Genomic DNA, 230,686 nt, shown 5'->3' on the forward strand with positions numbered 1-230,686 from the left:
TGGCGGCATTGGCTTATTTGACAACGGCTGATCGCACTCCTGTATTTACGCTGTGGGAAGCTCAAGATAGAGTAGGGCAGGTTGCGGACGACCTATTAACAGGCAAGATTGATACACCACCAGAGTGGGCAACTAAAGATAGTGCTGCATTAATTTCTGCCATGCAAACTAATGTGCATACTCATGCTTATGATGCTAACCGCTGGATGCGACTGTCTGAGCTGTTTACTGCTTTGGATGCTAAGCCACAGGCATTAGAGGCTTTAGCTCGTGCTAATCGATTGGAGCCTGATAATGTTGAGATTGCCATGACCTATGCACAGGCAAGTTTCTTTATGAATAATGGCTCATTAGACCCAACCGTAAAAGAAATCGTACTTGGTATATTGCGTAGCACACCTGAGCATGAAGGTGCACAGATGATGATGGCGATGGGAGAGATTCGTGCGGGTAATTTTGTGAATGCAAAGGCGTGGGTGCATAAGCTTCGTTCAAATATCGCCGCCAAATCTGGAGATAGAAGCGAAGCGTTGGCTAGTATTGATACTTTGCTTGAAAACATCAACACTCAAGAAGCTAAGGCGGCTCAAGGTGTCAAAGTCGGTGTTGGTATTGACACAAAACTTATGCCCCAGATTCAAGAAGGCGATGTATTGTTCATCTCTATTGTCTCTAGCAAGGGTGGTGCACCATATGCTGTTAAGCGACTGCCTGTCAATCAAATCCAAAATGGGCAGTTTGAAGTATCGCTTAGCGACTTAGATGCCATGATGCCTGAACGCACGCTCACGGTCGGTAGAGAAAATGATGAGCTTGTTGTGAATGCTCGCATCAGCCATTCAGGTGGTGCGATCTCTGAATCAGGAGATTTGTCTGCAAATCCTGTACCGCTTACTAGGGCAACCAATGCTGTTTTCTTGACAATCTCACAGGTTATCCCCTAACGGCAAAAATGATTCCAATCGGCTAAGATAACGAAAATAGCACCATGATTTTGGGTGCTATTTTTTTATGAATAGTAAGTTGTGTTTTTCTATGAGTTTGGGGGATAAAATCGTTAGTGTGTAAAAATCACTTGAACAATCTGTCTTGGTGATTTATAGTGTAAGGTCTATTAAAGGTTGTTTTATTGTTTGGAGAATATCATGCTTCGTATTATTTTATTAGGTCCACCAGGTGCAGGTAAAGGCACACAAGCACAGCTAATCTCAAAGGAATTTAATATCCCTCAGATATCAACAGGCGATATGTTGCGTGCTGCCATTAAAGAAGGTACGGAGCTGGGCAAGATTGCCAAAAGTGTGATGGATGCAGGTCAGCTGGTTTCTGATGAGCTGATTATCAATTTGGTTAAAGAACGCATTGCACAATCTGACTGCACGCATGGCTGTATTTTTGATGGCTTTCCACGAACCATTGCTCAAGCACAGGCTTTGGCGGATGCTGGCGTGAATATTGACCATGTGATTGAGATTGGTGTGCCTGATGATGAGATTGTCAGTCGTATGTCAGGTCGCCGTGCTCACTTGCCATCTGGACGCACCTACCACATCATTCACAATCCCCCTAAAATTGAAGGCAAAGACGATGTTACAGGCGAGGACTTGGTACAGCGTGATGATGATAAAGAAGAGGTGGTTAGAGACCGCCTATCGGTGTATCATGCACAGACATCGACGCTAATCGGTCATTATCAAGCGGTAGCTCAGTCAGGTGAAAATGCTCCTGCTTATCACAAGTTTGATGGCACAAAAGACATTGACACGGTTCGTGATGAAATTTTTGCGGTATTAAAAGGCTAGTTGGTCAATTCTGCAATATAAAAAGACCTTGACTATTAAATCAAGGTCTTTTTTTGGCTAAAATTAGTCAGCCTTATATGTGGCGTTTAGTACTCTTGTTGCATTTGATGATGAGCCATTACTTTTTGACAGATGGATTCTTGTAGATACGCCAACGCCTGTGGTATGCGGTCTTTTAGGGTATTTAGTGTATGGGTGGTGGCCAAAGCGTGGGCATTGGGCAGGCCAGTATAGCCATCGTGAGTGGGTATGGTGTATTCTTCATCGCCAAAATCAAGGCTAATGAGCGATTTGGCAGTATTTTTGTGTAGAATATTGACATTGCCTGTTAGGACAAAGTTGGTGGATTCATCTTTGATGCTTTGGGTTGGGTTTGTGGTGTAGATTGCTTGCGTATCTTTGGCAGTATTGGTAAATTGTAGGTGCAAAGCAAGGGGAAAATCATCGCAAACAATGACGGTTGTACCACTGATTTTGATGTGTGTGGCAGCTTTAATGGTGTCATCAGGTAAGCTTAGCCAACGACAGGCGGTCTGTGCTGTAACTTTTTCGTTCATCATCTTAAGCATGGACAAATCAAGAGGTCTGTCAGCTTTGATGTCATCGCTTAGGCTGTCATAATGTGCCAAAAACATCATGGGTAGATCTTTTTCAATGATGAATTTATCAATCTTGACATTATGTGTGCGAAAAATAAATTCAGGTTCGGTGAGTATTTCTTGCAGGATAAAGCAGCTGTCGGTCATAAAGGCTAGTTGTATTAAAAATTAAATTTACTATACCATAAAATTTTGTTTTTCGCTAAAAACAGATCGGTTTTTGTAAAATAATTTTCATTGTGCGTATTGAGATTTATGCTACAATGATAATAAAGATACATTGGTTATTTATCTTTAAAAACGGAGCTGATGATGACTTATGACAACACCAATATTTTTGCCAAAATCTTGCGTGGTGAGATTCCCTGCCATAAGGTCTATGAAGATGACAAAACGCTGGCTTTTATGGATGTGATGCCACAGGCGGTGGGTCATGTGCTTGTGATTCCTAAGTGTGAAGCGGTGGAATTGACCGATTTGCCGTGTGAGTATGCCTGTGCAGTATTTAAAACAGCTCAAAAGGTAGTTCATGCTCAGCGTCAGGCCTTGGGTGTAGATGGCATCGTTCAGATGCAGCTGAATCACGCCAAAGCAGGACAAAGCGTATTTCATTACCATATGCACCTAATTCCTACTCACATTCATGAGCTGGGTAATCACGCAAGTGCTATGGCAAATCAAGATGAATTGGCACAGCTTGCAGCCAAGATTTGTGCTCACATTACATAATTTTATCTTTGCTATCTTTGATACTCTTTGTGGTATAAGGGTGTAAAAATTGTTTGTTCATTTCGCTATCATAACAGCAGATGAACGGACTTAAAAATCAAAAACGCACAGTGATAATACGGTGCGTTTTGTTATTAGTGGGGCTGATTAACCCACAAATGCACGCTCAACCACATAGTCGGCAGGCACGCCCATGCGTGGTGAGATGGTCAAGCCAAATTCATCTAAAATGGTACAAGTATCACTATTCATCGCCATGCTACCACAAATCATCACACGGTCATCGTCTTTATTCATGGGGGGTAGTCCGATGTCTGCAAAGAGCTTTCCTGACTTGATGAGATCGGTAACACGCCCTGTGTTTTTAAATTCATCACGAGTTACGGTTGGGTAGTAGATGAGTTTTTCACGCACCCATTCGCCAAAGATTTCATCGTTTGGTAGTTCATTTTCAAAAAAATCACGGTATGCCAAATCCTGTTCATGACGCACGCCATGCACTAGAATTACTTTTTCAAAGCGTTCGTACACTTCAGGTTCACGAGTGAGCGATAAAAATGGAGCCAGTCCTGTACCTGTGGCAAGTAGGTATAGGTGCTTGCCAGGCAAAAGGTCATCTAATACGAGTGTGCCTGTGGGTTTTTTACTGATGAGTAACTCATCGCCTACTTGGATGTGTTGTAAGCGTGAGGTTAGAGGTCCATCTTGAACTTTAATTGAGTAAAATTCAAGCTCCTCAGCCCAAGCAGGGCTTGCGATAGAGTAGGCACGCACAAGCGGTTTGCCATCTACCATTAGACCAATCATGGCAAATTCGCCACTTCTAAAACGCAAGCTATCACTACGAGTGGTTTTGATGGTAAATAGGCTGTCTGTCCAGTGATGAACATAAGTAACTGTTTCGCTGATGAATTTTGACATGGTGAAAGTCCCAAAATGATAACAAGTGTTGTTTTTTGCTAAATTTTACCACAAAATCAGCAGAATAAGAAATCTGTGCTATGATAGCGACATTTGAAATGAACTGTTATTAACTTTTTGGCATAAGCACTGTTAATTTTAGCATAAACCATCCAAATACGCCATGAATCGCATTACTTCACATACGCTACCCATCATCGGTTATCATCACTCCCCCTTGTCCCAAAAGTTTGGTGTTCCTCGGCAACCAAACCTTGTCGCTGTTAAAAGCCATATTGATTTTGTTGCTCCGTATGCGATATCTGACGCTTTTGTTGGTATCGAGCGATATAGTCATTTGTGGATTTTGTGGCTCTTTCACCATAATAAAGGGCAGGCAAATTTTCGTCCGCAAGTGCGTCCACCACGGCTAGGCGGTAATGAGAAAATTGGAGTATTTGCCACACGCAGTATGTACCGACCATCAGCAATTGGGCTGTCGGTTGTGCAGTTTGATAGATTGGAAGTGATTGATAATCAAGTGATTTTACATATCATTGGGGCGGATATGGTAGATGGTACACCGATATTGGACATCAAGCCTTATTTAGCATTTGCTGACAGTGTGAGTGGAGCAAAGGGTTTTTCCAAACCGACTGTTCGGTCTGTATTGTGGAGCAATCAAGCTGAAACGGATTTTATGTATTTTTTACAAAGTAACGCACTGCGTTTAGATGACCAAGTCATTATTACCAAGCTGATTGCCCAAGACCCACGAGTCGCCTATCGTCAGCACGAAACAAATCTTGTATCGGTCATGCAATATCGGTGCGTTGATATTAACTTTTATATGAATGATGATGGTGCTATGGTGATTGAGTGTATTAAAAACAGCCAAGTTTGCCATGACACATGAAAATCCATGCTTAAAAAATAGTCAAATGGTAGAAAATTTGCTATAATTTTAGGTTATTTTATTAAAGCCATCATTAAATTTGTAAGGTAATTATCATGGAAATCGCCCCATATCAAGACCAAATCAAAGACTTAGAAGCTCGTGGTAAAGAGCTTTGGGGGTATCTTTGACGTTGAGGGTAAAAAAGAACGCCTAGAAGAGGTTAATTTAGAGCTAGAAAACCCTGATATCTGGAATAATCCTGAACTGGCTACAAAGATTAGCAAAGAAAAATCAGTACTAGACGGCATCGTTGGCACGGTTGATGGTTTGTCGGTGCGACTTGATGACGCACGAGCGATGTTGGAGCTGGCTGTTGAAGAAGATGACGAAAGTCTACTCGCCGATGTGCAAGCTGAGTTGGATGAAGCATTAAAGAGTGTAGAGGATTTAGAATTTAAACGAATGTTTAGTGGTGAGATGGACGCTAATAACTGCTATCTAGACATTCAGGCAGGTTCTGGCGGTACAGAAGCTCAAGACTGGTCGGAGATGCTGTTGCGTATGTATTTGCGTTGGTGTGAATCGCATGGGTTTAAAGCAGAGGTGTTGGAAGTGTCCGAAGGTGGTGTGGCAGGAATCAAGTCAGCGACCATCGCAGTCAAAGGTGATTATGCTTTTGGTTGGCTTCGTACAGAGATTGGCGTACATCGCTTGGTGCGTAAATCACCTTTTGATAGCAATAATGGTCGCCATACTTCGTTTTCAGCGGTGTTTGTTTCGCCTGAGATTGATGACAATGTTGAGATTGACATCAATCCTGCAGATTTACGCATTGATACTTATCGTTCTAGTGGGGCGGGTGGTCAGCATGTTAATACCACAGATTCTGCTGTGCGTATCACGCACCAACCAACAGGCGTGGTCGTGGCGTGCCAAAATGAGCGTTCTCAACACGCCAACAAAGACACGGCGATGAAAATGCTGCGTGCAAAATTGTATGAATTAGAAATGCAAAAACGCATGGAAAAACAGCAGGCTTTAGAGGATAGTAAATCTGACATCGGCTGGGGAAGTCAAATCCGCTCTTATGTGCTTGATGATTCACGCATTAAAGATTTGCGTACTGGTGTTGAGACTTCCAATACTCAGGCGGTACTAAACGGCGATTTGGATAAATTCATCGTAGCGAGTTTAAAATCTGGGTTGTGATTAAACTGTTTTATTGCTAGGAAAAAGCAGTTGATTAAACTTAATAAGCCTGTCATAAATTTTGATATTTTTGGGTTTATTTTGGGTGGTTTTGTGATACAATCATATCCACCAAGTTTTAGGTTAATTGAAAAAACATAAGGAGACAGATATGTCTATTGAACGTATCCGCAATACATCGTTGCGTGAAAAAGTAATGAGTGCTGAGCAAGCCGCCGAGTTTGTCAAGGACGGCATGAACCTTGCGATTACTGGTTTTACAGGTGCAGGTTATCCAAAGGCACTACCAACAGCGATTGCCAATAAAGCTAAAGATGCTCATGCCAAAGGAGAAAAATTTAGCATTGGTATGGTAACAGGTGCATCTACTGCTCCAGAATGTGATGGCGTGTTGGCAGAGGCGAACGCTGTGCATTTTCGTTCACCTTTCCAGTCTGACCCAACTTTGCGTAACAATATCAATGCGGGTAAAACTGCTTATCAAGACATGCATCTGTCGCATGTAGAACAACAGATGCGTCAAGGTTTTTATGGTAAATTTGATATCGCCATCATTGAAGCAGCTGCCATTACTGAAGATGGCAAGATTATTCCTGCCATGGGTATTGGACATGGTGTTGAAGCTGTTAAGAACGCTGAGAAAGTCATCATTGAGATTAATGCGGCGTTGAGTGAAGGCTTGGAGGGTATGCACGATATTTATGCTGAAGTCGGACTACCACCGCACCGCAAACCAATCCCTATCGTGGGTGCATTTGATCGTATCGGTACACCTGCTCTAGATTGCGATAGCGATAAGATTTTGGGTATCGTGCTGACGAATGCTGGCGATCGTAACTCTAAATTTGCTGAGCCTGATGATGTTTCAAAAGCCATCGCCGCCCAAGTTATTGATTTTCTTGATCATGAAGTTAAGGCTGGTCGTTTGCCTAAGAGCTTACTGCCTTTGCAATCAGGCGTGGGGAATGTCGCTAATGCGGTGATGGCAGGTCTGCTAAATGCACCATTTGACGATTTGGTAGGCTACACTGAAGTTCTACAAGATGGTATGCTTGATCTAATTCTTGCTAAAAAGATGAAATCAGCATCTGCTACCGCCTTATCATTTAGCCCTGATGCGTTGGCTCGTTTTAATGAGAACATTGAGTTCTTAAAAGACAAGATTATTTTACGCCCGATGGAAATCAGCAACAATCCAGAGATTATCCGTCGCTTGGGTGTGATTGGCATGAACTCAATGATCGAGGCGGATATTTATGGTAATGTGAACTCAACACATATCATGGGTACTAAGATGATGAACGGTATCGGTGGCTCTGGCGACTTCACTCGCAATGGTTTCTTCTCGTTCTATGTCAGTCCATCAACTGCTAAGGGCGGGGCGATTTCTGCCATTGTACCAATGGTTAGCCACCACGACCACACCGAGCATGATGTGATGTTTATTGTAACAGAGCAAGGCATGGCGGATCTGCGTGGTAAGTCTCCTCGTCAGCGTGCTAAACTCATCATTGATAACTGTTCACATCCTGATTATCGTGATATGTTGCGTGATTATTATGACCGTGCTGAAAAAGCAGGTGCCTTGCATACACCGCACCTACTACTAGAAGCATTATCATGGCACCAACGCTTCATTGAAACTGGTGATATGCGTATCAAGTAATCAGACAGCTTGGATGATATCCATAAAAATACGGCGGTTAATGACTGCCGTATTTTTATGTCGCAGTAAAAGTCTATACGCTATAAATAATAAGATTAGAAGTCATTGTATAAACTTTATGAATCCGGCCGGCATGATTAAACCGTCTAAAGTTGTAATAGTTAAAAAAGCACCTACCGATGTGATGGCAGGTGCTTTTTGCTTGCTTTATTGTGTATTTTTTAGCGTTCTAGAATGCAAGTTACGCCTTGACCGCCAGCAGCACAGATTGAAATCAACGCACGCCCTGAGCCTTTTTGTGCCAAAAGTTTGGCAGCGGTAGCCAAGATACGACCTCCTGTGGCGGCAAACGGGTGTCCGGCAGCAAGACTTGAGCCGTTCACATTAAGCTTGCTACGGTCAATTGAGCCAAGTGGTGCGTCAAGCCCTAAGCGATGTTTGCAGAATTTTTCATCTTCCCATGCTGCCAAAGTGGACAGTACCTGTGAAGCAAATGCCTCATGAATCTCATAAAAATCAAAGTCTTGCAAGGTCAAGCCTGCACGCTGTAACATTTTGGGTACGGCATAGGCAGGTACCATCAACAACCCTTCGGTAATACCGTCTTTGCCGATGAAATCTACCGCCGCTGTCCGCTGATGGGTGATGTAGGCAAGCGGTTCATAACCATGTTCTGCTGCCCAGTCATCGCTAGATAGTAATACGCATGATGCACCGTCAGTCAGTGGTGTGGAGTTGGCAGCGGTCATGGTAGGGTTGATATTTTTCTTACCAAAGACAGGCTTTAGACTGGCGAGCTTATCAAGTGTGGTGTCAGCACGCAGGTTGTTGTCTTGAGTCAGCCCTTTGTAAGGGGTGATTAGGTCGTCAAAAAAACCTTCATTATAGGCACGAGACAGGTTTTGATGGCTATCAAATGCCAATTTGTCTTGTTCGGTGCGACTGATGTTCCACTCTAGAGCGGTGATTGCTTGATGCTCACCCATGGATAGGCGAGTTCGTGGTTCGCCATTTTCAGGGAATGCAAGCAATTTTTTTGGATTGATGGTGCTTAGAGCTGCTAGGCGAGCTTTCGTGTCTTTGGCGGTGTTTAGGCGTAAGAGTGACTTTCTAATACCATCACCTAGAGCAATCGGTGCGTCTGAGGTGGTGTCTGTGCCACCTGCAATGCCACTATCAATGATACCAAGGGCGATTTTATTAGCAACCGCAAAAGCAGCCTGTAGCCCTGTGCCACACGCTTGGGAGATGTCATAGGTGGGTGTGGTGGCAGGCAGACTGGTGTTTAATACAGCTTCACGAGTTAGGTTCAAATCTCGACTGTGCTTTAAGACTGTACCAGCCACAACTTCGCCAATCTCTTTATCTGCCAGATTAAAGCGACTAACCAATCCTTCTAGGGTGGCACTGAGCATATCAATATTACTGGCATCAGCATAGGCACCGTTTGAGCGGGCAAAAGGAATGCGGTTTGCACCTAAGATGGCAACTTTTTTAATGGTCATAAAAACTCCTTAATAATCGGTTTAAAGAAATTAGCTTAGTAAATAAAGCTAGATTAGCATTATTTTATAAAAAATGGAAAGATTGACTTAATTTGTAACAATAATTTTTATAAGATTAAATTTTGCAAAATAATAATTTGATCAGAGAGGCGGGTGCATGTTTAAGATTTCTTGATGAAAAATCTAGGGGTTTTTGGGTGGCATAATGGTTTTTTTATGTTAGAATGGGTAATTTATTATTGATAAATTCATTCATGAAATGGAGGGGTAAAGCTATGAGCGACCGTTATGGTGAGTTGGTTCAGTCATCTTTGGGAAGAAAAGTTGCCAAAAATCTTGGTTTGCCGTTGCCGATTAAGCTGGACCGTTATGAAGCAGGTCAACCTGTTATTCGTGGTGAAGTTGCTTTGGCGGTATCAGTTGGCGATGATACTTTGGTGGCGGATGCTTTGCAGGATATTTTGGTAAAACTTGATGCCAAAATCACCACACAACAAGACTTACATACCAAGCTAAGTGATGAGAATGCTCGCTTTAAGGTGGCGATTTTTGATGCGACAAATATCAAAAACACCGATGAGTTAAAGCAGGTGTATGAGTTTTTTCACGCCATCGCCAGACACATCAAATCTTCTGGGCGCATTGTCATCATCGCTCGTCCGTCATGTTGTACAGGTAGCGATGTGGGTTTTGCTTTGGCTCAAAGAGCCTTGCTTGGTTTTACCAAATCAGTTGCCAAGGAATTTAAAAAAGGCATTACTGCCAATGTCATTTATACACAAGTGGGAGCAGAGGCTCATCTTGAGCACGCATTAAGATTCTTCTTGTCTGCCAAGTCCGCTTATGTATCAGGTCAGCCCATCACCTTGACTGTGGGCGGTCAGGTAGATACGAGTGATTTTGATGATGCAAAACCGTTGGCAGGCAAAAAAATCCTTGTAACAGGTGCGTCTCGTGGTATTGGTGCGGCGGTAGCACAGGTTTTAGCAAGAGATGGTGCTAAGTTATACTGCTTAGATGTGCCACAAAGCCTAGCAGAGCTTCAGGTAGTGGCAGGAAATTTGGGTGGTCAAGCCTTGCCACTTGATATTACCAATGAGAATGCTGCTAAAGAGATTTTGGAACAATGCGGTGTGCTAGATGGCATTGTTCATAATGCTGGAGTTACTCGTGATAAGACTTTGGCAAATATGAGTGAAGATAAATGGGATTTGGTGTTAAGCATTAACCTAAAGGCCATTCATACCATCAATGAGTATTTGATTGCCAATGGTGGGGTGAGTGATGTTGCACGCATCGTCTGCGTGTCATCAATCTCAGGTATTGCAGGTAATTTGGGTCAAACCAACTATGCCATGAGTAAGGCTGGTGTCATCGGTTTGGTAGAGGCAACAGCACGGACATTTGACGGTTCAAATAAGACCATCAATGCGGTTGCACCAGGATTTATTGAAACTAAGATGACCAGTCTTATTCCATTTGCTATCAGGGAGGCAGGACGGCGTATGAATTCTATGAGTCAAGGTGGAGAGCCTGTGGATGTGGCAGAAACCATCGCTTGGCTACTATCGCCTAAAGCATCAGGCTTAAATGGTAATATTGTACGAGTCTGTGGTCAAAGCGTGCTTGGAGCTTAATGTTTTGTTGAGTTTTGAGATATTTATCAGCCAAACGGTCTAAAAATATGACGGTTTGGCGACTTAAAAATCCTAACAATTATATTGCAATATAACGATTGTTGATTGCATTTTATGTACATGAAGGTATCTTATGGCAGAACAACATTTTAAAGAATTGCCAAAAATGCACACCACTTATGCCAATGTTATCAAAAGTTTGATTCCTATTGGCGATAATAAGGCAAAGACTTTGCCTGAATCGATATATCAAGTGGATCATCTGGCCATTGATGAGCAGAATTTAAGAGAGTATCGTAAAATCTGTGGGTTCATCAATGACGGTCGTGTACCACCAACTTATTTTGCGGTGTTGTCGCAGACTTTGCAGATGAATATGATGGCAAAGCCAGATTTTCCCTTTGCCATGCTTGGCTTGGTGCACATAGAAAACAGCGTAACACAGCATCGCATTATTTATGATAGTGAAACGGTGTCATTATCGGTGCGTATTGCTAATTTAAAGGCACATGACAAGGGTCAGCAGTTTGATTTTATCACCACGGTTAGTATCCAAGATGAGCTGGTGTGGGAAGGGGTATCAACCTACCTTTCACGCCAGAAAAAAACTGCCGAAGAGCGAGCTCGTCCAAAGACTGTGGAGACGCCAACCCCTAGACTTGAGCCGGACGATAATCATTGGGCGGAGCTGATTAACATTCCTGAAGACATTGGTCGTAGATACGCTTTTGTGTCTGGGGACTTTAATTTGATTCATTTGCACCCTTTATCTGCTCGTGCCTTTGGCTTTCCCCGTGCCATTGCACATGGTATGTGGTCAAAAGCAGCAAGCATTGCTCAGTTTCACGACTTACCTAAGGCTTATCGTGTTGATGTGTCATTTAAAACCCCAATTTTTTTGCCATCTAAGATAGACTTTGTGGCTCGCACAGAAACAGATGGTCGCAGTTTTGCCTTGTATGCTGCAGGGACTGACAAACCGCATTTATTGGGTCGCATTACTTTTTTATAGTAAGTCTAATGTGTAGACATGAATAAAATGGCATAAAAACAATCAAAAAACTGGATTGATGTTCAGTTTTTTGATAAATGCCCATAGCAAGTTGTCTTGTTAATTTTGGGTGGTTTGACTAATGCAGATTTTGAGATTTGAGATAACAAGAGTGATGTATGGCAGATTGGCAGGTTTTTAATGGGGTGTTGTCAGCCCTGCAATTTGATGAGTCGCCCGCAGGTGGTGTGGTTGTGGTTTATCAAGATGGTCGTGAGATAGTAAATGCTTCTGTGGGTCATGCTTTGCCCCAGATGGCATGGCAAGATACGGTCTTGTCAGTGAACTTCTCCATTGGGAAGGGGGTGTTGGCGACATTAGTGGCGGTATTGGTATCTAAAGGATTGTTGAATTATGATACACTGATTAGCCATTATTGGCAGAACTTTGCCAATAATGGCAAGCAGAGCATTACTTTGCGTCAGATATTAACTCATACATCAGGATTGTTTAATATCACGGCTTTGACGCAGTCGGTTGATGACTTGTTGGATTGGCAGGCGATGGGCAGGTTGATTGAAAATATGCCTATTGATACACCACGAGGACAAGAGTTGCATAACTATGCCAGTGCATACAGTGCCTTGGTGTCTGGGTGGGTGATAGGTCATACCATTGAAAGGGTGCTTGGCATGAAGCTACAAGCAGTGCTTGATGAATATTTGGCTAAGCCACTTGGTGTAGAAGGGCAGTTATACTATGGTGTACCTGATGACAAGGTACACTTAATCGCCAAGCCTGTGCGTTATTTTGATGGTCTACAAGGTGTCAAAAGAAAGCCTGTGCTAAAACCAGATACGCCGATGGTGTTACAAAGTCTAAGCAAGATGCCTGCTGCTGCCATTTGGCGAACGGCATTAAATGGAAATGATATGACGACTGCCAATATCAATAAGCTATATTTTGGCACTTCCAAGATGAATCTGGCAAATTATAAGAATGCCTTGATGCCCAACGGTAGAGATGGTATTGAGTATCATCATACCGATGTATTAAAAGCTGTTATCCCTGCCGCCAATGGCGTCTCTACCGCTCAAGCACTTGCTAGAATATATGCAATGCACGCTAATGACGGTGTGTGGCAGGGGAAGACTTTGATTAACTCTGAAGTTTTGGCGGATATGAGGCGAGTGCAAGTTGATGGATTTGATGCTGTCATGCCTGCTAATATGCGATGGCGAACAGGCTTTCACCGCTTGTTTAGCCTACAAGATGTAAGCGAGGCATATGGGCATATGGGCTATAATGGCTCAGTGGCATTTTGCGATCCTAAGCGTCGCTTGTCAATGGCATTCATTCATAATTTTGATACAACCATGCTCAATGATGTACGACAATTCGCCTTATCTGAGATGGCAATTCATCTAGCATCTCGTTAAGGCTTGATAATCCGTGGATTATATAATAAAATAATCTCTTTAATTTTCAAAAAAAGACTACTTATGAATACAGAACCTGCCATCAATGTGATGATTTCTCAAGAGGAAATTGCCGTTAAAGTCAAAGAACTGGGTGCTGCCATCAATGCTCACTACGCCAATAGCGATAAAGCGTTAATTTTGATTGGACTTCTGCGTGGTTCGGTTATTTTTATGGCGGACTTATGCCGTGCGATTGACAAACCACATGAACTTGATTTTATGACAGTGTCAAGCTATATCAATAAAACCACTGTATCAAGTGGTGATGTCAAAATCCTAAAAGATTTGGATAGCGAGATTGCAGGCAAGGATGTGTTGATTGTGGAAGACATCATTGATTCAGGACGCACTCTATCAAAAGTGGTAGAAATCCTAAAAACTCGCAATCCAAACTCCATTGAGCTGTGCACTTTGGTTAGTAAGCCATCACGCCGTGAAATTGAGATGGATGTTAAGTTTTTGGGTTTTGAAGTTGAGGATCGTTTTATTGTAGGCTATGGCTTAGATTATAATCAAAAATATCGCCACATTCCTTTTATTGGTGAGATTGGTCTTTGAACTAAAGATTGATTGTGTGCCTTATTTGATTAAAAATCATTGGTATCATTCAACCTACTACTAAAGTATACCCTGTCATCATGATGGGGTTTATTTTTTTATGGCTTGTGTTGTGCTGATGAGTTATGGAAAAGATTGAGTGGTAAAAGATATCAATGACCGTATTTTGATGGTTAATTTTTCTTATTTAGACTATCACATCAATGACTTAATCCATGTGCAATGCAAAAAATAAAGGAGAGATTGTCGTCTCTCCTTTACTCTCAAGTTTTGGGTATTTATTCCACTTGACTGACATCTCTTACCGCTCCTGTGTCAGCACTGGTGGTAAGTGCTGCGTAGGCTCGTAAGGCTTGTGATACTTTACGCTGACGATTAACGGGTTTGAAGGCTTGCTTACCTTTTGCTAGCATTTGTTCACGACGGCGGGCAAGTTCATCATTGCAGACATCAAGATGGATAGACCGATTTGGAATATCAATAATGATGGTGTCAAATTCTTTTACAAGGGCAATGTTGCCACCTTCTGCCGCTTCTGGGCTTGCATGTCCGATGGATAACCCCGATGTGCCACCGCTAAATCTGCCGTCTGTCAATAAGGCACACGCCTTGCCTAGTCCTTTTGATTTTAGATAGGAAGTTGGGTATAGCATCTCTTGCATACCAGGTCCACCCTTTGGCCCTTCGTAGCGAATAATGACAATATCGCCTGCGACGATTTGATCTGCCAAAATCGCTTCTACTGCACTGTCTTGGCTTTCAAATACTCTTGCACGCCCTGTAAATTTTAAAATGCTTTCATCTACGCCTGCTGTCTTAACCACGCAGCCACGAGTAGCAATGTTACCAAATAGCACCGCCAAACCACCATCTTGACTGTATGCAAATTCTTTACTGCGGATACAGCCACTTTCACGATTGACATCAAGATTTGACCATTCTTTGTTTTGGCTAAATGCTTGTGTGGTGCGAATGCCGGCGGGGGCGGCGATGTAGAGATTCCGAGCATCTACATTGTCAGGGTTCATGATATCCCATTTGTTCAGTGCGTCTTTTAGCGTGGCACTATGCACCGTTGGCACATTCGTGCGTAACAACCCTGCACGGTCAAGCTCGGCTAAAATCGCCATAACACCCCCTGCACGATGCACATCTTCCATGTGGTATTTTTGTGTGGCTGGAGCAACTTTAGATAGGCAGGGTACTTGACGGCTAAGATGGTCAATATCTGCCATTTTAAAGTTTACGCCTGCTTCGTGTGCTGCTGCCAGTAAGTGCAAAATCGTATTGGTACTACCACCCATAGCAATATCAAGACTCATCGCATTCATAAAGGCATCTTTGGTGGCGATAGAGCGTGGTAAAATGCTGTTATCGCCTTGTTCATAATGGCGTTGAGCGAGCTTGACTATCATTCTGCCAGCTTCCAAGAACAGCTCTTTTCTTTTGGCGTGTGTGGCAAGTAGTGAGCCATTACCTGGCAAGGATAGCCCCAATGCTTCGGTTAAGCAATTCATTGAATTGGCGGTAAACATACCAGAACAAGAGCCACAAGTAGGGCAGGCTGACCGTTCAACGCTCATCACATCTTCATCAGAAATTAAGTCATCGGCAGCGTCAATCATGGCGTCCACAAGGTCAAGTTTACGCACTTTTTTGCCGTCATCGGCGGTGATGGTTTCATGTGTGGTATGCCCATCTGCCAATTCACTTGCCAAGACTTTACCAGCTTCCATCGGGCCGCCAGAAACAAAGATGGTAGGTATGTTCAGACGCAAGGCTGCCATCAGCATACCAGGGGTGATTTTATCGCAGTTGGAGATACACACCAAAGCATCGGCACAATGAGCATTAACCATATATTCTACACTGTCGGCAATCAAATCACGGCTAGGCAGGGAGTAGAGCATACCACCATGCCCCATTGCAATGCCATCATCAACAGCAATGGTGTTAAATTCTTTAGCAACACCGCCTGTCTTTTCTATTTCACGGGCGACCAGTTGCCCTAAGTCTTTTAGGTGAACATGTCCTGGTACAAACTGGGTGAATGAGTTGGCGATGGCAATGATTGGCTTATTAAAATCATCATCGGTCATGCCTGTGGCACGCCATAAGGCTCTCGCCCCTGCCATATTGCGACCAGATGTAGAAGTTTTTGAACGGTAGGTTGGCATCGTTTATTTCCTTGTTGGCTTGGACTTGGTCTATAGAAGCACGCCAAGTTAGCTAAGTTTATTTGCTTTATTGTAACATTTTTTTAAGGGTTTGTGAGAGCAAAAAGAGTGTTTCTTTTATATGAAAAAGTATAAAAATAAATTATGATTATAAACAAAGTTGCACAATTTTGGCTAATATTTTTTGGTTAATTTTTGCAGAAAATTGTTTTTTGTACCCCTAGCTCTCACAAGGCGTATCTTAGGCTTGGTGAGATGACATAAGAGTGGTCGAAGTTTAACTCCTTGATGGATTATAAAGATTATCTTATAAAAAAAGATGATAGATGGACGCGTGGACGGATTTGCTTATTTACCAAGGCGGATAAAAATGCTTTGGCGTTGCCTATTTTTTAAGCCTTGACATAAAGTTGTTAGATAAAATCTGGTGGTATTTTTGGCATTTTTCTTGAGAAAACTGGGTGGCTGTCTTGTCTGCAATTTGCAAATTATTGCTAAATCTGTTAAATTTGTAAGCAAGGCTAATTAATACAAACATGATGATTGAACTTGTTTGTATTAATTAACTGTTTTGATTGAAGTAATTTAGATATATTTTTAATTGATAAGGATAGGTATGACGACACCAGAACAACCTAAGTCCAGTGCTATGCCTCAAGTTGAGATAAAGCGACTGGGTATTTTTCCGCAGGTAAATGTGCCTGTATTTTTAATATCAGCATTACTGATTGTTGGTTTTATTATTTTTGGGGCGATGTTTAGTGAGTTGGCGGGTCAAATTTTTGGCAAGGCACAAACGCTCATCACTCGACATTTTGGCTTTATGTTCATTATCTTAATGAATGCAGCCTTAGTGTTTTGTGTGTATATATCATTAAGTCGCTATGGCGATATTCGCCTTGGGGCTCAAACAGAAACACCTGAATATAGCTTTGGTTCATGGATTGGAATGCTGTTTTCAGCCGGTATTGGTATTGGGCTACTTTATTGGGGTACAGCTGAGCCTCTGTATCACTTTGTGAAGCCACCTATTGCCGACTCTAGTAGTGTAGAGAGTGCTAAGCAGGCGATGCAGTTGTCGTTTTTGCATTGGGGTTTGCACGCTTGGGCGGTGTACTCAGTGGTGGCGTTGAGTCTTGCTTATTTTCACTATCGGCGCGGCTTACCGCTGTCAATTCGTTCGGTGCTATTTCCATTGATTGGTAAGAATATTTATGGCAAATGGGGGCATGCGGTCGATATTTTGGCGGTGTTTGGTACGATGTTTGGTGTGGTAACCTCGCTCGGTCTTGGTGTGATGCAACTTGAAACAGGACTTGGGCAGATGTTTGGTATTGAACCAAGTCTTGTATTTAAAATCGCCCTAGTAGCAGGCATTACCGCTTGTGCGGCATTTTCTGTGATGGCAGGACTTGATAAGGGGGTGAAACGCCTAAGTGATATCACCATTATTGGTACGCTCATCATGCTTGCCTTTATGATCATAGCAGGTCCAACTCAGTTTATTTTAGATAGCTTTGTGGAGAATATAGGTAACTATGCAGGCAATATCATCACGCTAGGGCTTTGGAATGAAGCCTATATGGATAGCGATTGGCAGGGTGCTTGGACAATCTTTTATTGGGCATGGTGGGTAAGTTGGTCGCCATTTGTGGGTATTTTTATCGCTCGTATTTCTCGTGGTCGTACCATTCGTGAGTTTATTTTTGGTGTGCTATTTGTGCCGATGCTCTTGTTGTTTTTGTGGTTTACGGCCTTTGGTGGCGTGGCGATCAATATGGAGTTGTCTGGAGATTTTGGTTTATCAGCGGCAGTGCTTGCTGATTCAGGTAGTGCGATTTTTAAATTTATTGAATATTACCCATTTACGCAAGGCTTGGTGGTAGTAACACTGGTGATGATTGTGCTGTGGTTTGTAACCAGTGCAGACAGTGCCAGTCTTGTGGTGGATATGCTAACTGCAGGTGGTAACACCAATCCACCAAAAATCCAAAGACTGTTTTGGGTAACATCAGAAGGCATCATTGCGGCAATCTTGCTAGCAGCAGGAGGGCTTTCGGCGTTGCAAGCAGCAGCGATTGTGGCAGGACTGCCCTTTGCTCTTGTTATCTTTGTGATGATGTACTGTCTGATTCGTGGACTTGGGCGAGATCGTTTGACCTTATACCGTAATAACCAATGGTATATTACCGAAGAGTCTGCCGAGCATAATAGTGCTAACGAGATGGTGGATGAGCATCTGTTACCAGGACCGCCTCCAACCACAGAAAAAGCAGACTAATAGCAATAAAAAAATCGGACCTATTTGTCCGATTTTTTATTTTATTTTTTAGTTGCGATCCTAAAAAATTAAACAGTTGTTTGGCTATATTTGTATATGTTGATAGAAATTAAGGAAGGTCGTTAGACAATGCAAAACTTAATTAACGCAAGATTATATCTACAATAGTAGAAATTAAGGAAGGTCGTTAGACAAGGCTGGCTAGAGATGCACTTGGTGCATCTACAATAGTAGAAATTAAGGAAGGTCGTTAGACGAATTGCTAAAATGCAAGCAGAGCAACTATCTACAATAGTAGAAATTAAGGAAGGTCGTTAGACAAAACGCCATTCCGAGTGAGGAATCGTGATCTACAATAGTAGAAATTAAGGAAGGTCGTTAGACCATTGACTACCACATCACCCTAGATATATCTACAATAGTAGAAATTAAGGAAGGTCGTTAGACATCAAAAACCGCAAAATGGCAAAACGGATCTACAATAGTAGAAATTAAGGAAGGTCGTTAGACGTCGCATTCGCCGAACATGGAGGCCTTATCTACAATAGTAGAAATTAAGGAAGGTCGTTAGACCTTTTGTCTGCTGGGACTTGACATTGGATCTACAATAGTAGAAATTAAGGAAGGTCGTTAGACCAACTAATGCTGAAGGCACAAACAAATCTACAATAGTAGAAATTAAGGAAGGTCGTTAGACCTGTGGATACTGCTATAAAAACTGCTCAGTATCTACAATAGTAGAAATTAAGGAAGGTCGTTAGACTGAGACCGCTCTCTTGCGTCGCTCAAGATCTACAATAGTAGAAATTAAGGAAGGTCGTTAGACAACCATTAACAAAATAGATGGCATAAGATCTACAATAGTAGAAATTAAGGAAGGTCGTTAGACCTATAATGTCATGATACGCAACAAGTTATCTACAATAGTAGAAATTAAGGAAGGTCGTTAGACAAAAGCCAAAAACGGAATGGAATCATGATCTACAATAGTAGAAATTAAGGAAGGTCGTTAGACACTTCTATATAAGCAAGCGACAGAGATCTACAATAGTAGAAATTAAGGAAGGTCGTTAGACTAGGGTATTTGTCTACACTCATCTCAGATCTACAATAGTAGAAATTAAGGAAGGTCGTTAGACGTCATGCTAATGGGCGCAAGCATATCAAAAGATCTACAATAGTAGAAATTAAGGAAGGTCGTTAGACATTTCTTTATAATGGGGGGGCTAAAATATCTACAATAGTAGAAATTAAGGAAGGTCGTTAGACAAAACAGATTCCAATCGTGGAATCGCGATCTACAATAGTAGAAATTAAGGAAGGTCGTTAGACTTCGCTTGATTGCGAATAAAGCGTCTTGATCTACAATAGTAGAAATTAAGGAAGGTCGTTAGACATAAGGCTTGCGTGGGGTCTATAAAAATCTACAATAGTAGAAATTAAGGAAGGTCGTTAGACCGCAAGCCTTATGTAGCAAGGGTTACAATCTACAATAGTAGAAATTAAGGAAGGTCGTTAGACATAGGTTGTAAAATTCCGTTCCAATTCATCTACAATAGTAGAAATTAAGGAAGGTCGTTAGACTAACGGCTAGATAAACTAGCTACTTGTATCTACAATAGTAGAAATTAAGGAAGGTCGTTAGACGTCCAAAAGGGGGTGGTGTAAATTCCAATCTACAATAGTAGAAATTAAGGAAGGTCGTTAGACCCCAAGGAGGCTAAAAATGTGGAACCTATCTACAATAGTAGAAATTAAGGAAGGTCGTTAGACAAAGGGGATTTTGAGCGTGGAATCGCGATCTACAATAGTAGAAATTAAGGAAGGTCGTTAGACCAAAAGAGGTCAAAAATGAAATCTTACGATCTACAATAGTAGAAATTAAGGAAGGTCGTTAGACAACCCAATGAAAAAATCTACTTTACTTAAATCTACAATAGTAGAAATTAAGGAAGGTCGTTAGACCCGTTTTGGGGTATTTTTACTAATTTTTAGCGGATTTTGATTAAAATTTAAACAAATTTCACTCATTTTTACCCCAAAAACTCAAAATTTACAGCAGGAAGACTAAGGTTTGTAAGTTTTTAAATAACATTACAGTACTAATAAATCCTGTGTGCGATGAACAGCATTGCCATAACGCAACACTTCTCGTTCTGTAAACCTAAATATTATAACACTGTCTGCTCCACAAAACAAGGGTTCAAACTCGTGTTTGATTCTTTGGGTAACAATATTTAAAATACGCTCGCTATTTTGGATTTCGTACACTGAATATTGCAAACGGTCGCCATATTCCATCAAAAACTTAGCAAATTTCGTTCGCACCTTATTGTTACTGATATCATAACTGACAATAATCATCAAATCTCCTTATCTTCAAATAAATCAAAACTTGGAAAATCATAATCTTGCTTTTCGTCATTGATTTTCATAAACAAGCGATAATAATCACGAATATAAATAAAAATTGCCTGTTTATGAGTGATGATTGCATTCATTAATATGGCATGATATTCTCGGCTGTGCTGGGTTTTTAAATGGTATTGCAGTTTATTTTGGCCAAAATGTTCTGCCTTAAATTGACCCAAATTAGAAGATATTAAAACTTGCCTATCAATAATACAGCGAAATGGCTCTACAAAATCACATACCAGTGATTTTCTTTTAAACCATAATTGGTGCAATACCCCTTGATAAACATCAAAACCAAACAATCTTAAATTACATTCAATATAATTAAAAAGTAGCGTATAACCCATATCCAAAACCACATTAACAGGATCTAGTTTTAATCTAGGTTTTCTGCCTTGCCACTTAAAATGTTTTGCTTGCATAAAATGATATTTAAAAAACAACTTTGCTGAATTACCCTCAATACCCATTAAAAAATCCAATCGGTCAGCGGTTAAGCAGCGTTCTTGATACTGTTTGAGTTCGTTGATTGCCGTTTTTAGTTCATCGCTTTTTTGACGCAGATTCTTTAATAAAACAATGTGTCCATGAATCTTGCTAAATACAAGCTGATTGGCAAGCGTTTGTTTTAATTTGGCAGTCATGAAATATTGCTTTTGGCGTAATAAGAAATTCGCTTCTGCTGCATGACTGATAAACATCATCGGTCGCAAGCGTTCGTTTAATAAAATGAGGGCTATGTTGTATTTTTGGCAGTAATCAATCGTAACACTTGTTAAGGTTAGATGACCAATGCTGACGATTGCGAGCACTTTATTTTTAGATAATCGTGTTAACACTTCACCATTGTCATCTTTAATGACGATATTGCCTTGTGAAATAACCAGATGTTTTAGTTCGGTATTGGTTAATAAAATTACTTGTCGATATTTTAGATCAGCTTGATTGAGCATCTGTCATCCCTGAAGTCATTTTAATGATAACGAAGTTTGGTCGCATAAAGCAGCATAAATACAATATTGGCATTTGTTTGGATTGATATTACTCAAAATGATACTGGGTTCATAATGACGAATCTTGTTTAAATATGCTTTGAACCATTGTGTTGTCTCATCATTAGGTAGAGCAAGTGGATAATGCTTATTGTCATCTTTAGAATAAAATCCTAAATAATCCACCTTAAATCCCATTTCTATCAAGCAAAAATATTGTGCATAAAGTTGTAATTTATAACCATCATAAATGGTTTTAATCTTTTTCTTGCGTTCAATGAGTTTTTTACTTTGGGTAAAATATTGGTCAATTTTCCCCATTAAACCATACTCTTCTGAATACACAAATATGCCTGTTAAAATATCTTTTTTGGTGCTATAACTGCCGTTATCCACCGTTTCATGGGCTTGTTTGCCAGCGACTTGCGGTGTATCATGATACTGCTCTTCATCTAATCCTTGATAAACATTGTGCAGATAAATAGAATAAGGACAAAAAACAAAGTCGTTTAACTGACTGATATTTAATACATTATGTTCCATAATATCATTTAATTATCCATAAAAATTAGGCTCAATTTTTAAAATTGAGCCTAAAAACTATCTAATGGGTTTGAACAAATTTAAGCCATTCTTGATTGCTAATAGCCAGTTTCAATGAATCCAAATCATCACTTGCTTTAATTTGATTTAATACCCACAAGCCTTTTTTGGCAATATGATACGCACCATTGGCGTCAGCATCATTTGGTAAGCGGTTGTCAGCCTTGCGACTATCAAAAAACTCACCGTTTTTATTTGCTACAGGCGATAAAATAAAATCATCGCCTGTATTGGCGTTGCTATATCGCATAGATACCAGTACTTTTAGATAATAATAAAGACTGCTATACAGATTTTTACTATTATTATTGCAAATCGCATCAATTAAATCATTGCCAGTTTGATAATTGATTTGATGTTTATTAAATAATGCTTTTAGACAATCATTGATATTGATTTTGTCTATAGTTTTTTTGGTATTATTATAAGCATAACGCACATCGCCATGTGAACAAATCACCCAATGGGTTTTTGAGCCATTTGCTTTATCGGTAAAGTTATTATAATCCAATGTAAACTCAAAATAATCTTTGCTAGCGTTATAATAAATGCCATCAAAATTCTTAAAAAATGCTTTGGCTTTGTCTGTATTTTCATAGTTTAGTGGCAATAAATTAACAAAACCTGTAGTAGGGTCAATCTTACTGGTATTCCAAGCAGGCACATAAAACAAAAATCCTGTCTGCTTACCAATATCTTTAATATCTTCAAATTTATTGGTTAATTGCAGTGCATTTCTAATACCGCCTAATTCATTTGGTGGGTTATCTTTTGATACCAAGTAATTGAGTTTTTTAATAAGTGCATTTTCAAAGTTTTGATACACTTGCTTTTCAACCTTAAACCGTCCACGCTTAAAGCCAAAATTCAAATCTTCCAACACAACAATGGCATTGTATTTAAGCATCAGCTGGCTGATATAATGCACCACTTGACTTAAATAACCTTGCTTAATTTCTTTGATATTTTCAATCTCTCCCCAGTTTACACGAGCCTCCAAACGCTCTTTTTCTTTGTTATCCAAAAGAGCATGATAATTGACTGTTAATTTAATGCCGTTATGACCAGTATTAACAATCTCATTTAAAGACTTTTGTTCAACAATTTCACCTTGGCTATTGATGACACTGACATATAATAAATGGCGTTCACCACGGTCAATGCCAATGATATGGATATCTTCGTTACTATTTTTAAGTGTTTGATTGACATTTTTATTAAATTCTTTAAAGCCAGCGCCATGAACACCAAAATTCATCGTAATGGGAATATGTAATAAGAACTTATCCTCCGTATAGCGTTTATCTTTGATGATTGTGTGGGTGGCAATTTTATCCTGATTGGGGTTGTTGGGGTTTTTCATCGTCAGTTTTTCATAAGCAGGGTGCTTTGCCACATCATCAATATTTAATGATGCCTTGCGATAAAAAATCTCCGCTTCGCCATTTAGTTTATAAATCACATTTTGTAGATTTTCTGGGCTAAATAATTCCTTAAAATACAAAGTATGCAAATTCTTATTGCCGTAAGATTTTGCAGAAAAATCTTTATTGTAAATTTGGAATAGGTAGAGTTTTCCTTGTTCTACCAAGTTATCAATATAACTGCTGTCAATATCGGTAAAGAAAACTTTATACCCTTGTGGTTCAACTTCCTTATAAAAATCACTTAAATCTTGATAATTGCTGGTGTCAGAAAATTGAAAGCCAAACTCTCGCCATTCTGAGTGCTTATTGATGCTAGTTTTAAAGAAGTCGATCAGGCGATGACAATCAGATAGATTGAACAGTTCACCTTTTTTGTGTGTACCTTTTTCGTATTTCTCCAAAATGTCCTTAGAGGGCGAATAATAATCAATATTGCTTTTTGCGAAAAATACTTTTGGCAACATCTTGTTTGGACCGGGTAATAGTTTATAAACCATTTTTTGATAAACATCTTGGCTTGTGGCAACTGGGGCTTGGTCAAAGACTTGTTTATGTGATTTATCCAAAATCGCTAGATAATAGTTATCATTTTTTTGTAAAATAATGCCAAAGTTATCCTTTTCTTTATTTAAGTCCCAACCATTGAGTAAGGTGGCGTTATCAAAATTGAGTTTGTATTTTTCTGCAGTAAAGGCTTTTTGTGAAATATAATCACGCACTTTGTTATAAAGTGAGCTAAAATGCTTCAAATCATCATGCAAGGGCGTAAACTCACCATAAAATGTCTTATCCTCATTTAATCTGGTGTCGCTACCGATGGCTAATGGCTTAATAAAATGCACCAAAGCCATCACGCTATCTAAAAATAACTTTAAATTGACAATGTCATGAGATTTTTTGTGTTTATAAAAGTTACGCTCACCAGTAGGATATTCTTTTTCCAAAAATCCTTTGATGGTGCTAAATTTATTGTCAATGTTTTTGATTAAGGACAATTTTTGAGCATCAGCATTGATGGAGCATTGTGATAGATAATCTACTATGCTTACAAACGCAACATCCTCTTGTTTTTGACAATATTGACCTAATGCCTGCTCCAAAGTGGCAATGCTATGCTCGGATTTGATAAATGTTTCTCGTTCTTTATTGAGTTTATTTTTGACATTATCCGTTTTGGCTTTGGTAAGTTTGTTGTTAAATTCGGTATTGATGGTGTTGGCATAATAATCAGATAATGCCTGATTAATGATATTAAAATTGCCATATAAAATGTGTGAAATATGCGTTAATTGACCATGATGGATGTATATACCATTTGGGTCGTAATCTTTAATATGATTTAATATGGTGTCAATTTTATTAAAATCATCGTGATAAGTACGATAAAAGTCATTAATTGCACTACAAACTTCGTTATCATCTTCAAACCTTGTTGGTAAAAAGGATAGGCTTTGTTTGTCGCTCAATAATTGTTTGTGCAGGGGTTTTAGTTTGGCAACTTTACATTTATTTTGTTGATTATATAGATTGATAAACTCATTAATACCCTGTAATTTTGTGCCATTATCCAAAACTTTACCACCCAATAACGCATTGTAAGCACTAATACCAGATTGGGATAATAGATGATTATAAAACTCAATATTCAATAAATCATCAATACCAAATTCATCAAAATAATCAGTAATTTGATTGTTGATATCAAAAAGCTGTTGATACAGTTTTGGGTGACTATTTTTGATATGATGCAAAATCTGAATATTATCCACAAATCTGGGTAGGTTTTCGTGAATTAAGCGATAAGCAATGGCGGTGTGTTTGGCTTCGTGGCTATATAGGTTTTTTCGGTTTTCATAAAAGCCACTAAAATAAGTACTAAAACCGATAAACTGCTTGATGAGTGCAATTTTTGGCGATTCTTCACCTTCTTTTTGAATGACCCACTTTGTCAAATCGCCTTGCTCTTTTTTACTACCGAACAATTCTTTGGCAAACAAACCTTTGAACCAGGCTTTGGTGGTATTGTCTTTTTCAAACTGCTTGACAATTTGTTTGCGTAATTGCTCTTGTGATTTTTCTAAATCTTTATGTAATTTGTCGTCTTTTTTACTGTTTTTTAGTGCCAGATAAGTATGCTGAAAATCAGACAGCTGTGCTAGATGAGTGTCTGTTAACGCCAACTCAATAAAATCACGATGATAGTCATCTAAAATCGGTTTTATTTTTTGATAACTTTCGGCAAGTGTAGCGTCTTGCCCCAAAAAGTTTTTGGCTTTGATGTGTTCAAGTGTTTTACCAATAGGCTTTAATTCAAAACGCAAGGTTTTGGAAAGAGGGTATTGGCGGGTGAAATTGGTGAATAGCATATGAATTCCTTTTATGTATTGAAGGGGTTGGATCAATCTTGGTGTTTGGCACGGATAATTTTATTATAGTGCGAATTTGATGCCATATCAACTAGTCTGTGTGTAACCACATCTATTTTATGAGTGTGTTTTTAATACTTGAATAAACTGTCTGTACTCAAAAAGATGAGTGGTTAGTAGTATAAAAAAATCGGACCTAGTTGTCCGATTTTTTATTTTAAGAGTTACTCTTGATGGGTGGGTATGGGCTTTGAAAAACCTTTGGTCAACCATAAAAGATAGACAAATCCTAATAAGCCCCAAGATAGCCCAGCGTATAGCGAGGTGTTTTCGACATTAAGCCACATAATAAAGATGGTGATAAAGCCAAGCGTTGGCACGATGAGATTTAAAAAGACTTGTTTGGGACTGTGCAATCTGCGGTTTTTGAGAGCGTATTCAAAAATGACAGACAGATTGACAAAACTAAATGCCGTCAGTGCCCCAAAGCTGATCAAATGTACCACAAAATCCAAATCCACAAAACCACCCATTAATGCCACCAAACCTGCAATTAAGATATTAAAGACAGGTGTGCGTAATTTTGGATGAATATAACCAAAGACACGGCGACTAATCACACCATCACGACCCATCACATACATCAATCGTGAGACGCCTGCATGAGCTGAAATACCTGAGGCGACAACGGTTATGATGCCAAAAGTCAAGACAATGGATTGAAACAGCGAACCACCCACGAGCAATAAAATTTCGGGCTGAGTCTCGTCAATTTGGGTGAAGTATGTACTTGGATTGCCTGAAAAATAAAGCTGAATGAAGTAAGTACTGACGATAAAAATAAGACCCGTGATGAGCGAGGTTAAAAAAATCGCTTTTGGTAGTTTGTTTTTTGCATCTTTGGTTTCTTCAGCCAGTGTGGATAGAGAGTCAAAACCTGTAAAAGAAAAACACAAGATGGTTGCCCCAGCGATGAGTGGCATAATCTCGGTAGTGGCATTAAAAAATGGTGTCAAGCTCCATAACTGGTAAGCATGAGCGGCGTCAATCACGCCATCGGCATTTAGCCCTTGGCTAAGTTTGGTATAGACTAGGTAGGTAAAAAAGGCAATGATGAGCAATTGACCTGCAACAATCCAACTATTAAAGTACGCTACGATTTTTGCTCCAAGTAGATTGACGATTGTCATGATGGAGGTGAATGCCACCACCCAAAACCAAGTGTTTACCTCAGGAAATAACGCACTAAAATAAATGACTGCTAATACGATATTGACCATTGGCATAAGCAGGTAATCTAGCCAGCTAGACCAGCCAACCATGAAGCCTACCGTAGGGTGAATCGCTTTTTGGGCGTAAGTATATGCAGAGCCTGATGATGGGTAGGCACGAATCATCTGTCCATAACTGAGCGAGGTTAGCAAAATGGCAATGAGTGCTAAGACATAGGACATGGGTGTGTGCTGATGACTGGCTTTTGAAACCATACCGAAAGTATCAAAAAGAGTGGTGGGTTGAATGTATGATAGACCGATGATGATGACATGCCAAATGCCTAAATTGCGACTTAAAGTTACAGGCTTGGTAGCAGTAGAGGTGGAGATGGGTGCATTCAAAGGAAATCCTCCAAAAATTGCCGGTCAGTCGCTAACATGGTGCAATCTGACCTAAGAAAAAAAGACACGATTGAGTGTGAACAATTTTTAAAGAGTAAGACTGCCAACAAGTCTGTTTTTTAGGCGAGACGGGTTTTTAGTGGGATACTCCAGTGGTTTTTTGAGAATGATGGTGTGAGTCAGTGATTCTCAAGTGGATTGATGGCTTTGGCCAAGAATTTGGCAGATTATAAGGCAAAACCACCAAATTGTCATTAAAAATTTGGGGTAATATACATGAAAAAAAATAACAAGTTTAGCTATCGTACTTATACGGATATATCAGTCTAACAGGCAATATCAAGCACGGATTTTAATTTATGATTTATCCTAAGTCTGCCCATTTATCCTTATCTTTAAACATACATTCATCAAATACGACACATGAACCACATTTTGGGCTTCTTGCCATGCAAGTGTATCGTCCATGCAATATGAGATAGTGGTGAGCATCCACAAGAAATCGATTCGGAATGCGTTTCATTAGGGCTTTTTCTACAGCAAGTACAGTTTTGCCTGTGGCAAGCCCTGTGCGATTACCCACTCGGAAGATGTGCGTATCAACTGCCATGACAGGCTGACCAAAGGCGGTGTTTAAGACGACATTGGCTGTTTTTCTACCAACCCCTGCCAACGCTTCAAGTTCAGCTCTGGTATGTGGTACTTGTCCATCATGCTTATTGATTAGGTCTTGACAGGTTTTGATGATATTGGCGGCTTTGGAGTTGTATAATCCGATGCTATTGATATACGATTTTAAACCGTCCAGCCCTAATTGCAGTATCGCCTGCGGAGTGTTGGCGACCGGAAATAGTTTGCCTGTGGCGATATTGACGCCTTTATCGGTTGACTGGGCTGAGAGCATGACGGCGATGAGTAGCTCAAATTCGTTGCTATAATTAAGCTCGGTAACTGGCTCTTTGATGTGTTCAGAGAGTTTTTGAAAAAATGCCAAGCGTTTTTCTTCATTCATCGGACGAGATGCAGGCGTATCAGCAGTTTTAGCGATGGATAATTTGTCTTTTTGTGAGCCAGATTTTGCTTGGCTGATGGCTTTGGAAGTGGGTTTCTTTGTGGGTTTGGTTGTCATGGCGATATGCTAGATAAAAAGATTATTATAACATGGCTTATCTTAGTGTGAAAATAGGCACATCTGCCATCATCAACGCAAAGATTGCAAGAAAATCCTTGAAATTTGCTTGGATATCCAGTAATTTGATGGTTGATTAGTCAATGTGTGAATGGGCATAATATCATGATTTATCTACATCATCAGATTTTAGTCAATGGCGTAAACAACCAAGGCATCAGGCAGACGATGCCATCAAAAGCAGACTTGCGTCAATCTCGCCATCAGATATTAAGCCAGTTTTGTGGTCGGCATGGATTGCCTACGCCCAATTATGACAAACAAATAAATGGTAAGCCGATTATTACTAATAGTCATTTGGTATTTAATCAGTCGCACCATGATACTGCCTATGTACTAGCGTGGTCGTTGAGTGTTGCTGAGCTTGGCGTGGATGTTGAGAGTGTGTGCCGTCAGGCTAATTTTGAGCAGTTGGCAAGACGGTATTTTCATGCTGATGAATATCGGTATTGGCAAGAGAATGACTGTGATGTGCGACTATGGTTTCGGCTCTGGACGATTAAAGAAGCAGTGATAAAAGCAAATGGCATAGGTATCCGCCTAGCCTTAAGAGAACTAAATGCTAAATTTATCAATAGGCATCAAGGCGAGATTTTTCATGATAAGATGGGTTGTTATCGTTTTGAATGTATTGACATGGGTGATGATGTCATTACCATAGCTTATACTGGCGATGTTTGGCAGGCGTGGACATTAAAATAAAAAGTCTGCATGGTAATAAGAATAAAAATACCGCTCAATAGAGCGGTATTTTGTGAGTATTGCTAAGCAATATCACCCATCAATCTTCATAATTATCAATAGAAGGGCAAGAGCAAATTAAGTTCTTATCGCCATAGACATCGTCCACACGACCAACGGTTGGCCAGAACTTGTGAGCCTTGACATATGGCAATGGGAATGCTCCCACTTCACGGCTATATGGTCTGTCCCAATCGCCTACGATGACATCTTGGGTGTGTGGTGCATTGACCAGCGGATTGTTATCGGCTGTCCAACCATCAGCACCTGCTTTCACTTTTAAGGCTTCTTGCTTGATTTGCTTTAATGCACTAATAAAGCGATCAAGCTCATCTTTGCTCTCAGATTCGGTTGGCTCAATCATCAGCGTGCCTGCCACAGGAAAGCTCATGGTTGGTGCGTGAAAACCATAATCCATCAAACGCTTGGCTATATCGGTTTCGGTGATGCCAGTCTCTGCTTTTAATGGGCGAATATCAATAATGCACTCGTGTGCCACCCGTCCATTTTTGCCTGTATAAAGTACGGAGTAGTCATCTTTGAGGCTCTGGGCGATATAGTTGGCGTTCAATAGGGCTTGCTTGGTGGCAGCAAGCAGTCCATCACGCCCCATCATTGTGATATACATCCATGAAATAGGAAGGATGCTTGCCGAGCCATAAGGGGCAGCTGACACAGCCGATTGACCATTTTGGGCGTTAAACACAGGGTTTACGCTGTGACTCGGGATAAATGGTGCAAGGTGTGATTTTAGCCCAATCGGTCCCATGCCAGGACCGCCACCGCCGTGCGGAATACAAAAGGTCTTGTGTAGATTCATGTGTAGCACATCAGCACCGACATCAGCAGGACGCATGAGTGCCACTTGGGCGTTCATATTAGCACCGTCCATGTACACTTGACCGCCATGCTGATGAATCAAGTCGCAGATATCACGAATACCTTCTTCAAACACACCGTGCGTGGACGGATAGGTAATCATTAATGCCCCTAGCTTATCGCTATGTTGTTCGCATTTGGCGACCAAGTCATCAAAGTCCACATTGCCATTATCATCGGTTGCAACCACGACCACTTGCATGCCCATCATTTGGGCAGTAGCAGGGTTGGTTCCGTGTGCTGAACGGGGAATTAGGCAGATATTACGGTCGTTTTGACCCAAGCTTTGGTGGTAACGGCGAATCGCCAAAAGTCCTGCATACTCGCCAGACGCCCCAGAATTGGGCTGCATTGAAATTTCATCAAAGCCGGTAATCGCCTTTAACTGTGTTTGCAGGCTATCAATCATCGCTACATAGCCTTTGGTGTCGTCCTGTGGGGCGAATGGGTGAACATTGGCAAATTCATTCCAAGTAATCGGCAACATCTCGCTAGTAGCATTTAATTTCATTGTACAAGAACCAAGAGAAATCATTGAGCGGTTCATTGCCAAGTCTTTATCTTCTAGCGATTTTAAATAACGCAGCATCTGATGTTCAGTGTGATAGCTGTTAAAGGTTGGGTGTGTGAGAATGTCATCTGTGCGGTTTAATGCACCAAGCACATTTTCTACCTTATCAAGATTACCAGTTACCCCAAAAATCTCACATAATTCAGCAAATTCTGCTTCATCGGTCAACTCATGAAAAGATACACCTACTAGATCATCTTTATGAAAAAGATTGTAGCCTTTTGATTTTGCTGTTTTGACAAGCTCGCTTGCTTTGTCAGTTTTGATGATGATGGTATCAAAAAACACATCGCTAACAGGCGTAAATTGGCTTTTAACCGCATTATAAAATGCCACTGCCAACGCATGAATACGACTGGCGATACGCTGCAAACCTGTCGCTCCGTGATACACAGCATACATACCTGCTAGATTGGCAAGTAGCACTTGGCTTGTGCAGATGTTTGAGTTGGCTTTTTCACGGCGGATATGCTGTTCACGAGTTTGTAGTGCCATGCGTAGGGCGGTGTTGCCTTGTGCATCTTTTGATACGCCAATAATACGACCAGGGGCAGAGCGTTTGTCTTTGTCTTTAAAGGCAAAATAGGCAGCGTGTGGACCACCAAAGCCCATCGGAATGCCAAAACGCTGAGTACTACCTAGAGCAATATCAGCTCCCATATCAGCAGGTGATTTGAGTAGTACAAGGCTCATGATATCGGCAGCCACGATGGCGTAAGCACCGTTATCTTTGACGGTTTTGATGATGTCGGTCAAATCGGCTACATCACCGTCTTTGCCAACATATTGGAAGTACGCTCCAAAAAAATCGCCCGTCTTAGCAACTTCAAAATCGCCAACCACCACCTCAAAGCCAAAATATTTGGCACGAGTATTGATGACATCAAGTGTTTGTGGATAAGTGCGTGCATCTACAAAAAATTGCTTTGATTTGGACTTGCTACAACGATTCGCCATAGCCATTGCCTCAGCGGCAGCTGTGGCTTCATCAAGCAAACTTGCCCCTGCCAAATCCATACCTGTTAAGTCAATACATACTTGCTGGAAGTTTAATAAAGCCTCTAGGCGACCTTGAGCGATTTCGGCTTGATAGGGGGTGTAGGCAGTGTACCAACCAGGATTTTCTAGTACATTTCTTTGAATAACCGCAGGCAAGCGAGTAGGTGAGTAGCCCTGACCGATGTAGCTTTTGGCAACCACAATGTCGTCTGCCATTGCACGAAGTTTGGCAAGGGCGTTGTGTTCACTCATTGCCACTGGCAAATCAAGAGCTTTACCTAAACGCACCGATTGTGGCACAACAGAGTCCACAAAACTATCCAAATCACTTGCACCGACTTTGGCTAGCATTGCGTCAGTGGCGGATTTATCATTGCCCAGATGACGATGCACAAAGGCATTTTCGTAAAAAAGTTCGGAAAAGTTGTTAAAAGCCATGATATGTCCTTATTTGGTTAAGGTTGGTTAAAATTTAATTAAAAATGGTATTTAAAAATGCAATTTTTAATTAAATTTATTATCAATGTAATAAGGTGATAAGTATGGTTAATTAAATCTTGTGAATTGTAATTTCAATCATGCTATGCACCAATTTTGGGTGTGAAAACAGTAAATACACATATTTGCAAGCTGTAAAGCCAATAGCGTAAGCTCAAATTGAACTTACGCTATTTTTCTTATAGACTGCTCTCGTACTCGTCTGCACTCATTAGGCTGTCATAATCGGCAGGATTGGCAGGTTTGATTTTAAAGAACCATGCTTTACCATATGGGTCTTCATTAGCAAGCTCTGGGCTGTCCACAAGCTCATCGTTAATCTCAACGATTTCACCGCTAATAGGAGCGTAAACATCACTTGCCGCTTTAACAGATTCAACAACGGCAATCTCTTCGTCAGCCGAGACGGTGCGACCAACTTCTGGTAATTCTACAAATACCACATCGCCAAGCAAATCTTGGGCGTGGTCGGTAATGCCAACAGTGATGATACCGTCATCTTCAAGTTTTAGCCATTCGTGACTGGCAACATATTTTAAATCAATTGGGGTATTGCTCATAAAAGCTCTCCTAGTTAAGGTTAAAAAATTATAATAGGGTGATTGGTTGCTTATTTTTCACATTTTCCTGTAGCATCATTATAGTGTCCACCATAATCTAGGCAAGTATCTTTAGCACCACAACCCGCTAATAGCAAAGCTGTTGCCATAATACATATTTTCACACTCAGACCTTTTTTAAAAAGATTACCCGTTGCTTGCACAGACTTTGCTAGCGTCATCTCTTGGATTGCTTTTGGGCATAACCTTTTGTGGCTGGCTGTATATCTTGATTTGTTTGGAATATGACTCATGAAAACTCCTAATTAGGTGTTGCTATTTAATGAATAAGCGATGTTGATGACATCATAATCATTAAGAATGTTAAGTATTGAACCACATAGATAATCATTTTCTATCATATTCTGTGCTTGACAAACTTATATTAGCGATGCCATCATTTTTTATTGTTTAGAGATGCAGTCAATCAAACTGTTTTTTGCCATTTCTAACAAAGGGTAGTTTTAATACTCGTACGCCAAACTCTTTGCCACGCATGATAATTTTGGCGTGCGTGCCATCAAAATCAGCAGGTATACGAGCGATGGCGATGGATTGATTGAGACTTGGGCTAAATACGCCACTGGTGGTAATGCCTTCACCTTTATCGGTAATGACGGTTATTCCTGAACGCATGACGCCTTTTTCTTCTAGTAATAAGCCCACTTGTTTGGCTTTTACACCATCGGCTTTTAGTTTGACTAGTGCTGTTTTGCCAATAAAATCACGGTTTTCGTCTTTTAAATCCACCGTCCATGCCATGCCTGCTTCCAATGGGCTGACTTCATCGGTCATATCATTACCGTATAGATTCATGCCTGCTTCCATACGCAAAGTGTCTCTTGCCCCAAGTCCACATGGAGCAACGCCAGCTTTTACTAGGTCATTAAAAAACTCTACCGATTGATCGGCAGGCATGATAATCTCAACGCCGTCTTCGCCTGTATAACCTGTACGAGCGACAAACCAATCACCACCCAAATCCACCCCAACGAATGGTTTTAGAGCGGTTACTTTATCCGCCCATTCAGGCTTGGTGGCAACTAATTTTTCTATTGCTTTTGGGCCTTGCACGGCAAGCATTGCCAGTTCGTAGCGGGGGGTGATGGTAACGCCAAATTCAGCACCCACCTTATTAAAGTGTGCCGAATCTTTTTCACGAGTAGCACCATTAGATACAATGCGATAGGTGGTTTCGTCCTCGCTTGTGCGATAGACAATTAAGTCATCAATTACGCCACCTTGTTCGTTTAGCATGCCTGAATACAAGGCCTTGCCAACAAAGGAAAGTTTGGCAACATCATTGGCAATTAATTTTTGAAAAAATGCTTTTGCGTTGTCGCCTGCTACATCGGTAACCAACATATGCGAGACATCAAACATGCCCGCATCTGTTCGTACAGCGTTGTGTTCTTCGATTTGAGAGCCATAATTGACGGGTAATTCCCAACCACCAAAATCCACTAATTTGCCATTGTGGGCGGTGTGGGCATGAAATAGGGGGGTGCGTTGTAGAGACATCTGTATTTCCTTAAAAAGTGCCTGAAAAATAATCATTTAAAAAATCATTGTTTCAAAATCATTGCGTTAAATTTAGATTACACCATAGCAAGAGCATTGATTTACCCATCGTGAAGCTAATATTTTAACTATTTTAAGCACCCCATCTGTCCTGTTACCTGAGATTTTCAATCATCAAACCAATGATATTGATTCATTGAGATTTAAAGATTTTCTTCCCTTCGGTAGGTACTAATTCCTATGTACCATTCTCCAGATTTTTTTGATAAAGCTGTGATTTATCTAAATTTTTCAGTCCATTTACCTGAGCGATTATGGGAGTGGTTTACGCCTTCGGTGTTGGTTTTAAATTGATCAAAAATATGGCTTGATCAAATAACAGTTAAAACCAATCTCTCCTGAAAAATTACGCCCTTATTATGAAAAATAATGCTACAATTTACAAGAGAAATTTTTAAATTTTACAAAATAAATGCCAATTATTGAGAAATTTTAAGTTGATAAGAGGAGATGATATGCATTGTGATGTGTATAAATTTGCAAAAAATGAAGATTGGTATGTTTATATCGCCCGACCAGATTATCCCAATGACACCGATGAGCTAAGAGATTGGCTAGGTATTTTACCATCTGAAATTCGCCAAAAATTAGGACTTGGTTCGTTTGTCATGCATTTAGATTTAAATGCTCGTGATAAGTTGGCAAGGGTGGATATTTGTGAGGTTAAAGCAAAACTTGCCGAGCAGGGCTATTATGTCCAACCGCCACCTGCGGACATTTTGGCGACACAAGCCATGGCTAAAGCTAAGGCATTGCAAGATAAGCAATATGATTAAATCAGACTACCAATAAACCTTATAATGATTGACAAGACTATTGGTCGTTTGGTGTTTTATCATTCTTAGAGAATTAACCCAATAAATTTTAGTAGCATTGCTAGATGTGTGCTAAAATACATCAATCTTAGTAAAATTAGATACATTATGGAATGGATTAAAAATCTACCCTTAGATGCCATCAGTGAGAGGTTGGCAGGCTTGATAGTTTGGTGGTCGAATCTGGTCTCGGATATTCCCGATCAGCAGTTGCCATTGATGGTCTATATCGGTGCTTCTATATTGGTGTTGCTACTTTGGCTTGTGGTTGTGCGTATTTTACCGATTTCAGTGCGTGGGGTTAGTTGGGTATTTGTAGCGGCGGTATTATTTGCACCAAGTGCTGCCACTGGAGATTCTGGGGCGATTGCACCTGCTGTCATCAGATTATTCCACTCTTTGCTCATGAAAGATTTTGCTGGTATTGTTGGTGATTGCCTGCCGATTTTGGCGACATTTGCGGTATTTTTGGTTATTGGATCGATTTGGCAGATGTTGCGTAGTGTGATTGAGGGCAATACCGCCAAAGCAGAGGAATTTGCCCATATCCAAGAGCAAAAACGCCAGTTGCAAGAGCATAATCTTTAACTTTTTTATTTTTGTTATAATAGTGATTGTTGGCTTGAATTCTAAAAAAATCTGTGTATAATATACCGCTTGTGATTTTATCTAAATTCACATCTCCTTGCTATCATCATCAGATGGTGGCTGTTTTAATCCGTAGGGAGTCCTTATGAGACATTATGAAGTGGTGCTACTGGTACACCCAGACCAAAGCAACCAAGTTGCCGATATGGTAACTAAATACCGTTCTATTGTAGAAGAAAATGGCGGTGCTAACCACCGTTTAGAAGACTGGGGTCGCCGTCAATTGGCATATCCAATCAACAAAATTCACAAAGCACACTATGTACTTTTGAACATCGAATGTAACGAAGCAACCCTAGCTCAGCTAGAAGAGCTATTCAGATACAATGATGCAATCATTCGTAGCCTAGTTATCCGTCGTGAAAGTGCGATTACTGAGCAATCTCCTTTGGCAAAAGAAGCTGAAGATAAACGCACCCGCAAAGCCAACCGCCGTAACGATGTTCGCACTCAAGAAGTTGAGAGCGAAGCTGACAGCGAATAATTTTAAGGAGATAACTCATGGCACGTTTCTATCGTCGTCGCAAATTCTGCCGTTTTACCGCTGAAGGCATTAGCCACATTGATTACAAAGATGTAGAACTTCTAAAGCAATACATCAGCGAAAATGGCAAAATCGTCCCTAGCCGTATCACTGGTACTTCTAATAAATATCAACGCCAATTGGCTGTTGCTATTAAACAAGCTCGCTATTTGGCTCTATTGCCATACACCGACAACCACAAGTAATTAACGGAGAGAAATCATGCAAGTTATTCTATTACAGCGTGTCGTTAATCTTGGTAAACTTGGCGAGACTGTTGATGTAAAAGCTGGTTACGGTCGTAACTATCTAATTCCACAAGGCAAGGCTTTGCCTGCAAACGAAGCAAACATTGCTAAGTTTGAAGCTCGTCGTGCTGAGCTAGAGGCACAAGAAGCCAAAGAGCTACAAGAAGCTCAAAAGCGTGCTGATGCACTTGCCGATGTTAATGTCATCATGCGTGCTAAATCTGGTGATGAAGGCAAGCTATTTGGTTCTATTGGTACTCGTGATATCGCAGATGCACTAACCAAATCAGGTCTAGAAGTTGACCGTGTTGAAGTAAAACTACCTGAAGGTCCATTCCGTCAAGTAGGTGAGTACAAAGTTACTATCCAGCTTCACCACGATATTTCTGCTGAAATCTTGGTAACCATTTTATCTGAAGATGCACCAGTTGCTGATGAAGATGATGAATAATTATTTTTCTAAATAATTATCTAAAAAAAGAGCCTTTTATGGGCTCTTTTTTAATGTTTAAACCACACTGAGTAAGCTGATGATATTTTGTTGAAAGTAAGTTTTTGGTAGTGGATTTGTGATGGTCTGTATGGCGAGATATTGTAAATACCTAAAGGTCGGTTAAGTATAAATACTCATTGAGGACTGTTGTGATTGGGCTTGGTATTTAGGGACTTAAAAAAACCGCAATTCATTCTAATCTGCGGTTTTTTATTGATGGTGTGCCTAGGTCAGTGGTGTATTTTTTGTAAGAATTGACGAACTCTTGGGTGTGTTGAATGATAAAAAAGCTGTTCTGGTGTGCCTTCTTCTACCACAATGCCGTCATCCATTAAAACAACTTTATCCGCCACATCACGAGCAAAATTGATTTCATGCGTTACCACAACCATGGTCCAGCCGTCATTGGCAAGCTGTTTCATGGTGGCAAGCACATCTTGCACAAGCTCTGGGTCAAGTGCTGATGTTGGCTCATCAAACAGCAATAATTCAGGCTTAATTGCTAAAGCTCGTGCAATGCCCACTCGCTGTTGTTGCCCACCTGATAATTGATAAGGGTATAAATCCATCTTATCAGCCAAACCCACCTGAGTTAGTAGCTGCTTAGCTTCATCAATGACCTGTGCCTTGGGGCGATTTTGGGCAATCATGGGGGCAAGCGTTAAGTTTTCTAAAGCGGTTTTATGGGGAAATAAATTGTAGGATTGAAAAACCATGCCGGATTTGCGTTGCAGTTTTAGGCGAATGTCTTTTTTGATGGGTTTTGCAAAATTGATAGCAAGTGAGTCATCATCAAAGTGCATTGTGCCGCTATCAGGCATTTCAAGCCCATTTAAACAGCGTAAAAATGTGGTTTTTCCAGAGCCTGATGGTCCTAAGATAACCACTACTTGACCTTTGTCAATGGTTAGGTCAATGCCTTTTAGGATATGATTTTCTCCAAAGGTTTTTTGGATATTTTTTATAGTAATCATAATAAAATCAATTATTTAGCAATATGTTTGTCAAAATGCACTTCAAGGCGTGATTGTAATAAACTTAAAATAAAGCAAATTACCCAATAAATAATTGCCGCTTCAATATATACAAGCATAAACTCATAAGTGCGTGCAGCGACATTTTGGGCTTCTTTGAATAGTTCGGTTACCAATACCAAAGATGCCAATGATGTCTCTTTAACTAAACTAATAAAGGTATTAGAGAGTGGCGGTATGGATACACGAAAGGCTTGGGGTAAAATGATGTAACGAAAAGTCTGTGCATAGGTGAGACCAACTGTCGTGCCTGCTTCCCATTGACCTTTAGGGATTGATAAAATAGCTGCTCGCACTGTCTCGGACGCATACGCACCAACATTGAGCGAAAATGCGATAATCGCTGTTGGGAACGGATCAAGTTTTATGCCGATGGCAGGCAGACCATAAAAAATAATAAACAACTGCACAAGCATGGGCGTGCCACGAATGGCAGAGACATAAGTTCTTGCAATAAAATAAAGTGCGTTATGCCATGCATTAGTGCGTGGCACAATGCGAATCATTGCAACCGCTAGGGCAATAATAAGTCCAAGAGCAAAGGAAATTATGGCAAGTGGGATAGAATAGATAAATGCACCTTTTAGCATGGGTAAAAAGGCGTCAATGACAATCTCGGCACGAGTGTCTGTCATAAAAGGCAGTTGGCTTAATAAAGATTGCATGGCATATATACATAAAGAAATAGAATAAAAGACCAAAACCACCAAAACGGTGGTTTTGAAAAAAGGCACTTGCTTTATTTTTGGCTAATGTCCGCCCCAAAAAACTCATTGGAAAGTTTGGTTAGAGTGCCATCTGCCTGTAAGGCTTTGGTTGCCTCGTTGAATTTTTCAACCGAAGCGGTCTCATCCTTACGGAAAATTACACCTGCACCTCGTTTTTCGCTGTCATCGGCAGACAGTTTGATTTCAAGATCGCTATCAGATTTGGTTTTTAAGTAATCAAGCACCGCCAGATGGTCGTTGATGGTCATATCAGCACGACCTGTTTTAACCAGCTCCACTGCCTGAGCAAGTCCGTCTACGGCGACAATTTGAGCACCGTATTTTTGTGCCATCTCGCTATAATTGCTGGTTAAAGATTGGGCGGATTTTTTGCCTTTAATTTCTTCCCATGAGCCAAAATGAATGTTTTTTGGTGCAACCAATACGGCATTTGACCAACTGTATGGCTCGGATTTGTTATATTTGGCTTGGCGTTCTGGAGTGGTAAGGCTTACTTGATTGGCAACGACATCAAAACGACCTGCGTCCAGTCCTGATAGCATTCCGTCCCATTGGGTTTCTTTAAATTCTACCTTCATGCCAAGTTTGTCAGCGATGGCTCGCACCACTTCCACATCATAGCCTGTCAGCTTTCCTGTTTCGTCATGATAGGTAAAAGGAGGGTAGGTGCCTTCTGTACCTACCACCAAAACGCCACCGTTTACTATACGCTTGTACAGATCGGTTTCATCTGCTCGAGTGGTGGTATCAGTAGTTTGGTTGGTTGCTTCTTTTGTCTGTGGCTGACTTTGATTACCGCAGGCAGCAAGCATGGTTGCAACCATCAAAAAGGGTAGGGTTTTTAATAAAGTCATGTTGACATTCCGTTTTAAATTATCTTATTTATTATATAGTAATTTTTTAGGTTTAGATATGATTTTTTGGAATATACAAAATCCTTAAATGCATGAATGTTCTTTATTAAAGAGGCGAAGGTTGGCTCTGCAATAAAAATCAAGGCGATAAAGAATTTGATATATCCAATATGCTTATGGCAATATGAAAAAATCCAAATAACAAATCCGAACTACAAATACCTGTAAGAGTGGGGATTTAATCCGAGGTAATTATTAGGCCTTTTTCCAGACTATCCCCAACTTAAAATTATAAATAGCAGAAAAAGATTTACTCTTAATATAAATCTTTTTCTGTGATTACAATAATGACATGATAAGATTTTAAAACGCTTGTGTTTTTCAAGGATATACTCAATCAGTTGCTCGCTTGAATGGTAATTGATGGTTTGCTTTTTATTTAATTGCTTTACAAACAGTACTTTTGGTAATACCAAAGTCTTGGGCTATGTGAAATTGACTGTGGTATTCTTTGTAGTATTTTAAGGTTATCATTATCAAGGTAAAAAAACCAGCGGTGCTTGGGTAGATGTCGTGTAATACATGGCGTTATTCAGCTTTTTCAAAGCTTAAGGCTGCTGAATTGATGCAATATCTTAGACCTGTTGTGTCCTGAGGACCGTCTGGGAATACATGCCCTAAATGACCACCACAATGATGACAGGTAATCTCAATGCGTCTCATGCCATGCGACAAATCAAGTGTTTCATCTAAGGCATTACTACTAATGCTTCTGTCAAAACTTGGCCAGCCGCAACCTGAATGAAATTTATGCTCACTGCTAAATAGCTTGGCATGACAGCCTTGACAATGATAAACGCCTTTATCTTCTAAATCAGTATAAATGCCTGTGAATGCACGCTCAGTACCTTTTTGTCTTAAAACATAGTACGCTTGCGGACTTAGGCGTTCTTGCCAGTCTGATTCGCTCATTTGACGAATGTCATCTTGGGTTAGTTGTTCCGTCATAATCACTCCTTATAAATCATACGGGCTTGCTAGATTGTATTTTTCAGATATAGATGGGCATGATGGCACAAAATACAAGTATTGAATGGGTTTGGGAGTTATATTTTTAATAAAAAAGACAATGTGCAAGTAAATCTTGCAATTTTTAAAAATCTTATTGATTTATGTGAAATTTTAAGTCAAAAAGAAAGAAAATACTTGCAAAAATCATCAAAATGACTTTAAATAAGTTGGATATTTGATTATTATTTAGAGTTTTTTAAAAATGCAAGTTGGTATCTCATGACAAACCCAAATCTTATTGAAAATCATCAAAAAATGCAAGGCGAAAGATTAAAGCGACTTCGTAAGCAGATGGGTTTATCTGCCCAACAGCTCGCCCACAGACTAAGCGAGAGCGGTACGCCGGTTAGTCGTGGGGCAATTGCTAATTGGGAGTGTGGCAAAAACGGTATTGCCAGTAGCAAACTTGCTTCTTTAGCCAGTATCTTAAATACCACAGAAAGCTTTTTATTGACAGGTCGCACGCAGATGGATGAAGACGCCCAATCTGACGACGATCAAATCCATCATCAACACTTTTCATCACAGGTGATGACCATGAATACAGCAAACACGCCTTTAAAAAAATCTGCTAAACTTGCCAATGTGTGCTACGACATTCGTGGCGAGCTACTACAAACAGCCAACCGCATGGAGGCGGAAGGGCATCGCATCATTAAACTAAACATTGGCAATCCTGAACCTTTTGGTTTGTTGCCACCTGACGAGATTGTACAAGATGTGGCGATGAATCTTCACAATGCGTCTGGTTATTCAGATTCTAAGGGGATTTTTGCGGCACGCAAGGCGATTTTGCAGTACTATCAAGGTAAGGGGCTGTTATCTGCTACTGATGTCAATGATGTATTCATCGGTAATGGAGTGAGTGAGCTTATTGTGATGGTCATGCAGGCACTCTTAGATGATGGTGATGAAGTGCTGATTCCGATGCCAGATTATCCGTTGTGGACGGCGGCAGCAAATTTGGCAGGTGGCAAGGCGGTGCATTATCGTTGTGTTGAAGAGAATAACTGGCAACCTGATTTGGCAGATATTGAAAATAAAATCACCCCAAAAACCAAAGGCATTGTGGTAATCAATCCTAATAACCCAACAGGGGCGTTGTATTCTGATGAGATTTTGCAAGCAATTGCAGATTTGGCGGTTAAATACGGATTGGTGTTGATGGCAGATGAGATTTATGACCGTATTTTATATGATGATGCGGTGCACACACCGATATGTACCATAACGGATAAGGCGTTGGTGCTGACTTTTAATGGTTTGTCAAAATCACATCGTATCGCAGGTTATCGCTCAGGTTGGGTGATGATTTCAGGTAAAAAAGACCATGCTGACGACTTTATTGAAGGCTTGGCCATGCTTGCTAGTATGCGACTGTGTGCCAATGTGCCTGCACAGTATGCCATACAGACAGCAATGGGTGGCTATCAGTCTATGCAGGCTTTAACTGCACCATCTGGCAGATTATATAAGCAAAGGCAGTTGGCGGTTGATAGACTAAATGCCATCAAAGGCATCAGTTGCACCATGCCACAAGGGGCGTTTTACTGCTTTGCTAAGATTGACCGCAAGGTATATCCGATTGATAATGACATGAAGTTCATGATGGACTTGTTAATTCAAGAAAAAGTACTGATGGTACAAGGCACAGGCTTTAATTGGGATAAGCCAGATCATTTTCGTGTGGTTTTTTTGCCAAATCTGATTGACTTAGAAGATGCGATGGATAGGCTTGATAGATTTTTTGCCAACAAGCGTAAAGAGTTTGGTACAGAATGATGTCTTAACCGCCAACTCTTATGTGTATAAAATCTCATACATGGCTATTGCGATGGTATGGGGTGTAATGAATAACAAAAATCAACAAAGGCCTGTAGTTTTAGGCTTTTGTTGATTTTTTTGATGGATAAATTGGTCAAATCAAGAAGTTGTTAAGTGCACTAATGTAACTTAAGACTGTGATTGGTCAATGCTAATTATGCTAAAAACCCCTATCTATATGCCATTTTTGCATTTTAATTTTTGCCCTAAAATACTTAATATGGCAAGCCTATATAAATTAAGTGTTTAAGCGATAAATTTTTGTGGTTTACGCCAAGCACTCTATCAACAACTTTCAAAGCCTACCGCCAAAGGAAAGAAGTCCATGTATCAATATTCTTATACTGACCAAAAAATCGTTGATGAGCGAGTTGAGCAGTTTCGTGATCAAACCCAGCGTTTTTTGGCAGGTGAGTTGCCAGAGGAACAGTTTTTACCACTTCGTCTGCAAAATGGACTGTATATTCAGCGTCATGCACCAATGTTGCGTATCGCCATTCCTTATGGCTTGATGGCAAGTCATCAGTTGCGTGTTTTGGCTGAGATTGCTCGTGATTATGATAAGGGCTATGCACATTTTACCACTCGCACCAACTTGCAATTAAATTGGGTGAAGCTGGAGGAAGTGCCAGATATTTTGGCAAAACTGGCAAGTCATCAGATGCACGCGATTCAGACATCAGGGAACTGTATTCGTAATACCACCACCGACCCTTATGCAGGTATTCATAGCGAGGAAGTGGTGGACCCCCGTCCTTACTGTGAAATCATTCGTCAGTGGAGTACTTTTCATCCAGAGTTTGCTTATTTGCCACGTAAATTTAAGATTGCAGTGATTGGCACTAAAGCGGACCGTGCCGCCACTCAAGTACACGATATTGGTCTGCATGTGATCAAAAAAGATGGTCAAATAGGTTTTGAGGTCATCGTAGGCGGCGGTCTGGGTCGTACCCCTATTATCGGCAAGATGATTAATGAATTTTTGCCACGAGAGCATCTGTTAAGTTATCTTGATGCGATTTTAAGGGTGTATAATCTAGAGGGTCGTCGTGATAATAAATACAAAGCTCGTATTAAAATCTTGGTAGAGAGTTTGGGTAAAGAGGTGTTTGCCCAAAAAGTTATGGAAGAATGGCAACACCTAAAAGATGGTGATTTGACCCTGACCGATGCACATTTTGCGAAGGCAGAAAGTTATTTTACCACGCCTAATTATGAACGCATTGATTCTCTTTTGGCTCAAGATCAACTGCAAACATACTTAGCTAATGATGAGTTTAGCAGATGGTATGAGCATAATACCGTTGCCCATAAGGTCGCAGGCTATCGTGCGGTGGTTATTTCATTAAAAGCGGGTATTGTCAATGGCAAATATATCCCATCGGGTGATATGACAGATGGTCAAATGTTTGCTTTAGCGGACTTGGCGGATAAATACAGTTTGGGTGAAATTCGTGCAACTCATCATCAAAACTTGGTACTGGGTGATGTTAAGATGACTGATTTATATGCTTTATGGCAAAAACTATCAGCACTTAATTTGGCTCGTGCTAATATCGGTACGCTAACAGACATGACAGTATGTCCTGGTTTTGACTATTGTGCGTTGGCAAATGCTACCACGCATAATATTGCTGCTAGCATTGAAGAAAAATTCCAAGACTTAGATTACTTATACGATTTGGGCGATATTCGTTTGAATATGTCAGGTTGTATGAATGCCTGTGCTCATCATCATGTGGGAGATATTGGTATCTTGGGTGTGGATAAAAAGGGCGAACACTGGTATCAAATCAGTTTGGGTGGTAGTTCTGGCGAAAATGCTCGTTTGGGTCAGATTCTAGGTCGTGCTGTGGCGGCTGACGAGGTGGCAGATACCATTGATACTATTGCTAAAGTTTATCAAAAGGAAAGGGTGGTTACAGGTGAGTATGTTGAGAGCTTTGCTCAGGTGGTTGAGCGTGTCGGTGTTGCACCATTTAAAGCGGCGGTTTACTCATAATTGATGGATAAGGAGAGTGTTATGAGCATGCAAATCATTAGTCTAGACAGTAAAGCAAATATTCATGAAAGTGTGGGCGAATTTTTTTTAATTTCATCTGCTGATGAAGCCCCTGCTTATGCCGGTTTTGATATTGGTATCATCAAGGAGAGAGCTTATGGTGATAGTACGCTACTAAGCACGCCAAACGATTTTCATGAGACTCGTGGACTGCTATTGACAGCGGACAATGCCATTGATGAGGTGAAAGAAGTGCTAGAAGAGGCACTGGTGAATTTATTTGTTGTGTACGTCTCTGATTTTAAAGATGGGCGTGTATTTAGTCTGGTGCGTCAATTAAGACAGTTAAGCGAACAGGCAGAAATCGTCATTGCAGGCGAATTTGGTCTTGATCAGGCGGCGTATTTTTATAAGTCGGGTGCTAATGCCTTTGCGGTGGCATCAGAGCGTATCAGCACCCTAAAAAATACCCTAAATGACCTAAAAACTGCACATGACGGCATATCTGCTGGTGCTTTGCCGATGTTTCGCTAAGTATTGTTGCCAGTATTGGATTGGTAACAGATAAAACTGACTGACAAATCCAAGCCTAATAATCATGGTTATTGTGCTTGATGACCTTATCGGCTTGGTTTATTTTTACTTTATAGATATAGCTGACCGAACACAAGGCCATCTCTTTTGTTGGGATTTTTAACCATCAAGTTTTGCCAAATGCTTGCTTACCAAGTTTTTGTGTGAAATGACAATGTGATGAGTGCATGATGAATACTTTGCCTTTATTTTTTAATTTAACCCATCAAAGTGTGCTGATTATTGGTGGTGGCGATGTTGCCAAGCGTAAGGCGGACTTGTTGCATAAGGCGGGGGCAAGTTTGGTTGTGTTGGCAAAGCACTTTGATGAATCGTTCTTGGCTTTTTTAAAGATGCATCAGCATACCATCATTCACAAAAGCTATGAAAGTGCAGATTTGCACACCTTGCCAAGACCTGCTGTTATCATCTGTGCCACTGACGATGACAGGCTTAACCATACGGTATATCATGATGCCAAAAGTCTGGGTATTGCCATCAATGTGGTGGACTGCCCAGCTTTATGTGATTTTATTTTTCCTGCCATTGTGGATAGAAGCCCAATTGTCGTTGGTGTCTCTAGCAATGGCAAAGCTCCTGTGTTGGCACGGCTGATTCGAGTTAAGATTGAAAGTCAGTTGCCATCAAACATTGGTAAATTGGCTAAGCTAGCAGGCGAGTTTCGCCAAATCGTCAAAGAAAAACTACCTACCATTACTGAGCGTCGGTATTTTTGGGAAGGAGTGTTTGACCGTGCTTTGTCGGATAAGCAGGTGGGGGTGTTGTCTGATGAACTTGATGATTTTATGAATCATCAACAAAAATCAGGTGAGGTATATATCGTGGGTGCAGGGGCTGGAGATCCAGATTTATTGACCTTTAAAGCACTCCGCCTAATGCAACAAGCAGATGTGGTGCTGTACGATGCACTGGTGTCTGATGAAATTTTGGATTTATGCCGAAGAGATAGCGACAAGATTTTTGTTGGTAAAAAACGCCAAAACCATGCTAAAGCACAAGATGAAATTAATGAGCTGCTTGTATATTATGCCAAAAAAGGTAAGCGAGTGTTACGCCTAAAAGGTGGCGATCCCTTTGTTTTTGGTCGTGGGGGCGAGGAGGTTCAGGCTTGCCAGACAGCGGGCATCCCTTATCAAGTGGTGAGTGGGATTACGGCAGCATTGGCTGCTAGTAGTTATGCCGGCATTCCTTTGACGCATCGTGGCGTGGCGACTTCGGTACGCTTTTTGACAGGATGTTATCAAACCAATGAGCATTTTGGTGGCTTAAAGAGCTTGTATCAAGATGATGAAACGCTAGTATTTTATATGGGGCTTCATGCACTTGAGAAGGTGGTAGGTGGGTTAAGAGCATCAGGCGTATCTTCTGATATGTCAATAGCAATCATCTCAAATGCCAGTTTGCCCACTCAGCAGGTGCTTATTGGCACGCTTGATGATATTATTCAAAAAAATGCACAAGCCAAGATGGCTGCACCTGCCATTATCATCGTAGGGCGTGTGGTGGAGCTGTATCAGCCTAAATAAGACGCTCGTTGCTATGAATTGCCATTAAGCGTGGTTGGTATGGGTGCTCATGATACTTTGGTACTTTGCGGTTGTTGTTATTTTTAAATATCCTAAAGTTGTTGAGATGACTTTTTACAAAAATTAGGCTAAAATAAAAAGTTCAATTATTAATTAGTGTTTAAAATATGACAGATTCTATTGATCGCAACGCTTCTTCTGAGTTAGTTTCACAGACTGCCGAAGAAATTAAAAATGTTGCTGAGACAACCAAAGAGGTAACAACAGCCACCGTTAAAGGGTTGGAAAATAGCACCAATCATGCACTAGAATTTCTAGGTATGCCAATTGATGTCAATACTTTAATAAAAAATAGCATTGATTTGGGCATCAATCTTGTTTTGGCATTATTGATATTCTTTATTGGTAAATGGGTTGGTAAGCGTATCTTGGCGGTGATTAACCGTATGTTAAGCAGGACGCATCTTGACCAAACGGTACTGAATTTTTTAAATAATTTGCTATATGGCGTGATGATTGTAGCCATCATGTTGGCTGCACTAAATAAATTGGGTATCAATACCAACTCATTCGTGGCAGTGCTTGGTGCAGCGGCGGTTGCGATTGGTATGTCCTTAAAGGATCAACTGTCCAACCTAGCAGCCGGTGTGATGATTGTGATTTTTCGTCCTTTTGGGCGTGGCGATGTTGTTGAGGTGGGAGGTAAGTTGGGTACGGTGATTGATATTACCCTAGTTAATACCAGAATCCGAACAGCCAGCAACCATGAGATTATTATCCCAAATGGCGACATCATGACGACTTCTAGTACCAATTTTTCATCATTGCCCAATCGCCGTATTGAGGTATTGGTTGGTATTGGTTATCAAAGCAATATTAAAAAAGCCAAAGAGCTTATGCTACTGACGGCATCAAAGCATGATTTGGTGCTAGATAATCCAGAACCGTTGGTGCGTGTTACTGCACTTTCTGAAAGTTCGGTGGATTTGACTTTGTATGCATGGACGGAAAATGGCGATTGGTTTGGTGTGCAGTGCGATCTATTGGAGGAAATTAAATATGCCTTTGATGAAGCGGGTGTAGATATTCCATTCCCGAATCGTACATTGCATATTGAAGGATTGCAGGACTTGTCAGAGCTGATTAAACAGCAAGGAATTACTGATGCCAACAATGACAAAACGCCATAATCAGGGTTGTTTTTATTCGTTAAATGTGGCAAGTGATTAGAATCAAGCAAAGTTTTGATTGTAAACCATAAAAAATACCGCAAAGGCATATTTGCGGTATTTTTTATCATAAATAGCACCAATGAGGTAATGCCTATTGGCAAGTAGTTTTTAAGGGCTTGGTATGAATGACTCATACCAAGCCTATGAATTAAAAAATGCGATTCATGCCATTTAATGCTGCCACACGGTAGGCTTCTGCCATTGTTGGGTAGTTGAAGGTGGTACTAAGGAAGTATTCCAAAGTGTGATGGCACTTCATCACCGCCTGACCGATGTGGATAATCTCAGAGGCGTGGTTGCCATAGCAATGAATGCCGAGAATTTCCAAGGTTTCACGATGGAATAGAATTTTTAACACGCCTGAGCGTTCACCGATGATTTGAGCTCTAGCCAAATGCTTAAAGAATGCTTGTCCGACTTCGTACGGTACTTGATCTCGGGTAAGGTCTTCTTCGGTTGCTCCAATACTTGAAATCTCAGGAATGGTATAAATACCTGTCGGTACGCTATCGATGAACTCGGCATATTTATCGCCCACCATAAAACCTGCAGCATTACGCCCTTGGTCGTAGGCGGCAGAGGCTAAAGATGGCCAACCGATGACATCACCTACCGCATAGATGTGCGGTACACTGGTACGATAAGTTTTATCAACTTCTAGCTGACCTCGGTTATTGGCGGTCAGTCCTACAGCTTCTAGGTTTAGGCTATCGGTGTTGCCTGAGCGACCGTTGCACCATAAAATGGCGTCCGACTTAATTTTTTTGCCACTTTTTAGGTGTAGAACAACGCAATCGTCATGTGTTTCTAGGCGATCAATTTCTTCATTATTACGAATGCGTACACCAAATTGACGAAAGTCATGAGAGAGGGCGTCGGAGATTTCGTTGTCAAGATAGCTTAGTAATTGATCTTTATTGTTGATGAGGTCAACCACATAGCCAAGACCTGTAAAGATGGAAGCATACTCACAACCGATGACACCTGCACCGTAAATGATGATTTTGCGGGCAACATAATCCATTTGCAAAATCTTATCAGAATCAAAGACGCGTGGGTGGTCAAAGTCTAAAAAGTCAGGACGATAAGGACGAGATCCGACCGCAATTACCGCCTGATTGAAGGTTAGCATTTTTTTCGCACCATCTTCAGCGTCTTCAACCTGCAGAGTGTATGGGTCTAGAAAACTGCCCCAACCTTGAATAATTTCAATGCGATTGCGTTCATAAAATAGGCGATGAGTATTCACTTGACTTAAAATCACTCGGCGAGCTTTGCTAAGCACCTTATTCAATGGGACTTGAAAGTTATCCGTAAATGAGCTAAAGATAGGGTCTCGTCTCATGGAGATGATATTAAAGACGGATTGACGCAGTGCCTTACTAGGAATGGTGCCAACATGAGCACAGTTGCCACCCACTTGTTCACGAGGGTCGATGACAGCAACTTTTAGCCCTGATTTGGCAAGTTTCATTGCTGCTGCTTCACCTGCAGGACCAGCACCTAGTACGATGGCATCGTATTCATAATTGTGTTTTTTATGCTCTTTAATACTTTTTTCTTGATGAAGTTCGATGCGTTGTCCGTCTAGGGGGCTGATGAGTGTTTGATGAATGAGATCAACATCAGTTTGTTCATACATCTGAGTGGTGATATCCTCGGGGGTAATTTTAGGTTCTGTACTGACATTGGATTGGTTTTTTTTACTCATGGGATTCCTTATTGGTTGATTGTCATGTTAATCTTGTGCTAATACAATTAGCCAATGCGTCTTGCCAGACCTGATACCTGTAAAATCCTTGTGGCAATCTCTTCAACGCTCATTTCAGAGACATTAAGATTGGGGATTTTTTGGGCGGTGTAGATGGCTTGAATGGCTCGTTGTTCTTCTTGGCATTGAGCAAGTGACGCATAGCGAGAGCCTGCCTTTCTTTCTTGGCGGATACGCACGAGTCTTTCAGTATCGATGGTAAGTCCAAAGAGCTTATGGCGATATGGCTGTAAAACTTTGGGTAGATTGCTACTGTCCAAATCATCTTCGGTTAAAGGGTAATTAGCGGCACGAATGCCAAATTGTAAGGCGAGATATAGGCTAGTTGGTGTCTTACCAGAACGAGACAGCCCCACCAAGATAATGTCTGCTCCATCGTAGTGAGTGGTTCTTGCTCCATCATCATTATCTAGGGCGAAATGTACCGCATCAATACGAGCTTTATAATCCTCACTGTCTACCTGTCCATGTGCAATGCCTGCGTGTGGGTCAGGATTTTCGCCAATCTCATTGGCAATACGAGTAATCAGTCCTTCATAGATATCAAGGTTTGTGGCGTCTGCCCCATTGATGACGCTACGAATATCATCGCTGACGATGGTGTCAAAGACCAGTGGTTTTAGTCCTGATAGGCGGTGCGATTCATTGATGCGTTTGACCGCATCGTGTGCAAGTTCGGTGCTATTAACATAAGGAATGATTTTGATGTCAAATTTGACATTGCCAAACTGGCTTAATAAAGAACGCCCAAGTGTTTCGGCGGTAATGGCGGTGCCATCAGAGATAAAAAATGCACTGCGAAGTGGTGTATAATCCTTGGTTTCTTTGGTCTGATGGTCTAACTGGCTAGGTGTGGGGGTGTGAATGTACATGGCTATCCTTATTGTCGTGCCACAGATAAACGCTTGAAATTATAACATAAAAACAGATGTTTTTGTAGGATAAAATTCTGCTAAGTAAACCGACTTGCCAATCACTGTCTTTGAAATTTTTATTGAGACCTAACACACTCACAAGAATATTTCACAAATAAATATCTATATTTTTTTGTAAAATATATTGTATTTTTTATTGAGTATTGGGTCATTTATCGTTATAATTTGGGAAATTCTTAGTATAGTATTAGGGTGTTTTTATGGCACAAGTTATTCCATTTAGCCAACTTGGCAAGGATGATGTTGAGATTGTTGGTGGTAAGAATGCATCGCTTGGTGAGATGATTAGTAATTTGGCAAATGTTGGTGTATCTGTACCAAATGGCTTTGCTACGACCGCTGACGCATTTAACCGTTTTTTAAACGAAACAGGTCTTTTGGATAAAATTAATGCTGAATTAAAAGGCTTGGATGTTGATGATGTTGAAAAACTGGCTGAAGTCGGTGCTAAGGTGCGTGATTGGGTCATCGCTCAAGACTTGCCAAAAGATCTAGAAGATGAGATTCGCCGTACCTATGATGAGCTGACAGGTGGTCAAGATGTTGCGGTGGCGGTGCGTTCATCAGCTACAGCAGAAGATTTGCCTGACGCATCTTTTGCAGGACAGCAAGAGACTTTCTTGAATATTCGTGGCATTGATAATGTATTGATTGCCATCAAAGAAGTTTTTGCCAGCTTGTATAATGACCGTGCCATCGCCTATCGTGTACATAAAGGCTTTGAGCATGCAGGCGTGGCATTATCAGCAGGGGTTCAGCGAATGGTACGCTCGGAAACTGGCACCTCTGGCGTGATGTTCACTCTAGACACCGAGAGTGGCTTTAATGAAGTGGTGTTTATTACAGCAAGCTATGGTCTTGGTGAGATGGTTGTCCAAGGGGCAGTAAACCCTGATGAATTTTATCTGTCAAAAGCACTACTTGCTCAAAACCGCCCTGCGGTGGTTCGTCGTAATTTAGGCTCAAAACACATCAAGATGGTCTATGGTGATGAGGGTAGTACCAAGCGTTCAACTAAGATTGTTGATGTAGAAAAGGCAGACCGTCAGCAGTTTGCTTTATCAACCGATGAACTGACCGCTCTTGCCAAGCAAGCACTGATTATTGAGAAGCACTACGGCTGTCCTATGGATATTGAATGGGCAAAAGATGGTGATACAGGCGAACTATTTATCGTGCAGGCACGCCCAGAGACAGTGAAATCTCGCCAAGACAAAACAAGCATGGAGCGTTATGTCATCAACTCCAAAGGGGCAAAAGTGCTATGTGAGGGTCGCTCTATCGGTCAGCGTATCGGTTCTGGAAAAGTGCGTATCGTTAGCAATCTCAATGAGATGAGTAAGGTTGAAGAAGGTGATGTGCTGGTGTCTGACATGACCGACCCAGATTGGGAGCCGGTGATGAAGCGAGCGTCTGCCATCATTACCAATCGTGGCGGCCGTACTTGTCATGCCGCCATCATCGCTCGTGAGCTTGGCGTACCTGCCATTGTTGGCTGTGGTAATGCCACCGAGCTTTTAACAGATGGTCAGGCGGTTACTGTATCATGTGCTGAGGGCGATACAGGATTTATTTATGATGGCAGGCTTGATTTTGAAGTGCAAAAAAACTCCATCGCTACCATGCCAGAGCTTGCCTTTAAAGTCATGATGAATGTCGGCAATCCAGACCGTGCGTTTGATTTTGCTCAGATTCCTAATGAGGGCGTGGGCTTGGCACGACTAGAATTCATCATCAACCGCATGATTGGTGTGCACCCAAAAGCCTTATTAAATGTAGATAGCTTGCCCCAAGAAACTCAATTGCAAGTCTTTGAGCGTATGGCAGGCTATAACTCGCCTGTGGAATTTTATATCAATAAGCTGATTGAGGGTATTTCTACTCTTGCGGTAGCGTTTTATGATAAGCCTGTGATTGTGCGTATGAGTGATTTTAAATCCAATGAATACGCCAACTTGATCGGTGGTAAACTCTACGAGCCACACGAAGAAAATCCAATGCTTGGTTTCCGTGGGGCAAGTCGCTATATTTCGGATAATTTCCGTGATTGCTTTGAGCTTGAATGCCGTGCGTTAAAATATGTGCGTGAGGAGATGGGCTTGACGAATGTCAAAATCATGATTCCGTTTGTACGCACCACCACAGAAGCAGCCCAAGTGATTGAGCTACTAGAAAAAAATGGCTTAAAGCGTGGTCAAAACGGTCTTGAGATTATCATGATGTGCGAGTTGCCGACCAATGCTTTGCTTGCTGATGAGTTTTTGGAGTATTTTGATGGTTTTTCCATCGGTTCAAATGACTTAACTCAGCTTACACTTGGTCTTGATCGTGATAGTGGCATTGTTTCGCACTTGTTTGATGAGCGAGACCTTGCGGTCAAAAAACTGCTTAGTATGGCGATTGAAGCGTGTCGCAAACAAGGCAAATATGTCGGCATTTGCGGTCAAGGACCTTCAGATCACCCAGATCTTGCTCGCTGGTTGATGGAGCAGGGCATTGATTCGGTATCCCTAAACCCTGATAGCGTACTTGATACTTGGTTATTTTTAGCAAAGGATAAGTAATTAAAAATTTGTTGTTTTCCTGCAAGTCTTGTTTTTGTTGCAAAAATAGGGCTTGCAGGATTTTTTATACAATACAATAAATTTTTGTTGACTTTATAACTATGTTATGATACAAGTATTGGAACCATTCTTAGCTTAATGGAGTTTTTTACGGTTGAAGTTAAAAAATTGGAATTGGTTGTTCATCACGATACTAGAAATGTCATTGCTTTCTCTTCTGTAAAAGATTTGTTTAGAAAACTGGGTCTGAATGAACAAAACTTTGATCCAAGTCTATCTAAAAATCTATATCTGTTTTATCCCACTGATATGGTTGTAAAATCTAATTTTTATCAGTGCAATCTTAGTTTGACAGAAAAAATTCCTTTGGAGCAAAGAATTCGTTATAGAACCAAAAATGTTTTGGATTCGGTATACGCTAAGATTATTGACTATATCAATAAAAACATTGATGGAGAAAAATTATCTGTCTATGTTGTATGCAACTCTTATTTGGATGAATTTAGCCAGAGGTTTTTTGAGATGGCTCAAAAATTTGGCGGTTGGGAGGTTTCCTGTAAAATTCAGCATAATTACTCTTTAAATTCAGATAAAAATCAAAATGATGAAAATTTATATAATAAATTAAGTACACTAAAATCCAATGGAAAAAGTGATTTTGATAAGGGTTTGTATGATGATTTAATTAATATCTCACTTGAATATTTAAATGCTGGCGATGCTTTGACTGCAAAAAATATCTGTAATTTTGTTAAGAATTTTTATAGCGATTCTGATTTATGGAATACTCTTTCTATATCTGAACAAATGCTAAGAAATCCAATAATGTCTGAATATTATTTAGATTTAATATTAAATAACAATAATATTGAAAATACAAAAATGGTTCTAGATATTCTAAGGCTATGCTATATGCTAGAGTACACAGTAAAGAACTTCAAAGTATAGAAAAGTCAGAGTCTTTATTGAATCAAGCCTATAATGAAATTACAAGCTCTGATGAGTATCTAAATAATGTTCCAAATGCAATTTTTTCAGCTTTATTTAATCGTAATGGGTATGCTTTGATTTTATTTCGAAATAATAAAATGGAAGAGGCAAAAAATTTAATGATAGATTGTATTGCTCAAATTGACAATATATCGATCATTGATGGAGAAGAAAAATTAGAATTGTATCGTTCTGTTTTGGCGTACAATTTGGCTCAATGTTATGAAAGGCTTGGCGATTATAATAATGCCATCATCTCTTTAAATAGACTTTTGGATAAAGATAAGTTAATGGATACTTATTATTTGGATTTGGCAAGAGTTTATGGTTATTTAAATGATATAGATTCTGCGATTTTTAGTTGCAGACAGACAACATTAATCAACCCTTACAGTCATCAAAACTGGGCAACCCTTGCTTATTGGCAATTACAAAAAACATTGTATTTAGATTCAGCATTTAACTATTATTATGCTTATAAATTGTGTCTTGATCCTAAAAAGTCTTTAATGTATCTAAATGATGCTCTCTACTCAAAAATTTTATCCAAAGAACAAGATTGTTGTCCTGATTTAGAAGCGGTGTTAAAGAATTTTGTAACAAATAAAGAATTATTTGGCTTTGATGAAAGTGAGGTTGTAAAGTCTTTTAGTTTATTGGCGGAAACAGAGTTGTGTAAAGGTAATCAGAAGCAAGCCCTTGATTATTTATCATTAGCACTGGTTAAATTTCCCAATAATAACATTTTAAAACAAAACTATGAATTTTTAAGTTCTTTATATTTTGAATAAAACACGGCTAAATGTCGATTTAGCCGTGTTTCTACATCTTTTGCTAAAGCTTACTTCATATGATAAAGTAGATCATGATTGACTTTTTTCATTTCTGGCACTTGAATTGCTAGTTGCATAGCAGTCTCCTTTTCAAGTGAGTTGAAATTTTTCAAAATGTCAGATTTTTTCTGACATTTCTTAATATACAATATATTTTTTAAAAAGTCAAGAGTTTTTTATGATTAAAGAAATTTTTTTTGCTAACCCAAATGTAAAGCGGTATGCTTTTTTTATGCTCTTTTTTCAGATGGGTATGGCAATATCACTGGCTTCTATGCCAATTTATTTTAAAAATGAAAACGCCATCTCCGCCTACGGAATGGCATATTCGGTTATGGCGGTAACAGGGGTGTTTTCTTTTGTTTATGGAATGTTTGTAGATAAAATTGGTTTTGCCAAAGCCTTGTTATTTGCTTTATTATTATACGCCCTTGCTTTATCTATGCGGGTATTTACGCACCCAGTCATTGCGGTTATGACGGCAATAATCGCAGGTGTTGGTGCATCTACTGCCATTCTCGCCAATCGCTCTTGGGTTCTACAAATTTCTGAAGACAGTACTCAGAATACCACCAAATTAACCGCAATGCGTTCTATGATTGTCAATATTGCTATGTTGGTTGGGACGGGTCTTGTATCGTTGGCGGTGTATGTATTTGGTTCTATTTATTTTTGGTTATTGTTAATGGCAGGCGGTTTTGTTTTTATGTCAAGTGTGTTTGCCTATCAGAATATTAAGTTTGATAAATTGAAAAAGGTAGCAATTAAGCCGAAAGAAAAAATATCCATAAAAAATATTTTAACCTTATCTACTATTTTGTTTATTTTATCTAATTTTGTTGTTGGTTTTTATGTTGGTTTATTTAAGCCTTACTTGATTTTGATGTTTGTGGAGTATGGTGTTTCCGAATCTAAGTCGGTATTTATTTATCTGATGACGACCGTTATGTCTATTTTGGTAAATATGCTATTATTGAAATATAATAACAAATTTAAAAATATGCCTTTTATTGGATTTTTTGTTGCAATGATGGGTTATATTTTGTCTTTTTTGCTAATGTCTTTTGGCTTGCATTATGGTTTGGCTCTTTGGGTGCTGGTGTTAGCAACTTTGGCGAGAAGTGCATTTACTGGATTATCTTCATCTTTTGAAGAAGTATTAGAATATGAATTTCTTGATAAAGCAACTTTGGCGATGGCTTTGGGTTTTACCCAAACTGCTTTTTTGGCAGGAGATGCTGTTGGTTCATTGGTTACAAGTTTATGGATTGTACCAAAAAATATAGCAGATTATGCCCAGATTTGTTTATATTGTGCAGTATTGGCAGCTGTTCATATGGCGATTATTTTTTTGTTAAAGTTATTGATAAAAAGATAGTATTGGTGTAAGGTGTGTGATGCACCATCATGACGGAAGGTCATTTCAACTGTTTTTTTGGATTGTCATCACCAAATCAATGTGTGATGAAACAGCATCAATGTTGTTTAAATATGTCATGATGGGTAGGGGTGCAATACATCATTCAAGTCATATCAGCAATCAATTTAACTTGTTATGTTTCATTAATCCTGCACTCATGACATTAAATGAAAAACTAAGAAAACAAATCATCATCAGACGAAATTTGTTCATTGAGAAAATTCACATTCAATTATTGTAACTTGCCACATTTTCGTTTAAAATAAAAAATTTCATCATGACGACAGTAAAATGAAAATTTTTTTAGCTAGAAATAAAGTTCAAGCAGGTCCATACACTCTCGAAGAGGTCAATATCATGCTTTCATCAGGAGCGGTGGTTCTTGATGATTTGATGTGGCATGCGGGAATGAATGGTTGGCAAAAAATTGGCGATGTTACTGGTGGTCAACTAAGTTACCAGCCAAACACCACCAATTTGCAGTCAGCCAATCAGTCAGCCCAGCCATCAAGTCAGCGTGGTTTTGGCGATAATGTTGAGCTCAAAACACACGCAGATAAGCGTGTGAGTGTTGATGAGTTGTATGGTCGTCAGCCAATCAACCCAGCCAAACCAAACCCATCAAATTCATTGAATGGCAAAGTTTATCATCCCTCTGAAACTGTGTACGCATCTATCGGCAGTCGTTTTTTGGCATTGGCAATTAACATGACTTTATTTCTTGTTGCATTCATGCCGTTTATTTCAGGATTGATGAAGTTGAATCCTGATCGTCAGCTGATGACCACCGGCAGCTTTGAATCACGCATGGCATATGCCCAAACCCTCGCTGAGCAGATTCCAACTCAAGTAGCAACCATGACGCTCCTTATGCTTGGCGGATATTTTTTGATTCAGTTGCTACTTATCATCATGCGTGGGCAATCGTTTGGCAAACTGGTTACCGGCATTCGTGCTGTTGATGAAAAGACTGGCAAACTACCGTCATTTGGTGCTTTGGTAGGTGTTCGCACCATTTTATTGTTGGTAATTTATTGGCTTGCGATGGCACTGCCTTTTAATTTAGCGTTAGTACTGGTTGCGGTGAATTACTTTTTGGCAGCTAAGAGTGATAAAAAGCAAGGCTGGCATGATAGATTGGCAAAAACTGTTATTGTCAAGGCACATTCTGATCAGCTTAATAAAACCAAAACGCACAACAAATAATCCAAAATCATGGTTGGACGGCATAAAAAATTAAAAACAGTCGTCCAATTTTCAATATGGTTAGTCATGAATACTCAATACACCTCCGACCAACTCACCGCCTTACAAAAAGTCCAGTTGCCCGATGATTGGAAAATGGCGTTATGCGATGTTCTGCTGTCTGCCACTATGGACAATCTGCGTGCATTTTTGCAACATGAATATGCACAGAACAAGACCATCTATCCTTCTAAATCATTGATTTTTAATGCATTAAATACCACACCTTTATCAAGTGTAAAGGTCGTCATACTGGGGCAAGATCCTTATCATGGGGTGGGGCAGGCGATGGGATTGTCATTTAGTGTTCCCAAAATCATCCCCAAGCCACCAAGCCTGCAAAATATCCTAAAAGAATTGGCGATGGATTTAAATATTCCTGTATCGGCTCATGGCGATCTGACGCACTGGGCAAATCAAGGCGTATTACTGCTTAATGCTACGCTCACCGTTGAAAATGGGCAGGCAGGTTCTCATCAAGGTAGGGGCTGGGAAGAGTTCACCGATGCAGTGATTGATGTCATCAATAAAAAAACCGACCATACGGTATTTATCCTTTGGGGCAGTTATGCCAAGAAAAAGGGGCGGTTTATTGACACATCTCGCCACTTGATTTTAACCGCAAATCACCCATCCCCCTTATCGGCAAATCGTGGTGGATTTTTTGGTTCTCGTCCGTTTTCGCAGACCAATGATTATCTTGTCAGACACGGCAAAGGGGCGATTGATTGGATGCTACCACAGTAATGGCGTATCGTGGCATTGCATATGACCTTGTGTCTAAAATGGCGTGTGTTTTGCCAAATTTTAGCTCCTTGAAATTTTGGTCGCCTACCGATGTTATCATGATGAATCAAGCCTTAACCCTTGCCAGACATGGGGCGGAGCGTGGCGAGATACCTGTGGGGGCTGTGGTGGTGCATGACGGGCAGATTTTGGGTGAAGGCTTTAATTGCCCGATTGGCACGCACGACCCAACGCACCATGCCGAAATTGTTGCCTTGCGTCAGGCGTGCAGGCGGGTGCAAAATTATCGCCTGCCGATTGGCAGTACGCTGTATGTTACATTAGAGCCGTGTACCATGTGTTTTGGTTCGCTCATTCATGCCCGTGTGAGCCGTGTGGTGTTTGGGGCGTATGAACCAAAAGCAGGGGCGATGGCAAGCCAGTTAAATCTTGCCAAAGAGCCTTTTTATAATCACACCATCGCCATTCAAGGTGGACTGTTGGCAAATGAAAGTTCAATGATGTTAAGCCAATTTTTTAAACAAAGACGAGCTGATAAGAAAAAGGCGAGAATTGAAAGCCAAATCAATGAAGGATGTAAAGTCTAATGATGGATTTTCATCTTACCAGTTATTTTGTAAAAATATTAAAGAGAACTTCTATGACAACCCCAAAAATCATCACCATTGACGGCCCTTCGGGGGCAGGTAAAGGCACGGTGACATATCGCCTTGCCGAGCATTTTGGTTTTGAGTTGTTAGATAGTGGGGCGTTGTATCGCATCATTGGTCTGATGGCATTTAAAAACGGTTTGCTTGACGATACAGAGATTGACGAGCAAAAAGTTGCCAAATTAACCCAGTCTTTAAACCTATCTTTTCGCCCCAATACCACCACAAAAACAGTGGAAATCCTAGTGGATAATACGCCCTTAACGGACGACATTCGCAATGAAATCGTGGGCGGATATGCATCTAGGGTAGCTGTATTGCCAAGCGTGCGAACGGCTTTATTTGACTTACAAAAAAACATGGCAAAAGACAAGGCGGGGCTTGTGGCAGATGGGCGAGACATGGGGACGGTGATTTTCCCCGATGCCCCTGTTAAGGTATTTTTGACCGCAAGTGCTAAGGCTCGTGCTGACAGACGGGTGCTACAATTACAAACAGCAGGCAAAGTGTTGGATTATCATGCGATTTTGGCAGACATCATCGCCCGAGATGAGCGAGATGAGAATCGTGCCGTTGCCCCAAGTCGCCCTGCCATAGATGCCCTTGTGATTGATAGCTCAGACAAATCGGCAGATGTGGTGTTTGATGAGATTTTGGCGTTTGCACAGGGTAAATTATGATAATGCTTACTCCACTTAGCACCACACACCAAGATGAACTGTCTTATGAGTTAAACGATGAACAAATGCAGTTCACCACCCTGCCAAAAGACTGGTTTGATGATGAGCTTGTGGATGCTTATAGGGTGGTGATTTTGGACGATGGCTTGCATCGGGCAGTGGGGTTTTTGTGCTAGATTTTGGATAGGACAAATACCGCTACACCGATAATTCTAATGCCGTCCTGCTTCGCTCGATGTCAATAAACCCTGCTTTTCAAGGTATGGGATATGCCAAGAACGCTATGAATTTCAAATGTTTATAAGAATTTTGTAAAACGCATATCCCCCTTTGTAATGAGATTGTACTTGGGGTAAATCACGCCAATGCGTCCGCCCAAAGACTTTATGAAAAGGTGGGTTTTATAAGGCAAGTGCGAACCGTTATGGGGCAAAAGGGCAGCAGTGGGTGTATTATCTTAAAATAAATCGCTATCTATTTTAATAAATATCTGATATAATTATTGGGTTTATCATATTTTTGTGTTGCTATTTGAGTCAAAACCAGCACCTCTCAATAGCACACATCACTTGAACCGTACTGTGCTGGACAGGCTACGGCTAATTTTAAGGTATTACTAATGAGTTTATCATTTGCTGAACTGTTTGAACAAAGCAACGCCAACGAAATCAAAGTTGAGATCGGTGCTGTAATTTCTGGTACAGTCGTTGCCATTGACAACGAGCGTATCACTGTTGACACTGGTCTGAAATCAGAAGGCTTTATTGTGCGTTCAGAATTCTTGAACGAAGCTGGCGAACTAGAAGTTGCCATTGGCGATAAAGTTGATGTTGTTGTTGAAAAAGTTGACAACGGTATGGGCGAAACTGTTCTTTCTCGTGAAAAAGCGAAGCGTGAAGAAAGTTGGCGTGCTCTTGAGCAGCTTCATGAAAATGACGAAATCGTTACTGGTCTTATCTCTTCTAAAGTTAAAGGTGGCTTTACTGTTGAGATTGGTTCTGTGCGTGCGTTCCTACCAGGTTCATTGGTAGATGTTCGTCCTGTTCGTGAAACCACTCATCTAGAAGGCAAAGAGCTAGAGTTTAAAGTCATCAAGATTGACAAGCAACGCAACAACATTGTTGTATCTCGTCGTGCTGTTATGGAAGCTGAAAACTCAGCTGAGCGTGATGAGCTACTAGCTAAGCTAGAAGAAGGTATGGAAGTTCAAGGTATCGTTAAGAACCTAACTGACTACGGTGCATTCGTTGATCTAGGTGGCATTGATGGTCTACTGCACATCACTGATATGGCATGGAAACGCATCAAGCATCCATCAGAAGCGGTAGAAGTTGGTCAAGACCTTAAAGTAAAAGTATTGAAGTTTGACCGTGAGCGTAACCGTGTATCTCTAAGTCTAAAACAACTTGGCTCTGATCCTTGGGGAGAAGTTGAGCAAACTTACCCAGTAGGTACCATCACTAAAGCTTGTGTAACTAACCTAACTGACTACGGTTGCTTTGCAGAAATCGCAGAAGGTATTGAAGGTTTGGTGCATGTGTCTGAAATGGATCATACTAATAAAAACATCCACCCATCAAAAGTTGTTCAAGTGGGCGATGAAGTTGATGTTATGGTTCTTGAAATTGATGGTGAGCGTCGTCGCATCAGCTTGGGCATCAAGCAAACCATGCCAAACCCATGGGAAGAGTTTGACAAAAACCATGCCAAAGGTGACAAAATCTCTGGTACCATCAAGTCAATCACTGACTTTGGCTTGTTCATCGGTCTAGAAGGCGGTATTGATGGTCTGGTTCATCTATCAGACATCTCTTGGACTGAGTCTGGCGAAGAAGCTATCCGCAACTATACCAAAGGCGATACTGTAGAAGCTGTTGTTCTACAAGTGGATGCAGAAGCTAACCGTATCAGTCTAGGCATCAAACAGCTTAACTCTGACCCATTCAATGAGTATCTATTGGCTAACGACCGTGGTGCTATCGTAAAAGGTTCGGTTAAAGAAGTAGATGCTAAAGGTGCTGTTATTACTCTAGCTGATGAAGTAGAAGGCTACCTAGCTGCTGCTGACATCGCTCGTGAGCGTACCGAAGATGCTTCTAAAGTACTAAGCGTTGGTGATGAAGTAGAAGCAAAAATCGTTCGTATTGATCGTAAATCTCGTGGTATCACTCTATCTGTGAAAGCCAAAGATGAAGCTGATGAGCGTCAAGCCATCAGAGAGTTATCAAACACTGCAGCGGAGAATCAGCCTAAAACCCTAGGCGATATCTTTGCTAATCAGCTAAAAGGCTAATTTTAGTCCTAGCAATAAAAAAGGGTGACAGTCGTTGCCCTTTTTTATTGCTAATTTTTTAGTCATGTACTGTAAATGCTAATTACATATGATGACAGTATGGTGGATTGCCAACTGATTACATAGTTGGGATATTAACGGATTTTTAGTTATGATAAAATATCTAACAAAATAATGAAAACTAACAAAAAATTCATTCACATTTGCCAATTTTTCCGTTATTATTAGCATCTGACGAAAATCTTACTAAAGATTGCATGTTTGTTAAGTAAATTGATGGATGATCCATCAACCAAGGTGGGGTATATGCAACAAGCTCAGCAAGTGATCAATAAATCTGACCTAATCTCAAATTTAGCATCCGCATGCGATGGCATAGAAGAATCAATTGTTGATGAAGCGGTGCGTGAAATTATCGGTCTGATGGTTGATAGCTTATCACATGATGGTCGCATAGAAGTTCGTGGCTTTGGTAGTTTTTGTCTGCATCATCGAGATGCTCGTAATGCCCGAAATCCTCGTACCGGTGAGACGGTCGCTGTTAAGGCGAAAGCCGTGCCATATTTTAAGCCGGGCAAGGCATTAAGAGAAGCGGTGGATGCAATTAACGACTGATTTCATGCATATCATTTTATTTTAAATAGAGAAGTTCCATGCATATTATTTTGATTATTCTTTTGGTAGCAGTTTGTGCTTATGCCATTGGCTTGGTGCTGATGAACAATAGTGAAGTTGCGGTGAATTTGATGTTCTCGCATGTACCGACAATGAATCTTGGTTTGTTGTTGGTTGTTACAATTGCACTTGGTATTGTTCTGGGAATGTTGCTTGCTTTGCTTGTTTTCCGTGTACTTCAAAATAAATGGGAAATTAGCCGTCTAAGAAAAGAGCTGAAACTTGCCCAATCACAGCTGACTGAAGCAAATATTAAACTGGCTCAACAAGCTGAAATTCGTCCTGTGGATACTGTGATTGTAGAGAATGCAGCACCAAGTACCACACCAGCGTCCAATCTATAAGTTAAGCTCATGGTTAAATCTCCTATTATTGTCGCTGTTGATAAACACGACTTGTCTGGGGCGTTGATGTTGGCAGATGCCTTAGATCCAACGCTATGTCGCCTAAAGGTGGGCAAAGAACTTTTTACGGCTTGTGGTCCAAAGGTGGTGCAAGAATTCCATCAGCGTGGCTTTGAGATTTTTTTGGATTTAAAATTCCATGATATTCCCAATACCATCGCTCAGGCGGTGCTATCAGCTGCCGACTTGGGTGTGTGGATGGTCAATGTACACGCCATGTCAGGTTCAAGGGCAATGACGCTTGCTAAATCACGCCTACAAGCAGGCGACTATCAGACGCTACTGATTGCTGTTACGGTCTTAACCTCAATGGCGAATGAAGAATTGGCAGAGCTTGGCATCGCAGGGGATATGACCTCACAGGTGTTACGATTAGCAACCTTAACCAAAAATGCCGGTTTAGATGGTGTGGTGTGTTCCGCTCAAGAAGCTCGCCTATTAAAGCAGCATTTGGGTGATGATTTTAAACTCATCACCCCTGGTATTCGCCTAGCTAGCGATGCTAAAGACGACCAGCAGCGTATCTGCACACCAAAAGAAGCCTTGAGCTATGGATCGGATTATTTGGTAATTGGTCGTTCTATCACAGGTGCGGATTGTCCTAATGATAAATTACAATTGATTGTAGATGAGTTGTCGGTTATTTAAGCCGTGCCTTATTCAAATAAAAAAGCAATCTGACAAGATTGCTTTTTTGGTTTCGTGTTTAATTAATGACTAAACAGCAACTTAAGAAGCTAGGCGTAGGGGTTACTAATACCCAATCCTTGCAAAATCTCAATCTCAAAACCCTCCATCTCGTCTGCATCCATATCGCTGATTTCATGATCAAAACCTAATAAATGCAAAATACCATGCACAATGAGATGGGTGAGGTGGGATTTAAAAGTTTTATTTTGTTCATTTGCTTCACGCACCACAACATCATGGCAGATGATGAGTTCGCCTAGTGGTATCTCACCCATCATCTCAAAAACATCAGGCGGTAGTTCGCTTGGATAAGACAAGATATTCGTGGCGTAATCTTTGCCATGAGCCTCCAAGTTTAGCATTTTACCTTCAATAGCGTTAGTAATGTAGATGTCTAGCGTCTTGGATTGATGCCAGTAATCCATCGCATCCTCAAAGTAAGCAAAACAAACGCCTTTATTGAGTTTATCGCTCATGATAGATAGTGTGTGGTCTATGACTTGACTTATATATTTCTCATCATAGCGTTGACTGTCGATTTCATCGTGATAATCAATATAGAACAGGGTTTTAGCCATTATTAGGTTCCGCATCATTTTGGTTTTGTACTTCTTGGGTTTTGGCAAGCTCTTTGGTGAGTTGTGCAGCCTTACGCTCAGCTTTAAGCCTTTCTTGTTCATCATCAAAGGCGTCATAGGCCTGAACGATTTTTTGTACCAAATGATGACGCACCACATCTTTGCTGTCAAAGCGAGTGATGTGAATCTCATCAATCTTGGATAAAATATCCAAAGCTTGGGAGAGACCTGACTTATGCCCACGGGGCAAATCCACTTGTGTCATGTCGCCTGTAATTACCGCACGAGAGCCAAAACCTAGTCGGGTAAGAAACATCTTCATCTGCTCTGGTGTGGTATTTTGTGCTTCATCAAGAATCACAAAGCTATTATTCAGTGTGCGACCACGCATATAAGCAAGGGGGGCTACCTCAATGATTTGTCGCTCAAGTAGCTTGCCTACTTTTTCAAACCCAAGCATTTCATATAAGGCATCATATAGCGGACGCAAATAAGGATCAATCTTTTGGGTTAAATCGCCTGGTAAAAAACCTAATTTTTCGCCCGCTTCAACAGCAGGTCGTACAAGTAAGATTCGCTCAATCTCCCCACGCTCTAGCATATCTACGGCACAAGCCACCGCTAAATAAGTCTTACCTGTGCCAGCAGGACCGACACCAAATGAGACATCGGAGATAAGGATTTTTTTGACATATTCTTGTTGATTGTAGCCTCTAGGGGTAATTTTACCTTTGCGAGTTCTTAGGCTAATGTCGGCATAAAGAGGCTTTTTGTTTTGGGTGTCTGATTTAACAGCATCTCGTGCCAGACTTGATTGGATAATGAGATGCAACTCTTCACCATCGATGTCATTGTTGGCAATCTTAGCAAGTTTGTTAATAATGAACTCACCACGCTCAACCATGTTAATATCACCTATTAAGGTGAAATTGTTTTGTCGTTGTATGATTTGGATTCCTAGGCGTTCTTGTAGGTATTTTAGATGTTTGTTGTATTCGCCAGCTAAATTGCGTAGCTCGTTAGTATCTAGTGCTAGGGTAAGCGTACGGGTAATGCTCAAGAATTTTTCCTTAATTTTGTCATAAAATATAAAAAGCGATGATGGTCATCTGTGGTTATAATAAGGATTTGTATAGAGATTTTCAAGCTAAAAAACAAAAAAGCCTTTCGTATTGAAAGGCTTTTTTGTTGCTGTTTCTAGCAGAAAATGGCTCCCCAACCTGGGCTCGAACCAGGGACACACGGATTAACAGTCCGATGCTCTACCGACTGAGCTATTGGGGAATATCTAGCAAGTCGCTTAAGATGGTGCGTATTATAACAGGTTTTTTATGCTTGTCAATAAAAAAATGAAATTTTTATCAATTTTTTGGTATTTTTATTAAAAATAAGCAATAAAAATACCAAAGTGCCGCTGCAAAGGGGTTACCATGAACCGTGAAGTTCAAGGCGGAAGGCATCACTATTTATTATGGCTTCCTGATACATCGCAAAGATGCAGGCCTGCTCAACAAAATAGTAGTCATGCGTTCCTAAAGTAAGATTATCGGCTCAGGAATACGCTCTGCTGGCGAACACTTCAGTGAGGGTCATTATAACATCTTTTGGTTAATTTTCAAGTTGGCTTTGGCTTATTTGGTGGTTAAGTTGTTGGTTTTTTGGGATAAAAAACCCATAAGAGTGTCTCTTATGGGTAAATGAAGTGATGGTTGGATTAACCAAAAGCAGGACTTCGTCTTGGAATGGCATCCAAAAATTCACCACGAGCTTGGTTGTTGGTGGTGAATTCGCCCAGCATGCTGACCGTGCGAGTGGTGGATTGTTGCTTGCCGACACCACGCATCATCATGCACATATGACTGGCATCCATCACGACCGCCACGCCACGACACCCTGTTAATTCTTCAATGGCAATGGCAACTTGCTTGGTGAGATTTTCTTGAATTTGTAAGCGACGAGCATACATATCAACGATGCGTGCTACTTTGGATAGACCAAGTACCTTGCCATTAGGCAGATAGCCGACATGAGCTACACCATAAAAAGGTAGTAGATGATGCTCGCACAAAGAATAAAATTCAATATTTTGCACCAACACTAACTCAGGATTGTCTGATGCAAAGATGGCATCATTAGCAACAACCTTAAGCGACTGATGGTAACCACGAGTTAGGTGGCCAAAAGCCTTGGCTGCACGCATGGGCGTATCTAAGAGTCCTTCTCTGCTTAGGTCTTCGCCGCTGCCTTTGATGATATTGGCGTAGTGGTGAGCGATCTGCTCATAATCGGGGATAAAGTTGGTGTTATCGGATTTTGACATGGTCATATGTGGCTTAAGAGAGCTTGAGAAAATTATTAACAATATAGCTTAACTTAAAATCAGATTTTATCAAGTCAAAATAGCAAAAAATAGTAAAAATTTTTAAAAATTAGCAAAAGGTTTGGTTGTAGTTGATGGTGAATGTTAAAAAGCGGTTTTAAATTCGCTAAAAATGTGGTTGTGTTGGTTTGTAAATTGCTTATTTTGTGATAATGGCTGGCACAGTTAAGGGGATTGGTGGTACAATTTGTAGTGTTTTTGTATTTTAATATCTAATTTTGGCGTGGAGAGGTGTATGTCAGAGCAACAAAAGCAGATTAAAGTGGGTATTGTCGGTGGTACGGGTTATACAGGCGTGGAGCTGATCCGTCTGCTGTCTTGTCATCCGCTAATAATGATTGTCATGCTAACTTCTCGCACAGAGGTAGGTAGGCAGGTAAGCGAACTATTTCCGAATTTGCGTGGTATTTGTGATATCGCCTTTAGCGATGCTGATGATGAGAAGCTAACTGAATGTGATGTGGTGTTTTTTGCGACACCGCATGGGGTTGCGATGAAGTCGGCACCGTTATTAACAAGTCGTGGGGTAAAAATCATTGATTTGGCAGCGGATTTTCGTTTGCAAGATTTGACCGCTTTTCAGCGGTGGTATGACATGACGCACGAATGTGAAGAGATTTTGAGACAATCGGCTTATGGACTGCCTGAGATTAACCGCCATTTAATTAAAGACGCTCAAGTTGTCGGTAATCCTGGTTGTTATCCGACTACTGCCATCTTGGGTTTGGCTGCCATTATTGCAGAACAAAACCGTCAAAGTACGCCACTGATTGATGAGCATATCATCATTGATGCTAAATCTGGCATCTCTGGTGCAGGGCGTAGTGCTAAGCTGAACTTGATATTTAGTGAGACTTCGGATAATTTTAGTGCGTATGGCGTGTCAGGTCATCGTCATTTGCCAGAGATTGAACAAGGGGTTCATGGGTTGCTTGGTTCAATATTTAACCATAAAATTCGCTTTGTACCGCACTTAGTGCCGATGATTCGTGGTATGTTTAGCACTATTCATCTGACCTTAACCAAGGCAGGACAGCAAGTCGATTGGCAGGCGGTGTTTGAATCAAGATTTAAAGATGAGTTTTTTGTTGATGTATTGCCAAAACAGGTGCTTCCACAGACTCGCCATACTCGTGCATCTAATTTTTTAAAAATTGGCATTCATCAAGATGGAGATATCTTGACAATTATGGTGGTACAGGACAATCTGGTTAAGGGTGCAGCAGGGCAAGCAGTACAAAACATGAATATCATGTTTGGGCTAGATGAAAAACTGGGTTTGGAAGTTGTGCCTGTAACACCATAAAGTAATTTAAGCTGTATTTGAAAATATAAAGTACTATTTTGGAGAGAAAAAGTGAGTATTGAAACTTTGACCTTAAAGGTTTTTGGAATGACTTGTGGTGGCTGTAAAACTTCGGTCAATAATGCATTGGTTGAGCTTGCAGGTGTGCAGGCAGTCGAGGTAAGTTTGCCACTTGAACAGGCGGTTGTTACTTATGATGATGAGCTGATTGATGAGAGTCAAATCATAGAGACCATTGAAGAGATGGGATTTAGCACCACTTAGTGTGTAAGACCTTCAGGCGTCGTGGAGACTCAATCACTGTTTTTGCATGACAAATAAATAAAACATATTTTTCATATCCCTTTTATTAAAAAAGTGCTAGTCAAATAACCATAAATCCTGCTAGCTTCATTGAAAAATATATGACTTTTTATTTTTGTACAAATGCAGAAGTTGGTTACACTTGATGAAATGGATAAAAAACCGAAAAAAGTGATTTTTTCGGTTTTTTTATTGGGTGGTTTGGGTTTATTGGGATATACAATGCGATCATCTAAAGAGCATTAAGATTACTTAAAGTATGTATGATGCTAGAACGGCTGTGCCTAAATTCGGTATCTATCTAAAAGTATCGTTGAATATTCTTTATTTGTACCCATGTAAGATTAATATGGCAGACAAAAAGATAATAGGTAAAAGCATGAGTACACCCACCCAAGATCCCATTAAGCAAAGATACGCCATCTTAGGCATGACTTGCCAAGCCTGTGCCAACCGCCTAGAGAAGGTATTGCATAAAAATCCTGCTGTGGTGTCAGCACAGGTGAATTTTGCCACTGAGACACTCAGTATCACCCATCATCAGGCAGATGCTCAAGAAGTGTTGTCATGGATTAAGAAAGGGGGGTTTGAGGGTAAGCTGATTGATAATGAGCATAACCGAGCAAGTAAACAGGCTGACAATGCGTCAGATTTTCCTTGGTACTTGGTGTTATTGTGGGGGCTGTCTTTGCCTTTTTGGGTGGGTATGGTCGGCATGATGGTGGGCAGTCATTCGCTGATGATACCTGTATGGATGCAGTTTTTGTTGGCAAGTGTGGTGCAGTTTGGCTTTGGTTGGCGGTTTTATATGGGGGCGTGGGCGTCACTTCGTGGTGGTCTTGCCAATATGGATACGCTAGTAGCCTTAGGCACGACAGCGATTTGGGCGTATTCAACCTATCTATGGCTAAGTATGGGGCAACAGTCTCATCATCAAGTTTATTTTGAGGCATCGGTGATGGTGATGGCGTTTGTCAGTCTGGGTAAATACCTAGAGCTACGCACCAAGCAACAAAGCCTAGATAGCATCTCTATGCTGATGAGCTTGGTGCCAACTACCGTCCCTGTGCGACAAGGTGAGCGATGGGTTACGACCAAGATGGCACTTGTCAATGAGAATGATATTCTGCTAGCTCGTATGGGTGATCGTATCGCTGCTGATGGCGAGATGATACTGGGAGAGGGCTTGGTGGATGTGGCACACTTGACAGGGGAGAGTCAGCCCATCTTTAAAAAAGTGGGTGATATAGTGCTAGCAGGAAGTATTGTGCTAGATGGTGGTTTTGAATACCGAGTGTCAAGGTTGGGTGAACATACCGCTTTGGGTGATACCATCTTGGCACTTGGTGAGGCTCAAGGAACAAAAGCCAGTATTGCTAGAATGACCGATCGTGTAACAGCGGTGTTTGTGCCTGTCGTGGTGGTGATTGCCATATTGGTCTTTATGATCAATTGGTTGATGTTGGGTGTGTTTGATGAAGCATTGATGCGAGCGGTGGCGGTGTTGGTGATTGCTTGTCCTTGTGCTTTGGGGCTTGCCACGCCTGCTGCCATCATGGCAGGCATGGGAACAGCAGCACGGCATGGGGTGCGTTTTAAGGACGCAGTAAGTTTGGAGGCGGCAGGAGCAGTTGATACAGTTGTCTTTGATAAGACAGGTACGCTGACGGTGGGCGTGCCTAGCATTGCAGCGGTTTATTTGGCTGATGGTGCAAGTTACGATGAGGTATTGATGTTAACAGCAAGCCTTGAGCAATACGCCAATCATCCGCTAGCAAATACACTAGTGAACACTGCTTTACAGCAAAACTTAAGTCTAAAAGAGATTGATAATCCTACCACCATTGTCGGACAGGGCATGATGGGAGAAATGGCGGGCGTGGGTGTGATTAAAGTTGGAGCGCTGGGTTTTGTGGGCTTTGATGGTGATTTTAAAGAGCTAAATCGGTCGCAAAAAGCGAACATCATCTATCCACACGCTACCTTAATGGATGATGAGCCATCCTTATCCACTCCTAACAATCATCTCTTTGATAGCATTTGGCAAATCGCCACGCAGGTTGCTTTATCGGTTGATGGGCGTGTTTTGGCTGTATTTGCTTTGCTTGATAAACCAAAAGATCATGCCAAAACTGTCATCAATCATCTACAACAAGATGGCATCAATGTCATCATGATGAGTGGCGATCACGATGGTGTGGTGGCACATATCGCAGGTGAGCTTGGTATTGATAACCACTATGGCAAAATGTCACCACGAGACAAGGCAGATGAAATCATCAAATTGCAACAACAAGGCAAACAGGTGGCGATGGTGGGTGATGGTGTGAATGATGCACCAGCGATGGCAGCTGCTCGAGCGAGCTTCTCGGTGCATGATGCGGCAAGTATCGCCAAGCACACGGCTACCGCTGAGATTATTGGTGACTCAGTAACGCACGCCCATCATGCGGTTGTCATCGCAAAAGCTACGCTTGCCATTATTAAGCAAAACTTATTTTTTGCTTTTATTTATAATGCCATTGGTATCGTATTGGCAGGTGTGGGATTGCTTAACCCAATTATTGCAGCGGCGGCAATGGCGTTGAGCTCTATCTCGGTGCTTACCAATGCTTTGCGTCTAAAGCGATTGAAATTAAATAAGACTTAGAAATCAAGTCTGGTTTGGGCTGTATGAGAGCGAAGTGTTTTTGTGAACTTTTAGATTTTTTGATAAAATAGTTAAAAGTCTAATGAGATATTTGCTATAATAACTAAATTTTGTTTGGTTTATTGTAAAGATTATGTCAAAAACATTACAATCACAACATAGAGCGATTCACTCAAAGAGTCAGGTTGGCACTACCGCACAAATCTTAGCACTCTTTTTGGTGGCATTGGTGTTTACATCGCTGGTTGTGGCGTTTGTTGGTTATCGGTTTGGTCATCGTCAAGGGCTATACACCGCTAAATACGCTGCTATTGAGACAGGAAAATCTACAGATGTAAGTACATTGTCTGCTGAAAATATCCGCCTAAAACAGCAGATTGATGCCATCACCAAAGAGCGAGACATTAGCCTTAACAATATCGAACGCTTAAATACAGAGCAAAACAATCTGGAAATTAAAAATCTACAGCTTACTCAAGTCAATGATTTGTTAAAATCATCGGTGGCAGCACAAGGTGGTGTGGCGTTAAAAGTGATTGGGTCTAAGATTGTTGCTTTGCCTGAAAATATATTTGAATATCGCTTTGATGTTGCCATGATTGATGTATCAGGTAGGGCGGTGAGTATGATACCACGCCTAACACTGCTTAATGCTACCAGTATGGTGGAGATTCCGCTAGAGCCATCAAATTATCAGATTGATGGTGTGGCAAATATTCGTGGGCGTTTTGTGATGCCAAAAGGTTTTGTGCCACGCCAGATGAAACTTGAGCTGATCGCAGGTGAACAAAAAATTCAGCAGTTGTATAATTGGCGGGTTGGTAAAATCATCGGTGATGCACCGACTTCATTATCAGAGGTGGGGAGTATAAACAAAAAAACCAATCAAAAGCAATTAACCAAAGGTCGGGCGTAGGCTCGGCTTTTTGTTAGGTATGTATAAGACTATTATTAATAACCACTTAATTATGAATAATGATTTACTTATGAGTATATTCTCCCATCAAAATCATCAAATGAAGCCATCGGGTATGACCTTTGATATGGACTCTGATGTCGCCTTAGATGAGATAACGGATGTGGCGACCGAACGCCTAGAGCCGCTGCTGTATTCGGTCGTTTTGCATAATGATGATTATACGACAATGGATTTTGTGGTTCATGTCTTGGTTGATGTCTTTGGGCATACGCTGGATAAAGCGGTGGAACTGATGTATTGTGTTCATGAGAAAGGTCGTGCGGTGGTGGCAGTTTTGCCATACGATATCGCTGAAATGCGAGTCGCTCAAGTAACCGAATTGGCTGAAGCGTTGGAGTATCCGCTTTTAGCTACACTTGAAAAAAATTAAGATAGAAGGTTGAGTTTTAATAATCCATTGATAACAAAAACCTTTGGTAATATCCGAACAGCAATAATCAGGCTTACTAACTTTGCCTAATTGTGCAGCTTGGGGTAAAAAATTAGATATGGTAGGAGAGTGATGTTTAGTACGGATTTTCAATTGGTGCGTCAAGAGATTGAGCGTTATACCAAAAATCATCGCCATGAGTTTATTACGGTAGAGCATTTGTTGCTTGGTTTGTTAAGCAGTCCTAATATTCAGGAGATGTTTGGTGATTTTGGTGTGGATATTGATAAGCTTGGCGATGCTCTAAAGATTTATTTGGCGGACTATATTCCAAAAACAGCTGATGATAGGCTGACTGCCAAACCCACCAAGAGCTGTGAGCGAGTCTTGCAAAGAGCCATCTGGCATCAGCAATCTAGTGGTACAGAGCGTTTGATTGATTGTGTGGATATTTTGGTGGCGATTTTTGGTGAAAAAGATACGCAAGCACTACATTTACTAACGACACATGATATTAGTAAACTGCGAGTGCTTCGTTATATCTCACATCGTGGTCAGTCAGAAGAATTAGAGTCTGCTAATTCTGCTGACAATAAGCCAAGACAGACAACCACCAAGATTAAAAATCCTATCCAAGCATTTACCATCAATCTGAACGAAAAAGCCAAAGCGGCAAAGATTGACCCGCTGATTGGTCGTGAGGCAGAGATTGAGCGTACAGCCCAAGTGCTGTGTCGTCGCCGCAAAAATAATCCTTTGCTTGTGGGGGAGGCAGGTGTGGGTAAAACTGCCATTGCAGAGGGTTTGGCATGGCTTATCGTCCATGATAAAGCACCAAAACCACTAAAAAACACCATCATCTATGCCTTGGATATTGGGTCTTTGGTGGCGGGAACGAAATTTCGTGGCGACTTTGAAGACCGCCTAAAAGCCATCTTGCACGCCCTAAATAGCGAGCAAGATGCAGTGCTGTTTATTGATGAGATTCACACCATGATTGGGACAGGCTTAACCATGAGTAGCATGATGGATATGTCCAACCTTATCAAGCCTGCTTTGTCAAATGGTGAGCTTCGTTGTATTGGTTCGACAACCTTTAATGAATACCGTCAAATCTTTGAAAAAGACCAAGCATTATCTCGTAGATTTCAGCGTATTGATATAGCAGAACCCAGTCAAGCTGATGCACTGGGTATTTTAAAGGGTTTAAAGGATAAATATGAGTCACATCATCATGTTTATTATACCGATGAGGCACTCGAGGCGGCGGTGTCTTTATCAGCACGCTACATTCAAGATAGGTTTTTGCCTGACAAGGCGATTGATGTGATGGATGAGGTGGGTGCACGCACTCGGTTTACTGCCAAAGATGATGGAATAAATGCGGATAGCCCCACGGTTATTGATGTGGCGATGGTTGAAGAGGTGGTTTCAAAAATTGCTCGCATACCACCAAAATCTGTCTCAAAAGACGATAAAGAAAGTTTAAAACATTTAGCTTGTAATCTCAAACATGTTATTTTTGGGCAAGATGAAGCAATTGATGGCTTGGTTGATGCCATCAAATTATCACGGGCTGGACTAAAACCAGTTGATAAGCCTATTGGTGCCTTCATGTTTTCAGGTCCAACAGGCGTGGGTAAGACAGAAGTCTGTAAGCAGCTTGCCTTAGCCTTGGGAGTGGAGCTTGTACGCTTTGATATGAGTGAATACATGGAATCTCATACGGCTTCACGCTTGATTGGTTCGCCGCCAGGTTATGTGGGATTTGAGCAAGGTGGGCTATTGACCGAAAAAATCCATAAACACCCATATTCCGTACTACTACTTGATGAGATTGAAAAGGCACATCCTGATGTGTTTAATCTGCTGTTGCAAGTCATGGACCATGGCACATTGACGGACAATAATGGTCGTGTTGTATCATTTAAGCAGGTGGTTTTGGTCATGACGACCAATGTTGGTGCTACAAGCATTAGCCGAGCGTCTATGGGTTTTACACATCAAGACCACACCAGTGATAATGGCGAAGCGTTAAAGCGTGCCTTTACGCCTGAGTTTCGTAATCGCTTGGACGCTATTGTCAATTTTGCACCGCTTGATGAGAAAGTTATCATCTCTGTGGTGGATAAATTCATCGCCGAGTTACAAACCCAGCTTAATGATAAGCAAGTTTTACTAGAAGTAGATGATGCAGTACGCCAGTATCTTGCCAAAAATGGATATGATAGGCTTATGGGTGCACGCCCGATGGCAAGACTTATCCAAAATGAAATCAAAAAAGTGCTGGCAGAGATGATTTTATTTGGTGATTTAAGTCAGGGTGGCACAGTGCAGATTTCACTTGAAACAATTCATGCAGACAATGTCGGTGAGACAAATAAAACCGATGACGCACCGCTAGAAAAATTACGCTTTGATGTGGTACAATCCACCCATCAAGAGTTGTCTGTTTAGACGGTTGGTGATATGGTTTTTGGCTAATTTTTATTTAATAAAGGAAGGCTTTATGGTACAGATTTTAGATGGCAAGGCGTTGGCAAGCTCGGTTGAGCATGAACTATCGGTACGAGTGGCGACATTAAAAGACAAGACGGGTCGTACACCAATTTTGGCGACCATTTTGGTTGGCGATGACCCAGCATCAGCGACTTATGTGCGTATGAAAGGCAACGCCTGCAAGCGTATCGGCATGGATAGCATTCGTGTGGAAATGCCTAAGAATACCACCACTGAAGAGTTGCTTGCCAAGATTGACGAGCTAAATGCCAACCCTGATGTTCATGGCATTTTGTTGCAACACCCTGTGCCATCACAGATTGATGAGCGTGCGTGTTTTGACCGTATTAGTCTGGATAAAGATGTTGATGGCGTTACTTGTTTGGGCTATGGACGCATGGCGATGGGTGAGTCAGCTTATGGTTCTTGTACGCCACAAGGCATCATGCACCTGCTTACTCATCATAATATTGAGCTGTCAGGCAAGCATGCGGTGGTGATTGGTCGCAGTGCTATTTTGGGTAAGCCAATGGCAGCGATGCTATTAAATGCTAACTGCACGGTTACCATATGTCATTCACGCACCCAAAATCTTGCCGAGCATGTTCGTAATGCTGATATTGTTGTTGGTGCGGTGGGTGTGCCAGAGCTGATTAAAAAAGACTGGATTAAGCAGGGGGTAATCGTTGTGGACGCAGGATTCCATCCAACGCCAGATGGCGGTTGTGGCGACATTGAGCTTGATGGCATTCAAGCGGTGGCAGCAGCCTACACACCTGTTCCAGGTGGTGTTGGTCCAATGACAATCAACACTTTAATTCGTCAGACGGTAGAAGCTGCCGAGAAGGAAGCAGGTATTTGCTGATATTGATTGTTTTTAAAATTAAACCGTTCTTTTGAGCGGTTTTTTCATATCAACCAATCATTATCCGCTACCATCATTGCTTTGTGATTCTTGTTCTGTGTTGTCGTCAAAGGTGGGTTCTGCTAGATGTTCATAGGGCTGACAATATCGTGGTGCAAATAGGCTTTGTCCGTGCTCATCACCAATATATCGCCAGTGCCATGATTCTTCTGATACACCGCTTTTTTCGGAATACTCTTTGGTGAATGTCTGTTCCCAACCGTATTTATGGGCATGATCAAGTAGCCATTGATAGCCTTTGGTCTTGGTGAATTTCTCATCAATCGGAGCAAAATCTACCGCATATCCTGTGTGATGTTCGGAATATCCTGCAGGTGAGGAAGTGTGATAGATGGTCTCAATGGGCTGTTTTTGACGAAGCTTACGCTTGATGATGGCATCTTGGGCACGCACTGAGCGAAAAATAGAGCTTGGGTATAGGGCTACTTTATCTTTAGCGGCAGCCTTAACCAATGTTTGTAGTGGTTCTTTGACATCTTTATGAATGAGTTTGTTCTCATGCTCTTGGTCGCCATAACCACTCCATACCAGATATTCAGCAATCACTTCATCATAAGCAAAATGCTCAATATTGACTTTTAGGGCATCTGGTGAGCAGATGGGCTTAGGTGGTGTGTCAATCGTGTTTTCTTGAGAATGGGTATATGCTAGGCTATCTTGGGTGTTTAATTGTGCTAAGATTGCTTGAATGGTTTTATCATCTGTAATATCTAACGCCTGTGCCTGCGTGGCCATTAGTGTTGTTAGCATGATTAAAGATAGGCGTGTTAGCTGTGTGGTTTTTTTAATGAACATATGCTTAATTCAAATCAGACTGTGTGATAGATATATTATACGGATTTAATCTATAGATGCGATAGGTTGGGTATACAATGTTCGTGGTTGCCAAATGACCGTCCATTAAGATTGCTCGCTAAGAATGCTTGGGCGATTTGGTTCGCTTAGCACATCAATAAAGGCTGATAGCACCACTGTGGCAAATGTACCTTTAGGCAGGGTGAATTCAACCACCAAAGTCGTATCATCTTGCCATTGCCATACTAACTCATGCACCAAAAGGCGAGTGGCACGGCGAGCCATCTTGATGCCTACTTTTTCTAAGCCTTGAACAAGTGTGCGGTATTTGTCATCATGAAAAATATGATTTTCAGTGGCAAGTGCATCTTGACTGGCTTTATTATCGCCTACGCCATATAAGGCGATGGTGGGGTGTATGTCATGTATTTGTAGCCGTTTAATGATTGTGTCATCAATGTCTGCAGTAAAAATTGAACCTGTGCCATCAAGATTGAACACTTCTCCCGTTAAGGGTTTGTCCCAACTGTCATCTGCTACACGAGTAGCCAAAATCTCATTAAATAGATGGCTACGAGCCGATGAAATAAGCAGGCTATGGCGTTCTAGGTCTTTTTTATGAGGTTTGTAGGGTTTATCGCTGTTTAGTAACTGTTCAAAAAAAGCAATCGCTTTGGTGATGTTTTCACCACCATTACCAAACCGTTGTTCGCCAAAATAGTTTGGTACGCCATGTTGCAAGAGATGTTCTAGTCGTGCATTGATGGCGAATTGATCGCCTTTAATGTTTTTTAAAGTGATGCAAAAGTGATTGTTCTTGTGTGTGCCACGATTGAGCTTGCGACCATGCCAAGCTGATTTTATGATGTGTACTGCTTCATTGGCGTGGAGCTTGTCTTTAATAAAATCATCAAAATTGCCATCAGGTAGGGTTTTGGTGGGTAAACGCAGACTAAACCATTGGTAGGTTTTGGCATGACGGTCTTTTAATCCTGAATACCCCACATCACGACTAGGGATGTTTGCCCAGTTTGATAGCAGGCGTGCAACAAAAGTGGTGTTGAGATTGATTTTCTCGACATATACCCATAAATGCTCACCCACACTATCAAAATCTAAGGTTAGCTGTTCGGTAACGATAAAATCAGCGGGCGTTTGTTTTAGTGTGGCGGTAATGGACGGCGAATGTATGGACATGATGGATGGCTAATCTGGGTAGTTGGTCAATAGACGGTATTAAACCATGTTTTTGGGTTTTTCTCAAACTTTATTCGGATATTTGGCGTATTTGCTTAATTGACCTAATTAAAAAAGACAATGTAATTGCCAATAAAAACAGCGAATGAATCTAAATGGTGCTAGTGGGTTTTAACCAATAACCAAAATAATGACAAGCATTTAAAATGACTGCCCAGTCTTTTTCAGGGCATTGCAGGAATGGTTGCTTTATTTTACAGTTAGTCATGTGATTGTTTGATATTATTTTCTATGGAGATGGATTATGCAATATATCGCACCGATTCGTGATATGAAGTTTGTGATGCACGAACTGTTAGACTCACAAGCCCACTACGCCAACATTCCTGATTATTGTGAGCTAGACATTGATACGATTAATAGCTATCTTGAGGCGGCGGCGGACTTTGCTCAGTCGGTACTATCTCCGCTCAACCGCACAGGCGATATTGAGGGCTGTGCCTTTAAAGATGGTGCGGTAATAACGCCGACAGGTTTTAAAGAGGCTTATGAGCAGTATTGTGAGCTTGGTTTTGCAGCATTAAACGCTGATCCAGACTTTGGTGGTCTTGGGTTACCAACTTCACTGTCAAGTGCGGTCAGTGAGATCATGGGTGCAGCAAACTGGTCATTTGCGATGTATCCGGGTTTGTCGCATGGGGCGATACAGACCATTGAACATCATGGCACTGATGAACAAAAAGCAACTTATCTAGAGAAGATGAATACAGGTGTCTGGTCAGGGACAATGTGCCTAACCGAAGCACACGCAGGTTCGGACTTGGGCATTATTAAGACTCGTGCTGTGCCGAATGCTGATGGTAGCTATGCCATTACAGGACAAAAAATCTTTATTTCGGCAGGTGAGCATGACCTTACTGAGAATATCATTCACATTGTTTTGGCACGCTTACCTGACGCCCCTGCTGGTACGAAAGGGATTTCGCTATTTATTGTGCCAAAATTCTTGGTTGATGGCGATGGAACGCTGGGCGAGCGTAATGGCGTGGCGTGTGGCTCTATTGAACATAAAATGGGCATCAAAGCATCAGCAACTTGTGTGATGAATTTTGATGGGGCGACTGGTTATCTGATTGGACCAAAGAATCGTGGTCTTAACTGTATGTTTACCTTTATGAATGTTGCACGCATTGGCACGGCAATTCAGGGCTTGGCAGCATCAGAATTTGCCTTTCAAGGTTCACTAAAATATGCCAAAGACCGCACTGCCATGCGTTCGATTTCTGGAGCAAAAGAACCTAATAAGCCTGCCGATAGCATCATTCATCATCCTGCGGTCAGAAATATGCTACTGACTCAAAAAGCGTTCAGTGAAGGGGGTAGGGCTTTGGTATACTATCTATCTTGGTTTGCTGATATTGTGGCAAAGGCTGATGGAGCGGAGGCTAAATTTGCTGATGAAATGCTGTCATTATTAACACCGATTGCCAAAGCATTCTTGACGGAGACAGGGCTTGAATCAGCCAATTTGGGTGTGCAAGTCTATGGCGGTCATGGCTATATCAGTGAATGGGGTATGGAACAAAATCTGCGTGATACTCGCATTGCTTGTTTGTATGAGGGAACAACAGAGATTCAATCCTTAGATTTATTGGTACGCAAGGTGCTAGGTTCACAAGGTAGGTTGTTGGCAAACTTCACCAAAATCATCCATCAGTTCTGCAAAGAAAATCAAGATGATGACCGTATGGGGCAGATGATTGGTCAGCTTGCCAAATTAAATAGGCAGTGGGGCGATATTACCGCACGCATCGGCATGCAAGGCACGCAGAATCTCGATGCTGTGGGTGCAGCAGCGGTAGATTATCTATTTTTTAGTGGTTATGTAACGCTAGGCTACTTATGGGCAAGAATGGCAGTAGTGGCTTATGCCAAGCTTGATGAGATGAATGCAAGTTTGGATGTGGACAAGTCTTTGCAAGGCGAATATGGTTTTTATGATGCCAAAGTAAAAACGGCAGAGTTTTATTTTGCCAAGCTCATGCCACGCACTTTTGTTCATGCTGCACGCATCAATAGTAGCCATACGACTTTGATGGCGATGACAAGTGAGCAGTTTGCTTTTTAAAATGGCTAAATTAAAAACCGATTGATGGTGGCTTAATTGAGCCAGCAGTTAGCAAACCACTTTTATCTTGACCTGATGGTCAAAATATGTTTTGATAAAACTGTCTTATTGCATTCAGGATATAAAAGGAGTTAGTGATGACTTTGACCTATACCGCACCTTTGGACGAAATGCGTTTTACGCTAAACGAAGTCTTTGACGCACCAAATTTATGGAAAAATACACCGGCATTGTCGCATATGGATGGCGATACGGTGGATATGATTTTAGAGGAGATGGCAAAATTTAGTCGTGAGGTACTACTGCCACTGAATCAGTCAGGCGATGAAGAGGGTGCAACATATCTAGGCGATGGTAAGGTTGCCACCCCAACAGGCTTTAAAGAAGCATTTCGTGCGTACAGCGAGATGGGCTGGATTGGCTTGGGTGGTTCGCCTGAATTTGGTGGGCAGGGTATGCCAAAGATGGTCAGTATGCTCACCGAAGAGATGATGTTCTCGGCGAACCAGTCCTTTGCTTTATATCCAAACTTGACCGTTGGGGCGAGTCTGTGCTTGCAGGCTGGAGGTAGTGATGAACAAAAGGCAACTTATTTGCCTAAGCTCTATACAGGTGAATGGTCAGGGACGATGTGCCTAACTGAAGCACACGCAGGAACAGACTTGGGCATCATTAAGACCCGTGCCGTACCGAATGCTGATGGCTCTTATAACATCACGGGGACGAAGATTTTTATCACAGGTGGTGAGCATGATTTGGCGGATAATATTATCCATCTAGTGCTTGCAAAAACACCTGATGCCCCTGCCGGCTCAAAAGGCATATCGTTATTTATTGTGCCAAAATTTCTTATTGATGATGATGGTAGCTTGGGCGAAAGAAACCATGTGTCAGCAGGCTCAATTGAACATAAAATGGGTATTAAAGCATCAGCAACTTGCGTGATGAATTTTGATAATGCTAAGGGTTATATAGTGGGTGCAGAAAATACAGGGCTTGCCACCATGTTCGTCATGATGAATTATGAGCGTGTAACAATGGGGCTGCAAGGCTTGGGAGCAAGCGTGCTGGCTTATCAAAATGCGTGCAACTATGCCAAAGACCGTCTACAAGGTCGCCACGATGATGGTGTTAAAAATACCGATAAGGCAGCCGACCCAATCATTGGCTTTGGTGATGTTCGCCGTATGTTACTCAATGCCAAAGCCAATAGTGTTGCTTCTCGTACCTTTGCCATGTATGTTGCAAAGGCACTTGATGTGGTGAAATTTAGTGATGACGATACTCAAAAATCCCAAGCTAGTGCCAAGGTTGCTTTGCTTACCCCTGTTGTAAAAGCGTTTTTGACCGATATGGCATTCCATGCAACCGTTGATTGTCAGCAGGTTTTTGGTGGTCATGGCTATATCCGTGAATGGGGTATGGAGCAGATTGTCCGTGATACTCGCATCAGTCAAATTTATGAAGGAACGAATGGCATTCAGTCGCTTGACCTGTTGGGTCGTAAGGTGATAAAAAATGATGGTAAAGCAATGTTTGCTTTTTTAAATGAAATTCGCACTGCCTGCCAAGCTAGCCAAACCCAACATGTCATTAAAGCATCTTTGGTAGATGCAGTAGAGTGTGTTGAACAACTCACCAAAGATTTAATAAGTGTCTCTAAGACTGATGTGCACGCCATCAACACTTCTGCAGTGGATTATCTGCACGCAGTAGGTTATCTGTGTTATGGCTATATGTACCTGCTTGTTGTTAATGCTAGCGAATCTAAAGTAGGCGAGTTTTACAATGAGCGTATCAAGCTCGCCAATTATTTTGTATCACGCATCTTGCCCAAACTTTTTGCTCATGCGCAAATGGCAAAGGCAGGTTCTGAGAGTATCATGGCATTTGATGAGTCATTTTTTGGCTAATTGACTTGGTGTTGATACAATAAAAGACGGTCTTGTGCTGTCTTTTTTATGAATTTTATATAATATACTTACTATTTTTTATGGCTAAAGTAGCAAATCAAGAAATATAAAAATGCCTTAATCTAAAATTTTAGATTAAGGCATTTGTGCAAGATGTCATCTTGTGATAACTGAACTTGACTTATAGAGCTTGAATGTCATTAACCAACTTAGCTTGATGGTCAATTAGGGTTTGTGGCATACGCTCGCCTAGTTTTTCAAACAAGACTTTGTGATCTGCCAGTTCTTTTATCCAAGCATCTTTATCTTGACTGGTTAACAAATCAAATTCCTGTTCGCTAAAATCAGATTCTGCCCAATTGATGTCATTATAAGTTGGAACAAGACCAATCGGCGTATGAACAGCATTGGCACTGCCTTCACAACGGTTAATAATCCATTCTAGTACACGCATATTCTGTCCAAAGCCAGGCCATACGAAGTTGCCATCGGCATCACGGCGGAACCAGTTCACCTTAAACATTTTGGGTAGTTGCGTGCCATGAGCTTGGGTTAGTTGTTCTAGTTTTTCACCCATTTCTAGCCAGTTGGTAAAATAATCAGCCATGTTATAGCCTGCAAATGGCAACATTGCAAATGGATCACGGCGTACCACACCTTGTGCACCTGTGGCGGCGGCAGTGGTTTCAGAACCCATGGTGGCGGCTTTATACACGCCATCTACCCAGTCAAAGGCTTCAGATACTAATGGCACAGTGTCGGCACGACGACCACCAAAGATGAATGCAGAAATTGGCACACCTTCAGGGTTTTCCCATTGTGGGTCGATGGAAGGGCATTGAGCTGCCGATACAGTAAAGCGAGCGTTGGCATGTGATGCTTTTTCACTACCGTCATGTTTTTCTCGCTTCCAGTTGATGAGATTTTCTGGTGTTTCTTTGGTTTTGCCTTCCCACCATGCTTCACCATCTTCTGTCATGGCGACATTGGTATAAATAACATCGGAATGCAATGTACTCATACAGTTGGAGTTTGTTTTGGTATTTGTACCAGGAGCGACACCAAAGAAGCCTGCTTCTGGATTGATGGCGTATAGTTTGCCGTCAGCTGATGGTTTAATCCAAGCGATGTCATCGCCAACAGTTTCAACTTTCCAGCCTTCATAGCCTGCCGGTGGAATCAACATGGCAAAATTAGTTTTACCACAGGCCGATGGGAATGCTGCAGCGATATAATGTTTTTTGCCTTGCGGATTGGTTACACCCAAGATAAGCATGTGCTCAGCCAACCAACCTTGCTCACGACCCATGACAGATGCAATGCGAAGTGCTAGGCATTTTTTGCCAAGTAGGGCGTTGCCACCATAGCCTGAACCATAAGACCAGATTTCACGAGTTTCTGGGAAGTGGACGATGTATTTGTCATCATTACAAGGCCATGCCACATCTTTTTGACCTGCTGTCAGTGGTGCACCCACAGAGTGAACGCAAGGCACAAAATCGCCTGATTCGCCAAGTGCATCATAAACTGCTTTGCCCATACGAGCCATTTTACGCATGCTCGTTACGACATAAGGGCTGTCGGTCAGTTCAACACCAATGTGGGCGATATGGCTACCCAAAGGACCCATGCTAAACGGCACAACATACATGATGCGACCTGCCATGCAACCATCAAATTTTTCATTTAAGATGGCACGCATCTCGCTCGGGGCTTTCCAATTATTGGTTGCACCAGCATCAATCTCTTGTTCTGAGCAGATAAAAGTGCGGTCTTCTACACGAGCCACATCAGAAGGGTCGGAAAATGCCAAATAAGAATTTGGGTGCTTTTCTTCATTGAGCTTAATCATGGTGCCATTGTCAATCATCAGATTGATTAGGCGGTTATACTCTTCTTCTGAGCCATCGCACCATTCAATGCGAGCGGGCTTGGTGAGAGTTGCGATTTTGGCAACCCAATTTATTAGGGCTTGGTGGCGGACAAAGTCTGGTGCGGTAATTGTTGTGGTCATGCGATTATCTCAATCATAAAAAATGAAAGTAAAACCTATTTAAAAGAACTTAAAAACAATAGCATCATTACTTATTTCGTGATGATGGGAAGGCTGTCAATATTGGTTACTTGACAGTCTGTCATATATTATGCAAAGATTTATAATTGTGCAGTCTTTGCTTTTTTTTGTGTATTAAAACATATTTTGATACAATTGATAATAAATATTCATAAAATAAATGGTCATATTTTTGGATTTTATATATTGGTTGCCTTGTTATACTTTGGCTTGCTTTGTGGTAATAAGTGGTTGTTGGTATTGCATTTAGTGTATGTTTATTTGATTAATGAGACGCAATTAAATTCTACCCAATAGATTGCATCTATTGTTGCATGAGACTGTGATAAAATCTGTCATATAAAGCTACTCACTTGGATAAGGACGCAGTCTGTCTGTTTCAATCCACGCCTGCACCCATTCATCGGGTGGCAGATTGATGTCGGTGTAGCCTAGGCTGTCCAAGACTTCTTTGGTGGGTAGGGTTTTGCCAGATTTAAAATTTGTAACCGCAGTACGCAATAAAGCATGGCAGGTGCATTTACCCTTGACCCACATCGTCTGCTCAATATAAAACCATCGTTCATCAATCGCACAAATACGAGTTTTCATTGTAACCTTATCAAAAGCACGAATTCGCTTGCGATACTGAATGGTACTGCCCGCCACCACCAAGCCCCAGCGATTTTTGATGAGCTTTGCCCCAAGTCCTGTACGAATGGCAAAATCAGTACGACCTAAGTCAAATAGCGTAAAAATCCGTCCATTGTTCATCTCAAGAAAATTATCAATGTCATTCACATTGGCGGTGAAATGATATTCGCTGATATCAGTCAAACTTAAGCCATCTCCTTGTTTGAGACTAAGCGAGCTTTTGATGATTGTTTTGGTTAAGCGTAAAAACGGATACATGATAACTTCCTTGCGATGAGCTATTTGTTGTCATCAAACTTGTCAAACCTGATAAAACTTGGCGTTTTTTAGGTTGGGCGAATTTGATTTTTCGGTACGCTCTTTTGATTGCGATCTGCCTTTATGGGTAGATTTGCCGTTCATACGGTTGCGGCGTTCTTCTTCTCGTTCATGTCTTTCGTGCTTTTGACGGCGAATCTCACGAGATTTTAGTGGTTTTTTATGAATGCGAGCTTGTTTTTCTTTGGTGGCAGTGTTTAAGCCTGTACCAATGCGAGGGCGTAGACCGACCGTTTCGATGAGTTTGCCGATTTCTTTGGCGTCAAGCTCAATAAATCGCCCTGTACGCAGCTCTTTTGGTAGTAGCACAGTGCCGTAGCGAGTACGAATCAGGCGTGAGACTTTAAGTTCTTGGGATTCGAACATACGACGCACTTCACGCTTACGACCTTCTTTGATTTTGACATGATACCACTTATTAACGCCAGCACCGCCACCTTCTTTGATGTCATCAAACTTTGCCATGCCATCTTCAAGTTCAACGCCACGAGTTAAATTCTGGGCAATTGTTGGGGTTACCTCGCCTAGCACACGCACCGCATACTCACGAGTTATCTCGCTTGATGGGTGCATGAGCCGATGAGCCAATTCGCCATCGTTGGTAAATAGCAGTAGCCCTGATGAATTAATGTCTAGACGACCGACCATGACCCATCTATCACCTGTCAATTTGGGCAGACGATCAAAGACGGTAGGGCGACCTTCTGGGTCGGATGCGGACGAAATCTCGCCTTCAGGTTTATGATAAGCGATGACACGGCGGCGTTTTTCTCTTTCTGCTTTGATGCGTACAAGTCGCCCATCAACACGAATCTCATCAGTGGTGGTGGCACGGTCGCCTAGAGTCGCGATTTGCCCATTGATGGAGACACGCCCCGCCTTGATGATGTCTTCTAGACCACGCCGTGAGCCTAGACCCATGCGAGCGAGTAATTTTTGGAGTTTTTCGCCTTCTGGACGAGATTGGGTGGACTCTTGTGTGTCGGTGATGCTGGTCATGTCGTTCATGATGATGTTCCTGTGGTTGGAAAATAACATTTCACAATGTTAAAAGATTTTATGATAAAGGGTTGATGTAGATTTGGCAAGTTAAAAATACAAATAGTAACTTTTTATCAGCTGTTTTATGATTAAGCAAGCATGATGATTGGTTATGGGGGGCTTGAGTGTGTATCATTGGGTTTTAGGTTTGGCAATTCGGGCAGTGGTGGTAACTCATCAAGACTATTTAGACCAAACGCGTCCAAAAAAGCAGGCGTGGTGTGCAGTAGGGCGGGTTTTCCCAGTGTGTCTTTATGACCTTTTTCTACAATCCAGCCCTTATCAAACAGTTGTCTTAGAATATTACTAGAGACAGTAACGCCACGCACCTGTTCGATGTCCCCACGAGTAACAGGCTGTTTGTAAGCGATGACGCTTAAGGTTTCAAGTAGGGCTTGGCTTAGCGTTTCAAGTCGCTCGGGGAAAATCTGCTGAATAAGTCTTGCGTAGCTATCCTTAATCTGTAGGCGATAGCCACTGGCGGTTTTGCCTAGTGCCAGTACACTGCCTGAGAGTCGCTCTTTTAGGATAATAAGTGCCATCTGCAGTTCGTTATGACTCATAGATAGGTGCTTTTTTAGGTCATTGTCGGTTAAAGGGGTTTCACTGGCGTGCAGTAAAACTTCAATGTAGCGACTCAAAGCCTCGGCGGTGGCATGTTCTTCAAGGGCTTGGCGTTCGTCAAGCGGTTTGTCATCTGCGATGTTTAAAGGTGTGGGACTGATTGATTGTTCCATATGTTTTATTTGTTTGTATTGGCGGTTATGGGTGGGTTCGGTTTTGGGTGTTGATTGGCTTATCTGATTGATGGTGAGATGATACCTAGTGTAGCCAATATAAGGTCTGTTCATCAATGGCATATGCGATATGCTCAACATCAACTGCTTGCTTGGCTGATGATTGGTCGTTTAGCGATGCTGATTGTTTTTGTTTTTTTGGTGCAGGATTGATAAATAAATCATCTGCCTTGATGTCGTTGGAGATCATCACCTCACCAAAGCCAATCAAACCTCGTTTTATCAGTTCTAATATTGCCACAAAACTTACCACCACGCCCAGTTTGCCTTGAGTGGGATTAAGAAGTTCTTTAAAAGTTGCTTTGCCTTGTTTGCTCATGGTTTGGCTGATGTCAGCTATGCGTTCAGGCAACGGCACAGGGTCGGTAGCGACCGTATGTATCTGATGGTCAGTCTTAATGTGCATATTGACTAGACTATTGATCAAAATATTGGGCGAGTATTTTGGTAGCTCAGCACGCATTGCCTGAACACTAGGCAGGCTTGTCCATGCTAAAAATACATCTCTTTCAAGACGAATTAAGCCGTCTAGTCGTTTGGCAGCTTCTTTGATTTGGGCATATTCTTCTAGCTTTCTAATCAGCCTTGCTTTGGGACTTAGTTCATCATCAACAATATCGGGCTGTGGCAGTAGTAGTTCGCTTTTGATGGCGATGAGTGTACTTGCCATTAGCAAATAATCGCCTGCCAGTTCAAAATATTCTTCATCTAAGTCTTTGATATAGCTAAGATACTGCTCGGTAATGGGTAAAATGGCTGTTTCGGTCAAATCAAAGTTATTTTTTTTGACCAGATACAATAAAAAATCAAGCGGACCTGCAAATTGCTCAAGCCAAATAGCAAACGCCTGTGGTGGAATGTACAGGTCTTCAGGTAGGCTTTCAACAGGTGTATCAAAGATACGAATCGTGTTGGTATCTTGATTGGTGCCAGTCTCGGTGCTATGGGTTGTGCTATTTGTCATGTTATTTAAGTTTAGCAAGCGGTTTGATGCCAACAGCACGGCGAGTCTTCTCTAATTGTTTATGTGCCACACGGCGAGCCTTAGCTGCCCCCATTTGTAGGATTTCTTCTAACTCTTTGGGGTTGTTCATTAGTTCAAAGTAGCGAGCACGCATTGGGGCGATTTCATCATTGATTTTGTTAAATAAAATCTCTTTGGCTTCGCCCCAGCCGATACCACGGCGATAATGGTCTGCCAGTGCTGCGATTTCATCAGCATTAGCAAAGGCACGATAAATCTCAAAAATGGTGCATTCGTCAGGATTTTTTGGTTCTTCTGGGGCTTGTGAATTGGTAACGATTTGTGAGATGGCTTTTTTTAGGGCTTTTTCTGGGTCAATTTGTGGATTGCCATCGCCAAACAAAGGAATGGTGTTGCCGTATGATTTGCTCATCTTACGACCATCAAGCCCTGTCAATAGTGGGGTGTTTTCATCAACGACAGCATTTGGCTGAACAAATAACGACTTGTATTTAAAATTAAAAGTCCCTGCGATATCCCTTGCCATCTCTATGTGTTGCACTTGGTCTTTACCAACTGGCACATGGGTGGCATTAAACATTAAGATATCTGCTGCCATCAACACAGGGTAGCTAAACAATCCCATGGTAATGCCAAAATCAGGGTCGTGGCCTTCTTTGGCGGTATTGATGTCTACTGCTGCTTTATAGGCGTGAGCACGGTTCATCAATCCTTTGGCACATGAGCAGTTAAGCACCCAAGCAAGCTCTGGAATTTCAGGAATGTCTGACTGACGATAAAAGGTAACTGCTTGTGGGTCAAGACCACAAGCAAGCCAAGTGGCAGCGATGGCACGAGTAGAACGGTGGATTTCGTCAGGGTTGAAGCATTTGATGAGTGCGTGAAAATCCGCCAAGAAGAAGAACGCATCACCTTCATTTCGTGCGATTGCTTCGTTGGCAGCTTTGATGGCAGGGCGAATTGAGCCAACATAATTGCCTAGATGAGGGATTCCTGTGGTGGTGATGCCTGTTAGAACTCGTTTTTTCTGTGCGGTGTCGTTCATGAGTTATCCTTATTGTATTTTTGTTGATGTGTGCTTTGATTGAGATTTATTAGGATTTTAGTACATCCAAATCTTCTTTACAAATGGGACTATGTGCCTGCTGACAAAAATCAGGATCAAGTTTGCAGATGGCGGATTGCAGTTCATCGATGCGTTTGTCTTGATTTTGGATATGAGCCAGTAGGGCGGCAATGCTAGTCGCCACGGGGTCTTGGGTGTCTGGTTTTAATCCGTAGGCGTTGAACAGTTCATCGGCGGCTTGGCTTTGTTCTTGACTGACTTTTGGGGCGGGTTTTTTATCGCTACGATCAATCATGCGTGCGGCAGAGCCGACCATGGTGGCGTTGTCAGGCACGGGTTTAACAACGACAGCGTTTGAGCCAATTTTGGCATTATCGCCTACAGTAAATCCCCCCAAAATCTTTGCTCCAGCACCCACCACGACATTATTGCCTAAGGTAGGGTGTCGTTTCGCCCCTTTTTCCCATGACACCCCACCTAAGGTTACGCCATGATATAAGGTAACATCATCACCAATCTCTGCTGTCTCACCGATCACGACACCCATGCCGTGGTCAATGAATAGGCGTTTGCCGATTTTGGCGGCAGGGTGAATCTCAATGCCTGTTAGCACACGGCTGACATGCGATAAAGTGCGTGCAACAAATTTATGTTCATGCGTCCATAAAGTGTGGGCAACACGATGCAAAGTGCGTGCGTGAATACCAGGATAAGCAACACACACTTCTAGTTTGGTGCGTGCAGCAGGATCTTTTTTGAGCACAGCTTCCAAATCATCATTGATGGCATCGCCAAGTGCTTTGATTTTTTGAATGATGGACACAGCGTTATCCTTGTATTGAGTGTCTGTGATTAAAAAGTTTAATATGGTATGCCAAGTTTAATCGGGTGTAACACTTAATAGGTGTGGGTATATTTTAAAGTATTCTTACCATCTTTGCCAACATCAATGCGTGTTTTTGGCATGCTTAATGTAATTTTTGTTCAATTTTGGCAAGCAGTGCACTGAGTAGGGCGTATTCTTTTTGGTCAAGTTGTATCCGACTATTCATGCGAGATAAGCGATTGGGTAAGTTTTTTAGGTCGTGAGTGTCTGCCAAGCCAAGTCTGCACATCAAACTGATGATGCGGTTGTTGAGTTTGGTTTTTTGAGTATGAGTGATGGCAGGCTCGTCCCAGTCTTGGCGAATGGTAAGATAAAAACCATCATTGGTGGTATCATCATGGACATCATCACTTGGGCTTTGAGAAAAATCATGATAGATGAATGATGCGATGACCTGTATGGCGGATGCGACATTAAGCACAGGATAAGCAGGGTTGGCAGGGATTTGGATATGGTAATCCGCCAAAGCCAGCTCGTCATTAGTCAGCCCTCTATCTTCTCGCCCAAAGAGTATGCCGATGGTGGTGTTTTGTTCACTGTTTGCATGAATTGTATGGGTATCAAAGAAATTTGCCAGAACCTTAGCCCCTTGCTGTGGGGTAATGGTGGGTCTTGGTAGGTGGCGTGTGCGAGCCGATGCTGCCAAAATGAGTGAGCAGTCCGCCACCGCTTCATCAATACTATTTGCGATACGAGCTTTATCTAAAATCGTTGTCGCACCTGCGGCATGGGCATGACTGGTCTCATCAATGGGTAAACGGGGATTTACCACCACTAAATCGCTAAGACCCATTGTGTGCATGGCACGAGCGGCTGAGCCAATATTGGCAGGCAAGGTAGTACCAACCATGATGATGCGAATGTTAGATAGGTGTGCTAATCGGTTCATGAAAGCTTATCGCTACTTGTAAATATGAGTGTTTGGGTGATTGGTCTAATGAATATCTTAGGTTGCATGGTTGTGTCATTTGAGTAATAAATTCTCAGGCGGTAATAGAGCCTGTAAGCCACTAATAATGGCATCACTAGGATGTAGCCGAAATCGCTCATTTACCAGTAGCCGACTGATGCTACAGTCATCATACAAAAATAAAGATACAGGCAAACAGCCATCTTTGATGAATGTTGGCGTTGTCGTGGTTAGCTCGTTGCCTTCTTCGTCATACGCAATGGCATCTTCAATATCTTCTTGGGTATCAAAGATGAGCGATGTGTCATCAGGGGGGTTGTTTTCTTTGAGTAGTGAGATGATGCCTGATAGCGTCTGTGTATCATGAGCGTGTAGCTTAATATTTACTGAACTTAGATGTTTTAAGCGTGCTTGGGTGAGAGTCATGGCATCTTGCATTCTAGCAAAAATACGCCCATCATTCTCACGCACGCTCAATTTGGCAATGATGATGATGCCGTTTAGGTCAGGTAGCATCTCCCAATCTTCTTTGGCGATTTTTTTGAGTTCTGTGGCGTTTGGAGTTTTGGCCTCTAAGACCGATTTTAATTGGTTGAATTTATCAGTAAAACAGCTGACTTCCACACGGCAACTGCCATCATCTAGTGTGATGGCTACTCGGTTGCCAAAGTTTGCAACATCAATCACCAATCCTGCCACTCGTGCGTATTTATTATAACCTGTATCTGATAACTCAGATAGGTGGGTTATGTTGGTGTATTTTTTGAGTTCGTCTCTATACTTGTCAAGGGGGTGTCCTGTCAGATATAGCCCAAGTGTGTCTTTTTCGCCTTTAAGACGAGTTTGATTGCCCCAAATCACAGATGGTAGCTCTGGTGCGACAGACAGATCGTCATCAACTTCGCCAAACAAATCAAAAGTACCTGCCAGTTCGTTTTGTCGATTTTGTTCGGCGACCTGCATGGCGGCAGGCAATTGTTCCCATAGTCCGCCACGAATATGATGGCGTAACTCTTGGGTAGCAAATTCTGGCTTGATATGCACTGCCAAATCATCAAAACAGCCTGCACAAATTAGGGCCTCTAAGGCTCGCTTGCCGACTTTTTTTATGTCTACACGATTGCAAAAGTCATAAAGATCTTTGAATGCACCATCTTTTCTGGCCTTAACAATGCTTGCTACGGCATCTTCACCCACGCCTTTTACTGCACCCAACCCATAGATAATCGTCTTGTCATCTTGGACGACAAATCGCCAGTCGCTATGGTTTACACTTGGTGGAATGACCGACAACCCAAAGTTTTCTTTGCAATCAGAAATCAAAAATACGATGGCATCAGTATCGTCCATCTCCGATGTTAAGACGGCTGCCATGAATTCGGCAGGGTAATAATATTTTAAATAGGCGGTTTGATAAGCAAGTACACCATAGGCTGCCGAGTGTGATTTGTTAAAGCCGTAGCCTGCAAATTTTTCTACCAAATCAAATATCTGACCTGCCAGCTCGCCTAAGACGCCTTGTCCGATTGCCCCATCAACAAAAATGCTACGCTGTTTTGCCATCTCTTCGGGTTTTTTCTTTCCCATTGCACGGCGTAACATATCAGCACCGCCTAGCGTATAGCCTGAGAGAATCTGGGCGATTTGCATGACTTGTTCTTGATAGACGATGACGCCATAGGTTGCCTTAAGCGGCGGCTCTAGCCATTCATGCTGAAAGTCTGGGTGTGGATAGGCAGGTTCTTGAATACCATGTTTGCGGTCAATGAAGTCAGTTACCATGCCAGATTCTAAAGGTCCTGGTCGGTACAAGGCACACATCGCAATCACATCTTCGATGTTGGTGGGCTTTAGCTGTTTTAGGTATTTTTTCATGCCTGAACTTTCAAGCTGAAATACAGCGGTGGTGTTGCCTGACTGAAGCACCGATTCATAAACTTGGCCATCGTCTAAAGGTAGTTTTTCAAGATCAATGGGCTCTTGACCGAGTTTGGCACGAGTGATGTTGATGTTATCAACCGCTGCCTGAATGACGGTTAGGTTTCGCAGCCCTAAAAAGTCAAATTTTACCAGTCCTACTGCTTCCACATCATCCTTATCAAACTGGCTGACAGGATGCCCTTCATCATCGCAGTACACCGCACTAAAATCGCTGATACGATTAGGGGCAATGAGTACACCACCTGCGTGTTTGCCGACATTGCGAGTCAAACCTTCAAGTTTTTCTGCCATATCCCAAATTTCTTTGGCGGCATCGTGGTCAGGGTGTGTTGAGTCGTCTTTTAGGAGCTCTTGGAGTTGTTGTTCTTCTTTTAGGGCATCAGCCAGTGAGATACCAGGGGTTTTTGGAATGAGTTTTGACATTTTGTCGGCAAGACCCAAAGGCTTACCCTGTACTCGTGCCACATCTCGCACGACTGCACGAGCTGCCATTGTACCAAAGGTGATGATTTGTGAAACGGCTTGACGACCATAGGTATGACCGACATAATCAATAACTCGGTCTCGCCCTTCAATACAAAAATCAATATCAAAGTCAGGCATGGAGACACGCTCAGGGTTTAAGAAGCGTTCAAACAGCAAATCGTATTCTAGCGGATCAAGATCGGTGATGTTCAAACTATATGCAACCAGCGATCCTGCTCCTGAGCCACGACCAGGACCGACAGGAACGCCGTTGGCTTTTGCCCAGCGGATAAAGTCCATAACGATGAGAAAGTAGCCTGGAAAACCCATTTTTAAGATGATATCTAATTCATAATCTAGGCGTTCTTGATAAGATTGGTAGATATCCCCCCATGAGTCATCTCGGGTGTCAATGGGGTATAGTTTGGCTAGGCGTTGGTCGAGACCTTCGGCACTAATTTTGCGAAAGAAACTCTCGATGGTCTCGCCATCTGGAATGGGGAATTCTGGCAGGACATTGATACCAAGTGTTAGGCTGACATTGCACCGAGAAGCGAGCAAGCTAGTATTTTCAATGACTTGTGGAATGTCCAAAAACAGCTCTGCCATCTCGTCTTGGCTACGAAAATACTGTTCTTGGGTGTATTTTTTTGGGCGGTTTGGGTCATCTAGGGTGTAGCCTGTGGCAATACACACACGAGCTTCATGTGCGTCAAAGTCGCTACTTATTTCATCATCCTTTCCTATGCTAATGCCTTCTGGTACAGGATTTAAAAAACGCACATCATTATGGGCGATGATGGGAATGCCTGCTTTAGAGCCATGAATGACGACTTGCTTGTTGTAGTCGTTGTCCGTGCTGTGCGTGCGTTTGATGCCAAGATATAGACGATCGCCAAAGACATTTTGCCACGGTTCAATAGCAGCGGCGAACATCTCTGGGTGAGTGCCTTTTAGGGCGATGGTGGCTTCGGAGCGGTCGGTTAAGATGGCAATGATGCCGTCATTGCGTTCAAATAGGGCATCTTTGGTGATGATGGGTGTATGAACGGATACCGTGCCATTATCATTCATGGGACGGCCGGTATAAGCGTCTGACAATAGGCGAAGTAGGTTTTTATAGCCATCATTATTCATGGCATAGAGAATGGCGGTATGACCATTTGCTTCGGCATGATGATCAATGGCATCACCGATGGTGGCCTCTAGCCCGATGATGGGCTTAATGCCTGCTGCTGTGCAGGCTTTGTAGAACTTGACCACAGCGAACATGTTGTTCAAATCTGCCAGACCCAGTGCTACTTGTCCGTCTGCTTTGGCGGCTTTAACCAGTTCTTTGATACGCACGATGGAATCAACGATGGCGAACTCGCTATGTACGCCCAAATGCACAAATGCCATGAATGTCCTTTGATGTTGCTAGGTGTTAAGCATAAAAGGATAGATTATAGCATTGATTGGGGGTTTTTTTAAGTGCTGGCGTGAAATATCTTTTAGGGGTGCTGACTATATTTAATTTTTAAATGGCTAAATCCATCAAATCAAGGTACAATTCAAGGTGCAATCTTGATTGCTGTTGTCATCATTTTTATCCCTTAAATATTCAAAAAGCCATGTTCCAAATCATCCAATCTAACGATACCGACACACTTGTCGATCAGCTCATTGAGTTTTATCAAAAAAACGACCAATATGGCAGTCTATCAGAGGCGATTTTTAGTCCTTTTACTGTCATTGTGCCATCTATGGTGCTTGGGAATTGGCTGACCAAAGAAGTTGCCATGCGAGCAGGGATTAGTACGCTTTTAATAGCACAGTTTTGGGGGCAATATCAATGGCGTATGATTGATAAGGTGCTGGGTATTGATGCAAAAAATAATGAGCATGATGCAGTAGCGGTGCCTGAGGTGGCGGTATTGTCTGCTTCGGTCATGCGTTGGCGACTTTTTGGCTTTTTAAATGAGACATCAGCCCAACTGCTTGAGCAGATTATTGATGATGAAACGCATGTACTACATTTGTTATTCAAGCCGTTGTCAGATAAGGTAGAAGATGGTTATGTCTTAGAACCGAAGCGTCTATGGCAGGCGTGTGATGAGCTTTCTAAAGTATATGTTCGCTATCTGACCCATCGCCCTGAGTGGCTACACGCTTGGTCATTTGGTCTAGATTTGCCTGTATCGGTTGAAGAGATGATTCGTCAAAAAGATAAATTTGGCGATGAATTCGGTCGAGATGATGAGACGCCGTCTTGGTTATTGGAACATTATGAATCACTAGAGCGATTGCTCCGGTTTTTATGGCAGACATTATTTTTTGAGGTGTATGAGTACCGTGAGATGCTTGAGAGGCGTTTTTGGGCGGTGCTTGATGGTGAACGAGGTGAAGCGACAAGACAGCAGGCAATCAATGCTCTACCCAAAGATTTGTATTTGTTTACCGTGCAACAGATGCCCCAAGTGGAATTGTTGTTCTTAAAGCGGTTATCGCTTGTCATCAATGTGCACTTGTTGCATTTTAACCCATCAAGAATGTTTTGGGCGGATATTGTTGATAAAAACTGGCTGATGACTCAAAAGATCATCAGGCCGAATGCTGTTTATTTAAAAGACTATGGTCATGGGTTGTTATCCAGACTAGGCAAGGAATCTCGTGAGACTTTTGCCATGTTGGCAGATATGTCTGGAGGCGAGTTTTATTATCAAGGCATAAATAATAGCGATATCAATGATGTCAACAAGAGTCAGCAAGATGATGTTTTTTTGGTTGATTGGCAAGATAGATTTATTCCACATACAGGCAAAGGGATTTTAAGTGGGCTAAAACAAGACATTCTTATGTTGGGTGAGGGCGATGGTAGCGTGGCGATGGACGAGATGTTGTCTGTTTTGGGCAATAAAACCCATCAAAAACCCACCATGACCTTAACAGAACAATCCAATTACGCCTTACCTGAGCTTAGCATTCATGCTTGTCATAGCCTAAAGCGACAGCTTGAAATTGCTCGAACGATGATTGCTAAATATCTGAATACCGAGTATGCCGATGGCAAAAGACAGCTGTCGGATGTGGTGATTTTATTGCCTGATGTTGATGTGGCTCAAAATGTCATTCATTCGGTATTTCCTGAAGGGGTGGGTATTGATGGCATGCGATTGCCGGTTAAAATTACAGGCATCACTGACCGCAGTATTGATGAGCTGATGACAGCATTGACCGGCTTTTATCGCCTGCTTGGAGCAAAAGATGCTCGCTTTTATGCTGAAGAGTTTTATGAATGGCTGATGAATCCTGCTGTATATGAGAACTTTAGCCTAAGTTTTGATGAGGCGTATCGAGCCAGAGAGTTGCTTGGTCTGGCAGGCTTTAAGAGGGGTTTTAATGCCGAGCACCTAAGCCAAACTCTGCACGATGAAGATACCGACTATCGCTACACTTTTAGTTATGCACTTGATCGTATTGTTATGGGTTTTATTGCACCAGATGCTCAGCACGCAAGTGATGTGCTATACCCCTTTGATTGGCAAAATGTTCATACATCAGAGGCAACTTTGCCATTGGGTGGTATCGGTCTTGATGATGAGCCTATCGTTTCGGCATTGTGCCGTATGTACGAAGCATTGGGTAAATTTGGCAATGACTACCAAAAAGTGGATACCGCTCAAGCATGGTTACATAAGATAGAAAGTGAGGTTATTGATACTTATTTTTCTGCCATCAAGCAAAGCGTACAGATGCGATCCATATTTGATGCAAAAAATGCCATGCTCTCAAGCCTAAGAGCAAATACCAACTATTACAAACGCACGCATCATCAAGGAGTGTATGTCTTACAAGATGACATTCGATTAAGTCTGGAGTTTGTGCTTGATAGTCTGACTGCAGCGGTGGGTATGCAGACAATCTCAGCTGAGCCATCTGGAGTGATTACGGTGGCAAGGTTTGGGGCGTTAAGAAACATTCCTTTTGGGTTGACCATCATGCTTGGCATGGACTTATCTGCCTTTCCAAGACAAGATAGGAACACTCGACTGGATTTGATGAAAGCAGGGCTTAAGCGTCGTGGCGACCGTACGAACGAAGATGATGACAATGGGGCGTTTTTGGATGCATTGCTTTGCACCAAAGATGCCTGTGCTATTTTTTATAACGGCATGAGTCCTGATGGTAGCACGGTGCTCTTGCCTGCATCACCTGTAGGGGAGTTGATTGAGTTTCTCAAATCAGAGGTATATTGGCAAGTAGATGATGTGGCAGATGAGGCATTGATGGCACTCGGCGGTATGTTGCCAGAGTTGATAGCACGGCATCTGGTTACTTATCATCATGCCATGAATTTTGAACAGGGGGTGTTTTATCAAGCAAAAGATGTTGAGGCTGATGATGATTTTCAGGCGTATCTAAATAAACTGATTGATGCACAAAAGCATGAACAAAGGCGACATTTGCCACCTGCACCGATTTGGCAAAAGGTACGCCGTGTGATTGATGAATATCAAGAAGGGTCGGCAACAACGCTTGTTGCACTGCCAACAGATGATGAGATGCGATACATTACTGATGTCTTGATGGATAATCTGGCAATGGATCAACAAAATAATGCAAGGGGTCAGTCTGTTGATGAACTGCTTGATAAGTATCGCATTGAAGTGCCAAATTATCTAAGCATTAAAAACATGTTATATGTGATTAAATCGCCTGCCAAAGCCTACCTAAAAGGCAAATTTGCCCTAGATGATGAGATGGCAAATGATGAGGCAAATGAACCTTTGTCTCTGGATTATTTGGGTGGCTGGCAACTTCATCAGATGATACTGCAGGCATTTCGGCTAGGGGTATTTGATGGCATGCCAATGAATGCAATTAACCCAAAAACTTTATCTGATGTCATCAACAATCAGCAAAACAATGAAATGACACAACTGCACACTGTGCATCATGATGCACTGTTGCCAGCAGGTGCGGTACGAATGAGTGTGCTACAAGATGGGCTTGACTTTGTGGTTGGTCAACTAGAAGCAATGCTTGGCGAGCTTGGCGAAACTCTAAATAGGGCTGCATCGCCAGATGATTGGCAGTACTCAAAGGTGCTAAGTGGATTGGAGGAGCAGACGGTAGCAATGACGCTAGGCTCACATCGCCTAAAACTGATGGCAGATATGCCTAAAACAGATGAAACAGTATGGAAAAATATGTCGGTCAGTCGAGCATCTGCGGAGCGTTTAATAGACTTTTGGCTACACCATCTGCTATGGCAGGTACATCGTCAGACTAATGAAAAAGACGAACAGCTTGGATATGGTAGAAGTATTTGGCGATTCAAAGAAGCGTCCCAACAGTTAAAAGCATTAAAAAATCTGGCAGGTCAAACAACCTATGAACTAAGCCCTGTGCGTGCTGATAAGGCATCTAAACTACTACAAAATTTCATCATCTTTACTCTGCTTGGTTCAAAGCTACCCATCATACTAACCCCAATCAATGCTCTGCTGATGGCAAGGTTGCAGGGTGATACATCAAGCATTGGCAGTGCATGGGTGAATGAGATTTATGCGTTGATGATTGGTGATAGTGACCCAGAGCAGGTGCTGACATCGGCAGGGCAACTAAGTGAGCCATTATACGAGGAGCTATTAAAAAATATTCGAGCATTTGGGGTGAGTGATGAGCAATAAAGTAGAGAATAAACAATCAGCCAACGCAGTAGCGTCCAATGGTCAGGATATGCCACCTGCCATCGCTTGCACCTTAAAAGGAGCATACCTGATAGAAGCATCGGCAGGTACAGGTAAGACTTGGACATTGACGGGCATTATTTTGCGATTGTTCATTGAAGAAAAATACAATGTACAGCGTATGATAGCCACCACTTTCACTCGTGCTGCAGCCGCTGAGATGCAAGAGCGTATCCAAGAACGCTTGACGGTGTTTTATCGCTATCTGTTGTGGTTAAAATCCAGCCAAGAGATGCACGCACACTGGTTTGATGATGCTTTAGCTCTTGATGAGCGAGCCGATGAGTTGGTTGCTACTGCACTGGGGGCGAATATTGTCGGAGCTGATGACCTCATCAATGTACATCTTATCAAACATCTTTTGGTTGATGGCGTGCCTGCTTTTGATGAGGCGATTCGTCGTGTGGGTCTGCTATTGGCTACTTTGGATAAGCTGTTTGTGGGGACGCTAGACAGCCTTGCTCAAAAATGGCTCAAAGAATTCTCCACAGAGATTGGACATCAGCCCAAAGCAGATATTTTATATGACAGTTCTGATATTAGTATCGCCATCATTCATGATGGTCTTAGGCAGGCACATACTCAGGTAATGAGTCAAAATCCTAAACTGTATGAGATGATCCGCCACGAAAACATATTTGGCGATATTGATCAGGCGTATCAATCAATCCAAGTTGCCATGAATTTTTTTAATGTGCCATTTAATGATGAGGCAACATTGATTGATGATCAGTATGTCGCAAGCCTACAAGAAATGGTGCTGGCGTTCACCAAGCTAGATACATCAGTGGTGGATAAGTTTTGCGATAAAGAGTATCGTGATTCGGTGGGGGTGCGTGCCACAGGCAAACTATTAAAACATTGGCATCGCTTGTTTGAGATTGTGCAGACGATGGCAGAGCATGGCACATCATTTGTTCGCCATCTAGATAAAACGCACACCGATTGGCTGTCTGCTGTTCATGAAGCCTTAGAAAAAGACAATGTGTTTAATAAAAAACATGATGAGAATGCCAAACGACTGCTGATGGGTTTTATTGATAAACATCTAACTGCTTTGGTGTTCATCTATGAGAGTATTTGTCAACTACCCAATCAATACCGTACTCATCTGTACAAAACCCTTGCCCTTGCAGTCCGTGCCAAGACACCGACTTGGCTTGAAAATCAAGCCAAAACGACCTTTACCATTCAGATGCACAGGTTAAATCAGGCTTTGGCAAACAACCCAAGCCTTGCTAAGCATATTCGCCATCATTATCCTGTGATTTTGATTGATGAATCCCAAGATGTCAATGGAGCTCAAGTTGAACTGATCCAGCAGGTATATTTGTCTTATTTGATAAAGCAGTTAAATAAAGACAAGCCATCTTTGGGATTTTTGTTGTTGGTGGGTGATCCCAAGCAGGCGATTTATCGGTTTCGTGGTGGGGATGTCGCCAACTATAATCGCATGAAAAATACGGGCGTGGCGAATGCTTGCTATCCCATCATCAATCAACAGCTGTCTTTGTCTGTCAACCGCCGTTCAAATAAAGCCTTGATTGAGTCATTAAATGCGTGGTTTGATGATGGCAAGGGCGAGCATGGCAATCTTGGTGAGGGTATTTATTATCAGACCATTACTGCCCATAATGAGAGCCAAAGGTTGTCTTGGCAGGCGGATACTCAAGATGAGCGACCAAGCTATCTAGGTAGGCAACCATTAGCCATGTTGCACTTAACTGCTAATGCCCAATCGCCCATCAGTCAGCTATTAGCATGGCATATCAACAGCCTATTACAAGGCGGTCATACCATCAACACACAGGCAGGTGAGCGTGCCATCATGCCAAGCGATATTGCGGTATTAAGCTATAAAAATAAGTGGCTGCTAGCGGTCAAAGAGCATTTAGATGCGTTAAATATCCCAGCCATCGCCGCCCAAGAGACCAATGTCTTTAGTACGCAGGCAGGGCGTGATTTATATGCTTTATTAAGTGTGTGTGTGGAGATGAGTAATGTAGAAAAATTAGGTCGGCTATTGACTTCATCTTTTTTTGGCATGAGTCTTGATGAGGCGATGTTAATGCTTGGTGTTGATGATGAAATAGAAGGTCAAGCAAAATCAGAACTACTGATCTATCTGAATCAAGTCTTTGAAAGATGGCTACAGCACGGCGTGGCATCGGCATTGAATTTGGCACTGGCAAAGCATCCATTCATGAAAGACGGTTCGCTATGGCTTAGCGTTGCTAGCTTTGGCGAGCGGTATTTGGCGGATGCGTGGCAGATTTTAGAGCTGATTAGCACCCAAGAACATTTGCAGGCGTTGGCACTCATTGAGTGGTACAAGATGCAGATGTGTGGTGGCGACATACCTGATGCTCATAAACGACTGCCACTACCTAGCGAGTCTGGCGTGAATATGATGACCATTCATAAATCCAAAGGGCTTGAATTCCCTATTGTGTATGTGATTGGGCTTGATGAAGCGGTATCGGAAAATGGGACGCTATTTTATCCTTATACTGATACACAGTTCAATCGCCATTTATCCCCCAAACCCATTGGAAAAGACGGCGTAAATTATCAACAGCTTGATCTAAAAGAAAGTATTGATGAACGCAAGCGGTTGGGTTATGTGGCACTGACTCGAGCATCTGAACAGATGTATGTGGTGGCAAAGGATTTGAATAAGCGACTACATACACACCAAAGACCGCTGTTTTTATGGTGTGATTGTGCTGACAGTGCTACGCTCTCCTTGCCATCTAGAATGCAAGGCAAGATGGATTGGCTAAGTTTAGAGACTGATGACTATATCACTAAGCCCTATTCGTCCAATGATGTCAATCTTGTTCCTATTGACTATCTGGCATGGCATGAGATCATGCATAAGACGGTGTTTTATGGTGCGGTGCAGACGAGTTTTACAGCACTCATTAGCCAGTTAGATTACAAAACCAAAGAGTTGCTTGCAGTTACGCCAGACCATGATGAGTTGGTGGCTTTGACCGATTTGGAGACAATGGCGGACGAAGAAGCGTGTCATGATGACATTCGCACAACTTTCATGCGTGGTATGCTGGCAGGGGATTTTTTACATCAAGTCTTACAAAAAATAAACACTAAGGGCGAACCACAAGACAAATTATACAATATCAGTCGTGCGATTGATGAGGTGGCAAGGTATCTAGGAGTGCTTGACTATATGAGTCAAGATGCTCAAAGGGCGATGGGTATGCCCACTTCTGATAACAAGCATACTTTGCACAGACAGCTTGTGCTATGGATGAATGATGTCATTCATGCACCTTTTGCTGCTTCAGGAGTAAATTTGGTATCTTTGACTGATTCATCAAGCGTAAAAGAAATGGGATTTTTGCTTGGAATGAAAGAGGGCTTTAGCATTGATGAGTTAAATGCTGCTTTTGAAGCATATAGCGATAAACCACTTAGCCTAACCAAAGATGATTCATACCAACCCTTATATCGCTACTTAAAAGGTGGGATTGATTTGGTATATGAGCATGAAGGGCGGTTTTTTGTGGTGGATTATAAATCCAATTTTTTGGGCAATGGCATTCAAGCGTATCATGAGCAGGCATTGTTTGAGTCAATGGATAGGGCAGGCTACTGGCTACAAGCAGCGATTTATCAAGTGGCTTTGCATCGCTTATTAAAGATGCGTGTTAAAGACTATGTGGGCAATGAGCATCGCTATTTGGGTGCGGTGGAATATTTATTTTTGCGTGGTGTGGCTGATGATGAGCGGTTGGGTCGCATGGTGTGGCAAGTGCCGATAGAGTTGGTACGCCGTTTAGACGAGCTGTTTCGGTAATGGTTCTATATTTTAGGGTATTGAAAATAAAAAGTACTAATTGATTGAGAAGACATCATGAATACAATCGCTATTGACCGATATTTAACCGCACGCATTGCCGAAAATGCAAAGTGGTACCGTCATAAGAATCTGCTACAGGCAGATTACATGATTGAAGACATTAAGACACACTTATTTTATGTGATGAGTCTTGCTGGTATGTTATCTTTGTCTGAAGGGCATACGGTGCTAGTTGTGCCAAAACAACAGGGCGGTTGGCGGAGTTTTTTTGAGCCTGTCATGGATTATCTGCTGTCTTGGGTGAAAGATGAGCGGTTCTTGGTGGATTTTGATGAGATATTTATGCAGATTGATCATCATCAAGATAAGGCAAATCTAAAAGAGATTGTTGGTTGGTATTGCCGTACTTTTCATCGTGCCATTAGCCCAAATATTAAAATGACTTGGATGCTTGACTCAAAAGATGGTCTTGATGGTGTCTTTTTGAGCTTATTAAAGGTTTATTATTTCATCAAGTTTGTTTTGCATGATGACATAAAAGAGCTGTCAAGTTTCATACATGACACGCCTTTTGTTGATGATTATCAAGTAGCTCAATCAAGTCGTCCGCTCATCATCAAAGATACGCAGGAAGAATTTTATCTTTGGTCAAATAGGGCATGGCGTGCTGAACGCATGGCGATGCAACACATCTGGAGAATCTGTACAGTACAGATGACGCCTTTTGATATATCCAATCTGCCATCTACGCTCAACCATGAACAAAGATTGGCGATTGAAACGGTGAGTCGTCAGGCATTTACCATCATTACAGGCGGACCAGGGACGGGCAAGACTTTCACCGTTGCACAGATTGTTCTAGCATTACTCAAACAAAACCCTGATACCGACCTTGCGTTGGCGGCACCGACAGGTAAGGCGGCACAGCGTATGAGCGAATCATTAAAGGCTTCTTTGGCAAGATTTGACATACAAGTGGAGTTACCTGAGCCTAAAACTATTCATCGCTTGCTTGGCATTGGTCGGCATGGTACGCCCAGATATCATGATAATCATACCATGCCACATGACATAATCATCATTGATGAAGCGTCTATGCTTGGGGCGGAGCTGTCTTGTAGTCTGTTGGCGGCAGTCAAGACAGGGGCTAGGCTGATTTTACTTGGTGATGCATATCAGTTGGCGGCGGTTGAAGCAGGAGCGGTGTTGGCGGATTTGTGCCGTGTTGATGCCTTGCAAAGTCATCGTGTGCATCTTGTGGAGTCAAAACGCTTTCATGCAGATTCTGATGTGGGCAGACTTGCCAATTTCATCAATAACAGTGCTGATACCATGCAAAAGGGCGAGGAGCTTATCACTCTTATGCAAACGAGTAATCAGCTGTCTTTTGTTAATATTGATGGCAAGTCTCATTACTATGAACAGCTGTCAGATGGTTATGTGGCTTATTTTGAGCAAAGTAAGAGACTGCTTGCACAGTTGCGTCATGATGATGAGCCAAGCAGATATCAAAAGATTCAGGCTCTATTTAATACCCTAGATCAATACCGAATCTTGTGTGCGTCCCACATTGGCGATGCAGGCGATAGTAAAATAAATGAGTTTTTATCAAAAAAACATCGTGGATGGTTAAATACCAAGCCCAGTGTTTCGGCGTGGTATCATGGTCGTGTAGTGATGGTGCAGACCAACCGCTATGACTTGGGTTTATTTAATGGCGATGTTGGGATTTGTTTGTATGATGGTCGTGAGATGGCGGTGTATTTTAATGCAGAGACTCTAAAAAAAGTTGCTATTGGTATGCTAGGTGGTGAGACTGTTACAACCGCTTATGTCATGACGGTGCATAAATCTCAGGGTTCGGAGTTTGATAAAGTGGCAGTGGTATTTGATGATGACAATGCTCGTTTGTTGTCCAAAGAGCTGATTTATACTGCCATCACTCGTGCTAAAATATCAGTTGGTATTTATACGACAAATCAGGCTTTACAGATTGCAGTGAGTACGCCAACAGTACGCACCACAGGGCTTGAGTTACTGTGATTGTAAAAATTTCTTCACGGCGGCAAATTGTCCTTTGGTGGTGTCTTCTTGATACATGGCTTCACGAAAGGCATTAGAATTGGGTATGCCGCCTGTATACCAAGCGATGTGTTTTCTGGCAATGCGACAGCCTGAGTACTCCCCATAGAATTGATACAGCTCTTCTAGGTGGTTTAGGACGATGTGTTGTAGTTCGTCTATACTGGGTTTGGGTAGGAGTTCACCTGTGCTAAGATAGTGATGAATATCACGAAATATCCAAGGGTTTCCTTGTGCTGCTCGTCCTATCATCACCGCATCTGCACCAGTCATCTCATAGACGGCTTTGGCTTTTTGGGGGCTGTCAATATCGCCATTGACAATAACAGGAATGCTAAGAGTTTGTTTTACTTCTTTAATCAGTTCATAGCGAGCTTGTCCTGTGTAAAAATCTTCTCTGGTGCGACCATGAATGGCAATGGCAGCGACACCAGCAGCTTCGGCAATCTGAGCGATTTTTAGAATATTTTCTTGACCGTTGGCAAAGCCGAGCCGTGTTTTTAGAGTAACAGGTACATCAACAGCATCCACTGCACTCTCAAGCAGAGCTTTGACCAAATTCTCATCTTGAAGTAGGGCGGAACCTGCCAGTTTTTTGCACACTTTTTTGGCAGGACAGCCCATATTGATATCCACGATTTGTGCACCATTTGCCACTTGGAAGCGAGCGGCTTTGGCTAGCTTGTCAGGTTCTGCTCCTGCGATTTGTGCTGAGATGGGGGCGATTTCACTATCAAAATTGGCACGATAAAGCGATTTTTTGCGTGCATAAAGTGCGGTATCAGCGATAATCATCTCACTGACGGCATGACCTGCCCCAAATGATTTGCACAGCCGTCTAAAAGGATTATCGGTAACACCTGCCATAGGTGCTACAATTAGCCTATTAGTGATGGTTTGATTTTTGATGGCAAGTGGGGTGAGTAGTGGGTGTGTCATGGTTTGGGACTGTTATCATAAAGCCAATAAAAAAGATGAGAAAAAGACCACCATGTGGTGGTCTTTTGCGGTTCTTAAAAGCAAATCATTACTTGATTTTGGCTTCTTTGAACAGTACATGCTGGCGAATTTTTGGATCAAATTTTTTGATTTCCATTTTACCAGGCATGGTACGCTTATTTTTGGTGGTGGTATAGAAATAACCAGTACCAGCAGTAGAAACTAGTTTAATTTTATCTCTCATGTTCGTATCCTCTTATGAATCTAAATAAAAAATCTACAATTAGATTTTTTGACCTTGTGCGCGTAGGTCAGCAAGCACTTTATCAATGCCGTGCTTGTCAATGATACGCATACCTTTAGATGATACACGAAGGCGTACGAAACGATTTTCAGACTCTACCCAAAAACGATGATTGTGCAGATTTGGTAGAAAGCGACGACGGGTTTTGTTATTTGCGTGTGATACATTGTTACCCACTAGCGGGCGCTTTCCAGTCACTTGACATACTCGAGACATGGTGAACTCCTAATAATATGTGGCACGGATATTGAGCGGTATCGGGTGTGCCGTTTGGACAAGGTGCCTTATAAATGGTATGGACATAGCACAGGTTTGACCAAACTTATAAAGTTACACCATTCTTTTTTGTTGTTAAAGGCGACAACAATCAAGAAATGGCAGAAAATTAAAGCCAAAATTATACAGAAAATTTACTGGTATTTCAAGTAAATTTCTAAGAATTTTAAATGATTTTGTATTGATGTTTGCCCATCAGTCCACGATTAGCGTGGACTTAGTGCATTTTTTTCCAACCCAAAACCCTGCCAGCCATAGTGCATGAAGTTGCGAATATTGGCGTGGTCGCTACCTTCTGGAGTGGCAAGTACAGATTCATAATGCTCTGCAAATAGTTTTAGGGTGTCAAGCTGATTTAGACCATGTAGCTTGGCAAGACTAAATACTTTGGCAGAACCTTCATTGGTTCTAGCAGGATTCATAACTTCTCCATTACGAAAATCAACAGGGGTGTAATGGTAATGGGCGTCAATAAAATTTAGCACATCAGCGAATTTAAACTCGCCAGTTTCAATGCTGTTTAGTAAAGATGAGATATTGCTCATGATGTCTCTTTTTTATGAATTTTCACTCAAATCGTTCGTTGCTGACTGATTATAGCACTGATTAACGGTTGAAATAATCGTCATCGTCAAAAGATGGTGGGGCGAAGTTGCCTTGTTCTAGGTGGCTCATGTGTGCCTGCATAGAACGCTCATGTTGAATGCGTTGGTAGATTTCTTCACGATGAACCGCAATGTCTTTTGGGGCATTGACACCCAAGCGAACTTGATTGCCTTTAACACCAAGCACAGTAACGCTGACTTCATCGCCAATCATTAGAGTTTCGCCGACACGACGAGTTAGAATTAACATAGTATCGCTCCTTGCACGAAAAAAAGTTTAAATAAGTCAAAATACACTAAAAAATAAAAATACAAATTATAAAATACCCAAGTCGCTATTATAAAACGCCTTGGGTATTTTGTCAGCTGATTTTGCGATAAGTTATGTAAATATTCTTATCAGAAACCAAAACTGCTGTTGTAAAATCGCTGATGATGCAAAATTATAAGCCAGCGACTTTACTTTCACCATCTTCACGGTCAAGACCAAAGGCGGTATGCAAAGATTTTACAGCTTTTTCTAGATGTTGTTCTTGGATTAGGACAGATACCTTAATTTCAGAAGTTGAGATCATCTGCAGGTTGATATTTTGTGATGCCAAGGTTTCAAACATTTTGCTTGCCACGCCTGCATGAGAACGCATACCCACACCAACGATAGAGACTTTCACAACTTTGTCATCGCCGACAATCTGAGTAGCACCGATGTCGTCTTTAACTTTTTCTTCTAGGATTTTGATGGCTTTGTCATAATCGCCACGAGGTACGGTAAAACTAAAGTCGGTTACGCCATTTTCTGCGATGTTTTGAATAATCATGTCCACTTCGATGTTTGCAGCACCGATAGGGCTTAAAATGGCAGAGGCAATACCTGGGCGGTCAGGCACGCCAAGTAGTGCAATTTTGGCTTCATCACGATTAAAGGCAATACCTGAAATTACAGCGCGTTCCATATCATCTCCTTCGTCAATGGTAATCAAAGTACCGACATTTTGTTTAAATTCTTCATCAAAAGCACCATCAGTGCCTTCATCAAAACTAGACAGTACACGAAGCGGTACTTTGTATTTACCTGCAAATTCTACCGAGCGAATTTGCAGCACTTTTGAGCCAAGCGATGCCATCTCTAGCATTTCTTCAAAGGTAATCTTATCTAGCTTTTTGGCTTTTGAGGTAACTCGTGGGTCGGTGGTATAAACACCATCAACATCGGTGTAGATTTGGCATTCATCGGCACCGATGGCAGCAGCGATGGCAACGCCTGTGGTGTCTGAACCACCACGACCAAGTGTGGTTAAGTCGTTATGTTTATTTACACCCTGAAAACCTGCAACGATAAGAACTTTGCCATCTGCCAATTCTTGTTTTAGGTTGTCAGCGTCAATATGTTCAATGCGTGCTTTGGTATGGGTTTCATCTGTTTTAATGGCGACTTGACGACCTGTCATGGATTTGGCATCAACACCCAAGTCTTTTAGTGCCATAGCAAGTAGAGCGATAGAAACCTGCTCACCTGTGGCGACCATTTGGTCGTATTCTCGTGGGTCTGGGTCGTTGCTGATTTCTCGTGCCAGACCGATGAGACGGTTGGTCTCGCCACTCATGGCGGACACAACTACGACAACTTGATGACCGTGGTCATGCCAACGCTTGACACGAGCTGCGACATTCTTGATGCGACTGGTATTACCCATTGAAGTGCCGCCATATTTTTGTACGATTAACGCCATTGTGTTTACCTTTTGTTTAAAAAATGGTAGAAAACCCAAAGGTTGTAAATAAAAGTTCGCAGATTATAACTCAATTCATTGTTAAAATAAACTGATGAATTGATTATAAAAATCTATAAATACCCCAATAATTTGGAATATTTTGTAAATAATCCACCAGTGTGATTAAAAAGGCATGATTTTGCTTACTGTCTTATTGGCGTAAGCCATCATTTGTGATTGGCTTGCCAATATCATGTCTTTTCATGGTGGCATTGACTGCTTAGGATAGCTGTTCTGCCAATGTCGCTGCCAAATTTGCTAATGCTTTATCCACACCATCGGCATTGTTTGCACCGCCTTGGGCGAAATCTGGCTTACCGCCACCTTTGCCATCAAGGGTTTCGCAAAGTGATTTGATGATGTCTCCTGCTTTAACTTTTGAGATTAAATCTTTAGAAACACTTGCGGTCAGTGCGACTTTACCGTTGGTAATGCTTGCTAGAATGGCGATACCATCGGATAGTTTTGATTTGATATCATCTGCCAAACCACGCAAAGACTTGGCATCTAGATTGTCTAGTTTAGCAATCAAAACAGGCGTGCCACCAATCATTTCAACCTTATCCATTAGGGATTTGGCTTCAAGATTTGCCAGTTTTTGTTCTAGGCGTTCAAGCTGTTTTTCAAGCTCACGGTTACGCTCACTAAGGCTACCAACTCGTACACCAATCTCATCACGCTTAGCCTTAAAATTGCTTGCTAAAGTCGCTAAAGTCTTTTCGCCTTGTTGCATATAATTGATTGCACCCATGCCAGTCAAGGCTTCAATGCGACGAACGCCTGCGGCAATACCGCCTTCTGAGACGATTTTAAACAGACCGATTTCTCCTGTATGTACAACATGAATACCGCCACACAGCTCAATAGAAAAGGGTGTTTTGTCGGCTTTTTCGCCCATAGTAAGCACACGCACGGTCTCGCCGTATTTTTCACCAAACAGTGCCATTGCTCCTTTTTGTAGAGCCTGCTCAATAGGCAAATGTTCAATCTGAACAGGGCTGTTTTTTTGAATTTGTTCATTAACCATGCGTTCGATGGTCAATAGGTCATCTTGACTGATTGGTTCATCATGTGAAAAGTCAAAACGCAATACCTCTGATGACACCAAAGAGCCTTTTTGGGCGACACCAGTACCTAATACGGTGCGTAGGGCGGCGTGTAGTAGGTGGGTTGCTGAGTGGTTTTTAGCAGATGCACGGCGAATGTCTTCGATGACTTGTGCATGGGCATTTTGGGTGTTTTTAATGGTCCCCATTTTTACTGTGCCATAGTGAATGATGGCAGCACCTGATTTTTTGGTGTTTTGCACTTCAAAGACGCCAGACCCAGTGCTGATTTCGCCAAGTTCGCCAACTTGACCGCCACCTTCGGCATAAAATGGTGTGGCAGAAAGCACAACAACACCTGCATCGCCTTCGTGTAGCTCAAAGATTTCTTTGCCTTCTTGATACAGTCCTATGATTTGACTGTTGTGTTCTGATGAAGTATAGCCAACAAAGTCGGTTGGGTTATCTACTTTGATGGCGGTGGTATAATCTAGGTCAAATTTGCCTGCATCACGAGCTCGAACACGCTGTTCTTGCATATGTGTTTCAAAACCTGCCTCATCAATATTGATGCCACGCTCACGGGTGATATCGGCGGTTAGGTCTGTTGGGAATCCATAAGTATCATATAGTTTAAAGACGGTCTCGCCAGCCAATGTATCGCCAGTATTTAGGTTTTCTAGTTCGCCTGACAGCAGACGCAACCCTTGAGCCAAAGTTTTAGCAAATTGCTCTTCTTCTTTTAAAATAACTGATTCAATTTCAGTTTGTTTTTCAATAAGCTGTGGGTAGGCTTGCCCCATTTCTTTGGCAAGGAAAGCCACAAGTTTATGGAAGAATGCGTCTGTTGCACCCAATTTGTTGCCATGACGCACGGCACGACGAATGATACGACGCAACACATAGCCACGACCTTCATTGCTTGGACGAACGCCATCGGCAATAAGAAATGATACCGCACGAATGTGGTCGGCGATGACTTTAAATGATGGTTCATGGGTGCTATCCACACCGATGATGGCAGCGGCTGCATCCATCAGATTGACGAATAAATCAACTTCGTAGTTGCCATATTTGCCTTGTATGACTGAGCTGATTCGCTCAAGTCCCATGCCTGTATCAACCGATGGCTTTGGCAATGGCTCTAAAGTGCCATCTTTTTGGCGATTAAATTGCATGAATACGCAGTTCCATACCTCTACATAGCGATCGCCATCTTCTTCGGATGTGCCAGGCAAACCACCTTCAATATGGTCCCCATAATCATAAAAAATCTCTGAACAAGGACCGCAAGGACCAGTATCGCCCATCGCCCAAAAATTATCTGATTCGTACTGTTTGCCTTTATCGCCAATACGAATGATGCGTTCAGGGGCAAGCCCCACTTCTTGATGCCAGATATCAAAGGCTTCATCATCAGTGTGATACACGGTTACATATAGGCGTTCTTTGGGCAGGGCAAGCCATTGCTCTGAGGTCAAAAATTCCCAAGCGAACTTGATGGCATCTTTTTTGAAATAATCACCAAAGCTAAAATTGCCCAGCATTTCAAAAAAAGTGTGATGGCGGGCGGTGTAACCGACATTATCAAGGTCATTGTGCTTACCACCTGCACGCACGCATTTTTGTGAGCTGACGGCACGATGATAATCTCGTTTTTCAACCCCTAAAAAAGTATCTTTAAACTGATTCATACCTGCATTGGTGAATAGCAGGGTGGGGTCATTGTGCGGGATTAGGCTTGACGATGGGACTGGTGTGTGATTTTTGCTGGCAAAAAAATCAATGAATGCCTGACGAACTTCATGCAGCTGTAGAGTTTTAGTAAGATGACTCATAAAAATTCCTTAAAATCACATCACTGATGTGCTTTTTGCTAAAGATGCTAAATCATTTTTGTGAAAAGTTGATGATGCTTAAGTAAGACGAAACTTTAGGCAATCATAAATCGTTAATTTTAGCATAAACTAACCCAAATAAAAGCAAATTTTCGTTAAATTGCCCGACTTTTTCGTTTAAGTATAAAAAATGGTAATATCACAAAAAAATTAGGGATTTTTTAAAAACTACTTAACATTTATGCAAAAAAGATGTATAAATAACGCAGTAGTTTTATTCCATAATTTATTTAGGGGTATATCATGAACATTCCATTACTCACCGCCATGTTTTCTATCGCCTTTACTGTTGCGGTAGGTATTTTGTTGATTATTGCTTTTGTTACAGGTTTTGATAGCACGCCTTATATTTTGGGTGCAGTTGTTATTGGTGCACTCATCAGCTTGCCCATTGCAGTGATTGTTACCAAAAAGGTCAGTGCTTTGACTGGTGGTTCAAATCAGACTTCTGATTAAACTTTGCAGCCAAAAAAAATCTAAGCCAAAGACATCACTTGGTTTAGATATGAAATTTTGGTGCTTCTTATTGATTTTATTGGTACTGATATGCCATCGGCAGTTGGTTGGTGCTATAAATTAAAAGGCAGTGCGAGTACTGCCTTTTAATTTGATTGATTGGCAATGACTTTAAATAATCAATTACTTTTCAATTACTTTAAATGGTCTTTTAATTTTTTCGCCTGTTCATCAGCATTGCCGATATAGGTTGCAGGTACTAGGTTAGCTAAGCGTTTGCGGTCGGTTTCTGGTACGGCTTTTAATTCATCGCCATTCACAAAATCCGTCATCATCTGTCTTGTCATCGCCTGTCCACGAGTGAGAGCTTTTAGCTTCTCATAAGGCTTTTCTACATTGTAGCGACGCATGACTGTTTGGATTGGCTCTGCCAAGACTTCTTGGGCGTTGTCTAGGTCTTCTGCTAGGCGTTGTTCGTTAAGTTCTAATTTACCAATACCTTTTAGGCAGGCTTCAAAGGCGATTAAACTTTGAGCAAAACCTGTGCCCATATTACGCAGTACCGTGCTGTCAGTCAAGTCTCTTTGCCAGCGTGAGATGGGTAGTTTTTCGCCTAAGTGTGCAAGAATGGCATTAGCAAGACCCAAGTTGCCCTCGCTGTTTTCAAAGTCAATGGGATTGACTTTGTGGGGCATGGTTGAGCTACCTACTTCACCTTCTTTTAGTTTTTGTTTGAAATAGCCTAGTGAGATATAGCCCCACACATCACGGTTAAAGTCAATCAGAATGGTATTAAAACGGCGTAACCCATCAAATAATTCTGCCATATAATCATGCGGCTCAATCTGTGTGGTATATGGATTGAATGTCAAACCCAAACTTTCTACAAAATTTTGGCTGTGTTTTGCCCAGTCAATATTAGGATAGGCGGATAAATGAGCGTTATAGTTTCCTACCGCACCGTTAATCTTGCCAAGCAGTTCTACCGCTTTAAACTGCTTGATTTGGCGGTGCAGACGATAGGCGACATTCGCCATTTCTTTGCCAAGCGTTGTCGGACTGGCTGTCTGTCCGTGCGTGCGAGACAGCATTGGCACATGGCTATATTTATCCGCCAAATCTGCAATGTCATCAATAATCTTTTGCATGGACGCTACTAAGATATCACGACCTGATTTTAGCATCAAGGCGTGCGATAGATTGTTAATATCTTCTGATGTGCAAGCAAAATGAATAAACTCGCCTGCATTTTTTAATTCATCAATATCAGCAATTTGTTCTTTTAAAAAATATTCCACCGCTTTGACATCGTGATTGGTGGTGCGTTCTATTTCTTTAATTCGCTCGGCATTATCCAAAGAAAAATTATCAATAATGGCATCTAATTTGGCATTGGTGTCAGCAGAAAAAGGCTGAATTTCACCGACTTTTGGGTGATTGGCTAGAGCTTGTAACCAGCGTACTTCAACCGTAACACGAGCGTGCATTAAGCCAAATTCGGACAGATAAGGACGCAAGGTATCGCATTTGGACGCATAGCGACCGTCTAGGGGGGATAGGGCGGTTAGTTGATTGAGAGACACTTTTAAAATCCTTAAAAAAATGATGAGAATGATTAGATTGCAAATTTTGGATTATAACAAATTTTGTCGTTTTTAACCAGTTGCATTTTGATTGCAAGTCGTTGGGTATATGTAGATAATTGGTTTACTTGTGTAGGTGGCTAAATTTTTGTATAATGCTATGTCATAAATTGAACTTGACACAGGGTAAATGATGCATATAATCACAGCACACAGCATAGCCTAAGTTTTACCTGCACGCCTATTGGGGGTGTGCAATGAGCAAACACATCTCTAAAGCCTTTTTGGAAGCCAAAACAGGCGTCAAACAAGACCCTACACCCACCAAGCCTAAGCACACCACACAAAGCAAGCCCACCAAAGCTAAAAAAGCGACCGCCACAGACGGCGGTAACAGCACTCTACACGCCGCAAAGCGTGCCAAAAACGATGATTTTATACCTGCCTTGCCGACATAGAAAACGAACTACGCCATTATAAAGACCATTTTAAGGACAAAATCGTCTATTGTAATTGCGATGACCCCTACGAGAGCAATTTTTTGCAGTATTTTTTGTTAAATTTTAAACGCTTGGGGCTAAAAAAACTCATCACCACAGGCTATGCCACCAGTCCCATTGCAGGCACGCAGTTATCGTTATTTGAAGATAGTTACCCGCTTATCGTAAAGCCCACAAAATAGAAATCACGAGCATTGATGATTTAAATTTGACAGACAATCAAATCATTAAATTAAGCGACTTGCCCAAAAAACCCAAGGCATCAAAATCACCAGTCTTAATGACAGCAAAGCCAAAGACGGCACGGTATATTTGGGTGGGGATTTTAGAAGCAAAGAATGTAGCAAATTGCTATGCCAAGCCGATATTGTGGTTACCAATCCGCCATTTAGCTTGTTTCGTGAATATATCGCCCAGCTTATGGCGTATGATAAAAAATTTTTGGTAATCGGTAATCAAAACGCCATTACTTATAAAGAGATTTTTCCTCTTATTAAAGAAAATAAGCTGTGGTTGGGAAATCATTCGGTAAAAATATTTGTCGTACCAACTTTCATTCAAGCCAAAGACAATATTAAAAAAGGCGATGATGGTAAATATTACGCTAATTTTGGCAATGTGTGTTGGTTTACCAATTTAACCCACTCCAAACGCCAAGATTTACGGACATTTGGCGACAAAGATCGCCAAAAAGCCTATCAAGCCCAAAAGGGTATTTGCAAAATTTGCAATGAGTATTTTACGATTGATAAAATGGAAGCCGACCATATTATCCCTTGGGCAAAAGGGGGTAAAACCACTTTTGATAATTGCCAAATGCTATGCCAAAAATGCAATCGTACTAAGTCGGGGAAGTAATTGTTATTAAAATACCATTAAAAAGATGCTAAAAATAGCCATTGTATTTTTGTAATGGCTATTGGTGTAGGCAGTCTTTTATTTTAGTTTTGTTTAAACCAAATACAAACTAAATCTAAACCAAACACGGTGCATCACACCAATCAATCACGCCCCCACCTAAGCAAACATCGCCATCATACAAAACCACCGACTGCCCAAGCGTAACGGCTCGTTGTGGCTCATCAAACACCACTTTGAGCGTATCGTCTTGAATAAACACGGTGCAGGCTTGGTCGGGCTGACGATAGCGAGTTTTGGCGGTAAGTTTTGAGCCGTCTTTGGGTGGACTGATGACCCAATCTAGTTTTGTGGCGGTCAAAGTGGTTGAGTGTAGTAGGGGGTGATTATGCCCTTGACCGACAATCAAGCGATTGTTCTTTAGGTCTTTTTGCAGTACAAACCAAGGCTCATCAGGACGACCAGAGACACCCCCAATGCCAATACCTCCTCGCTGACCAATGGTGTAATACATCAACCCATCGTGTGTGCCAAGTGTTATGCCATCGTCACTGATGATTTCTCCTTTTTGGGCAGGCAGATAGGTCTGTAAAAAATCCTTGAATTTTCGTTCGCCAATAAAGCAGATGCCTGTACTGTCTTTTTTCTTGGCGGTTGCTAGGTTGTATTTTTCGGCAATCGCTCGCACTTGTGGCTTTTCTAATTCACCGACTGGAAATAAGGTTTTGGCGATTTTGTCGCCACCGACCGCATACAAAAAATAGCTTTGATCTTTGTTGCCATCAAGTCCACGCAGTAGCTGTGCTTTATTGTCCATGATTTGTGAACGGCGAACATAATGCCCTGTAGCAATATAGTCTGCACCCAGTGTTAAAGCGTAGTCTAAGAACGCTTTGAATTTGACTTCTTTGTTGCACAAGATATCAGGATTGGGCGTGCGACCTGCTCGATACTCCTCCAAAAAATGCTCAAAAACATTATCCCAATATTCTGCCGAAAAATTGGCAGTATGCAATGGTATGCCTAGCTTATCTGCCACCGCTTGGGCATCTGCCAAATCAGTCAAGGCAGTGCAATATTCTGTACCATCGTCTTCTTCCCAGTTTTTCATAAAAAGCCCCTCTACTTGATAGCCTTGTTCAAGTAGTAGGGCGGCTGATGCTGAGCTGTCCACACCGCCTGACATTCCGACGATGACTTTTTGGGTGGTGTTTGGCTTTGTTATCATCATGTATTAACCATAAAATTTTGCTATAATATTAGGGTATTTTAACAAATTATAGGAGAAAAACAATGATAAAAATCGGTCAAGGACTAGATGTTCATGCTTTTACAGATGGTGAGTTTGTTACGCTTGGTGGTATCAAAATTCCTCATACGCACGGTATTAAAGCCCATTCGGACGGTGATGTCCTGCTTCACGCTCTCATGGATGCGATGCTTGGGGCGTTGGCTTTAGGAGATATCGGTATGCATTTTCCTGATACAGATGACCGCTTTTGTGGGGTGGATAGCAAGGTGTTATTAAAAGAGGTTCATAAAAAAGTAACCGAAAAAGGCTACAGTCTGATCAATGCTGATATGACAGTGATTTGTGAACTGCCCAAACTTTCCCCACATAACAAAGCGATGCGTCAGTGCATTGCTGATATTTTAAAAGTAGAAGAGGACTGCATTAGCATTAAAGCCACCACCAATGAAAAGATGGGCTATCTGGGGCGAGGCGAGGGGATTTTTGCAAGTTGTGTGGTGCTATTGCAAAAGATGGGGTAGTTGTTTTAATCATGGGATTTGATGGCACGGAGGCGTTTGGGTAGTAACTTTTAAAGGTGTGGTTTTTATCGTTGGTTTTGGTGTTAAAATGACTAGGGTGCTTTTTAAGGTTACTTGCTAATTTTTTATTATTAATTTCTGACAGGAGATTTATGTTGGATAAAAATACCGCTCTTTTATTGATTGATTTGCAATTAGGATTTGATGACCATGTCTATTGGGGTGGCAATAGAAACAACCCAAATTGTGAGCAAGTTTGTTTTGATTTATTGGCAAAGTGGCGTGCGTATCAGATGCCCATTTTTCATATTCAGCACAATTCTACTGAACCAAACTCACCTTTAAGACCCAACCAGATTGGCAACGACTTTAAGCCCCTAACCGCCCCAATGGGTGATGAAGTGGTTATTGGCAAAACGGTTAATTCTGCCTTTATTGGCACAAATTTAGAACAGCAACTAAAAAGTCGTGCGATAACCAACCTTGTCATTATTGGCTTAACCACCAATCATTGTATTTCTACCACCACACGAATGGCAGGAAATCTGGGCTTTCATGTGATTGTGGTGGCAGATGCTACAGCGACTTTTGACCGTCTGGGCTTTGATGGTAAGCACTATGATAGTGAGCTTGTGCATCAAATTAGCCTTGCAAACCTACATAATGAATTTGCAACTGTGTTAATGAGCGATGTGCTTTTGGCGGATAAATTTTGGCAGAGTACTTGAAATCTGCCAAACCGCCACCAATGTATGATACAATGCAGGTAAATTCAGTTTCATTTTGGAGTAATCATGACCGACATCAACCCTCAAATCAAAGAGCTGATTGAAAACCAAATCAAAGACCATAGTGTGCTTTTGTATATGAAAGGCACACCACAATTTCCACAGTGTGGATTTTCTGCCCGTGCGGTGGAGGTATTAAGCCAAATCGGTCGTCCTTTTGCCTTTGTTAATATCCTAGAAAACCCTGAAATTCGCACTACTTTGCCCATCATCGCTAATTGGCCTACTTTTCCACAGCTATGGGTTAATGGCGAGCTCATTGGTGGTAGCGATATCATTTTACAAATGTATCAAGCAGGCGAGTTAAAGCCACTGATTGAAGAGCATAGCCCTGAAGTGTGATTAAAAGATATCAAAGGTTTTTGTCGCTAGCAAAAGCCTTTTTTATTGATTGACTGTATCAATTAACTGTATTAAGCTGTTGATAACCTTGGGATAATTGTCAAAAAATCATTGCTAAAGTAGTGAATTGTTGGTCTTGATGAGTAAAAAATAATGCAAAAAATCAAACAGATTTCTGAAGAAATTTTAACTTTGTGTGAAAATGCGAACACTGCTTTAAAAGCGATTCATTTGATTGTTCAGCATGGTAGTGCAAGTGAATTGGCTTGGCAGACGGTGTATAATCGTGTGATGGCGGATAATGATGTTGATGGGGCGTATTATTTGGCAAATTTTACTCAAAAGATTGATGATTTGCCATTTGATGGGTTGCCACTGATTGAGATGGTGATGAATGGTGATGACAAGAACATGAAATTATCACTGATTGATAAAATGCCCAAACAAATACAGCAGGAGTATTTGAGCAGGGTTTAGTTATCCTTTTTATTATTCATTCTTTGTCATTTTTTCATGCAGGTTATATCCATCTCAACATGACGGTCAATCTAAGGTTGAGATTTTATACCAAGTCCTGTGGTGATTTGGGCTTTATAAGTCTTTAATAAAGGCAAAACGGTATCAATTATCCAATCTTTGCGATAGCCTTGTAAGCCTAATGGTAGATGTTCGGCATTTAAGTCATGTGCCACCATCAGTAATAACTCGCTAATCCACCGTCCACGCAAAAGCAGATTTTCTGGAATGTGATGTGTGTGGCTGTAATCAGTGATGGCTTGATCAAGAGATTTCTTAAAGATTTTTTCCTTACTACGATAAACAGGTGGTGGTAGAGGTGGTAGTGTTTTTTGTGGTTGAGATTTTACGGTACGAATGATGTGGATAATCTCATCGCCATACTTACGCAATGCATGGCGATTGATGGTGGTTTGTGCCAGTTGCTTGATACTTTCTGGTAGCGTTTCAATGATTTCACGCATTGCTTGTTTGCTAATAATGAAAGTTCTTGGCTCGTTAATGTTGCGAGCCAGCGATTCACGCCATGCCACTAAAGATTGTAGCACACCTATTTGAGTGCGGTTGTATTCAGGAGAGCTAAATTCTAGATACAGCATCTCATCGCTGATATGGGCGGTATCATGTAGTTCTTTGGCATAAACATTGCTGTCTTCAATGACATGACCAAGTAATTGATTTTCATCAAGTTTTTGTTTGACGCTTTGATAAAGTGTCAACAGATAACGCACATCATTGGCGGCATAGCTTTCTTGTTCTTGACTTAGTGGTCGTACCAGCCAATTAGATTGGCTCTCGCCTTTGTCAATCTCAATGCCAAGAATTTCAGCGACAGACTGGCTGTAGCCTGCTTGTAATTTGCCTGTCAAATAAGCAACGCCAATCTGCACATCAAAGATATTGGTTAGAGGGGCGTTTTTTGCCAATAGATAAAAAATACCCAAATCTTCACCGCAAGCATACCAAACCATCGTCGGTACTTCTATCAAGGCTTGCCAAAATTCAGTTAAATCCAATCTAGGTGCGTCAACCAAATAGATGCCACGCCCAGTATTGACCTGTACGAGTGCTAAAATGGGGTAATAGGTGGTGCGTTTGATGAATTCGGTGTCTAAGGCGACCACATCCACCTCATCGATTTCATCAATCAATGCGTAAAGCTCATCTTCGTTGTGTACCCATGAGACGGGCAGGTTATGATTTTGATCTTTTATATGATCAGCACGAAAAAAGCCAAAGCGTGTGTCGCTATTTGAGGGTGTTGTAGTCATGTTTTTTAGATAAAAGCACGGTTTTGTAGAGCTTGATGCAAGGTTAAGCTATCCACATATTCTAGTTCACCACCCATTGGAATGCCTTGTGCCAGTCGGGTGATTGTTTCAACATGGGGGCGAGTGGCATCGGTGATAAAAAAGGCGGTGGTTTGTCCTTCTACTGTGGCTCCGGTCGCCAAAATTAACTCTTTGATGGGTTCTTGTTTTAGGCGGAAAATAAGCTGGTCAATGTTTAGATCATCAGCGTTAATACCGTCAATTGGCGATAAATGACCACCCAATACAAAATATTTGCCACGATAAGCACCGCTTTGTTCAATTGCCACCACATCAGCAGCACTTTCTACGACGCACAACAGACCATCATCACGGCGTACATCGCTACAGATGGGGCATATCTCTTCATCGCTGTAAGAGTGGCATTGGCGACACTCGATAATCTCATTCATGGCGACACCTAAGGCTTGTGATAAACTAATGCCTTGCAAGCGTTTTTTGGATAGCAGATGTAGAGCCATGCGTTGAGCGGTCTTTTGTCCAACACCGGGCAAATGTTGTAGCTCTTTGATAAGATGGTCAAATTTTGGGGTTAGCATGATCAATTAGCCAAACAGACCTTGCATGCCCTTAGGTAAACCCATGCCAGTAGTTGCACTTGCCATGACCTCTTCAGACAGCTCATCGGCTTGGCGAACGGCATCATTAATGGCAGCTGCTACCAAATCTTCAATCATGTCAGGATCATCGTCCATAAGACTTGGGTCAAGACTGATGCGTTTGACCACATGGCGACCTGTCATGGTAACTTTTACCAAGCCATTACCTGATTCGCTATGTACTTCTTTGGTAGCAAGGCTAGCTTTGGCAGCTTCAACATTCTTTTCTACCTGCTTTTGCATGGCTTGGGCTTGTTGCATGAGTGCTTGAATGTTCATGATATTTTCCTAATTAAAATTTTATGATAAGTGATGTCAGTAAATTTTAAAAAATTTATCCATCAATCGTGTTTTTATTGATGAAATTATAGCATATCTTTAGGGAAAAATCTAAATGGTATATAAAGCTAGCTTGGATTGGTAACCATGTTAGATTTTGCAAGTACCAGAGGTACAGCCATCATCAATGTCGCCTTGACTGTCGTCAGCACCATCACGAGTATTATGATAATACAGTGTCTTAACGCCAAATTTATAAGCGGTTAGCAAATCTTGAATCAACACCTTCATGGGGACTTTATTGCCTTCAAATTTTGATGGGTCATAATTGGTGTTGGCGGAGATGGACTGATCGATGAATTTTTGCATGATACCTACAAGGCGTAGATAGCCATTGTTATCAGGCATCTGCCAAAGCAACTCGTACTGTTTGGCAAGTTTTTCAATATCAGGCACAACCTGTTTTAAAATACCGTCTTTAGACTGTTTAACAGATACCAATCCACGAGGAGGCTCAATACCATTAGTGGCATTAGCGATTTGGGAGCTGGTTTCAGATGGCATAAGGGCACTGAGTGTTGAATTACGCAGTCCGTATGTTTTGATGTCGGCACGCAAAGATTCCCAGTCAAATTGCAACGGTTCTGGACAGATGCTGTTCAAGTCGGCTTTATAGGTATCTATCGGCAAGATGCCCTTACTATAAGTCGTCTGATCAAACCAAGGGCAGGCACCTTGTTCTTTAGCGAGCTTGTTAGATGCCTTTAATAGATAATATTGCAATGCTTCAAAGGTGCGGTGAGTCAAGGATAATGCTGCAACATCTGAATAGCGAGTGCCATTTTTGGTGAGATAATAGGCGTAGTTAATTACGCCAACACCAAGTGTACGGCGGTTTAGACTGCCTTTTTTGGCGGCGGCAACAGGATAGTCTTGATAGTCAAGCAAAGCATCAAGAGCACGCACAATCAGCTCGGCCGGCTCTTCAATATCTGAGATTTCATTAATTTTGCCTAGATTAATGGCTGATAAAGTGCATAGGGCAATCTCGCCATTTTCATCATTGATATTATCAAGAGGCTTGGTCGGTAGGGCAATCTCCATGCACAGGTTAGACTGGCGAATCGGTGCAATGCTTGGGTCAAACGGGCTGTGTGTATTGCAGTGGTCAACATTTTGAATATAGATACGACCTGTACTGGCACGCTCTTGTAGCATAAGGCTAAATAGCTCTCGTGCGGAGATGGTGCGTTTTCTGACATTGTCATCTGCCTCATATTGCGTGTACAAGCGTTCAAATTCTGCTTGATTGGCAAAGAAAGCTTCATATAGACCAGGTACATCTGATGGCGAAAACAGCGTGATGTTTTTATTTTGGATTAGGCGAGCGTACAGCGTTTTGTTTATTTGTACACCATAGTCCATATGGCGGACACGGTTATCCTCAACGCCACGGTTGTTTTTTAGGACGAGTAGGTTTTCTATCTCTAGGTGCCACATTGGGTAAAATAAAGTTGCTGCACCGCCACGAACGCCACCTTGTGAGCAGGATTTGACCGCAGCTTGGAACATCTTGAAAAATGGAATACAGCCAGTATGTTGGGCTTCACCGCCACGAATGGGTGAGCCTAAGGCACGGATTGCTCCTGCATTAATTCCGATGCCTGCACGCTGTGAGACATAACGGACGATGGCAGAAGTGGTGGCGTTGATGCTGTCTAGGTTGTCTGCACATTCAATCAGCACGCATGAGCTAAATTGGCGTGTTGGTGTGCGAACGCCTGCCATGATAGGGGTTGGCAATGAAATATAAAAATTAGAAGTGGCATCATAAAAACGCTTGACATAGTCAAGTCGCTCGCTCTTATCATAACCTGCAAACAAGCACATACCTACGAGCATATATAGGAATTGTGGGCTTTCATAGACTTGCTTGGTAACTCGGTCTTGTACCAGATATTTACCCATCATTTGCTCAACTGCCGCATAAGCAAGGTTCATGTCTCGGTCATGGTCAATGTAGCTACCAAGTTTGTCAAATTCATCTTTGGAGTAGTCTGCCAAAATGTGCTTATCGTATTTACCGCTATTGGTTAGTTTGACAACATGGTCGTATAGGTGTGGTGGCTGGTACTGACCATAGGCAATCTTACGCAGATGAAAAGTGGCTAAGCGTGCTGCTAGATACTGATAATTAGGCGTTTCTGCTGAGATTAGGTCGGCCGCTGCTTTGATGATGGTTTCGTGAATATCTTTGGTACGAATGCCATCATAGAACTGGATATGAGATTTTAGTTCAACTTGTGAAACCGAAACATTGCTTAGACCTTCGGCTGCCCAAGTGATGACTTTGTGGATTTTTTCTAAATCAATGGGCTCTAATCGTCCATCTCGTTTCGTAACTTTAATTTTATCGATGTGTACCATGGGCATGTTCCATATTTTATTAAAAGTTGCGGAAAAAAACTGCAATCAAAGATTTAATGCCATCATGACCATGCTGTTAAAAAGTATTGCTTTTCAAGCAGTTAAAGGCATAAAAATGGCGGTTTTGTTGATGAGGGGGTTAAGCTGTCATCACTACATCTAGGCGTATATCTTTTAATGTGGCACAATATATCCTAAAAAAAATAAAAATGCTAGCTTGTTTTTTTTTTGATTTTATGAATGACTTGGAGGAAAAATTTATGATGGTTCTGTATGCTAAATCTGATAAGGGGTGCAGATTTGTCAATAGGCTAAAAATTTTTTTTATTTTAAATTTTAAAATATTATATTAATTTTGATTGGTTTTATAAAATAATACGCACCACTGGGATGCGTATTATTTAGGCTGTTAGGTTAGGCACTTGCCATTAAGCTGGCGTTACCGCCTGCTGCGGTGGTGTTGTAGCTTTGGCTGATTTCATGATACAGGCGTGCTACATCAAGACCGTCTTTGGCATCAATCACACGGCGAATTGCACCATCTAGCGTTGCCAATCTTACCCGTTCATCGCTTGGCATTTCTGTGAGAGCGATGATGATATCATTGGTATCAGCACCAGCGGATTCTATGACGCTAAGCAGGCTGCCAAAATGTTCTGCATGAGTAGAGAGTTCATGTTCTGGCGTAATGTGGGTGTGTATATTGTTGGTTGCTAAAACCATCAAAGTTTTAACCGCATCAATGGCATTGCCACCGTAGAGCGTAACAGCATGTGGTGCACGCCACGATAGGGTGTTGCATTCACCTGTTGGCCCTGGTAGGTTAATGTATGCACCGTTTAGTGCCGAAGTGCGTGCAATATTTGCCGCTGTTTCTAGCTGTGTGGCATCGGTGATTAAGCCTGATGTTTTGGCGGCTGTTATTATTTGATTGATGGCGATTTCATTGACCGTTGCAGGAAAATCAACCGCTGGGACAGACCAAGTACTAAGACAGCTTAGACGCTGTAGGTAGAATGGACCACCTGCTTTTGGCCCTGTGCCACTCATCCCATGACCACCAAAGGGTTGTACGCCCACAACTGCACCAACGATGTTGCGGTTGATATATACATTGCCTGCTTCGATACGGTCGGCGATACTCTCAATGGTGCTATCAATACGGCTATGGATACCATGTGTTAAGGCAAAGCCTTTTTTGTTGATGCTGTCAATCAAGTCGTCTAACTCATGAGCATCAAAGCGAACCACATGTAGTACAGGTCCAAAAACTTCCTTTTTAAGTTGTGATAAATTTTGTAGTTCAAACATGATAGGGGTAACAAAAGTACCCACATCTGTTGAGCGGATTTTCACTTCATGAAATGGAGCGATTTGTTTTAAGGTATTGATGTGGTTGAATAGGTTTTCTTGTGCTTCAGCATCAATCACAGGGCCTACATCGGTAGATAGATAGGCAGGATTGTTCACTATCAGTTCATCCATTGCCCCCTTAATCATCTCAATCATATGGTCGGCTACATCTTCTTGGATGCACAAGATGCGAAGTGCTGAACAACGCTGACCCGCTGAGTCAAATGCAGATGCCAATACATCGGTGCATACTTGCTCAGGTAGGGCGGTACTATCAACAATCATGGCATTCATGCCACCTGTCTCAGCGATGAGAGTGGGGTTGTCATCTCGCTGTGCTAAGGTGTGGTTAATGCGTTTGGCAACATCGGTGGAGCCTGTGAAAATCACGCCATCAATGCGACTGTCTGTGGTCAATGCTGCCCCTATGTCGCCTGCACCCAAGACCAATTGCAAGGCATCTTGTGGTACGCCTGCTTCGTGTAACCAAGTTACTGCCAGATGGGCGATAAGGGAGGTCTGTTCGGCAGGCTTAGCAACAACCGTATTGCCTGCCGCTAGGGCTGACACCACCTCACCAACAAAGATGGCAAGCGGAAAATTCCAAGGGCTGATTGCCACCATTGTGCCAACAGGACTATTTAGGTTTAGGCGTTCGGCTTCATCGGCATAATAACGACAAAAATCAACCGCTTCACGCACCTCAGCAATGGCATTTAGCAAGGTTTTGCCTGCTTCACGCACGGCAACCATCATCAGCAGTGCCATGTATTTTGGCGACTCTAACATATCAGCAAAGCGACGCAAGATATTTGCACGCACTGTTGGTGGGGTTGATTGCCAGCTATTTTGGGCATCAATAGCAACAGAGATGACCTCTGACACAGAAGCAGATTCTAAAAACGAGACATGTCCAACAATGTCAGCATGATTGGCAGGGTTGATTACCTGATGCGGAGCTTGGTGTTCTACATTAACGCTAACGATGGATTGAATGTTAAAATCAATACCCAGTGCCTCATTCATATCGGCTTCTAATTGGGCAAGCACATGCTCATTGCTTAGGTCGATGCCGTACGAATTTAGGCGGTTGCCATAGATGTGGCGTGGTTTTGGTGTTAATGGGTTACTGGTGATATGATTGACATCAATCTCATCTAAAGGCGAGATGGTTAGTTCATCAATGCTAACTTTTTCATCAACAATGCGGTTGACAAATGACGAGTTTGCACCATTTTCAAGCAAGCGACGCACCAGATAAGCAAGCAGGGTTTTATGTGTGCCAACAGGAGCATAGATGCGTACACGGCGACCTAAATTTTGTTCACCGACAACTTGGTCATAGAGAGTCTCGCCCATGCCATGTAGGCATTGGAATTCAAAATCTTTTCCTTCGCCCATCTTATAGATGGTGGCAAGGCTTTGGGCGTTGTGCGTAGCAAATTGTGGGAAAATGGCATCTTGTGCATTCAGTAGTTTTTGGGCACAAGCTAGATATGAGATATCGGTATGAACTTTGCGTGTATAGACAGGGTAACCGTCCAGACCATCAACTTGAGCCCATTTGATTTCGCTATCCCAATACGCACCTTTTACTAGACGAATCATGAGACGCTGGTTGTTGCGACGAGCAAGATCAATCAGATAATCAATCACATAAGGACAGCGTTTTTGATAAGCCTGTACCACAAAACCAATGCCGTTAAAGCCTGCCAAATCAGGGTCTGATACCAACTTTTCCATCAAATCAAGTGATAGTTCCAAACGATTGGCTTCTTCTGCATCAATGTTTAGACCGATGTTGTATTCTTTAGCAAGCATGAATAGTGCTTTTAAGCGTGGCAACAGCTCAGTCATCACTCGTTCATGTTGGGCACGAAAATAGCGGGGGTGAATGGCAGAGAGCTTCACAGAGATGCCATTGCCATCATAGATACCACGACCTTTGGCGTCTTTACCAATGGCATGAATGGCGGTAACATAGTCATTATAATAACGGTCTGCATCAGCAGCAGTCATCGCAGCTTCCCCTAGCATATCAAAGCTGAAGCGATAGCCTAGTTTTTCACGCTCTTTACCGTTTCTTAGGGCTTCATCAATGGTTTGACCTGTAACAAACTGTTTGCCAAGCATTTTCATGGCGTAGTTGACGCCGCCACGAATGAATGGTTCGCCACCTTTTTGGATAACACGAGTTAGGGCAGAGCCTAGTGATTTTTCGTTAACATCGGTGGTTAATTTGCCTGTTAATACCAAGCCCCAAGCAGCAGCATTAACAAACATAGAAGGGCTATTACCAACATGGCTCTTCCAGTCGCCATCAGCCAACTTATCACGAATGAGCTTATCACGAGTGGCGTTGTCGGGGATGCGAAGTAGGGCTTCGGCAAGGCACATTAAAGCAATACCTTCTTCGCTTGACAAAGAAAATTCGTGCATGAGTGCATCCACACCTGACGATTTACTGCGGTCAGCACGCACTTGAGTGATGAGGCGATGAGATAGTTCGCTGATTTCGGTTTTTTGACTTTGGGATAACTGCAATGTTGAAGCTAGATTTTGTACAGCTACTTGTTCATCAAGTCGATAGGCATTGGTAATGGCATCACGCAAATGACTTTGAGAGTGGGTGAATTGGAACATGCTTTGTCCTTATAAAATGGTATGAAAGGGTAGATTTTATTATACAATGATTTGAGATGGTGATTGATATCACTTATATGTGCATTATTATATCATTATCATAAGAATGTCATCAATAAAAGTCATGAGTAATGTTTAAATAATGTGCATAAATGTAAAAGGGCGTTGTTTGACATTGGAAAAACCAATAAATTAGCCAAAAGTAGTGGACTTTTGGCTAATTAAATTATGGGTCTGATTTTCTTGATGGGTGGCTACCAGATTAGCGAATCTCAACCGATGCACCGTTTTGAATATTGGCATATAGTTCAAGTACATCCCAGTTGGTCAGACGCACACAGCCTAAAGATGATTGGCGACTGATACCCTCAGGCACCGGTGAGCCATGAATGCCATAGCTTGGTTTGTTTAGACCAAGCCATACCACACCAACAGGGCTGTTTGGTCCTGGCGGTAAAATGAAAGTTTTTTTGTTGGTCTCGCTTTCACGATTGACAGTGGCTTTGTAGTGTGGCATTTTAACTTTATTGACTACTTTGTATTTACCCCCTGGCGTGGAAGTAGCGACACCGCCAACGGTAGTTGGGTAGGTTGCCACCAGTTTATCGCCATCATAGGCATATAGGATTTTGTCTGTCCGATCGGCTATTACACGAGTGATGCGACCAGAGAAAGGTTTTCCTGTGTTGATAACGGTGATGGTCTCGCCTTCAACGAAGTTTTTATTTGGGTTGAGTTTTTCAAGATAATTAACAGACATATGGAAGCGTTCGCCCAACATCTCTTGAATATTTTCGTAGTTCAAGGCTTTTAATTTGGAGCGTGATTCGGCACTGCTTGGTAGTGCTTTATATGAGCCTTTGACATCATCGGCGGTGATGGTGTATGAGACAAGTACAGGTTGATTTGGGTCAATATCTTCAATCAATGCCGCCCAAGTTGCCTCGTCCATCTTTCCTGTTGGTCTTAGGTCTTTGATTTTTTGGAAATTAATCAAGGCTTTTTTGCTGTTCATGCCCCAACCGCCATCAATCGGACCAGGCGATGCGTGATTCCAGTCAAGTAGCACTTGTAGCTTTACCGTCATGGCGGTATTGACTTTCATGTTAGGCGACCAAGTGGACTGATTGACCGTCTTGGCGTAATCTGATAAATTGACTGTTGTTATTCGTTTGCCATCTTGCTCAATGCTTTTGATGGCACTGGTGTCAGTATCAGCAAATTCTACCGCTTCACCTGTAACAATATCATCTTCTGCACTGGTTTCATTGGCATAAGCAGTGCTTGCAAGACCTAGATAAAGAGACAATAAAGTGCTAATAAATAATGGTTTTTTGTTAGCCATTGGTATGTCCGATTTAAAATTTTAAATTAAAATATTTATTTCAAAAGTAAAACACACTCATCATAACATAAAATAATGAGTCTTAAAAGTCAAATTACGAGTGGTTACGCACCGCTGACTGTTGTATTTGGCAGCTTACTTGGCTAATGATTGATTTACCAGTTCAATCGTACCGCTTGCTTGATAGATAAGCGTGGTGGTGCCACTTTCAAAATTAGCTTTGATGCCATCGTTGGTGTTTTTTGCCATTGACATTGCAGCCATCGGGTATACATGACGATGATTTGCCCCATCTAACTGCACTGAAACGATTTTGTAATCAGTTGCTCCAAAGGCAAGGCTGATGGTTTGTGCTTGCTCCAAAAAGTTCTTGGTGGCATTTAGGGTGAGACGTTTTTTGATGTTATTTTGTGTATTCTTTGAGACACTAAAAGATACATCATTAACCATCATGATGGACTGCAAATCACTGATGAGCTGACCGACTTCCTCAAAGTTTTGGCTTTTTAATTGTATTGATACATTGCCAGTAAAGCCTGTGATGGTGTTGTTTTTATCATAATTTGGATAGGTGCTTTGACTTTCTGTTTTTATGCTGACATTGGGGTATTTTTTGGCGATGGCTAGGGCATCGTTCATGGTTTTGTTTAAGATTTTGGCGATTTCTTTGGTGGTTTTGGCTTGGGCGGTTTTGGCTAGCCTTGCTTGAATTTCGTCATTAGCAACCTCTTCTTGTGCTTCCACCTGAAAGCTGATGCGGTTATAGGCTTGGTTATCATGGGCATGGCTAAATGTTGCAAGACTACCCATTATCCCCAAACTTAATGCGATGCTAAGACGAGTGATTGTGGACAAAGTGGTCATGAGTTGCTCCTTTGGAGTTCATTTTTGATAAGTCTGAATGAATGACGATGAATTGATGAATAATAGATTGGCAGATAGTAGATTGGTAAATAATGAAAAGCTAGCTTAAATATAATAAAAATCATCGTGTTGGGTTGTTTGCTTTTGGTGAATATTGGCTAATGTTATAAAAATTGTATGGGTATTGTTTTGTAGATTGGTAAGGCCGTTAATGCCGTCATCCAAAAGACGCATCATGGTGGTGATGCGTCTTTTTTGGGGTTAATCAAGCTTAATTTTGTCTTTTAATAAAAATTCCATGAGTGCTTTTTGGGCGTGTAGGCGGTTTTCAGCTTCGTCCCATACCACCGAACGAGCATCATCTAATAGGTCATGACTGATCTCTTCGCCACGATGAGCGGGTAGGCAGTGCATGAATAATACCTCCTTATCAGCAGTATCTAGCAACTTAGGGGTGATTTGAAATCCTGCAAAGTCTTGTTCACGCTTTTTTTGTTCAGCCTCTTGTCCCATACTTGCCCACACATCTGTAACCACAAGGTGTGAGCCTTTGACAGCATCAGCAACGCTATTGGTCAAGGTTAAGCGATGGCTGTATTTGGTGGTAAGTTCGCTATTTGGTTCATAGCCCTTTGGTGTGGCAATATTTAGATGAAAGTCAAACTGCTCGGCGGCTAGAATGTATGAATTGCACATATTGTTGCCATCGCCGACCCATGTTACGGTTTTGCCTTTGATATCGCCTTTATGTTCAAAAAAAGTCTGCATATCGGCAAGTAGTTGGCAGGGGTGGTAATCATCGGTCAAGGCGTTGATGACAGGCACAGATGAATGCTTGGCAAAGGTCTGTACACGCTCATGGGCAAAGGTGCGAATCATGACAATATCGGTCATGGAGCTAATCACACGAGCAGAATCTTCAATGGGTTCACCACGCCCCAGCTGAGTATCATTAGGTGATAAAAATAGAGCCTGACCACCAAATTGCCCCATGCCTGTCTCAAAAGATACACGAGTGCGAGTGCTAGATTTCTCAAAAATCATGGCAAGTGTACGCCCAACAAAAGGGCGATAAACCTCGCCTGCATGTTGCATTTTGCGAAGTTCGCTGGCACGATTGATGACTGTGCGAAGCTCTTGTTTGGATAGGTCAAATAGAGTAAGAAAATGACGAACACTCATGAATATTCCTTTGCTTTATTAGGAAAAAATTTGAGTATATCAAAGCTTATTTTAAATGGCTAGTGGTTTTTACAACTTGAACCAAGTGATTGGTATCCCATATGGGGATTAAATGACAACTTTGCGTATCGGTCTTGTGGTGGTGCGACACATTATCTCATAGCCAATTGTCCCTGCATTGGCAGCGACCTCGTCAATACTTGGGGCGTCATCACCTCCCCACAAAATGACAGGCGTGCCGACATCGCAGGCTATTTCGGTGATATCTATCATCATGATATCCATCGTTATACGCCCAACTATCGGTGCAAGTGTGATTTTACCATCGATACTAACACCAACAGATGCATTCTTGATGACTCTGGGGTAGCCATCGCCGTAGCCACAGCTGACGATACCAATACGGCTTGGTTTGTTTGTTTGCCATAAAGCCCCATAGCTTACCGATTCACCTGTATCTACAGACTGCACCGCCATGATGTGCGAACTAAATATCATCGCAGGTTTAAGTTCAAGCGTGCGGTGTGTAATATGGCTAAAGGGGCTAGCACCATATAAGGCAATGCCTGTACGCACCCAGTCATGATGCTCGTTAGGATGATTTAAAATTCCGGCTGAATTACATAATGATGCTTGAATATCGCTACCAACACTGCTTCGCAGTTGCTCAAGTAGCACATTAAAACGAGCAATTTGTTTGGCGGTGATGGGGCTATCTGTTTCGTCAGCACAGGCAAAATGACTGGTCAATATGAGCTTATAGCCCATATTGTATAGGGTGTTGGCAGCTTTTATTGTCTCATCTTTATCAAAGCCTAAGCGGTTCATGCCGGTATTGTATTTTAACCAAATGGTGCGAGTAAAGCTGTTGTTGCAGGCGGGATATTTGATGGCAAAATCAAGCTGTGCTTGACTATGAATAACACAGCCAAAGCCTTGCTCTAAAGCGATTAGCCATTCGTTTTCGTCAAATACACCTTCAATGAGAACAATTGGTCGTCTGATACCTAAAATATCACAGACTTTTTTAACCTCTAGGGCTTCACTCATGCACGCCACGCCAAAGGCATCGGCATCTTTTAATCCTGCCAGAGCGTAAGCAATGCCATGCCCATAGGCATTTGCCTTGACCATTGCCATAACTTTGGCGGGGTGGTTGGCATTTAGGCTGTTTTTGATGGTGGATAGATTGTGTGCTAAAGCATTTTGGTTGATGGTCAAGGTGGTGTTTCGCATTGCTGAGTATCGCCTATGGGTATGTTGATTGAATGTTATTGGGTGGTTGATGATAAATTACATCTCTTCTTCATAATCTTCAGGCATACCATAGCCTTCGATAAAGTTGGTAAAGCGAGTGAATTGCCCTTCAAAGCGTAATGGCACAGTGCCAATCGGTCCATTACGCTGTTTACCAATAATAATCTCTGCAAAACCTTTATTATCCGCCTTGTCTTTATTATACACCTCATCACGGTAGATGAACATGATCAGGTCGGCATCTTGCTCAATGGCACCAGATTCACGCAAATCGGACATGACAGGGCGTTTGTTGGGTCGCTGTTCAAGACTTCGGTTCAGCTGTGATAAAGCAACGACAGGGCAGTTCATTTCACGAGCCAGTGCTTTGATGCTACGACTGATTTCACCAATTTCACCAACACGGTTATTCTCCATGCCAGGTATTTTCATAAGTTGCAAGTAGTCAATGATGACCATACCCAGACCGCTTTCGTGGTTTTTGGCGATACGGCGGCAGGTGGAGCGAATCTCAGTTGGCGGTAGATTGTTGCGAGCATCTACATATAGGTGCTTATCTTGAATCATGGTAATGGCGGTGGATAATGCCGCCCATTCGTGTTCACTCATGTTACCAGAACGCAGATTGGTTTGGTTGATTTGCCCCAGTGATGACAACATACGAGTAACGATGGATTCAGCAGGCATCTCCATAGAAAATACCACCACAGGCAATCCCTGCATGAGTACTGATTCTGCCAAATTCATCGCAAAAGTCGTCTTACCCATTGATGGGCGAGCTGCCACAACAATCATATCGCCTTTTTGTAGCCCTTGTGTTTTGTTATTTAGCTCTTCAAATGGCGTGGCAAGACCAATCATTGAGCCATCTCTTGCCTTTAGTTCAGCCAGCTGATTGGTAACATTCATTAGAATGTCGGTAATGTTTTGTACTCCCTGCTTGCCCACACCGCTGGTGTAGTTTTCGTTGATGCGAAAAATATCCGCTTCGACCGTATCTAGGATATCGCTTACTGTTTGTTTTTTTGGGTGGTAGGCGAGATTTAGCATATTGTTGGCGGATTTAATGAGCTGACGATACACCGAAAACTCACGCACTCGTTCGGCATACGGCACCAGATTAAATAGCGTTCCTCTACTTTGGTTAATCTGCATGAGATAGTCTTCACCGCCTGCAGCATTTAAAAGATTTTGGGCGTTGAGATAGTCATAAACCATCAGGCTATCATAAGGCTGATTTACCCTTGATAGATGTGTGATTGCCCGAAAAATATGTTTATGCCGTTCGCCATAAAAATCATCATCGGTAATGATGCTATCAATCTTTTCAAAGGATTCATCAATACTCATGAGTGAAGCAAGCAAAGCTCGCTCAATCTCAATACTATGAGGCGGTTGAAGGCTTAATAAGTCATCGCTACTATCATGAGTTTCTTTATTGGTTTTTTTGGTGCTGGTTGTCATGAATAAGTGTTCTTTTTTTAATATGATTGCTAAAATTTAGACACAAATTTTAGCACAAAAGCGATATAATAAATACTAAATTAAGTACGAAATTTATTCACCAAAATCTAAGATTGGATAAGAGAAAATCATCATGAATGACGCCATGCCTACAGCAAGCAAACCCCTACTTATTACCACAGGCGAGCCTGCAGGTATTGGCATGGATATTGTCATCGATGTCTTGTGCCACCATCGTGATGAGCTATCTATGCCGATTGTTATCACGGCAGACGTGACCGCTTTTTTTCAAAGAATGTCTGAACTAAAAGTGGTTGGTTTGATTGATGAAATGCCGATATTTAGGGTGATTGATGAGCAGGAAGTTTTTGATACCAACCAATTCCTAGCTGATTGTGTATATATTATTCATACGCCTTGCAATGATGCTGTCATCTCTGGAAAGTTAAATGTGCAAAACGCCTACATGGTTGAAAGACAGCTTAGATTGGCACATAATTTGGCATCTGTCGGCGTGGTTGGGGCGATTGTTACTGCACCCATTCAAAAGTCGGTTATGATAGATGCCGGTATTCATCTAGATGATGGGCAGATGTTTTGTGGGCATACTGAGTATTTTATGCAAAAGGCAGGTTGTGATAAGGTAGTGATGATGCTAGCTAATGCCAAAATGCGTGTGGCACTTGTTACCACCCACATTCCTTTGAGAATGGTTGCTGATGCCATCACGACCATCGAGGTGCAACAGACGGTCGCCATTACCGAGTGGGCAATGCGTGAACAATTTGGTATAAAGCACCCAAAAATTCTAGTGTGTGGTCTTAATCCCCATGCAGGCGAGGGCGGTCATCTTGGTGATGAAGAGATTTGTATCATCAATCCAGTTTTGCAAGCATTTCGTGATAAGGGTGTGGACATCAGTCTTGCCATGCCTGCTGATACGCTATTTACTGACAAATATCTGTCTCAGGCAGATGCCATCATCGCCATGTATCATGATCAAGGGTTGGCTCCTTTAAAATCACATGGTTTTGGAGATACGGTTAATATCACGCTAGGATTGCCTTATGTACGCACTTCGGTAGATCATGGTACTGCTTTGGACTTGGCGGGAACTGGCAGAGCAAGTAGCAGTAGTTTGGTTCAAGCAATTAAGATGGCACATCAAATGATGAGTGGTAAACAAGAAAATCAACCAACCACAACCCAAAATATCATAAGTCTTAAAGAATAAGTCGTAATAGTGGGAGTGGCAGATATGCCATCAAAGCCGACAGAAAATTTCTCAATAAAACCTTGTCCACACGGCAGATTAAGCACTTGTGAGATTTATGGCGACAGCTGACAAAGACAGATGGTTTTGGTGGTTAGGCATCTACGATGTTTTGATTGGCATACATCTGCAATGCTTCAGTTACGATTTGGGCTTGTGATTTGCCTGTTTGTTTAGACAAATCCTTGACCAGCGCCACCGTATCTTCATGCAGTTTAAAGGCTTTATTGACAATGCCACGGTGTGCCATGCTGTCTTCGTTGATTTGGTGGCGTGTCTTTGGGTTTGATATAGTTTTTGGCATTTGACAACCCTTTAAAGTATTGCTAAGATAATCACAAGTTTTAGGAGAAACTGGGTGCTTGCACCACCCAGCTCAAGCCTTTTGGCTGGACTTAGTATTACCAATCAGATGTGCTGAATAATACTAAGATTAAAACGATTGCGATTTTGAACATTTTCATCGTTCATCTCCTAGGATAGCCACCACTTGACTTAGGTCGGTGGCGGTAACCTATCAAGACTCGGTGTTGCAACACCTTGTCTTGATAAAACATATTATAGGGTATCCTACAAAAAAGCCAAGATAAATCTTGGCTTTTTTGTTTCAACTCAACCGCTTATCGTCTGATGAGCGGTTTTTTATTGGGTAAAAATCATGAAAACCATCCAGTTACCCGGTATTTTAGCCAAAAAGTTTGGCAGATTTTTCAGCTTAATGTTAAATCCATCTAGGCGAACATTTGATAGTCCATTCCGATAAAAACCCCATCACAATATGACCTGCACCCCAAAAGTTAGATGCTCGGTTTTTAACCCTTGGGGTGTTTTTTTATGACAAAACGCACCATTGTAGAACCAATTAAAATAAACCAAGTATATTCTTTGTGATAAATAGGATTGGTAATATGTGAGATGGAGTGGCGTTAAGGTAATATAAGTGATTTTTACGCAGTGAAATGATACAAAAAAACAACCCTTGAAAGCTCATGTTTTCAAGGGTTGTTTTATTTTAGCGAGCTTTTATGAACGCTGAATTGGTACCAGTGGTCGGATTTAAATTTATAATTTAAGTTATTGATTTTATTATATTTTATATAAATAAAATAATCATAGGGTACAAGATAGGGTGCATTTGAGAGAAACGATAATTTGGCATATAACAATAAAAAAATGGTGTGGATATAGTATCATATCCACACCATTTTTTGTCATTTTATTCTGCTTGCCATTGCATTGGGTTTTCCAGCCATGCATTAACTTCATCATTCTTCCACACCGTGACGCTTGCATTTATTCGTTGTGGTTCTGGAAATTTGCCATCTTTGCATTTTCGCCACAAGGTCGTGCGTCCGAACGGCAATAGAGGCAAAATATCTTTGGCTTTGGATAGTCCACCAGCAACCAGTGGTTTATCTCTTGGTTTATCAGTCATTTTTTTATTCTCCTACTTCAGGTTTTGGAAAGCTCACACCATTGATGGTAATCATTTCTCGGGCTAGGCGAAACTTGTTGTTTTTATTTGCCAGCGCCACATCACACAAAATTCTTCATAGGTCGGACTACGCCAGCGTAAAACCATTAATGTCGGTAACTCGTACAGTCCAGTATCTACATAGTACATATCAAGTTCTCACTCTAAAATGGAATGTCATCATCTGTTACAGTATTAAAACCGATTGGTGCTGGCGATCTTTCAAAGAATTCTGCCTTTTGTTTGACTTGCCAAAATCGCCCACTGGGGTCTTTAGTGCATAGTATCTTATGTGGAATCTGATGTGGTTTGGTATTTAGCATCTTAATTGCATCATCCACAGTAAATGGTACACTGTCATTGATGACGGACGACCACCATGCACACGCCTTTTGTAGCGCGTAGCCTGTATGTTCAAAGCATTGCCATTCTGACACCATCAGTATTTCGCCGATGTCGTAATCTACTCGCAAAGTCGGCGATTTACCTTTCTTTTGGTGCTTGTGGTAGCTGACATTTAGCACTTCAAACCATCGCTCCTCTGCTGGCTCTAAGCCTGCAATCGGTGCGGTATGGCTTGCTGTCGTGCCATGCACAGGCGTGGCAACGACAGGAAAGACAAAACCGCACTCGCTACATTCGGTGTGGTGTACCTCATTAGCATTGCCACAGCTGTCGCAGTATTTAAAGGGCTTATCGCCTGATTTACTGCCACGAGTTTTATTGCGACCCTTGATGCGATTGACCGCCCCCAGCGTGTCGGTGGTGTCGGTATAATCGAGCCACAAACAATCACGCTTGCCATCGGCAATTCGCATGCCACGCCCTGCAATCTGCACATAAAGCACAGGCGAACGAGTGGGACGAAGCAGCACAATACAATCGGTCGCAGGGGCATCAAACCCCGTGGTCAGTGTGCCAATGGATACCAAAGCATTGATGGCATCAGGATTGGACTTTGGTAGTTGGTAGCGAGCCAAAATATCATCACGCACCCCCTTTGGTGTGTCAGCGATGACCATATGAGCATTTAACCCGCTAAATGCTTGTAGGGCTTTTAACACTCTGTTGGCGTGTGATTTATCCACACAATAAAATAAAAATTTGTTGCGACTTTGGTAGGCAGAAATGTAAAAATCATCCATGACCGCTTGTGTTAATGCTTCGTGATTCACCGCTGCCGCCAAATCCTTGACCACAAAATCACCACCAGCCATCTTAACTGCCGAAGTGTCAATCTTAGGCTTGTCTGATTTATCCACCACCAACGGAGCAAGATACCCTTGCTCCAACAGCTCATCCATCGTGATACGACAAGCCGTCCCTGCAAATAAAGGGTCTTCGCCTTGCCATAGCCAAATGCCATCGCCACGAAAAGGCGTGCCTGTGAATCCAATAACGCATAATGACGGATTGCCAAATCGTTTGATATCATCAAACAGCGTGCGGTACATGCCTGTATTTTTACTATTGACATTGTGGCATTCGTCAATGAGCATGATGTCCACCTTGCCGAGCTTGTCGGCGTGCCTGGCAATAGAGCCAATGGTGGCAAAGATGATTTGGCTCTCTAAGTCTTTTTCGCCAAGTGAGGCACTGCACACACCAGCGGGTGCGTCCGCCCATACCGCCAAAAGTTTATCCAAATTTTGGCGACACAACTCACGACTTGCCACACACATGACAATGCGTGCGGTGGGACTCATCGCAATGACTCGGCGGCACAGCTCGGCGATGATGACCGATTTACCCGCCCCAACGGTGGCTTCTACGATGGGATTGCCTGTGGGGTGGCGGGTCAGCCACCCAAACAGGTCATTGATGCACTTTTCTTGGTAGGGTCGTAGTTGCATAAGATTATCCTATTCTTAGATGCTTGCCCTTCTCCACACGCACGCCATCGATGGTGGCACCTGCTTTGATGGCTTGTTCTAGGGCGGTTTTGTTCGGCTCGATTTTGACCAGCTGAAAATCTGCTGGCAAACTTTGCACATCATCAACAAGCACGCTTGCCTTGCCGTTCGTTTGCACGCGAATAGGCATGATGGGGTCGGCAATTTTATCCAGATTGTGCGTGAGCATAGCGCTAAGCATGTTTGCTTTGATGAGGTCGGTGTGTTTTTGCAGAGATTGTTTTTTGGCGGTTAGGCGTTTGATTTCGCCATCAAGCCCATCAATGTCCACTTGGGCATTTTTGATGAACTTGCCACAATTAACCAGTTTGTTTTCCAAATCATCTTGCAAGTCTAGGCATTCATCGATGAATTCTTGGCTTGGCGTTTCACCGTTATCGAGCATCTCGCCCAGCTCTATCATACGCACGGCAAGTGTGGTGTCGATTTCATACAGATTCATGGTTTTTCTCCTTATTCGTATTTGGCGATTTGTTTAAGTTTGGTGTTTTCTACCTGTAAGGTGGCAACCGTGGACAGTAGTTCTTCGACTTGCTGTTCCAGTTCATGCCTGCTTTGCCTTAATCCTTGTGAGACTTTCATTTCAAATTCATAATTTTTGAGTGCCGCAGACAGCTGTTGGGCAAGCTGGGCGTATTGTTCGGTGGTGTACATTAAGGTTCTCCTTGGGTGTGTTGGTGTGCCCAGTCGGGCGATTGGTAGCCTGATTCGTCTTCGGCGCAGCCTTTGACGGCAAAAAAGATAAAAACAAAGGTCAAAATCCAGACCATCACAGCGGTGATGGTGGTGCATAAGGAAGTGTCGTTGTTCATCGTTTATCCTTAAAGCAGTACAATGTATCTACAATGTAAGTACAAAAAGAATGTCATAAGCCCGTAGGGTGGGTTTGACCCACCTTGGATTATTGGGCTTAAATGGGAAAGTTAGGCGAGCTGTGCCTGTAATGCCTGCCAGTCTGGGGCGTGTCCGATGGTTGCACCCAGTTTGGTCAGTTTTGCTTTGATGTGCGGGGTGTAGGGTCTGCCTTGACGGATAATATACCCCTGTGCCTGTTTGTCAAGCTCATAGCGAAACTGGGCATAGGCTTTGGCGTGGCGGTCAATCTCGTCCAAAATCTGATGAGCCTTGTCAAGCTGGTGGGGCTGTATGTCGGCGATGTTTGCCAAGTTAAATTCCACCCGTAGGCGGTTGTAAATCTCGGCAGATGCTCCCTCTTTAAAGTGAAAATTACCACTGATAAAATGCACCCTTGTTTTGATGGCTTGTAGCTCGGCAGGGGTAGCAGTGCGTTGGGTGGGGGTGGGGGTTTGATATGAGCCTGTTTTGCGAATGCTTGGCAAAACTTCATCAAAGACCCAATTTTGGAATTTTACCGCCTCCGCCTTGTTGCTACGGAAAATCACTCGGTATAGGTTGGGTTCGTTGATGAATGTTACTTGCTTTTTACCACTTTCATAGCTGATGTAGATTTTTTCTACACCAGCTTTATCTAATTGTTTTGCAACAATATCACGGCTATTTTGGATTTCCAAGACATTTGCCACATCAGGCAAGCAAAAATAAATTTCGCCTTGTGGGTTGGTGGCGGTGCGGACGGTTTGGGCTTCAAAAGTGAAGTTGATGATTTGATTGTTCATAAGAACTCCGAATATTTAGTTGGTAAATACCACATAGGGTGGCGGGCTTCAACTACCGTATTCGGACGGCGGAACTTATTTCCCAAAGGGTGTTGTATTAGGTTCTCTCGACCCGCCATAACTGGCAAGATGGATTTATGCGTGGGATTTGCGAACGCAAGGCATAAAAAACCGCTAGGCTGTCGGGTGCGGATAACCGCCGAATATTTAGTAGTACGAATATACTACCATAACTCCATAGCCTTGTAAAGATTTTTTAATAAAAAAAGCGATGATGACACTTTGTCAAAATCACTTTAAAAACCGCCAAGTTTAGGGTGGTAGGGCTTGCAGGGTTGGCGGACTGTTCCAACTAGTAAACAGCACTTCTTGCGAAGTCCCTACAAGCTCTACCATATCAGGATTTTATCCTTTGATAAAGGGGGTAACAATTTGGTACACCCTTGTTTTGATGGCTTGTAGCTCGGCAGGGGTAGCGGTGCGTTGGATGGATTTGATTTGCACAGGCTCGCCGACTTCTTTATCCAAAATATTCAGCACCCACTGGCGAAATTCTTTGGCAACTTTGGTGCGAGCAAACATTGCGATAAGGTGGCAACCACGCAGGGAGAAAATGCGGTTGTCTATTTCCACTTTACCAGTTTTTCTAACGACGGTCATTTTGACCGTCGTTGTCATATTTGGCAAAAACTCATCAGAGTTACGGTTGTAAATCTTGGTTACGCTATCAGTCTCAGCATAACCTAACGCTTTTGCAAGCTCGGCTGATGATAGGTGGATTTGGCTATTATGAACAACAGGGTTGAATTTATAGTCATTAAAAGTTAAACTAGGCATTGCTAATTCCTTAATTTCAAAGTTGAGTGTTGGCAAGCCCTGTGGTCTTTGGTCGGATAACAGGGCTTTACTTGTGTTATTACACGGTGTAATAATAACACCGTGTAACTATAAAAGCAAGCAAAAATTTGCTACACTGTGTAATATTTCCGCTAACACAACCAACTTTGAGAAATTAATATGTCCAGAGATATTGCCCCTTTTGGGGTGCGAATGCCTGCTGAATTAAAAGAATGCCTAACCAAACAAGCCAATGAAAATAAACGCTCATTGAATGCCGAGATTGTGGCACGGCTTGAAGTAACTGTGCAACAAGATGAATTGCATACGGGTGGTTTTTCTCATTTTACAGATGAATTCTTGGATTTGATGGTGGAGAATACAAGCTTAAAGGCTCAAAATAACGAGCTTAAAGCAGGTTTGCCACCGCCATCAATAATCCAAAGAACCGCTACTAAAGATGACCTAGATAGGCTTTACGAGAACCTAAGAGCGGTCATTGAACGCAAGAGCAACCCGTAAAATCTCATCTAATTTTTTGCCAATCTCATCATCATAACTTGCGTTAAGCCTTGCGACAATCTCGCTATTGAGACTTCTTTTGTTGTCTTTGGCGGATTGTTGCAATTTGGCTTTAAGTTTACTATCTAGGCGTACGCCTGTTGGATTAAGTTCACGCATAATCTACTCCTAATGAAAAAGTCCGTATCGTTAAGTGATACGGACTTTGATGTAAAAACTGATAACCCATCATTCGCTATTTGTCAATCATTCAGCGGTACAATCTCATAAAAATCCATCACCGTGTATAAAGCAGGTTTGTCCTTGATGGTTTGGACATTGACATCGACGATATAGGCGTTGTCATAGACCTTATCCGACTCACGAATGATACGGTTTTTTAGCTCTGGTGTATCAAAGATGACCTTTACTTCTTTGGGGCTGATGGCTTCGATGACGCCTTTATCGCCACCGTGCTTGTTGTCCGCTCGTGTTTGGTTGAAATACAGCAGGGCTTTTTTGTGCGTGCCTGTCATTGGGGCATTTAGGCGAGACAACTCAAGCTGGGCGTTTCGCTGAATTTCTTTGGCTTCGGCAGAATTGATGATGATCATATTGTTATTTCCTTCCACTTGCACGATACTGCCACCATCTTTGGCGACAGGCTCGACGAATTTGTGGATATTGGTTAAGGATTGCTGGGTCAAAGGTGGCTGGCTGCTCGCCTTGTCGCCTTTAAGGTAGCTCAAAATATTCATCAGATGATTTCCAAAATCAAGAATGGTGTTGGCGTGTTCGGCAAAAGGCAAAACCGCCACGCCTGCGGTGATGAGTGTGGCGATGATTGAGCCTTGGCGGATCTCTTTGATGAGTAGCTTAACTTCGCCTTTGTGCTTTTGCTCGTATTCGCAGGCTAAGGCGTTCATACTGGTGGCAAAATCCTTGAGTTCTATCGGCTCGTGATTTTGGATATGGATGATGAGTTCCTGGGGCGTGTCCTGCGTGATTTGTAGCATAAAAAATCCTTGAAAAAACAATTTTTATACTGTATCACTTGTGCTTTGTCAATTCCCCCATAAAAAAGTCCACGCGGTGAAGTGGCGTGGACTTTTTATTCATCATCGTTTTGTCGCTGTTTTTCTAGCGTAGTTACTTTACCCTTGTTAAATCCTGCAAAGTAGCCTGCCAGTAATGCACCGCCAATTTTTAAGACTTCTAGGGCAAAATCGGTTTTTTCTCGCCATATCGCCACCAAAATTACTATCACGACTGCCAACACAATCAACCAAACAGTAACATACTTCTTGCTTTCAAGTTTAGCAAAAAGACCCATCTGCTCTACACGGTCGCCCTTTTGGGCTTCGATGCTGGCTAGAGCGATACGCTCATTGGATTTTACCTTTTCGCTTTCAAGTTGCAGCTCTTTTTTGAACCTCCGCCATGTCCTTGAGTGTAGAAACAAGTTGTTGTTCGTTGGGCTTATTGCTCATCAGACACCCTCTGGCAATAAGACAGGCGTACTATAGCTGACACGGAATGAACCAAAACCTTTACTGCCAAGCTTTGGTGGTATGAATTGGACATCGTCAATAATATCCTGACGACATTGAATCTCTGCCAAATAAGTTTTGGCATCCAACAGCCGCTCTTTTTTTGGAATTAAGACGGTCTTTTTGGCTTTATGCATAAGTTTACCTCTTGGTTAAACCTTTTGTTTTATTATAGTCGCAATTATCAATACCGTCAAGCCAGCCCAATAACCCTTTTAAGTTTTTAAAGAGTTGCCCCGTAGGTCGTCCCTAGGGGCTTTTTTGGCGTTTAGCCCTGTCTTGCCCACGGATTGCCCTGTGCTGGGGCTTGTGGAGTAGGCGAAGCAGTAAAGCCCTGAGGAGCTGTAGCAGGCGTGCTAAATGAGGTGGACTGCATTGGGCTATTTAAGGGGAAAAACTTTTTGACCGTGTTTCTCGGCTCATATTGCCCACTTTTGTCGGTTTCAATGGCGACACGAATGCCGATGGGCTTGCCGTGTAGCTGTTCGGAGTCTTGTAGGTTTAAAATCCCACACGCCCCAGCCAGCTGGGCCATCTGCTCTCGTCCGATGGTTTGAGCGGTGGCATTGGCATTGGTCAGTGTGATGTTTTGGAAAATCAAACGCCCTGCAAACTCGCCTTCTAGCACTTTGAGTGATAGGCTAAGATAAGAACCACGACCGTCTTTGGTAGCTTTAACTTCGGAGCGATTGACCTCGGCAACATAGTTGCCAGCAGGAATGGGGGCGAAGTTGTCGCTTTGGGCTTTGGTAACTTCGTCTTGGGTAAAGTTTAGGTTAAGTAGTGCCATAAGTTTTCTCCTGTTTGGCGTTGGGTTTTGGCTCGTTTCGTTCGTTTGCCGTTTGATAAATTAGCCCAAAATCTTAGCTTGGATATGGGCAAGGTTTGCCATCTCACGCTCAGCAAGTCGTCCCGAGCGGTCTTTGGCGTGGTATTTGATGTCAGGCACGGTCTGTAGATAACGCACAGAGTTACCTTCAGCATCCTTTTCTACTCGTAAAAAGAACACTTCATCAAAAAAGTAGGGCAGGGCTTGACCGAGCTTCTTGCCAGGTAGGGCAGGTTGATAACGCACCACGCCAGTATCATCTTGATAAGATTCAAGCTTGGCGGTAAAGTACACATTGCGAGGTAGATCGCGAAATGCCCGAATCATGTCCTCAATCTTTTCTTGCATCTCGCCATAGGCTTGGCGTGGGTCTTTGACCGCTTTCTTGGCAGCAGATAGGATGACTTCGCCCATCTCACTCACGCTATCTAGGCAAATCCATTCATATGATTGCCCTTGCTCGGTGGTGGTAAGCCATTGATATGCCTTCATTAGGTCGTCAATAGACTTAATCTCAATCACAGCGATGTCTGCCCCTGCGATGGATAATAAGCCTGCCTCTGCCGACAGGATAATCGTCCGCTTGGGGTCGGGCGTGGTGGCACATAGGCAGGTTTTGCCTGCTCCTGCCTGCCCATAGACCAGCACTTTGATGCCTCTTGTGTTGGCTAGGGCTGATGTGGTGGTGATATTGATACCGTTGATTGATGCACTCATTAGTAGTCCTCTTGTTGATTGGCTTTTAGCCATTCTTTGTGCGTGTTGATGAATTCTTGATAACCCTGCTCTTGTCTGTCATAGGCTTGGATAGCTAGGGTTGTACAGCCCTTGAGCAAGGCGAACCCAAACACAATAATGATTGCTGCCAGTAGTGCTTGTTTCATGGTTGATCTCCTAAAGTTAATCCGACATTGGCAACTGGTAAGTCATACTTACAGGTTGCCAATAGCTGATTAACTGTTTCTAAAATGGAACAGGTTCACCCCGTTATCTGCCACGGTGGTGTGGGCTTCGCTTTTGCTGGTGGGTAGACCCCACCCTACACAAGCTCCGTGTGTTTCCCTCACGGTAGGGCTTCTGGTGTGTTAAATAGTATTCAAGGCATCGTCTGCGGTTGATGGGATTATTATACTAAAAGTAATTAAATATGCAATAGTTTTATTATACTAAAAGTAATTTATTTTATAACTTTATGATTTTTCACAAAATTTAGGCGTAAAAAAAACCACCCGTGGGGGTGGTTTGGGGATAAGGTACTAAGTTTTAGTCAGGGTCGTTAAAGTGAATTCTTTCACCCAAATACCATAGACAAGTAAATGTTAATAGCACTAACTGAAATAAAAAGAAAAATAAAATAAAAGAGATTGTCAAATAGCCCGCTGTAATAAGCCAAGGATGAAAGCCTAATGAGAAACTATGACAAAATTCAACAAAGATAATCAGCAAGCAAATAACAATGCCAATAAATGCCAGATATGCCAACAAGTAACACAATAAGCGTCTGCGTGTCAGTCTATCTTCATGCTCTCGCTGGATAATCATGGCTGGATTGCTCATGTATTTATCTAGTGAGCGATTTGGAAATGATATAATCGCCGCCAATGCTGCGATATAAAATCCCGGCAATGTTTGAACAAAGCCTATAATATTAGCGGTAATTTTATGTGTACCGTCAAAAATATTAATATTGTGCTTAATATTAAGAAATAGTAAAAAAATTGTAATGATAAGTGACAAGACAAAAGGCACATAAATATCCACTACGATTTTACTACCGTTTTCGGCTTTGATCGCAAGATAGTTAAATGGCTTAAATATTGTCCAAATCATGGTAATCTAAGATAGTAAGTGTGCATACATTCTATCACATAACGCTTGATTCAGTGCTAATTCTTTGGGATTTTTGTTCTGCCTTCTAATAAAGGATTTTTTGGCAAGACTAAATTCATGAGTATCAGAGTGATAGTAAGCTGTTCGGTTTTTGCCTTCTTTGTCCTTAAATTTTATAGTAAAAGTAATGCCTTTTAATCCAGGGTTCTTAACGAAAAGTTTTTCAAAGCTTGAAATGACATCCTTGGTTTTTTGCATCAAGGTTTTGGATTCCGCTTTGATAATATTTGCTTTTACACCCATATGTACATCCTGTCTTTTGGGGGTGTAACTGGTGCCATCATAACTGGATGTGTGAATAGGTTGGTGATAGATTACATCTTGAACCCTGTCACTCTCAAATGCTTTGATTATCTCGTCACTTAATTCTGTTTGGCTTGTGAATTTTATTTTAAATCCTACTTTTTTAGCATTACCTTTATTGTCTCTTTCTGTTGGATGAATACCCTTAAATATATCTTTGTTCTTACTCCTAGCATTTTTGATGAAATAATTTAGTGTGTCAACAAAAAATCTATGGCTGATACCTTGTTTATATTCAATAGCAAACTTTGCAGATCTTGGATCATTTTTATCTACTTGAATTACAATGTGACTTCTTCCATTGTAACCCTCTGTGTTAGTTTTGCTAAAATGACGCACTTCATTAGTTTCAAAATCAAATGTTTCTGGTTCATCGCTATCTTTGTCCGATAAACATAACAAGATATCAATGCGCCCTTGTTTTTCATTGATAGTAATAACAGGAAGTATTCCACAGTGGCTATGATTATTAAATAGTCTTTTCTCGCTTTCATAACCCCATTCTTTCAAGTGCTTAAAGATATCCAATATACTAATTTTGGTAAGTGGTGTTACGGGGTTCTTCTTAGCGGTTGGCATAATATCCATCACCAATACATGATGCGTAATAATACTTGGTTTTCTCATAACAATCCTAATATTTTTTAAGCTATACAAATTGATTGTTTAATACATTAATTTATATAAGGTTGGTTTATTTATGGATTGGCGACCAATCAATACTCCACCAACTTCCCAACTACCTTCCCAACCAAATGCCATTCCTCGCCAAGTGGTATCATCTTTTGTTCATGCCAGTTAGGGTTTAGGGGTTTTAAGTACATATCATCTGAGGTGTCGCCGATGATTAGCTGCTTGAATGTGGCTTCACTTTTGCCGTCTAATTTTTGCACAACCACCAAATCAGCATTTTTTAGCGAGATGGCTGCGATTTCAGGTTCAACATAGATGTAGTCATCTGGGCGAAACTCGGGCAGCATACTTTCGCCTTGGACTTTTAGGGCAAAGCCTTTCTCGGATAAGCCCATTGGGCGTGGCAACCAATCAAAAGCATCATCTACAGTAACCGTATTAGCCTCACTCCAAGAACCTGCCGCCACCCATGATAGTACAGGTACAGGCTTTGTCATGGATAGGACTTCGTTTTTTTGTTGGATATTGCTTTTTCCTTTTGATTTCATTTCAGCAATTTTAGCACGCAACTCATCAAGACTCGGCTTGGATGCCATCTCACCTTCACCAGTTGCCAGCCAATGAGCATTGACTTTTAGGGCTTGGGCGATTTCTAAAATATTTCTTGGCTTCAAGGTTGAGCCATTTTCAATCTTAAAATAGGTGGGTTGAGAAATATTTGCTCTTTTGGCAACTTCTTGCTGTGATAGGTTTGCCAATTCACGCGCGTATTTTAGTCGTTGAGCTAAGGTATTCATTGCTTAATTACCTTTGGTTTTAAATATCCTATTTTAATACCTTTTGTTGTTAAAAAGCAAGGATAAAAAAACTATTGAATAATTATACCAAAAGTAATATAATTGGATTTTTACGATAGATTAAGGTATCATATGAACCCAGAAATTTCCAAAGTTATTGCTCATTTTGGTACTCAGGGCAAGACAGCACAGGCGTTGAACTGTTCTCAAACGACTGTTTTTAAGTGGTTACACGGCAAGATGAACATTTCAGCCCTTCATGCCATCAAAGTTGAAAAGCTGACAGAAGGCAAATTCAAAGCCACCGACCTTTGTCCTAAACTAAAAGAGCTAGAAGACCTATGACCCTACTATCCCTACTCGGTACGCATCACACCTTCCAAACCTTTGATGACAACGCCGACCGAAAAGACAAAGCACTTGCCCGTCAGCTACACGGCACGCTAGACGAACACGCTCACGCCTTGCACGCCCTAAACGCACAAGGGGCAGGCGTGTATGTTACCGTAAACGCCACCGATGGCAAAGGACGCACTAAGGCAAACATCACGGCGGTGCGTGCCTTGTTTGTGGATTTTGATACGCCAGATGACAGCCGTCCTGCTCGCCTACTTGGTCTGCCTGTACCGCCCAGCGTGATTGTGGAGAGTAGTGCAGGAAAGCACCACGCCTATTGGGTGGTGGATGGCATTGGTCTTGATGAGTTTAGCGAGTATCAAAAACGGCTGATTGCTTATTTTACGCAGGCAGGCGACACGCCAGATAAGGCGGTGCATGATTTGCCTCGTGTGATGCGACTGGACAGCTTTATTCACACCAAAGTCAAAGATGGTGTGGCAAGCGATGCTTTTGTCAGTCGTGTGGTGCATGAGGGCGATAAGGTGGATTTGTTTGAGATTTTGGCGTGGCTTGATGTCAAAGCAGGTGAGCTACCCCTAGCTCCTGCCAAATCTGCCGCACCCATTCGTCAGACAGCACAGACAGACACCGCCAGCCAGTTTGTGCGTCAGCAAGCACGAGGAGCGTGGCAGTTCGTACTGGGTCGTCTAGGTTATCACATCAAAGGCGGCGGGCATGAGCCATGCCCACATTGTGGTGGTAAAGACCGCTTTCGCTTTGATGATAATAGCACCATGCAGGGCGATGGTGGCTGGATATGTTCGCAAGGTGGCAAGGGTAATACAGGTGGAGACGGTCTGTCATTCTTGATTGACCATGTTGGTATGAGTGCCTCCGATGCGGTGCGTGCGGTGGCAGGCGTGCTGAATCTTGATTTACCAAAAGAAGAGGTTGTCCTAGGTGATGTCTCGAGCTTTATCAATCAAGTGACAAATACCCAAAATAAAACCGCCCCGATGGCAGTCGGAGCGGAGGAGTTCGTACATGATGATGATTTTGTACTACCTGCACATCATAGCACAAAAGAAGTGCCAGAGCAACTATTATCCTTTCCTGTACCCATTCTGAATGAGGTGCGTGCTTGGATAGATGGACACAGTCGCCAGCCACAAGCTCAAATCAGCATTCAGGCGACATTGGCACTTGCCAGCGTCTTATGTGGTCGTATCTATCAGTCCACCGAGGCGAATACATCGAGCTTATATCTGATGGTGCTTGGTGAGACAGGTATCGGCAAAAACTACGCCAAAACAGGCATTCAGGCATTTTTAACTCAGAGTAATCTGGTAAATTTACTCTCTGGTGGTGGCAATACATCCAGTGGGGCGGTATATTCTGCTTTACACGAATCACCATGTCATATTCAGATTATGGATGAGATTGGCAAACAGTTACAAACCGCCAGAAAACAGCAAAATGGGCAGATGGCAGAGAGCTTTACCACGCTCGTTGAGGCTTATTCAGCGACTACCAGTCTGATGATGCCAAAGAACTACTCGAATATGGGACGGCGAAAGTCCGACCAAGTGAGTAAGGCTAAGCAGATGGTGCATTGTCCTGCCATCACATTATTAGGGCTTGCCACGCCTGCTCAGATGTATGACAACCTATCTACGGTGGATGTTGAGGACGGTTTTTTGAACCGCTTAATCTGCGTAGAGGCCAGCTTGCCTGTGGGCGAAAAGGTGCGCCGAAAAGCCGCCCCTTTGCCTGCCCATCTGATTGACTGGGCGGTCGCCATTCGTACGCCTAAGGGTGCAAGTCGTACCGACTTGACAGGGCTTGACACCGCTTACAATGTTGCCCCTACACCAAAGATGGTGCAGATTGATGATGAGGCATTGGATTTGTTTGACGACACCGCTGATCTACTGACCGATCAAGAGACGGCAGGAGAGTTTGTACTGCCAGATATGACACGCCGATGGGTAGAAAACGCCATGAGGGCGGCAACCTTACTTGCTGTCTGCCAAGACAGTAATGACCCCATTATCACGGCAAATCTGGCAAGTTGGGCGTTGTCATATGTCTTGTACTATGGTCAGGACTTCATGGATAGTGTCAGTCGAAGGGTGGCAGATTCGGACCATCATCGCCTACGCCAAGCGATATATGACATGATTGTCCGCTCTGGTAAGAATGGTATGACCGAACGAGACCTTGCCAAGAATAGTCGTCTTTATGCTGCCAGTATGCCACATCAGCGTGAGCAGGCAACCACCGCTTTATTGAATGAAGAACAAATCGTGGCGGTAAAAATCAACACCATTAGTGGGCGTGGTCGTAAGCGTCTATGTTTTATTTTACCAAAGTACTATGATGAAAACACGATGGAGTTGGCATAATGAGCGTTATTGTTGGGTATTGTTGGGGACAGCGTGTCCCCAGTTATAAGCCTTATTCTATAAGGGGTTGTAGCATTGTTGGGGACGCCTTCGATATATCACACAAATGTGTGTAGGGGTGGGGGTGTCCCCAACAATGTGCTAAGCCTTGATATATATAGGTTATAACTGTATTTTTATATTTCCAACAATATCATTAATTATTTATCCATTATTTATTTTTTAAATCATTATAAATATCAAAATATGAAATACCGTAATAAAAAAATCACTGTTAATGGTATGAATTTTGACAGCAAAAAAGAGCACCGTCGTTATGAGCAATTGTGCCAGCTGCAAACGTCGGGTCTGATTAGCGATTTACGCACGCAAGTGGCGTTTGAACTGATTGGTGGTGTCAAGATAGCAGGCGAGGCACGAAAACGCCCCTGTGTGCGTTATGTGACGGATTTTGTCTATCTGGATAGGCAGACGGGCAAGCAGGTGGTGGAAGATGTTAAAAGTCCCATCACTCGTAAAGATAAAGTCTATCGACTTAAAAAACATTTGATGAAAGTAGTGCATGATATTGATGTGGTGGAAGTATGAAATTTAAGATACCTGTCATTCAGTGGGTAGCGCAAAAAGAGCAGTGTTTTGATGATTGTAGTCGCCAGACGCACATCAGCCAAAATACTTTTGTTGAATATGCCATTCAAAGCGAAAAAGAATTATTTTACTGTTATTACGGCAATGGAAGATTTAAGGAGTTTTTCAGCTTAGATGAGGCAAAGCATTGGGTTGAGACAGTGCATTATCCAAGGCAAGTACAAAAATATTTTGATGTGGTTTGATGGGGTTGGCGATGATTGAACATAATAACCGCAAACAAGCCGATAAATTTGCCGAGTACATCACAGGGCAGGGATTACGCCAGTACCTAGCCCAAAAGGTTAAGCACTATGTGGGTGATAATCCCACGGTATTTGATGGGGCGGTAGGTTCTGGGCAATTGGAACAGCACCTAAACGCCAAGCATATCACAGGCGTTGAAATACAAAAACAAGCCTGCGATGTATTTATTCATAACTATCCAAATGCTACGGTGCATCATCAATCATTTTTTGAGTTTGATGGCGACATTAGCGTGGATTGTGTGGCGATGAATCCGCCGTTTAGTATCAAGTTTAAAGATTTGCCCGAAGCTGAACAAGCCAACATCAAAGCTGCATTTAGCTGGAAAAAGTCGGGCGTGGTTGATGATATTTTTGTTTTGAAGTCACTCAAATACGCCAAACGATATGCGTTTTATATTTTGTTCCCTGGTGTTGCATACCGTGGTACAGAAAAGACATTCAGAGAGTTAATCGGCAATCAGCTGGCAGAATGCAACATGATAGCCAACGCTTTTGATGATACGCCAATCAGCGTTTTGTTCATCGTTATCGACAAGCAGAAAACTGATGACAAGTACCAAAGCGAATACTTAGACTTAAAGACGGGTGAGCGATACGAACAAGACTTTACGGTTGATGTTGAGAATTGGCAGACTGCTAGAAAGCCCACGCCCGACCCATTCGGCATGGATTTTGATATTGATACACTAAATGATGAATTGATGGAGGCGGATATTGCCAAACTTGACGCAATACTGTCTTATCATCATGGCATGACGATATTTACAGGGCTTGATTTTAGGGTATTTTGTGGGCGAATGCGTGCGGTTATTGATAAGTGGAGTGTGGTATGAACTGGCATAAATACACCCTAAATGAATGGCTAGAACAGTTCGGAGCGTGGTGCTACAAACAAGGTAGGGTAATGCCAAGCCGATTAGAGACTAATCAAATCTATTGGCTGATGCGGTCGGTCAATCCACCGCCAAGCCACGGCAGGACTTGTTATATCAGCGATGATGAGGCGTTGGCTATTAATCGTGTGCTGTGTCAGACAGCTGTTTTTATGCCTGATGGCGTTGAGTTTTTAGTGCTTAATAAGTGTGATGGTATGACCGTTCGGGCTATTGAGCAGGCAAAAGGACAAAAATTTAATCATATTTTAAAGATGATTGATAATACAAGGCACTATTTGGCAGGTTATTTGGGATTACCCCCTTGACTGATTAATCAGAAAATGCTATATTTATGTTATGGTGGTCTTATTATATAGATAGACACCATAACAATCATCTTTCCCACAACTGGTGGGACTTTTAACCCCTTTGCAAGACATACCTGCAAAGGGGTTTTTCGTTGGGCAAGAAGGCTAAAATTCTAGGGATTTCAAAAGCCAAGTTTTGTCAATCCCATGCCCTTGTTTATGACAGGGTTATGGGCGATGTGGCAGGCGAGCTAAGCTTGGCAGACGATGTGGCAGGCGAGTATTGGCGAAAAACATTTAGAGAAAACAGGGGCTAATCAAGCCCCTTGTTCTAAGCGTTTGGCGTACTCAATAATCGCTTGTTTAATTGCCCCTGCACGGTTGCCGTTGTGGTGGGCTTTGATTTTTTGTAGGGCTTCATAGGCTTCGGTGTCGTATTGACCTAGTAGCACTCGCACATCTTCTAGGGCTTTGGCAGTGTTTTTTTTGACGGCTTTGATTTGAGCGTGTGATGTCTTAATTGTCATAAAATACCCCTTGATTTTTTCAAATTAAATGGCATAATAAAGATAAGGAGTGGTTAAGGGTTAGCCCCCTAACCAAACCCCCAGTAGTTGCCGCTACTTTCGGGTTACCTGTTTAATACGCTGGTGTAGCGATTAAGAGCAGGATTATTAGGGCGATGATTTTGACTAGTGTGGTCATCGTCCAACTCCTTATGTTTACCGCTAGTGCTAGTCACTAGCACCTACCTAGCAACCCTTGCTAGATGTGCCTATTATATATTGACTTAGATAATTTGTCAATATATAATTTAAAAAAATCCGCTCATTATTTGGGTGGATTTTTTTTATTTGACAAATGGCGAATGATGGGTTATGATGGTTGCACATCGGCAAAATCCGATGTCAGACTTGGCGGTCTGGAATATGATTAGGGCAATATGCACGCCCCAAAGCGTGTTTTTTATTGCAAAAAATCCCCCATGAAAGGGGTTGGCTAAAAACCACACCCTTTAAAAATCAAATTATGGTGGGACTAATAGAGACATCGCAAGATGTGCTGCTTTCCTAGTCGTGGCAGTCCGCCAACTCTGTTAGCCCTACCACCCTAAAACTTGGCGGTTTACTGTGGTAGGTTTTCCTAGACAAAACAAATAATAGGTGCTATTATGGTTGATATAAGCCGTATTGACTTACAGACCTTAGACAAAGAAAACCTAGAAAAGGTAAAACTTATGCTAGACATTAGTAAAATCCAACAGGACATCGCAACCAGTCAAGCCACGGTTGAAAAAATGCGTATTGAAAACGATAAATTTGTTGCTGAAACCAAAAAAATAGAAAAAGAAGCTCGCTTTTACCCCTATGTTACACTTGGCTCGGCAATGGTTGGTGGTTTGATTGTGTTTGTCTTGACACGGTTTTTTGGTTAATCCGTTGTTTCTTAAAAAATCCGTCCATACTTAAAATGGGCGGATTTTTATTGACAAAGGGCAATTAGTGGGGTATGATATGGGGTAAGGTCTCAAAAGCCTATTATCAAGCGGTCATCACTCCGTTATTGTGATTTTTTTATGCTTACACCATATCTTTATGATAAGTTATGGTTAGCGGTGCGATGAAATAAGGTTGCTTGCAACACGAATAAATCCGCCTGACTTGATACAGGTTTTGAGCCGCTAACCACCCTAAATACTCCGTAACGTCAAATTGACGGTACGAGAATCAAGGGTTAAATTCAACCTATCAAAAAGGTATATCAAGATGAAAGCACTAACTTTTCAAAACATCACTCTAACCCCTGTCAAGGTGGATAACCAAATTTGGCTTACTTCTGCCGAACTTGCAAAGGCATTGGGTTATTCTCGTGCGGACAACATCACAAATATTTACAATCGCAATGCCGATGAATTTCGCTCTGACACAACCGCCCTTATTGATAACCCAAAAATGAAAAATGCCAAAATCCGCATTTTCTCCCTTCGTGGTTGCCACCTTATTGCTATGTTTGCTCGCACCAAAGTTGCCAAAGAGTTTCGCCAATGGGTGCTTGATATTCTTGACAAGGAAGTTGGTCAGCCTGTGCCTGTCAAAACCACCGCCCACGACCGTACGCCCCTGATCCAGGCCTGCACACGGCTGTCAGTGGGGTATATGAATATCTCTGATGTCTATAAGATGGTTGGTAATCACTTTGGCTATGATGATGTGGTCAGCATTCCTGCACCACTTTTACCCGAAGCAGTCGCCTTTGTCTATGAGCTGATTTTGACAAAATCAAAAGGTGGTATGAACGACCGCTTATCCATCAGTGCCCAACACCTAGCATGGCACACGCAGTTTATTTATTCTTGGTATAAAGCCATTGAAGAGCCATTTCGTGCCTTATCGCCCAGATTGTGCGGACAAATCCACGACCATATCATGCACGCTGTGTTAAATGCTAATTATATCGGCAAGCATCTGGGCTATGATGGCATGAACCCTGACATGATTACCCATCAGCAGTGGGCGGTTGGTCGTTATTATTAATTAACTAAACTTTTCATTATAAAACCCTGCAGGCGTGGCTTGTGGGGTGTTGGTGCTTAATTCAAAACAGGGCTTGACAAACCGAACAAAAAACCCTATAATTTGGCAAAATGCGGTTAAGTGTGAAAACTTAGCCGTTTTTTGTTTTAGCCCTGCCTTTGGTGGGGCTTTTTTGTTGGGCGGTAGGCTGTTGTCTAGTCGCTCAATGTTTTTTAAATTTTTTCGTAGGCTCTGATAGCATCCATAATCAGTTGATTTTGTGGAATGTTTCTATCTTTTGCCATCTGCTCAATGAGTGCAATGTCATCAAGGTGCAGGATAAAGCCTTTGGTTTTGACACCTCTTTTGGCATTGCTGTCGTATTGCGTTTGATTGCGTGATTTTGGGTTGTTGGTAACTTTAGGCATTTGACAAATCCTTAAAATATGCTATCATAAAAAAAGTGTAAGGAGTGAGCTTATGTTTCCTATAAGCTCCGCCATATTAAGCCCTTTTAGGGTTTAACTTAGGCGTTTATCTTAATACGCTGGTAAGCTGTATAAGATAAAGATACCAATGATTACAAGTTGTGTGAGAACTGTCATCATCTGCTCCTTATATCGGTGAGCCACTTTGTCATATAGGAGAAGTGGTTTGACCTACAAGGCAAGGCTCCTACCCCTTGCCTTGATGTTTATATTGTATGTTAATCTACATTAAAAGTCAAGTAATTATTGCAATTTGTACAAAAATTGTTGTGATTATTTGGCTTTTTTTATTGCCCACAGGAGGGCTTATGACAGCAAATAAGCCCAAAATGGGCAGACCAACGATTTACAGCGAAGAGATTATTACAGAATTTTTGTATCGCATTGCCAAAGGTCGCTCGGTGGCAAGCGTGTGTCAAGATGATGATATGCCACACCGTGCGACCATCTATGAATGGCTTGCTCAATATTCTGACTTTTCCGACAGATACGCGCGTGCGAGTGAGCAGAGAGCCGACCATTATTTTGATGAGATGTTGGATATTGCAGATAAGGCATTACCTGAAGAAGTGCAAAAAGCCAAATTGCAGATTGACACACGCAAATGGGTATTAGCAAGAATGAACCCTAAGAAATACAGCGACAAGCACAAAGACGATGGCGATAATGCGGTCAGTCTGATGGCAGAGTTGATGAAGGAGTTATCCAACAAGGGGGAATGATGCTACACAATCTAAAAGACCCCTTGTATCGCCTAAACAACCTGTATTACATCACCGATAAGACGGGTAAAAAGGTCAAGTTTAATATGACTGCTGAACAGCTAGAATATTGGCAAAATGAACATAATCGCAATATCATCTTAAAAGCTCGTCAGCTGGGATTTACGACGCAAGTATGTATCATTCAGCTGGACAAAGCATTATTTGAAAGTGATAAATGTGCGTTGATTGCACACACGCTACACGATGCCAAGCGGTTGTTTCGTGAAAAGGTTAAGTTTGCCTATGATAACTTGCCAAAAGCCATTCGCCTTGCTAACCCCATTAAGATTGAGACCAAAGATGAGCTGGTGTTTGACAATGGCGGCTCAATCACGGTCAGTACATCGTTTCGTGGCGGTACATTACAGCGATTGCATATATCTGAATTTGGTAAAATCTGTGCCAAGTATCCTGACAAGGCTCGTGAGATTGTAACAGGGGCTTTTGAGGCTGTGCCGATGGGCGGTAAAATCACATTAGAGTCCACGGCAGAAGGGCGGCAGGGTTATTTTTATGAATACAGCCAGATGGCTGAAAAACTTGCCCTAGCAAATGCGACATTAACCGCCCAAGATTGGCGGTTTTTCTTTTTCTCGTGGTGGCAAAACAAAGATTATCAGATGCCCAAACAACCCATCTGTGAGCGTTTGACGGCTTATTTTGATGGCTTAGAGGCGAAGTACGGCATTACCCTTAGTGATGAACAAAAGTCTTGGTATGCGTCAAAAGAACGCACGCTAGGCGATGACATGAAAAGAGAATATCCGTCAATCCCTGCCGAGGCGTTCGCCCAATCCATTGAAGGGGCGTATTATGCCAAGCAATTTACATGGCTATACGCCAACGGTCGCATTACTGAGCAACTTCCTGATAATAACCATTTGCCAGTATCTACTTACTGGGATTTGGGGGTATCGGACAGCACAACCATTTGGTTTATCCGTCAAGTAGGCGATGAATATCATGTGGTGGATTATTACGAAAATAGCGGCGAGGGCTTAAATCACTACCTCAAGGTGCTAAAAGATAAAGGCTACAACTATGACAAGCACATTGCCCCACACGACATTGATAATCGGCAACTGGGGGCAAACCGTGCCAAATCATTACGAGAGTTAGCCAGTGATGGTTATGAGATTGATGGGCGGATTTACCGCATATCGTTCGATGTGGTGCCACGCACGAGCAATGTTAATGAAGACATTGAAAAGGTCCGCCAAATCCTGCCCAAATGTGCCTTTGATGCGATTAAGTGCGAACAAGGTGTTAAAGCCCTAGAAAGCTACCGCAAAGAATGGAACGATAAATTGGGCGTATGGCGTGATAGACCGTTACATGATTGGTCAAGTCATGGGGCGGACGCATTCCGCTATTTTGCGGTGTATCAAAGCAAGCCTGTACTGGCGACTGATTTTAAAGTGAGTTTGTACTAATGAACCCTGACCATATTCTACCGGAACTTCTGCCGCACTTTGCCAAATGGCAGTTGGTGGCGGACTGTTATGCAGGCGAGACAGCGGTAAAAGAAAAGGGCGAGCTGTACTTGCCCAATCCTAGCCCTGCAAGCGAACCGCCTGATGTCAAAGCTAAACGCTACAAAGACTACCAAACACGAGCGGTATTTTACAACGCCACACGAAAGACCGCCAAAGCCTTGAGTGGACTTGCCTTTGCCAAATATCCTCTGCTTGATTTGCCCAAAAATTTAGAGATTTTAAAAACGGATGTGGATGGGGCAGGTACGGATTTAACCCAGCACGCCAGACGAGCCTTGACCATGCTTTTAATCAAAGGGCGTGGTGGGCTTTTGGCGGATTTTCCCATCTCAAAAGGTGGCACAAAAGACAAAACCAAGCATTTACGCCCTGTGGTTAAATTGTATGAGCCAGAACAGATTATTAATTGGCGTACAGCAACCATTGACGGACAAAAGAAACTCACGCTTGTAGTCATTAAAGAAAGCTATGTCAAGTCTGATGATGGCTTTCGTGCGGAATATGGCGAGCAATTACTGGTTCTGCGGTTGGTTGATGGTGTGGCTACCAGCCAAATTTTACGCAAAGACGGTGTTGGTTATCAGCCTTTTACCGATCAAGCATTGATTTATGATTTTGCTCAAAAGCCTTTTGATGTCATTCCGTTTAGTTTTATTGGGGCAGATGATAATGATGAAACCATTGACGATGCCCCTTTGTATGATTTGGCAATGCTAAACCTTGCTCATTACCGTGATAGTGCCGACTATCAAGAAAGTAATTTTATTGCAGGTCAGCCTACCTTGTTTATCACGGGGGTTACCAATGAATGGTATCGGGATGTATTAGCCCCCAATGGCGGTGTGCATTTGGGGTCAAGGGTGGGGCAGATTCTAGGCGTAGGGGCAACCGCTCAATTACTACAAGCCGATGCCAATAACGCCAATTTTGAGGCGATGAAACATAAAGAAAGTCAAATGGTCGCAATCGGTGCAAGATTGGTTGGCAACACAAGCAATAAAACCGCAACACAAGCAGGGGCGGAGATTGCCGAGCAAACATCATTACTGGCAACCATTTGCAATAACTTATCGGACGCTTATAGCCGTTGTTTTGGCTATCTGGGGCGTTTTGTGGGGGCTGATGGGGTGCCTACTGTCAGTTTTAATACCAACTTTGCCACCAATAAGATGACCGCCCAAGAACGAGCCCAGCTTATCGCAGAATGGCAAGGGGGTGCAATTAGTTGGTCTGAAATGCGTGCAAAACTGGTAGAGGATGAAATCGCTACCATTGAAGATGCTGATGAAGCAAAAGCATTGATTGACAGCGAAATGCAGGGCTACAATCTACATGAAATCTCTGATCAACCTTGAAAGGCTAAAAACCAAGCTAACCGATGAGTTTGGCATAATCCTAAAAGCGGTGGATGCCTATTTGCAAAAGGCGATATTCAACCATGAAGTCAAAAGCCTAAACGCTCGTGAAATCAAGCAATTAACCACAAATGCCGACCGTGAGTTACAAGGCTTGTTTGGGGCGTATGTGGACGGCTTAAAGGCAAATTGGCGGGGGCTGTTTAGTCATCGCTACAAGGTGCAGAATGACGAAGCCTACAAGGTATTTAAAAAGCGTCTAAATACGCCAAAATCATTGATGGCGTACGCCGATAAAGTTTTTGATAAGCCGCTACATCTAACTACCAATGTGGGCATCAGCCTAGATGAATTAACTAAATCATTTGGCGAAAATGAAAGCGAGCGGATTATCCGTGCCATACGCCTAGCCCATAGCGAAAGCCTAGATAATGCCAAATTAATTCAGATGATAAGGGGCAGTCGTGCCAATCGCTATCAAGACGGTATTTTGAATATCAGCACAAGACACGCCAAAACCCTTGCCCATACAGGCACGGCGATAATGGCAAGTGAGGCAAAGCAAGCCTTTATCAACGATAACAAAGACATCATCAAAGGCATTAAGGTCATCGCAACCTTAGACAGACGCACCAGCCCCATTTGTCGCCATTTGGATGGTCAGTTTATGCCACTAGATAAGGCTGTGTACCCACCTTATCACTTCAACTGTCGTTCATCTTTTGAGATTGTTCATGATGGCTATACCAAGCCAAACAACAGAGCGAGTGAATTTGGCGTAACCGAGAATGTCAGTTATTATGAATGGCTAAAAGGGCAAGATAAAGCCTATATCCAAAGTGTGCTTGGCAAAAGAAACGCCGAAATATTCCTATCCGATGGCATGAGTGCTGATAAATTTAAGCGGTTAGGCTTTGATAGGGTGTTTATGCCAATGGGGCTTGATGAGCTATTAAATCTTGAAACACCACCTGTTAAGGCGTTGTATCAAAAAATGAAAGCTGCTGAGCCCAACATCACCCAAGACATGACCGCCATTGTAAAACAAGTGGGGGTGGTGCTATCAGGGCTTGAACACCGCTTAAAAAGCCAAGGGTCATTACAAAGAAAGGTAGCGAGTGAAGTTTTGCAAGGTAAGGAACTTGATAGCGTTTTGCCAAACATCAAAGATGTCATTCGTTATACTGTATTGCTAGATGAAAAGAGCTTTGTTAAACAATATCAGTCTTTGCTTGATGAACTAGAACAGGCGGGGTATAATGTCGTCAGGGTTAAGAATACTTGGAAGCAAGGGGCGATGTATAAGGGCATCAATACCTTTGTGGAAAAAGACGGCGTTGTGTTTGAGTTGCAATACCACACCCAAGACAGCTTTGCCTTAAAAAATGGTAAATTGCACACACTTTATGAAGAGTTTCGGCTTGATGATACTAGCGAAGCAAGGCGTGCAGTGCTGTTTTTTGAAATGCAGTCCCTAAGTGATAAAATAAGACAACCACCTAACATTGATAAGATTGATGATAAAAAATGACACAGTATTATGCCCTTGATTTAAGCCAAGAACAAGCCGTTATCGCTAAGGGTGATGGTGTTGATTTAAGTAAATTCTTTATCTATGATAAAGACAAAAAAGAATGGGTAAATAATTTTTATTGGGGTCATCGTGTCTTGTATGATGATTTTACCGATTACCAAGAAATTACCCAAGACGAAGCTCAAAAACTAATTAACCAAGCCTAGCACCCATAGTTAAATTTTTCAACCCCAAACCCTTTGCAATCGCAAGGGTTTTTTATTGTCCGCAATTTGTAATTGCATAACATAGGTAGTAACCCATGACAGACGAAAACAAACAAGAAACCCAAATCACAGCCGAGCAGTTTCAAGCGGCACAAGCAGAAATTGAACGCCTGCGAAAGCATAATGAAACGCTACTTGGCGAAAAAAAGGCAGAGACCGAAAAACGCAAAGCCGAGCAAGCCGAAAAAGACCGCTTAGCCGAAGAAACCGCTAGAAAAAAAGGCGATTTTGAAACCTTAGAAAAGCAATACCAAGACAAAATCGCAGGGCTTGAAAAGCAATTAGCTGATAACATTGCCCAAAGAAATCAAGATTTAATCAAGGCAGAGTCTGCCAAGATTGCCAGCCAGTTATCCACCAATGCCCATAATCAAGAAATCTTGCAAATGCTCATTGAAAAACGATTGATCGCCGATAATGGGCAAATCAAAGTAACTGACAGTAACGGTAATTTAACCATTTCTACATTGGACGATTTAGTAAAAGAGTTCAAAGATGGGGGTAAGTTTGACAGTTTGATTGACGGCACAAGGGCTAGTGGCACAGGGGCAACAGGTCAAAGTCAAAAACAAGCCCAAGATTATAGCGAAGCCGAGCGAGTCGCTTTGGCACAGTCCAACCCAACTTTATTTAATCAATTATTCATGGAGTAATCTATGGCTAAATTAAGAGAAATTTTTAATAAAAATGTGGTGTTGTCTTATCAAGTTAAAGACAACCTGCAGCGTTCGAAGTTTTATCAGTCAGGAGCTTTTGTGTCAGATAGTCGCCTAAGACCACTACTGACAAGCGGTTCAAAAACCTTTGAAGTGCCATTTATCCACCCCATTGATGGCAATCTTGAAGCCAATTATGGCAACACCATCATGACCGACATTGCCATGCCAAGAAGTATTGAAGCAAGTAAGTCAAAAGGTCGTGTGGCGTTTTTGAACGAGGGCTTTATTGAGAGCCGACTGGAGAACTATTTAACGGGCAAATCGCCTTTGAGTGAGATTGCCAAAATGTTAGACGGATTTTGGCTGACTCAAATGGAAAACCGAGCGATTGCTACCGTGTTTGGTTTGATGAATTATGACCATACCAACGGTAAAAAGCTTACATATGACATTTCAAAGACCACCGCTGATGATGCATCAGGCTTTGATGTGAATGCCTTTATTGATGCCGAAGGCACGCTTGATGAGGCGTATCAAGGCAAAGGCATCATGATTGTTCATCCGCTCATTGCCACCAAAATGCGTAAGCAACGCCTTGTGGAGCGTGTAACGACTGCCGACGACTTAAAGCCTGTTGAGACTTATAATGGACGCACCGTTATTCAATCTAAGGTCGGCACGGTTATTGGCACAGGCAAAAACGCCAAATATGTGTCTTACCTGTTGGGTCGTGGGGCATTCGCTGCCGACATGGTGGTAGGTCAAGATGATTTAGAGATAGAACGCACGGCAAACACAGGTAATGGTGCAGGTCATACCACGCTTTGGACGCGTCGTCATGCGTTAATCCACCCACAGGGATTTAGCTTTATTGCTGAAGATTCTGCATTGACAGGCGGTACAAAGAATGAAGCCTTATCAGCAAGCTGGACAGACCTACAAACAGGCACAAACTGGCAACTGGACGCAACACCAGAACAAACGCCAATTCGCTTTTTAATTACCAACCTATAAGGAGTAACCCATGGGCTTACCAAAAGACAAAGTAAAACCTGCTTATAACTACACTTACCCATCAGAAAGAGACTACTTTGACGACTCAAAAAGTGCGGTAGGAGCAATGAAGGTTACCGACACTGCCAAATCAGGCGGGGATTACGGCATTAAAAATCCAGAAAAAACAGAAGCTTTGACTGGCACGAAATCTGAGACTGGCAAAGTGGAATAATCACAAAACCCCTATAAGAACTTTACCTTATGGGGGTTTTAGAATGGGGCATTTATGACGCAAGACGAACTAAACCTGCCTGATGCCAATGAAGACGTGCTACTTGCGGTCAATGCTTGGCTATCACGCCATCAGATACAAAAGCCATACCATGACAATGTTAAACAGGCAGGGCGATTAATAGCCAAAGCATATCTGGCAGGCGAGCTATACCAAGCACGCACTGAAGGCGTTGTTGTTACCAAATCGTCAAAAGCTGGTGATGTATCGGTCTCAAAAACCTATGCAAGCGGTCAAGATGGTCAAGCGATGGGGCAATACGAGATGATGGCTTTGGACTTAATTAAGCCGTTCATCATCACGTTTGGTGGTATGGCAAGCCTGACTGTGATGAGGGGATAATATGAGGCTAAGAGATGAAATTGATGGCGAAATCAGTCAAGCGTTTAATACCGACTTGGCAGATGCTGTCAAAGACTTCACAGGAACGCACAGAACGCTCATAGACGACGATTGGCTGTTAAATGGTACAAATACCCATGCTGTGCATTCATACAGCGGTAGAGGCGTTTTTAGTGGGTTTGCAGCGTCCGAAATTGACGGCAATACGATACTACAAAACGATGTTAAGCTCATTTGCTTACAATCACAGATAGAGCGTACGCCATCAGTTGATGACATCATCAATCAAATGCGTGTGGTGGCGGTATCAAAAGACCCTGCTGATGTGGTATGGGTTATTCAGCTAAGGGGTGTGTAATGGGGATTAAGTTTGAAGTGCCGATTGGGGAAATTGTAGATGAGTTTGAGCAGGAACTGAACAAAAAAATCAACCTTGCTCTGATGGATTTATACAATGCGGTGGTGATGCTTAGCCCAACAGGGTTGTATGGCGGTGGCAGGTATCGGCAAGCCCATCATTTTAGCAAAAACAGCCGCAGCGACGCCCAAAGTGGGGCGACAGACATCAGCTTTGACATCAAAAGCGATAGATTTGTGGTGCTGCAAAATAACCTGCCTTATGCGGGAGTGATTGAACATGGCGGCTATCCAAATCCTGTTCAATACGGCACTTGGCGAAAAGAAAAGGGGATGTATGAAGTCCGCTCGGTGGGAGGGTACAGCTACCAAGCACCCCATGGTGTGTATGCAATGGGTGTGCAGGCATTCATGGCGGCGTTGGAGCGGTATTAAACGATTTGTTCAAAAAACCACATAAAAAAATTTCAAGATAAGTGGAGGTATTTTGTCAGCCTAGGTGAACTTTTTCAAGAGGTGATTATGAACAGTTTAGAAATTGAACGGCTCATCATGAGCTATTTTATGAAATGGGAACATTTCAACCAAGCACGCACGGCAAGGGCGAACCGTAATTTTACACCGCCTGTAAGCGGTATTTGGTATCGCATCAGTATCTTAGGTGGTATCAATCACATTGCCAGTTTGTCAGACCGCCCTTGTGTGCGTGAAGTTGGCACGCTGATTGTGCAAATCTTTGATGATGACGGCAATGGCACAAAGAACATTAAGCAAACGGCGGACAGCTTAGCCAAGCATCTAGGCTGCACCATGCTTGATGATTTGGAGCTGTTAGCCCCTAGCGTGATTGATGTGGGGGCAAGTGGCGATTATTATCAAATCAATGTCAGCGTGCCTTATAGATACAAATAAACCCAGCTACTGCAAATAGCTGGGTTTATATCATCCCTTTAACCCTACTTAAAAGGATAATATGAGTGAATTTTAACATAAATTTTGCCAACTTGGAACAAATACCTATGATGAATATCGTTGTATTGATGGCTGGCATCGTATTTTTTGCTTTTGTTTGGAAATTTTCGGACAATATGAACGCCGTGATTAAATTTCTAAACTGGCGAAAACATCAAAAATAGCACCCTAATTAGGGTGTTTTTCTATCAGATGAATGTGAGTGTGTCGTATCGGTATCACTAAATTTTTAAAATCACTCCTCATGGATTATCTTGCCAATCTGTGGGGATTTTTTTATGTGGCAAGAATTTTTATGTTCGGAGCGAATATGAATGAATTAGTAATGGTTGATGATGGACAACCAAAAACAACAACCCTACAAATTGCACAGGGTTTGGAGTTAAAGCACAAAACTGTTTTCCAATTGGTAAATAGTTATTTGCCTGATTTTATGGAATTGGGAGAGGTTGTATTTAAACAAACGAATTCGGCATTTGAAATGCGAAATTCTACACAAGGTCGTTGGACGAGGTATGCTGAACTCAACGAACAGCAAGCCACGTTTTTAATGACCCTTATGCGAAACAGCCCCAAAGTGATTGCCTTTAAAAAAGCATTGGTGCAGGCGTTCTTTTATGCTCGCTCACTGCTACAAAGTGAAACCATGGAGCTAATGCAACAACACGCCTTGCTTAGCGACTTAAAAGAGCGTGAACAGGCGTTTGCCAGTTTGTGCGGTAAGGGTCTATCCGATTGGAAGAAAAGACGAGATGACCTAAACACCGCCATTTTATCCGTCCAAAAACAAATGCAACCCCAACTACCTTTCAACCGCCCTTAAGGGGCTTTTTTATTGGAGTGAAAACTATGTCTCGTGGTTCAAAAGTTCAGATTAACTATGCTACCCAAACAACCGACGAAGTTCCAAAAACAGGCTGGAAAGTTCTACCATATAAGTCCAATGGTTTGTCGGCATCATTTGAAAAAACAGACAGTGAAACCATCACGGATAGCCGTATCAGTTCGGCAGGATTGGTAACATCAGGATCGCTATCTGGTGATATTGAAGTGGAATTTTCCAAAGATGAGTATGATGACTTATTATCAGCGGCAGCTTGTAACAACTGGTCGGGCAATGCACTAACTTTTGGCGGTGATGTCGTTAAAAATTATGCTTTTGAAGTTGCTTTTAAAGATGTTGGCATTTTTCACTATTATGGTGGCGTTCGTGTCAATACTTTTGAGCTGTCATTGGCGGATAGCGGCTATGCAACGGCAAAATTTGGCTTAATGGGTTCTGATTATAAGAACCAAAACGACACGGCATTTAGCAAAACGCCAACGCCAGCAGGTCAGCTACAGAAAGTTACTTCGCTGTCTGTTGAAGACATCAAGATTGATGGTATTACTACTAAGGGTGTAGCGTGTGCGACGGCATTTGATTTTAAGGTAGATAACAATATCCAAGAACAACGCTGTTTAGGTGGTGGTATTTTTGCAGGCAAATTGCTTGAGATGATGGCGAAAATGGAGGGTAGCTTGACCTTAGCTTACGGTAAAAAAGCCCAAGAGATTGTCAATAAGCAGGTAACAGGAGCGACGGTCGCTATTGAGATTACCTTAAAATTCCCAGATGGTTCAAAATATGTACTAGCCATTCCAAAAGCACAGGTATCAGGCGAAACACCAAGCGGTGGCATGAATGACATTATCAATCAGTCCGTTACTTATACCGTTGTTGAGCAAGCACCAACCATGACAAAAGTTCCAGCAGTTTAATTGGAGATATGCAAATGAAAATTACAAAACGAGAAAAAACAACAATTAAAAACACCCCGTGTGAGTGGGTGGATTATGGCGATGGCGTAGCATTTGAGATTTATGGCGTATCGCACCCGCTTTATCAGCAAGCCAATACCAAACATCGTGTGCGTGAGCTGACAGAGGATTTGTTAAATCTGTCTGATGAAGATGGCTTGGAAACATTCCCAAAAATCGTCGGTCAGTATTTGATTAAAGACTGGCGTGGTGTTACTGACGAAGATGGCGAGGATTTGCCATGTAATTGTGATAATTTCGTGGATATGGTGCTTTGTGTTGATGGGTTGTTACAGTGGGTAATTAACCAATCTTATCGCATTCAGGATAAGCACGCAGAGCAGGTGGAAGTAACGAAAAAAAAGCCGTCCAAAGGTGGCAATACCAAAGGTTAGGACTGTCTGACTTTGACATACAAGTTAGGCGGTATTTGGGGCTTGAAGTGCCAAAAGAGCCTGAGAACAGCCATGCGATTAGCATGATTATTTATGTGTTTTGCATGGCAAGCCGTGCAAGGCGATATATTGGCATGACAGGCACACCCTTACCATTGACGGTAAAAGACATCAGCGATGTGGTGGATGCACACCCTACCATGATTGATAGGGAAACCTTAGACGCTGGTGTATTCGCCATTGATGATGTTTGGCTTGATGAGATGCAAGAAAAAACAGCGAAATGAGCAAAAACCCCAAACTACGGCAAATAGTTTGGGGTTTTTATACAAACCCATTGCAAGGAGGAAAAGCGAATGGGATATGATGATTTTATCAAATTTTTAACTTTTTAGCAAAGGTTATTGAAATGACAACCAAATCCTTGACTGAACATGGTCTTATCAAAACTTGCCTTACTTTAATGAGATTTTTGATGCCATTTGTGGCGGTTGCTTTGGTATGGAAATTACCAGAGATTATTTTGGCAATCAAAGCCTAAATTAAGCAAAAACCCTTGATATTGGTCGTATCAAGGGTTTTTTTATTATCAATTTAGCGTATTGAATAAGGTTATTATAATGTTAGATGAGAGAGTTGTCAAAGAAATTTTAGACAAGGCGAACAAAATGAAAGCAGTAAGATTTTATACGATAGCAATGATTGCCCTTGTATTTGCATTGGCAAGTTTTATTAATGCGATAAAGTGGTGGTAGGGCTTGATGCGGTAAAATGTAACAGTTTGTGTTATGATAGTTTGGTCTTTTCGGATTGGAGCTATAAATGAAAATCTTAAAAATACTATTCTTGACTACCTTATTGATGTTGCCAACTTGGGTGATGGCTGACTCATGGTTTTATGACATCCAAGAGGATGAGTTTGTGAGTGGGTATAGTAGAACCGCTATAGTTCCCGACAGTAACAATATCGTTTTTTTGGGTGTAGTGTTTGCTTCTAGATTTAATAATAAACCAATGGTTGGTTTTCATTACAGTGAGAGCCAAAATTACATTCCGAGCTTTTGTCATGTTGATTGCTCTATTTATCTGAATGTTGATGGTAAAAAATTCCCTGTGTTTAAGGCTGTAAGAAATAGTGAATCGTATTATTTGAAAGATTCGAATAAAGCGTTAAAAGCCATCAAGGATGCTAAGGTAATTAAAGTGGAATTGCCACCACCGCTATGGGGAGATGTCAATGTGCATACCTTCTATTTAGATGAGCCTTTGGATATGGATAAATTGGCAGAACCAAAATAAAAAACAGCTTTATAAAGTAAGGTTTTGTTTACCTACAGCTCCTTAAATCTTGTCAAATCTAGCAAAGGACACCAATGACATGATTTTTTTACAGCATAAGCCTGTAACTGACTGATAGGGCTTGATGGGTGTAAATTATTGACTCTGGCATGACTTAATTTTTGGCAAGGTATTAACCATAATTTATCATCCACTCTTGTGCCACCAAATAAGGTGGTTTTGTATACAGGCTCTGTTTGTATGAAGTTACAATACGCTTTTGTATCATAACATTTCATTGCTTCTGAGTAGCAAGATAGCGTATCAAGTATCCCAGTATGATTATTAACCAATACGCCATTAAAAAACAAATGAAATCCTTTCTATTTTTTAGCCATTTCAATGATGGCAGATAACATATGAAGTCTGATAGGTTGTAATGAGAAAGCACAAGAATAGTATGTTGTGCCTTGTATTTCTTGCTCGGCAAACAATACTCCTTGCTTCATGAGACCTAGTACGATTGGCATATTACGAGATGGTGATTTGGATATATACACAACAAAATGTTCTTCAAAAGACCTAGAAAGAGGATGGATAGCAACATCATTGGGTAGTACGGATAACAGATACATAACATCAGCTCATGAGATTATGATTAAGTTGGCTTAGTATAGCATTTTTTTTTCGGAAATTGATTTGACTTTTATGGATTTTTCATATAGTATTAAAAAACGGTCTCAAAAGCCTAACAATACACGGTAATCACCCCGTCAGCGTGGTTTTTTTATGCTCCAAAAAAAAGTTAATCCGAAAATTTTTTGGCATAGATTTGCATACCTTATTTGATAAGTTATGACCGACGGTGCGACGAATACAAAACCCAGTAATGGGGAATAAGTCCGCCTGAATGTATTGCAGGTTTTGAGCCGTTGGTCGCCCTTATGGGCTTAACTTAACCTATCAAAAAGGTCAATACTATGCAAAATCAAATCCAAACCGTGAATTTTCACAACCAATCCCTAATCACTCTACAAAAAGACGGTATCGCTTATGTGGCAATGAAGCCCATTTGCGAAAATATCGGTCTTGATTGGACGGCACAACGCCAACGCTTAGTGCGTGATGAAGTATTAAACTCAACTATGGTTATGATAACCACAGTTGCCACAGATGGTAAAATGCGTGAATTGCTATGCCTACCAATCCACTACTTAAACGGTTGGCTATTTGGCGTAGATACAAACCGTGTCAAAGCCGAAATCAAAGAAACGCTGATTACTTACAAAAAAGAATGCTATCAAGCCTTATTTGATTACTGGAATAACGGTGTGGCAGTTAATCATCGTCTATCATCAGACGACACCCTGCCACTCCGCAACGCCATCAATATGGCAACAGGGATTTTAAGATTGGACTATGCGACGATTTATAAAATGGTGCATCAAAGATTTGGCGTGGACGAAATCAAAGAGCTATCCAAAGAACAGGTACATCAAGCGGTGGAGTATGTGCATGGCTTGGTATTGCAACATGGCAGAAAGCCTGTGGATAATGCCATGCTTTATGATGTGCTTGCCAATAGTGCCGTACACCTAAGGGACTATGTGCGACTGATTAAGCAGATGAAAGGTATCATGTTCTTTGATGATGACATGGGTAGAAATGTGCATGACTTTGTGGTGAATAATGTTAGAGATATTGCACAACTCGCCCATGACATGAAACTGACAAACAAATACGGCAAACCGATGTTTGAGCCGAATCGCATTAATTATTATGGCGGTAATGCCATTATAATGAATTAAACAAAATCACAGAACATAAATTTTGTTTTGCCAATCTTGAGAATTGATAAACAAAGTTAGACAAAACACCCTGCTGTTTAGTGGGGTGTTTTCCCTCGCATAAAAAATTTGACAATCGCAATTAAATTGATAACATAGAAATGAATTAAGTTGGAATTAATTGTTATGCTGAGCAAAAAACAAATTAAAAGAGCAGGCGAGGCTCTGGCCAACAACCCAAAAGATGTAGAAGCCATGGCAATCTTGTCGCAATGGCGGTCTTTGCATGCTCACCCTATTAACACGTTTCAGGCAATGTTGCGAAAAAGAAAAGAGTTAAAACATGCCACAATCGCACAGCGTCTAAAACGCACGCCTTCAATTATCCGAAAGATACAACGCTTTGAAGGCATGAACCTAGCTAGAATGCAAGACATCGGCGGCATTCGTGTTATTGTCTCAAATATTTCTGAAGTTTATAGACTTCATAAATCGCTAATCAATGGAAGGCATCAACATGAACCACTGCTTCCACCAAAAGACTATATAAGCTCCCCTAAAGATGATGGTTATCGCAGCCTTCATCAAGTTTTTAAATACAATAGTCCGAATGATGAACTAAAAGGTCTGCAAATAGAATTACAAATACGAACGCGCATTCAGCATTATTGGGCAACAGCAGTAGAAACGTTGGGGCTTATAGAAAAATCATCGTTTAAAACGGGCGAAGGCTCAGAAGAGTATAAACGGTTTTTTAAACTTGCCAGCGTTCTGTTTTGTCATTATGAAAAGGCTAGAATTTTGCCTGAATTTCAAAACACGCCCATTAAAGAGGTGATTGACGAGTTTGAGAACTTGGAGAATAAGTTGCAAGCCTTTAATAAGTTAAACGGACTGCTTGTTACTGGCAGGCATATCTCTAATGTCAAGACAAAGGGCGAGTTTTATTACTTGATGGAGCTAAACACACAGGAAAAAACTGTTAGTCTAACGCCTTTTGAAAAGAAACAATTACACCAAGCGGAAAACATGTATCAGCTTTTGGAGGTTCAGAACGTTGACAATCCGCATATTGAGTTGGTATTGATGTCGGCTAAAAGTTTTAAAGAGGTAAAAAAAGCCTATCCAAACTACTTTTTAGACACCCAATCTTTCATTGAGAGCTTGGAAAAAATATGCCAAAAATATAAAAAAGTGTAATTTATATTTAAAAAACAACCGTCCTTTTGGGCGGTTTTTTTATTGGGGAATTAACATGACTAATTATAGCGTCCGACTTGAAATTACCACAGGTAATACAGAGCAGCGGCTACAAACCCTAAGACGAGAGCTGGCAAAAGTTGAACAAAGTGGCTTGAAAATGACCAGCAGTCTAAATGGGACGGTCATTAGCCAAAGTATAAAAGTGCTGACCGATACGATCACCAAAATGGGGCATGGGTCAAGTAGTGCCAGCTCGGATGTGGAAAAACTACAAAAACAGTTGTTACAAGCTCAGACTAAGTCAGAAAATCTAGCCAAATCTTTAGATAGGGCAAATATTCGGCTTGCTAGATTAGGACAAGCATTTGAAAAATCTAAGGCGATGGGGACAAAATTTGCCAATGAAATCAAGCAAGCCAACGCCAAGATTGATGAAATGTCAAAAAAAATGCAAAAAATCGAGCAAGAATTGCAAAAGGCAAAAAAAGCCTTTGGCGGCTTTGGGGATTTGCAAGGCAAGCTACAATCTTTGGCGGGATTTACGGTGTTTGGTATGGGTGTGGCGGATGTATTAAGAACCGCTGATACCATGAAAACGCTGGATACACAGATTAAACTGGTTACTAAGTCAGAACAAGAACACGCAGCTGTCAAAGCCAATCTATACAACATATCCAATAAAACACGACAAGATATTACCTCAACCATTGAAGCCTATACTAATAATGCTCGCTCGCTAGGACAACTTGGTAAAAATCAAGCTGAAGTGCTGAAATTCACCGAAAATATCAGTTTGGCGATGGCGGTCGGTGGTAAATCTGCCCAAGAGCAATCAGCGGCATTGCTACAATTAGGGCAGGCTATGCAGTCAGGTGTATTGCAAGGCGATGAATTTCGCTCTATTGCTGAAAATTCGCCAATCCTGCTTGATTTGATTGCTGAAAAATTGGGCAAAACTCGTGGCGAAGTAAAAAAACTTGCCAGTGATGGCAAAATTACCAGTGAGGTGATTTATCAATCGGTCATTGGTGCGGGCGATGAGCTGAACAAGAAGTTTGCCACCATGCCTGCTACCATGAGCCAAGCCCTTACGGTCGTACAAAATCGCTATACGCAGGCTGTGGATGATTTTTTCAATAAATCAGGTGGCTTGGGTGAACAGATTGCTAAGTCTTTGCTGTGGGTTAGTGATAATTTTGGCACGCTGACAAATACTGTCATGGGTCTTGGCGTGGTCTATGGCGGATATATGGCATTAAATAGTAAATTTGTCAGCACCACCATACCTGCTAAAATTGCCGCCTTAACTGCCAGTACTCGTGCATTTCATGCTGAAAGTGTGGCAATCAACGCCAACACCGCCGCTAAAATTCGCAATGATGGTGTGATTAAGACGCTGACAGCCAGTCTGAAAGCGACTAGAATAGGTCGGTTTACCAGTAGTCTTGTCGGGGTGACGGCTGAGCTTGGCAAGGGTACGGCTCGTATGGTTGGCTATGCTAATCAAGCCAGAAAAACGCATGGCACACTAGGAGCGTTGCGGTTGGGTGCGGTTAATACCACCACCGCCATTTTTAATAAAAATCGTGCTATTGGCGTGCTCCATGCCACCAAAGGCAAGCTCATTGGTACGGCAGGGCGGTTGGGTGCGGTGGTGACAAATCTGGGTCGTGCCATCTTTCGTGTCGGAGGCATCATCAAGGCACACCCTGTCATGTTTTTGGCGAGCATTATTGTTACGGTCATCACCGCCACGATGGGTCTTGAAAATGCCATGAAAAGCTTCGGTGATGCGGTAGGCATCGTGGGTATTTTGATACAAGATTTTGTCAAATGGTCGGTAGATGGCATTGGCAAACAAATAACCAAAGCCATTGATTTTATGGCGGGCTTTTTTGGTTCAAAATCAAAAGACGGCACCAATCAAGCCTCTAACGCTTTTAAGGATTTTTTCAAAACTTCGCAAGGCGGCTTTGTTGGCTTACTAGAAATCACCGCCAAAATCTTTGACAAGATTGTAACGATGGCAAAAGCGTCCATGCTGTATGCGTCATCGTATGTTGGCGATATGGTGATTAGCGTAAAAAATGCCTATAACGCCATGATGCCGTCGTGGATGGGCGGTGGTGGTGAGCAACAAGCCACACGCAATATGTCGTTTTCAGATGCTATTTTTCAAAGTCAAAGTTTTACCCTGCAAAATATGGTTGGCAATGCTAACACTCGCCACGCCATTTCACAAACAGCCAATGATAAAGCCTTACAGCACGATTTAGGTCAAGTGGGTGATGGGGCGGCTTCTGCCGCTAATGGTTTGAATAAACTAGGAAAAGAGGCGGATAAGGCGAAAGGCAAGATAGAGGCTAATCTAAACACCCAAGATGGGCGTATGCTGATGGTATTTAATGCCTTTAAGAATGCTGGGTTTAGTGATGAGCAAGCACGCCAACTCACCGCACAGGTTGGGCGTGAGAATGATTACAACACCAAATATCTGTTTGGCTCGCATAAAGATGCCGCCAATGGCAAGATGAACATTGGCATGATTAGCTGGCAAAAAGAGCGTGGTGCTAAGCTGTATCGTGAGATGCAGCAGCTGGGTCTGATTGATAAGCATGGCAAGATGGTACGAAACCAAGAAGCATTAAATTATCAAGCCAAATATCTTGCTCGTGAAATGGCGAATGATAAATTATATGAACGCACACGAAAAGACTTTATGTCTATTGACAATCCTACCTATGACAAGGGCATGAGTGCATTGAATGATGATTTTATTCGCTGGGATACGGCAGGTGAATCAATTAACCCTAAGATACATTTTGCCAAGCAAGAGAATTTTTACAAAAAACTGGTTGCTTTAACAAAAGACCATGTGCAGATGGTTCAGGAGGATGTAAAAACCCAAGAGGAATTGTTGAAAGCCCAACAAGAACTCGCCCTTAAATATTCTGACCATGCCACTCGTCAATTAGCAGCATTGGCTGCAGAGAAAAAAGCTGTCAATGATGCGTTTGGAGAAAGCAGCGAAGAGGGTCGCAAGCTCAATGCAATTATTGAAACCAGATACAAGTTGGCTGGCGAGCTTAGACAGCGTGAACAGTTGCTTGAAATGCAGGGCTATCAGATGTCTTCTGAAGAACGCATGGCATTAGAGCATGAAATTCATAATCTCAAAATTCAGCTGAGCGATGAGTATAGCGTCGCTGATAAAGAAATTTATCTAAAAGCGAATGCTCAAAAATATCAGCATGATTTGGAGATGTTTAAACGCCTACAGCAACAAAAAATCCAAGAGCTTGAAAAACCCATCAAGGCAGCACTGGGAGAGCAAGAACGCATTACTATCGCACGCATGAACCAAAAAACCATGCGACCTGATGACTACCGACGATGGGAGCTATCACAAGAGATGGCAGGTTCTAAGCGAACGGCGGACGATAATTATAGTAGCCAATTTCATGACATTTTCCGTCAAAATGATAACGGTCAATATGAGATTGAAAGCCTTGATGAGCGTTTAAGACTGTGGGAAGAAGCGTACCGACTGCATAAAGAGACGATAGCCAATATTGATGCTGAATATGGCGAAAAATCCAAAACTTTGGAAAATGAGCTACTTTCCAACAAATTGGGTGCGTACGGTAGTGCAGCAGGGGCTTTGGCTGGTCTGTTTAAAGACATGAGCGGTGAGCAATCTCGTGCCTACCGTGCGATGTTTGCGGTATCAAAAGCCTTTGCCATCGCTGAAGCGGGTAAAAATGTTTGGCTGGCAGCATCAGATGCTTATGCTAAAGAGCCAGGCACGGTATGGCAGAAATTGGCTGCTGCTGCGACTGCCACGGCAAAAAGCAGTAGCTTTATCCCACTTATCACTGCCATCAACCCCAAGGGATTTAAGACTGGTGGCTATACGGGCAATGGTGGTGTGAATGATGTGGCAGGCGTGGTGCATGGCAAAGAGTATGTACTCAATGCTAAGGCTACAAAACGCATTGGTGTGAACAATCTTGACCGCATCAATAATGGTGGGGGAATAGATAGTAAACCCATCAATGTGATTATCCACAATCACAGCAATGCACAAGCCACCGTAGAGCAACTGTCTAATGGCGACATAATGGTTATCGTTGGTCAAGTGGCACGACGAATTGCCCAACACGAAATCCAGCAATACCACCGCAACCAGTTTAGACAAGGAGGAGCACGATATGGCATCTAAAACCTTTACATGGGACATCTCAAACGACAGTAGCGAAAGCACATCAACCAATGCATCACATATAAGTTTTGGTGATGGCTATGAGCAATCTGTCAGCTTTGGAATTAATAATAGCCGTAAATCATGGCAATGTACCAGGACAGATAATAAAGCGGTAATCGATGAGATTTACCGCTTTTTAATTGCCACTAAGGGCGTTGAGCCTTTTAATTTTAAACCCTTAGCCGATGAGCCAAGCATTAAAGTCCGACTAGATGGCGAAGTTAGCCGTAACCGTGTGGGCGGCAATGTTTGGACGATTAGTTTTAATTTAAAACAAGTCTTTTAGTTTAACCGAACGACATCTATGTCGTTCACATCAACCAAGCCCCTGATAATCAAGGGCTTTTTATTTGGAGCAAAACCATGACCCAAACCCTAACCACCCTAAACCGCACCGAAGCCCAAATCCTACAAGCATTTATCTGGCAGGTAGACACTTGGCAAAGTCAATATGGCGACAAAGCCAATAAGGTTGAAATCGTCTATTATCCTGAAGATGACGGCTTTGAGGCAATGAACGGCGAAGAGAATAATGGCATTTTAAAACGCAATCGCACCACTATCTTTCGTGCCGAGATTCTAGCTTGGGCGACCAACCAACTTAACCAGCTTAAAGGTTGGGGTAATGACAAAGCTGTTACCGTCCTGCATTTAGTCTATGCTAATGATGAATTTGGCGTGGCGGTGGAAGTTACCGACAAGACTGCCGAAAATGTCAGCGATGAAGCGGCAGACAGCGAGTAACGCTTATGAGCTTTAATGCAGACATACAACAAAGCACCGTACAAGGTTTGATCACCTTGTACGAGCTGGACGCCAGACGACTTGGCGGCGATGTGTACCGCTTTCATGGGCATAACCAGTTAGACAATGGGGGTGTTATCACTTGGCAAAATCAAGCATTTACGCCAATATCTATCAAAGCTGACGGCTTAGAAATGCGGTCGGACGGTCGTGCTTCTGCTCCTACTTTGATAATCCACAACGACATTGGTGGCATACCCCAAGCCTTACGCTTTTTATGCCTTAGATATGGCGATTTTGTAGGGGCTAAATTAAAAGTCATTCACACATTAGCAGAATATCTGACCAGTGCTGATGAACAAAATTATAAAATCCAAAACTGGTACATTGAACAAAAAACATCAGAAACCAATGCCACCACCACCTTTGAGCTGTCAAACCCTGTGGACTTTGAGGGCTTAAAAATCCCAGTGCGTCAAATCACCAGCTACTGCCATTGGGCGGTGTGTGGTCGTTATCGTGGCGAAGAATGTGGCTATATCGGCACCAACCGCTTTACCACAGATGGCAAGCCCACCGACAACCCAGAACTAGACAGGTGTGGTGGGCGTTTATCTGATTGTAAATTAAGAGACAATGAACAACGATTTGGCGGATTTCCTGCCAGTAGTCTTGTGGGGTAATGCAAATGACAAATTTATTTTATCAATGGCTATTATGCGAGCTTATCAAAAACCATAAGCAATTTACAACCCAAAAATTTGAAACAGAGCAACGCCGAACGATGGGGGCGAGAATAACAAAACACCGAATTAGGCTTTAAAAATGCGACTAACCAAACCCCTTAAAGACCAAATCATAACCCACGCTTGGGACGACTACCCCAACGAGTGCTGTGGTGTGATTATTGATGGTCAATACCACCCTTGTACCAACATCGCCCCCAATCCTGCCAATGCGTTTGAGATTGACCCTGATCAATTTATTAACTTATCCAAGCTTGGCGAAATACAGGCAATTGTCCACAGCCACCCTGATGGCGAACCGTTGCCATCTGAAGTGGATAAGGTGCAAATGGGACTACATGACATAGATTGGGTCATCGTAGGCTTAGGTCATACACCTACAGGGGCAACATACTGCGACATCAAACGCCATAAGCCCACCACTTATCAAAGCCCACTTTTGGGGCGTGAATATCATCATGGCGTACAAGATTGCTACAGCTTAGTGCGTGATTATTACAAGCGAGAACTATCCATTGAACTGCCTGATTTTGCAAGGGCTGATGAGTGGTGGGAAAACCCAAACCATGAACCACTTTATGAAAACAACTTTAAAAAAGCTGGCTTTGATGTCATTGATGACCCAGCACAATTACAAAAACACGATGTTATTTTGTGCCGTGTTGGTCGCACCTATCACATCAACCATGCGTTGATATTCATAGGCGATGGCAAATTAAACAGCGAAACCACACCACCTGCCATCGGTAACACCCTAATCTTGCACCACCCACACGGACGGCTTAGTGTGCGTGAGATTTATGGTGAGAGCTGGCAAAGACGCACCGCGATGGTGGTTAGACATAGGCAGATTGCGGAGCAAATAATGGCTTGATGTTAGAGTAGTCTATTTTTGCGTTGTGTTCGGCTTGCCATAGGTCATAGGCTTGTTGCATATTAAGCCATAGACTGGGCGTGGTATTTGGCAACAAATGACTGATGCGAAGTGCCATATCTGCAGAGATACCTTGCTTGCCATTCAAAATGCGACTAAGATTAGCCCGTGTAACGCCAAGACGGCTTGCCATCTCAGTAACAGTCATCGTGGCAATGTATTCTTTTAGTAGTAAGCCAGGGTGCGGTGGGTTGTGCATTTTCATCATAATTCTCCTAGTGATAATCTTGATAATCAACAATCTCGGCATTGCCATCATCATTAAATTTGAAAGTTAAACGCCAGTTGCCATTGACTGACACTGACCAGTGACCGACCAAGTCGCCTTTTAAGGCATGGAGTTGCCAACCTGGAACATCCATTGCAAAGACGGTTTCAGCACTGTTTAGTGTGGATAGTTGTAAACTTAATTTGTTTTTATGCTTAACTTGAATACCAGTGGTTGAACCGGTAGTAAAAAACTTCTCCAGACCTTTATGTTTAAATGAAACAATCATCTTTGCAATCCGTATTGTGTATAGATACATTATACAAAACAAATAAGGAGAATTCAAATGAAAACAATCCAACTACACGGCATCCTTGCCAAAAAATTCGGCAGATTTTTTAAATTAGATGTCAAAAGTGCCAAAGAAGCCTGCCATGCGATTGCTTGTCAAATCCCTGCTTTTAAAGCATTTATGATGCGTGCTGAGCAAGACGGCATCCGCTTTGCCGTGTTTAACGGTAAAAAACGCAACGAGCGTACCAACATCGGTGAAAATCAGCTTAACGACATCACCACTGCTAACCACATTCACATCGTTCCCAAAGTCATGGGTAGTGGCGGCAAAGCAATGGGCTGGCTACAAGTGGTGGCTGGGGCGGCGTTGGTGGCGGTCGGTGTGCTTGTGCCAGGAGCACAAGCATTGATTGGTGCTGGTGTGGGTCTGATGATTGGCGGTGTTGCCAGTCTACTGATGCCCACCCCCAAACTAGACCCTGCTAATGAAGACGGCAACAAGCCAAATAACGGCTTTGGTGGTGCGGTAACGACTGTAGCACAAGGCAATCCTGTACCCATTTTGTACGGTGAGCGAGAAGTGGGTGGGTTTATTGTGTCGGCAGGTATTAGAGTTTAAGAGTAAAGATATGAACATACACGGCTCAAAAAAACAAAAAGGTCAAGCAAGAAAACCAACCATCGCCACCGATGATTTGGTTTCTACTGGCTATGCACAAATCTTATACGGTCTTTGTGAAGGCGAGATTGCAGGCTTAGCAGACGACGGCAAATCCATTCTTCTTGAGAACACACCACTCATCAATGACAACGGACAGCCAAACTTTGATGGCGTGTCTTGGGAGTTTCGCACAGGCACGCTTGACCAAACCCACATTGCAGGCTTTCCAGCTGTTGAAAACGAACACAACATCGGTGTTGAGTTACGACACGACAGAGACTGGACAAGACAAATCAATAACCGTGAATTGTCAGCGGTGCGTGTGCGTCTAAACTTTAATGCTCTTAGAGAGCAAAAAGAAAATGGCGACATTACAGGTTATGCCATTTCTTATGCTATTGATGTACAAACAGATGGCGGCAGCTTTGTTGAAGTCTTGACCGATACCGTGCGTGGTAAAGCATCACAGGGCTATAAAAAAGCCCACCGCATTGATTTGCCCAACTCTGGCACAGCCAAACGCTGGACAATTCGTGTTCGTCGTATCACACCTAATCGTGATAGCGAACTGGTCGCTGATACGATGAGCATTGACGCACTGACTGAGATTATCGACGCCAAACTGTCTTATCCTTGCACGGCACTGCTTGGCATCTCTTATGACGCCAAAACCTTTAATAACATTGCTAAAATTGCGGTACGCTTAAAAGGCAAGATTATCCAAGTGCCCAGTAACTACAACCCAGAGACACGCACCTATAACGGCTTATGGGACGGCACTTTTAAGCCTGCTTATAGCAACAATCCAGCTTGGGTGTATTATGACTTATGCACGCATCACCGATATGGACTGGGTGAACGCTTAAGCGGTATGGTGGATAAATGGCGACTGTATCAGATTGGGCAATATTGTGATGAACTTGTTGATGATGGCAAAGGCGGAAAAGAGCCAAGATTTACCTGCAATGTCTATATCCAAAAAGCAGACGATGCATATCGTGTCTTACAAAACTTGGCAAGCGTGTTTCGTGGACTATCATTTTGGGACGGACAAAATATCGTCGTTGATAGCGATACGCCCAAAGAGCCCGTTTACACTTTTAGCCCTGCCAATGTGGTGGGTGGCGAATTTAGCTATACAGGCACACGAGCAAGGGATAGACACACTTTGGCAAAAGTGGCGTGGGACAATCCAGAGAATAACTTTACCACAGAATACGAGCTAATCCCTGATGAGGGGGCAATCGCCAAATATGGCGTGCGTACGCTAGATATTTCAGCTTTTGGCTGTACATCACAAGGACAAGCACAAAGAGCAGGACTGTGGGCGTTAAAAGCCGAGCAGTTAGAGACACAAACGGTGAGCTTTAAAACAGGTTTGATGGGCTTTATCCCCCAAGTTGGGCAAGTGATTAACATTGCCGATAATGTGTTTGCAGGGCGTGCCATCTCTGGCAAAATCGTGGCGGTGGCTGATAATCAAAAAATCATCACGCTTGATAGGGCGGCAGGAAAAGTGGGCGATATCATTACCTTAAATACGCTTGGACAAATCGCCACCGCCACCATTACCGCCGTGCATGGCGAGACACTCACGCTTGACAAGGCAATGGGCGAAATAGGCGATGTGTGGGCGATTATCAGTGATGACTTAAAACTTATGCAGTTTAGAGTGCTGACCATTGCCCAAAACGATGATGCCACCTTTGACATCACTGCCTTAGAGTACAACCGCCAAAAATATCAAGCGGTGGACAATGGAGCTATTGTAACTCAAGAGCCATTTACCGTGCTCAAAGTCGCCACAATATCCGCCCCCAAATCAGTGAGCTTGACCGCAAGCACTCGCACGGTGCAAGGACAAGCCATTACCACGCTGTCTATCAACTGGGAGCAGGTGGCAGGTGCGGTGGCGTACATTGTGGAGTGGCGAAAAGACGACAACGCATGGCAATCTCAAAAAATCGCCAGCCAAAGCCTTGATATTGATGGCGTATATGCTGGCAACTATCAAGCACGAGTGCGTGCGGTGGATGCCTTTGATAATGAAAGCCTAGCCACCACAAGCCAATTAACCAATATCACAGGCAAAACAGGCAAACCGCCAAAACTGTATTTATTTAAAGTAAAAGGCGGTCTGTTTAGTATGTACCTTGACTGGATATTTAACCACGGCTCAGAAGACACCAATTATACAGAGATTCAAATAAGCCCTGACGGACAAGCAAACATTGCTACGCTGGCGGTATTTAGTTATCCGACCAACAGCCACACGATTACAGGCTTACAAGGCAACTTAACCCAGTTTTACCGTGCCAGAATTGTAGATAAACTCGGCAATACATCAGATTGGACAGACTGGATAAGTGGCACGACATCATCAGATGCCGCCAAAGTGCTGGACTTAATCAGTGGTCAGATCAGTGAGAGTCATCTAGACCGTACACTCAGGGAGCCGATTGCTAAGATTGATGCGTTTGATGGCAAGATCAATCTGTTCAACGCCAAAATCCCTAGCATTGAGCAAGCGGTGCAACAAGCCAACGCACGATTGCCCCAGTTAAACCGCAGCATTGATGAGCTCATGCGTGATAAAAATGCCAAAAGTCAAGAAATCGCTAACATCAGGCAAAATTTGGGCAACACCACCACCCAAATCCGAGATGTTGCCACCAGCACAAGCAACCTGACAAGGCGATTGGGCGAGATGATGGTCAACCAGCAGCATAACAATGACACGCTGAACGCAAGAATTCAAACTGTTCAAGACAGCATTGTTGGCACAGAACAAGCCATCAATCAGATGCGTGAGACGATGAATGCCAAGTTCACCAGTCTAAGCGACAACCTGCTTGTTGGTGGCGATGAGACGAAAGTATCAACCGATTGGGGTATCAGATACCCAATCAAAGAGCAATTGTCAGCAAGACAAAGGGTAAAAATCAGCTTAAAAAATGCCCAAAACCTCACCTCCGTGGCTGTCTATAATTCAGGCACATCAGGTTCAGCTAAAATCGGAGACTTACGCAAGGTGGGCGATGAATGGGTAGGCGAATTCGCTTGGAGGATTTACGGCTCTAACAATGAGCTGATACTCTACCGCCAGCCACGACGCTCAAGGCAGTCTGTCCAAGCCGTACTCGCCAAGCATACCGACACCACGGCATTGATTGATGAGGTAAAACGAACACTTGCTGAAAAAGAGCGTGCATTGTCAGAGCGTATCGGACAATTAGATACCACCCTAAACGGTCAGACCACAAGCATCAGAAATGTACAGCGGTCAGTCAATGGCGTGCGTGCGATTAAGGCGGTAACGGTGGATAATAATGGCTTTATTAGCGGTTATGGCTTGATGAGCGATTTGCAAAATGGGCGTGTTACAAGCCGTTTTGGTATCAATGCCGACCAGATTTATTTTGGGGCGACAACGAGTGCCAAAAAGCCGTTTGTGTTTACGACCCGCACTACCACCATCGATGGTGTAAGCTACCCTGCGGGGGCGTGGCTTAATAGTGCCAGTATTGCCCGAGCGTCCATCAATATGCTGCACATCGCCGACAGTATTCAATCTGACAACTATGTTGCAGGTCGTCAAGGCTGGCGATTATTCAAAGACGGCAGGTTTGAGCTCAACAACACATTTGGTGATGGTTCAAGTTTGGAGCTTAACTCAAAAGGCTTGATTGTTTGGTACAACAAAGCACGAGGCAAAAAAGCAGTAGAATTGGGGATATTCAGATGATAAGTGGTTTGAGAGTATGGGATAGAGACGGTCGTGAGATTAGCAATATCACGGGTCGTTATCCCAAATTCATCGGCAATAAAGTAATTAGTGCATCTGAAAGACGGAGTATTAATTACACCATCCCACAAGGCACGACACGCATTGTCGTGCCTGTATATATGTCTCGTAATGATAATTTATCAGTACCTCCTGATGCTAAAGATGTAGAAGAAGAGTATGTTTATACGAATACTTACAATCTTTGGGGTATCGATATTAACTACACTAATTCAGGGTTTGAATACAGTACAGAACAAGCAGGCAATGCCGATAAACAAAAACCACCTATTAAAATCTACTGGGGGTATGTATGAGTTTTAGAACTTTTAATCAACAAGGTCAAAAATTATTAGATAGTGATGAGGCGGTATTTAGTTTTGTTAAGTCTGGTAGGTTAACAAGATTACTTGATACACCTTTTGAAAAACATAAGAGAGAATACTGGTATAGAGCTAAACGCTTAGTTATTAATTCTAAATTGAGGAGAGGTTATACAGATATTTATACACCTGAATACTGTATGTATTATATAGACTTGCCTAATGCCATTAGTCCCATTGCAGGGGTGTATTATGATGGTTTAAGTAGTCAATGTAATCCTGTGGTGTATCTAAATACAGGCTATTTTGATGGCATAGCACGGCTGATGTTTTATTCAAATGGCAGGTTATCAGATGCTGAGCTTGCCAAATTTCACATTTACATTTTTGATGTTAATGTGGTTAAAGAAACAGCTGTAGGCATGAATCTGTATGATAGACAAGGCAATGTGACTTTTAGTAGTCGGAGTATGCCAATGTCTCTACAGACCAAAACCACACGGCAACATATTCCCAATGATATTAAATTACTATCGAGTGATGAAGCTAGACTGCTGACTCGCCATGTTGAACATTATTATGATTATGGTGTGGACTATTATAACAATCAAACAGGCAGCGACCGAGCGATGATTGACAAACGAAAAAATCATGGCGTGCCATTGTCTGAGTTGTTGCCAATACGCACCGCCAAACGCTGTGTTGGCATATTAAGCCCCAAGCTATCAGTCGGATACTATCCTTATGATACCACCGAGCTGACAAATGCGATTGGTGATTATGACGGGTACTATCAATTGAAATTTTTGGCAGGTGAAACCTACCCTCATTTTATGACACCCATGGTGCTTGCGTGTGTAGGCTGTGTTGATGGCAATCATATTAAGACTGTGCCGCCATTTGAGCATATTAATCAAAATGGTACTGTGAAAGATATAAAACAAGAATTCACAACAAGAAACCTAATATTTAATCATGATGTAATAAATATTTATTTTTCTGAAATTGATAATCTACCATTCCCATTCACAGGAGGCCATCATGACATAACACCACCCCCATAACCACAACCGCCCCATCTCAACCATGGGGCTTTTTTATTAACCAAGGAGAAAAAATGAAACACAACATCAAGCTCAACATCACAGTGGACGGAACAGAGGAATAATTATGATCGAAAAAGACCCAACCACCTACACCATCATCACCTATCTATGGGTGGGACTGCTGGCGATGGCAGGTGGCTTGGTGGCGTTCATTAGGCGACTTAACAAGCAAAGAAAGCCTGAGAAGCTTACAGTAGTGTTCATTAAGCTCGTTGGGGAATTGATGGTGTCAGCATTCGCTGGCGTCGTCACATTCTACCTCTGCGAATACCTAGAGACCGAGCCGCTATTGACAGCGGTGGCGGTCGCCATCAGCGGTCACTTGGGCGGTAACGCCATCGATGCCATCGGCAAAAAAATCAATCATCTATTTAGCCCCTAATGGGGCTTTTTATTGGAGCACAAAAATGAAAAATGAATTAAAATGGGTGCAAATCGCCCGCCAGTACATCGGACAACAAGAAATCAAGGGGGTCAAGCACAACCCATTGGTGGTGGAGATGTGGACAACAGGCTTTACTGCCACAAATCAAGCCCACCGCCTAAAAGAAAAAGTACGGCAAAATGACGAAACACCATGGTGCGGTGCATTTGTCGCATTTGTCATGGCAAAGGCAGGATTGTCGCATCACATTCCAAAATCTTTCCCATTGGCTCGTTCATGGGTGACGGCAGGCAGTAAGCTCAATAACCCCGCTTATGGCTGCGTGGTGGTGTTTAGTCGCAATGGTGGTGGTCATGTAGGGTTTTGTGTTGGTAGAGACAAGCATGGTAATATTATGGTGCTTGGCGGCAATAAAGGCGATGCGGTCAATATCAAGCCATTTAGCCCATCTCGTGTGCTGGGCTATCGCTGGTGTGGTACACAGTCTATGCCTGCGACACATCGGTTTGCGTTGCCTGTTTTTGCGAGTAACGGTAAAGTCAGCACGAACGAAGCATAAAAACACCCCCAAGCCTTATGGTTTGGGGTGTTTTTTTATTGGCAGGACAAACTGTTTATGCGTCCTGCAACATCTTTGCTAACCCATCTTTGCCCAGCATATTAATCAACGCTTGTAAAATATCGCTCGGTTTCTCTCGATACACACCCTTATAGTGTGTTGTATCTCTGCCATTAGCTAGGTCATCAATATAATCTGCCCATGTCTGCATAAGCTCACACCGCTTGGCGTACAAATCTGCTCGCATATAAGGATTATCGCCCTTGATTTGGTGTCCTAGCATCATCTCTGTAATCAAGTCGCTATAATCAAGCTCGCCCATCAAAATGCTTTTGGCACTTGACCGAAAACCGTGTGATTGGTGCAATCCGTCATACCCTAAGCGTTTTAGGGCGGTGTTAGTCGCTCCGTCTGATATGTAGCCGTCTTTAGTGTCTTTGGCAAACACATAGGGCAAATGTCCTGTGAGCTTATGCTGTTTTTGCAAAATTTTGATGACTTGACGGGGTAAGGGGACTGTCATTTTTTCAACCATCTTGATACCGCTATTAGATTGCCCTTTGATGGGGGTAAGCTCCCATTTGCTATTGTCCAAATCTAAATCCGCCCATTTCATCGACCGAATATCGCCATTTCGCACGGCGGTGTAGGCAAGCAATAGCATATTGTGGCGGGTGTGGTCGTCCATTGACTTGTCATCAAAAATATCTTTAAGTAGGCGTGCAAAATCAGATGGCTTAACCAATGCCTTGCGGTTGCCATATTTGACGGTGGTTAATAGATGGCTGGTTTTGGCGTTGGCGATGTCGCTCATCGGATTATGCGTGCAGTAGCCGTGTAGTGTCGCCCACGCAAAAATATCTATCAAATGCCCCCTGCACCTGTCCGCCATATCGCTTGGTTTGGTGGGGTCGGCTCGTTGGCGGTGGGTGCGTTCTATGTCTTGTAATAATTCTATCAAGTCGGCGGTAGTGATTTTATCTATTGGCGTTTGCCCAAAGCGTTTGATAAATAAATTTAGGCGGTATTGTCGCCTTTTTGCTGTATTGCCTTTCCAATTTTGTTTATCTGCCCACATTTGGCAAATCACATCAAAAGTATTGCTAGCTAGGCGTTTGCGTTCTTTTTCCAATCGTTCAAAGTGGGTTTTTGGGTCTATGTCGTTGGCGATTAATTCGTTTAGTTCCTGCCATTTTTCAAATGCTTTTGTCATTGTGATAGCAGGGTAGTCACCCAGAAAATATTTAGCTGTTTTACCGTCTTTGGTATAACGATACACCCATGACTTGACCGAACCGTCTTTTGTGGCCCGCACTCGGATAAATAGGCGTGGTTTGCCCTGTATTTTGGCAAAATATTCTTTCTTATCTACTGGCAATTTTAGGGCGTGTATTTGTTTGTCGGTCTTAATTTCTGGCATAAAAAAGTGGGGTACAAAATAGGGTACAAAATAGGGTACAATTAGTATGCAACAAAATGAAATGGCTTGCAATGCCAAAAGACAACAAAAAACCCTTAAAGCCTTGATTTTATTAGCTTTAAGGGCTCTTTTTTTATTTTTGAAATGCCTTAAAAAGGCGTAATGGTACCAGTGGTCGGACTCGAACCGACACGCTTTTAAGGGCAACGGATTTTGAATCCGTCGTGTCTACCAATTTCACCACACTGGCATAAGTGGCTGTTATGAAACATGTTGCGTATTATATAGGAATTTTAAGATTCGTCAAGTGTTTTTTGTAAATTTTACTAATTTTTTTATCAAATTTAGGATGCTAATTGATGAACGCCCAAACCTAATAGGCGACTTGTGCCATTGGCGGTTTTTTGTACTACGATCTGTGTGCTGATTCGCTCTTTTAGTGTCGTAACATGTGAAATGATACCGATCATCTTGCCTTCATCTTGTAGTGCGGACAGTGTTGATAGAGCGACATCGAGTAGCTCTTCATCCAGTGTGCCAAATCCTTCGTCTAAGAATAACGAATTGATGATGATATTTTCACTACTCATGGCGGACAATCCAAGTGCTAATGCAAGGCTAATGATAAAACTCTCACCGCCAGATAAGTTTTTGGTGCTGCGTTCTTCGCTACCTTGATGGGTGTCGATGATATTGATTTCAAGTAAGTTTTTCTCATCATGCGTATTGTGCTGAAGAATATATCGTTCACTCATGCGTTGTAGTATCGCATTGGCATGATGTAGCATGAGTTGCAAGGTAAGACTTTGCACAAAATTACGGTATTTTTTGCCATCGGCTGAACCGATAAGCTCATTTAATTTACGCCAAATGGTAATATCTTGTTTCTTTTGATGGATTTCTTGGGTTAACTGGCTGTGTTTTTCACGATCAAGTGTCGCATCAAGTAAAATCTGCTGATTTTTTCCTAAGTTTTGTAGCAGGACTCGTTCTTGCTGTACAATTTCTTGTTTTTGGGCTTGTAACTCGGATAAAGAGACTTGCTGACAGGTGGTGTCTGTCAGATGTTTTAATAGCTGTTGTTCTTGCTCAAGGGTCTCACAAGTTTTTTTGATGGCGTAATCGATGGCATCTGACTGGTTCTGTAAAGACAATCTATCTGCTTCTTCAAGATAAGATACTAAAAAATGTGCCACATCATTAAAGCCATGTGTAATCAATGCCTGATGAAATTCATTGGTAATGCCGTCAAACTTGCAATTAAGATGATTCAATCGCTCATTGACTTCCTGCTGTCTTTGCTTGACGGCTGCTAGTGTATGCTGATGCTGATGTTGTGCTAGTGTTGCTTGGTTGAGTTGTTCGCTCGCCTGCTCGATACGCTCCATCAGCTGGCGTGTCTCATTCTCAACATCCTTATCATCAAAAAGTGCCCATCGCCTTTGCTGTAAGCTACTAAGCTGCTCGGTGATGGTTTGTAGTTGCTTGGATATTGCACATTCATCATCGCTTAGAGTCTGTATTTGTTGTTCTTGATTGCTAAGGTGTATGTCAAGCCCATCAAGTTTTCGTTCTAACTCTTGATATTTGGTTTTGGCGTGTTGATGATGTTCAAAATCTTGTTTGATTAGATGAATGGTTTGCAAGATATTGTGGTGAATTGCCGTCCAATTTTTAGGGTTAGTGTGTGTGATGATGGGGATGTTTTTCCCTAGCTTATGGCAAAGATGATTAATTTGCCCCAAAGTTTGGTTGATGTCATCGGTCAGCTCATCAAGCTCCTGCTGGCTGTTGGCGAAACTTTGCTTGGCCAAAGTGATTTGGTTGCTAATTAGCTCGCCGTCTTGTTTGATTGCTTGACAGGTCTCATTTGCCTGATTGAGAAGGGTGGTGATTTGGGTGATTTGTGGTTCTAGTGCTTGATATTGTTGCTGTTTTTGGTGCAATTGGTCAAGAGATTTTTTGATTTGTATTTGATGATTGGATAGTTCATCTGGCGTGATGGTTGGTGTTGGTAGTTTGTTTTCTTGGGTGAGTGTGTTGATTTTTGTGATAAGATCGTTGATTTTTTTGTCGTGAGCATGACTCTGGGCAGATAGCGTTGCTAACTGATTTGCGGTGTTGTTAATGTTGTTTTGTAGGATAAGGTTGTCCTGAGTGTGCTTTTGCAAAGCACTGTTTGTTGTTTTTAGGTGCTCACGAGTGTGTGTGATAGTCTCATCAATGTTAGTGTCCACTTGGGTTTTGGTATGACCGCTATTATCCTTGTAAGGATGCTCACATGAGCCACATAACGGACAGGGCTCGCCTGTGGCTAATTTTGCAAGGCGTTCTTGTAAAATTTGAACTTCTTGTTGAAGGGATTTATTATTTTCTAAAGCAATAAGTGTATTTTCTGCTTCTGCTAATTGCTGCTGTAGTGTATTTATCGTCTGTGTTAGCTGTGATGATCGCTCGTTGTCCGCTTTGATGGTGTTTTGGTGTTCATTGATGAGCAGATGGCGTGCTGATTGTTCTTGATATAGTGTGTGTAATTCGGTGCATATATGATACAGCAAGGTGTGCGTGTGAATGCTTTGTTGCAATGACAAGCCGTAAGAATGTAGGTTGTCGGTCGCATCAGTACTGATGTTATTAAGATCTTGCTGTAGTTGGCTGTAAGTTTGTTGATGGTTTTTTAGTTGAGAGTTGGCATATCGATATGCATCTCGTTTTTGCTTAATGTCTGCTTCAAGTGCATCAAGTTTGGTTTTGTTTTTTTGGGTGTGTTGTGATAGCTGTTGCCATCTGACCTGTTGACGGTCAAACTCTTGTGTTAGGGCAGTCAATACACCTAAGTCTTGACTATCATCGTCACTCATGTTTTGAATACTCTCCTGCAAGCTAAAAAAATCAGCTTTAAGGGCGGTCTGTTCATTGGTAAGTTCGCTTAGTCGCTGTTTGGCTTGGTTAAGTTCATGCTGTTTTTGGCTGTGCTGTGTACCAAGCTCGATTTGTTGCTGACTTAGCTGAGTAATCTGTGTATCAAGCCCTTGTACTTCTTGGAGTAAGGGGGTGGTGGTTTTTTGAGCTTCTTTGGCATCCTTTAGTGCTTGATTGGCAAGTTTTTGTTTGGTGTTTGCCTGCTCAAGTAGGGTCTGCATGCCTATTTGTTTTTGGCGAAGCTCGTGCTGTTCATTGGTCAGCTCGGTTTTTTGTTCGTTTAGATTTTGGTAATGTGTGTATGTACCGTACAGTTTTAGTGCTTTATTGGCAAGGTGCAATTTATCAAGTTGTGGAGCAAAGTTGTTTTTTTCGTGTTCGTACTTTGCCAAAGATGTGGTCAGGTCGGCGATTTTTTGTTCGCAGGCAAGTTTATTTTCTTGGGTTTTGATGTGTTTGTCAATGTTGATAAGCTGGTCTTGATGGGTTTTTAGTGCTTGTTCATCGGCATGAATGCTTGCCTTTAGGGCAAAAAAATCATCATCACTCATGACTTGATTATCGTCAAGTCTGTCTTGTAATACAGTCAGTTCCTGAAGTTTTTGTTTTTCGGTCAAGTGGGCTTGCATGCTGATTTTGGCATAGATTTCTGTACCGGTGATTTGCTCTAAAATCTCACCTTTTTCGCCAGCATCCGCCTTTAAAAAAGCAGCAAAATTGCCCTGTGCAAGCATCACCGACCGAGTGAATTGCTCAAAAGTCATGTGCATGATTTCTACAGCTTTTTTATCACAAAGGCTTGGCTTGGTTTCAATGAGTTCGCCTTGGTCGTCTTGGGCGTGCTTAATACGGCTGATTTCTCGGCGAATGGCTTGAAGTTTGCCATCTGCTTTGTTGCCTGCTCGCCGTTGCTGCCACGCAAAGCGATACAATTTGCCCGCCATGTCAATATCTACTTGTGCTGCACATTCGCCTGTTCCTAGGCTCATCAGCTCATTTTGACTGGCACTGATTTGTTTGATGCGTGGCGTTTGCCCATAGATGGCAAGACAGATGGCATCTAAAATGGTGGTTTTGCCTGCACCTGTCTGACCGATGATGGCAAATAAGCCGTTACGTATGAAAGCATCACTACTAAAATCAATGTGCCAGCTGCCTTTAAGGGAATTTAGGTTGGTAAATTTTAGACTTAAAATTTTCATGAATCATTCTGCGTGTTGGTCGCTGTCGTGTACAGCACTCAAAAGAATTTGATAAGCGGTTTTAAGTTGTGTTTGTTTGCTTTCATCAATGCCTTTTTTGTTGAGTAATTGTGTAAAAATATCCATCTCACTGAGTGATTTTATATTCAGAGCTGTCGGCTGTACGGCAAGGGTCTTTTTATACAAAGCCTGATTTTGTATGCTTAATGCTAAGATATTGGTATCTTTTAATAGTTCTCGTATGTCTTGGGTAAGGGTGGGGCGTAGTGCAGATCCTGTATAGATAACTTCCACCCAGATGCTGTTAGGTTCGTCATAAAGCTGGGTAAGTTCATTGATGATATCATCCCAATCACCCGTGATGCGAGCCAGTCTTTGGAATACAGGAATGGGCAGGGTGTGAATTTTTGGTGGTTGTTCATCAGTAAAATCAATAATGAGTACTTGTTTGGATTTTCCTACTTCTCCAAAACCCATGGCAATCGGTGAACCGCAGTAGCGAATGTGTTCACAGCCTGCAACTTTTTGTGGTGCGTGGATATGACCTAAGGCAACATAATCAATCGCTTCATCAAAAATACTGGCAGAGACTTGCCCAAGCGTGCCGACATACAGCTCTCGCATGCCGTCATCATGAGATGATGTGTGCGACCCTGCAATGAATAGATGACCCGTGGCAATGATGGGGACTTTTTTGTGATGCTCGGTTAGAATGCGTGCTTGTTGCTCTTTGGCATGGGTGGCGAGTTTCTTGTAGTGGTTGGCGATTCCGCTTATGGTATCATATTCTTTATTTTTTATATCATCAAATATCCCACTATCACGAACATCTTTATCACGCAAATAAGGTACGGCCAGTATGATGGCTTCTGGTATGTCATCGTTATTTAATATGAGTAGCTCATCATCCACTTGACTGCTTGCCATGCCGATGACATGGATATTTAGGAAAGTTAAGATGGATTTTGGGGCGTCCAAGAAGGTTGGGCTGTCATGATTGCCTGCGGTGATGATGATATGGCGACAACTGCTTTTAGCAACCATACCCAAAAAGCGATAATACAGTTCTTGGGCTTTGTTGCTGGGTGTCATGGTGTCAAAAACATCACCTGCAACAATCAAAACATCAACTGCTTGAGTGTTGATGCAGTCCACCAACCAATCCAAAAACTCGGCAAACTCTTCATAGCGTTGCTGTTGATGAAGTCGTTTGCCAAGATGCCAATCTGAAGTATGTAACACACGCAAAGTAGTGGTACTTGGTTTTGGTGGTGGAGTGGTCATGACATAAAAGCTGTGTGATATTGATAAATATGGGTGATAGCACGCTTAACGATAAAGATGGGTTTTATACAACTGTCTTTACGGTTTTTGCTTTATCAAGGGCGGTATATAATCGATTGACTTCATCGGCAGAAGTTAAGTACAGTTTGGTTCTTAAAGCGTGAAATCTGCCTGTTTTAGATGGTTTGATTTGAATGCTGGCAGCATCAAATTTAGGAAAAATCTCTGCCAAAATTAAAGTAACTTCATGCAACAAAGCATCGTGTTCACCTTCATGACCAATGATACTGATGGGATAATCCATTGGAAAATTCCAAAGCTCTGGGTTTTGGATTTCTGTGCGTTTGGCATTGGTTGCGGTGGGTTTGCGGTTTAGGTTGGTAAGTTTCATAGCGGCTACCTGATTATTTATTATGTTATTTGGTGTGGTAAATAGATGGAGTTTTGCGGTGGTTTTTCAAGTTGTCTGGCGGATTGTCCTAAGGACTGTTTTTTAAGTAATCCATCAGAAACGAAAAATAAAATAACCACGCAGGGTGGCTATTTTATTGTCAAAAGCTGATTGGTTAAGCCAATCCTTGACTGACTTGAGCGGTCCGACTTGCCCTTTAATCATTTTCAAGAAATGAACGCAGATGCTCAGAGCGAGAAGGGTGGCGAAGTTTACGCAGGGCTTTGGCTTCTATTTGGCGAATGCGTTCACGGGTAACATCAAATTGTTTGCCAACCTCTTCTAGGGTGTGATCAGATGCCATGTCAATGCCGAAACGCATTTTGAGTACCTTTGCCTCTCGTTCGGTTAGGTTGTCTAGCACCTCACGAGTTGCTTCACGCAACCCTTCAGCGGTGGCACTATCTACAGGACTTGAGATGGTGTTGTCTTCGATGAAATCACCCAAATGGCTATCCTCATCATCACCAATCGGAGTCTCCATAGAGATAGGCTCTTTGGCGATTTTTAGGACTTTGCGAACTTTCGCCTCGTCCATATCTAAGCGTTCGCCCAACTCTTCTGGTGTGGGTTCACGCCCCATTTCTTGCAACAGCTGACGACTAACACGGTTAATTTTATTAATCGTCTCAATCATATGTACTGGAATACGAATTGTGCGTGCTTGGTCAGCAATAGAGCGAGTGATGGCTTGGCGAATCCACCATGTGGCATAGGTGGAAAACTTATACCCACGGCGATATTCAAACTTATCCACAGCTTTCATAAGACCGATATTACCCTCTTGGATAAGATCAAGGAACTGCAAGCCACGGTTGGTGTATTTTTTGGCAATGGAGATGACCAAACGCAGGTTGGCTTCAACCATGTCTTTTTTAGCACGGCGGGCTTTTGCCTCACCGATTGCCATTTGGCGAGCCACCGCCTTCATGTTTTTGACATCCATCTGTAGTTCATTTTCGTGAGCTAGGATGTTTTCTTGTAGGGCGATGACTTCAGGTAATACCTTTTCTAATGTCTCAGCAAAGGCAGGTTTGCCATCAATGCGAAGGCGTAGCCAGTCAAGATTGGTTTCATTGCTTGGAAAGGTTTTTTTAAACTCGTCAATCGGCATCTTGCCATGACGCACCACCAAACGCATGATTTTGCGTTCATTATTACGAACATCTTCATACACTTCACGCATGAGCGTCATGACTTGGTCAGATAGACGGTTATTTAGTTTAATGAGCATAAAACGAGATGCTAATGCGTCATAAGCTGCCTTAGCTTCCTTGCTACCACGACCGTGCTTTTCTAGGGCTTGTTGTGATTTGGCAAATAGAGTTTGAATCTCTTCAAAGCGGGTACGCACTTCTTCAGGGTCAAGGTTGCTGTCATCATCGCCGCCAGCAGCATCCATACTTCCGTTTTCTTCGTCATCGTCTTCTAGGGCATTAACTTTGTTTTCTTCTTTGATGTCTGTTAGGTCGATTTCGTTGTCATCTTTGAGTTCAAATTCATCATCACTAAGATTTAAAAATCCTGAGACGATATCGGAGATTTTCTTTTCGCCTGTCTCGATTTGGGCGTATTCATCAAGCACGAATTTTACTGTACCTGGCCAGTAAGCCATAATGTACTGCACTTCTCGAGTACCTTCTTCGATGCGTTTGGCGATGCCAATCTCACCTTCACGAGTCAGCAAATCTACAGTACCCATCTCACGCATATACATACGCACAGGGTCGGTTGTGCGACCTGGCTCGGTCTCAACGCTCGCTAAGACGGCAACGGCTTCATCGGTAGCCATGTCGTCATCATTACTTGAGCTGGTCAAGATGATGTCATCTTCATCTGGGGCAACTTCGTATATAGGAATGCCTACATCGGTTAGCATCTGAATGATGTCTTCAATCTGGTCGCTTTCTGTAACTGATTCAGGCAGTTGGTCGTTGACTTCGGCATAAGTCAGATAACCTTGTTCCTTGCCTAGCTGAATCAAAGTCGCTAGCTGAGAATTAGAATGTTGTTCGCTCATGAATACTCGCTTTGTTATTATTTGCTTGACCTAAAAAAATACTGGATATTATAGCACAGATGCTAACAATATGGGGGTATTTGTGATTTTTTAAACCCTTGCTAAGAAATTTATGTCTTGATATCAAAGTCTATCCTAACATTCACAAAAACTTCAGACAAAAGATAAAACTTAAGCTAGCAAAATCACATAAATATCGGTAAAATAACCAAGCTGATTTGACATGATGGGTTTTTTATAAGTGAGTGATTTACCCATGATATTACTCATTGAGATATTACCAACTGGTTGATTTATGATTGTACGATTTACCCCAAAATTTATTGGTTTTGGCACGCTATGTTTGCTGATTTTTTTGGTTGCCTGCCAAAAGTCGGACGAGCAAGATATAAGTACAATCACGGCACCGAGCGACACGCAGGTAAGCGTGCAGATGGATGCTGTGGTGGGGTGTTATACCGTTAGTCATGATGAGCCTGCTCAAATAAAAATCAGTCAAGATGATGGCGTTTTGGTCATGCAGATGAAAGAACCAAAAGGTAGCTCATCTGTTTGGGATAAACCCGAACCACTTGAAGTGCTGAATATACCGACAGGTTGGCGGTATTTTAAAGCAAATGGATTTGATATAAGTCAAGATGATATTGAACAGATTGTTGCACGAAAAGATGGTGCGATGGTTTTGGCACAGGTCAAAGAATCCATCAAAAATATCAATCCATTGTTGGATAGTCGCCATATTATGTATATTGTTCATGGCTCAAACACGGTTTATCAAGTGTCTTGCGATGATGATTTGATTGATTTACTTTGATTATGTTTGTGGTTGGTTGGTGTGTCAATCTTAGATTGATATCAAAGAATTTATAAGATAAATAGCGTTGATGAGATAAAAAAGGTGTCTGATGGGTATTGTTGGTTCTATCATTTTTGGGGCGATTGTTTATGTGATTGGTTTTGTCATTCATCGCAAGCACCTTTTACGCCACCAAGTCAATCACGAACGATTCTCTCTAACACACCCACTGATTATTAAATATCTACTGGCTTGTTTTGTCATCATGCTGGCGGTTAGTGCATTGGTTGGTCGCTTTTTATTAAACCACGAAACATTTGACTGGGCGTTTATCATCATCAACAGTCTGATTGCGACAGTGGTATTTTATTTTGGACTCAATCCTGACACCACCCAGATGAACTTACCTAATTAAAAAACCGAATTATTAATATCTTTGATTAATAATTCGGTTTTTTGATAAGTTTTAATGAAACCGCTCAAATTGTCAAAAATGATTGACAGATGATAAGAAGGGCTTTAATATCTTACCGTTTAGTGTACTTATGTTTATGATTTTGGAGTGAAATTATGTCTAATAAGCTGTTTGATTTGATTGAATCATCGGGTGCAAAGTGGGTGGATTTTCGTTTTACGGACACGCATGGTAAAGAAAAACACTTAACTTTCCCTGTCTCAAGCATTGATGAAGATGTTCTAGAAGACGGCAAAATGTTTGATGCGTCAAGTGTGGCAGGCTGGAAAGGTGTTGAGGCATCGGACATGATTTTGTTGCCAGATGCTAGCACAGCCTATTTAGATCCTTTTTTTAGTACGCCAACCATCGTTGTTGCTTGTGATGTTATTGAGCCTGATACCTTACAAGGCTACGCTAAAGACCCACGCTCTATTGCACGCCGTGCAGAAATTTATCTAAAATCAACAGGGATTGGCGATACTGCGTTCATCGGACCTGAGCCAGAGTTTTTTGTGTTTGATGAAGTCAAATGGGATATTGATATGTCAGGTGCTAGAAGCCAAGTTATTGCAGAGGCGGCGGCATGGAGTGCTGATAACGACTATCAATGGGGTAACTTAGGTCAACGACCTGCGGTCAAGGGTGCTTATGCAGTTACTGCTCCTGTAGATCACTATCATGAAATGCGTTCTGTGATGTGTGACCGCATTGAAGAAGTGATGGGGGAGGGTCGTATCGAGGTGCACCATCACGAGGTGGCAAGTTGCCAGCTTGAAATTGGTATCTCGTTTAATACCTTGCTTAAAAAAGCAGATGAAGTACAGCAGTTTAAGTATATTGTACAAAATGTTGCCAATCAATTTGGCAAAACTGCAACCTTTATGCCAAAACCGCTAGTTGGTGATAATGGCTCTGGCATGCATGTCAATATGTCCATCTCAAAAGATGGTGTCAATATGTTCTCTGGTGATGAGTATGCAGGACTATCTAAGATGGCACTATATTTTATCGGTGGTATCATCAAGCATGCTCGAGCATTAAATGCCATCACCAACCCAAGCACAAACAGTTATAAGCGTCTTGTGCCACACTATGAAGCACCGATTAAACTGGCATATTCGGCATCGAACCGCTCGGCTTCTATCCGTATTCCACATGTCAACAGTCCAAAAGCGGTGCGTATTGAAGCTCGCTTCCCTGACCCATCAGCCAACCCATACCTGTGCTTTGCTGCACTCTTGATGGCAGGTCTTGATGGCATTGAAAACAAGATGGATCCAGGCGAGGCAGCCGATAAGAACCTATACGACCTACCACCAGAAGAAGAAACTCTAATTCCAACGGTGGCAGAAAACCTAGAGGTGGCACTCAACGCTTTGCGTGATGACCATGAGTTCTTATTAAAAGGCGGTGTGTTTAGCAAAGAGATGATTGACAGCTACATCGACCTAAAAATGAAAGAAGTACACCGAATCAATGAAGTGGTTCACCCACTTGAATTTGATATGTACTATCGTGTATAACCGATGAAATATAAAAAAGTGCAAGTTCGCCTTGCACTTTTTTGTTGTCAATGATTAAATAAAAACCAATGTGCTTTTTGGTATTTTAGTTGGTATTTTTTGAGCGTTAAAATAATGGTTGATAAAATCTGCACTGATGTTTTTATTGTGGGCGGGGGTGTGGTAGGCATGACGCTTGCTATTGGGCTTGCTAGCCTTAAAAAACAAGTCGTCTTGATTGATGCTAAGCCTGCCATGAGTGATGAACAGCGACAAGCAGCTTTGGCTTATCGTGATGCTCGGGTGTATGCACTGAATTTGGCAAGTTTGGCGTTATTTGAATCCATCGGTGTGGTGGACTTTGTGCGTCGTGCTGATTATACGGACATGAAGGTGTGGCAAAGTGATGGGCGTGGTGAGTTAAATTTTGCCAAAGAATCTATTAATCCGCCGATTTTAGGTAGTATGATTGAACCCATCGTCATCGATGAAGCACTATACAAACGAGCACGCCAAGCAGATTTGGCACAATATTTGACCGTGCTACATGACAGGCGGGTCGATGAAATCTTTGGCTTTGATATTCGCCATGACGGCATCAGCCTTCGCCTTATTTGTGATGCTGGCAACACCACCCTAGTGGACACCAAGCTGTTGGTGGGTGCTGACGGTAGGAGTTCTGTTGTTAGGCGATTATCTGGCATTTGGGTGGACAAACTTGACTATCAGCAGACCGCCATCTGCTGTGCCATCAAGACTGATAAGCCACATGAGCATACTGCACGCCAAGCCATGCTACCATCAGGCACACTGGCATTACTGCCTTTGGCAGATGTATCAGCAGAGGATGATGGGTGTTGGCATTCGGTGGTGTGGACACTACCCACTCAAATGGCAAAGGAATATTTGGCACTACCCCATGATGAGTTGATGCATAAATTAGCTCTTGCTAGTGGTTATGAGCGTGGGCGGATTCATCGCATTGAGTCTGTTGCCAGTTTTGCTTTATCTGCTCAGGTTGCCAAAAGCTATACCGCACCGCATACTTTACTGATTGGTGATGCTGCTCATGGCGTGCATCCTTTGGCAGGACAGGGGTTGAATTTAGGATTGGCGGATGTGGCGACATTGCTACAGCTTATCAGGCAGTCCGACCAAGACAGCAAGCATTTATTGCGTCGTTATGAGCGAGAACGGTGTTCATATAATAAAGTGATGATGCATGGGTTTTCGTTGATTAACTATGCTTTTGCAGGGAGTTTGCCACAAAAAGAGCCACTGAGATTTATTCGTGCTGAGATGGTAAATTTGGTGGGTAAATCTCGCTTGTTGATGAATTTTTTTAATAAAAAGGCAGGGGGTGGTTAGGTTTCATTCATAAAGATTGATTGATTATTTTGGCTTGGCATTTATATGGGCAATCTTATCTTACCACTTAAAATCATGTTTCTGTGAGTAATGGCGTATATCCGAAAAACAATAAAGCCATGATGATCAGTCATGGTTTATCATTAACCTAATGCGCTAAAAAACACCATAAAAATCGGTGAGATGATATTGGTAATAAAACCAAAACTGATGATGGTGGGAATGATTTGTGTACCGCCTGATGCGGTTAAAGTTGGCAAGGTGAAGTCAAGACTGGTAACGCCACCAAGCCCAATCGCCGCTGATGATGAACGACGCATCATCCAAGGGATAAAGATGAATGCAATGATCTCTCTTAAAAGATCATTTAGTAGGGCGACACTACCCCACACTGCCCCATAAGCATCGGTCATCACTGTACCAGAGAGTGAATACCAACCAAAGCCTGAGGCGAGTGCTAGACCTTTTGTGATGCTTACCTCGTCAAATAATAGAGCAAAAGCTACACCACCAAAAAGTGTCGCCGCCGTAAAAATGACACTAATTTGTAAGCCTCGCTTGTTTAGCATCGCCTGTGTTAATGTAACACCAGACCCCTTTAAGCTGACGCCCACAAGGAATAAAAGTAGCATGAGCAGTGCGGTGGTTGTACCATTTGGTGGTAATAAGATTGGGGGTAGAAACCTTGCCATGATAAAACCCAGTGCCAAACAGCTGATCTGCATCAAGCTACCATGTAGGCTGATTTTGGTCTTTTGGGCAGGGGATTTGCTGTGATGCTTAATGGGAATAAGTTTGTCAAAAAGATACAGTGCAACTGAGCCAAAACCAACAGTGAGTGCGGTCAAAGTGCCTAAATATAAAGTAATTTCGTCAATTTTTTGGCTTAAATTATCTACCAAGCCAAGCTCAATACCAATGACGATGAGAATTAAAAATACCAAATAATTAAGCAAGCGTTCGGCAGTGATTACCCAGCTTGGGCGACTAGGTAAGCCAAATCCGACAAACATTGGCGTTACTATTAAAATCAGCGTCAGCAATCCATTCATTATTATTACTTCACTTGCTAAGATAGGGGGTGGTCGGTTTGGGCTTGCGATCCATAAAAAAGTAAAAAACACAGTAAATAAAGCATATTTTTAGCGATAATTTTGCTACAATAACGCAAAAATTCATTGTAAGCAAGATGCAGCACACTTTTTGGCTTACAAATGGATATTGTAACATTAATATGCCACAAACGCCACAGTTAGCCTATGAATAGTCAAGCCATCATGGATTTTTTTGAAAAAATCATCAAAGATCTTTATCAAAGTGTTTATCTGTTTTTGGGTGGTTCGCTTGATGATAATATGAACTGGACCGAGCGGGGTCTGGCGTTGTCAGCGACAGCAATTAAGATTATCATTTTATTGTCCTTGATTGGCTTTATTTATTGGCTGTTGGTTTATTGCATCAAGCACGCTCGGGCATTTTTGCATCTATCCCAGCGACGAATGCGTATCATGCGTGCCATCCTTCGCTATGTGTGGTTTGTAACAAGTTTGATTGCAGTGATGATGCAGATTGGCTTTCATGCCGATACAGTTAAGGCGACAGCAAAGGCATCAGGCTGGATCGGTTTTTATTATGTGCTATGGACGACATCAGGAAGAATGCTAAGCGGTGTACTAAAACATTATGAGTTAAACGCATCGATAGAACAGCTGTTTAAAAACATGATTTTGGTTTTGGTGCTTGTTTTGGCATTGGCTAGTGTGCTTGCACAGTTTGGCTTTGATATTGTGTCATTGGTGGCAGGTCTGGGTATTGTGGGTTTGGCGGTGGGTTTTGCAGCCCAAAGTACGCTTGCCAACTTCATTGCAGGGATTACCATTTTGGTGGAGCAATCATTTCAGGTGGGTGATTGGATTCGTTTAGGGGATAAAGAGGGGAGGGTGGTGAAGATTTCATTGCGTGCCACCCAAGTTCTTGACCGTGATAATATCATCATTATTATTCCAAACTCTACCGTCGCCTCATCAGAAGTGGTTAATCTAACCTCTAAAAAGATGATTCGTTTTGATGTCAAAGCTCGCATTGCCTTAGATGCTGATATCAATCAGGCAAGAAGCATCATTGTTAAGACTTTATCGGCAGATGAGGTGGTGTTAAAACATCCAGCACCTATGGTAACTGTCAGTGAGGTGGGTGAATATGGTGTGTTTTTTATCGTGCGTTTTTGGGTTGCACCGCTGTCAGTAGCTCGTATTCCTGTCATCAAAGAGAATATCACCGAAAAAATCAAACAAGATTTGGATGATGCGGGCATTCATGCACCTTATCCGCATATGCGTTTAATGATGAATGGCGAGTCGTGGATGCAGCTTGCACCACATAAACCATCTGCTGACAACTTAAATGAAACCCTAGATGGTGCAGAACCTAAAAATCAGCTTTAATGGAACGGCTTAGGGTTATCATTAAAGGCAGTTTCGATGGTGAAGATGGCTAATGTATGCTATAATAGATGGTTCTGATTGCATTGTCTTATTGAGAATTCTATGAGTAGCACCACCCCTGTTCTGATCAACCCCTTTTGTCAGTTTGATACTCGTGCTTTTGAGCTTGTTTTAACCTGTGCTGATGGGCTTGAAAATGCACTATTGATTGAGCTTAAGTCCTTTGGGATTGATGCTCACATCACTCGTGTGGGGCGTGTTCGTGCAACAGTCGGTCTTTCTCAGTTCTATCATTTGTGCCTATATAGCCGTGTGGCGAGCCGTATTTTACTGCCGATTGGCGAATATCATTTTAAGCAAAAACAGACCATCACCAATCAAATCTCAAAAGATGACAAAGGGCGTGCCATCAGTCGCACCATACAGACGCAGGTGATTGATGAAGATGTGCCAGAAGCATTGTATCAGTTTACTGCTCGTTACGACTGGACGCAGATTTTTGACCTAGATCATAGCTTTGCTATTCGTCTATCAACCGATAAGCGAATGACTATTAATCAGCAGTTCGCCACCTTGCGTATTAAAGATGCGATTGTGGATACCTTTAATCGTAAACTTGGGGCTCGTCCTGATGTCTCAAAGACGCCTGATATTCATATTTTTGCAGTGGCGAATAATCAGTTTGCTGAGTTGTTTTTGGATTTATCGGGCACCAGTTTGCACCGCCGTGGTTATCGTGTTGTTAATACCGCTGCTCCTTTAAAAGAAAACTTAGCAGCCGCCTTATTGTACGAATGCGGTTGGCATACAGGGCAACACGATGCACTCATTGACCCAATGTGTGGTTCGGGGACTTTCATTACAGAAGCCATGCTGATGCGTGCTGATTACCCTGTAGGGCTAGATAAGACGACTAACGAGTTTGGTTTTTATCACTGGGCATACCATGACGATGCACTATGGCAACAGCAGGTCATGACGGCAAATGACAGATTTCATGCCAATTTGGATAAACTGAGTCAGAATATGCCTACTGTCATCGCCCTTGATGCCGATGCAACAGCGGTACACGCCTGCCATCAAAATCTCATGGCGTCAGGACTGTCGCCCATCATCAATCACATCACACTAAGACAGCAGCCACTTAGTGCCTTAAAAGATACGCTTGCCAAACTACAAGCGAGCAACCCTTTATTGATTACCAATCCGCCTTATGGGGAGCGATTGGGTGAGGCTGATTTTATTAAGCCTTTATATCAAGGTTTGGGCTTGTGTGCATCTGATGGTTTTGAGTGTGCTGGCATTCATCAAGCGACTTTAGCTGTGTTGGGTAGTCATGTAGAGCATGTTGATACATTGCCTATTATCAATCCTGCGACTTTGCGTTGTCATAACGGTGCATTGACGGTGTATTTTCGTCATGGTTCGCTAGATATACAAAGACAGCCAAGTTTGATTGAGCGATTTGAAAGACAGTATATCGTCAGCGAAGAGGCTCAAGAATTCATCAATCGCCTACAAAAGAACCTAGCTCACCTAAAAAAAGCTGCCAAAGTGGATGAGGTGAGTAATTTGCGTGTTTATGATGCAGATCTGCCCAACTACAATGTCGCCATTGATTTATATGGCACAAAGGTGCATGTACAAGAATACGCACCACCCAAACAAATCCCTGCTGATGTTGCCAAGCAGCGTTTTAATTCGGTGTTACATCACACAAGAGAAATACTTGGGGTGTTTCGTGAAGATGTTTTTATTAAAACTCGTGCCAGACAGTCAGGTAATGACCAATATACCAAAAATTCAGATGCTCAAACCAAACGCAAAAAAATGTATGTTGTGCGTGAATATGGGGCTTACTTTTATGTCAATTTTACCGACTATCTAGATACAGGGCTGTTTATTGACCATCGCAATATGCGTCAGATGGTTGCTGCTACCAGCCGTGGCAAGCGAGTATTAAATCTATTTTCTTATACCTGTACAGCAAGTGTCCATGCGGCGATGGTAGGAGCAAAGTCTGTTACGAGTGTGGACTTGTCCGCCAATTATCTAGATTGGGGGCATCAAAACTTTGCTCTAAATGGTCTGGATTTATCCGCCTATGTTGATGGCAAATTGAAATATCAATTCATCGCATCAGATGTTTTTGAGTGGATTAAAGAGCATACTGAGCAATATGAGGTAATTTTTATTGACCCACCAACTTTCTCAAACTCTAAGAAGTTTAAGGGGACTTTTGATGTACAGCGAGACCATGTTGCACTCATTAATCGTGCGATGAACCGACTCTCGGCTGATGGGGTACTGTATTTTAGTAACAACTACACTCGCTTTGAGCTTGATGAAAGTTTATTGGCTCGCTATGAAGTGGTGTGCTTAACAGATAAGACAACCGGCTTTGATTTTAATCCAAAAAAACCCATCCATCAAAGTTACCAAATCCGTCATAAAAATGGCATAAAAGCCATAGAGAGGTCTGTACAGACGCACCAAAAGCAAGTGGATGGTGAAGTCGTTAAAGATACGAATGAAAAACGCAGTGGTCGGAGTAGCTTTGATAAGCATGGCGACCGTACTCATCATGCCAGTAAGCACCGCTCTCATCAAGATGGCACAAAAGAAAGCGGACGTAGCCGTTCCCAACAGGATAAATCTGCTCAGCATGGTCTAGCAGGTGGTTTTCATCAGCGTGGTATAAAAGATGAAACAAGGGCGGGGCGTTTTGATAGACAGTCCAAGCACTCTCATCGCTTTGATAAGACTTATGCCAATAAAGATGGTGATAATAACGCCCAAGCAGTCAAAAAATCCACCCCAAAGGTACGCTATGAAAAAATCGATGGTAAATTGGTCGCTGTTGCCATTGAAAACACCAAAAATACCAGTGAGATAAAAAAATATACCATCAAATCAAAATCCTAAACAACCCATAGCTATGGCAAGCTGTGAGCGATGGTCAAATGGGATAAATAAAGGTTAAACACATCAATCATAGAATATTGAGCAAGATAACATGAACGACATGATAAACGACTTGAAGAATGATGCAACACCGCTAGACAGTGATGACCTAGAGGTCATTCATGCCTTGTCGCATGATGACAAGCGAGATGACATGACCGATGATAATGATGAAACTCATGATTTTGACGATGGCATTAAATCAACTCGCTTTAAGAAATTGCAAAAGAAACTTCGCAAGGAAGTCTCGTGGGCGATTCGTGATTTTAATATGATTGAAGATGGCGATGTGGTCATGGTGTGTATCTCAGGCGGTAAAGACAGCTTTACTTTACTAGATATTCTACTTTTTTTAAAGCGTATTGCACCGATTAATTTTGAAGTTGTGGCGGTCAATCTTGATCAAAAACAACCCGGTTTTCCTGAACACATACTGCCAGAATACTTATCTGAGCAAGGCATTCCTTACTACATTCTAGAAAAAGATACTTACAGTATCGTTAAGCAGGTCGTACCAGAGGGTAAAACTTATTGTTCTGCTTGCTCTCGCTTGCGTCGTGGCTCGTTATATGGCTTTGCTAAGCAAATTGGTGCAACCAAAGTGGCACTTGGGCATCATCGTGATGATATTTTGGCAACTTTCTTTTTAAACTTGTTTCATGGCGGTTCATTAAAGGCGATGCCGCCTAAACTGCTATCAGATGATAAGCAAAATATCTTGATTCGTCCGCTTGCTTATGTCGCCGAAAAAGACATCATTAAATACGCCAATTATAAAGGCTTTCCCATTATCCCTTGCAATCTTTGTGGCTCACAAGAAAACCTACAGCGAGCGATGATTAATGATATGTTGCGTGAATGGGACAATGCCCACCCAAAACGCCTAGCAAGTATGTTTAAGGCCTTGCAAAATGTTGCCCCAAGTCAGCTTGCTGACCGTGAACTGTTTGATTTTGAAAGCCTAAAAACCGAGCGGACGGATGATGAACGCCTGTTTGAGGGTGATAATATTCAAGTGGGTGTGGCAGATAAGCTGGCTGATATTGGACTGCCAACCAATCCTGAGGTGCAGACCTTTAATCCAAAATTTGACAAAGATAAAAAAATCCCTGTTATCAATCCTGTGTTATGACTTGTATCAAGATGGGTGGTTGGGCGTATTTTACCGCCTGCATTACCCATCTTAGCTATCAAAAAAGGATTGTCAATCACTGTCTGCTTTATTCAAATACTCAACCAACCAATCTAGTGCCATGTCGTAGCCCATATCGCCAAGCCCGCAGATTACACCCACTGCCTTATCGGAAAAATAAGAATGCGTACGAAATGGCTCTCGTGCATGCACATTGGATAGGTGGACTTCAATGAATGGCTTGTTTGCGGCGGTGAGTGCATCACGAATCGCTACTGAAGTATGGGTAAAGGCGGCAGGATTGATGATGACAGCGTCAAAGCCTGTACCATCAGCCAACAATCCCAATTCACCAATCTTATCAACGATGTCGCCTTCGTGGTTTGACTGAAAGGCAGTCAGCATGATGCCATGCTTGGTGGCTTTACTGATTAAGCGATGTTCGATGTCAGCTAGCGTGGTTGTACCGTAGATGTGCGGTTCTCGTTTGCCTAGCAGATGTAGGTTTGGACCATTTAGTAATAAGATGTGGCGAGACTGTTTCATAATGATGGGCGGTCTAAAGTAAGAATGGCGTTATTTTAGCAGATTTTTTGTGAAAAGTTTTGTCTGATTGGTGGTTAATCGTGGATAAATAGACACTTGTGTGTGAAAATTGATAAAAATACTTGTATTCTGAATTTATCATGGTATGATAATTGCGGTAGTTATGTAAAGATGTGATTTTTTGTAAATATTGTTAGTAATATTATTGCTGGCGATATTGATGAAATTGCCTACTGATTACTGTAAAAAGAGTGTGGTTGAGATTTTCAACCCGCTTGAGTTAATTTAGCTTGATGAGCTTTGATGGCGTGTTTAGTAACCATGCCCATCATATTCAAGCGTTTTTATAGGAAGAAAATATGTCAGTTCGTGAACAAGGTACTGTAAAATGGTTCAATGATTCCAAAGGTTTTGGCTTCATTCAGCGTGCGACAGGTGAAGATGTGTTTGTGCATTTTCGTGCGATTTTGGGCGAAGGTTATCGCTTGCTAAAAGAAGGTCAAGCAGTGGAATTTGTTGTAAGAGAAGGCGATAAAGGATTACAAGCTGAAGAAGTAACCAAGCTATAAACACTTTTCTTGACACACTAAAAGTCCGCTTTTTTGTGGGCTTTTTTTATGCGTTCATCACTCATGATGTGGATAATTTTGCAAATCATTTGCATAAATTGTTATAATGCGTTATTGTGTATATTTTTTACTATCCTATTGGAGCATGACAATGAAAATTATGAATAAACTATTGGCTGGTGTACTTGCTGTAGGCATCTGCATGGGTGCATCTGCTGCAGACACTCAAGATGCACAAGAACTAAGCGATGAACAAAAAACAGCTTATGGCATCTGTAATATTGTCGGTGAAGGCGTGTTTAGCGTGGCGGTCATGCGTCAATCTGATGTTAAACAAAGCGATGCCGTAAAAGAAGTTGAGGTGGTATCAGCTGAGCTTGTCAAGCAGTTCGGTGATAATGAAATCACCGAATACATCAAAGAATTTTGGCAGGTGGCATTGACTGAGTTGTATAAGCAGAATGTTGAAACAAGCGATGATAAAAAGCGTGAATTTGTACAAGGTGCAACCGCTGAAGCAGGCTATGCGTGCCTTGATATGATTTTAGAAGAATCAACTGAACCAACAAAAACATCCGCCAAAAATAAATAAGGATAATCATTTGAGTTTATACACACTTCCAAGCGATGTGGCGACTTTTGGTCGTTTTGAAGATTTGCCATTGTCTGAGACGACTTTAAAGGCGGTGCGTGCACTTGGGTTTGAGAAGCTAACCCCAATTCAAGCACAAATCTTACCACATACGCTCGCCAATCAAGATGCCATTGGTCAGGCTCAAACAGGTACTGGCAAGACAGCGACTTTTTTGATTACCATCATTGAATCGCTAATGAAACACCCCTTTGCGTCTGATGAGGCAAGGTTTTTGGGTGAGCCCCGTGCTCTAATCTTAGCACCGACTCGTGAGTTAGCACAGCAGATTTTTGCCGATTGCCGTGAATTAACCCGTTTTAGTAACCTGTATAATTTATGTATCACAGGTGGTGCGGATTTTGATAAACAAGCAAGTCAGCTTGAACGCCGTCCTTTGGATATTTTGATTGGTACACCAGGTCGCATTATTGACTGGGTGAACAAGGGAGTGTTGTTCTTAGATAGAGTGGAGGTGTTTGTTTTGGATGAAGCGGACCGCATGCTTGACATGGGCTTTATCCCTGATATTAAACGCATCGTTCGGCACATACCTGTCAATACACACCGCCAAAGCCTATTGTTCTCGGCAACATTTAATGCTGATGTGATGAACCTAGCCTATCGCTGGCTACATAACCCTGCTTTTGTGGAAATCGCTCCAGAGAGTAAGACCAATCAGGCGATTGACCAACGCTTTTATTTATTGACTGAGCGTGAAAAGATGGCGGCGTTGCGTGAGATTTTGTCTGACAAAGATGTGAAAAAAGCCATTATTTTTGCCAATCGCAAAGACCAAGTGAAGCGACTATATGATAACTTGCGTCGCCAGTTTGAGGTAACCATGCTCTCAGGTGATGTCGCCCAACAAAAACGAGAGCGTTATCTTAAACGCTTTAAGGATGGCGAGGTAAATATCTTGGTGGCGACTGATGTGGCAGGGCGAGGTATCCATGTTGATGATGTGACTCATGTCATTAATTATACGCTACCTGAGATGCCTGATGACTATGTGCATCGCATTGGGCGTACTGGACGAGCAGGGCACACAGGTATTTCCATTAGTTTTGTCAGTGAAAATGATGCCTTTAATCTACCTGCACTTGAAAAGCATGTGGATATGAAGTTTAAATTAAACCAATTTGAATTCATAGAGGCAGATAATCATGCTGGTTCATCACAAAATAAAACCGATCGGTCGGATTGTTATAGTGAAGCAGGGTAGCTAATGAACCCATTGTTAGAGCTACAACCCAAGCGTATTCCGCTGTCGCTATATATCCATATTCCTTGGTGCATCAAAAAATGCCCATACTGTGACTTTAATTCACACGCCTTGCCTAGCCCTGACCAAAACGCGCTGTTATCAGCACCTTTTGCTGATTATGTAGATGCTTTGATTGCAGATGCCCAGTCTCAGCTATCTTTTGTGCAAGATAGGCAGATTGAATCTGTGTTTATCGGTGGGGGTACGCCATCGCTACTGCCTGCTGAGCAGTTTAAACGGCTGTTTGATGCATTGCGAGAGCTTTATGATTTTCGTCCAGATTGTGAGATTACGCTTGAGGTCAATCCTAGTACGATTGAACATTCACCATTTGAGGCATATCGCCACATTGGAATCAATCGTGCGTCTATTGGGGTGCAGACTTTTGATGACAAGGTATTGCAAACGCTAGGGCGTGTCCATAATCCCATGCAGGCGATGAATGCCATTAAACAAGCAAGACAAGCGGGTTTTGAGCGGGTGAATGTGGATTTGATGCATGGACTACCCAATCAAGATGCGAATATGGCCATTCACGATTTAAAAACCGCTGTGCAGATGGGGGCGACTCACATTTCGTGGTATCAGCTAACCATTGAACCAAACACCGCTTTTTATCGTTCACCACCTGCCTTGCCTGATGATGAAGTGCTTGAATCCATTGAAGAGGCAGGGCGTTGTTATCTGCTTGAGCAAGGCTTTAATAATTATGAAGTCTCAGCATGGGTAGGGGCAAATGACAGACCTTGTCATCACAATATGAATTATTGGCAATTTGGTGATTATCTGGCAATCGGTGCAGGTGCACATGGTAAAATAACACTATATAATCATGCTGAACATGCAGATGGTATTTATCGGTTTAGTAAGTCTCGTTTGCCTAAAGATTATCTGAATTTTATGCCATCCTATGCCCCAAAAATGGTGGGCTTTGAGAAAGTTAGCGAAGATAGTCTGCCCTTTGAGTTCATGATGAATGCCCTTAGGCTAAGGCATGGTGCGACAACACAGATGTTTGAGGAGCGAACAGGACTGCTTGTTAGTAGCATTGATAATGAGCTACTGCCCTTACAGCATGAGGGTTTTATGGTGCATGATGCGACCTTGCTTAGCCCAACTAACATGGGGTTTCGCTATGTAAATCATTTGGTGCGTTCATTTTTATGATTGGTGCTATCACATGAACAACGGATACCGAAAAATAATTTTTTTTGGTATTTTGTGAGATGAGCTTGTTCAATCTTTTGTCAAACTTTTTTGCACCATTGATAACGGCATCGCTAGCTTCCAAAAAATGTCCTTAACGCAACTTTTCATGGTGTTCAACCAGTTAGAACAAAAAATTATAGCAACAGTAGCGGTGATTGATTTTTGTATGATAATTTTCTTTTATAATTAGGCTTGAGTTTCAAGAAGTTCCGACAAACTTGCACTGATTATCATGAATATTGATGATATTTTGTGTGAATTTAAATCATTAATATTTTGATTAACCCTGTATAATAACTATGTCAACCATTCATATTATCCTATTTACCCCAAAAATCCCCAACAACACTGGCAATATCATTCGCCTGTGTGCCAATACAGGAGCCAAACTGCATTTAATTAAACCGCTTGGTTTTGAGCTTGACGATACCAAGCTAAAACGAGCAGGGCTTGATTATCATGAATATGCTGATTTGAAAGTGCATGAAGACTGGTGGGTATGTCGTCAGATGCTAAATGAGATGGGTGTTGACCAAGTGGTAGCATTGACCACCAAGTTTAGTCATAGCTTTTATGAGCATGATTTTAGTCTTACTCAAGAAGAAAGTGTTGCGATGGTGTTTGGTTCTGAGACTGATGGTCTGCCAGCGAAGATTAGAGATGATATCGGTGTAGATAATTGGCTCCGCTTGCCCATGTTGCCGCAGTCTCGCAGTCTAAACCTTGCCAATTCGGTATCTATTTGCTTATATGAACTTTGGCGACAGATGGGTTTTGTTGGTGATGTTGGTGAGAGTGTTGGCTATCACCGTTTATCCAGTCGTTCTGATTAAGCGTAGCTCTATAGACAATTAGGCGGTTTTGGCAATCCTGCGATGCGATTGATGTGGCGTGCCACAAGCCCTGTATTAAAGAGTTGTTGCAATTTGGTATTGCTAATATCATCAGTAGGCAATGCTTGAGTTAAGTGCTTGATGAGTGGGCGAGTGGTTGGGCTGTGATGGTATTTTTCAAAAAATGCCCGCACTTCGCCTAAGATGCGATAATGAATATCGCCTAACTGTATATCTAGCGTATCTGCCAAAGCCTGTGCTACCGCTGGCGTCCATGTGTTGTGATCGGTAAGATGACCATCACCGTCTAGTTGTAGAGTTGTGCTTGTCATTTAAAATTCCAAAACGCTGTCAAAATCTGTCGTCATTGGTGGTGCATCTAGGCGTAGCAATAGACCATCAATCATCTCATCAAAGATGGTATCATGACTAAAATCTGTCCATGCTTTAGCAATGTCATATAATTCAAGTGACTGCACCATGCCATAGATACGACTCTGTTTATCGTTTAGTGCTAGATGGCTATTACCAGTAAAATAAAACTGCACTTCATGGTCAAAGCTTGCTAAAGTGAATCCCAAAGCGACTGCTTCATAGCTAATTAGCTCGCTATCAGTACTGATGGTGATTAAAAATTTCATCTTTTTATCCGTTATAAATATCTGATTTTGGTGCTATTTTGCTAGCCAAAAGTATTAGACTTGTCTGCTAAATAACACCATTAAAACTGCAATACTTCATCACAAACATCAATCTGCATGGCAAGTTCGGATAGTCCCACTAGATAAAAGGGTGTGCGTAGGTTGTCGCCATTTAGTTCATGCCGTGTGGCATTTTGAGTGTCGGTAATACCTCGTGCCAGTGCGGTACTAACACAAACAGGTAATTGCAATCGGTGCGTCTGTGCAAGCCTTACCCACTCATCAGCAACACTCACTACATCGGCGGTCTGCCATAATAGGCGGTTTGCGGTATAAGCACCATCGCCATAAAAAAATACCTGTACGGATTTGCCTGCATCAAGTAGTTTTTTGGCGGTATCTAGGGCGAGTTTTGCTTTATGACTGTGCGGGGCATTGGTAATAAGTAACAATGTGGTCATGGTATGGCTAATGGTTGTTGATAGGATGTTTTTTGCTGTATGATTTAAAAATTAAGCTTATTATAGCGTAATTTTTGGTGTAAAATGGGAAAAATTAATTTGCGTAAAAAAATAGCCATGACGACAGCCGTATTCATACCAACCGAAGCTCAGTTGCAGACTCTATCCCTAGCCAGTCCTTTTGCTAAAGATTTATACGATAAGCACACCAAAAATGCTCAGTCATTCTTGGGTCAATGTGGATTATTTGATGAGCTTGGTGATGATGAGTTAAGAAAACAGGTTGACCAATTCATCACAATGACCAAAGGTGATGATAATGTGATGATGGGGCTAAGACGATGCCGACAGATGCTCATGCTAAAGTGGATTTGGCAAGATGCACTTGGGCTAATCACTCTTGATGACCTTATGCGTGAATTGTCTGTTTTTGCTAATGCCTGCATCAATATCGCCAAAGACCATGTCTATCATCAGCTCACCCATCGCTACGGTGTGCCGATGACCATCGTTGATGGAAAAAGACAGGTAGATGAATTTGCCATCATTGCCATGGGAAAACTTGGAGCGATGGAGCTAAATTTATCTAGCGATATTGATTTAATCTTTATTCATAAAGGGCTAGGTGAGACTGATATCAGTCAGATGGGCAAAAAAAGCATTGATAATCAAAAATTCATGACTCATTTGGGGCGAGGCGTGATTCGCCTGCTTGATGAAATAACGGCAGATGGTTTTGTGTTTCGGGTGGATATGCGACTGCGACCATGGGGTGATGGTTCGGCATTGGTCATGACAGCCAGTGCCTTAGAAAAGTATTTTAATCAACATGGACGCACTTGGGAGAGATTTGCTTGGTTAAAGGCAAGAGTGGTTAATCAAGTCTCTGCATCATTTTTTGATCAACTGGTTAACTTGCGTAAAAACTTCGTCTATCGCTATTATATTGACTATAGTGCTTTTGGAGCATTGCGAGAGATGAAATCGTTGATTGTGGCTCAGCAGACCCAAAGGCAGGATTTGGATAATGTTAAGTTGGGTGTGGGTGGTATTCGTGATATTGAGTTTATCGTACAGGCGTTTGCACTGATCTATGGCGGTCATCAGGCGGTGCTTGGGGATAATTTATCCTGTCTAAAAGGGATTGAGGTGTTGTCATCGCTTGGGCATTTAGAGCATACCGAAGCCGAAAAACTGTCTGCTGCCTATCGCTTCTTGAGGCGATTGGAACACGCCATTCAAGCCAGAAATGACGAGCAAACCCAACGACTGCCCCAAGATGAGCTCTCCTTACTCGCCATCGCTAAGGTGATGGGTTTTGATGAGATTGGTGCTTTTCGTCAAAAGCTAGATGAACATAGGGATAATGTGTCTGTGCCGTTTGAACGCATGGTAACAGATCGTCAAAGCCCCACCCAAGAGTTAGGTAGTGTTGATGATATCTGGCAATCCTTACAGTCAGTGCTAAGTGATGAAAGCGTGAAGCTGTTGAGTGAATTCAATCAGTCTAAACTTGTAGCCAGCCTAGATGATGAGCCAAAATCACGGCTTGATGCTGCCTATCCTATTATTTTACACGCTTTATTGGAGCATGCAAAAAGTGATGGGGCTAAGCGTGCTGATGTCGCTGTGCCAAGATTGATTGTTCTGCTAGAATCCATTTGTCGCCGTTCAATTTATTTGGTGATGATTGCAGAAAATCCGAATGCTACTGTGGCACTTATCCCCATGCTTTCGGCAAGTCATTGGATTGCCAAAGAGCTTGCCTTATATCCGATGCTACTGGATAATTTTTTACAAAAACGCTATCTGCATTTGCCCAATAAGGCAGAGCTGACTGATATTTTGCGTCAAGGCTTGCTTAGGGTGGAGCGATTTGATGATGAAAGTTATTTGGCGAATGTCCGATTATTCAAAAAAACACAGGTCTTGGCAGTTGCAACCGCTGATGTTTTGGGACTAAGACATATTATGAAAGTCTCTGATAGCCTGACTTTTATTGCTGAAGTGGTACTAGAATCAGCGGTAAGGCGTGCTTTTGATGAGCTGACGCATAAGCATGGCTATCCACTATTGCAAACAGGTGAGCGAGCTAATAGCGAACATTCGGGCTTTGCGGTGATTGGCTATGGAAAGCTTGGCGGTATTGAGATGTCTTATACTTCGGATTTGGATGTGGTATTTTTGCACAATATTGATGAAAAGGCGGATACCGATGGGGTGAAGGCGGTGAGTGGCATGAAGTTTGCTTCTCGTTTGGTACAAAAAGTGCTTAGCTATCTAACCACCCAAACCCGTGATGGCCGTGCTTATGAATTAGATGTTCGCCTTCGACCATCTGGCAATGCAGGCGTGATGGTGGTGTCGGTACACGCCTTTGAGCTGTATCAACAGCATAAGGCGTGGGCGTGGGAACATCAAGCACTGGTAAGAGCAAGGGGGGTTGCTGGTGATAAAATGGTGTTGGCTGCGTTTGATGAGATTCGCCAAGCCATTCTCACCAGACCCAGAGAGCTTGCCCAAGTACGCCAAGAAGTACTAAATATGCGACAAAAAATGCAAAGTCATCTAGGTACACAAGACACCAAAAACCATCAGTTTCATATTAAGCAAGATTTTGGTGGTTTGGTTGATATTGAGTTCTTGGCACAGTTTATGGTATTGTCTTATGCTCATGTGTATCCAAATCTTGCCATATGGTCGGATAATGTGCGTATCTTTGAAGAAGTGGCAAAGACGGAGCTGATGAGTGAAAAATGGTGCGATAAACTCACCCAAACTTATCTACTACTGCGTAAGACCACGCATGAACTTGCCCTGTCTGACAAACAAGTCATCGTTGATGATGAAGTATGGCAGGAGAGTAGGGCGTTCGTACGAGAAGTTTGGGAGCGTGTTTTGATGGCGTAGTAGCTTGCTAGGTTATTGACAGCAAACCGATTATTGACCAACAATACCCATCAATCTGCTTTCTATTCTTTAAATACACCTAGAGACTTTAATGTGTTTTTGCACAGTCTGGTGCTGGCAATATAAATGGTGGATAAAAAATTTATCCAGTAGCCTTGATTGACAATATATCCCTTATGTCTGGCATAATGGCCTTTTAGAATCTTGGTGTGTGCAGTGCTAGACTCCAAAGCACTGTACACAAAGCCAATTTCTTTGTCAAAACGCACAAAACGAATGGGGTGTAAGTTTTGAACTTCATGAACGGCTTTGGTGTAGGCAACAGGACCTGTTACAAAAAGAACACCACGCTTACCATAGCTATGGAAACCATAGTGCCAAGCACGGTAGTTTAAGATGTTATCCACGACCGAATCAAGTACATGTTTCATGATTGGAGAGTGTTTCTCACAAATAATGAACCATTGTTGATATTCGCCATTTTTAATGCCAAGATTTTCTGTTATATACAAGAATTTACCAATACCTTCTTCGGCTTGTCCGATTTCATTTTGCCATTGGGTAACGATAAAAGTGTCATTTGGTTTGATGACCTCATTTAGGGGGTGAACGCAAGTGCTTTTGATATCCAGATAAACACCGCCCTCATGATATAGTACCAAATAACGAAATAGATCGGCTTTGGCGGCACCATACACAGGGTTAATGCGTTGATATGCTTGCAGAATTCGACCGTTGTCGTGTTTTTTAATGTATGCCAAAACAGCCTCATCATCATAAAACCGATAATCCCAATCGGGGTTCTTCTGTTTTAACTCAGCAACGATGGGTTGTATTGTTTGTGGTAATTTTTCGGTTTTATAGGTTTGATGAATGATTTTAGGAATTGCCATTATTTTCTCTACCATAAATGTCACTGAAACGAACAATATCATCTTCCCCAAGATAACTGCCTGATTGTACTTCAATCAACTCTAAGGGCAGGATACCGGGGTTTTCTAGGGCGTGGATTTCTCCAAGCGGAATGTACACTGACTGATTTTCGGTTAATAAAAAACTTTCGTCCCCCTTGTGGATTTTGGCTGTGCCTTTTACTACAATCCAGTGTTCTGAGCGGTGGTGGTGCATTTGTAATGATAATTTTTGATTTGGGTTTACAGTGATGCGTTTGACCTGATAGCGATCTGAAGCATCGATGCTGTCATATTTTCCCCATGGTCGGTAGATTTCACGATGAATGTCGTGTTCTTGGCGACCCTTATCTTTGATATGCTCAACGATACCTTTAATGTCTTGAGTGTTGTCTTTATTGGCAACCAAGACGGCATCTTTGGTCTCAACCACAATCAAATTATCAACGCCAACTAGGGTAATCAAGCGATTTTCGCCATGAATATAGTTATTGTGGCTGCGATGAGCGATGACATCGCCAATAATAACATTGCCATCATCATTTTTTTGTTGAATATCCCACAGTGCTGACCATGAACCCACATCGCTCCATCCTGCATCCAAAGTTACCGTAGTGGCGTTTTGAGTATGTTCCATGATGGCATAATCAATGGATTCAGAACGACACATTTCAAAAATAGATTGATCAATACGAATAAAATCAAAGTCTGCCTTGGTGGTGCTTATCGCTTGCGAACAACAGTCAAATATGTCTGGTGCGTATGTTGCTAATTCTTGTAAATACTTGTCCGCCTTAAACATAAACATACCGCTATTCCAAAGAAAATCCCCACTTTGTAGATAGCTTTGTGCGGTGGCATAAGTAGGTTTCTCCACGAATTTATCAACACAAAAGCCATTTAGTAAAGGTTTGCCTTGTTTAATATAGCCATAGCCTATTTCGGGGTGGGTAGGTGTGATGCCAAAAGTAACCATGCTGCCTTGTTGGGCAAGCTGAGTGGCGTGCAAGATGCTTTGATGCAGTATGTTTACATCTTTGATGACATGATCTGCTGCCAAAACCAGCATGGTTGTATCAATTTTTTGTCGTTGTAAATATAATGCCGCCAAAGCAACAGCTGGAGCGGTGTTCTTACCAGTTGGCTCAAGAATGATGGTTGCAGAAATACCGATTTCACGCATCTGCTCAGCTGCCAAAAAACGGTGTTCTTCATTGCAGATTAAAATTAACTCGGTGCAATTAAGCTCTTTTAGGCGTAGTACGGTTTGTTGCAATAGGGTATGCTGATCTAGTCCTAATGTTAAAAACTGTTTTGGATATTTGGTTCTTGATAGAGGCCATAGTCTAGTACCACTACCACCTGCCATGATTACTGGGGTGATATTTGCAGAATTCACCTTAATGCTCCTTGATGTGCTGATTGTTATTGTCCTTGTTCATTTGCCAAAGCATGAGGTATTTGTCCAATGTGTAACCAAAAGAGGCAATCGCAAGAATCAGTCCGTATGTACCTGATAAAAAACCACCCCGTATTAAATAGATTTTGATGAAAGAAAACCATGCTCGCCAAAAGATGGAGAGAATATTAACCCTCTTGCCTTTCTTATATGCTTCAATCGCCCAATCATGGCTATAGCGGACATTTTTAAATAAAAAATGGTGCAGATTATCATTGGTGATATGGGGCAAATATCCTGCCAACAATTTGCTTGGTACACCTTGTTGATCTAGGGATTCATGCACTTCCAAGCTGGAATATTGAAATTTTTCACGAGCGTAAATGCGAGCCAATCGGTTGGTTTTCCAAAATCTTGGCTGCGTTTCTACACCGCAGAATAAATTAACTCGTGATACCGAAAAGACTTTTTCATGCTCAATGGGGTAATTCAAGACTTTTTCAACAATTTCTTGACGCAAGCACCCATCAACTCTTTCGTCAGCATCTAATACCAGTACATAATCACTGCTTGCGTAGCTTTGTGCCAGTTGGCGTTGTTTACCAAAGCCTTGCCAGTCGGTATTAACATACCATTTTGCTCCATATTGCTCAGCGATTTGTCTGGTGTGGTCGGTGCTACCACTATCTAAAATGATGATTTCATCAACAATATCATGTATTGTATCTAGGCATGATTGTAAATGCTTGCTTTCATTTTTGGTAATCATGACCAAAGAGAGTGTACTTTTCTTTTGTGATAAGTCCACAGGTCGCTGTTGTTTGGTGAGTTCATTATAATCTAAAAACGCCCGTTCTGCTTGATTGTGCTTTAAATCGTATAAAATTGCATATTTATTAAAGGTGTATTGCATGAATAATAAGGCATATAAATATCCATACTTCCCCTTTAAGAATCGACCATCAAGTAAATATTGCTTAAAAAACGCCCCAATCGTATGTGTTAAAATAGAAGAAAAAGAAGCATCTTTACCATGTTGGAATTTTTCTTCTGCCCAAGTTAAAGCATAGCTTAACCGCTTATTTAACCAAAATAGCGGGCTTTCGGCAGTGTGATGGCGTGCGTAGCCAGATAATGTTTGTGTTTCTATCTTATCCGATAAAACCAAAGATTCGTGGACTGCGTTATCATTAAATTGAATGTGCTTGGGGTACAATCGCCAATGAGATTTGATACGCCAATTTGGCACATCAATTTCATTTTTTCCAAATATGCAGTCAATATTTCTTATGCCATAAACAATCTGGTCTGGCTTATTTTGAATGACTTGTAAAATACTTTGTTTTAATTCAGCTGTGATTTCTTCATCGGCATCAATTGCCAAAATCCAATCTCCTGTGGCGTAGCTTTGGGCGATTTGGCGTTGTTTACCAAAGCCTTGCCAGTCGGTATTAACATACCATTTTGCTCCGTACTTTTCGGCAATTTCACGGCTGTTATCAGTACTACCACTATCCAAAATGATGATTTCATCTGCCAAGTCATCTAGGGCGGGCAGGCTGATTGCTAAATTTCTGGCTTCATTTTTGACAATCATGACTACAGATAATTTGTATTTCATATATATGCCTTATTTAATATTCATTTTCACTTGGTTGTAATAAATCGCCATTGAATGGCTCTACGGATAAGTATGGTTTAATAGAATCATCAAAAATCTTTATCTCTTCTAAGCTGTGCATGCGATAATCGTTAAGAAATTCATTTTGCTTTTGATTTTGTGTATCAACCCCTAGCCATTCGGTTAAAAACCAAACAAAGCTAAAACCAGAGATGATGTCGTCATTGACCGTCTTGTGGGTATCGTTACTGGATATTTTAAATAGCGGAACTTGCAAGCTAAATTGCGATATGCCGTGCTTTAAAGATGTTGGCAGTAGCCCATGGTCTGACACATAAATCATACTAAAAGGTTTTTGATTTTGAATCAAGGATTGATGTATGTCTTTTAATAGCATATCAGTTTGTAATATACTGGATAAATAAGCAGATAAATGATTATTTTTGAAGTTAAAATGTGCTTTGTTATTATCCACTCGTCTAGAAAAACGAGCGTGCGAACCCATTAAATGCACCACGATGAATCTAGGATGATTTGATGGGGTTGCTAATATTGCTTGGATTTTTGGCAATAATTGATAATCATATCGAGTACTGGTAGGGGCTTCTTCGCTCAAATAGTAGCTTGTTTGGGCATGAGAAGCAATGTATGAGATTTCATTATTGAACTTGCCCATTTTATCTTGATTGGAGAGCCAGTAAGTCTGCATACCTAATTTATTTGCCAGACTTAAAATGTTATTTTGATATTCAACATTTTGTTCGCTAGGAACTGTCAATAAGCGTGGAATGGCATGAATGGTATAGCTTGCAGGACTGATTAAGCCATTGTATTGTGTACCATGAACTTGTTTTAAAAAGGGTGATGTATCCACAGGGTAGCCATAGGCGGATAAATAATGCTTTGACGCACTTTCGCCCAATATCAGTATATAGTCTTGATAGGCAGGCTTAAAATCAACAACTTCCCAATCATCATTAATCTTGCTAAGTTGCTTCATTTTTTCTTTATGGACAGCATAAAATTTATATTGTGTGATGGTGTGAGGGAAGATGCTTAGTAGCTCAGAATAGCCCCAGTGAATGCGTTTGTGTTTAATAGATAACATATTTGCCAAAAATAATGCCAGTAGAATGAGTGCAAAATAGTTAAAAAATTTTCTTTGTTTGCTGGTGGCGGTGATATTTTTGGTTAAATGATAGGTTAATAATGTTGATAATATTGCAACAATAAAATAAAGAACGGCGGTTGCGTCAAAGAACTCTAATGCTTCGTTGCTTGTTGTTTCAAACAAAGAAGCAATCATGCCAGAGTTGGGGTAGCCATATTGAGTACCTAAGGGAGCGTACAAAATCCATGTTAGCATTAAGGGGCTTGCTATTTTAAAAATAATGGGCTTTAGCCACAATGTATTCCAAATCACCCAGAATAATAAAATATCATGAAAGCGTGGGCTACCGCCTGTTGTTGCCCAACAAATCAATACAGCAAACAAAAAAGTAAGTATAAAAATACCGTAATTTTTGAGTTTTTGATATTTCTTTGGTGCTGTTAAATGAAACAGGGTCACTTTGGTGACGCTCCCTTATATACAAAGAGTTGGGATAATAATTACTTAAATATTATAGCACATCTCTACGAAACACTTCACGCAGTTCAAAACTGGTATGTAACTGGCTGACACCTTCAATTTTGCTTAGGCGATGTAGTAAAAATTCTTCATAATGTGCCATGTCTTTGACCATGACTTTGAGTAGGTAGTCCTCTGTGCGTCCTGTTACTAAACTGCATGACACCACCTCATCAAAGGCTTGGATATGATTTTCAAACTCGTCAAATCGTTCGGCAGTATGTTTATCCATACTCACCGCCACAAATACTGACAGCGTGTAGCCAAGTTTGGTAGGGCTGGTGTGGGCGTGATAGCCTGTGATGATGCCCAGCTCTTCTAAGCGTTTGATTCGGCGAACCACAGGCGTGGCTGATAGGCTAATGCTCTCGCTAATCTCTGCTACAGGTAGGCGTGCGTTATCGGTTAAGAGTTTTAAAATCTTGCGGTCGGTGGTATCTAAGATAATGGTATTAGTCATGATGATGTTGATGTGGTGATTTTTAGTGAATTTTACTATAAAAAATAGTATTTTTGGTTAATTTTGATAAAAATTATAAAAAATTTTTGTAAAATTGGTAAAAATTGGTGTGAAAATTTGCTAATATAATTAGTCTAGTGATTTCTTTTTTTAATATGATTATATGCAGGAAAATCAGCCATGAGTCAATCTGCCAATACCCCTAGCATCATCCCAAAAAATCCAGCCTTTGATTTTACAAAGTATCGTCCTTTTGAATTTGCACCGCACATTCTTGACCGTACTTGGTGCGATAAACGCATAGAAAAAGCACCCATTTGGGCAAGTGTGGATTTGCGAGATGGCAACCAAGCCTTGATTGACCCCATGACCATCGAGCAAAAATTAAGGTTTTTTAAACTGCTTGTGGCGGTCGGTTTTAAAGAAATTGAAATTGGTTTTCCTTCTGCTGCTCAAGTGGAGTTTGATTTTACCCGCTTGCTAATTGAAGGCGGTCATGTGCCTGAGGATGTTACCTTGCAGGTCTTGGTGCAGGCTCGTGAGCATTTGATTGAACGCACCTTTGAGAGCTTAAAAGGTGCCAAAAAAGCCATTGTCCATGTTTATAATTCCACCTCAAAAGTACAAAGAGATAAGGTCTATCAACTTGATAAAGAAGGCATTAAAGCGATTGCGGTTAATGGGGCGACTTTGCTAAAAAATATTGCTAAACGCTATCCTGATACTGAATGGACTTTTCAGTATAGTCCAGAAAGCTTTAGTCAGACCGAGACCGATTTTGCCATAGAGGTATGTCAGGCGGTATGTGATGTGTGGCAGCCTAATAATGGTCAAAAAGTGATTTTGAACTTACCTGCCACCGTTGAGGCAAGCACGCCAAACTTATATGCCGACCAGATTGAGTATTTCTGCCGTCATTTGCCTAGTCGTAAAGATGTCATCATTAGCTTGCATACGCATAATGACAGAGGTTGTGGTGTTGCAGCGAGTGAACTGGGTCTGATGGCGGGGGCGGACCGTGTGGAAGGGACGCTTTTGGGGAATGGTGAGCGTACAGGCAACATGGATATCTTGACGATGGCGATGAATTTGTACACGCAAGGAGTAGATCCAGAGCTTGATTTGTCGCAAGTGAGTGAAATCGCTCAAGTGGTAACAGATTGCACCAATTTGCCAATTCACCCACGCCACGCCTATGTGGGAGAGCTTGTATTTACGGCGTTTAGTGGGTCGCATCAAGACGCCATCAAAAAGAGCTTGGATTATAACGAGGCTCACCCAGAGACTGAGCAACATTGGGATGTGGCATATCTGCCCATTGACCCTGTGCATATTGGACGCAGTTATCAAGATGTGGTGCGTATCAATAGCCAATCTGGTAAAGGCGGGGTGGCTTATATCCTACAACGCCATTATGGCTTTGATTTGCCTCGCTGGACGCAGATTGACTTTGCAAAAGTGGTGCAAAGTGAAACAGAAGTGTTGGCTCGTGAATTAAAAACCGATGAGCTTCTTGATATTTTTACTCGTACTTTCTTGACCCAAGATGTTTTTGAATTGAGTGATTACCAAATCAATAACAAAGGTGGGGAGGTTTCCTTTAATGGTCAAGTCGCCACACCAGAGGAAGTGTTGGAAATCATGGGGCGAGGCAATGGGGCGTTATCAGCGTTTATTGATGGGTTAATCAAGGCAACAGGTAAGCAAATTCATGTAACCAATTATAGCGAGCACGCCATCAACACCAAAGCCACACCAAGTGTGCTAGATGATGAGCTTGGCGACAACCAAACACATTCGGCAGCAGCATCATATGTACAGCTTAATGTATCTGGCAAGGTCTATTCAGGCATTGGTATGTGTCATAGTACCGTCTCGTCCATGCTAAAAGCGGTCTTGTCGGCATTATCGCAGGCGTGGTAACGATCCATCGCATAAAACACCCATAAAGTACAAATAAAATCAGCATGATTATGACAAAATCGTGCTGATTTTATTTGATGGGTTTATCAAATCATATGTCTAAATAAGCCATAAAAAAGCAGACCAAAAGTCTGCTCTTGATTGTAAGACAATCAATTCATACCAGATGGACCGGTCAGATTTAGCACATCTTTGATACTGTGTAGGATTTTTGCCAAATCATCATGCTTAATGGGTGTTAACGGAGAATGCACCACCCAATCATCATTGTCTTTTTTTAGGTGCCAAGCGATGATTGCCTGCGTGTCTTTATCCAAAGATGGTAGTTCAATCTCATGTAGCAGAATGTCGTCATTGTCTCTAAGCTCAGCGACGCCTTTATTGCTAAGATGTAATGAATGCTTATGGTAACTTGAAATAACAATAGCAATATGATGAATGTTATCGGCTAGTTTATCTAGATATATGCTGATTTGTTCTTGATTAATAAATTTATCTTCAAACTCTATTGCTCCAACCAGTGCATCGCCACCATGACGGACGCTGGCATCTTCGGTTCGTATCTGCCCATAATGTACACAGTCCACCACTTCTCCTGCCTGATTAAGTAGCACACAGCCCATGTCAATATCCATGGAGATGGGCTGTTTGCTGATGGCGGGTAGGTAAGCGAGATATTTTTTTAATCCTTGTTTGGGGATTTTGGTTTCTTCATAGCGTATGGACGGAATTAAGATATGTCCTGTACTATCAAGTTCTCTTAAGGTTTTGGGTTCAAAAAAGGTCTTTAAAGGCTTGTCAAAGTTGGACTGGGTCATGAAACTATCCATTGAAAATTTAAGCTATTGTAGCAAATTTTCCCAATCAATCTCAACAAGTTTAGTTGTGTGCTTAAATTTAATGTGGGCTTGTTTAAAAAGATAAAGATTTGATGATATAAACATTATAAAAATACAACGATATTAACTAAAAACTAACATAGCCAATCATTTGGTCATGCTACACTACAAAAACCCCATATCTTTAGGCAAAATTAGCATCCATCATGAAAACCAGTTTTATCAAATACAGCTTAGCCCCATTGATGCTATCTGCTCTACTTGCAGGCTGTCAGGCACATGATACCATTCATGCAACCAGCATTGCTACTGCCAAAGATTCGGTGGATGATACTACAGTTGTGCCGACCAATCAAATGCTTGCTCAATATGACTGGCAGTTGATACGAACTGAAGATAAGGAAGTGGTGCCATTTTTGGCGAACACAATCCTTGATTTTAAGGGTAATCAACTTGCCTTTAGTGTGGGCTGTAATAGACATTTGGGTGAATTTACACTCAGTGATGGTCTTTTGTCATTAGACAAAACAAGTCTTATCGCCACACGAAAGTCCTGTGAAAGCTCGCTACATCAAGCAGAAAATGCACTCATTACATCGCTTGAATCAGCAAAACTGAATTTTATATCCACAGATAAACAGGCCACGCAGGCGACACTCGCCATCAGTAGTCGTGGCAAATCTTCACTTTGGCAAGGAAAGCGAAAGCCTGACCTGCTATACGGCGAATCTGTCATACTGTATTGGGAGATTGATGCCAAGCCTGTCGTCTGTGCCAATAATACCCAAGAATGCTTAAAAGTCCGTAATATACGCTATGATAACTATGGGGTAAAAATTGGAGCGGGTGCTTGGCGATATTTTGATGGTAAGATTGAAGGCTACAAACATGACCTAAGCCTTAGTCAGATTATCCGCTTAAAAGCCTATGGCAACACTGCCACGCATGATACCCCTGTGTATATTTATGACGGTGTGGTGGAGTCGTCTCTTGTTGAGTAATCCATGATTAGCAGGTAGTACTTTTATATTAAAAACAAAAAAGCACCTCATAATTTTAGGTGTTTTTTTTGTTTTTAAGGATGATTTGTTGGTTGCTATGATTTTTCAGAGAGTGGGTTAGGTTTTTAGGTGTAATGCATCTTCTTCGGATAATCGCCAACGACCTTTTTTCTTAGAAGCACTGCGTCCAAGTAGAGCGGTATTGCCTAAAAGTTTATGCATGGAATGGCTAGAATGAGCGTGGCAGATGGCACACGCCAAGCCGTCAGCGGCATCGGCTTGCGGAACAATTTCTAATGATAAAATACGACAAACCATCGCTGAGATTTGTTCTTTTTCGGCGGCCCCATAGCCACACACTGCCTGTTTTATTTGGCGGGCGGTATATTCTGAGACGCTCAAATTCAGTGCAGTTAAGGCGGCAATAGCAGCCCCACGAGCTTGTCCAAGTTTTAAGGCAGAATCAGGGTTGCTTGCCATGAATACTTGTTCAATGGCGGCGTGCATGGGTTGATTGCTGTATTTTTGATGGTGTTGGACGATGCGTGAAATACCGCCAAAAATCTGTGCAATGCGATTGGGCATATCGCTACTGTCTGTGCGAATCGTACCTGCATCTAAATAGGTCAGTTTGTCGGCGGTAGCGTCAACGATGCCGTAGCCTGTCATGCGTGAGCCGGGATCTATGCCGATGATGATGGTCATAATGGGTGTGTAATATGTTAGTGAGTGAGGCAGGTGGCAGTTATGCCTTGCTGTACAAAAATTAAAAAAACTTTGGGTGTGTGGCTTGAAAAATTTGCCAGTTGCCCAAATTGTCTATAGTATAGCCTATTTTTGGCATTTTTTTAAAATTTTGTGTAAGGAATGAGTATGGGTGCAGTCGTTGGCATTGCTTTGGTTTGGTTTATTATTGAGATGTTGCTTTGGTATCTTGTGGCACAGTTCATCAGTGGTTGGTGGGTGTTCTTTTGGTTTATTGTAGCGATTTTCATCGGTCTGATGCTTATAAAAAAAGCTGCCAGCACTCTTAATCCAATGGCACAGCAAGTAAAGCAGATGCAAAACGGCGTTATTCCCAATCCTGCCAATCAGCCTGCTGAATCTAAGATTGCCAGTTCGGTTGCTAAGGGTGTTGCAGGTATCTTATTCTTATTGCCAGGTTTATTGAGCGATGTTGGTGCGGTAATTTTATTGATGCCTGCAGTACAAAGAAAGCTGACGGGTGCCGCCAAGAACTATGCTTTAAAAAACCAAGATAAAATCATGCAAATGATGTCCAAGCAAATGGGTGGTCAAAATCCATTTGGTATGGGCGGTGTTAATCCGAACAATCCTTTTGGTCAAGGTGGTGGCTTTAAGAAGGGTGGGTTTGGTGGTACGACCGTTGATGGCGAGGCCAAAAGTGTGCAAAAAAACATAAAAAAAATTGGCTCTGCTAATGATGAATGACACTTACTGATGAATCACAACCATGATAAATCCGTCCTTTTGGGCGGATTTATTTATGCTAAATTGTTTATTACACATTGTTTATGTTAATCAAGTTTATGCCAATCAGTTTGAAAATTGAGCTTGGCAAAGTTTAATGAATTCATGCCCAAACTTACGAATCTCGCTATCATCACGCACTGCAATCCAACTGGTAAATCGCCCAAAATGCGTGATGGGAATGGCAACCAAATCAGGATAATGTTTGGGTTCATATGCCATCTCTGCAATGATACCAATGCCTAAACCTGATGAAACATAGGTGCTGATGACATCAGAGTCTAGAGCTGCTAGTACAATCTCAGGTACTAGACCTTCTTGGGCAAAAACCTTGTCAATAAAATTACGCCCTGTAAAGCCACCATGATAGGTAACAATCGGATAGCTTGCCAAAGTTGGTAAGTCCACGCCATTTTCTATGCCTGATAGGGTAGCAAGCTCGTGGTCTTTTGGCGCGATGACGACATGCGACCAGTCATAATAGCGATGGCAACGCAGTATGTCATTATTCAGTAGTGATTCGGTGGCGATGCCAATATCTGCTTGACCACGAATCACCATTTGGGCAATGGTTTCTGGGTCGGCTTGCTGTAATACCAGATTGACTTTGGGGAATTTATCTCGAAATGCCTTGACGATTTTTGGCAACACATAGCGAGCTTGGGTGTGCGTAGTGGCGACCGTCAAAGTACCTGCTGCTGCATTATTAAAATCAAGGCTTATATTCTCAATGGTGCGTATTTCAGCAAAAATTGCTTCAATGTGTGGCAAAAGTGCCTTACCGATGGGGGTGAGTCCTGTCAAGCGTTTACCTTGTCTGGTGAATACATCGGCTTTTAGCTGATTTTCTAGGGCGGCGATTTGTTTGGACAGGCTTGATTGACTGGTGTGTAATAGTTCGGCTGCCTGACTTAAATTATAGCCATTGACGATGGTGTGCCAAACGGTTTCAAGTTGCTTAAGCTGAATTTGTAAATGACGCTGATTGATGACGATGTCAATTGCCATAAGAATAATCCAAGTATGCTCACAAAGCTGTGGCGTGGCTTAAAAATTGTTATTATAAAAATTTGGTATGGAAAATAAACCGCTAAGAAAGTAAAAGTATATTCCAAAATTGCATAAAATTCAAAAAATCGTCTGATTTTATGCCTAAATTGGTGGATTTGGTGTGAATACACTTTGCAAAAATCATGATTTTGTTCTAATATGCACACATTTACAAACTCTTATTTGATTGAATCTCCTTGGATTGCTTATGGCTGATACAATGCAACACTCTTCGCCTTGGTTGGTGTTTAAACAGACTTATCTGACAAAAAATGCCTTAATTATGCTGATGCTTGGGTTTTCGGCAGGATTGCCTTATTTTTTGGTGTTTTCAACGCTGAGTATGTGGCTTGTAGAAGCACAGATTGATAAAAGTAAAGTAACGATGTTCGCTTGGGCAGGTTTGGCGTACTCATTCAAATTCTTGTGGGCACCTTTAGTGGATAGCTTATCCATTCCGTTTTTGCACCGCTATTTGGGCAAGCGTCGCAGTTGGCTTTTAGTTGCACAGCTTATGATTATTCTGGCGGTTTGTCTAATGGCATTAACCAGTCCAAATGCTGATAGCATCACTTCACTTGAAATGATGGCACTATTTGCGGTACTACTTGCCTTTTCATCAGCTTCGCAGGACATCGTTATTGATGCGTATCGTATTGAGGTGGTGCCTAAGTCCATGCAAACAGCATTTTCGGCGTTGTATGTCTTTGGCTATCGTTTGGGACTGATCATCTCTGGGGCAGGGGCTTTGTATTTGGCGACTTATTTTGGCTCAACAGAAGAGATGTATCAGTACATTGCATGGAAGCAGACCTATTTTGTTATGGCATTGGTGATGGGTGTAGGTGTTCTAACAACTTTGAGTGCCAATGAGCCGCACACCCAAATATTAACGCCCATTAAACAAAAACTCAATGATAAAATTATGGGCTGGTATGCACTTGTGGCTCTTGTTCCGATGGGGTTGTACGGTCTTTGGTATCTATTAAACCAAATTTGTGAGCGTATCTTGCAAGTGGAGAATCATCCTTTTGTCATCTCTGAGGCGGTGGCAAATTTTGCCAGTATGTATGGGATTGCCATGCTCATTCCTGCACCGATTGCTTTGATTTTCTTGTTATTTAATCAGCCAAAAATGAAGTCGGTACTGACAAATCAGGCGGTGGTCAATAAACAAGATGCTAAAAACAACCTGCGTCTGGTGATGCTATTTGTCGTGTGTATGGTCGGTTTTATTTTTGCGTTTCGTATCTTTGGCGATGTCATCATTGGTGATGTCAAGCATTCTAATTTGGTGGGTTTTTTGCTTGAGAGTGTGCGTTTTATCATCAGTGTCTTGGTGGCTGCCATCGTTGCCCATGTATTGATTAAGATTAAATTGGTTCCTAAAGAAGTTGCTGCTAAAAATTGGATTGAGCCTATTTTGGAGTTTTTTGATACTTATGGAAAAAAAGCAGTACTGATTTTGGCATTGATTGGTTTGTATCGCATCTCGGACATTGTTGCGGGCAATATTGCCAATATCTTTTATCAAGATATGGGCTATACCAAAGTGCAGATTGCAGATGCCAGTAAACTTGTGGGCTTAACCATGAGTATTTTGGGTGGTTTTTTGGGTGGATTTATTGCTCAAAGAATGAAAATCATCGCCGCCATGATGGTTGGGGCTATCTTGGCTGCCGTTACCAATCTGCTGTTCATCGTTTTGTTTTATGAGCCGACAGCGGGTATGTTGTATGTTGCAGTTATCGCTGATAATCTGGCAGGTGGTCTGGCGAGTGCGGTATTTGTGGCGTTCTTATCGGTACTCACTTCCATTCGCTTTACGGCAGTGCAGTACGCTTTATTTTCGTCTTTGATGACCCTATCACCAAAAATTTTGGGTGGTTATTCAGGGAGTATTGTGGAAGCAACAAGTTATCCAACTTTCTTTTTGATTACCTGCTTGTTGGGTGTGCCTGTGCTATTTTTGGTATATCTGGTGGGTAAATACATTAAACTTGGTGATGAAAAATTTACCTTAAAAGATGAATCATAGACGGTATAAACTCAGTCATGACAACACTTAGTATTCATAAAATCAAGCAAATGTATAGACATGGCAGTCTGCCACGCCATTGGTGGCAGGGTTGGCTATGTTTTGTGCTTAACTGCCCTAGTAGTTGGTTGATTAGCCATGAAGAATACATACTAAAACCTAATGAACAAGCCAAGTTTGTAGCAGGCATGGCAAAGATGGCACAGGGCGTGCCACTTGCATATTTGACAGGCGATCAGGAATTTTTTGGTCGTTCATTTTGGGTTGATGAATCCACCTTAATACCTAGGGCTGATACAGAAAGGCTTGTTGAAGTGGTGCTTGAATGGATAGGTAACCAAACCTTTTGCAAGGCGGGTAATCTGTTGGATCTTGGTACAGGTACAGGCTGTATTGCCATTACACTTGCTAAAGCATTGCCCACTTGGCAGGTGTTGGCGTGTGATGTGTCAATGGCAGCTTTAAAGGTTGCACAAAATAACGCTCACCGCTTGGAGGCGAATAATTGTCGCTTTGTACATTCAGATTGGTTTGATGATGTATCGGGTAGTTTTAATGTGATTGTTTCTAATCCGCCTTATATCGCCAAAGATGATGAGCATTTAGCGCGGCTCACCCATGAACCCATGACTGCATTGGTTTCGGATAACGCAGGCATGGCGGATATCGCTCATATCGTTACAAAGGCAAGGGAATTTTTGACTTGTGGGGGCTTATTGGCGATAGAGCATGGCTATGACCAAGCATTGGCTACTCGCCAGTTATTCTTGGATTCTGGTTATCATGATGTTGCTGTTGTTTGTGATTATGGCGGTAACGACAGATTGACCGTTGGAGTATGGCGTGGTTGATGTTCAGATGAATCAAAATGAGATAGATGAGCAAGATGGCAATACAAGCCAATCATCAGACATGATCGATGTTTTAAGCGATGCTGAACTCATGAGATATTCTCGGCAAATTCTTTTAGATGATTGGGATTTGTCAGCTCAGCTTGAACTAAAAAAAAGCCATGTGTTAATTGTGGGCATGGGTGGTTTGGGGTGTCCCATCTCTCAGATTCTGGTGCGAGCAGGGGTGGGGTGCTTGCATTTGGTTGATTTTGATGTGATTGATGAGAGTAACTTGCAAAGGCAGACGCTCTTTACCACTGATGATGTTGGGCGGTCAAAAGTTGCTGTTGCCCACCAAAAACTTGCCAAACACAATGAATTGGTACGCATCGTCTCAACTGACATTCGCCTAACCAATGACAATATTGGTAGGGTATTTGATGAGTGTGCTGGCAGATTGCCCAACCTTGTGATTGACTGCACCGATAATTTTGCCATTCGTGATTTGCTTAACCAAGCTTGCCAAACTTATGGCGTGCCACTGCTGTCCAGCTCGGCAATCGGTGAGGTGGGTCAGTTGGCACTGTTTACCAACAAAACAGGCTGTTATCAGTGTCTGTTTGGTACAGATAAGGGTGATGAGATGACTTGTGCGACTTCTGGCGTGCTTGGCAGTACGGTATCTGTCATTGCGTCCATGGCATCGCAAGTGGCACTGGATTTTTTGGGTAGGCATCATAACCCCATTGAGCATCAACTTGTGCTGTGGCATGGTCGAGAATTTAGCCTAAAAAAAATACGCTTCACTCAAGATGAACATTGCACCATCTGTAATAAACAACTTGAAAAATCATCATAATTTTTTTAACCAACACAATCAACGCCATTATGCCTATAAAAACATCTCCGCTTGCCATCATCAAACAGTCTGCTAGCACAGGGCTAAATGTGCTTGGGCGTATTCAAAAAACAGCCAGTGTGGCAGGGCTGTCAGCACTGAGAGTTGCCAAAGGTGAAAAGATGGATGCAAATCTGCTAAAAGATGCCTTTGAGCAGATGGGCGTAACCTACATCAAACTTGGTCAATTTATCGCCAGTACGCCATCAATTTTTCCTAGAGAATATGTACTGGCTTTTCAAGATTGTCTTGATCAGACCACGCCTGTTCCATTGACTGAGATTTTGGCGATTTTGCGTGAAGAGCTTGGGACAACTTGTGATTTGGATGAAATATTTGAGTATATAGACCCCAATCCATTGGCATCGGCAAGCATTGCACAAGTGCATCGTGCAGTGCTTACTGATGGCAGGCAGGTGGCATTAAAGGTGCAAAAACCTAAAGTAGGTACGATTATTCATACCGATTTGACTGTGCTTCATGGTGGTTTTTGGGTTATTGAAAAGATGATGCCAGTCATGCGTACTGCCAATATCGCCCCAATTTTAGACGAGATACGCAAAAGAATGCTTATGGAGATAGATTTTATCGCTGAGAGTCGCCACATTGAGCGGTTTTTGGCGTTTTTATCTCGTACTGGCAATGCCAAAGTAACTGCTCCTACTGTACATCATCATCTAAGCACTAGGCGAGTTTTGACAATGGATTTACTGGTGGGTAAATCGCTTGTTGATGAGACGCTTGGACTTGCCAAAGATACCACAAAAGCCCAAAAGGTGATGAGCGATGTATTGGATACTTGGTTTTTATCCTTGATGACGACAGGGGAGTTTCATGCGGATTTACACGCAGGAAACTTAATGATGCTTGATGATGGTAGGATTGCCTTTTTGGATTTTGGCTTAGTTGGGCAAATTGAACCAAAGAGTTTGGAGGCTTGCTTTACTTTGGTACAAAACTTGCAAGCCAGTGATTATCATGGCATGGCACAGGCGATGGCACAGATTGGCATGACGCA

At 42.1% G+C, this 230,686-nt stretch carries 210 protein-coding genes, 2 tRNA genes, 1 other RNA gene, 2 pseudogenes, 1 CRISPR repeat array and 2 riboswitches (2 of these 218 cut by a window edge); of the genes and pseudogenes, 118 read left to right on the forward strand and 97 right to left on the reverse strand.

All coding sequences use genetic code 11. From position 1 onward, the window contains the following. Nucleotides 1-944 carry the 3' portion of a c-type cytochrome biogenesis protein CcmI gene (gene ccmI / locus LU276_RS03280; protein ID WP_284674234.1) on the forward strand. It extends 316 nt beyond the left edge of the window, so 944 of the gene's 1,260 nt are visible here — the last part of the coding sequence; its start codon lies off the left edge, out of view; it ends in the stop codon at nucleotides 942-944. A gap of 201 nt (nucleotides 945-1,145) precedes the next feature. Next, entirely contained in the window at nucleotides 1,146-1,802 is a 657-nt protein-coding gene (gene adk, locus LU276_RS03285) for an adenylate kinase (protein ID WP_284674235.1), read from the forward strand. An 86-nt stretch (nucleotides 1,803-1,888) separates the two neighbouring features. On the opposite strand, the gene LU276_RS03290 is transcribed toward adk, so the two are convergent. Then, on the reverse strand, nucleotides 1,889-2,548 hold the full coding sequence (locus LU276_RS03290) for a hypothetical protein (RefSeq protein WP_284674236.1): 660 nt from the start codon (nucleotides 2,546-2,548) through the stop codon (nucleotides 1,889-1,891). Nucleotides 2,549-2,707: 159 nt separating this feature from the next. On the opposite strand from LU276_RS03290, the gene LU276_RS03295 reads away from it, so the two are divergent. Continuing rightward, nucleotides 2,708-3,130 carry an HIT family protein gene (locus tag LU276_RS03295; protein ID WP_284674566.1) on the forward strand — a complete coding sequence of 141 codons (423 nt, stop codon included), beginning with the start codon at nucleotides 2,708-2,710 and terminating at the stop codon, nucleotides 3,128-3,130. A 147-nt stretch (nucleotides 3,131-3,277) separates the two neighbouring features. Here LU276_RS03295 and LU276_RS03300 read toward each other — a convergent pair whose 3' ends face one another. Next, a complete protein-coding gene (locus tag LU276_RS03300) occupies nucleotides 3,278-4,051 on the reverse strand; it encodes a ferredoxin--NADP reductase (protein WP_284674237.1) in 774 nt (257 codons plus the stop codon). 172 nt (nucleotides 4,052-4,223) lie between these two features. On the opposite strand from LU276_RS03300, the gene tsaA reads away from it, so the two are divergent. The 3 genes from tsaA (at nucleotide 4,224) to LU276_RS03315 (ending at nucleotide 7,803) form a co-directional block, all read left to right on the forward strand. After that, nucleotides 4,224-4,946: a tRNA (N6-threonylcarbamoyladenosine(37)-N6)-methyltransferase TrmO gene (gene tsaA / locus LU276_RS03305; protein WP_284674567.1), complete on the forward strand. Its 723-nt coding sequence runs from the start codon at nucleotides 4,224-4,226 to the stop codon at nucleotides 4,944-4,946. A 95-nt stretch (nucleotides 4,947-5,041) separates the two neighbouring features. Next, a protein-coding gene (prfB, locus tag LU276_RS03310; RefSeq protein WP_284674238.1) for a peptide chain release factor 2 occupies nucleotides 5,042-6,137 on the forward strand; the annotation gives its coding sequence in 2 pieces (ribosomal slippage) (nucleotides 5,042-5,113 and nucleotides 5,115-6,137; 1,095 coding nt in all). Nucleotides 6,138-6,288: 151 nt separating this feature from the next. Then, on the forward strand, nucleotides 6,289-7,803 hold the full coding sequence (locus LU276_RS03315; RefSeq protein ID WP_284674239.1) for an acetyl-CoA hydrolase/transferase family protein: 1,515 nt from the start codon (nucleotides 6,289-6,291) through the stop codon (nucleotides 7,801-7,803). Nucleotides 7,804-8,024: 221 nt separating this feature from the next. Here the strand turns inward: LU276_RS03315 and LU276_RS03320 are convergent, their stop codons facing one another. After that, entirely contained in the window at nucleotides 8,025-9,308 is a 1,284-nt protein-coding gene (locus LU276_RS03320) for an acetyl-CoA C-acetyltransferase (RefSeq protein ID WP_284674240.1), read from the reverse strand. A gap of 275 nt (nucleotides 9,309-9,583) precedes the next feature. Between LU276_RS03320 and LU276_RS03325 the strand changes: the two genes are divergently transcribed. The 4 genes from LU276_RS03325 (at nucleotide 9,584) to hpt (ending at nucleotide 13,975) form a co-directional block, all read left to right on the forward strand. Beyond that, the gene (locus LU276_RS03325) at nucleotides 9,584-10,945 is read left to right on the forward strand and encodes a 3-oxoacyl-ACP reductase (RefSeq protein ID WP_284674241.1); all 1,362 of its coding nucleotides are present in this window, start codon (nucleotides 9,584-9,586) and stop codon (nucleotides 10,943-10,945) included. 133 nt (nucleotides 10,946-11,078) lie between these two features. After that, a complete protein-coding gene (locus LU276_RS03330; protein ID WP_284674242.1) occupies nucleotides 11,079-11,957 on the forward strand; it encodes a MaoC/PaaZ C-terminal domain-containing protein in 879 nt (292 codons plus the stop codon). Nucleotides 11,958-12,115: 158 nt separating this feature from the next. Continuing rightward, entirely contained in the window at nucleotides 12,116-13,375 is a 1,260-nt protein-coding gene (locus LU276_RS03335) for a serine hydrolase domain-containing protein (protein ID WP_284674243.1), read from the forward strand. A 63-nt stretch (nucleotides 13,376-13,438) separates the two neighbouring features. Beyond that, nucleotides 13,439-13,975, forward strand: coding sequence for a hypoxanthine phosphoribosyltransferase (gene hpt / locus LU276_RS03340; RefSeq protein ID WP_284674244.1), 537 nt, complete (start codon nucleotides 13,439-13,441; stop codon nucleotides 13,973-13,975). A 278-nt stretch (nucleotides 13,976-14,253) separates the two neighbouring features. On the opposite strand, the gene ilvD is transcribed toward hpt, so the two are convergent. Continuing rightward, on the reverse strand, nucleotides 14,254-16,152 hold the full coding sequence (gene ilvD / locus LU276_RS03345; protein ID WP_284674245.1) for a dihydroxy-acid dehydratase: 1,899 nt from the start codon (nucleotides 16,150-16,152) through the stop codon (nucleotides 14,254-14,256). A 649-nt stretch (nucleotides 16,153-16,801) separates the two neighbouring features. On the opposite strand from ilvD, the gene LU276_RS03350 reads away from it, so the two are divergent. Beyond that, the gene (locus tag LU276_RS03350) at nucleotides 16,802-18,433 is read left to right on the forward strand and encodes a BCCT family transporter (protein WP_284674568.1); all 1,632 of its coding nucleotides are present in this window, start codon (nucleotides 16,802-16,804) and stop codon (nucleotides 18,431-18,433) included. 92 nt (nucleotides 18,434-18,525) lie between these two features. After that, nucleotides 18,526-20,398: a CRISPR direct-repeat array (repeat unit 36 nt; unit sequence ATCTACAATAGTAGAAATTAAGGAAGGTCGTTAGAC). A 129-nt stretch (nucleotides 20,399-20,527) separates the two neighbouring features. Here LU276_RS03350 and cas2 read toward each other — a convergent pair. The 6 genes from cas2 to nth form a co-directional block, all read right to left on the reverse strand. Next, on the reverse strand, nucleotides 20,528-20,797 hold the full coding sequence (gene cas2 / locus LU276_RS03355; protein ID WP_284674246.1) for a CRISPR-associated endonuclease Cas2: 270 nt from the start codon (nucleotides 20,795-20,797) through the stop codon (nucleotides 20,528-20,530). After that, the gene (cas1, locus tag LU276_RS03360) at nucleotides 20,797-21,801 is read right to left on the reverse strand and encodes a type V CRISPR-associated endonuclease Cas1 (RefSeq protein ID WP_284674247.1); all 1,005 of its coding nucleotides are present in this window, start codon (nucleotides 21,799-21,801) and stop codon (nucleotides 20,797-20,799) included. Before cas1 ends, cas2 begins: the two co-directional genes overlap by 1 nt. A 15-nt stretch (nucleotides 21,802-21,816) precedes the next feature. Beyond that, nucleotides 21,817-22,383: a type V CRISPR-associated protein Cas4 gene (gene cas4, locus LU276_RS03365; protein WP_284674248.1), complete on the reverse strand. Its 567-nt coding sequence runs from the start codon at nucleotides 22,381-22,383 to the stop codon at nucleotides 21,817-21,819. A 61-nt stretch (nucleotides 22,384-22,444) separates the two neighbouring features. Then, entirely contained in the window at nucleotides 22,445-26,236 is a 3,792-nt protein-coding gene (cas12a, locus tag LU276_RS03370) for a type V CRISPR-associated protein Cas12a/Cpf1 (RefSeq protein WP_284674249.1), read from the reverse strand. 224 nt (nucleotides 26,237-26,460) lie between these two features. Beyond that, the gene (locus LU276_RS03375; RefSeq protein ID WP_284674569.1) at nucleotides 26,461-27,840 is read right to left on the reverse strand and encodes an APC family permease; all 1,380 of its coding nucleotides are present in this window, start codon (nucleotides 27,838-27,840) and stop codon (nucleotides 26,461-26,463) included. A 376-nt stretch (nucleotides 27,841-28,216) separates the two neighbouring features. Further along, nucleotides 28,217-28,864: an endonuclease III gene (gene nth, locus LU276_RS03380; protein ID WP_284674570.1), complete on the reverse strand. Its 648-nt coding sequence runs from the start codon at nucleotides 28,862-28,864 to the stop codon at nucleotides 28,217-28,219. A gap of 282 nt (nucleotides 28,865-29,146) precedes the next feature. On the opposite strand from nth, the gene LU276_RS03385 reads away from it, so the two are divergent. Next, on the forward strand, nucleotides 29,147-29,743 hold the full coding sequence (locus LU276_RS03385; protein ID WP_284674250.1) for a 4'-phosphopantetheinyl transferase family protein: 597 nt from the start codon (nucleotides 29,147-29,149) through the stop codon (nucleotides 29,741-29,743). A gap of 79 nt (nucleotides 29,744-29,822) precedes the next feature. Here the strand turns inward: LU276_RS03385 and gcvP are convergent, their stop codons facing one another. From gcvP to gcvT, 4 genes are all read right to left on the reverse strand, one after another. After that, the gene (gene gcvP, locus LU276_RS03390; protein ID WP_284674251.1) at nucleotides 29,823-32,669 is read right to left on the reverse strand and encodes an aminomethyl-transferring glycine dehydrogenase; all 2,847 of its coding nucleotides are present in this window, start codon (nucleotides 32,667-32,669) and stop codon (nucleotides 29,823-29,825) included. A 239-nt stretch (nucleotides 32,670-32,908) separates the two neighbouring features. After that, a complete protein-coding gene (gene gcvH, locus LU276_RS03395; RefSeq protein ID WP_284674252.1) occupies nucleotides 32,909-33,289 on the reverse strand; it encodes a glycine cleavage system protein GcvH in 381 nt (126 codons plus the stop codon). Between the two features lie 50 nt (nucleotides 33,290-33,339). Beyond that, complete coding sequence (locus LU276_RS03400; protein ID WP_284674253.1) at nucleotides 33,340-33,582, reverse strand: hypothetical protein; 243 nt, start codon at nucleotides 33,580-33,582, stop codon at nucleotides 33,340-33,342. Between the two features lie 169 nt (nucleotides 33,583-33,751). Then, nucleotides 33,752-34,849 carry a glycine cleavage system aminomethyltransferase GcvT gene (gcvT, locus tag LU276_RS03405; RefSeq protein WP_284674254.1) on the reverse strand — a complete coding sequence of 366 codons (1,098 nt, stop codon included), beginning with the start codon at nucleotides 34,847-34,849 and terminating at the stop codon, nucleotides 33,752-33,754. 136 nt (nucleotides 34,850-34,985) lie between these two features. Further along, nucleotides 34,986-35,115, reverse strand: a riboswitch (glycine riboswitch). Between the two features lie 16 nt (nucleotides 35,116-35,131). Then, nucleotides 35,132-35,260, reverse strand: a riboswitch (glycine riboswitch). A 104-nt stretch (nucleotides 35,261-35,364) separates the two neighbouring features. Here gcvT and LU276_RS03410 point away from each other — a divergent pair. The 5 genes from LU276_RS03410 to rplI all read left to right on the forward strand — a co-directional run bounded on the left by LU276_RS03410 (nucleotide 35,365) and on the right by rplI (nucleotide 37,594). Further along, a complete protein-coding gene (locus tag LU276_RS03410) occupies nucleotides 35,365-35,685 on the forward strand; it encodes a YcgL domain-containing protein (RefSeq protein ID WP_284674255.1) in 321 nt (106 codons plus the stop codon). 147 nt (nucleotides 35,686-35,832) lie between these two features. Next, nucleotides 35,833-36,312 (forward strand): hypothetical protein, encoded by a 480-nt coding sequence (locus tag LU276_RS03415; RefSeq protein WP_284674256.1) that lies wholly within the window; start codon nucleotides 35,833-35,835, stop codon nucleotides 36,310-36,312. Between the two features lie 145 nt (nucleotides 36,313-36,457). After that, nucleotides 36,458-36,856 (forward strand): 30S ribosomal protein S6, encoded by a 399-nt coding sequence (gene rpsF, locus LU276_RS03420; protein ID WP_284674257.1) that lies wholly within the window; start codon nucleotides 36,458-36,460, stop codon nucleotides 36,854-36,856. 17 nt (nucleotides 36,857-36,873) lie between these two features. Then, nucleotides 36,874-37,101 (forward strand): 30S ribosomal protein S18, encoded by a 228-nt coding sequence (gene rpsR / locus LU276_RS03425; RefSeq protein ID WP_076556033.1) that lies wholly within the window; start codon nucleotides 36,874-36,876, stop codon nucleotides 37,099-37,101. 16 nt (nucleotides 37,102-37,117) lie between these two features. After that, complete coding sequence (rplI, locus tag LU276_RS03430; protein ID WP_277809231.1) at nucleotides 37,118-37,594, forward strand: 50S ribosomal protein L9; 477 nt, start codon at nucleotides 37,118-37,120, stop codon at nucleotides 37,592-37,594. A 272-nt stretch (nucleotides 37,595-37,866) separates the two neighbouring features. Here the strand turns inward: rplI and LU276_RS03435 are convergent, their stop codons facing one another. From LU276_RS03435 to msrB, 5 genes are all read right to left on the reverse strand, one after another. Further along, nucleotides 37,867-38,610, reverse strand: coding sequence for an amino acid ABC transporter ATP-binding protein (locus LU276_RS03435; RefSeq protein WP_284674258.1), 744 nt, complete (start codon nucleotides 38,608-38,610; stop codon nucleotides 37,867-37,869). 11 nt (nucleotides 38,611-38,621) lie between these two features. Then, nucleotides 38,622-39,335, reverse strand: a complete 714-nt coding sequence (locus tag LU276_RS03440; RefSeq protein ID WP_470365340.1) for an amino acid ABC transporter permease — start codon at nucleotides 39,333-39,335, stop codon at nucleotides 38,622-38,624. Between the two features lie 74 nt (nucleotides 39,336-39,409). Further along, a complete protein-coding gene (locus LU276_RS03445) occupies nucleotides 39,410-40,252 on the reverse strand; it encodes an amino acid ABC transporter substrate-binding protein (protein ID WP_284674259.1) in 843 nt (280 codons plus the stop codon). Nucleotides 40,253-40,687: 435 nt separating this feature from the next. After that, nucleotides 40,688-40,786 (reverse strand): transposase family protein, encoded by a 99-nt coding sequence (locus LU276_RS10065; RefSeq protein ID WP_373627531.1) that lies wholly within the window; start codon nucleotides 40,784-40,786, stop codon nucleotides 40,688-40,690. 54 nt (nucleotides 40,787-40,840) lie between these two features. After that, complete coding sequence (gene msrB, locus LU276_RS03450) at nucleotides 40,841-41,260, reverse strand: peptide-methionine (R)-S-oxide reductase MsrB (protein WP_284674260.1); 420 nt, start codon at nucleotides 41,258-41,260, stop codon at nucleotides 40,841-40,843. 282 nt (nucleotides 41,261-41,542) lie between these two features. Between msrB and LU276_RS03455 the strand changes: the two genes are divergently transcribed. From LU276_RS03455 to LU276_RS03475, 5 genes are all read left to right on the forward strand, one after another. After that, nucleotides 41,543-43,105 (forward strand): aminotransferase class I/II-fold pyridoxal phosphate-dependent enzyme, encoded by a 1,563-nt coding sequence (locus LU276_RS03455; protein ID WP_284674261.1) that lies wholly within the window; start codon nucleotides 41,543-41,545, stop codon nucleotides 43,103-43,105. 367 nt (nucleotides 43,106-43,472) lie between these two features. Then, complete coding sequence (locus LU276_RS03460; protein ID WP_284674262.1) at nucleotides 43,473-45,149, forward strand: nitrite/sulfite reductase; 1,677 nt, start codon at nucleotides 43,473-43,475, stop codon at nucleotides 45,147-45,149. Nucleotides 45,150-45,170: 21 nt separating this feature from the next. Beyond that, on the forward strand, nucleotides 45,171-45,683 hold the full coding sequence (locus LU276_RS03465) for a DUF934 domain-containing protein (protein ID WP_284674263.1): 513 nt from the start codon (nucleotides 45,171-45,173) through the stop codon (nucleotides 45,681-45,683). A gap of 230 nt (nucleotides 45,684-45,913) precedes the next feature. Beyond that, nucleotides 45,914-47,269 carry a siroheme synthase CysG gene (gene cysG / locus LU276_RS03470; protein WP_418001284.1) on the forward strand — a complete coding sequence of 452 codons (1,356 nt, stop codon included), beginning with the start codon at nucleotides 45,914-45,916 and terminating at the stop codon, nucleotides 47,267-47,269. Between the two features lie 167 nt (nucleotides 47,270-47,436). Beyond that, a complete protein-coding gene (locus LU276_RS03475; RefSeq protein ID WP_284674265.1) occupies nucleotides 47,437-48,459 on the forward strand; it encodes a mechanosensitive ion channel family protein in 1,023 nt (340 codons plus the stop codon). A 190-nt stretch (nucleotides 48,460-48,649) separates the two neighbouring features. On the opposite strand, the gene sthA is transcribed toward LU276_RS03475, so the two are convergent. Both sthA and ppsR read right to left on the reverse strand, forming a co-directional pair. After that, on the reverse strand, nucleotides 48,650-50,143 hold the full coding sequence (gene sthA, locus LU276_RS03480) for a Si-specific NAD(P)(+) transhydrogenase (RefSeq protein ID WP_418001285.1): 1,494 nt from the start codon (nucleotides 50,141-50,143) through the stop codon (nucleotides 48,650-48,652). A gap of 116 nt (nucleotides 50,144-50,259) precedes the next feature. After that, on the reverse strand, nucleotides 50,260-51,144 hold the full coding sequence (gene ppsR, locus LU276_RS03485) for a posphoenolpyruvate synthetase regulatory kinase/phosphorylase PpsR (protein WP_284674267.1): 885 nt from the start codon (nucleotides 51,142-51,144) through the stop codon (nucleotides 50,260-50,262). Nucleotides 51,145-51,407: 263 nt separating this feature from the next. Here ppsR and ppsA point away from each other — a divergent pair, with 263 nt between their 5' ends. The 14 genes from ppsA to pyrF all read left to right on the forward strand — a co-directional run bounded on the left by ppsA (nucleotide 51,408) and on the right by pyrF (nucleotide 64,356). Then, the gene (ppsA, locus tag LU276_RS03490) at nucleotides 51,408-53,771 is read left to right on the forward strand and encodes a phosphoenolpyruvate synthase (protein ID WP_284674268.1); all 2,364 of its coding nucleotides are present in this window, start codon (nucleotides 51,408-51,410) and stop codon (nucleotides 53,769-53,771) included. 138 nt (nucleotides 53,772-53,909) lie between these two features. Then, the gene (locus tag LU276_RS03495; protein WP_284674269.1) at nucleotides 53,910-54,719 is read left to right on the forward strand and encodes a hypothetical protein; all 810 of its coding nucleotides are present in this window, start codon (nucleotides 53,910-53,912) and stop codon (nucleotides 54,717-54,719) included. Beyond that, the gene (locus LU276_RS03500; RefSeq protein ID WP_284674270.1) at nucleotides 54,677-55,552 is read left to right on the forward strand and encodes a tetratricopeptide repeat protein; all 876 of its coding nucleotides are present in this window, start codon (nucleotides 54,677-54,679) and stop codon (nucleotides 55,550-55,552) included. Before LU276_RS03495 ends, LU276_RS03500 begins: the two co-directional genes overlap by 43 nt. Nucleotides 55,553-55,826: 274 nt before the next feature. Further along, a complete protein-coding gene (locus LU276_RS03505) occupies nucleotides 55,827-56,972 on the forward strand; it encodes an MFS transporter (RefSeq protein ID WP_284674271.1) in 1,146 nt (381 codons plus the stop codon). 19 nt (nucleotides 56,973-56,991) lie between these two features. Beyond that, nucleotides 56,992-57,255, forward strand: coding sequence for a hypothetical protein (locus tag LU276_RS03510; RefSeq protein WP_284674272.1), 264 nt, complete (start codon nucleotides 56,992-56,994; stop codon nucleotides 57,253-57,255). A gap of 50 nt (nucleotides 57,256-57,305) precedes the next feature. Next, on the forward strand, nucleotides 57,306-58,220 hold the full coding sequence (locus LU276_RS03515; RefSeq protein ID WP_284674273.1) for an RDD family protein: 915 nt from the start codon (nucleotides 57,306-57,308) through the stop codon (nucleotides 58,218-58,220). A 66-nt stretch (nucleotides 58,221-58,286) separates the two neighbouring features. Further along, nucleotides 58,287-59,006 (forward strand): uracil-DNA glycosylase, encoded by a 720-nt coding sequence (ung, locus tag LU276_RS03520; protein WP_284674274.1) that lies wholly within the window; start codon nucleotides 58,287-58,289, stop codon nucleotides 59,004-59,006. Then, entirely contained in the window at nucleotides 58,988-59,593 is a 606-nt protein-coding gene (gene tadA / locus LU276_RS03525; protein ID WP_284674275.1) for a tRNA adenosine(34) deaminase TadA, read from the forward strand. Before ung ends, tadA begins: the two co-directional genes overlap by 19 nt. Nucleotides 59,594-59,646: 53 nt before the next feature. Next, nucleotides 59,647-60,336 (forward strand): (d)CMP kinase, encoded by a 690-nt coding sequence (gene cmk, locus LU276_RS03530; RefSeq protein WP_284674276.1) that lies wholly within the window; start codon nucleotides 59,647-59,649, stop codon nucleotides 60,334-60,336. After that, nucleotides 60,333-60,512: a hypothetical protein gene (locus LU276_RS03535; protein ID WP_284674277.1), complete on the forward strand. Its 180-nt coding sequence runs from the start codon at nucleotides 60,333-60,335 to the stop codon at nucleotides 60,510-60,512. The genes cmk and LU276_RS03535 overlap by 4 nt, the downstream gene beginning before the upstream one ends. 443 nt (nucleotides 60,513-60,955) lie before the next feature. Then, nucleotides 60,956-62,629, forward strand: a complete 1,674-nt coding sequence (rpsA, locus tag LU276_RS03540; protein WP_284674278.1) for a 30S ribosomal protein S1 — start codon at nucleotides 60,956-60,958, stop codon at nucleotides 62,627-62,629. Between the two features lie 306 nt (nucleotides 62,630-62,935). Continuing rightward, nucleotides 62,936-63,244: an HU family DNA-binding protein gene (locus tag LU276_RS03545; RefSeq protein ID WP_284674279.1), complete on the forward strand. Its 309-nt coding sequence runs from the start codon at nucleotides 62,936-62,938 to the stop codon at nucleotides 63,242-63,244. 38 nt (nucleotides 63,245-63,282) lie between these two features. After that, nucleotides 63,283-63,648: a LapA family protein gene (locus LU276_RS03550; protein WP_284674280.1), complete on the forward strand. Its 366-nt coding sequence runs from the start codon at nucleotides 63,283-63,285 to the stop codon at nucleotides 63,646-63,648. A gap of 9 nt (nucleotides 63,649-63,657) precedes the next feature. Next, complete coding sequence (pyrF, locus tag LU276_RS03555; protein ID WP_284674281.1) at nucleotides 63,658-64,356, forward strand: orotidine-5'-phosphate decarboxylase; 699 nt, start codon at nucleotides 63,658-63,660, stop codon at nucleotides 64,354-64,356. Between the two features lie 89 nt (nucleotides 64,357-64,445). Here pyrF and ybeY read toward each other — a convergent pair whose 3' ends face one another. From ybeY to folE, 5 genes are all read right to left on the reverse strand, one after another. Then, nucleotides 64,446-64,874 carry an rRNA maturation RNase YbeY gene (ybeY, locus tag LU276_RS03560; RefSeq protein ID WP_418001286.1) on the reverse strand — a complete coding sequence of 143 codons (429 nt, stop codon included), beginning with the start codon at nucleotides 64,872-64,874 and terminating at the stop codon, nucleotides 64,446-64,448. 94 nt (nucleotides 64,875-64,968) lie between these two features. Next, nucleotides 64,969-66,036, reverse strand: coding sequence for a PhoH family protein (locus LU276_RS03565; RefSeq protein ID WP_284674283.1), 1,068 nt, complete (start codon nucleotides 66,034-66,036; stop codon nucleotides 64,969-64,971). Nucleotides 66,037-66,184: 148 nt separating this feature from the next. Continuing rightward, nucleotides 66,185-66,260, reverse strand: a tRNA-Asn gene (locus LU276_RS03570). A gap of 112 nt (nucleotides 66,261-66,372) precedes the next feature. Continuing rightward, nucleotides 66,373-66,565: non-coding RNA, 6S RNA (ssrS, locus tag LU276_RS03575), on the reverse strand. Nucleotides 66,566-66,690: 125 nt separating this feature from the next. After that, entirely contained in the window at nucleotides 66,691-67,296 is a 606-nt protein-coding gene (gene folE, locus LU276_RS03580) for a GTP cyclohydrolase I FolE (RefSeq protein WP_284674572.1), read from the reverse strand. Between the two features lie 295 nt (nucleotides 67,297-67,591). On the opposite strand from folE, the gene argC reads away from it, so the two are divergent. The 7 genes from argC to folD all read left to right on the forward strand — a co-directional run bounded on the left by argC (nucleotide 67,592) and on the right by folD (nucleotide 76,328). After that, nucleotides 67,592-68,662 carry an N-acetyl-gamma-glutamyl-phosphate reductase gene (gene argC, locus LU276_RS03585; protein ID WP_284674284.1) on the forward strand — a complete coding sequence of 357 codons (1,071 nt, stop codon included), beginning with the start codon at nucleotides 67,592-67,594 and terminating at the stop codon, nucleotides 68,660-68,662. A 51-nt stretch (nucleotides 68,663-68,713) separates the two neighbouring features. Continuing rightward, on the forward strand, nucleotides 68,714-68,926 hold the full coding sequence (locus LU276_RS03590) for a heavy-metal-associated domain-containing protein (RefSeq protein ID WP_284674285.1): 213 nt from the start codon (nucleotides 68,714-68,716) through the stop codon (nucleotides 68,924-68,926). A 418-nt stretch (nucleotides 68,927-69,344) separates the two neighbouring features. Further along, entirely contained in the window at nucleotides 69,345-71,615 is a 2,271-nt protein-coding gene (locus tag LU276_RS03595; protein ID WP_284674286.1) for a heavy metal translocating P-type ATPase, read from the forward strand. 133 nt (nucleotides 71,616-71,748) lie between these two features. After that, nucleotides 71,749-72,531, forward strand: a complete 783-nt coding sequence (locus LU276_RS03600; protein ID WP_284674287.1) for a hypothetical protein — start codon at nucleotides 71,749-71,751, stop codon at nucleotides 72,529-72,531. A gap of 70 nt (nucleotides 72,532-72,601) precedes the next feature. Continuing rightward, nucleotides 72,602-72,964 carry an ATP-dependent Clp protease adaptor ClpS gene (locus LU276_RS03605; RefSeq protein ID WP_284674288.1) on the forward strand — a complete coding sequence of 121 codons (363 nt, stop codon included), beginning with the start codon at nucleotides 72,602-72,604 and terminating at the stop codon, nucleotides 72,962-72,964. Nucleotides 72,965-73,096: 132 nt separating this feature from the next. Continuing rightward, nucleotides 73,097-75,421 carry an ATP-dependent Clp protease ATP-binding subunit ClpA gene (gene clpA, locus LU276_RS03610; protein ID WP_284674289.1) on the forward strand — a complete coding sequence of 775 codons (2,325 nt, stop codon included), beginning with the start codon at nucleotides 73,097-73,099 and terminating at the stop codon, nucleotides 75,419-75,421. 52 nt (nucleotides 75,422-75,473) lie between these two features. Next, nucleotides 75,474-76,328 carry a bifunctional methylenetetrahydrofolate dehydrogenase/methenyltetrahydrofolate cyclohydrolase FolD gene (gene folD / locus LU276_RS03615; RefSeq protein ID WP_284674290.1) on the forward strand — a complete coding sequence of 285 codons (855 nt, stop codon included), beginning with the start codon at nucleotides 75,474-75,476 and terminating at the stop codon, nucleotides 76,326-76,328. 60 nt (nucleotides 76,329-76,388) lie between these two features. Here folD and LU276_RS03620 read toward each other — a convergent pair whose 3' ends face one another. Next, nucleotides 76,389-77,183: a M15 family metallopeptidase gene (locus LU276_RS03620; RefSeq protein WP_284674291.1), complete on the reverse strand. Its 795-nt coding sequence runs from the start codon at nucleotides 77,181-77,183 to the stop codon at nucleotides 76,389-76,391. 105 nt (nucleotides 77,184-77,288) lie between these two features. Beyond that, a complete protein-coding gene (gene truD / locus LU276_RS03625) occupies nucleotides 77,289-78,380 on the reverse strand; it encodes a tRNA pseudouridine(13) synthase TruD (protein ID WP_284674292.1) in 1,092 nt (363 codons plus the stop codon). Nucleotides 78,381-78,684: 304 nt separating this feature from the next. Here truD and LU276_RS03630 point away from each other — a divergent pair, with 304 nt between their 5' ends. Continuing rightward, on the forward strand, nucleotides 78,685-80,508 hold the full coding sequence (locus tag LU276_RS03630; RefSeq protein WP_335342689.1) for an acyl-CoA dehydrogenase C-terminal domain-containing protein: 1,824 nt from the start codon (nucleotides 78,685-78,687) through the stop codon (nucleotides 80,506-80,508). Between the two features lie 137 nt (nucleotides 80,509-80,645). Then, nucleotides 80,646-82,421 (forward strand): acyl-CoA dehydrogenase C-terminal domain-containing protein, encoded by a 1,776-nt coding sequence (locus LU276_RS03635; RefSeq protein WP_284674293.1) that lies wholly within the window; start codon nucleotides 80,646-80,648, stop codon nucleotides 82,419-82,421. Between the two features lie 181 nt (nucleotides 82,422-82,602). On the opposite strand, the gene LU276_RS03640 is transcribed toward LU276_RS03635, so the two are convergent. The 9 genes from LU276_RS03640 to dnaE all read right to left on the reverse strand — a co-directional run bounded on the left by LU276_RS03640 (nucleotide 82,603) and on the right by dnaE (nucleotide 94,938). Then, the gene (locus tag LU276_RS03640) at nucleotides 82,603-84,435 is read right to left on the reverse strand and encodes a phosphoenolpyruvate carboxykinase (GTP) (protein WP_284674294.1); all 1,833 of its coding nucleotides are present in this window, start codon (nucleotides 84,433-84,435) and stop codon (nucleotides 82,603-82,605) included. A 405-nt stretch (nucleotides 84,436-84,840) separates the two neighbouring features. Then, nucleotides 84,841-85,386 (reverse strand): acyl-CoA thioesterase, encoded by a 546-nt coding sequence (locus tag LU276_RS03645; protein WP_284674295.1) that lies wholly within the window; start codon nucleotides 85,384-85,386, stop codon nucleotides 84,841-84,843. A 42-nt stretch (nucleotides 85,387-85,428) separates the two neighbouring features. Next, complete coding sequence (rluB, locus tag LU276_RS03650) at nucleotides 85,429-86,454, reverse strand: 23S rRNA pseudouridine(2605) synthase RluB (protein ID WP_284674296.1); 1,026 nt, start codon at nucleotides 86,452-86,454, stop codon at nucleotides 85,429-85,431. 143 nt (nucleotides 86,455-86,597) lie between these two features. Then, on the reverse strand, nucleotides 86,598-87,224 hold the full coding sequence (gene scpB, locus LU276_RS03655; protein ID WP_284674297.1) for an SMC-Scp complex subunit ScpB: 627 nt from the start codon (nucleotides 87,222-87,224) through the stop codon (nucleotides 86,598-86,600). A gap of 85 nt (nucleotides 87,225-87,309) precedes the next feature. Beyond that, nucleotides 87,310-88,248: a segregation and condensation protein A gene (locus LU276_RS03660; protein WP_284674298.1), complete on the reverse strand. Its 939-nt coding sequence runs from the start codon at nucleotides 88,246-88,248 to the stop codon at nucleotides 87,310-87,312. Between the two features lies 1 nt (nucleotide 88,249). After that, the gene (gene trpS, locus LU276_RS03665) at nucleotides 88,250-89,314 is read right to left on the reverse strand and encodes a tryptophan--tRNA ligase (protein WP_284674299.1); all 1,065 of its coding nucleotides are present in this window, start codon (nucleotides 89,312-89,314) and stop codon (nucleotides 88,250-88,252) included. Between the two features lie 49 nt (nucleotides 89,315-89,363). Next, complete coding sequence (gene cysE / locus LU276_RS03670) at nucleotides 89,364-90,152, reverse strand: serine O-acetyltransferase (RefSeq protein WP_284674574.1); 789 nt, start codon at nucleotides 90,150-90,152, stop codon at nucleotides 89,364-89,366. A 151-nt stretch (nucleotides 90,153-90,303) separates the two neighbouring features. Further along, on the reverse strand, nucleotides 90,304-91,110 hold the full coding sequence (locus LU276_RS03675; protein ID WP_284674300.1) for an RNA methyltransferase: 807 nt from the start codon (nucleotides 91,108-91,110) through the stop codon (nucleotides 90,304-90,306). A gap of 75 nt (nucleotides 91,111-91,185) precedes the next feature. Beyond that, on the reverse strand, nucleotides 91,186-94,938 hold the full coding sequence (gene dnaE / locus LU276_RS03680; RefSeq protein WP_284674301.1) for a DNA polymerase III subunit alpha: 3,753 nt from the start codon (nucleotides 94,936-94,938) through the stop codon (nucleotides 91,186-91,188). A gap of 212 nt (nucleotides 94,939-95,150) precedes the next feature. On the opposite strand from dnaE, the gene LU276_RS03685 reads away from it, so the two are divergent. From LU276_RS03685 to recD, 3 genes are read left to right on the forward strand one after another with little or no spacing between them, the layout of a single operon-like run. Beyond that, a complete protein-coding gene (locus LU276_RS03685; protein ID WP_284674302.1) occupies nucleotides 95,151-99,212 on the forward strand; it encodes an exodeoxyribonuclease V subunit gamma in 4,062 nt (1,353 codons plus the stop codon). After that, nucleotides 99,202-103,095, forward strand: coding sequence for a UvrD-helicase domain-containing protein (locus LU276_RS03690; protein WP_284674303.1), 3,894 nt, complete (start codon nucleotides 99,202-99,204; stop codon nucleotides 103,093-103,095). Before LU276_RS03685 ends, LU276_RS03690 begins: the two co-directional genes overlap by 11 nt. A gap of 57 nt (nucleotides 103,096-103,152) precedes the next feature. Next, nucleotides 103,153-105,141, forward strand: coding sequence for an exodeoxyribonuclease V subunit alpha (gene recD / locus LU276_RS03695; protein ID WP_284674304.1), 1,989 nt, complete (start codon nucleotides 103,153-103,155; stop codon nucleotides 105,139-105,141). Here the strand turns inward: recD and dusB are convergent. From dusB to alaS, 7 genes and pseudogenes are all read right to left on the reverse strand, one after another. After that, entirely contained in the window at nucleotides 105,133-106,119 is a 987-nt protein-coding gene (gene dusB / locus LU276_RS03700; protein WP_284674305.1) for a tRNA dihydrouridine synthase DusB, read from the reverse strand. The two genes, recD and dusB, sit on opposite strands and share 9 nt — an antisense overlap. Nucleotides 106,120-106,207: 88 nt before the next feature. Further along, a complete protein-coding gene (gene rpmG, locus LU276_RS03705) occupies nucleotides 106,208-106,363 on the reverse strand; it encodes a 50S ribosomal protein L33 (RefSeq protein WP_003659281.1) in 156 nt (51 codons plus the stop codon). Nucleotides 106,364-106,402: 39 nt separating this feature from the next. Then, on the reverse strand, nucleotides 106,403-106,639 hold the full coding sequence (gene rpmB, locus LU276_RS03710) for a 50S ribosomal protein L28 (protein WP_029102716.1): 237 nt from the start codon (nucleotides 106,637-106,639) through the stop codon (nucleotides 106,403-106,405). Between the two features lie 266 nt (nucleotides 106,640-106,905). Beyond that, complete coding sequence (locus tag LU276_RS03715; protein ID WP_284674306.1) at nucleotides 106,906-107,244, reverse strand: HopJ type III effector protein; 339 nt, start codon at nucleotides 107,242-107,244, stop codon at nucleotides 106,906-106,908. Nucleotides 107,245-107,386: 142 nt separating this feature from the next. Further along, nucleotides 107,387-107,554, reverse strand: a pseudogene (gene csrA / locus LU276_RS03720) (carbon storage regulator CsrA); the annotation flags it as partial. Between the two features lie 193 nt (nucleotides 107,555-107,747). Next, nucleotides 107,748-109,034, reverse strand: coding sequence for an aspartate kinase (locus LU276_RS03725; RefSeq protein WP_284674307.1), 1,287 nt, complete (start codon nucleotides 109,032-109,034; stop codon nucleotides 107,748-107,750). Between the two features lie 262 nt (nucleotides 109,035-109,296). Next, complete coding sequence (gene alaS, locus LU276_RS03730) at nucleotides 109,297-111,960, reverse strand: alanine--tRNA ligase (RefSeq protein WP_284674308.1); 2,664 nt, start codon at nucleotides 111,958-111,960, stop codon at nucleotides 109,297-109,299. A gap of 303 nt (nucleotides 111,961-112,263) precedes the next feature. Between alaS and LU276_RS03735 the strand changes: the two genes are divergently transcribed. Beyond that, the gene (locus LU276_RS03735) at nucleotides 112,264-112,476 is read left to right on the forward strand and encodes a hypothetical protein (RefSeq protein WP_284674309.1); all 213 of its coding nucleotides are present in this window, start codon (nucleotides 112,264-112,266) and stop codon (nucleotides 112,474-112,476) included. A 194-nt stretch (nucleotides 112,477-112,670) separates the two neighbouring features. Here the strand turns inward: LU276_RS03735 and purB are convergent, their stop codons facing one another. After that, on the reverse strand, nucleotides 112,671-114,059 hold the full coding sequence (purB, locus tag LU276_RS03740) for an adenylosuccinate lyase (RefSeq protein WP_284674310.1): 1,389 nt from the start codon (nucleotides 114,057-114,059) through the stop codon (nucleotides 112,671-112,673). A gap of 257 nt (nucleotides 114,060-114,316) precedes the next feature. Here purB and LU276_RS10070 point away from each other — a divergent pair, with 257 nt between their 5' ends. The 3 genes from LU276_RS10070 (at nucleotide 114,317) to LU276_RS03750 (ending at nucleotide 115,417) form a co-directional block, all read left to right on the forward strand. Beyond that, nucleotides 114,317-114,517 (forward strand): hypothetical protein, encoded by a 201-nt coding sequence (locus LU276_RS10070; RefSeq protein WP_418001278.1) that lies wholly within the window; start codon nucleotides 114,317-114,319, stop codon nucleotides 114,515-114,517. Continuing rightward, on the forward strand, nucleotides 114,514-114,741 hold the full coding sequence (locus LU276_RS03745; protein ID WP_418001287.1) for an adenine-specific methyltransferase EcoRI family protein: 228 nt from the start codon (nucleotides 114,514-114,516) through the stop codon (nucleotides 114,739-114,741). Before LU276_RS10070 ends, LU276_RS03745 begins: the two co-directional genes overlap by 4 nt. Before the next feature lie 85 nt (nucleotides 114,742-114,826). Further along, a complete protein-coding gene (locus LU276_RS03750) occupies nucleotides 114,827-115,417 on the forward strand; it encodes an adenine-specific methyltransferase EcoRI family protein (RefSeq protein ID WP_418001288.1) in 591 nt (196 codons plus the stop codon). A gap of 115 nt (nucleotides 115,418-115,532) precedes the next feature. Here the strand turns inward: LU276_RS03750 and mnmA are convergent, their stop codons facing one another. Beyond that, complete coding sequence (gene mnmA, locus LU276_RS03760; protein ID WP_284674311.1) at nucleotides 115,533-116,648, reverse strand: tRNA 2-thiouridine(34) synthase MnmA; 1,116 nt, start codon at nucleotides 116,646-116,648, stop codon at nucleotides 115,533-115,535. A gap of 62 nt (nucleotides 116,649-116,710) precedes the next feature. Here mnmA and ispF point away from each other — a divergent pair, with 62 nt between their 5' ends. The 4 genes from ispF to LU276_RS03780 all read left to right on the forward strand — a co-directional run bounded on the left by ispF (nucleotide 116,711) and on the right by LU276_RS03780 (nucleotide 118,797). Next, on the forward strand, nucleotides 116,711-117,190 hold the full coding sequence (gene ispF / locus LU276_RS03765) for a 2-C-methyl-D-erythritol 2,4-cyclodiphosphate synthase (protein WP_284674312.1): 480 nt from the start codon (nucleotides 116,711-116,713) through the stop codon (nucleotides 117,188-117,190). A 152-nt stretch (nucleotides 117,191-117,342) separates the two neighbouring features. Beyond that, complete coding sequence (locus tag LU276_RS03770; RefSeq protein ID WP_284674313.1) at nucleotides 117,343-117,918, forward strand: cysteine hydrolase family protein; 576 nt, start codon at nucleotides 117,343-117,345, stop codon at nucleotides 117,916-117,918. Nucleotides 117,919-117,984: 66 nt separating this feature from the next. Then, nucleotides 117,985-118,320, forward strand: coding sequence for a Grx4 family monothiol glutaredoxin (grxD, locus tag LU276_RS03775; RefSeq protein WP_284674314.1), 336 nt, complete (start codon nucleotides 117,985-117,987; stop codon nucleotides 118,318-118,320). A gap of 153 nt (nucleotides 118,321-118,473) precedes the next feature. Next, nucleotides 118,474-118,797: a hypothetical protein gene (locus LU276_RS03780; protein ID WP_284674315.1), complete on the forward strand. Its 324-nt coding sequence runs from the start codon at nucleotides 118,474-118,476 to the stop codon at nucleotides 118,795-118,797. Nucleotides 118,798-118,868: 71 nt separating this feature from the next. Here LU276_RS03780 and LU276_RS03785 read toward each other — a convergent pair whose 3' ends face one another. The 10 genes from LU276_RS03785 to dnaB all read right to left on the reverse strand — a co-directional run bounded on the left by LU276_RS03785 (nucleotide 118,869) and on the right by dnaB (nucleotide 133,580). Next, nucleotides 118,869-120,107 carry a ribonuclease D gene (locus LU276_RS03785; protein WP_284674316.1) on the reverse strand — a complete coding sequence of 413 codons (1,239 nt, stop codon included), beginning with the start codon at nucleotides 120,105-120,107 and terminating at the stop codon, nucleotides 118,869-118,871. 5 nt (nucleotides 120,108-120,112) lie between these two features. After that, a complete protein-coding gene (gene recR / locus LU276_RS03790) occupies nucleotides 120,113-120,706 on the reverse strand; it encodes a recombination mediator RecR (RefSeq protein WP_284674317.1) in 594 nt (197 codons plus the stop codon). Between the two features lie 6 nt (nucleotides 120,707-120,712). Beyond that, nucleotides 120,713-121,045, reverse strand: coding sequence for a YbaB/EbfC family nucleoid-associated protein (locus LU276_RS03795; protein WP_284674318.1), 333 nt, complete (start codon nucleotides 121,043-121,045; stop codon nucleotides 120,713-120,715). A gap of 150 nt (nucleotides 121,046-121,195) precedes the next feature. After that, nucleotides 121,196-123,472, reverse strand: coding sequence for a class 1a ribonucleoside-diphosphate reductase subunit alpha (nrdA, locus tag LU276_RS03800; RefSeq protein WP_284674319.1), 2,277 nt, complete (start codon nucleotides 123,470-123,472; stop codon nucleotides 121,196-121,198). Nucleotides 123,473-123,886: 414 nt separating this feature from the next. After that, the gene (putA, locus tag LU276_RS03805) at nucleotides 123,887-127,468 is read right to left on the reverse strand and encodes a bifunctional proline dehydrogenase/L-glutamate gamma-semialdehyde dehydrogenase PutA (protein ID WP_284674320.1); all 3,582 of its coding nucleotides are present in this window, start codon (nucleotides 127,466-127,468) and stop codon (nucleotides 123,887-123,889) included. 262 nt (nucleotides 127,469-127,730) lie between these two features. After that, nucleotides 127,731-128,813, reverse strand: a complete 1,083-nt coding sequence (locus tag LU276_RS03810; protein WP_284674321.1) for a L,D-transpeptidase family protein — start codon at nucleotides 128,811-128,813, stop codon at nucleotides 127,731-127,733. A gap of 135 nt (nucleotides 128,814-128,948) precedes the next feature. Continuing rightward, nucleotides 128,949-129,677, reverse strand: a complete 729-nt coding sequence (locus LU276_RS03815; protein ID WP_284674322.1) for an SIMPL domain-containing protein — start codon at nucleotides 129,675-129,677, stop codon at nucleotides 128,949-128,951. Between the two features lie 261 nt (nucleotides 129,678-129,938). Next, nucleotides 129,939-130,859 carry an ornithine carbamoyltransferase gene (gene argF, locus LU276_RS03820; protein ID WP_284674323.1) on the reverse strand — a complete coding sequence of 307 codons (921 nt, stop codon included), beginning with the start codon at nucleotides 130,857-130,859 and terminating at the stop codon, nucleotides 129,939-129,941. Nucleotides 130,860-130,967: 108 nt separating this feature from the next. Continuing rightward, complete coding sequence (gene alr / locus LU276_RS03825; RefSeq protein WP_284674324.1) at nucleotides 130,968-132,095, reverse strand: alanine racemase; 1,128 nt, start codon at nucleotides 132,093-132,095, stop codon at nucleotides 130,968-130,970. Between the two features lie 57 nt (nucleotides 132,096-132,152). Then, nucleotides 132,153-133,580, reverse strand: a complete 1,428-nt coding sequence (gene dnaB, locus LU276_RS03830) for a replicative DNA helicase (protein ID WP_284674325.1) — start codon at nucleotides 133,578-133,580, stop codon at nucleotides 132,153-132,155. A gap of 133 nt (nucleotides 133,581-133,713) precedes the next feature. Here dnaB and pdxA point away from each other — a divergent pair, with 133 nt between their 5' ends. After that, on the forward strand, nucleotides 133,714-134,814 hold the full coding sequence (pdxA, locus tag LU276_RS03835; RefSeq protein ID WP_284674326.1) for a 4-hydroxythreonine-4-phosphate dehydrogenase PdxA: 1,101 nt from the start codon (nucleotides 133,714-133,716) through the stop codon (nucleotides 134,812-134,814). Nucleotides 134,815-134,947: 133 nt separating this feature from the next. Here pdxA and LU276_RS03840 read toward each other — a convergent pair whose 3' ends face one another. From LU276_RS03840 to LU276_RS03875, 8 genes and pseudogenes are all read right to left on the reverse strand, one after another. Next, nucleotides 134,948-135,157, reverse strand: a complete 210-nt coding sequence (locus LU276_RS03840) for a ribbon-helix-helix domain-containing protein (RefSeq protein ID WP_284674327.1) — start codon at nucleotides 135,155-135,157, stop codon at nucleotides 134,948-134,950. Nucleotides 135,158-136,069: 912 nt separating this feature from the next. After that, nucleotides 136,070-136,288 (reverse strand): helix-turn-helix transcriptional regulator, encoded by a 219-nt coding sequence (locus LU276_RS03845; RefSeq protein WP_284674328.1) that lies wholly within the window; start codon nucleotides 136,286-136,288, stop codon nucleotides 136,070-136,072. Between the two features lie 203 nt (nucleotides 136,289-136,491). Beyond that, nucleotides 136,492-138,180 (reverse strand): DEAD/DEAH box helicase, encoded by a 1,689-nt coding sequence (locus tag LU276_RS03850; RefSeq protein ID WP_284674329.1) that lies wholly within the window; start codon nucleotides 138,178-138,180, stop codon nucleotides 136,492-136,494. A gap of 4 nt (nucleotides 138,181-138,184) precedes the next feature. Further along, nucleotides 138,185-138,682 (reverse strand): siphovirus Gp157 family protein, encoded by a 498-nt coding sequence (locus LU276_RS03855; protein ID WP_284674330.1) that lies wholly within the window; start codon nucleotides 138,680-138,682, stop codon nucleotides 138,185-138,187. A gap of 11 nt (nucleotides 138,683-138,693) precedes the next feature. After that, on the reverse strand, nucleotides 138,694-138,894 hold the full coding sequence (locus tag LU276_RS03860; RefSeq protein WP_284674331.1) for a hypothetical protein: 201 nt from the start codon (nucleotides 138,892-138,894) through the stop codon (nucleotides 138,694-138,696). Continuing rightward, nucleotides 138,894-139,052, reverse strand: coding sequence for a hypothetical protein (locus tag LU276_RS03865; RefSeq protein ID WP_284674332.1), 159 nt, complete (start codon nucleotides 139,050-139,052; stop codon nucleotides 138,894-138,896). The genes LU276_RS03860 and LU276_RS03865 overlap by 1 nt, the downstream gene beginning before the upstream one ends. Nucleotides 139,053-139,163: 111 nt before the next feature. Beyond that, nucleotides 139,164-139,877, reverse strand: coding sequence for a BRO-N domain-containing protein (locus LU276_RS03870; RefSeq protein WP_284674333.1), 714 nt, complete (start codon nucleotides 139,875-139,877; stop codon nucleotides 139,164-139,166). 501 nt (nucleotides 139,878-140,378) lie between these two features. Then, nucleotides 140,379-140,714: pseudogene (locus LU276_RS03875) on the reverse strand (BRO-N domain-containing protein); the annotation flags it as partial. Between the two features lie 180 nt (nucleotides 140,715-140,894). Here LU276_RS03875 and LU276_RS03880 point away from each other — a divergent pair. After that, nucleotides 140,895-141,236: an Arc family DNA-binding protein gene (locus tag LU276_RS03880; RefSeq protein WP_284674334.1), complete on the forward strand. Its 342-nt coding sequence runs from the start codon at nucleotides 140,895-140,897 to the stop codon at nucleotides 141,234-141,236. Here LU276_RS03880 and LU276_RS03885 read toward each other — a convergent pair. The 10 genes from LU276_RS03885 to LU276_RS03930 all read right to left on the reverse strand — a co-directional run bounded on the left by LU276_RS03885 (nucleotide 141,201) and on the right by LU276_RS03930 (nucleotide 147,217). Continuing rightward, entirely contained in the window at nucleotides 141,201-141,395 is a 195-nt protein-coding gene (locus tag LU276_RS03885) for an Arc family DNA-binding protein (RefSeq protein ID WP_284674335.1), read from the reverse strand. The genes LU276_RS03880 and LU276_RS03885 overlap by 36 nt on opposite strands. Nucleotides 141,396-141,478: 83 nt before the next feature. Continuing rightward, on the reverse strand, nucleotides 141,479-142,231 hold the full coding sequence (locus LU276_RS03890; protein WP_284674336.1) for a hypothetical protein: 753 nt from the start codon (nucleotides 142,229-142,231) through the stop codon (nucleotides 141,479-141,481). Between the two features lie 95 nt (nucleotides 142,232-142,326). Then, on the reverse strand, nucleotides 142,327-142,677 hold the full coding sequence (locus LU276_RS03895; protein WP_284674337.1) for a hypothetical protein: 351 nt from the start codon (nucleotides 142,675-142,677) through the stop codon (nucleotides 142,327-142,329). Nucleotides 142,678-142,704: 27 nt separating this feature from the next. After that, nucleotides 142,705-142,902, reverse strand: coding sequence for a hypothetical protein (locus LU276_RS03900; RefSeq protein ID WP_284674338.1), 198 nt, complete (start codon nucleotides 142,900-142,902; stop codon nucleotides 142,705-142,707). Between the two features lie 131 nt (nucleotides 142,903-143,033). After that, a complete protein-coding gene (locus tag LU276_RS03905) occupies nucleotides 143,034-143,555 on the reverse strand; it encodes a DUF669 domain-containing protein (RefSeq protein WP_284674339.1) in 522 nt (173 codons plus the stop codon). Between the two features lie 60 nt (nucleotides 143,556-143,615). Further along, nucleotides 143,616-144,311 (reverse strand): ATP-binding protein, encoded by a 696-nt coding sequence (locus tag LU276_RS03910; RefSeq protein ID WP_284674340.1) that lies wholly within the window; start codon nucleotides 144,309-144,311, stop codon nucleotides 143,616-143,618. After that, nucleotides 144,311-144,478, reverse strand: coding sequence for a hypothetical protein (locus LU276_RS03915; RefSeq protein WP_284674341.1), 168 nt, complete (start codon nucleotides 144,476-144,478; stop codon nucleotides 144,311-144,313). The genes LU276_RS03910 and LU276_RS03915 overlap by 1 nt, the downstream gene beginning before the upstream one ends. Before the next feature lie 379 nt (nucleotides 144,479-144,857). Next, complete coding sequence (locus LU276_RS03920; RefSeq protein WP_284674342.1) at nucleotides 144,858-145,424, reverse strand: hypothetical protein; 567 nt, start codon at nucleotides 145,422-145,424, stop codon at nucleotides 144,858-144,860. A 6-nt stretch (nucleotides 145,425-145,430) separates the two neighbouring features. Then, the gene (locus LU276_RS03925) at nucleotides 145,431-146,414 is read right to left on the reverse strand and encodes a hypothetical protein (RefSeq protein ID WP_284674343.1); all 984 of its coding nucleotides are present in this window, start codon (nucleotides 146,412-146,414) and stop codon (nucleotides 145,431-145,433) included. Between the two features lie 89 nt (nucleotides 146,415-146,503). Further along, the gene (locus LU276_RS03930) at nucleotides 146,504-147,217 is read right to left on the reverse strand and encodes a helix-turn-helix domain-containing protein (protein WP_284674344.1); all 714 of its coding nucleotides are present in this window, start codon (nucleotides 147,215-147,217) and stop codon (nucleotides 146,504-146,506) included. Nucleotides 147,218-147,349: 132 nt separating this feature from the next. Here LU276_RS03930 and LU276_RS03935 point away from each other — a divergent pair, with 132 nt between their 5' ends. The 7 genes from LU276_RS03935 to LU276_RS03965 all read left to right on the forward strand — a co-directional run bounded on the left by LU276_RS03935 (nucleotide 147,350) and on the right by LU276_RS03965 (nucleotide 152,357). Beyond that, on the forward strand, nucleotides 147,350-147,562 hold the full coding sequence (locus LU276_RS03935) for a transcriptional regulator (protein WP_284674345.1): 213 nt from the start codon (nucleotides 147,350-147,352) through the stop codon (nucleotides 147,560-147,562). Beyond that, nucleotides 147,559-149,961 carry a primase-helicase zinc-binding domain-containing protein gene (locus tag LU276_RS03940; RefSeq protein WP_284674346.1) on the forward strand — a complete coding sequence of 801 codons (2,403 nt, stop codon included), beginning with the start codon at nucleotides 147,559-147,561 and terminating at the stop codon, nucleotides 149,959-149,961. Before LU276_RS03935 ends, LU276_RS03940 begins: the two co-directional genes overlap by 4 nt. A 246-nt stretch (nucleotides 149,962-150,207) precedes the next feature. Then, the gene (locus tag LU276_RS03945) at nucleotides 150,208-150,549 is read left to right on the forward strand and encodes a DUF1064 domain-containing protein (RefSeq protein ID WP_284674347.1); all 342 of its coding nucleotides are present in this window, start codon (nucleotides 150,208-150,210) and stop codon (nucleotides 150,547-150,549) included. Beyond that, nucleotides 150,546-150,794 carry a hypothetical protein gene (locus tag LU276_RS03950; protein ID WP_284674348.1) on the forward strand — a complete coding sequence of 83 codons (249 nt, stop codon included), beginning with the start codon at nucleotides 150,546-150,548 and terminating at the stop codon, nucleotides 150,792-150,794. The genes LU276_RS03945 and LU276_RS03950 overlap by 4 nt, the downstream gene beginning before the upstream one ends. Before the next feature lie 11 nt (nucleotides 150,795-150,805). Then, nucleotides 150,806-151,690 carry an N-6 DNA methylase gene (locus LU276_RS03955; RefSeq protein WP_284674349.1) on the forward strand — a complete coding sequence of 295 codons (885 nt, stop codon included), beginning with the start codon at nucleotides 150,806-150,808 and terminating at the stop codon, nucleotides 151,688-151,690. Continuing rightward, nucleotides 151,687-152,058: an antiterminator Q family protein gene (locus LU276_RS03960; RefSeq protein ID WP_284674350.1), complete on the forward strand. Its 372-nt coding sequence runs from the start codon at nucleotides 151,687-151,689 to the stop codon at nucleotides 152,056-152,058. The genes LU276_RS03955 and LU276_RS03960 overlap by 4 nt, the downstream gene beginning before the upstream one ends. Before the next feature lie 134 nt (nucleotides 152,059-152,192). Beyond that, nucleotides 152,193-152,357, forward strand: a complete 165-nt coding sequence (locus tag LU276_RS03965) for a hypothetical protein (protein ID WP_284674351.1) — start codon at nucleotides 152,193-152,195, stop codon at nucleotides 152,355-152,357. Here the strand turns inward: LU276_RS03965 and LU276_RS03970 are convergent, their stop codons facing one another. Further along, nucleotides 152,358-152,567 carry a hypothetical protein gene (locus tag LU276_RS03970; RefSeq protein WP_284674352.1) on the reverse strand — a complete coding sequence of 70 codons (210 nt, stop codon included), beginning with the start codon at nucleotides 152,565-152,567 and terminating at the stop codon, nucleotides 152,358-152,360. It lies immediately after the preceding gene. Between the two features lie 644 nt (nucleotides 152,568-153,211). Here LU276_RS03970 and LU276_RS03975 point away from each other — a divergent pair. Continuing rightward, nucleotides 153,212-153,475 (forward strand): hypothetical protein, encoded by a 264-nt coding sequence (locus LU276_RS03975; RefSeq protein ID WP_079326151.1) that lies wholly within the window; start codon nucleotides 153,212-153,214, stop codon nucleotides 153,473-153,475. Nucleotides 153,476-153,806: 331 nt separating this feature from the next. Then, a complete protein-coding gene (locus tag LU276_RS03980) occupies nucleotides 153,807-154,574 on the forward strand; it encodes a BRO-N domain-containing protein (protein WP_284674353.1) in 768 nt (255 codons plus the stop codon). Between the two features lie 212 nt (nucleotides 154,575-154,786). Here the strand turns inward: LU276_RS03980 and LU276_RS03985 are convergent, their stop codons facing one another. Beyond that, nucleotides 154,787-154,981 (reverse strand): hypothetical protein, encoded by a 195-nt coding sequence (locus LU276_RS03985; RefSeq protein ID WP_284674354.1) that lies wholly within the window; start codon nucleotides 154,979-154,981, stop codon nucleotides 154,787-154,789. Between the two features lie 368 nt (nucleotides 154,982-155,349). Here LU276_RS03985 and LU276_RS03990 point away from each other — a divergent pair, with 368 nt between their 5' ends. The 25 genes from LU276_RS03990 (at nucleotide 155,350) to LU276_RS04110 (ending at nucleotide 177,165) form a co-directional block, all read left to right on the forward strand. Continuing rightward, the gene (locus LU276_RS03990) at nucleotides 155,350-155,763 is read left to right on the forward strand and encodes a terminase small subunit-like protein (RefSeq protein WP_046699108.1); all 414 of its coding nucleotides are present in this window, start codon (nucleotides 155,350-155,352) and stop codon (nucleotides 155,761-155,763) included. Next, nucleotides 155,763-157,238: a terminase large subunit gene (locus LU276_RS03995; RefSeq protein ID WP_284674576.1), complete on the forward strand. Its 1,476-nt coding sequence runs from the start codon at nucleotides 155,763-155,765 to the stop codon at nucleotides 157,236-157,238. Before LU276_RS03990 ends, LU276_RS03995 begins: the two co-directional genes overlap by 1 nt. After that, complete coding sequence (locus LU276_RS04000) at nucleotides 157,238-158,656, forward strand: DUF4055 domain-containing protein (RefSeq protein WP_284674355.1); 1,419 nt, start codon at nucleotides 157,238-157,240, stop codon at nucleotides 158,654-158,656. The genes LU276_RS03995 and LU276_RS04000 overlap by 1 nt, the downstream gene beginning before the upstream one ends. Next, nucleotides 158,634-160,187, forward strand: a complete 1,554-nt coding sequence (locus tag LU276_RS04005; RefSeq protein ID WP_284674356.1) for a minor capsid protein — start codon at nucleotides 158,634-158,636, stop codon at nucleotides 160,185-160,187. Before LU276_RS04000 ends, LU276_RS04005 begins: the two co-directional genes overlap by 23 nt. After that, complete coding sequence (locus LU276_RS04010) at nucleotides 160,184-160,396, forward strand: hypothetical protein (protein WP_284674357.1); 213 nt, start codon at nucleotides 160,184-160,186, stop codon at nucleotides 160,394-160,396. The genes LU276_RS04005 and LU276_RS04010 overlap by 4 nt, the downstream gene beginning before the upstream one ends. Nucleotides 160,397-160,491: 95 nt before the next feature. Further along, entirely contained in the window at nucleotides 160,492-161,109 is a 618-nt protein-coding gene (locus LU276_RS04015) for a hypothetical protein (RefSeq protein WP_284674358.1), read from the forward strand. Between the two features lie 3 nt (nucleotides 161,110-161,112). Next, entirely contained in the window at nucleotides 161,113-162,129 is a 1,017-nt protein-coding gene (locus LU276_RS04020) for a hypothetical protein (RefSeq protein ID WP_284674359.1), read from the forward strand. Nucleotides 162,130-162,139: 10 nt separating this feature from the next. Then, nucleotides 162,140-162,343: a hypothetical protein gene (locus LU276_RS04025; RefSeq protein ID WP_284674360.1), complete on the forward strand. Its 204-nt coding sequence runs from the start codon at nucleotides 162,140-162,142 to the stop codon at nucleotides 162,341-162,343. Nucleotides 162,344-162,397: 54 nt separating this feature from the next. After that, complete coding sequence (locus tag LU276_RS04030) at nucleotides 162,398-162,745, forward strand: hypothetical protein (RefSeq protein WP_284674361.1); 348 nt, start codon at nucleotides 162,398-162,400, stop codon at nucleotides 162,743-162,745. Between the two features lies 1 nt (nucleotide 162,746). Beyond that, nucleotides 162,747-163,103, forward strand: coding sequence for a glutamate 5-kinase (locus tag LU276_RS04035; RefSeq protein ID WP_284674362.1), 357 nt, complete (start codon nucleotides 162,747-162,749; stop codon nucleotides 163,101-163,103). Continuing rightward, a complete protein-coding gene (locus LU276_RS04040) occupies nucleotides 163,103-163,537 on the forward strand; it encodes a hypothetical protein (protein ID WP_284674363.1) in 435 nt (144 codons plus the stop codon). The genes LU276_RS04035 and LU276_RS04040 overlap by 1 nt, the downstream gene beginning before the upstream one ends. Nucleotides 163,538-163,624: 87 nt before the next feature. Next, on the forward strand, nucleotides 163,625-164,014 hold the full coding sequence (locus LU276_RS04045; protein WP_284674364.1) for a phage tail terminator-like protein: 390 nt from the start codon (nucleotides 163,625-163,627) through the stop codon (nucleotides 164,012-164,014). Between the two features lie 370 nt (nucleotides 164,015-164,384). Then, entirely contained in the window at nucleotides 164,385-164,897 is a 513-nt protein-coding gene (locus tag LU276_RS04050) for a Rha family transcriptional regulator (RefSeq protein ID WP_284674365.1), read from the forward strand. 26 nt (nucleotides 164,898-164,923) lie between these two features. Next, nucleotides 164,924-165,835 (forward strand): phage tail tube protein, encoded by a 912-nt coding sequence (locus LU276_RS04055; protein ID WP_284674366.1) that lies wholly within the window; start codon nucleotides 164,924-164,926, stop codon nucleotides 165,833-165,835. A gap of 14 nt (nucleotides 165,836-165,849) precedes the next feature. After that, nucleotides 165,850-166,269: a hypothetical protein gene (locus LU276_RS04060; RefSeq protein WP_284674367.1), complete on the forward strand. Its 420-nt coding sequence runs from the start codon at nucleotides 165,850-165,852 to the stop codon at nucleotides 166,267-166,269. 35 nt (nucleotides 166,270-166,304) lie between these two features. After that, entirely contained in the window at nucleotides 166,305-166,556 is a 252-nt protein-coding gene (locus LU276_RS04065) for a hypothetical protein (RefSeq protein WP_284674368.1), read from the forward strand. Nucleotides 166,557-166,678: 122 nt separating this feature from the next. After that, nucleotides 166,679-166,810: a hypothetical protein gene (locus tag LU276_RS04070; RefSeq protein ID WP_264673392.1), complete on the forward strand. Its 132-nt coding sequence runs from the start codon at nucleotides 166,679-166,681 to the stop codon at nucleotides 166,808-166,810. Nucleotides 166,811-167,091: 281 nt separating this feature from the next. Continuing rightward, on the forward strand, nucleotides 167,092-167,568 hold the full coding sequence (locus LU276_RS04075) for a hypothetical protein (protein ID WP_284674369.1): 477 nt from the start codon (nucleotides 167,092-167,094) through the stop codon (nucleotides 167,566-167,568). Nucleotides 167,569-168,527: 959 nt separating this feature from the next. Then, the gene (locus LU276_RS04080; protein ID WP_284674370.1) at nucleotides 168,528-169,355 is read left to right on the forward strand and encodes a phage antirepressor N-terminal domain-containing protein; all 828 of its coding nucleotides are present in this window, start codon (nucleotides 168,528-168,530) and stop codon (nucleotides 169,353-169,355) included. Between the two features lie 150 nt (nucleotides 169,356-169,505). Then, complete coding sequence (locus LU276_RS04085) at nucleotides 169,506-170,534, forward strand: RelA/SpoT domain-containing protein (protein WP_284674371.1); 1,029 nt, start codon at nucleotides 169,506-169,508, stop codon at nucleotides 170,532-170,534. 55 nt (nucleotides 170,535-170,589) lie between these two features. Then, nucleotides 170,590-174,759 carry a tape measure protein gene (locus LU276_RS04090; protein WP_284674372.1) on the forward strand — a complete coding sequence of 1,390 codons (4,170 nt, stop codon included), beginning with the start codon at nucleotides 170,590-170,592 and terminating at the stop codon, nucleotides 174,757-174,759. Next, nucleotides 174,749-175,087 carry a phage tail protein gene (locus LU276_RS04095; protein WP_284674373.1) on the forward strand — a complete coding sequence of 113 codons (339 nt, stop codon included), beginning with the start codon at nucleotides 174,749-174,751 and terminating at the stop codon, nucleotides 175,085-175,087. The genes LU276_RS04090 and LU276_RS04095 overlap by 11 nt, the downstream gene beginning before the upstream one ends. A gap of 77 nt (nucleotides 175,088-175,164) precedes the next feature. Continuing rightward, nucleotides 175,165-175,545, forward strand: a complete 381-nt coding sequence (locus LU276_RS04100) for a hypothetical protein (protein ID WP_284674374.1) — start codon at nucleotides 175,165-175,167, stop codon at nucleotides 175,543-175,545. Nucleotides 175,546-175,550: 5 nt separating this feature from the next. Continuing rightward, nucleotides 175,551-176,228: a phage minor tail protein L gene (locus tag LU276_RS04105; RefSeq protein WP_284674375.1), complete on the forward strand. Its 678-nt coding sequence runs from the start codon at nucleotides 175,551-175,553 to the stop codon at nucleotides 176,226-176,228. 142 nt (nucleotides 176,229-176,370) lie between these two features. Further along, entirely contained in the window at nucleotides 176,371-177,165 is a 795-nt protein-coding gene (locus LU276_RS04110) for a C40 family peptidase (RefSeq protein ID WP_284674376.1), read from the forward strand. On the opposite strand, the gene LU276_RS04115 is transcribed toward LU276_RS04110, so the two are convergent. After that, nucleotides 177,128-177,433, reverse strand: a complete 306-nt coding sequence (locus LU276_RS04115) for a HigA family addiction module antitoxin (RefSeq protein ID WP_284674377.1) — start codon at nucleotides 177,431-177,433, stop codon at nucleotides 177,128-177,130. The genes LU276_RS04110 and LU276_RS04115 overlap by 38 nt on opposite strands. Nucleotides 177,434-177,440: 7 nt before the next feature. Then, entirely contained in the window at nucleotides 177,441-177,722 is a 282-nt protein-coding gene (locus LU276_RS04120) for a type II toxin-antitoxin system RelE/ParE family toxin (protein ID WP_284674378.1), read from the reverse strand. A gap of 57 nt (nucleotides 177,723-177,779) precedes the next feature. Here LU276_RS04120 and LU276_RS04125 point away from each other — a divergent pair, with 57 nt between their 5' ends. From LU276_RS04125 to LU276_RS04150, 6 genes are all read left to right on the forward strand, one after another. Beyond that, entirely contained in the window at nucleotides 177,780-178,346 is a 567-nt protein-coding gene (locus tag LU276_RS04125) for a tail assembly protein (protein WP_284673412.1), read from the forward strand. A 10-nt stretch (nucleotides 178,347-178,356) separates the two neighbouring features. Next, the gene (gpJ, locus tag LU276_RS04130) at nucleotides 178,357-182,133 is read left to right on the forward strand and encodes a TipJ family phage tail tip protein (protein WP_284674379.1); all 3,777 of its coding nucleotides are present in this window, start codon (nucleotides 178,357-178,359) and stop codon (nucleotides 182,131-182,133) included. After that, a complete protein-coding gene (locus LU276_RS04135; RefSeq protein WP_284674380.1) occupies nucleotides 182,130-182,489 on the forward strand; it encodes a hypothetical protein in 360 nt (119 codons plus the stop codon). The genes gpJ and LU276_RS04135 overlap by 4 nt, the downstream gene beginning before the upstream one ends. Further along, a complete protein-coding gene (locus tag LU276_RS04140; protein WP_284674381.1) occupies nucleotides 182,486-183,559 on the forward strand; it encodes a hypothetical protein in 1,074 nt (357 codons plus the stop codon). Before LU276_RS04135 ends, LU276_RS04140 begins: the two co-directional genes overlap by 4 nt. Nucleotides 183,560-183,665: 106 nt before the next feature. Continuing rightward, the gene (locus tag LU276_RS04145; RefSeq protein WP_284673414.1) at nucleotides 183,666-183,983 is read left to right on the forward strand and encodes a phage holin family protein; all 318 of its coding nucleotides are present in this window, start codon (nucleotides 183,666-183,668) and stop codon (nucleotides 183,981-183,983) included. A gap of 25 nt (nucleotides 183,984-184,008) precedes the next feature. Further along, the gene (locus LU276_RS04150) at nucleotides 184,009-184,545 is read left to right on the forward strand and encodes an NlpC/P60 family protein (protein WP_284674382.1); all 537 of its coding nucleotides are present in this window, start codon (nucleotides 184,009-184,011) and stop codon (nucleotides 184,543-184,545) included. A gap of 55 nt (nucleotides 184,546-184,600) precedes the next feature. Here the strand turns inward: LU276_RS04150 and LU276_RS04155 are convergent, their stop codons facing one another. The 6 genes from LU276_RS04155 to rpoD all read right to left on the reverse strand — a co-directional run bounded on the left by LU276_RS04155 (nucleotide 184,601) and on the right by rpoD (nucleotide 193,844). Continuing rightward, complete coding sequence (locus LU276_RS04155; RefSeq protein ID WP_284674383.1) at nucleotides 184,601-185,965, reverse strand: tyrosine-type recombinase/integrase; 1,365 nt, start codon at nucleotides 185,963-185,965, stop codon at nucleotides 184,601-184,603. A gap of 163 nt (nucleotides 185,966-186,128) precedes the next feature. Continuing rightward, a tRNA-Leu gene (locus LU276_RS04160) sits at nucleotides 186,129-186,215 on the reverse strand. Between the two features lie 94 nt (nucleotides 186,216-186,309). After that, nucleotides 186,310-190,089: an AAA family ATPase gene (locus tag LU276_RS04165; RefSeq protein ID WP_284674384.1), complete on the reverse strand. Its 3,780-nt coding sequence runs from the start codon at nucleotides 190,087-190,089 to the stop codon at nucleotides 186,310-186,312. Nucleotides 190,090-190,092: 3 nt separating this feature from the next. Beyond that, nucleotides 190,093-191,373: an exonuclease SbcCD subunit D C-terminal domain-containing protein gene (locus tag LU276_RS04170; protein ID WP_284674385.1), complete on the reverse strand. Its 1,281-nt coding sequence runs from the start codon at nucleotides 191,371-191,373 to the stop codon at nucleotides 190,093-190,095. A 64-nt stretch (nucleotides 191,374-191,437) separates the two neighbouring features. Further along, nucleotides 191,438-191,764, reverse strand: coding sequence for a YbeD family protein (locus LU276_RS04175; protein WP_284674386.1), 327 nt, complete (start codon nucleotides 191,762-191,764; stop codon nucleotides 191,438-191,440). A gap of 217 nt (nucleotides 191,765-191,981) precedes the next feature. Further along, entirely contained in the window at nucleotides 191,982-193,844 is a 1,863-nt protein-coding gene (gene rpoD / locus LU276_RS04180) for an RNA polymerase sigma factor RpoD (protein WP_284674387.1), read from the reverse strand. A 295-nt stretch (nucleotides 193,845-194,139) separates the two neighbouring features. Between rpoD and LU276_RS04185 the strand changes: the two genes are divergently transcribed. From LU276_RS04185 to LU276_RS04200, 4 genes are all read left to right on the forward strand, one after another. Continuing rightward, nucleotides 194,140-194,658: a hypothetical protein gene (locus LU276_RS04185; RefSeq protein WP_284674388.1), complete on the forward strand. Its 519-nt coding sequence runs from the start codon at nucleotides 194,140-194,142 to the stop codon at nucleotides 194,656-194,658. A 91-nt stretch (nucleotides 194,659-194,749) separates the two neighbouring features. After that, on the forward strand, nucleotides 194,750-195,055 hold the full coding sequence (locus LU276_RS04190) for a hypothetical protein (protein WP_284674389.1): 306 nt from the start codon (nucleotides 194,750-194,752) through the stop codon (nucleotides 195,053-195,055). A 155-nt stretch (nucleotides 195,056-195,210) separates the two neighbouring features. Next, nucleotides 195,211-196,620, forward strand: coding sequence for a type I glutamate--ammonia ligase (gene glnA / locus LU276_RS04195; RefSeq protein WP_284674390.1), 1,410 nt, complete (start codon nucleotides 195,211-195,213; stop codon nucleotides 196,618-196,620). 99 nt (nucleotides 196,621-196,719) lie between these two features. After that, nucleotides 196,720-197,967, forward strand: a complete 1,248-nt coding sequence (locus LU276_RS04200) for an FAD-dependent monooxygenase (protein WP_284674391.1) — start codon at nucleotides 196,720-196,722, stop codon at nucleotides 197,965-197,967. A gap of 143 nt (nucleotides 197,968-198,110) precedes the next feature. Here the strand turns inward: LU276_RS04200 and LU276_RS04205 are convergent, their stop codons facing one another. After that, nucleotides 198,111-199,019 carry a LysO family transporter gene (locus LU276_RS04205; RefSeq protein ID WP_284674392.1) on the reverse strand — a complete coding sequence of 303 codons (909 nt, stop codon included), beginning with the start codon at nucleotides 199,017-199,019 and terminating at the stop codon, nucleotides 198,111-198,113. Nucleotides 199,020-199,226: 207 nt separating this feature from the next. On the opposite strand from LU276_RS04205, the gene LU276_RS04210 reads away from it, so the two are divergent. The 3 genes from LU276_RS04210 (at nucleotide 199,227) to ttcA (ending at nucleotide 204,507) form a co-directional block, all read left to right on the forward strand. After that, nucleotides 199,227-200,411, forward strand: a complete 1,185-nt coding sequence (locus LU276_RS04210; protein ID WP_284674393.1) for a mechanosensitive ion channel family protein — start codon at nucleotides 199,227-199,229, stop codon at nucleotides 200,409-200,411. Nucleotides 200,412-200,513: 102 nt separating this feature from the next. Next, on the forward strand, nucleotides 200,514-203,336 hold the full coding sequence (gene rlmKL, locus LU276_RS04215; RefSeq protein ID WP_284674394.1) for a bifunctional 23S rRNA (guanine(2069)-N(7))-methyltransferase RlmK/23S rRNA (guanine(2445)-N(2))-methyltransferase RlmL: 2,823 nt from the start codon (nucleotides 200,514-200,516) through the stop codon (nucleotides 203,334-203,336). Between the two features lie 193 nt (nucleotides 203,337-203,529). Further along, complete coding sequence (ttcA, locus tag LU276_RS04220) at nucleotides 203,530-204,507, forward strand: tRNA 2-thiocytidine(32) synthetase TtcA (protein ID WP_284674577.1); 978 nt, start codon at nucleotides 203,530-203,532, stop codon at nucleotides 204,505-204,507. 72 nt (nucleotides 204,508-204,579) lie between these two features. On the opposite strand, the gene aroQ is transcribed toward ttcA, so the two are convergent. Continuing rightward, nucleotides 204,580-205,059, reverse strand: coding sequence for a type II 3-dehydroquinate dehydratase (aroQ, locus tag LU276_RS04225; RefSeq protein WP_284674578.1), 480 nt, complete (start codon nucleotides 205,057-205,059; stop codon nucleotides 204,580-204,582). A gap of 353 nt (nucleotides 205,060-205,412) precedes the next feature. Between aroQ and LU276_RS04230 the strand changes: the two genes are divergently transcribed. The 5 genes from LU276_RS04230 to LU276_RS04250 all read left to right on the forward strand — a co-directional run bounded on the left by LU276_RS04230 (nucleotide 205,413) and on the right by LU276_RS04250 (nucleotide 209,562). Next, nucleotides 205,413-205,622, forward strand: coding sequence for a cold-shock protein (locus LU276_RS04230; protein ID WP_284674395.1), 210 nt, complete (start codon nucleotides 205,413-205,415; stop codon nucleotides 205,620-205,622). A gap of 160 nt (nucleotides 205,623-205,782) precedes the next feature. Then, nucleotides 205,783-206,214: a hypothetical protein gene (locus tag LU276_RS04235; protein WP_284674396.1), complete on the forward strand. Its 432-nt coding sequence runs from the start codon at nucleotides 205,783-205,785 to the stop codon at nucleotides 206,212-206,214. 37 nt (nucleotides 206,215-206,251) lie between these two features. Beyond that, nucleotides 206,252-207,478: a DEAD/DEAH box helicase gene (locus LU276_RS04240; RefSeq protein WP_284674579.1), complete on the forward strand. Its 1,227-nt coding sequence runs from the start codon at nucleotides 206,252-206,254 to the stop codon at nucleotides 207,476-207,478. 3 nt (nucleotides 207,479-207,481) lie between these two features. Continuing rightward, complete coding sequence (gene hemW / locus LU276_RS04245) at nucleotides 207,482-208,687, forward strand: radical SAM family heme chaperone HemW (protein WP_284674397.1); 1,206 nt, start codon at nucleotides 207,482-207,484, stop codon at nucleotides 208,685-208,687. A gap of 341 nt (nucleotides 208,688-209,028) precedes the next feature. Then, a complete protein-coding gene (locus LU276_RS04250) occupies nucleotides 209,029-209,562 on the forward strand; it encodes a tRNA (cytidine(34)-2'-O)-methyltransferase (protein WP_284674398.1) in 534 nt (177 codons plus the stop codon). A gap of 8 nt (nucleotides 209,563-209,570) precedes the next feature. Here LU276_RS04250 and LU276_RS04255 read toward each other — a convergent pair whose 3' ends face one another. From LU276_RS04255 to tusD, 3 genes are all read right to left on the reverse strand, one after another. After that, the gene (locus tag LU276_RS04255; RefSeq protein ID WP_284674399.1) at nucleotides 209,571-209,894 is read right to left on the reverse strand and encodes a TusE/DsrC/DsvC family sulfur relay protein; all 324 of its coding nucleotides are present in this window, start codon (nucleotides 209,892-209,894) and stop codon (nucleotides 209,571-209,573) included. Continuing rightward, nucleotides 209,895-210,203 (reverse strand): hypothetical protein, encoded by a 309-nt coding sequence (locus LU276_RS04260; protein ID WP_284674400.1) that lies wholly within the window; start codon nucleotides 210,201-210,203, stop codon nucleotides 209,895-209,897. Between the two features lie 80 nt (nucleotides 210,204-210,283). Next, nucleotides 210,284-210,664, reverse strand: coding sequence for a sulfurtransferase complex subunit TusD (gene tusD / locus LU276_RS04265; protein WP_284674401.1), 381 nt, complete (start codon nucleotides 210,662-210,664; stop codon nucleotides 210,284-210,286). A 117-nt stretch (nucleotides 210,665-210,781) separates the two neighbouring features. On the opposite strand from tusD, the gene glnE reads away from it, so the two are divergent. Beyond that, a complete protein-coding gene (glnE, locus tag LU276_RS04270) occupies nucleotides 210,782-213,574 on the forward strand; it encodes a bifunctional [glutamate--ammonia ligase]-adenylyl-L-tyrosine phosphorylase/[glutamate--ammonia-ligase] adenylyltransferase (RefSeq protein ID WP_284674580.1) in 2,793 nt (930 codons plus the stop codon). A gap of 62 nt (nucleotides 213,575-213,636) precedes the next feature. Here the strand turns inward: glnE and LU276_RS04275 are convergent, their stop codons facing one another. The 5 genes from LU276_RS04275 to LU276_RS04295 are packed head-to-tail and all read right to left on the reverse strand — an operon-like array spanning nucleotide 213,637 to nucleotide 219,595. Continuing rightward, nucleotides 213,637-214,467, reverse strand: a complete 831-nt coding sequence (locus LU276_RS04275; protein ID WP_284674402.1) for a glycosyltransferase family 32 protein — start codon at nucleotides 214,465-214,467, stop codon at nucleotides 213,637-213,639. Continuing rightward, on the reverse strand, nucleotides 214,454-215,884 hold the full coding sequence (locus tag LU276_RS04280; RefSeq protein ID WP_284674403.1) for a mannose-1-phosphate guanylyltransferase/mannose-6-phosphate isomerase: 1,431 nt from the start codon (nucleotides 215,882-215,884) through the stop codon (nucleotides 214,454-214,456). The genes LU276_RS04275 and LU276_RS04280 overlap by 14 nt, the downstream gene beginning before the upstream one ends. A gap of 1 nt (nucleotide 215,885) precedes the next feature. Beyond that, a complete protein-coding gene (locus LU276_RS04285; RefSeq protein ID WP_284674404.1) occupies nucleotides 215,886-217,505 on the reverse strand; it encodes a glycosyltransferase family 2 protein in 1,620 nt (539 codons plus the stop codon). 13 nt (nucleotides 217,506-217,518) lie between these two features. Continuing rightward, nucleotides 217,519-219,075 (reverse strand): phosphoethanolamine transferase, encoded by a 1,557-nt coding sequence (locus LU276_RS04290; protein WP_284674405.1) that lies wholly within the window; start codon nucleotides 219,073-219,075, stop codon nucleotides 217,519-217,521. Between the two features lie 52 nt (nucleotides 219,076-219,127). Further along, nucleotides 219,128-219,595, reverse strand: a complete 468-nt coding sequence (locus tag LU276_RS04295) for an Lrp/AsnC family transcriptional regulator (RefSeq protein ID WP_284674406.1) — start codon at nucleotides 219,593-219,595, stop codon at nucleotides 219,128-219,130. 180 nt (nucleotides 219,596-219,775) lie between these two features. On the opposite strand from LU276_RS04295, the gene leuA reads away from it, so the two are divergent. Further along, nucleotides 219,776-221,518: a 2-isopropylmalate synthase gene (gene leuA, locus LU276_RS04300; protein ID WP_284674407.1), complete on the forward strand. Its 1,743-nt coding sequence runs from the start codon at nucleotides 219,776-219,778 to the stop codon at nucleotides 221,516-221,518. Between the two features lie 152 nt (nucleotides 221,519-221,670). Here leuA and LU276_RS04305 read toward each other — a convergent pair whose 3' ends face one another. Then, nucleotides 221,671-222,336 (reverse strand): TerD family protein, encoded by a 666-nt coding sequence (locus LU276_RS04305; RefSeq protein WP_284674408.1) that lies wholly within the window; start codon nucleotides 222,334-222,336, stop codon nucleotides 221,671-221,673. A 227-nt stretch (nucleotides 222,337-222,563) separates the two neighbouring features. On the opposite strand from LU276_RS04305, the gene LU276_RS04310 reads away from it, so the two are divergent. After that, nucleotides 222,564-223,358, forward strand: coding sequence for an META domain-containing protein (locus LU276_RS04310; RefSeq protein WP_284674409.1), 795 nt, complete (start codon nucleotides 222,564-222,566; stop codon nucleotides 223,356-223,358). A 117-nt stretch (nucleotides 223,359-223,475) separates the two neighbouring features. Here LU276_RS04310 and ruvC read toward each other — a convergent pair whose 3' ends face one another. Beyond that, nucleotides 223,476-224,063: a crossover junction endodeoxyribonuclease RuvC gene (gene ruvC / locus LU276_RS04315; protein ID WP_284674410.1), complete on the reverse strand. Its 588-nt coding sequence runs from the start codon at nucleotides 224,061-224,063 to the stop codon at nucleotides 223,476-223,478. A 168-nt stretch (nucleotides 224,064-224,231) separates the two neighbouring features. Between ruvC and LU276_RS04320 the strand changes: the two genes are divergently transcribed. Beyond that, complete coding sequence (locus tag LU276_RS04320; RefSeq protein ID WP_284674411.1) at nucleotides 224,232-224,810, forward strand: FxsA family protein; 579 nt, start codon at nucleotides 224,232-224,234, stop codon at nucleotides 224,808-224,810. A gap of 105 nt (nucleotides 224,811-224,915) precedes the next feature. Here the strand turns inward: LU276_RS04320 and LU276_RS04325 are convergent, their stop codons facing one another. Then, nucleotides 224,916-225,857: a LysR substrate-binding domain-containing protein gene (locus LU276_RS04325; RefSeq protein WP_284674412.1), complete on the reverse strand. Its 942-nt coding sequence runs from the start codon at nucleotides 225,855-225,857 to the stop codon at nucleotides 224,916-224,918. A 250-nt stretch (nucleotides 225,858-226,107) separates the two neighbouring features. Here LU276_RS04325 and LU276_RS04330 point away from each other — a divergent pair, with 250 nt between their 5' ends. The 4 genes from LU276_RS04330 to LU276_RS04345 form a co-directional block, all read left to right on the forward strand. Continuing rightward, on the forward strand, nucleotides 226,108-227,937 hold the full coding sequence (locus LU276_RS04330) for an AmpG family muropeptide MFS transporter (RefSeq protein WP_284674413.1): 1,830 nt from the start codon (nucleotides 226,108-226,110) through the stop codon (nucleotides 227,935-227,937). 17 nt (nucleotides 227,938-227,954) lie between these two features. Next, entirely contained in the window at nucleotides 227,955-228,788 is an 834-nt protein-coding gene (prmC, locus tag LU276_RS04335; protein WP_284674414.1) for a peptide chain release factor N(5)-glutamine methyltransferase, read from the forward strand. A gap of 61 nt (nucleotides 228,789-228,849) precedes the next feature. Beyond that, complete coding sequence (locus LU276_RS04340; RefSeq protein ID WP_284674581.1) at nucleotides 228,850-229,629, forward strand: HesA/MoeB/ThiF family protein; 780 nt, start codon at nucleotides 228,850-228,852, stop codon at nucleotides 229,627-229,629. A gap of 29 nt (nucleotides 229,630-229,658) precedes the next feature. Next, a protein-coding gene (locus LU276_RS04345; protein ID WP_284674415.1) for an ABC1 kinase family protein crosses the window boundary here: on the forward strand, nucleotides 229,659-230,686 show its 5' portion. Its footprint extends 259 nt past the window's final position; only the first 1,028 of its 1,287 coding nucleotides appear in the window; it begins with the start codon at nucleotides 229,659-229,661; the stop codon falls past the right edge of the window.

The organism is Moraxella haemolytica (assembly GCF_030177935.1).
Classification (GTDB): domain Bacteria; phylum Pseudomonadota; class Gammaproteobacteria; order Pseudomonadales; family Moraxellaceae; genus Moraxella; species Moraxella haemolytica.

Coding starts and splice junctions, on each gene's coding strand:
- dusB (WP_284674305.1), bottom strand. CDS start 106,119: ATGACACACCCACTACTCACCCCACTTGCCATCAAAAATCAAACCATC.
- LU276_RS04320 (WP_284674411.1), top strand. CDS start 224,232: ATGGGTGCAGTCGTTGGCATTGCTTTGGTTTGGTTTATTATTGAGATG.
- LU276_RS04000 (WP_284674355.1), top strand. CDS start 157,238: ATGAACCCTGACCATATTCTACCGGAACTTCTGCCGCACTTTGCCAAA.
- LU276_RS10070 (WP_418001278.1), top strand. CDS start 114,317: ATGAGCAAACACATCTCTAAAGCCTTTTTGGAAGCCAAAACAGGCGTC.
- LU276_RS04330 (WP_284674413.1), top strand. CDS start 226,108: ATGGCTGATACAATGCAACACTCTTCGCCTTGGTTGGTGTTTAAACAG.
- LU276_RS04340 (WP_284674581.1), top strand. CDS start 228,850: ATGATCGATGTTTTAAGCGATGCTGAACTCATGAGATATTCTCGGCAA.
- LU276_RS03440 (WP_470365340.1), bottom strand. CDS start 39,335: ATGCAATCTTTATTAAGCCAACTGCCTTTTATGACAGACACTCGTGCC.
- rpsR (WP_076556033.1), top strand. CDS start 36,874: ATGGCACGTTTCTATCGTCGTCGCAAATTCTGCCGTTTTACCGCTGAA.
- LU276_RS03860 (WP_284674331.1), bottom strand. CDS start 138,894: ATGTACACCACCGAACAATACGCCCAGCTTGCCCAACAGCTGTCTGCG.
- LU276_RS03620 (WP_284674291.1), bottom strand. CDS start 77,183: ATGTTCATTAAAAAAACCACACAGCTAACACGCCTATCTTTAATCATG.
- LU276_RS04075 (WP_284674369.1), top strand. CDS start 167,092: ATGAAAATCTTAAAAATACTATTCTTGACTACCTTATTGATGTTGCCA.
- ruvC (WP_284674410.1), bottom strand. CDS start 224,063: ATGACCATCATCATCGGCATAGATCCCGGCTCACGCATGACAGGCTAC.
- LU276_RS04090 (WP_284674372.1), top strand. CDS start 170,590: ATGACTAATTATAGCGTCCGACTTGAAATTACCACAGGTAATACAGAG.
- scpB (WP_284674297.1), bottom strand. CDS start 87,224: ATGGAACAATCAATCAGTCCCACACCTTTAAACATCGCAGATGACAAA.
- LU276_RS03685 (WP_284674302.1), top strand. CDS start 95,151: ATGTTCCAAATCATCCAATCTAACGATACCGACACACTTGTCGATCAG.
- folD (WP_284674290.1), top strand. CDS start 75,474: ATGGTACAGATTTTAGATGGCAAGGCGTTGGCAAGCTCGGTTGAGCAT.
- LU276_RS04140 (WP_284674381.1), top strand. CDS start 182,486: ATGAGTTTTAGAACTTTTAATCAACAAGGTCAAAAATTATTAGATAGT.
- ppsA (WP_284674268.1), top strand. CDS start 51,408: ATGGCACAAGTTATTCCATTTAGCCAACTTGGCAAGGATGATGTTGAG.
- hpt (WP_284674244.1), top strand. CDS start 13,439: ATGAATACAGAACCTGCCATCAATGTGATGATTTCTCAAGAGGAAATT.
- LU276_RS04010 (WP_284674357.1), top strand. CDS start 160,184: ATGACACAGTATTATGCCCTTGATTTAAGCCAAGAACAAGCCGTTATC.
- dnaE (WP_284674301.1), bottom strand. CDS start 94,938: ATGGCATTTGTGCATTTGGGCGTACATAGCGAGTTCGCCATCGTTGAT.
- cas2 (WP_284674246.1), bottom strand. CDS start 20,797: ATGATTATTGTCAGTTATGATATCAGTAACAATAAGGTGCGAACGAAA.
- rluB (WP_284674296.1), bottom strand. CDS start 86,454: ATGAACGACATGACCAGCATCACCGACACACAAGAGTCCACCCAATCT.
- LU276_RS04205 (WP_284674392.1), bottom strand. CDS start 199,019: ATGAATGGATTGCTGACGCTGATTTTAATAGTAACGCCAATGTTTGTC.
- LU276_RS03330 (WP_284674242.1), top strand. CDS start 11,079: ATGGCAGAACAACATTTTAAAGAATTGCCAAAAATGCACACCACTTAT.
- LU276_RS03635 (WP_284674293.1), top strand. CDS start 80,646: ATGACTTTGACCTATACCGCACCTTTGGACGAAATGCGTTTTACGCTA.
- LU276_RS03505 (WP_284674271.1), top strand. CDS start 55,827: ATGCTCTTTTTTCAGATGGGTATGGCAATATCACTGGCTTCTATGCCA.
- ung (WP_284674274.1), top strand. CDS start 58,287: ATGAATACTCAATACACCTCCGACCAACTCACCGCCTTACAAAAAGTC.
- rpmB (WP_029102716.1), bottom strand. CDS start 106,639: ATGTCTCGAGTATGTCAAGTGACTGGAAAGCGCCCGCTAGTGGGTAAC.
- LU276_RS04235 (WP_284674396.1), top strand. CDS start 205,783: ATGAATAAACTATTGGCTGGTGTACTTGCTGTAGGCATCTGCATGGGT.
- msrB (WP_284674260.1), bottom strand. CDS start 41,260: ATGACGGAACAACTAACCCAAGATGACATTCGTCAAATGAGCGAATCA.
- LU276_RS04120 (WP_284674378.1), bottom strand. CDS start 177,722: ATGATTGTTTCATTTAAACATAAAGGTCTGGAGAAGTTTTTTACTACC.
- cysG (WP_418001284.1), top strand. CDS start 45,914: ATGAATACTTTGCCTTTATTTTTTAATTTAACCCATCAAAGTGTGCTG.
- LU276_RS03850 (WP_284674329.1), bottom strand. CDS start 138,180: ATGCAACTACGACCCTACCAAGAAAAGTGCATCAATGACCTGTTTGGG.
- LU276_RS04310 (WP_284674409.1), top strand. CDS start 222,564: ATGAAAACCAGTTTTATCAAATACAGCTTAGCCCCATTGATGCTATCT.
- cas1 (WP_284674247.1), bottom strand. CDS start 21,801: ATGCTCAATCAAGCTGATCTAAAATATCGACAAGTAATTTTATTAACC.
- LU276_RS03735 (WP_284674309.1), top strand. CDS start 112,264: ATGAACATTCCATTACTCACCGCCATGTTTTCTATCGCCTTTACTGTT.
- ttcA (WP_284674577.1), top strand. CDS start 203,530: ATGACCGATGATAATGATGAAACTCATGATTTTGACGATGGCATTAAA.
- LU276_RS04105 (WP_284674375.1), top strand. CDS start 175,551: ATGAGCTTTAATGCAGACATACAACAAAGCACCGTACAAGGTTTGATC.
- LU276_RS03845 (WP_284674328.1), bottom strand. CDS start 136,288: ATGACTGATAAACCAAGAGATAAACCACTGGTTGCTGGTGGACTATCC.
- folE (WP_284674572.1), bottom strand. CDS start 67,296: ATGTCAAAATCCGATAACACCAACTTTATCCCCGATTATGAGCAGATC.
- LU276_RS04305 (WP_284674408.1), bottom strand. CDS start 222,336: ATGACCCAGTCCAACTTTGACAAGCCTTTAAAGACCTTTTTTGAACCC.
- LU276_RS03495 (WP_284674269.1), top strand. CDS start 53,910: ATGGAGTTTTTTACGGTTGAAGTTAAAAAATTGGAATTGGTTGTTCAT.
- LU276_RS03350 (WP_284674568.1), top strand. CDS start 16,802: ATGCCTCAAGTTGAGATAAAGCGACTGGGTATTTTTCCGCAGGTAAAT.
- LU276_RS04030 (WP_284674361.1), top strand. CDS start 162,398: ATGACGCAAGACGAACTAAACCTGCCTGATGCCAATGAAGACGTGCTA.
- sthA (WP_418001285.1), bottom strand. CDS start 50,143: ATGTATGAACAAACTGATGTTGATCTCATTCATCAAACACTCATCAGC.
- LU276_RS03900 (WP_284674338.1), bottom strand. CDS start 142,902: ATGCATAAAGCCAAAAAGACCGTCTTAATTCCAAAAAAAGAGCGGCTG.
- LU276_RS04230 (WP_284674395.1), top strand. CDS start 205,413: ATGTCAGTTCGTGAACAAGGTACTGTAAAATGGTTCAATGATTCCAAA.
- pdxA (WP_284674326.1), top strand. CDS start 133,714: ATGAATGACGCCATGCCTACAGCAAGCAAACCCCTACTTATTACCACA.
- LU276_RS03930 (WP_284674344.1), bottom strand. CDS start 147,217: ATGAATACCTTAGCTCAACGACTAAAATACGCGCGTGAATTGGCAAAC.
- LU276_RS04100 (WP_284674374.1), top strand. CDS start 175,165: ATGACCCAAACCCTAACCACCCTAAACCGCACCGAAGCCCAAATCCTA.
- LU276_RS03870 (WP_284674333.1), bottom strand. CDS start 139,877: ATGAACAATCAAATCATCAACTTCACTTTTGAAGCCCAAACCGTCCGC.
- LU276_RS03855 (WP_284674330.1), bottom strand. CDS start 138,682: ATGAATCTGTATGAAATCGACACCACACTTGCCGTGCGTATGATAGAG.
- LU276_RS03920 (WP_284674342.1), bottom strand. CDS start 145,424: ATGATTTGGACAATATTTAAGCCATTTAACTATCTTGCGATCAAAGCC.
- hemW (WP_284674397.1), top strand. CDS start 207,482: ATGAACCCATTGTTAGAGCTACAACCCAAGCGTATTCCGCTGTCGCTA.
- LU276_RS03455 (WP_284674261.1), top strand. CDS start 41,543: ATGACAAACCCAAATCTTATTGAAAATCATCAAAAAATGCAAGGCGAA.
- LU276_RS04150 (WP_284674382.1), top strand. CDS start 184,009: ATGAAAAATGAATTAAAATGGGTGCAAATCGCCCGCCAGTACATCGGA.
- LU276_RS03445 (WP_284674259.1), bottom strand. CDS start 40,252: ATGACTTTATTAAAAACCCTACCCTTTTTGATGGTTGCAACCATGCTT.
- LU276_RS03410 (WP_284674255.1), top strand. CDS start 35,365: ATGCATTGTGATGTGTATAAATTTGCAAAAAATGAAGATTGGTATGTT.
- LU276_RS04005 (WP_284674356.1), top strand. CDS start 158,634: ATGAAATCTCTGATCAACCTTGAAAGGCTAAAAACCAAGCTAACCGAT.
- gcvT (WP_284674254.1), bottom strand. CDS start 34,849: ATGTCTCTACAACGCACCCCCCTATTTCATGCCCACACCGCCCACAAT.
- LU276_RS04175 (WP_284674386.1), bottom strand. CDS start 191,764: ATGAAACTTACCAACCTAAACCGCAAACCCACCGCAACCAATGCCAAA.
- LU276_RS03630 (WP_335342689.1), top strand. CDS start 78,685: ATGCAATATATCGCACCGATTCGTGATATGAAGTTTGTGATGCACGAA.
- LU276_RS04285 (WP_284674404.1), bottom strand. CDS start 217,505: ATGAAATACAAATTATCTGTAGTCATGATTGTCAAAAATGAAGCCAGA.
- clpA (WP_284674289.1), top strand. CDS start 73,097: ATGTTTAGTACGGATTTTCAATTGGTGCGTCAAGAGATTGAGCGTTAT.
- LU276_RS03925 (WP_284674343.1), bottom strand. CDS start 146,414: ATGAGAAAACCAAGTATTATTACGCATCATGTATTGGTGATGGATATT.
- LU276_RS04095 (WP_284674373.1), top strand. CDS start 174,749: ATGGCATCTAAAACCTTTACATGGGACATCTCAAACGACAGTAGCGAA.
- rplI (WP_277809231.1), top strand. CDS start 37,118: ATGCAAGTTATTCTATTACAGCGTGTCGTTAATCTTGGTAAACTTGGC.
- LU276_RS04070 (WP_264673392.1), top strand. CDS start 166,679: ATGACAACCAAATCCTTGACTGAACATGGTCTTATCAAAACTTGCCTT.
- LU276_RS03335 (WP_284674243.1), top strand. CDS start 12,116: ATGGCAGATTGGCAGGTTTTTAATGGGGTGTTGTCAGCCCTGCAATTT.
- cas12a (WP_284674249.1), bottom strand. CDS start 26,236: ATGCTATTCACCAATTTCACCCGCCAATACCCTCTTTCCAAAACCTTG.
- LU276_RS03605 (WP_284674288.1), top strand. CDS start 72,602: ATGAGTATATTCTCCCATCAAAATCATCAAATGAAGCCATCGGGTATG.
- LU276_RS03465 (WP_284674263.1), top strand. CDS start 45,171: ATGAGCATGCAAATCATTAGTCTAGACAGTAAAGCAAATATTCATGAA.
- LU276_RS04015 (WP_284674358.1), top strand. CDS start 160,492: ATGACAGACGAAAACAAACAAGAAACCCAAATCACAGCCGAGCAGTTT.
- trpS (WP_284674299.1), bottom strand. CDS start 89,314: ATGAACGACACCGCACAGAAAAAACGAGTTCTAACAGGCATCACCACC.
- LU276_RS10065 (WP_373627531.1), bottom strand. CDS start 40,786: ATGATAACCTTAAAATACTACAAAGAATACCACAGTCAATTTCACATA.
- LU276_RS04165 (WP_284674384.1), bottom strand. CDS start 190,089: ATGAAAATTTTAAGTCTAAAATTTACCAACCTAAATTCCCTTAAAGGC.
- cas4 (WP_284674248.1), bottom strand. CDS start 22,383: ATGGAACATAATGTATTAAATATCAGTCAGTTAAACGACTTTGTTTTT.
- LU276_RS03940 (WP_284674346.1), top strand. CDS start 147,559: ATGACCCTACTATCCCTACTCGGTACGCATCACACCTTCCAAACCTTT.
- LU276_RS03795 (WP_284674318.1), bottom strand. CDS start 121,045: ATGAACATTCAAGCACTCATGCAACAAGCCCAAGCCATGCAAAAGCAG.
- LU276_RS04295 (WP_284674406.1), bottom strand. CDS start 219,595: ATGACTAATACCATTATCTTAGATACCACCGACCGCAAGATTTTAAAA.
- LU276_RS04145 (WP_284673414.1), top strand. CDS start 183,666: ATGATCGAAAAAGACCCAACCACCTACACCATCATCACCTATCTATGG.
- ilvD (WP_284674245.1), bottom strand. CDS start 16,152: ATGCCAACCTACCGTTCAAAAACTTCTACATCTGGTCGCAATATGGCA.
- LU276_RS03810 (WP_284674321.1), bottom strand. CDS start 128,813: ATGGCTAACAAAAAACCATTATTTATTAGCACTTTATTGTCTCTTTAT.
- nth (WP_284674570.1), bottom strand. CDS start 28,864: ATGAATGAAGAAAAACGCTTGGCATTTTTTCAAAAACTCTCTGAACAC.
- nrdA (WP_284674319.1), bottom strand. CDS start 123,472: ATGGTACACATCGATAAAATTAAAGTTACGAAACGAGATGGACGATTA.
- rpsF (WP_284674257.1), top strand. CDS start 36,458: ATGAGACATTATGAAGTGGTGCTACTGGTACACCCAGACCAAAGCAAC.
- LU276_RS04260 (WP_284674400.1), bottom strand. CDS start 210,203: ATGAAATTTTTAATCACCATCAGTACTGATAGCGAGCTAATTAGCTAT.
- rpmG (WP_003659281.1), bottom strand. CDS start 106,363: ATGAGAGATAAAATTAAACTAGTTTCTACTGCTGGTACTGGTTATTTC.
- LU276_RS04050 (WP_284674365.1), top strand. CDS start 164,385: ATGAATGAATTAGTAATGGTTGATGATGGACAACCAAAAACAACAACC.
- LU276_RS04060 (WP_284674367.1), top strand. CDS start 165,850: ATGAAAATTACAAAACGAGAAAAAACAACAATTAAAAACACCCCGTGT.
- LU276_RS03640 (WP_284674294.1), bottom strand. CDS start 84,435: ATGACCACAACAATTACCGCACCAGACTTTGTCCGCCACCAAGCCCTA.
- truD (WP_284674292.1), bottom strand. CDS start 78,380: ATGTCCATACATTCGCCGTCCATTACCGCCACACTAAAACAAACGCCC.
- putA (WP_284674320.1), bottom strand. CDS start 127,468: ATGTTCCAATTCACCCACTCTCAAAGTCATTTGCGTGATGCCATTACC.
- alr (WP_284674324.1), bottom strand. CDS start 132,095: ATGCGAAACACCACCTTGACCATCAACCAAAATGCTTTAGCACACAAT.
- LU276_RS03500 (WP_284674270.1), top strand. CDS start 54,677: ATGCTATATGCTAGAGTACACAGTAAAGAACTTCAAAGTATAGAAAAG.
- LU276_RS04025 (WP_284674360.1), top strand. CDS start 162,140: ATGGGCTTACCAAAAGACAAAGTAAAACCTGCTTATAACTACACTTAC.
- adk (WP_284674235.1), top strand. CDS start 1,146: ATGCTTCGTATTATTTTATTAGGTCCACCAGGTGCAGGTAAAGGCACA.
- gpJ (WP_284674379.1), top strand. CDS start 178,357: ATGAACATACACGGCTCAAAAAAACAAAAAGGTCAAGCAAGAAAACCA.
- LU276_RS04275 (WP_284674402.1), bottom strand. CDS start 214,467: ATGGCAATTCCTAAAATCATTCATCAAACCTATAAAACCGAAAAATTA.
- LU276_RS03300 (WP_284674237.1), bottom strand. CDS start 4,051: ATGTCAAAATTCATCAGCGAAACAGTTACTTATGTTCATCACTGGACA.
- recR (WP_284674317.1), bottom strand. CDS start 120,706: ATGCTAACCCCAAAATTTGACCATCTTATCAAAGAGCTACAACATTTG.
- LU276_RS04190 (WP_284674389.1), top strand. CDS start 194,750: ATGGGTATTGTTGGTTCTATCATTTTTGGGGCGATTGTTTATGTGATT.
- LU276_RS03660 (WP_284674298.1), bottom strand. CDS start 88,248: ATGACAAATAGCACAACCCATAGCACCGAGACTGGCACCAATCAAGAT.
- LU276_RS03840 (WP_284674327.1), bottom strand. CDS start 135,157: ATGCCAAAAACTATATCAAACCCAAAGACACGCCACCAAATCAACGAA.
- LU276_RS03780 (WP_284674315.1), top strand. CDS start 118,474: ATGCAAAAAATCAAACAGATTTCTGAAGAAATTTTAACTTTGTGTGAA.
- LU276_RS03935 (WP_284674345.1), top strand. CDS start 147,350: ATGAACCCAGAAATTTCCAAAGTTATTGCTCATTTTGGTACTCAGGGC.
- LU276_RS04020 (WP_284674359.1), top strand. CDS start 161,113: ATGGCTAAATTAAGAGAAATTTTTAATAAAAATGTGGTGTTGTCTTAT.
- LU276_RS04135 (WP_284674380.1), top strand. CDS start 182,130: ATGATAAGTGGTTTGAGAGTATGGGATAGAGACGGTCGTGAGATTAGC.
- LU276_RS04170 (WP_284674385.1), bottom strand. CDS start 191,373: ATGACCACTCCACCACCAAAACCAAGTACCACTACTTTGCGTGTGTTA.
- LU276_RS04110 (WP_284674376.1), top strand. CDS start 176,371: ATGCGACTAACCAAACCCCTTAAAGACCAAATCATAACCCACGCTTGG.
- LU276_RS04115 (WP_284674377.1), bottom strand. CDS start 177,433: ATGATGAAAATGCACAACCCACCGCACCCTGGCTTACTACTAAAAGAA.
- LU276_RS03290 (WP_284674236.1), bottom strand. CDS start 2,548: ATGACCGACAGCTGCTTTATCCTGCAAGAAATACTCACCGAACCTGAA.
- LU276_RS04325 (WP_284674412.1), bottom strand. CDS start 225,857: ATGGCAATTGACATCGTCATCAATCAGCGTCATTTACAAATTCAGCTT.
- LU276_RS03690 (WP_284674303.1), top strand. CDS start 99,202: ATGAGCAATAAAGTAGAGAATAAACAATCAGCCAACGCAGTAGCGTCC.
- LU276_RS03915 (WP_284674341.1), bottom strand. CDS start 144,478: ATGAAACAAGCACTACTGGCAGCAATCATTATTGTGTTTGGGTTCGCC.
- LU276_RS03595 (WP_284674286.1), top strand. CDS start 69,345: ATGAGTACACCCACCCAAGATCCCATTAAGCAAAGATACGCCATCTTA.
- rlmKL (WP_284674394.1), top strand. CDS start 200,514: ATGAGTAGCACCACCCCTGTTCTGATCAACCCCTTTTGTCAGTTTGAT.
- LU276_RS03950 (WP_284674348.1), top strand. CDS start 150,546: ATGAAATTTAAGATACCTGTCATTCAGTGGGTAGCGCAAAAAGAGCAG.
- LU276_RS03320 (WP_284674240.1), bottom strand. CDS start 9,308: ATGACCATTAAAAAAGTTGCCATCTTAGGTGCAAACCGCATTCCTTTT.
- LU276_RS03550 (WP_284674280.1), top strand. CDS start 63,283: ATGCATATTATTTTGATTATTCTTTTGGTAGCAGTTTGTGCTTATGCC.
- LU276_RS03545 (WP_284674279.1), top strand. CDS start 62,936: ATGCAACAAGCTCAGCAAGTGATCAATAAATCTGACCTAATCTCAAAT.
- pyrF (WP_284674281.1), top strand. CDS start 63,658: ATGGTTAAATCTCCTATTATTGTCGCTGTTGATAAACACGACTTGTCT.
- LU276_RS03435 (WP_284674258.1), bottom strand. CDS start 38,610: ATGATTACTATAAAAAATATCCAAAAAACCTTTGGAGAAAATCATATC.
- LU276_RS04155 (WP_284674383.1), bottom strand. CDS start 185,965: ATGCCAGAAATTAAGACCGACAAACAAATACACGCCCTAAAATTGCCA.
- LU276_RS03600 (WP_284674287.1), top strand. CDS start 71,749: ATGTCAAAAACATTACAATCACAACATAGAGCGATTCACTCAAAGAGT.
- LU276_RS04125 (WP_284673412.1), top strand. CDS start 177,780: ATGAAAACAATCCAACTACACGGCATCCTTGCCAAAAAATTCGGCAGA.
- LU276_RS03880 (WP_284674334.1), top strand. CDS start 140,895: ATGTCCAGAGATATTGCCCCTTTTGGGGTGCGAATGCCTGCTGAATTA.
- ppsR (WP_284674267.1), bottom strand. CDS start 51,144: ATGTACATTCACACCCCCACACCTAGCCAGTTAGACCATCAGACCAAA.
- rpoD (WP_284674387.1), bottom strand. CDS start 193,844: ATGAGCGAACAACATTCTAATTCTCAGCTAGCGACTTTGATTCAGCTA.
- LU276_RS03510 (WP_284674272.1), top strand. CDS start 56,992: ATGCACCATCATGACGGAAGGTCATTTCAACTGTTTTTTTGGATTGTC.
- LU276_RS03905 (WP_284674339.1), bottom strand. CDS start 143,555: ATGGCACTACTTAACCTAAACTTTACCCAAGACGAAGTTACCAAAGCC.
- LU276_RS03385 (WP_284674250.1), top strand. CDS start 29,147: ATGATTTATCTACATCATCAGATTTTAGTCAATGGCGTAAACAACCAA.
- LU276_RS03725 (WP_284674307.1), bottom strand. CDS start 109,034: ATGGCGTTAATCGTACAAAAATATGGCGGCACTTCAATGGGTAATACC.
- LU276_RS03815 (WP_284674322.1), bottom strand. CDS start 129,677: ATGACCACTTTGTCCACAATCACTCGTCTTAGCATCGCATTAAGTTTG.
- grxD (WP_284674314.1), top strand. CDS start 117,985: ATGACCGACATCAACCCTCAAATCAAAGAGCTGATTGAAAACCAAATC.
- rpsA (WP_284674278.1), top strand. CDS start 60,956: ATGAGTTTATCATTTGCTGAACTGTTTGAACAAAGCAACGCCAACGAA.
- LU276_RS04040 (WP_284674363.1), top strand. CDS start 163,103: ATGGGGATTAAGTTTGAAGTGCCGATTGGGGAAATTGTAGATGAGTTT.
- LU276_RS03535 (WP_284674277.1), top strand. CDS start 60,333: ATGATAATGCTTACTCCACTTAGCACCACACACCAAGATGAACTGTCT.
- LU276_RS03715 (WP_284674306.1), bottom strand. CDS start 107,244: ATGAGCAATATCTCATCTTTACTAAACAGCATTGAAACTGGCGAGTTT.
- LU276_RS03975 (WP_079326151.1), top strand. CDS start 153,212: ATGGTTGATATAAGCCGTATTGACTTACAGACCTTAGACAAAGAAAAC.
- LU276_RS03890 (WP_284674336.1), bottom strand. CDS start 142,231: ATGCTACAAATCACGCAGGACACGCCCCAGGAACTCATCATCCATATC.
- LU276_RS03980 (WP_284674353.1), top strand. CDS start 153,807: ATGAAAGCACTAACTTTTCAAAACATCACTCTAACCCCTGTCAAGGTG.
- tusD (WP_284674401.1), bottom strand. CDS start 210,664: ATGACCACATTGTTACTTATTACCAATGCCCCGCACAGTCATAAAGCA.
- LU276_RS04210 (WP_284674393.1), top strand. CDS start 199,227: ATGAATAGTCAAGCCATCATGGATTTTTTTGAAAAAATCATCAAAGAT.
- LU276_RS03990 (WP_046699108.1), top strand. CDS start 155,350: ATGACAGCAAATAAGCCCAAAATGGGCAGACCAACGATTTACAGCGAA.
- LU276_RS03770 (WP_284674313.1), top strand. CDS start 117,343: ATGTTGGATAAAAATACCGCTCTTTTATTGATTGATTTGCAATTAGGA.
- LU276_RS03460 (WP_284674262.1), top strand. CDS start 43,473: ATGTATCAATATTCTTATACTGACCAAAAAATCGTTGATGAGCGAGTT.
- glnA (WP_284674390.1), top strand. CDS start 195,211: ATGTCTAATAAGCTGTTTGATTTGATTGAATCATCGGGTGCAAAGTGG.
- LU276_RS03985 (WP_284674354.1), bottom strand. CDS start 154,981: ATGCCTAAAGTTACCAACAACCCAAAATCACGCAATCAAACGCAATAC.
- LU276_RS04080 (WP_284674370.1), top strand. CDS start 168,528: ATGCAAAATCAAATCCAAACCGTGAATTTTCACAACCAATCCCTAATC.
- LU276_RS03970 (WP_284674352.1), bottom strand. CDS start 152,567: ATGACAATTAAGACATCACACGCTCAAATCAAAGCCGTCAAAAAAAAC.
- LU276_RS03475 (WP_284674265.1), top strand. CDS start 47,437: ATGACAGATTCTATTGATCGCAACGCTTCTTCTGAGTTAGTTTCACAG.
- LU276_RS03910 (WP_284674340.1), bottom strand. CDS start 144,311: ATGAGTGCATCAATCAACGGTATCAATATCACCACCACATCAGCCCTA.
- LU276_RS03995 (WP_284674576.1), top strand. CDS start 155,763: ATGCTACACAATCTAAAAGACCCCTTGTATCGCCTAAACAACCTGTAT.
- LU276_RS04250 (WP_284674398.1), top strand. CDS start 209,029: ATGTCAACCATTCATATTATCCTATTTACCCCAAAAATCCCCAACAAC.
- LU276_RS03955 (WP_284674349.1), top strand. CDS start 150,806: ATGATTGAACATAATAACCGCAAACAAGCCGATAAATTTGCCGAGTAC.
- recD (WP_284674304.1), top strand. CDS start 103,153: ATGAATACAATCGCTATTGACCGATATTTAACCGCACGCATTGCCGAA.
- LU276_RS03415 (WP_284674256.1), top strand. CDS start 35,833: ATGGAATGGATTAAAAATCTACCCTTAGATGCCATCAGTGAGAGGTTG.
- LU276_RS03865 (WP_284674332.1), bottom strand. CDS start 139,052: ATGAACAACGACACTTCCTTATGCACCACCATCACCGCTGTGATGGTC.
- LU276_RS04255 (WP_284674399.1), bottom strand. CDS start 209,894: ATGACAAGCACAACTCTACAACTAGACGGTGATGGTCATCTTACCGAT.
- alaS (WP_284674308.1), bottom strand. CDS start 111,960: ATGAGTCATCTTACTAAAACTCTACAGCTGCATGAAGTTCGTCAGGCA.
- cmk (WP_284674276.1), top strand. CDS start 59,647: ATGACAACCCCAAAAATCATCACCATTGACGGCCCTTCGGGGGCAGGT.
- LU276_RS03945 (WP_284674347.1), top strand. CDS start 150,208: ATGAAATACCGTAATAAAAAAATCACTGTTAATGGTATGAATTTTGAC.
- LU276_RS03675 (WP_284674300.1), bottom strand. CDS start 91,110: ATGAACCGATTAGCACACCTATCTAACATTCGCATCATCATGGTTGGT.
- prmC (WP_284674414.1), top strand. CDS start 227,955: ATGACAACACTTAGTATTCATAAAATCAAGCAAATGTATAGACATGGC.
- gcvH (WP_284674252.1), bottom strand. CDS start 33,289: ATGAGCAATACCCCAATTGATTTAAAATATGTTGCCAGTCACGAATGG.
- leuA (WP_284674407.1), top strand. CDS start 219,776: ATGAGTCAATCTGCCAATACCCCTAGCATCATCCCAAAAAATCCAGCC.
- LU276_RS04185 (WP_284674388.1), top strand. CDS start 194,140: ATGATTGTACGATTTACCCCAAAATTTATTGGTTTTGGCACGCTATGT.
- LU276_RS03325 (WP_284674241.1), top strand. CDS start 9,584: ATGAGCGACCGTTATGGTGAGTTGGTTCAGTCATCTTTGGGAAGAAAA.
- LU276_RS04045 (WP_284674364.1), top strand. CDS start 163,625: ATGAACAGTTTAGAAATTGAACGGCTCATCATGAGCTATTTTATGAAA.
- LU276_RS03315 (WP_284674239.1), top strand. CDS start 6,289: ATGTCTATTGAACGTATCCGCAATACATCGTTGCGTGAAAAAGTAATG.
- dnaB (WP_284674325.1), bottom strand. CDS start 133,580: ATGACAACCAGCACCAAAAAAACCAATAAAGAAACTCATGATAGTAGC.
- LU276_RS03515 (WP_284674273.1), top strand. CDS start 57,306: ATGAAAATTTTTTTAGCTAGAAATAAAGTTCAAGCAGGTCCATACACT.
- argC (WP_284674284.1), top strand. CDS start 67,592: ATGTCAGAGCAACAAAAGCAGATTAAAGTGGGTATTGTCGGTGGTACG.
- LU276_RS04035 (WP_284674362.1), top strand. CDS start 162,747: ATGAGGCTAAGAGATGAAATTGATGGCGAAATCAGTCAAGCGTTTAAT.
- ispF (WP_284674312.1), top strand. CDS start 116,711: ATGATAAAAATCGGTCAAGGACTAGATGTTCATGCTTTTACAGATGGT.
- LU276_RS03400 (WP_284674253.1), bottom strand. CDS start 33,582: ATGAGTCATATTCCAAACAAATCAAGATATACAGCCAGCCACAAAAGG.
- LU276_RS03885 (WP_284674335.1), bottom strand. CDS start 141,395: ATGCGTGAACTTAATCCAACAGGCGTACGCCTAGATAGTAAACTTAAA.
- LU276_RS03785 (WP_284674316.1), bottom strand. CDS start 120,107: ATGACTACAACACCCTCAAATAGCGACACACGCTTTGGCTTTTTTCGT.
- gcvP (WP_284674251.1), bottom strand. CDS start 32,669: ATGGCTTTTAACAACTTTTCCGAACTTTTTTACGAAAATGCCTTTGTG.
- ybeY (WP_418001286.1), bottom strand. CDS start 64,874: ATGAGCGATAAACTCAATAAAGGCGTTTGTTTTGCTTACTTTGAGGAT.
- LU276_RS03960 (WP_284674350.1), top strand. CDS start 151,687: ATGAACTGGCATAAATACACCCTAAATGAATGGCTAGAACAGTTCGGA.
- mnmA (WP_284674311.1), bottom strand. CDS start 116,648: ATGATGATAACAAAGCCAAACACCACCCAAAAAGTCATCGTCGGAATG.
- LU276_RS04055 (WP_284674366.1), top strand. CDS start 164,924: ATGTCTCGTGGTTCAAAAGTTCAGATTAACTATGCTACCCAAACAACC.
- LU276_RS03645 (WP_284674295.1), bottom strand. CDS start 85,386: ATGTATCCGTTTTTACGCTTAACCAAAACAATCATCAAAAGCTCGCTT.
- argF (WP_284674323.1), bottom strand. CDS start 130,859: ATGAGTGTTCGTCATTTTCTTACTCTATTTGACCTATCCAAACAAGAG.
- glnE (WP_284674580.1), top strand. CDS start 210,782: ATGACGACAGCCGTATTCATACCAACCGAAGCTCAGTTGCAGACTCTA.